Annotated in this window: 229 protein-coding genes and 7 pseudogenes (1 of these 236 only partly in view); 119 read left to right on the top strand and 117 right to left on the bottom strand. The window is 61.8% G+C overall.

The window, feature by feature from the left end; all coding sequences use genetic code 11:
- Both GWE18_RS01185 and GWE18_RS01180 read left to right on the top strand, forming a co-directional pair.
- On the top strand, positions 1-382 hold the final stretch of the coding sequence (locus tag GWE18_RS01185; RefSeq protein ID WP_275183986.1) for a 2-dehydropantoate 2-reductase N-terminal domain-containing protein. 707 nt of this gene lie to the left of the window's left edge; 382 of the gene's 1089 nt are visible here — the last part of the coding sequence; the start codon falls outside the window, past its left edge; its stop codon occupies positions 380-382.
- 97 nt (positions 383-479) lie between these two features.
- A pseudogene (locus GWE18_RS01180) lies at positions 480-735 on the top strand (fumarylacetoacetate hydrolase family protein); the annotation flags it as partial.
- A gap of 25 nt (positions 736-760) precedes the next feature.
- On the opposite strand, the gene GWE18_RS01175 reads toward GWE18_RS01180, so the two are convergent.
- Complete coding sequence (locus GWE18_RS01175) at positions 761-2365, bottom strand: DUF459 domain-containing protein (protein WP_275183985.1); 1605 nt, start codon at positions 2363-2365, stop codon at positions 761-763.
- Positions 2366-2732: 367 nt separating this feature from the next.
- Between GWE18_RS01175 and GWE18_RS01170 the strand changes: the two genes are divergently transcribed.
- The 5 genes from GWE18_RS01170 to GWE18_RS01150 all read left to right on the top strand — a co-directional run bounded on the left by GWE18_RS01170 (position 2733) and on the right by GWE18_RS01150 (position 7013).
- Complete coding sequence (locus tag GWE18_RS01170; RefSeq protein ID WP_275183984.1) at positions 2733-3878, top strand: fructose-1,6-bisphosphatase; 1146 nt, start codon at positions 2733-2735, stop codon at positions 3876-3878.
- 22 nt (positions 3879-3900) lie between these two features.
- On the top strand, positions 3901-5088 hold the full coding sequence (locus tag GWE18_RS01165; protein WP_275183983.1) for a 6-phosphofructokinase: 1188 nt from the start codon (positions 3901-3903) through the stop codon (positions 5086-5088).
- A gap of 31 nt (positions 5089-5119) precedes the next feature.
- Positions 5120-5476 (top strand): MTH938/NDUFAF3 family protein, encoded by a 357-nt coding sequence (locus tag GWE18_RS01160; RefSeq protein ID WP_275183982.1) that lies wholly within the window; start codon positions 5120-5122, stop codon positions 5474-5476.
- Positions 5477-5718: 242 nt separating this feature from the next.
- The gene (locus GWE18_RS01155; RefSeq protein WP_275183981.1) at positions 5719-5907 is read left to right on the top strand and encodes a hypothetical protein; all 189 of its coding nucleotides are present in this window, start codon (positions 5719-5721) and stop codon (positions 5905-5907) included.
- Positions 5908-6371: 464 nt separating this feature from the next.
- Complete coding sequence (locus tag GWE18_RS01150) at positions 6372-7013, top strand: class I SAM-dependent methyltransferase (RefSeq protein WP_275183980.1); 642 nt, start codon at positions 6372-6374, stop codon at positions 7011-7013.
- Positions 7014-7123: 110 nt separating this feature from the next.
- Here GWE18_RS01150 and GWE18_RS01145 read toward each other — a convergent pair whose 3' ends face one another.
- Positions 7124-8338 carry a cytochrome P450 gene (locus GWE18_RS01145; protein ID WP_275183979.1) on the bottom strand — a complete coding sequence of 405 codons (1215 nt, stop codon included), beginning with the start codon at positions 8336-8338 and terminating at the stop codon, positions 7124-7126.
- Between the two features lie 309 nt (positions 8339-8647).
- On the opposite strand from GWE18_RS01145, the gene GWE18_RS01140 reads away from it, so the two are divergent.
- The 3 genes from GWE18_RS01140 (at position 8648) to GWE18_RS01130 (ending at position 11712) form a co-directional block, all read left to right on the top strand.
- A complete protein-coding gene (locus tag GWE18_RS01140) occupies positions 8648-9643 on the top strand; it encodes a nitronate monooxygenase family protein (RefSeq protein WP_275183978.1) in 996 nt (331 codons plus the stop codon).
- A gap of 71 nt (positions 9644-9714) precedes the next feature.
- Entirely contained in the window at positions 9715-10683 is a 969-nt protein-coding gene (locus GWE18_RS01135; protein WP_275183977.1) for a zinc-binding dehydrogenase, read from the top strand.
- Positions 10684-10860: 177 nt separating this feature from the next.
- The gene (locus GWE18_RS01130; RefSeq protein WP_275183976.1) at positions 10861-11712 is read left to right on the top strand and encodes an SMP-30/gluconolactonase/LRE family protein; all 852 of its coding nucleotides are present in this window, start codon (positions 10861-10863) and stop codon (positions 11710-11712) included.
- A 158-nt stretch (positions 11713-11870) separates the two neighbouring features.
- On the opposite strand, the gene GWE18_RS01125 is transcribed toward GWE18_RS01130, so the two are convergent.
- The 3 genes from GWE18_RS01125 to GWE18_RS01110 all read right to left on the bottom strand — a co-directional run bounded on the left by GWE18_RS01125 (position 11871) and on the right by GWE18_RS01110 (position 14746).
- Entirely contained in the window at positions 11871-12869 is a 999-nt protein-coding gene (locus tag GWE18_RS01125; protein WP_275183975.1) for an aldo/keto reductase, read from the bottom strand.
- 182 nt (positions 12870-13051) lie between these two features.
- Complete coding sequence (locus GWE18_RS01120) at positions 13052-13273, bottom strand: hypothetical protein (protein WP_275183974.1); 222 nt, start codon at positions 13271-13273, stop codon at positions 13052-13054.
- Positions 13274-13903: 630 nt separating this feature from the next.
- The gene (locus tag GWE18_RS01110; RefSeq protein ID WP_275183972.1) at positions 13904-14746 is read right to left on the bottom strand and encodes an amidohydrolase family protein; all 843 of its coding nucleotides are present in this window, start codon (positions 14744-14746) and stop codon (positions 13904-13906) included.
- Positions 14747-15237: 491 nt separating this feature from the next.
- Here GWE18_RS01110 and GWE18_RS01105 point away from each other — a divergent pair, with 491 nt between their 5' ends.
- A complete protein-coding gene (locus tag GWE18_RS01105; RefSeq protein ID WP_275183971.1) occupies positions 15238-15483 on the top strand; it encodes a hypothetical protein in 246 nt (81 codons plus the stop codon).
- Between the two features lie 237 nt (positions 15484-15720).
- Here GWE18_RS01105 and GWE18_RS01100 read toward each other — a convergent pair whose 3' ends face one another.
- On the bottom strand, positions 15721-16284 hold the full coding sequence (locus GWE18_RS01100) for a nuclear transport factor 2 family protein (protein ID WP_275183970.1): 564 nt from the start codon (positions 16282-16284) through the stop codon (positions 15721-15723).
- A gap of 101 nt (positions 16285-16385) precedes the next feature.
- On the opposite strand from GWE18_RS01100, the gene GWE18_RS01095 reads away from it, so the two are divergent.
- The 3 genes from GWE18_RS01095 (at position 16386) to GWE18_RS01085 (ending at position 21607) form a co-directional block, all read left to right on the top strand.
- Positions 16386-17378 carry a LysR family transcriptional regulator gene (locus GWE18_RS01095; RefSeq protein WP_275183969.1) on the top strand — a complete coding sequence of 331 codons (993 nt, stop codon included), beginning with the start codon at positions 16386-16388 and terminating at the stop codon, positions 17376-17378.
- Positions 17379-17724: 346 nt separating this feature from the next.
- Complete coding sequence (locus GWE18_RS01090) at positions 17725-19101, top strand: cation-efflux pump (protein ID WP_275183968.1); 1377 nt, start codon at positions 17725-17727, stop codon at positions 19099-19101.
- 193 nt (positions 19102-19294) lie between these two features.
- Positions 19295-21607: a PAS domain-containing sensor histidine kinase gene (locus GWE18_RS01085; protein ID WP_275183967.1), complete on the top strand. Its 2313-nt coding sequence runs from the start codon at positions 19295-19297 to the stop codon at positions 21605-21607.
- A 1-nt stretch (position 21608) separates the two neighbouring features.
- Here GWE18_RS01085 and GWE18_RS01080 read toward each other — a convergent pair whose 3' ends face one another.
- From GWE18_RS01080 to GWE18_RS01065, 4 genes are all read right to left on the bottom strand, one after another.
- Complete coding sequence (locus GWE18_RS01080; RefSeq protein WP_057851059.1) at positions 21609-22499, bottom strand: LysR family transcriptional regulator; 891 nt, start codon at positions 22497-22499, stop codon at positions 21609-21611.
- 474 nt (positions 22500-22973) lie between these two features.
- Positions 22974-24791 carry an adenylate/guanylate cyclase domain-containing protein gene (locus GWE18_RS01075; protein WP_342804214.1) on the bottom strand — a complete coding sequence of 606 codons (1818 nt, stop codon included), beginning with the start codon at positions 24789-24791 and terminating at the stop codon, positions 22974-22976.
- Positions 24792-24843: 52 nt separating this feature from the next.
- Complete coding sequence (locus tag GWE18_RS01070; RefSeq protein ID WP_275183966.1) at positions 24844-25815, bottom strand: ABC transporter substrate-binding protein; 972 nt, start codon at positions 25813-25815, stop codon at positions 24844-24846.
- 128 nt (positions 25816-25943) lie between these two features.
- Positions 25944-27599: a winged helix-turn-helix domain-containing tetratricopeptide repeat protein gene (locus tag GWE18_RS01065; protein WP_275183965.1), complete on the bottom strand. Its 1656-nt coding sequence runs from the start codon at positions 27597-27599 to the stop codon at positions 25944-25946.
- Positions 27600-27922: 323 nt separating this feature from the next.
- On the opposite strand from GWE18_RS01065, the gene GWE18_RS01060 reads away from it, so the two are divergent.
- The 7 genes from GWE18_RS01060 (at position 27923) to GWE18_RS01030 (ending at position 35201) form a co-directional block, all read left to right on the top strand.
- Entirely contained in the window at positions 27923-28180 is a 258-nt protein-coding gene (locus GWE18_RS01060) for a hypothetical protein (protein WP_275183964.1), read from the top strand.
- Between the two features lie 67 nt (positions 28181-28247).
- Positions 28248-29027, top strand: a complete 780-nt coding sequence (gene mddA / locus GWE18_RS01055; protein ID WP_275183963.1) for a methanethiol S-methyltransferase — start codon at positions 28248-28250, stop codon at positions 29025-29027.
- Positions 29028-29245: 218 nt separating this feature from the next.
- The gene (locus GWE18_RS01050; protein WP_275183962.1) at positions 29246-29722 is read left to right on the top strand and encodes a formate dehydrogenase subunit gamma; all 477 of its coding nucleotides are present in this window, start codon (positions 29246-29248) and stop codon (positions 29720-29722) included.
- Complete coding sequence (locus GWE18_RS01045; RefSeq protein ID WP_275183961.1) at positions 29719-31275, top strand: NADH-quinone oxidoreductase subunit NuoF; 1557 nt, start codon at positions 29719-29721, stop codon at positions 31273-31275. Before GWE18_RS01050 ends, GWE18_RS01045 begins: the two co-directional genes overlap by 4 nt.
- 10 nt (positions 31276-31285) lie before the next feature.
- Positions 31286-34159 (top strand): formate dehydrogenase subunit alpha, encoded by a 2874-nt coding sequence (gene fdhF, locus GWE18_RS01040; protein WP_275183960.1) that lies wholly within the window; start codon positions 31286-31288, stop codon positions 34157-34159.
- A gap of 3 nt (positions 34160-34162) precedes the next feature.
- Positions 34163-34999 carry a formate dehydrogenase accessory sulfurtransferase FdhD gene (fdhD, locus tag GWE18_RS01035; RefSeq protein WP_275183959.1) on the top strand — a complete coding sequence of 279 codons (837 nt, stop codon included), beginning with the start codon at positions 34163-34165 and terminating at the stop codon, positions 34997-34999.
- Positions 34989-35201: a formate dehydrogenase subunit delta gene (locus tag GWE18_RS01030; protein WP_275183958.1), complete on the top strand. Its 213-nt coding sequence runs from the start codon at positions 34989-34991 to the stop codon at positions 35199-35201. The genes fdhD and GWE18_RS01030 overlap by 11 nt, the downstream gene beginning before the upstream one ends.
- Before the next feature lie 89 nt (positions 35202-35290).
- On the opposite strand, the gene GWE18_RS01025 is transcribed toward GWE18_RS01030, so the two are convergent.
- The gene (locus GWE18_RS01025; protein ID WP_275183957.1) at positions 35291-36067 is read right to left on the bottom strand and encodes a DUF4394 domain-containing protein; all 777 of its coding nucleotides are present in this window, start codon (positions 36065-36067) and stop codon (positions 35291-35293) included.
- Between the two features lie 111 nt (positions 36068-36178).
- Between GWE18_RS01025 and GWE18_RS01020 the strand changes: the two genes are divergently transcribed.
- The 4 genes from GWE18_RS01020 to GWE18_RS01005 all read left to right on the top strand — a co-directional run bounded on the left by GWE18_RS01020 (position 36179) and on the right by GWE18_RS01005 (position 39082).
- Positions 36179-36799, top strand: coding sequence for a sigma-70 family RNA polymerase sigma factor (locus tag GWE18_RS01020; RefSeq protein ID WP_275183956.1), 621 nt, complete (start codon positions 36179-36181; stop codon positions 36797-36799).
- Positions 36796-37548 carry an anti-sigma factor gene (locus tag GWE18_RS01015; RefSeq protein WP_275183955.1) on the top strand — a complete coding sequence of 251 codons (753 nt, stop codon included), beginning with the start codon at positions 36796-36798 and terminating at the stop codon, positions 37546-37548. The genes GWE18_RS01020 and GWE18_RS01015 overlap by 4 nt, the downstream gene beginning before the upstream one ends.
- A 654-nt stretch (positions 37549-38202) precedes the next feature.
- Complete coding sequence (locus tag GWE18_RS01010) at positions 38203-38673, top strand: L-2-amino-thiazoline-4-carboxylic acid hydrolase (RefSeq protein WP_275183954.1); 471 nt, start codon at positions 38203-38205, stop codon at positions 38671-38673.
- Between the two features lie 187 nt (positions 38674-38860).
- Positions 38861-39082 carry a hypothetical protein gene (locus GWE18_RS01005; RefSeq protein ID WP_275183953.1) on the top strand — a complete coding sequence of 74 codons (222 nt, stop codon included), beginning with the start codon at positions 38861-38863 and terminating at the stop codon, positions 39080-39082.
- A gap of 30 nt (positions 39083-39112) precedes the next feature.
- On the opposite strand, the gene GWE18_RS01000 is transcribed toward GWE18_RS01005, so the two are convergent.
- A complete protein-coding gene (locus GWE18_RS01000; protein ID WP_275183952.1) occupies positions 39113-39310 on the bottom strand; it encodes a hypothetical protein in 198 nt (65 codons plus the stop codon).
- Between the two features lie 785 nt (positions 39311-40095).
- On the opposite strand from GWE18_RS01000, the gene GWE18_RS00995 reads away from it, so the two are divergent.
- Genes GWE18_RS00995 through GWE18_RS00985 form a run of 3 tightly spaced genes read left to right on the top strand, consistent with a single transcriptional unit; the run spans position 40096 to position 45289 of the window.
- A complete protein-coding gene (locus tag GWE18_RS00995) occupies positions 40096-41754 on the top strand; it encodes an efflux RND transporter periplasmic adaptor subunit (protein ID WP_275183951.1) in 1659 nt (552 codons plus the stop codon).
- A 12-nt stretch (positions 41755-41766) separates the two neighbouring features.
- Complete coding sequence (locus GWE18_RS00990) at positions 41767-44895, top strand: efflux RND transporter permease subunit (protein ID WP_275183950.1); 3129 nt, start codon at positions 41767-41769, stop codon at positions 44893-44895.
- A 28-nt stretch (positions 44896-44923) separates the two neighbouring features.
- Positions 44924-45289 carry a hypothetical protein gene (locus GWE18_RS00985; protein ID WP_275183949.1) on the top strand — a complete coding sequence of 122 codons (366 nt, stop codon included), beginning with the start codon at positions 44924-44926 and terminating at the stop codon, positions 45287-45289.
- Positions 45290-45314: 25 nt separating this feature from the next.
- Here GWE18_RS00985 and GWE18_RS00980 read toward each other — a convergent pair whose 3' ends face one another.
- The 4 genes from GWE18_RS00980 to GWE18_RS00965 all read right to left on the bottom strand — a co-directional run bounded on the left by GWE18_RS00980 (position 45315) and on the right by GWE18_RS00965 (position 52242).
- Positions 45315-48245 carry a bifunctional [glutamine synthetase] adenylyltransferase/[glutamine synthetase]-adenylyl-L-tyrosine phosphorylase gene (locus GWE18_RS00980; RefSeq protein WP_275183948.1) on the bottom strand — a complete coding sequence of 977 codons (2931 nt, stop codon included), beginning with the start codon at positions 48243-48245 and terminating at the stop codon, positions 45315-45317.
- The gene (locus tag GWE18_RS00975; RefSeq protein WP_275183947.1) at positions 48242-49708 is read right to left on the bottom strand and encodes an ATP-binding protein; all 1467 of its coding nucleotides are present in this window, start codon (positions 49706-49708) and stop codon (positions 48242-48244) included. Before GWE18_RS00975 ends, GWE18_RS00980 begins: the two co-directional genes overlap by 4 nt.
- On the bottom strand, positions 49692-50372 hold the full coding sequence (locus GWE18_RS00970; RefSeq protein WP_057848354.1) for a response regulator transcription factor: 681 nt from the start codon (positions 50370-50372) through the stop codon (positions 49692-49694). Before GWE18_RS00970 ends, GWE18_RS00975 begins: the two co-directional genes overlap by 17 nt.
- A 274-nt stretch (positions 50373-50646) precedes the next feature.
- Entirely contained in the window at positions 50647-52242 is a 1596-nt protein-coding gene (locus tag GWE18_RS00965; RefSeq protein WP_275183946.1) for a Do family serine endopeptidase, read from the bottom strand.
- A 357-nt stretch (positions 52243-52599) separates the two neighbouring features.
- On the opposite strand from GWE18_RS00965, the gene GWE18_RS00960 reads away from it, so the two are divergent.
- The 3 genes from GWE18_RS00960 to GWE18_RS00950 all read left to right on the top strand — a co-directional run bounded on the left by GWE18_RS00960 (position 52600) and on the right by GWE18_RS00950 (position 54386).
- Positions 52600-53292, top strand: coding sequence for a hypothetical protein (locus GWE18_RS00960; protein ID WP_275183945.1), 693 nt, complete (start codon positions 52600-52602; stop codon positions 53290-53292).
- A gap of 54 nt (positions 53293-53346) precedes the next feature.
- Positions 53347-53526, top strand: a complete 180-nt coding sequence (locus GWE18_RS00955; RefSeq protein WP_275183944.1) for a hypothetical protein — start codon at positions 53347-53349, stop codon at positions 53524-53526.
- A gap of 170 nt (positions 53527-53696) precedes the next feature.
- A complete protein-coding gene (locus GWE18_RS00950; RefSeq protein WP_275183943.1) occupies positions 53697-54386 on the top strand; it encodes a hypothetical protein in 690 nt (229 codons plus the stop codon).
- Between the two features lie 69 nt (positions 54387-54455).
- On the opposite strand, the gene GWE18_RS00945 is transcribed toward GWE18_RS00950, so the two are convergent.
- The 9 genes from GWE18_RS00945 to ccmI all read right to left on the bottom strand — a co-directional run bounded on the left by GWE18_RS00945 (position 54456) and on the right by ccmI (position 65036).
- On the bottom strand, positions 54456-55610 hold the full coding sequence (locus GWE18_RS00945; RefSeq protein ID WP_275183942.1) for a calcium-binding protein: 1155 nt from the start codon (positions 55608-55610) through the stop codon (positions 54456-54458).
- A gap of 213 nt (positions 55611-55823) precedes the next feature.
- A complete protein-coding gene (locus tag GWE18_RS00940; RefSeq protein WP_275183941.1) occupies positions 55824-57131 on the bottom strand; it encodes an HlyD family type I secretion periplasmic adaptor subunit in 1308 nt (435 codons plus the stop codon).
- On the bottom strand, positions 57121-58821 hold the full coding sequence (locus GWE18_RS00935; RefSeq protein WP_275183940.1) for a type I secretion system permease/ATPase: 1701 nt from the start codon (positions 58819-58821) through the stop codon (positions 57121-57123). Before GWE18_RS00935 ends, GWE18_RS00940 begins: the two co-directional genes overlap by 11 nt.
- A gap of 283 nt (positions 58822-59104) precedes the next feature.
- A complete protein-coding gene (locus GWE18_RS00930) occupies positions 59105-59839 on the bottom strand; it encodes a LuxR family transcriptional regulator (RefSeq protein WP_275183939.1) in 735 nt (244 codons plus the stop codon).
- 480 nt (positions 59840-60319) lie between these two features.
- Positions 60320-60841, bottom strand: coding sequence for a DUF1993 domain-containing protein (locus GWE18_RS00925; protein ID WP_275183938.1), 522 nt, complete (start codon positions 60839-60841; stop codon positions 60320-60322).
- A 77-nt stretch (positions 60842-60918) separates the two neighbouring features.
- Positions 60919-61416 (bottom strand): cytochrome c-type biogenesis protein, encoded by a 498-nt coding sequence (locus GWE18_RS00920; RefSeq protein WP_275183937.1) that lies wholly within the window; start codon positions 61414-61416, stop codon positions 60919-60921.
- A 4-nt stretch (positions 61417-61420) separates the two neighbouring features.
- Positions 61421-63403 carry a heme lyase CcmF/NrfE family subunit gene (locus GWE18_RS00915; protein ID WP_275183936.1) on the bottom strand — a complete coding sequence of 661 codons (1983 nt, stop codon included), beginning with the start codon at positions 63401-63403 and terminating at the stop codon, positions 61421-61423.
- Positions 63400-63891 (bottom strand): cytochrome c maturation protein CcmE, encoded by a 492-nt coding sequence (ccmE, locus tag GWE18_RS00910; RefSeq protein ID WP_275183935.1) that lies wholly within the window; start codon positions 63889-63891, stop codon positions 63400-63402. Before ccmE ends, GWE18_RS00915 begins: the two co-directional genes overlap by 4 nt.
- A gap of 41 nt (positions 63892-63932) precedes the next feature.
- Entirely contained in the window at positions 63933-65036 is a 1104-nt protein-coding gene (gene ccmI / locus GWE18_RS00905) for a c-type cytochrome biogenesis protein CcmI (protein ID WP_275183934.1), read from the bottom strand.
- 411 nt (positions 65037-65447) lie between these two features.
- Here ccmI and exbB point away from each other — a divergent pair, with 411 nt between their 5' ends.
- Genes exbB through GWE18_RS00890 form a run of 3 tightly spaced genes read left to right on the top strand, consistent with a single transcriptional unit; the run spans position 65448 to position 67323 of the window.
- On the top strand, positions 65448-66143 hold the full coding sequence (gene exbB, locus GWE18_RS00900; protein WP_342804221.1) for a tonB-system energizer ExbB: 696 nt from the start codon (positions 65448-65450) through the stop codon (positions 66141-66143).
- Between the two features lie 5 nt (positions 66144-66148).
- Positions 66149-66574 (top strand): TonB system transport protein ExbD, encoded by a 426-nt coding sequence (gene exbD / locus GWE18_RS00895; protein ID WP_275183933.1) that lies wholly within the window; start codon positions 66149-66151, stop codon positions 66572-66574.
- On the top strand, positions 66571-67323 hold the full coding sequence (locus GWE18_RS00890; protein ID WP_275183932.1) for a TonB family protein: 753 nt from the start codon (positions 66571-66573) through the stop codon (positions 67321-67323). The genes exbD and GWE18_RS00890 overlap by 4 nt, the downstream gene beginning before the upstream one ends.
- 39 nt (positions 67324-67362) lie before the next feature.
- Here the strand turns inward: GWE18_RS00890 and GWE18_RS00885 are convergent, their stop codons facing one another.
- Positions 67363-70281, bottom strand: a complete 2919-nt coding sequence (locus tag GWE18_RS00885) for a TonB-dependent receptor (protein ID WP_275183931.1) — start codon at positions 70279-70281, stop codon at positions 67363-67365.
- 344 nt (positions 70282-70625) lie between these two features.
- On the opposite strand from GWE18_RS00885, the gene mntR reads away from it, so the two are divergent.
- Positions 70626-71228: a manganese-binding transcriptional regulator MntR gene (gene mntR, locus GWE18_RS00880; RefSeq protein ID WP_275183930.1), complete on the top strand. Its 603-nt coding sequence runs from the start codon at positions 70626-70628 to the stop codon at positions 71226-71228.
- A 223-nt stretch (positions 71229-71451) separates the two neighbouring features.
- On the opposite strand, the gene GWE18_RS00875 is transcribed toward mntR, so the two are convergent.
- From GWE18_RS00875 to GWE18_RS00860, 4 genes are all read right to left on the bottom strand, one after another.
- Positions 71452-72846, bottom strand: coding sequence for a hypothetical protein (locus GWE18_RS00875; RefSeq protein WP_275183929.1), 1395 nt, complete (start codon positions 72844-72846; stop codon positions 71452-71454).
- Between the two features lie 158 nt (positions 72847-73004).
- The gene (locus GWE18_RS00870) at positions 73005-74378 is read right to left on the bottom strand and encodes a sensor histidine kinase (RefSeq protein WP_275183928.1); all 1374 of its coding nucleotides are present in this window, start codon (positions 74376-74378) and stop codon (positions 73005-73007) included.
- Between the two features lie 99 nt (positions 74379-74477).
- Complete coding sequence (locus tag GWE18_RS00865) at positions 74478-75149, bottom strand: response regulator transcription factor (protein WP_275183927.1); 672 nt, start codon at positions 75147-75149, stop codon at positions 74478-74480.
- A 267-nt stretch (positions 75150-75416) separates the two neighbouring features.
- On the bottom strand, positions 75417-75569 hold the full coding sequence (locus GWE18_RS00860; protein ID WP_197423293.1) for a hypothetical protein: 153 nt from the start codon (positions 75567-75569) through the stop codon (positions 75417-75419).
- Positions 75570-75798: 229 nt separating this feature from the next.
- Between GWE18_RS00860 and GWE18_RS00855 the strand changes: the two genes are divergently transcribed.
- Positions 75799-76761, top strand: coding sequence for a Ku protein (locus GWE18_RS00855; RefSeq protein ID WP_057853993.1), 963 nt, complete (start codon positions 75799-75801; stop codon positions 76759-76761).
- Positions 76762-76797: 36 nt separating this feature from the next.
- Positions 76798-77034 carry a hypothetical protein gene (locus GWE18_RS00850; protein ID WP_275183926.1) on the top strand — a complete coding sequence of 79 codons (237 nt, stop codon included), beginning with the start codon at positions 76798-76800 and terminating at the stop codon, positions 77032-77034.
- A gap of 8 nt (positions 77035-77042) precedes the next feature.
- Here GWE18_RS00850 and GWE18_RS00845 read toward each other — a convergent pair whose 3' ends face one another.
- The 3 genes from GWE18_RS00845 to GWE18_RS00835 all read right to left on the bottom strand — a co-directional run bounded on the left by GWE18_RS00845 (position 77043) and on the right by GWE18_RS00835 (position 79302).
- Entirely contained in the window at positions 77043-77243 is a 201-nt protein-coding gene (locus tag GWE18_RS00845; RefSeq protein WP_275183925.1) for a hypothetical protein, read from the bottom strand.
- A 21-nt stretch (positions 77244-77264) separates the two neighbouring features.
- A complete protein-coding gene (locus tag GWE18_RS00840; RefSeq protein ID WP_275183924.1) occupies positions 77265-77429 on the bottom strand; it encodes a Flp family type IVb pilin in 165 nt (54 codons plus the stop codon).
- A 295-nt stretch (positions 77430-77724) separates the two neighbouring features.
- Positions 77725-79302 carry a porin gene (locus tag GWE18_RS00835; protein ID WP_275183923.1) on the bottom strand — a complete coding sequence of 526 codons (1578 nt, stop codon included), beginning with the start codon at positions 79300-79302 and terminating at the stop codon, positions 77725-77727.
- Positions 79303-79639: 337 nt separating this feature from the next.
- Here GWE18_RS00835 and GWE18_RS00830 point away from each other — a divergent pair, with 337 nt between their 5' ends.
- Entirely contained in the window at positions 79640-81334 is a 1695-nt protein-coding gene (locus GWE18_RS00830; protein ID WP_275184631.1) for a thiamine pyrophosphate-requiring protein, read from the top strand.
- Between the two features lie 152 nt (positions 81335-81486).
- On the opposite strand, the gene GWE18_RS00825 is transcribed toward GWE18_RS00830, so the two are convergent.
- The 5 genes and pseudogenes from GWE18_RS00825 to GWE18_RS00805 all read right to left on the bottom strand — a co-directional run bounded on the left by GWE18_RS00825 (position 81487) and on the right by GWE18_RS00805 (position 87795).
- Positions 81487-83061: an MDR family MFS transporter gene (locus tag GWE18_RS00825; protein WP_275183922.1), complete on the bottom strand. Its 1575-nt coding sequence runs from the start codon at positions 83059-83061 to the stop codon at positions 81487-81489.
- 236 nt (positions 83062-83297) lie between these two features.
- The gene (locus tag GWE18_RS00820) at positions 83298-84623 is read right to left on the bottom strand and encodes a hypothetical protein (RefSeq protein WP_275183921.1); all 1326 of its coding nucleotides are present in this window, start codon (positions 84621-84623) and stop codon (positions 83298-83300) included.
- A gap of 11 nt (positions 84624-84634) precedes the next feature.
- Positions 84635-86755 carry a S8 family peptidase gene (locus GWE18_RS00815; RefSeq protein WP_275183920.1) on the bottom strand — a complete coding sequence of 707 codons (2121 nt, stop codon included), beginning with the start codon at positions 86753-86755 and terminating at the stop codon, positions 84635-84637.
- Between the two features lie 148 nt (positions 86756-86903).
- Positions 86904-87134 (bottom strand): annotated as a pseudogene (locus tag GWE18_RS00810) (patatin-like phospholipase family protein); the annotation flags it as partial.
- Between the two features lie 151 nt (positions 87135-87285).
- On the bottom strand, positions 87286-87795 hold the full coding sequence (locus GWE18_RS00805; RefSeq protein ID WP_275183919.1) for a YcgN family cysteine cluster protein: 510 nt from the start codon (positions 87793-87795) through the stop codon (positions 87286-87288).
- A gap of 286 nt (positions 87796-88081) precedes the next feature.
- On the opposite strand from GWE18_RS00805, the gene GWE18_RS00800 reads away from it, so the two are divergent.
- From GWE18_RS00800 to GWE18_RS00790, 3 genes are all read left to right on the top strand, one after another.
- The gene (locus GWE18_RS00800; protein ID WP_275183918.1) at positions 88082-90370 is read left to right on the top strand and encodes a PBP1A family penicillin-binding protein; all 2289 of its coding nucleotides are present in this window, start codon (positions 88082-88084) and stop codon (positions 90368-90370) included.
- A 152-nt stretch (positions 90371-90522) separates the two neighbouring features.
- Positions 90523-91101 carry a DUF1214 domain-containing protein gene (locus GWE18_RS00795; RefSeq protein ID WP_275183917.1) on the top strand — a complete coding sequence of 193 codons (579 nt, stop codon included), beginning with the start codon at positions 90523-90525 and terminating at the stop codon, positions 91099-91101.
- Positions 91098-91712 carry a DUF1254 domain-containing protein gene (locus GWE18_RS00790; protein WP_275183916.1) on the top strand — a complete coding sequence of 205 codons (615 nt, stop codon included), beginning with the start codon at positions 91098-91100 and terminating at the stop codon, positions 91710-91712. Before GWE18_RS00795 ends, GWE18_RS00790 begins: the two co-directional genes overlap by 4 nt.
- Positions 91713-91882: 170 nt before the next feature.
- On the opposite strand, the gene GWE18_RS00785 is transcribed toward GWE18_RS00790, so the two are convergent.
- Positions 91883-92728 carry an MBL fold metallo-hydrolase gene (locus GWE18_RS00785; RefSeq protein WP_275183915.1) on the bottom strand — a complete coding sequence of 282 codons (846 nt, stop codon included), beginning with the start codon at positions 92726-92728 and terminating at the stop codon, positions 91883-91885.
- A gap of 93 nt (positions 92729-92821) precedes the next feature.
- Here GWE18_RS00785 and GWE18_RS00780 point away from each other — a divergent pair, with 93 nt between their 5' ends.
- From GWE18_RS00780 to GWE18_RS00770, 3 genes are all read left to right on the top strand, one after another.
- Entirely contained in the window at positions 92822-93679 is an 858-nt protein-coding gene (locus GWE18_RS00780) for a LysR family transcriptional regulator (protein WP_275183914.1), read from the top strand.
- A 273-nt stretch (positions 93680-93952) separates the two neighbouring features.
- A complete protein-coding gene (locus tag GWE18_RS00775; RefSeq protein WP_275183913.1) occupies positions 93953-94516 on the top strand; it encodes a hypothetical protein in 564 nt (187 codons plus the stop codon).
- A 281-nt stretch (positions 94517-94797) separates the two neighbouring features.
- The gene (locus tag GWE18_RS00770) at positions 94798-95253 is read left to right on the top strand and encodes a VOC family protein (RefSeq protein ID WP_275183912.1); all 456 of its coding nucleotides are present in this window, start codon (positions 94798-94800) and stop codon (positions 95251-95253) included.
- 175 nt (positions 95254-95428) lie between these two features.
- On the opposite strand, the gene GWE18_RS00765 is transcribed toward GWE18_RS00770, so the two are convergent.
- The gene (locus GWE18_RS00765; protein WP_275183911.1) at positions 95429-97003 is read right to left on the bottom strand and encodes a winged helix-turn-helix domain-containing protein; all 1575 of its coding nucleotides are present in this window, start codon (positions 97001-97003) and stop codon (positions 95429-95431) included.
- A 158-nt stretch (positions 97004-97161) separates the two neighbouring features.
- Here GWE18_RS00765 and GWE18_RS42235 point away from each other — a divergent pair, with 158 nt between their 5' ends.
- Both GWE18_RS42235 and GWE18_RS42230 read left to right on the top strand, forming a co-directional pair.
- Positions 97162-97731, top strand: a complete 570-nt coding sequence (locus tag GWE18_RS42235) for a DUF1127 domain-containing protein (protein ID WP_342804213.1) — start codon at positions 97162-97164, stop codon at positions 97729-97731.
- Entirely contained in the window at positions 97718-98077 is a 360-nt protein-coding gene (locus GWE18_RS42230) for a hypothetical protein (RefSeq protein WP_342804212.1), read from the top strand. The genes GWE18_RS42235 and GWE18_RS42230 overlap by 14 nt, the downstream gene beginning before the upstream one ends.
- Before the next feature lie 279 nt (positions 98078-98356).
- Here the strand turns inward: GWE18_RS42230 and GWE18_RS00755 are convergent, their stop codons facing one another.
- Positions 98357-99919, bottom strand: a complete 1563-nt coding sequence (locus GWE18_RS00755) for a winged helix-turn-helix domain-containing protein (protein WP_275183910.1) — start codon at positions 99917-99919, stop codon at positions 98357-98359.
- A 138-nt stretch (positions 99920-100057) separates the two neighbouring features.
- On the opposite strand from GWE18_RS00755, the gene GWE18_RS00750 reads away from it, so the two are divergent.
- On the top strand, positions 100058-100291 hold the full coding sequence (locus GWE18_RS00750; protein ID WP_275183909.1) for a DUF1127 domain-containing protein: 234 nt from the start codon (positions 100058-100060) through the stop codon (positions 100289-100291).
- Between the two features lie 541 nt (positions 100292-100832).
- Positions 100833-100952 (top strand): annotated as a pseudogene (locus tag GWE18_RS00745) (lipid A biosynthesis lauroyl acyltransferase); the annotation flags it as partial.
- Here the strand turns inward: GWE18_RS00745 and GWE18_RS00740 are convergent.
- Entirely contained in the window at positions 100932-102548 is a 1617-nt protein-coding gene (locus GWE18_RS00740; RefSeq protein ID WP_275183908.1) for a B12-binding domain-containing radical SAM protein, read from the bottom strand. The pseudogene GWE18_RS00745 and the gene GWE18_RS00740 overlap by 21 nt on opposite strands.
- 482 nt (positions 102549-103030) lie before the next feature.
- Here GWE18_RS00740 and GWE18_RS00735 point away from each other — a divergent pair.
- Positions 103031-103252: pseudogene (locus tag GWE18_RS00735) on the top strand (IS630 family transposase); the annotation flags it as partial.
- Between the two features lie 16 nt (positions 103253-103268).
- Here GWE18_RS00735 and GWE18_RS00730 read toward each other — a convergent pair.
- A complete protein-coding gene (locus tag GWE18_RS00730) occupies positions 103269-104498 on the bottom strand; it encodes a heparan-alpha-glucosaminide N-acetyltransferase domain-containing protein (protein ID WP_275183907.1) in 1230 nt (409 codons plus the stop codon).
- Between the two features lie 531 nt (positions 104499-105029).
- Here GWE18_RS00730 and GWE18_RS00725 point away from each other — a divergent pair.
- Positions 105030-105632: a DUF4337 domain-containing protein gene (locus GWE18_RS00725; RefSeq protein ID WP_057902229.1), complete on the top strand. Its 603-nt coding sequence runs from the start codon at positions 105030-105032 to the stop codon at positions 105630-105632.
- A 243-nt stretch (positions 105633-105875) separates the two neighbouring features.
- On the opposite strand, the gene GWE18_RS00720 is transcribed toward GWE18_RS00725, so the two are convergent.
- A complete protein-coding gene (locus GWE18_RS00720) occupies positions 105876-106307 on the bottom strand; it encodes a hypothetical protein (RefSeq protein WP_156439588.1) in 432 nt (143 codons plus the stop codon).
- Between the two features lie 380 nt (positions 106308-106687).
- Between GWE18_RS00720 and GWE18_RS00715 the strand changes: the two genes are divergently transcribed.
- Entirely contained in the window at positions 106688-107068 is a 381-nt protein-coding gene (locus tag GWE18_RS00715) for a hypothetical protein (protein ID WP_275183906.1), read from the top strand.
- Here the strand turns inward: GWE18_RS00715 and GWE18_RS00710 are convergent.
- The 5 genes from GWE18_RS00710 to GWE18_RS00690 all read right to left on the bottom strand — a co-directional run bounded on the left by GWE18_RS00710 (position 107016) and on the right by GWE18_RS00690 (position 112285).
- Complete coding sequence (locus GWE18_RS00710; protein WP_275183905.1) at positions 107016-108659, bottom strand: arylsulfatase; 1644 nt, start codon at positions 108657-108659, stop codon at positions 107016-107018. The two genes, GWE18_RS00715 and GWE18_RS00710, sit on opposite strands and share 53 nt — an antisense overlap.
- Positions 108652-109665: a formylglycine-generating enzyme family protein gene (locus tag GWE18_RS00705; protein ID WP_275183904.1), complete on the bottom strand. Its 1014-nt coding sequence runs from the start codon at positions 109663-109665 to the stop codon at positions 108652-108654. The genes GWE18_RS00710 and GWE18_RS00705 overlap by 8 nt, the downstream gene beginning before the upstream one ends.
- A 159-nt stretch (positions 109666-109824) precedes the next feature.
- Positions 109825-110790, bottom strand: coding sequence for a helix-turn-helix domain-containing protein (locus tag GWE18_RS00700; RefSeq protein ID WP_275183903.1), 966 nt, complete (start codon positions 110788-110790; stop codon positions 109825-109827).
- Positions 110791-111294: 504 nt separating this feature from the next.
- Positions 111295-112011: a hypothetical protein gene (locus GWE18_RS00695; protein ID WP_275184630.1), complete on the bottom strand. Its 717-nt coding sequence runs from the start codon at positions 112009-112011 to the stop codon at positions 111295-111297.
- A gap of 73 nt (positions 112012-112084) precedes the next feature.
- Entirely contained in the window at positions 112085-112285 is a 201-nt protein-coding gene (locus tag GWE18_RS00690; RefSeq protein ID WP_275183902.1) for a hypothetical protein, read from the bottom strand.
- A gap of 239 nt (positions 112286-112524) precedes the next feature.
- Between GWE18_RS00690 and GWE18_RS00685 the strand changes: the two genes are divergently transcribed.
- Positions 112525-113502 carry a DUF2336 domain-containing protein gene (locus GWE18_RS00685; protein WP_275183901.1) on the top strand — a complete coding sequence of 326 codons (978 nt, stop codon included), beginning with the start codon at positions 112525-112527 and terminating at the stop codon, positions 113500-113502.
- Here the strand turns inward: GWE18_RS00685 and GWE18_RS00680 are convergent.
- Genes GWE18_RS00680 through GWE18_RS00670 form a run of 3 tightly spaced genes read right to left on the bottom strand, consistent with a single transcriptional unit; the run spans position 113499 to position 116411 of the window.
- Positions 113499-113843 (bottom strand): DUF1491 family protein, encoded by a 345-nt coding sequence (locus GWE18_RS00680; RefSeq protein ID WP_247829993.1) that lies wholly within the window; start codon positions 113841-113843, stop codon positions 113499-113501. The two genes, GWE18_RS00685 and GWE18_RS00680, sit on opposite strands and share 4 nt — an antisense overlap.
- Positions 113844-113878: 35 nt before the next feature.
- A complete protein-coding gene (locus tag GWE18_RS00675; RefSeq protein WP_275183900.1) occupies positions 113879-114610 on the bottom strand; it encodes a peptidoglycan-binding protein in 732 nt (243 codons plus the stop codon).
- Positions 114594-116411 (bottom strand): ATP-binding protein, encoded by a 1818-nt coding sequence (locus GWE18_RS00670; RefSeq protein WP_275183899.1) that lies wholly within the window; start codon positions 116409-116411, stop codon positions 114594-114596. Before GWE18_RS00670 ends, GWE18_RS00675 begins: the two co-directional genes overlap by 17 nt.
- Positions 116412-116821: 410 nt before the next feature.
- On the opposite strand from GWE18_RS00670, the gene GWE18_RS00665 reads away from it, so the two are divergent.
- Together GWE18_RS00665 and GWE18_RS00660 are read left to right on the top strand one after the other, a co-directional pair.
- Positions 116822-117241, top strand: coding sequence for a DUF5330 domain-containing protein (locus tag GWE18_RS00665; protein ID WP_275183898.1), 420 nt, complete (start codon positions 116822-116824; stop codon positions 117239-117241).
- An 82-nt stretch (positions 117242-117323) separates the two neighbouring features.
- Positions 117324-117752, top strand: coding sequence for a SufE family protein (locus GWE18_RS00660; protein ID WP_275183897.1), 429 nt, complete (start codon positions 117324-117326; stop codon positions 117750-117752).
- 184 nt (positions 117753-117936) lie between these two features.
- On the opposite strand, the gene GWE18_RS00655 is transcribed toward GWE18_RS00660, so the two are convergent.
- Together GWE18_RS00655 and GWE18_RS00650 are read right to left on the bottom strand one after the other, a co-directional pair.
- Entirely contained in the window at positions 117937-118350 is a 414-nt protein-coding gene (locus tag GWE18_RS00655) for a MucR family transcriptional regulator (protein WP_057854862.1), read from the bottom strand.
- Between the two features lie 181 nt (positions 118351-118531).
- Complete coding sequence (locus GWE18_RS00650; protein WP_342804211.1) at positions 118532-119365, bottom strand: DUF308 domain-containing protein; 834 nt, start codon at positions 119363-119365, stop codon at positions 118532-118534.
- On the opposite strand from GWE18_RS00650, the gene GWE18_RS00645 reads away from it, so the two are divergent.
- The 4 genes from GWE18_RS00645 (at position 119364) to GWE18_RS00630 (ending at position 123274) form a co-directional block, all read left to right on the top strand.
- Positions 119364-119699, top strand: coding sequence for a hypothetical protein (locus GWE18_RS00645; protein ID WP_275183895.1), 336 nt, complete (start codon positions 119364-119366; stop codon positions 119697-119699). The genes GWE18_RS00650 and GWE18_RS00645 overlap by 2 nt on opposite strands.
- Positions 119700-119722: 23 nt before the next feature.
- Positions 119723-121372 (top strand): glycosyltransferase family 39 protein, encoded by a 1650-nt coding sequence (locus GWE18_RS00640; RefSeq protein ID WP_275183894.1) that lies wholly within the window; start codon positions 119723-119725, stop codon positions 121370-121372.
- A 107-nt stretch (positions 121373-121479) separates the two neighbouring features.
- Positions 121480-122259 (top strand): class II aldolase/adducin family protein, encoded by a 780-nt coding sequence (locus GWE18_RS00635; protein WP_057902226.1) that lies wholly within the window; start codon positions 121480-121482, stop codon positions 122257-122259.
- 31 nt (positions 122260-122290) lie between these two features.
- The gene (locus GWE18_RS00630) at positions 122291-123274 is read left to right on the top strand and encodes an NAD(P)-dependent oxidoreductase (protein WP_275183893.1); all 984 of its coding nucleotides are present in this window, start codon (positions 122291-122293) and stop codon (positions 123272-123274) included.
- Between the two features lie 233 nt (positions 123275-123507).
- Here the strand turns inward: GWE18_RS00630 and GWE18_RS00625 are convergent, their stop codons facing one another.
- The 3 genes from GWE18_RS00625 to GWE18_RS00615 are packed head-to-tail and all read right to left on the bottom strand — an operon-like array spanning position 123508 to position 127910.
- Entirely contained in the window at positions 123508-124923 is a 1416-nt protein-coding gene (locus GWE18_RS00625; protein ID WP_275183892.1) for a M20/M25/M40 family metallo-hydrolase, read from the bottom strand.
- A 5-nt stretch (positions 124924-124928) separates the two neighbouring features.
- Positions 124929-126251 (bottom strand): glycosyltransferase family 87 protein, encoded by a 1323-nt coding sequence (locus GWE18_RS00620; protein ID WP_275183891.1) that lies wholly within the window; start codon positions 126249-126251, stop codon positions 124929-124931.
- A 36-nt stretch (positions 126252-126287) separates the two neighbouring features.
- Positions 126288-127910, bottom strand: a complete 1623-nt coding sequence (locus tag GWE18_RS00615; protein ID WP_275183890.1) for a helicase HerA-like domain-containing protein — start codon at positions 127908-127910, stop codon at positions 126288-126290.
- A gap of 338 nt (positions 127911-128248) precedes the next feature.
- Here GWE18_RS00615 and GWE18_RS00610 point away from each other — a divergent pair, with 338 nt between their 5' ends.
- From GWE18_RS00610 to GWE18_RS00570, 9 genes and pseudogenes are all read left to right on the top strand, one after another.
- Positions 128249-128614 carry a DUF2267 domain-containing protein gene (locus GWE18_RS00610; RefSeq protein WP_275184629.1) on the top strand — a complete coding sequence of 122 codons (366 nt, stop codon included), beginning with the start codon at positions 128249-128251 and terminating at the stop codon, positions 128612-128614.
- 54 nt (positions 128615-128668) lie between these two features.
- Positions 128669-129076, top strand: a complete 408-nt coding sequence (locus GWE18_RS00605; RefSeq protein WP_275183889.1) for a DUF4332 domain-containing protein — start codon at positions 128669-128671, stop codon at positions 129074-129076.
- A 76-nt stretch (positions 129077-129152) separates the two neighbouring features.
- Positions 129153-130001 carry a dihydropteroate synthase gene (gene folP / locus GWE18_RS00600; protein ID WP_275183888.1) on the top strand — a complete coding sequence of 283 codons (849 nt, stop codon included), beginning with the start codon at positions 129153-129155 and terminating at the stop codon, positions 129999-130001.
- Entirely contained in the window at positions 129998-130369 is a 372-nt protein-coding gene (folB, locus tag GWE18_RS00595) for a dihydroneopterin aldolase (protein ID WP_275183887.1), read from the top strand. The genes folP and folB overlap by 4 nt, the downstream gene beginning before the upstream one ends.
- Positions 130369-130860, top strand: coding sequence for a 2-amino-4-hydroxy-6-hydroxymethyldihydropteridine diphosphokinase (gene folK, locus GWE18_RS00590; protein ID WP_275183886.1), 492 nt, complete (start codon positions 130369-130371; stop codon positions 130858-130860). Before folB ends, folK begins: the two co-directional genes overlap by 1 nt.
- A gap of 93 nt (positions 130861-130953) precedes the next feature.
- Entirely contained in the window at positions 130954-132822 is a 1869-nt protein-coding gene (locus GWE18_RS00585) for a methylmalonyl-CoA mutase subunit beta (RefSeq protein WP_275183885.1), read from the top strand.
- A complete protein-coding gene (locus tag GWE18_RS00580) occupies positions 132819-133283 on the top strand; it encodes a GFA family protein (protein WP_275183884.1) in 465 nt (154 codons plus the stop codon). Before GWE18_RS00585 ends, GWE18_RS00580 begins: the two co-directional genes overlap by 4 nt.
- A 42-nt stretch (positions 133284-133325) precedes the next feature.
- Positions 133326-135485, top strand: coding sequence for a methylmalonyl-CoA mutase (gene scpA / locus GWE18_RS00575; protein WP_275183883.1), 2160 nt, complete (start codon positions 133326-133328; stop codon positions 135483-135485).
- Positions 135486-135556: 71 nt separating this feature from the next.
- Positions 135557-136317: pseudogene (locus GWE18_RS00570) on the top strand (DUF4163 domain-containing protein).
- Between the two features lie 14 nt (positions 136318-136331).
- Here GWE18_RS00570 and GWE18_RS00565 read toward each other — a convergent pair.
- Positions 136332-136799, bottom strand: coding sequence for an SRPBCC family protein (locus GWE18_RS00565; RefSeq protein ID WP_275183882.1), 468 nt, complete (start codon positions 136797-136799; stop codon positions 136332-136334).
- Between the two features lie 219 nt (positions 136800-137018).
- Here GWE18_RS00565 and GWE18_RS00560 point away from each other — a divergent pair, with 219 nt between their 5' ends.
- From GWE18_RS00560 to GWE18_RS00535, 6 genes are all read left to right on the top strand, one after another.
- Complete coding sequence (locus GWE18_RS00560; RefSeq protein WP_275183881.1) at positions 137019-138014, top strand: tripartite tricarboxylate transporter substrate binding protein; 996 nt, start codon at positions 137019-137021, stop codon at positions 138012-138014.
- A 42-nt stretch (positions 138015-138056) separates the two neighbouring features.
- Positions 138057-138542, top strand: coding sequence for a tripartite tricarboxylate transporter TctB family protein (locus GWE18_RS00555; RefSeq protein ID WP_275183880.1), 486 nt, complete (start codon positions 138057-138059; stop codon positions 138540-138542).
- A gap of 3 nt (positions 138543-138545) precedes the next feature.
- Positions 138546-140057 carry a tripartite tricarboxylate transporter permease gene (locus tag GWE18_RS00550; protein WP_275183879.1) on the top strand — a complete coding sequence of 504 codons (1512 nt, stop codon included), beginning with the start codon at positions 138546-138548 and terminating at the stop codon, positions 140055-140057.
- A 53-nt stretch (positions 140058-140110) separates the two neighbouring features.
- Positions 140111-141103 (top strand): methylmalonyl Co-A mutase-associated GTPase MeaB, encoded by a 993-nt coding sequence (gene meaB / locus GWE18_RS00545; RefSeq protein WP_275183878.1) that lies wholly within the window; start codon positions 140111-140113, stop codon positions 141101-141103.
- Positions 141104-141245: 142 nt separating this feature from the next.
- Entirely contained in the window at positions 141246-141890 is a 645-nt protein-coding gene (locus GWE18_RS00540) for a pyroglutamyl-peptidase I (protein ID WP_275183877.1), read from the top strand.
- A gap of 287 nt (positions 141891-142177) precedes the next feature.
- Positions 142178-143548: a TIGR03808 family TAT-translocated repetitive protein gene (locus GWE18_RS00535; protein ID WP_275183876.1), complete on the top strand. Its 1371-nt coding sequence runs from the start codon at positions 142178-142180 to the stop codon at positions 143546-143548.
- 21 nt (positions 143549-143569) lie between these two features.
- Here GWE18_RS00535 and GWE18_RS00530 read toward each other — a convergent pair whose 3' ends face one another.
- On the bottom strand, positions 143570-144082 hold the full coding sequence (locus GWE18_RS00530; protein WP_275183875.1) for a TIGR03809 family protein: 513 nt from the start codon (positions 144080-144082) through the stop codon (positions 143570-143572).
- Between the two features lie 658 nt (positions 144083-144740).
- On the opposite strand from GWE18_RS00530, the gene GWE18_RS00525 reads away from it, so the two are divergent.
- The 11 genes from GWE18_RS00525 to GWE18_RS00475 all read left to right on the top strand — a co-directional run bounded on the left by GWE18_RS00525 (position 144741) and on the right by GWE18_RS00475 (position 149416).
- Entirely contained in the window at positions 144741-145022 is a 282-nt protein-coding gene (locus tag GWE18_RS00525; RefSeq protein ID WP_275183874.1) for a hypothetical protein, read from the top strand.
- A gap of 18 nt (positions 145023-145040) precedes the next feature.
- The gene (locus tag GWE18_RS00520; protein ID WP_275183873.1) at positions 145041-145331 is read left to right on the top strand and encodes a hypothetical protein; all 291 of its coding nucleotides are present in this window, start codon (positions 145041-145043) and stop codon (positions 145329-145331) included.
- A complete protein-coding gene (locus tag GWE18_RS00515; protein ID WP_275183872.1) occupies positions 145328-145480 on the top strand; it encodes a hypothetical protein in 153 nt (50 codons plus the stop codon). Before GWE18_RS00520 ends, GWE18_RS00515 begins: the two co-directional genes overlap by 4 nt.
- 204 nt (positions 145481-145684) lie before the next feature.
- Positions 145685-145879 carry a hypothetical protein gene (locus GWE18_RS00510; protein ID WP_275183871.1) on the top strand — a complete coding sequence of 65 codons (195 nt, stop codon included), beginning with the start codon at positions 145685-145687 and terminating at the stop codon, positions 145877-145879.
- Between the two features lie 160 nt (positions 145880-146039).
- Positions 146040-146519, top strand: coding sequence for a hypothetical protein (locus GWE18_RS00505; protein WP_275183870.1), 480 nt, complete (start codon positions 146040-146042; stop codon positions 146517-146519).
- A 366-nt stretch (positions 146520-146885) separates the two neighbouring features.
- Positions 146886-147134 carry a hypothetical protein gene (locus GWE18_RS00500; RefSeq protein ID WP_275183869.1) on the top strand — a complete coding sequence of 83 codons (249 nt, stop codon included), beginning with the start codon at positions 146886-146888 and terminating at the stop codon, positions 147132-147134.
- Positions 147135-147209: 75 nt separating this feature from the next.
- On the top strand, positions 147210-147704 hold the full coding sequence (locus GWE18_RS00495; RefSeq protein WP_275183868.1) for a hypothetical protein: 495 nt from the start codon (positions 147210-147212) through the stop codon (positions 147702-147704).
- An 89-nt stretch (positions 147705-147793) separates the two neighbouring features.
- Positions 147794-148174 carry a hypothetical protein gene (locus GWE18_RS00490; protein ID WP_275183867.1) on the top strand — a complete coding sequence of 127 codons (381 nt, stop codon included), beginning with the start codon at positions 147794-147796 and terminating at the stop codon, positions 148172-148174.
- 106 nt (positions 148175-148280) lie between these two features.
- Positions 148281-148583, top strand: a complete 303-nt coding sequence (locus GWE18_RS00485) for a hypothetical protein (protein WP_275183866.1) — start codon at positions 148281-148283, stop codon at positions 148581-148583.
- Between the two features lie 77 nt (positions 148584-148660).
- Positions 148661-148942 (top strand): hypothetical protein, encoded by a 282-nt coding sequence (locus tag GWE18_RS00480; protein ID WP_275183865.1) that lies wholly within the window; start codon positions 148661-148663, stop codon positions 148940-148942.
- A gap of 222 nt (positions 148943-149164) precedes the next feature.
- The gene (locus GWE18_RS00475; protein WP_275183864.1) at positions 149165-149416 is read left to right on the top strand and encodes a hypothetical protein; all 252 of its coding nucleotides are present in this window, start codon (positions 149165-149167) and stop codon (positions 149414-149416) included.
- Positions 149417-149791: 375 nt separating this feature from the next.
- On the opposite strand, the gene GWE18_RS00470 is transcribed toward GWE18_RS00475, so the two are convergent.
- From GWE18_RS00470 to GWE18_RS00430, 9 genes are all read right to left on the bottom strand, one after another.
- Entirely contained in the window at positions 149792-150157 is a 366-nt protein-coding gene (locus GWE18_RS00470; protein WP_275183863.1) for a SprT-like domain-containing protein, read from the bottom strand.
- Positions 150157-151389: a hypothetical protein gene (locus GWE18_RS00465; protein WP_275183862.1), complete on the bottom strand. Its 1233-nt coding sequence runs from the start codon at positions 151387-151389 to the stop codon at positions 150157-150159. Before GWE18_RS00465 ends, GWE18_RS00470 begins: the two co-directional genes overlap by 1 nt.
- Complete coding sequence (locus GWE18_RS00460) at positions 151390-151824, bottom strand: hypothetical protein (RefSeq protein WP_275183861.1); 435 nt, start codon at positions 151822-151824, stop codon at positions 151390-151392. It lies immediately after the preceding gene.
- Complete coding sequence (locus tag GWE18_RS00455) at positions 151824-152144, bottom strand: hypothetical protein (protein WP_275183860.1); 321 nt, start codon at positions 152142-152144, stop codon at positions 151824-151826. Before GWE18_RS00455 ends, GWE18_RS00460 begins: the two co-directional genes overlap by 1 nt.
- Before the next feature lie 10 nt (positions 152145-152154).
- A complete protein-coding gene (locus tag GWE18_RS00450) occupies positions 152155-152331 on the bottom strand; it encodes a hypothetical protein (RefSeq protein WP_275183859.1) in 177 nt (58 codons plus the stop codon).
- A 202-nt stretch (positions 152332-152533) separates the two neighbouring features.
- Positions 152534-152971, bottom strand: a complete 438-nt coding sequence (locus GWE18_RS00445; protein ID WP_275183858.1) for a hypothetical protein — start codon at positions 152969-152971, stop codon at positions 152534-152536.
- A gap of 1 nt (position 152972) precedes the next feature.
- Positions 152973-153173 carry a hypothetical protein gene (locus GWE18_RS00440; RefSeq protein ID WP_275183857.1) on the bottom strand — a complete coding sequence of 67 codons (201 nt, stop codon included), beginning with the start codon at positions 153171-153173 and terminating at the stop codon, positions 152973-152975.
- A complete protein-coding gene (locus GWE18_RS00435; protein WP_275183856.1) occupies positions 153173-153322 on the bottom strand; it encodes a hypothetical protein in 150 nt (49 codons plus the stop codon). Before GWE18_RS00435 ends, GWE18_RS00440 begins: the two co-directional genes overlap by 1 nt.
- 2 nt (positions 153323-153324) lie before the next feature.
- Positions 153325-153948 (bottom strand): hypothetical protein, encoded by a 624-nt coding sequence (locus GWE18_RS00430; RefSeq protein WP_275183855.1) that lies wholly within the window; start codon positions 153946-153948, stop codon positions 153325-153327.
- 201 nt (positions 153949-154149) lie between these two features.
- Here GWE18_RS00430 and GWE18_RS00425 point away from each other — a divergent pair, with 201 nt between their 5' ends.
- Together GWE18_RS00425 and GWE18_RS00420 are read left to right on the top strand one after the other, a co-directional pair.
- Entirely contained in the window at positions 154150-154584 is a 435-nt protein-coding gene (locus GWE18_RS00425; RefSeq protein WP_275183854.1) for a hypothetical protein, read from the top strand.
- Positions 154581-155219, top strand: a complete 639-nt coding sequence (locus tag GWE18_RS00420) for a GDSL-type esterase/lipase family protein (RefSeq protein ID WP_275183853.1) — start codon at positions 154581-154583, stop codon at positions 155217-155219. The genes GWE18_RS00425 and GWE18_RS00420 overlap by 4 nt, the downstream gene beginning before the upstream one ends.
- Before the next feature lie 115 nt (positions 155220-155334).
- Here the strand turns inward: GWE18_RS00420 and GWE18_RS00415 are convergent, their stop codons facing one another.
- Positions 155335-156354 carry a tail fiber protein gene (locus GWE18_RS00415; RefSeq protein ID WP_275183852.1) on the bottom strand — a complete coding sequence of 340 codons (1020 nt, stop codon included), beginning with the start codon at positions 156352-156354 and terminating at the stop codon, positions 155335-155337.
- Positions 156354-157037, bottom strand: coding sequence for a phage tail tip lysozyme (locus GWE18_RS00410; protein ID WP_275183851.1), 684 nt, complete (start codon positions 157035-157037; stop codon positions 156354-156356). The genes GWE18_RS00415 and GWE18_RS00410 overlap by 1 nt, the downstream gene beginning before the upstream one ends.
- On the opposite strand from GWE18_RS00410, the gene GWE18_RS00405 reads away from it, so the two are divergent.
- Positions 157036-157182, top strand: coding sequence for a hypothetical protein (locus GWE18_RS00405; protein ID WP_275183850.1), 147 nt, complete (start codon positions 157036-157038; stop codon positions 157180-157182). The two genes, GWE18_RS00410 and GWE18_RS00405, sit on opposite strands and share 2 nt — an antisense overlap.
- Here GWE18_RS00405 and GWE18_RS00400 read toward each other — a convergent pair.
- The 35 genes from GWE18_RS00400 to GWE18_RS00225 form a co-directional block, all read right to left on the bottom strand.
- A complete protein-coding gene (locus tag GWE18_RS00400) occupies positions 157179-159176 on the bottom strand; it encodes a hypothetical protein (protein WP_275183849.1) in 1998 nt (665 codons plus the stop codon). The genes GWE18_RS00405 and GWE18_RS00400 overlap by 4 nt on opposite strands.
- Positions 159173-160459 (bottom strand): hypothetical protein, encoded by a 1287-nt coding sequence (locus GWE18_RS00395; RefSeq protein ID WP_275183848.1) that lies wholly within the window; start codon positions 160457-160459, stop codon positions 159173-159175. Before GWE18_RS00395 ends, GWE18_RS00400 begins: the two co-directional genes overlap by 4 nt.
- Positions 160460-161563 carry a tail fiber domain-containing protein gene (locus GWE18_RS00390; protein WP_275183847.1) on the bottom strand — a complete coding sequence of 368 codons (1104 nt, stop codon included), beginning with the start codon at positions 161561-161563 and terminating at the stop codon, positions 160460-160462.
- Complete coding sequence (locus tag GWE18_RS00385) at positions 161563-161958, bottom strand: hypothetical protein (RefSeq protein ID WP_275183846.1); 396 nt, start codon at positions 161956-161958, stop codon at positions 161563-161565. Before GWE18_RS00385 ends, GWE18_RS00390 begins: the two co-directional genes overlap by 1 nt.
- Positions 161942-162262, bottom strand: a complete 321-nt coding sequence (locus GWE18_RS00380) for a hypothetical protein (protein ID WP_275183845.1) — start codon at positions 162260-162262, stop codon at positions 161942-161944. The genes GWE18_RS00385 and GWE18_RS00380 overlap by 17 nt, the downstream gene beginning before the upstream one ends.
- A gap of 68 nt (positions 162263-162330) precedes the next feature.
- Positions 162331-163797 carry a hypothetical protein gene (locus GWE18_RS00375; RefSeq protein WP_275183844.1) on the bottom strand — a complete coding sequence of 489 codons (1467 nt, stop codon included), beginning with the start codon at positions 163795-163797 and terminating at the stop codon, positions 162331-162333.
- The gene (locus GWE18_RS00370; RefSeq protein WP_275183843.1) at positions 163797-164402 is read right to left on the bottom strand and encodes a hypothetical protein; all 606 of its coding nucleotides are present in this window, start codon (positions 164400-164402) and stop codon (positions 163797-163799) included. Before GWE18_RS00370 ends, GWE18_RS00375 begins: the two co-directional genes overlap by 1 nt.
- Complete coding sequence (locus GWE18_RS00365; RefSeq protein WP_275183842.1) at positions 164402-165448, bottom strand: hypothetical protein; 1047 nt, start codon at positions 165446-165448, stop codon at positions 164402-164404. The genes GWE18_RS00370 and GWE18_RS00365 overlap by 1 nt, the downstream gene beginning before the upstream one ends.
- On the bottom strand, positions 165448-165849 hold the full coding sequence (locus tag GWE18_RS00360; RefSeq protein ID WP_275183841.1) for a hypothetical protein: 402 nt from the start codon (positions 165847-165849) through the stop codon (positions 165448-165450). The genes GWE18_RS00365 and GWE18_RS00360 overlap by 1 nt, the downstream gene beginning before the upstream one ends.
- A 39-nt stretch (positions 165850-165888) precedes the next feature.
- Positions 165889-166383: an HNH endonuclease gene (locus GWE18_RS00355; protein WP_275183840.1), complete on the bottom strand. Its 495-nt coding sequence runs from the start codon at positions 166381-166383 to the stop codon at positions 165889-165891.
- 1 nt (position 166384) lies between these two features.
- The gene (locus tag GWE18_RS00350; RefSeq protein ID WP_275183839.1) at positions 166385-167038 is read right to left on the bottom strand and encodes a hypothetical protein; all 654 of its coding nucleotides are present in this window, start codon (positions 167036-167038) and stop codon (positions 166385-166387) included.
- Positions 167038-167361 (bottom strand): hypothetical protein, encoded by a 324-nt coding sequence (locus tag GWE18_RS00345; protein WP_275183838.1) that lies wholly within the window; start codon positions 167359-167361, stop codon positions 167038-167040. The genes GWE18_RS00350 and GWE18_RS00345 overlap by 1 nt, the downstream gene beginning before the upstream one ends.
- Positions 167361-167660 (bottom strand): hypothetical protein, encoded by a 300-nt coding sequence (locus tag GWE18_RS00340; protein ID WP_275183837.1) that lies wholly within the window; start codon positions 167658-167660, stop codon positions 167361-167363. Before GWE18_RS00340 ends, GWE18_RS00345 begins: the two co-directional genes overlap by 1 nt.
- Before the next feature lie 367 nt (positions 167661-168027).
- Positions 168028-168285 (bottom strand): hypothetical protein, encoded by a 258-nt coding sequence (locus GWE18_RS00335; RefSeq protein ID WP_275183836.1) that lies wholly within the window; start codon positions 168283-168285, stop codon positions 168028-168030.
- Between the two features lie 151 nt (positions 168286-168436).
- On the bottom strand, positions 168437-169387 hold the full coding sequence (locus tag GWE18_RS00330) for a DUF5309 domain-containing protein (RefSeq protein ID WP_275183835.1): 951 nt from the start codon (positions 169385-169387) through the stop codon (positions 168437-168439).
- Positions 169388-169399: 12 nt separating this feature from the next.
- Positions 169400-170476, bottom strand: a complete 1077-nt coding sequence (locus GWE18_RS00325; protein ID WP_275183834.1) for a hypothetical protein — start codon at positions 170474-170476, stop codon at positions 169400-169402.
- Positions 170477-170490: 14 nt separating this feature from the next.
- The gene (locus GWE18_RS00320) at positions 170491-170790 is read right to left on the bottom strand and encodes a hypothetical protein (RefSeq protein ID WP_275183833.1); all 300 of its coding nucleotides are present in this window, start codon (positions 170788-170790) and stop codon (positions 170491-170493) included.
- Positions 170787-172529, bottom strand: a complete 1743-nt coding sequence (locus GWE18_RS00315; protein WP_275183832.1) for a hypothetical protein — start codon at positions 172527-172529, stop codon at positions 170787-170789. Before GWE18_RS00315 ends, GWE18_RS00320 begins: the two co-directional genes overlap by 4 nt.
- On the bottom strand, positions 172529-172714 hold the full coding sequence (locus GWE18_RS00310) for a hypothetical protein (RefSeq protein ID WP_275183831.1): 186 nt from the start codon (positions 172712-172714) through the stop codon (positions 172529-172531). The genes GWE18_RS00315 and GWE18_RS00310 overlap by 1 nt, the downstream gene beginning before the upstream one ends.
- Positions 172714-173289, bottom strand: coding sequence for a hypothetical protein (locus GWE18_RS00305; protein ID WP_275183830.1), 576 nt, complete (start codon positions 173287-173289; stop codon positions 172714-172716). Before GWE18_RS00305 ends, GWE18_RS00310 begins: the two co-directional genes overlap by 1 nt.
- The gene (locus tag GWE18_RS00300) at positions 173289-174575 is read right to left on the bottom strand and encodes a phage terminase large subunit (RefSeq protein WP_275183829.1); all 1287 of its coding nucleotides are present in this window, start codon (positions 174573-174575) and stop codon (positions 173289-173291) included. The genes GWE18_RS00305 and GWE18_RS00300 overlap by 1 nt, the downstream gene beginning before the upstream one ends.
- A 388-nt stretch (positions 174576-174963) precedes the next feature.
- Positions 174964-175383 (bottom strand): hypothetical protein, encoded by a 420-nt coding sequence (locus GWE18_RS00290; RefSeq protein WP_275183827.1) that lies wholly within the window; start codon positions 175381-175383, stop codon positions 174964-174966.
- 74 nt (positions 175384-175457) lie between these two features.
- A complete protein-coding gene (locus tag GWE18_RS00285) occupies positions 175458-175661 on the bottom strand; it encodes a hypothetical protein (protein WP_275183826.1) in 204 nt (67 codons plus the stop codon).
- Positions 175658-175828 carry a hypothetical protein gene (locus GWE18_RS00280; protein ID WP_275183825.1) on the bottom strand — a complete coding sequence of 57 codons (171 nt, stop codon included), beginning with the start codon at positions 175826-175828 and terminating at the stop codon, positions 175658-175660. The genes GWE18_RS00285 and GWE18_RS00280 overlap by 4 nt, the downstream gene beginning before the upstream one ends.
- Positions 175829-176043: 215 nt before the next feature.
- Positions 176044-176211 (bottom strand): hypothetical protein, encoded by a 168-nt coding sequence (locus GWE18_RS00275; RefSeq protein WP_275183824.1) that lies wholly within the window; start codon positions 176209-176211, stop codon positions 176044-176046.
- Positions 176208-176735, bottom strand: a complete 528-nt coding sequence (locus GWE18_RS00270) for a transcription termination/antitermination NusG family protein (protein WP_275183823.1) — start codon at positions 176733-176735, stop codon at positions 176208-176210. Before GWE18_RS00270 ends, GWE18_RS00275 begins: the two co-directional genes overlap by 4 nt.
- Positions 176736-176759: 24 nt before the next feature.
- On the bottom strand, positions 176760-177365 hold the full coding sequence (locus tag GWE18_RS00265) for a hypothetical protein (RefSeq protein WP_275183822.1): 606 nt from the start codon (positions 177363-177365) through the stop codon (positions 176760-176762).
- Positions 177365-177520 (bottom strand): hypothetical protein, encoded by a 156-nt coding sequence (locus GWE18_RS00260; protein WP_275183821.1) that lies wholly within the window; start codon positions 177518-177520, stop codon positions 177365-177367. The genes GWE18_RS00265 and GWE18_RS00260 overlap by 1 nt, the downstream gene beginning before the upstream one ends.
- A 194-nt stretch (positions 177521-177714) precedes the next feature.
- Positions 177715-179862: an AAA family ATPase gene (locus tag GWE18_RS00255; protein ID WP_275183820.1), complete on the bottom strand. Its 2148-nt coding sequence runs from the start codon at positions 179860-179862 to the stop codon at positions 177715-177717.
- 95 nt (positions 179863-179957) lie between these two features.
- Positions 179958-180656, bottom strand: a complete 699-nt coding sequence (locus tag GWE18_RS00250) for a hypothetical protein (protein ID WP_275183819.1) — start codon at positions 180654-180656, stop codon at positions 179958-179960.
- Positions 180657-180694: 38 nt separating this feature from the next.
- Complete coding sequence (locus GWE18_RS00245; RefSeq protein ID WP_275183818.1) at positions 180695-181426, bottom strand: PD-(D/E)XK nuclease family protein; 732 nt, start codon at positions 181424-181426, stop codon at positions 180695-180697.
- Positions 181423-181890, bottom strand: a complete 468-nt coding sequence (locus GWE18_RS00240; RefSeq protein WP_275183817.1) for a hypothetical protein — start codon at positions 181888-181890, stop codon at positions 181423-181425. Before GWE18_RS00240 ends, GWE18_RS00245 begins: the two co-directional genes overlap by 4 nt.
- Entirely contained in the window at positions 181887-182396 is a 510-nt protein-coding gene (locus tag GWE18_RS00235; protein ID WP_275183816.1) for a hypothetical protein, read from the bottom strand. Before GWE18_RS00235 ends, GWE18_RS00240 begins: the two co-directional genes overlap by 4 nt.
- A gap of 3 nt (positions 182397-182399) precedes the next feature.
- Positions 182400-182795, bottom strand: a complete 396-nt coding sequence (locus GWE18_RS00230; RefSeq protein ID WP_275183815.1) for a hypothetical protein — start codon at positions 182793-182795, stop codon at positions 182400-182402.
- Between the two features lie 52 nt (positions 182796-182847).
- Positions 182848-183156 (bottom strand): hypothetical protein, encoded by a 309-nt coding sequence (locus tag GWE18_RS00225; RefSeq protein ID WP_275183814.1) that lies wholly within the window; start codon positions 183154-183156, stop codon positions 182848-182850.
- 617 nt (positions 183157-183773) lie between these two features.
- On the opposite strand from GWE18_RS00225, the gene GWE18_RS00220 reads away from it, so the two are divergent.
- The 14 genes and pseudogenes from GWE18_RS00220 to GWE18_RS00155 all read left to right on the top strand — a co-directional run bounded on the left by GWE18_RS00220 (position 183774) and on the right by GWE18_RS00155 (position 189790).
- Positions 183774-184079, top strand: coding sequence for a hypothetical protein (locus GWE18_RS00220; RefSeq protein WP_275183813.1), 306 nt, complete (start codon positions 183774-183776; stop codon positions 184077-184079).
- A 431-nt stretch (positions 184080-184510) separates the two neighbouring features.
- Positions 184511-184732, top strand: a pseudogene (locus tag GWE18_RS00215) (hypothetical protein); the annotation flags it as partial.
- Between the two features lie 97 nt (positions 184733-184829).
- Entirely contained in the window at positions 184830-184991 is a 162-nt protein-coding gene (locus GWE18_RS00210) for a hypothetical protein (protein ID WP_275183812.1), read from the top strand.
- Positions 184988-185179: a hypothetical protein gene (locus tag GWE18_RS00205; RefSeq protein WP_275183811.1), complete on the top strand. Its 192-nt coding sequence runs from the start codon at positions 184988-184990 to the stop codon at positions 185177-185179. Before GWE18_RS00210 ends, GWE18_RS00205 begins: the two co-directional genes overlap by 4 nt.
- Positions 185180-185287: 108 nt before the next feature.
- Positions 185288-185434, top strand: coding sequence for a hypothetical protein (locus tag GWE18_RS00200; RefSeq protein WP_275183810.1), 147 nt, complete (start codon positions 185288-185290; stop codon positions 185432-185434).
- 304 nt (positions 185435-185738) lie between these two features.
- Positions 185739-185891, top strand: coding sequence for a hypothetical protein (locus GWE18_RS00195; RefSeq protein ID WP_275183809.1), 153 nt, complete (start codon positions 185739-185741; stop codon positions 185889-185891).
- Between the two features lie 3 nt (positions 185892-185894).
- Entirely contained in the window at positions 185895-186317 is a 423-nt protein-coding gene (locus GWE18_RS00190; RefSeq protein ID WP_275183808.1) for a hypothetical protein, read from the top strand.
- The gene (locus GWE18_RS00185; protein WP_275183807.1) at positions 186310-186483 is read left to right on the top strand and encodes a hypothetical protein; all 174 of its coding nucleotides are present in this window, start codon (positions 186310-186312) and stop codon (positions 186481-186483) included. Before GWE18_RS00190 ends, GWE18_RS00185 begins: the two co-directional genes overlap by 8 nt.
- A gap of 253 nt (positions 186484-186736) precedes the next feature.
- Positions 186737-187201, top strand: a complete 465-nt coding sequence (locus GWE18_RS00180; RefSeq protein WP_275183806.1) for a hypothetical protein — start codon at positions 186737-186739, stop codon at positions 187199-187201.
- The gene (locus tag GWE18_RS00175; RefSeq protein ID WP_275183805.1) at positions 187198-187479 is read left to right on the top strand and encodes a hypothetical protein; all 282 of its coding nucleotides are present in this window, start codon (positions 187198-187200) and stop codon (positions 187477-187479) included. The genes GWE18_RS00180 and GWE18_RS00175 overlap by 4 nt, the downstream gene beginning before the upstream one ends.
- The gene (locus tag GWE18_RS00170; protein ID WP_275183804.1) at positions 187476-188207 is read left to right on the top strand and encodes a DNA methyltransferase; all 732 of its coding nucleotides are present in this window, start codon (positions 187476-187478) and stop codon (positions 188205-188207) included. The genes GWE18_RS00175 and GWE18_RS00170 overlap by 4 nt, the downstream gene beginning before the upstream one ends.
- A complete protein-coding gene (locus GWE18_RS00165) occupies positions 188204-188401 on the top strand; it encodes a hypothetical protein (RefSeq protein WP_275183803.1) in 198 nt (65 codons plus the stop codon). The genes GWE18_RS00170 and GWE18_RS00165 overlap by 4 nt, the downstream gene beginning before the upstream one ends.
- Positions 188398-188607, top strand: coding sequence for a hypothetical protein (locus GWE18_RS00160; RefSeq protein WP_275183802.1), 210 nt, complete (start codon positions 188398-188400; stop codon positions 188605-188607). The genes GWE18_RS00165 and GWE18_RS00160 overlap by 4 nt, the downstream gene beginning before the upstream one ends.
- 163 nt (positions 188608-188770) lie before the next feature.
- Positions 188771-189790: a tyrosine-type recombinase/integrase gene (locus GWE18_RS00155; RefSeq protein ID WP_275183801.1), complete on the top strand. Its 1020-nt coding sequence runs from the start codon at positions 188771-188773 to the stop codon at positions 189788-189790.
- 190 nt (positions 189791-189980) lie between these two features.
- Here the strand turns inward: GWE18_RS00155 and GWE18_RS00150 are convergent, their stop codons facing one another.
- From GWE18_RS00150 to GWE18_RS00140, 3 genes are all read right to left on the bottom strand, one after another.
- Positions 189981-191612 (bottom strand): S8 family serine peptidase, encoded by a 1632-nt coding sequence (locus GWE18_RS00150; protein WP_275183800.1) that lies wholly within the window; start codon positions 191610-191612, stop codon positions 189981-189983.
- 152 nt (positions 191613-191764) lie between these two features.
- Entirely contained in the window at positions 191765-192478 is a 714-nt protein-coding gene (locus tag GWE18_RS00145) for a hypothetical protein (RefSeq protein WP_275183799.1), read from the bottom strand.
- Positions 192475-193044 carry a sigma-70 family RNA polymerase sigma factor gene (locus GWE18_RS00140; protein ID WP_275183798.1) on the bottom strand — a complete coding sequence of 190 codons (570 nt, stop codon included), beginning with the start codon at positions 193042-193044 and terminating at the stop codon, positions 192475-192477. The genes GWE18_RS00145 and GWE18_RS00140 overlap by 4 nt, the downstream gene beginning before the upstream one ends.
- A gap of 419 nt (positions 193045-193463) precedes the next feature.
- On the opposite strand from GWE18_RS00140, the gene GWE18_RS00135 reads away from it, so the two are divergent.
- Complete coding sequence (locus GWE18_RS00135) at positions 193464-194612, top strand: GGDEF domain-containing protein (RefSeq protein ID WP_275183797.1); 1149 nt, start codon at positions 193464-193466, stop codon at positions 194610-194612.
- 63 nt (positions 194613-194675) lie between these two features.
- Positions 194676-195788, top strand: coding sequence for a DUF2336 domain-containing protein (locus tag GWE18_RS00130; protein ID WP_275183796.1), 1113 nt, complete (start codon positions 194676-194678; stop codon positions 195786-195788).
- A 37-nt stretch (positions 195789-195825) separates the two neighbouring features.
- Here GWE18_RS00130 and GWE18_RS00125 read toward each other — a convergent pair whose 3' ends face one another.
- Together GWE18_RS00125 and GWE18_RS00120 are read right to left on the bottom strand one after the other, a co-directional pair.
- Positions 195826-196464, bottom strand: coding sequence for a DUF1109 domain-containing protein (locus GWE18_RS00125; protein ID WP_275183795.1), 639 nt, complete (start codon positions 196462-196464; stop codon positions 195826-195828).
- A gap of 2 nt (positions 196465-196466) precedes the next feature.
- On the bottom strand, positions 196467-197012 hold the full coding sequence (locus tag GWE18_RS00120; protein WP_275183794.1) for a sigma-70 family RNA polymerase sigma factor: 546 nt from the start codon (positions 197010-197012) through the stop codon (positions 196467-196469).
- Between the two features lie 369 nt (positions 197013-197381).
- On the opposite strand from GWE18_RS00120, the gene GWE18_RS00115 reads away from it, so the two are divergent.
- Positions 197382-198059 carry a hypothetical protein gene (locus tag GWE18_RS00115; protein ID WP_275183793.1) on the top strand — a complete coding sequence of 226 codons (678 nt, stop codon included), beginning with the start codon at positions 197382-197384 and terminating at the stop codon, positions 198057-198059.
- A gap of 109 nt (positions 198060-198168) precedes the next feature.
- Entirely contained in the window at positions 198169-198948 is a 780-nt protein-coding gene (locus tag GWE18_RS00110; protein WP_275183792.1) for an enoyl-CoA hydratase, read from the top strand.
- A 144-nt stretch (positions 198949-199092) separates the two neighbouring features.
- Here GWE18_RS00110 and GWE18_RS00105 read toward each other — a convergent pair whose 3' ends face one another.
- The gene (locus GWE18_RS00105; RefSeq protein WP_275183791.1) at positions 199093-200946 is read right to left on the bottom strand and encodes an acetyl-CoA hydrolase/transferase C-terminal domain-containing protein; all 1854 of its coding nucleotides are present in this window, start codon (positions 200944-200946) and stop codon (positions 199093-199095) included.
- 340 nt (positions 200947-201286) lie between these two features.
- On the opposite strand from GWE18_RS00105, the gene GWE18_RS00100 reads away from it, so the two are divergent.
- From GWE18_RS00100 to GWE18_RS00075, 6 genes are all read left to right on the top strand, one after another.
- Complete coding sequence (locus tag GWE18_RS00100; RefSeq protein ID WP_275183790.1) at positions 201287-202702, top strand: TolC family outer membrane protein; 1416 nt, start codon at positions 201287-201289, stop codon at positions 202700-202702.
- Positions 202703-202941: 239 nt separating this feature from the next.
- Positions 202942-203913: an alpha/beta hydrolase gene (locus tag GWE18_RS00095; protein WP_275183789.1), complete on the top strand. Its 972-nt coding sequence runs from the start codon at positions 202942-202944 to the stop codon at positions 203911-203913.
- A 28-nt stretch (positions 203914-203941) separates the two neighbouring features.
- The gene (locus GWE18_RS00090; RefSeq protein WP_275183788.1) at positions 203942-204364 is read left to right on the top strand and encodes a hypothetical protein; all 423 of its coding nucleotides are present in this window, start codon (positions 203942-203944) and stop codon (positions 204362-204364) included.
- Positions 204357-205457: a hypothetical protein gene (locus tag GWE18_RS00085; RefSeq protein ID WP_275183787.1), complete on the top strand. Its 1101-nt coding sequence runs from the start codon at positions 204357-204359 to the stop codon at positions 205455-205457. Before GWE18_RS00090 ends, GWE18_RS00085 begins: the two co-directional genes overlap by 8 nt.
- The gene (locus GWE18_RS00080) at positions 205447-205791 is read left to right on the top strand and encodes a hypothetical protein (protein ID WP_275183786.1); all 345 of its coding nucleotides are present in this window, start codon (positions 205447-205449) and stop codon (positions 205789-205791) included. The genes GWE18_RS00085 and GWE18_RS00080 overlap by 11 nt, the downstream gene beginning before the upstream one ends.
- Before the next feature lie 150 nt (positions 205792-205941).
- The gene (locus GWE18_RS00075; protein ID WP_275183785.1) at positions 205942-207117 is read left to right on the top strand and encodes a LysM peptidoglycan-binding domain-containing protein; all 1176 of its coding nucleotides are present in this window, start codon (positions 205942-205944) and stop codon (positions 207115-207117) included.
- 328 nt (positions 207118-207445) lie between these two features.
- Here GWE18_RS00075 and GWE18_RS00070 read toward each other — a convergent pair whose 3' ends face one another.
- Entirely contained in the window at positions 207446-209044 is a 1599-nt protein-coding gene (locus GWE18_RS00070; RefSeq protein ID WP_275183784.1) for an FAD-binding oxidoreductase, read from the bottom strand.
- A gap of 118 nt (positions 209045-209162) precedes the next feature.
- Between GWE18_RS00070 and GWE18_RS00065 the strand changes: the two genes are divergently transcribed.
- Entirely contained in the window at positions 209163-209714 is a 552-nt protein-coding gene (locus GWE18_RS00065; protein WP_275183783.1) for a hypothetical protein, read from the top strand.
- A gap of 153 nt (positions 209715-209867) precedes the next feature.
- On the top strand, positions 209868-210833 hold the full coding sequence (locus GWE18_RS00060; RefSeq protein ID WP_275183782.1) for an amidohydrolase family protein: 966 nt from the start codon (positions 209868-209870) through the stop codon (positions 210831-210833).
- Here GWE18_RS00060 and GWE18_RS00055 read toward each other — a convergent pair.
- From GWE18_RS00055 to GWE18_RS00045, 3 genes and pseudogenes are all read right to left on the bottom strand, one after another.
- The gene (locus GWE18_RS00055; RefSeq protein WP_275183781.1) at positions 210821-211732 is read right to left on the bottom strand and encodes a methylenetetrahydrofolate reductase; all 912 of its coding nucleotides are present in this window, start codon (positions 211730-211732) and stop codon (positions 210821-210823) included. The genes GWE18_RS00060 and GWE18_RS00055 overlap by 13 nt on opposite strands.
- Positions 211733-211747: 15 nt before the next feature.
- Positions 211748-213118 carry a hypothetical protein gene (locus GWE18_RS00050; RefSeq protein WP_275184628.1) on the bottom strand — a complete coding sequence of 457 codons (1371 nt, stop codon included), beginning with the start codon at positions 213116-213118 and terminating at the stop codon, positions 211748-211750.
- A 276-nt stretch (positions 213119-213394) separates the two neighbouring features.
- Positions 213395-214793: pseudogene (locus tag GWE18_RS00045) on the bottom strand (CoA transferase).
- A 337-nt stretch (positions 214794-215130) separates the two neighbouring features.
- On the opposite strand from GWE18_RS00045, the gene GWE18_RS00040 reads away from it, so the two are divergent.
- The 6 genes from GWE18_RS00040 to GWE18_RS00015 all read left to right on the top strand — a co-directional run bounded on the left by GWE18_RS00040 (position 215131) and on the right by GWE18_RS00015 (position 220568).
- Complete coding sequence (locus tag GWE18_RS00040) at positions 215131-215901, top strand: SDR family oxidoreductase (RefSeq protein WP_275183780.1); 771 nt, start codon at positions 215131-215133, stop codon at positions 215899-215901.
- Positions 215902-216342: 441 nt separating this feature from the next.
- Positions 216343-216615 (top strand): PilZ domain-containing protein, encoded by a 273-nt coding sequence (locus GWE18_RS00035; protein ID WP_275183779.1) that lies wholly within the window; start codon positions 216343-216345, stop codon positions 216613-216615.
- Positions 216616-216965: 350 nt separating this feature from the next.
- A complete protein-coding gene (locus GWE18_RS00030) occupies positions 216966-217943 on the top strand; it encodes a hypothetical protein (RefSeq protein ID WP_275183778.1) in 978 nt (325 codons plus the stop codon).
- Between the two features lie 89 nt (positions 217944-218032).
- Positions 218033-218500: an MgtC/SapB family protein gene (locus GWE18_RS00025; protein ID WP_275183777.1), complete on the top strand. Its 468-nt coding sequence runs from the start codon at positions 218033-218035 to the stop codon at positions 218498-218500.
- A gap of 398 nt (positions 218501-218898) precedes the next feature.
- On the top strand, positions 218899-219114 hold the full coding sequence (locus GWE18_RS00020) for a hypothetical protein (protein ID WP_275183776.1): 216 nt from the start codon (positions 218899-218901) through the stop codon (positions 219112-219114).
- 236 nt (positions 219115-219350) lie between these two features.
- A complete protein-coding gene (locus tag GWE18_RS00015) occupies positions 219351-220568 on the top strand; it encodes an NAD(P)/FAD-dependent oxidoreductase (RefSeq protein WP_275183775.1) in 1218 nt (405 codons plus the stop codon).
- Between the two features lie 75 nt (positions 220569-220643).
- Here GWE18_RS00015 and GWE18_RS00010 read toward each other — a convergent pair whose 3' ends face one another.
- Together GWE18_RS00010 and GWE18_RS00005 are read right to left on the bottom strand one after the other, a co-directional pair.
- Positions 220644-224111 (bottom strand): error-prone DNA polymerase, encoded by a 3468-nt coding sequence (locus GWE18_RS00010; protein ID WP_275183774.1) that lies wholly within the window; start codon positions 224109-224111, stop codon positions 220644-220646.
- The gene (locus GWE18_RS00005) at positions 224108-225601 is read right to left on the bottom strand and encodes a DNA polymerase Y family protein (RefSeq protein ID WP_275183773.1); all 1494 of its coding nucleotides are present in this window, start codon (positions 225599-225601) and stop codon (positions 224108-224110) included. The genes GWE18_RS00010 and GWE18_RS00005 overlap by 4 nt, the downstream gene beginning before the upstream one ends.
- Positions 225602-225741 lie beyond the last annotated feature (140 nt).

Genomic DNA, 225741 nt, shown 5'->3' with positions numbered 1-225741 from the left:
TTACCGCTGCATCACGCCGCAAGAGCCGCAATCGATCCGCGACGCGGTGCACGGCGATATCAACCTCTCGCAGTCGATCTATCACCATGTCGATGCCATCGCCCAGCGTCTGGGCGCCGATCCCACGGATCAGGTACCTTTCGAGAAATACGCCAAAGCGGCGGAAAGCCTTCTCAAGCCCTCGTCGGCGGCCCGGGCGGTCGCCGGTGGCGCGCCTTCCATCGAACGGGTCGACCTGCTGGTGAAGCTGATTTCGCATCAGCTTGGCGCACCCAATGCCGAAATCGACCGTACGGTCCAGATCGTCAATCAGAAACTGAAAGAGAGCATCGGGGCGGACGGTTCCGGCGCGCAGCGATGTGCTCCAATCGCCGTGACGTAGAGCCTTGGCGGTTCTCGGTTCGGATGAACCAGAACGGACTCTGGTCTCCACTTTCGACGCGTTCGTCTTGGGCGAAGCGGTGGTCCGGTCATCACCGTCAGGCGTCGATCCGGCAAGCCTTGTCGTGCGGACGATTCTCAACGTCACTGAGCGTCAGAACTACCCGATATCAGACATGATCTTCAGCGCGCAGCAGCTCGTCAGCAAGATCTCGCACCGACATGACGCTGCTGCCCGGCGATCTGATCGCCTGCGGCACGTCGGTCGGCATCGGCGTCATGAAGGAGCCGGTCAACACGGTGACGGTTGCGATCGACGGCATCGGCAGGCTGACCAACGAGTTTCGGCAGTAGGGCGGCAAAAGGCGATTGGGGGGCTCTAGCGGCGATGCTTTTTCCGCTTTGGCGAAGCCGCCGGCGCCAGTGCGTTGGCATCGAGCGATGTTGACGCCACCGGCGTCTCACCCTTGGTCCCTTCACGTCCTATTTCGCGTCGCGGCCAGGCAAAATCGTCGGCGCGACCCGCGGGTGCCGTCAAAGCCTCGCCTTTGATCAAGAGCCGCGCTGCCTGCGCATCGATCGCCGCCGGCCGCGACCCGGGAGCACCGAGCAACTGCTCCGTGGCGACAGAAGGGGGCCCCAAGGGAACGATCGGCCCGGCCAGCGGACGCGGCGCCGGCTGATCCGGCCGTGCACTGGCGTCGGGCGTTGCCGGTTCGCTGGGCAGCACGATTGGCCCAGAACGTGCAGCCAACAGCCGGTTGATCTCGCGCTCGGCATAATGCGCGAGCTTAAGCGCGCCGGCCTTGGTGAAGTACACGCCATCGGAGGAGCGCAGCCGGCGGATCTGCCCTTCGAAATCGGGACCTTGCTGTGAAAAGCGCCCGGCTTCATCGACAAATCCGTCCCAGACATCGACATAGGTGATGCCCGCCTTGCCGGCCGCATCGCGATAGAGCGTATCCAGAAACGCCGTGTCGGCGGTCGCCTTAGGGCCGCGTATGGCTGGCAGACCCACCCACAGCACCGGCACACCCTTGGACTTGAGCACACCGATCATCTCGTCGATCTTTTCCCTGTAGAGTTCCACCCAGCGTTTCTCGCGAAACTCATGGAGGCCGCTCGGCGAGCCCGCGCTCTTCTCCGATTCCGTGACCCGCCGCGCGTCACTGTCGTCAGCGGCATCGTCCGGCGACAGTTCGGGATCCGCCGCCTTGGTTGCACCATCCGGCTTCGCCGCAGGCTTTTCGCCCGAAGGCTTGCCATCCGGCTTGGCTTTGGCGTCCTTCTTGTCGGCGTCCTTCTTATCCTCCGATTTATTCTGCGATTTGTCGGCTGCCGGCTCGCGGATTGCGACGCGGTCGTCAAGTCCGAGCATGACGACAATGGCGTCCGCTTTTTCGGTAGCGAGAATGCCCTTGGCGGCGGCGGCCCAATCGGCTGGATTGCCCTTCGGCTGATACTTGATCAGGCCGGAGGCTGTCTTGTGCTTGCGGATCACACCTATCTCAGGCTGATCGTCATAGACCTCCTCAAGCCCATAGGCGAGCCAGTCCGCCATGGAGTCACCAAGCACAAGAATGTGGCGCTCGGGTACAGTGTTGCGCTTCTCGGGCGGCGGCGCCTTTGAAAAATCCTCACGCACCGCCGGGGGCGCTTGCCGCCCCTGCGAACGAGGCGGCGGCGCGTACTGCTGCTGGTACGGCGCATAAGTGTCGTTGCCAGACCAGCCGCCGCCGCGCTGATCGTTACCAGACCAGCCGCCACCGCCGCGCTGATCGTTGCCAAACCAGCCGCCACCGCGTTGGTCGTTGCCAAACCACCCGCCGCGTTGCGGTTGCGGGCGCTGCTGATATCCGCCGAAATTAAAAAACTGTGCGGAGGTAGGTCCGGCCATGCCCAGCATCAGCCCCACTGCGACAGCCAGCGCAATCAGCCGACCACGCTCGGTAAAGGTGCATTTCTTTTTTGGTCCCTTTGACATGCGTCTGGACCGCACACACGCAGAACTTGCGTCGCCTAGACTAGCACAATCGCCCCATGGTGGGCCTCAGTTTACCGTGAAGTCTTGGACTCAAGTCGGAAACTGCCCCGCTTTCGAAAGGTGCCAAATAGCGGAATCGTACACCGCAGCAAATGGCGGCGCATGAACTGGTATCCCATCGCTTCTGGCATGATCTTACGGTGATCGATGATCCCGGCTGCGGGATGATACGAGCTTTTCGAGAAGGGCATTTGCGGAACCTAACGGAACCTCAGACGTTCTTTTTCGCGGAAATGAGCAGCGCCGTCGCCCCGGCGCAGCAAACGCAGACGCCGAGGCGCTGCGTTGCGCTGGCGGAGGGACGCTCATGAGACTCACACTTTCGGTCATCAAGGCTGACATAGGCTCCGTTGGCGGCCACACGAAACCGTCTACACGCATGATGGCGGCTGTCGAGGGCGCGGTCGCGAAGGCGATCTGCGATGGCTTGCTGATCGACGGTTTCGTCTGCCACACCGGCGACGACATTGCGATCATCATGACGCACACACGGGGCGAAGGGAGCTCCGAGGTGCATCAACTTGCCTGGAAGGCGTTCCTCGCGGCCACCTCGGTCGCGAAAACCTCCGGGCTTTATGGCGCCGGCCAGGATCTTCTCGTCGACGCACCGTCCGGAAACGTCCGCGGCGCCGGCCCGGGCGTCGCCGAGCTCAGCTTCGACCATAGCCTCTCGGGCACGAGACCTGCGGAGTCCTTCATGGTGTTCGCCGCCGACAAATGCGGCCCCGGCGCCTACAACCTGCCGCTCTACCTCGCCTTTGCCGATCCCATGTATTGCGCCGGGCTGATGCTGCCCCCGATGATCAAGGGATTCCGTTTCCATGTCATCGACATGGACAACACGGCCGGCGACAGCGTGATCGAACTCGACGCGCCCGCGGATGGCTACCACATTGCCGCGCTGCTCCGCGACAACGAGCGCTTTGGCATTGATCGCATCGTTTCCCGGACCCATGGCGAGGTCGCCGTCGCCGTTTCGGCGCAGCGTCTTCACGCGATCGCAGGCAAATACACCGGCAAGGACGATCCGGTCGCGATCGTCAGGAACCAGGGGATTTTCCCGGCGCCCGAAGAAATCGTCTCGCCGCTCGCGAAGGCGCACTTCGTAGGCGGCGATGCGCGCGGCTCGCACGTGATGCCGCTTATGCCTGTGCCAATTAACACACCGGTGACAGGCATGTACTGCCTCCCGATCGTTTCCTGCGCCGGCTTCTCGATCGACAAGGACGGCCGATTCTCGGAGTCCTACACCGATTTCTTCGACAACCCGGCGTGGGACGAGGTCCGCCGGCGCGCCCAGCGCAAGGCCATCGAGATGCGCAGCCAGGGCTGGTCCGGCGCCGCGATGCTGCCCTATTCCGAGCTGGAGTATGGTGGCTTCCGCGACACCGTGTCCTCGCTGCTGAAGCGCTTTCAGGTGCGCAAGGAGCGCAAGCCGGAAGCAGCCGAGTAAGGGATCGCCTGCGGAGGTGGGTATGGCAAAAAGGCGCATCGGCATTCTCACGGGCGGCGGCGACGTTCCCGGTCTCAACGCAGTCATCAAGAGCGTGACATATCGCGGCAGCGAGAACGACATCGAGGTCGTCGGCCTCCGCCGTGGTTGGGAGGCGCTCACGCACGTGAACCTCGAGGACCCGGCCTCTAGGTCGCACTACATCATTCCGCTGAACCGTGACAACACGCGCACCATAGACCGGAGCGGCGGCACCGTGCTGCACTCGAGCCGCACCAATCCGTCCAAGATGAAGAAGCTGCCGGATCATCTCGTCGGCAACGACTTTCCGGCCTCGCTCAGCACCAAGGGCGGCATCGCAACCAGGACATGGGACGTCACTGGCCAGGTGCTGGCTAACCTCTCGGGGCTCGGCATCGAGCACCTGATCGCCATCGGCGGCGACGACACGCTCAGTTACGCAGCCAGGCTCAACGAACTCGGCGTCAAGATCATCGCCATCCCGAAGACCATGGACAACGACGTCCGCAACACCGAGTACTGCATCGGCTTCTCGACCGCGATCACCCGCGCCAGCGATGCCATCCAGCGGCAGCGCACCACTGTCGGATCGCACGAGCGAATCGGCATCTTCCGCGTCTTTGGCCGCGATGCCGGATTTACAGCGCTCTACACCGCGTACGCCACCTCGATACGGTGCGTCATACCGGAGTACAAGTTCGATCTCGACAAGCTGATCCGGTTGCTCGTCGAGGAGAAGCGCGCCAACCCAAGCAACTACGCGCTCGTCGTGCTCAGCGAGGGCGCCGCGTGGGAGGGCTACGAGGTGCAGGAATACGGCGAGCCCGATGCCTACGGCCATCGCAAGAAGGCGAGCGTCGCGGAATCGTTCGCCGACGAGATCAAGCGGCGCGTCGGCGAGGAGACGATCACGTCCGACCTCACCTACGACCTGCGATCGGGCAATCCGGACTTCATGGACAAGCTCGTGGCCCTGACTTTCGGCAACATGGCCTACGATGCCGTCCTCGAAGGCAAGACCGGCCTCATGTCGGCGCTGGTGGAGGGGCGCTACGACCTCGTGCCCATCCCTGATGCCAGGCTCGGGCCGCGCAAGCTGGACGTCGCCAGCACGTACAACACGGAGCGTTATCGTCCCATCTACGATAACAAGCGCGGGCAGCCGATCTTTCTCAACCGCGCGTCATAGGGTGCAGTGCCGAGAATGAAGGGATCAGGCCATGGAGATCGAACGCACTACCTTCGGCACCATTACGATTGACGGAAAGACCTATGAACACGACGTGATCATTCGTCTCTCCGGCGAGGTGGCAAAGCGGAAGAAAAAGCTGTCGAAGAAGTACTACGGCACCTCGCATGTCCTCTCGAAAGACGAAGCGAAGTTCATCTATGAGGACGGATGCGAGCAGCTAATTCTTGGTTCGGGCCAGATGGGCAATGTGCACCTATCGCCGGAAGCCGAGACGTATTTTGCGAAAAAGGGTTGCACGGTCCTGCTGCAGCCGACCCCCAAGGCGATTCATACGTTCAACAACTCGCATGCGAAGAAGATCGGCCTTTTCCACATTACCTGCTAGATCGGGCCCGCTGCTCGCATGAGCAAAAGCCCGGGAGCGCATTGAGAACATCAATTGGTCGCGCGCTCGTGCGTGCCGACCTGTGGTGGAAACCAGAGTCGGCTTTGGGGTGCTGCAGCGCCCCCGCATTGAAACAAAAATTGATCGGATAATCAAAAAAGGCGGGGATATCTCCCAAAAGACGGCTTGATTTCTTGCTTCTTTTTCCCGACCGGACGCATTTCTTTGATGGGGAAGAAGAGATGACTGATCAACAATTGGCTCTTCAGGCGATTAACGAAGCGCAACTCATACTGGAAGAATACCTTCGGCCCCGGCCGCAGAACAATGAGCTTATCCTCGACAAGCTGGTGGAAGTTCTCGAACGCCCCGATTTGGTAGTTGCTGTAAGCCGCTTGCAGCGACAGAGCAGTCTCTCAGTGCGCAAATGAGGAAACTGCCATCAATCGCCTTGGCCGCCTTGATTGCTACGCTCCTACCAGGAGGGGCGCCGAATGCACAGGCCAAACAACAATGCAGCGCCGCAGCGCCATCAAATCCGCACGGGCGTTGGTGGTCCTATCGTCTTATCGATGGACGAAAGTGCTGGTACGAAGGCAAGCCCATGCTTTCGAAATCGTTGTTGGAATGGCCGAAGGTGGCATCCGCGCAACCCGCCTCCAACAGAGAAGTTCAAAGCGTTGTCACAGAGAAGCCTGGCAATCCATTGGACGCGCAAGCCTTGGCATTGAAAGACTCTGATACTTTCGAGGCGCGGTGGCGCGAAAGGGTAAAAATGCAATAGGCGTTGCCCCCAAGGAAAGTCTCGAAGCGCCGGGATCGCGCCGGCGCGCCAAAGACAATCTGTTTTGGGGGACTCGCTTGCTTTCTAACCAAGCGCAATGCGGAAACCAGCATGCGAACGGCCGCAGATTTCAATCTATACTACGCAACTCCTGACCCCTGGCATATTTCCCACGCGCGGTTCAGGGACAAGGTCTTGCGCCGACGCCTGAAGCCATTCATCCGGGACAAATCCGTTCTTGAACTCGGTTGTGGTGAAGGCCACTTGACCCAAACAACTTTTAGCAAAGCACGATCCGTGGTTGGCATCGACATAAGCGATGTGGCGATTGCTCGCGCTAAATCGCTGGGCCTGCCCAATGCCAGATTTGAATGCGCTGATTTTTTACAAGCGTCATTCGAGGGTTACGACGTCATCGCGGCGCTCGAATGCGTCTACTTTCTGTCCTTTCAAGAGCAGGGAGCGTTCCTGGAGAAAGTTGCCAAAGAACACCCTGACAAAATACTTCTGCTCTCGGGTCCAATTGTGGACTACAGAAGACACTTCAGTCATAAGCGATTGATGCTCGAGTTTACGACTTTGGGGTTCACCCCCCTTAAATTTTATAACCTGTCGGTTTATTGGTATCCGCCTTCATCCAGAATTATCGCTGGCCTGATCAAGCTACCACTTGGACACACCTTGCTTGATTGGATACCGGAGTCGATGGTCTATCAAAGACTATACGCACTTCGAGCACCCAAACGCCACTGACACCAAACGCCACTGACTCGGATATCGCCAGTTCGAACTTTGTCCGCTATTGAGCAACCGTGCGGGTTCCTGGCGCTGAAAGCCCGGCAGGTCTTCCGGTGCAACAACGACTACGTGATGACCGGCAACGACTTGAGGCCACGAACGACCGGCGCTGCGCGCCATTGCAGTTCGTGAGCAGGACAAGCGAGGCTCAACTTGGGCAGGCGCCTCAGCAGGCAACCGAACGCGATCTCGGCCTCCATCTTCGCCAGGTGCGAGCCGACGCAGAAGTGAACGCCATCTCCAAACGCAAGGTGCGGATTGGGCTTGCGGGCCACGTCCAGCCGATCGGGCTCCGCGAATTTCTGCGCATCCCGGTTGGCGGACGCAATGACGGGGAAAATGACATCGCCGCGCCTGATCGTAGTGCCGTGCAGGTCGATGTCTTGGGCCGCATATCGCTCCGTTGCGGTCTCCACGGGCGCCGTGAAGCGTAACAACTCCTCGACCGCAGACCCAAGGAGCGAAAAATCTCCGATGAGACGCTCTTTCTCGCGCGGATTCTCCATCAGCACCAGCATTCCGGAACCAATGAGGTTCACGGTCGTCTCGTGGCCGGCGATGATTAGAAGCACCAGCATCGCGATGAGCTCGTTCTCGCTCAGCCGGTCGCCCCCCTCCTCTACGGCGATGAGCGCCGAGATGAGATCATCCTTCGGGGTGCGCCGGCGCGCGGCAACGAGGCGCCGCAAACATCGCATCAATGCAAAGATCGAGGGCAGCAAGAGCGCCATGCGAAATTCCGACCGCGCTCCGAGAAAAACATTGGTCCACTTCCGAAAGCGCGGCCGGGCCTCTTCGGGCAAGCCCAGCAGTTCCGAGATCACGGTCAACGGAAGCGGAAGCGCGAAATCCTCGATAACATCGGGCTTCGATTTTGCGCGCATCCGATCGACGAGATCCTCAGCCAGGGCTTCGGTGCGATTTCGTAACTGCTCGATGCGCGCACGACTGAACGCCTTGTTGATGAGGGCCCGCAGCCTTCGATGTGCGGGATCGTCGAGGTCCAGCATGTTCTCTGAGAGTGTCCTGAGGCTCGCGGGTGTCCACCACGGCATGGACTTGGGCGAGCGCAAGCCGGCATTGCTCGCGTTTTTTACGAACCTGCCGCTGTCTTGAAGGCACAGCATCACGTCATCGTAACGTGTAATCAGCCACGCCCGCTTCAGGACGGGTACGCCAACTTCGAAGACCGGCGCCTCGCTGCGAAGAAACGCATAGAACGGAAACGGGTCACGCTTGTGTTCGGCTGAGTAGATGTCGACCTTGCGGGGATCGTTCATGGACAGCACCCTGGATGAAAACCAAAGCAGCAATGTGTTGCGTCGCAATGTCCGTTCAGCCCAATGACGTACGGGTCAAAAGCGTCGATTTTGGCGTGTCCGCAGTTAGCAGGTTGATCTCCGGAAATGCCGGACCTACGCCTACGGAATAATCCGCACTGCGGAACAAGTCCCCGCTTTTGCATGATGGCGTTGCCCTGACCTCCGCCTGCTCCCCGTAGACTTTTGCGGGGCGTGACGGCATCCTGCCCCGCGAAATCTCACAAAAGACGTGCGCGACCTGTTGCGCCGGGGAAACATAGGGCAGACATGATCAAGACGCGATTCACCGAACTCGTCGGCATTGAGCACCCGATCGTCCAGGGCGGGATGCAATGGGTCGGACGCGCCGAGCTGGTCGCGGCCGTCGCCAATGCCGGCGCGCTCGGGCTGATCACCGCGCTGACGCAGCCGACGCCGGAGGACCTCACCAAGGAGATCGCGCGCTGCCGCGACCTGACTGACAAGCCGTTCGGCGTCAACCTCACCATCCTTCCCGCGATCAAGCCGCCGCCCTACGCCGAATATCGCCAGGCAATCATCGAGGCCGGCATCAAGATCGTCGAGACCGCCGGCAACAAGCCGCAGGAACACGTCACCGAGTTCAAGAAGCACGGCATCAAGATCATCCACAAATGCACCAGCGTCCGTCACGCGCTGTCGGCGGAGCGGATGGGCGTCGACGCCATCTCGATCGACGGCTTCGAGTGCGCCGGCCATCCCGGCGAGGACGACACGCCCGGCCTGATCCTGATCCCGGCCGCCGCCGACAAGGTCAAGATACCGTTGATCGCCTCGGGCGGCTTCGGCGACGGCCGCGGCCTGGTCGCGGCGCTCGCGCTCGGCGCCGAAGGCATCAACATGGGCACGCGCTTCATGTGCACCAAGGAGAGCCCGATCCATCAGCTTGTGAAGGAGCGTATCGTCGCCAATGACGAGCGCGAGACCGAGCTGATCTTCCGCACCATGCGCAACACCTCGCGCGTCGCCAAGAACGCGATCTCGACCAAGGTCGTCGCGATGGAGAAGGAAGGCGCGAAGTTCGAGGACGTACGCGAGCTCGTCGCCGGCGCCCGCGGCAAGATGGTCTACGCGACAGGCGATGCCGACGAGGGCATCTGGTCGGCCGGCCAGGTGCAGGGCCTGATCCACGACATCCCGACCTGCGCCGAACTGGTGTCGCGCATCATGCGCGATGCGGAAGCCATCATGCAGAGCCGCTTCGAAGGTATGTTGTCCGGTGCCCAGCGCCAGGCCGCCGAATAGGCGGCTTGCCGCCAGTATGAAGACAGGCCGCCGAATAGGCGGTCCGCCGATTCAATAACAGAGAAGAGCCCATGAAAGCCTATGTCTACGGCGCCAACGGCGCCGAAATCGCCGAAATCGCAAAACCTTCGCCGAAGGGCACGCAGGTGCTGGTCAAGGTCCATGCCTGCGGCCTCAACCGCGCCGACCTCGGCATGACCAAGGGCCACGCCCATGGCAGTGCGGGCGGCGTCGGCACCGTGCTCGGCATGGAATGGGCGGGCGAAGTCGCCGAGCTCGGCCCCGACGCAAAGGGCGTCAAGGTCGGGGACAAGATCATGGGCTCGGGCGGCGCGGCGTTTGCCGAGTACACGCTGGCCGACCACGGCCGGCTGTTCCGCGCGCCCTCGAACATGAACTTCGAGGAGGCCGCCACCCTCCCCGTCGCGCTCGCCACCATGCATAATGCCGTCGTCACCAATGGCGCGCTGCAGACGGGCCAGAGTGTGTTGATCCAGGGCGCCAGTTCCGGCGTCGGCTTGATGGCGATGCAGATCGCAAAATTCAAAGGCGCAAAACTCGTGATCGGTTCGTCTACCGATGCGATGCGCCGCGGCCGGCTGAAGGAGTTCGGCGCTGATCTTGCGATCGATTCCAGCGATCCCGGCTGGGTCGACGAGGTGCTGAAGGCAACCAATGGCGAAGGCGTCGACCTGATCGTCGACCAGGTTTCGGGCAAGGTCGCAAACCAGAATCTCGCCGCGACCAGGGTCAAGGGCCGCATCGTCAATGTCGGCCGGCTCGGCGGCACCCATGCCGATTTCAATTTCGACCTCCACGCCGCCCGCCGCATCAACTATGTCGGCGTCACCTTCCGCACCCGCACGATCGAGGAAGTCCGCGAGATCTTTGACGAGGTCCGCAAGGACATCTGGCCGGCGGTGGAATCCCGCAAGCTGCAACTGCCGATCGACACGGTCTATCCGTTCGCCGAGATCGGAAGAGCGTTCGAGCACATGGAAGCCAACAAGCACCTCGGCAAGATCGTGGTGACGCTGTAGCAGTCGATCGTGTCCCGGACGCGGTGCAGCGCGCTAGCGGTGCTCCGCAGAGCCGGGACCCAAACTGTCACACCATGGACCCCGGATCTGCAGCGCATCACTTCGTGCTGCGCAGCGTCCGGGGAACGCAGGCGCAGTATTTCCAAACAAGAACAATTCGCAGTAGGCACTGCAATCATGACACCGATCAAGCTAGGCTGCCTGCTCGACGGCGGACGCTATTTCGAGGGACCGCGCTGGCACGCGGGCCGGCTCTGGTTCGTCGATTGCATGGATCGGACGCTGCTCAGCCTGTCCCCCTCCGGCGAGCGCGAGCAGCATGCGAAATTCGAAGACGACACGCCCTGTGGCCTTGGCATTTTGCCGGACGGACGGCTTGTCGTGCTGACGATGTACCGCAAACGTCTGCTGACCTATGCAGACGGCAAGCTTTCGCTTCTAACGGACCTGTCGTGGATCGCGAAAGGCACCATCGACGATATGATCATCGATGGGCTGGGCCACGCCTATGTCGGCGATCTCGGTTTTGATATGCCGCCGCCGCCCGATCGAGGCGCTCCCGGCCGCATCATTCTGGTAATGCCGGACGGCGCGGCACGCGTGGTCGCCGAGGGATTGCGGTTTCCCAACAGCATTGCGATCTCGGCCGACCATCGCCGGCTCGTCGTGGCCGAAATGGATGGCGCATGCCTCGCCGATTATGACATCGAGTCTGACGGCAGCTTGAAGTTTCGGGGCCGCTTCGGAAGCATGAAGTCGCCGGACGGCATCTGCCTTGATCAGGAAGGCGCCGTGTGGGTCGCCGCCTTCGAAGAAGACGCCTTCATTCGCCTCGACGCCGGCGGGCGCGAGCTGCAGCGAATAGACGTACCCGGCCGCCGCGCTCTCGCCTGCGTCCTTGGCGGGCCGGAGCGGCGGACACTGTTCTGCCTGAGCGCAGCGACGTCCTATGAAGAACTGCGGCAACGCAAATCGTCTTCTCGGATCGACGTGGTCGATGTGGAAATTGCCGGCGCCGGTTATCCCTGACGTTCGGCGTTCGCTCCGTCATCCCAGGAATAAGCGCACTTGCGCTTATTCCGAAGGTGCGAGCGAAGCGAGCCTCGAAGGATGCACGGCCGGCCAGCGGCCATCGCCCTTCGAGGGCCGCGCTGCGCGCGGCCGCCTCAGGGTGACGGATTACACTGTCATCGTGCTTCGCCGGAAAATTCCTGCCTCAGTGCTGACAGCCGATCGAGCGCAGCTTGCGGCAGCGGGCCTTTTTCGGCAGCAGTGAGTGCGTCCTCGAATTGTTGCGGCGTCGCCATGCCGACCAGGATCGTGCCCATCGCCGGGTGAGACAGCGCAAACCGCGTGGCGGCTTCGGTCAGGCTGGCGGCGAAGCCCTCCTCGACCAGCGGCAAGAGACGGCACGCGCGATCGATATCGGCATCGTAGCTCATCGCCGAACCGAGCGGCTCCGGTGCCGGCCCCGCAATCGGGTGACGCTCGGCTGAGCCCGACAGCGCGCCGCCGGCCAGCACACGGATGCCCACGACGCCCACGCCGGCAGCCTGGGTGTGTTCGAACAGCCTTCCATAATCCTGCGCCGGATAGCGCGCCGGCAATTCGCTGGCCGCAGATGGATTGAGCATGTTGTAGACGACCTGCGCGCTATCGAACACGCGGGCATCGATCACCTGATGCAGCGCAGCCGTGTCGCCGAGTGCCGTCATCCCGAGGAAACCAATCTTCCCCTGCTGACGCAGGCGCTCGAATGCCGGGACCAACTCATCGAGCACCTGCCGGACGCTCAGCGCCGATCCGCCGCCGTTCTCGGTAATCGGATTGTGCAGATGAAGGATGTCGACCCGCTCAAGACGCAGCCGCGCCAGACTGCCTTCGAGCGATATCCTGACGGCGTCATCAATGCGGCCGGCTTCGCCGGGCGGCAACCGGACCTTGGTGGCGACGGCCACGTTAGCCGGTTTCAGCCTTTGCAAGACGCGGCCGAGATTCTTTTCCGATTCGCCATCGCCGTACTGCACCGCGGTGTCGAAGTAGTTGACGCCGGCGGCGATCGCGCGCGCGATGGTGCGCTCCTGATCGGCAGCATCGCCGCGTACCATCAATCCGCCCACTGCGCCGCAGCCGAAGCCCAGCACCGAGAGCTGCATTCCCGTGCGCCCAAATACCCGCAATTGCATCGCTGTTCCTCCGGCTGATCTGGAGATTATGCAAAGTCGAACGGCCGTTGCTCAACCCTGATATTTGCCGCGGTGATGATCAGCAACCACCCTTGATTTCGGCGTTCTGAAATGCGGATAGCGCGCAGGGCAGAGTCCGCTCAGCGCACAAAAGCGGACGTTGGCGCAGAACTGCAGCGGCCTTACCGGACGCCTAGTTCTTTGATCGCCCGAGCCGAAAGCTGCGCCGCGTCATGGATGCCGGTTTGCGCGATCTTGATGATCTTCTTCGCAACCATTTCCGTCAGCGGGTCGTCGCGATCCTTGACGCAGAGGGTGTGCAACGTTTGCTCGTATGCCGCGGTGATGTGGCCAATCTCTTCCGGCCCCAAGGTAGAGTTCTTTAATAGACGATAAATAGCCATTTCTACTTGAGCCTATTTTGGTGCTTGGAGCCCGAGGCCAGCCACGCGGTCATATGGCAAGCCGTCTCGGCCCGGCGGGCTTTGCGAACCAGGAGATTGCGCTCAATACCCGGCGGGGTACCTTGGGCCTGCTTGCGCAACTGCGTTGCTTCCTTTGCAAGGCGCTCTTCGAGGGAGGTAGTTTGTATGAAACGGCGACGCTCTGACATACGCGGCTCCCCATTTGAGGATTGGCGGGAGCGCGACTGGCGTTCTCATCACCGATGACTGCCACGAGACCGCGCGGTGATGCCAAAGTGTGCGCCCTGATCCTGAGGAGCGCCAGAACTTTGAAGATTAACTTTCTTGCGGAACCAAATGAGGCGCAGTGGGCTACTGGCCTAGCGTCATGCCGGCTTTTTCTCTGGACGTTCAATAAGTTCGTATATGGGAACGTGGGTGGTTTCCCGCCACGATTCCAGTGCAGCTCCGCAGATCTTGCAGACCGCGTCACCCGTATGCGGCACCAAGAACTTCTCTTCAGTGCGACTGTACTCGGCGCCGCAAGTGCATTGCACAATTGTCGCCATCCCGGGGATATGCGCATCGGACCGAAGATTTTCCAGCCCGGAACTCTGTTATACCTGCGCACTAACCCTTCTTCGGTGACCAGTCATAAGCCTTGATGCAGGCGCCACCCATCAACATGGCCCGCTCGGATTCGCTGAGGCGGCTGGTTTTGAGGAAGGGCTCGACGGCCTGCTCGTAGTTGACAACGGCGAATGCCCGCGTCCAGTCCGTGCCCCACAGGCAGCGCTCGAAACCCCAGGCATCGAATACACGGGCGAGCGGGTCCCAGATGTCAGGGAAAGGAAAGGGCTCGCGGGACAACGTGCAGGCGCCGCTGACTTTGATCACGGCGTTCGGGCGTTTTGCGAGTTCCAGCACTTTCGGCAGGACGGCCCAGGGTTCGGGCGGCGCCGGCGGCACGCGTGGCTGCAGGATGCCGAGATGGTCGATGATGAATCGCGTGTCGGGGTGACGATCGATCAGCATCCTGCCCGCGTCCAGATTGTCCCAGCAGTGGAGGTTGACCGGAAAATCATGGCGAACGGCCGCGCGCGCAATCCGGTCGAGGCCGGGGTCATCGGGCGGGCGCCGCGCCTCCTTCGTCAGCATGATGCGGATTCCGACCGCGCCCGGCGTCTTCTTCCAGTCGGCGACATTTTCGGCAACGCCGGGATCGTCAGGGTCAACCGGCTTGACGATGGCGAGCCGGCCGGGATGGGCCCGCTGCACTTCCACGGCGTAGCTGGCGTCGTAGCGGTACAACGAAAAGGCGGAAATGAAGATCGCGCCGTCGACGCCGACCTTGTCCATCGCCGCCACCATCTCGTCACCCGTGACGTGATCGGGCCAGTTCGGCACGCTGTGCCAAGGCCGCTTCGGACTGTTCGCCTCGTAGGCATGGACCTGGGAATCGACAACGATCATCGGCGCCTCCGCTCTGTGGCGGGCGATCTTGGACAATGCGGCCGGCTCGTGTCCAGATGGCAAGGACGCCGCGCTGCAATGCGTCCGCCAACATCCGCTATGGCCAGAGGCAGACATAAACCACGTGACTTGAACTGCTAACCGCAGATGTGGCGCAATTACAATTGCGCCAGCTTGCAACTTGTGGTTTTTGTCGGTCGTCAGTGGGGATCGGTTTTGTTATGCGGCGTCTTGTGTTGTGGGCCTTGGTCTTCTGCCTTGTTGTTCAGTTCGGTGGATGCAAATCCTCGACGGTTTCCGAAGTGGCGCTTGAACCTCAGCCTCCATCCAAGCCGCGGGATACGCGGCTCGCGAGATTGTATTTTCTGCGCGAGAAGGGAATGATCGGCACTGAAGTTGGAATTAAGATCGACGGCAAGCCGGTTGGTTCGGTAGCCAAGGGGTTGTATTTCTTTTCTGACAGGCCGCCGGGACAGTACCGGATAGCCTGAGTGAATCCGATCTCCATGGATTATGAAACCGAAATACAAATTGAGGGTGGAAAGACCTACTATTTCGGCGTCGGTACACCACAGGTGGCTGCGCCCGGTCAAAACCTTCTCAATCAGGCTCTTGCTGGCAGTAGCGGACAGCAAATGCGACCGACGCCCCCGCTCATGGCAGGCTTTTCTGGCGCTGCCCTCTATCAAATCGATGCAGCAGAAGGGGCTGCCGTCATCAGTCAGTTGAAGCCGTAGTAACGGGCGTTTCCGCATTGGGTCGGCCCGTAAGGCGGATAAGCGCAGCGTAATCGGCCATCTTATTGTAACGCAGCGGCGGATTACGCCTTCGGCTAACTAATCCGCCCTATGCGCTGAGTGGCATTCTGGATATCGACGCAACTGCGTGCCTCCGAGCTACGGCTTCCCGTCGATCATCGCCGAGGACGGCGCGGACGCTATTGGGCGGCGCGCCTTCGCGCCAGCCGATTGAAGTCATTCCTTCATGCCAGGGCCGCGCGCGAGTGCCGCCGATTGCTGCAGGCTGATGCCATGCGCGAGCGGATCGGCGTGGCGATGCACCAGGTGCCACTGGGCCCCCTCGCGCCGATAGACGAGCGTAACGCGCAGCGCCCATTCCTGGGCGGGCAGCCCCCCGACCTCGACATGGTCTCGCTCGATCATCGCGAGAACCACCATGTCGGCCGAGCCATAGGATTGGACGACCTCCTGCTTGTGGGTGCCGTTCTTGAAGAACCGTCCCATCCTGTCCCATTTTTCGGACGTATACTGCGAGCCGTGCGAGGGTGGTCCACCGAACGGAGACATCAATGTGAAATCGTCGGTGATGGCGATCATGGAACGGTAAGTCTCTGCGTCTCCCCGCATCAGCGCCGCGTTCGACTCCTCGGAATGCTTGATCAGCTTGGCGATCGCATCCTTCGCCGCGGCCGGCTCGGCTACTACAAGAGGCATACCCGCCATCGCCGTGATGGCATGACGCCGGGATAGCGCTGGACGCGGGGCCGAGCCGCGCGTAATCGGGGATTTCTTCGACATGTAAGCACTCCTGTGCTGAGCGAACTCGTGTCATGAACGAGTGGATAGAGCGCTAGATGACCCTTTCGACATCGTGAAGCCAGTGATAAAGTCTCAGCACCATGCTGAAGCCGGCTCAGCTCCTCCGCATCGATTTCAGTCTCCTGGTGTTGTTCAGCACAGTGCTCGAAGAGCGTCATGTCGCGCGGGCGGCGGAAAGACTCAATCTCACGCCCTCGGCCGTCAGCCATGGGCTGCGCCGGCTGCGGCGTCTCCTGCATGATCCGCTGTTCCTCAAGACACACGTTGGCGTAAAGCCTACGGACCGTGCCCTCGCACTTGCCGGTCCAGTTGCTGAGACGCTCGCGCGTGTCGAAGGAATCATGTCGATGGCCGGGCCGTTCAATCCCGGAACCGCGCGGCGATGCTTTACTATCGGTGCACCAGATGCATTGGCGGCCATCTTTCTGAGCCCTCTCGTTTCCCGCTTGGCCCGCGAGGCGCCGCATGTCGACATTCGGTTGCTGCAGCTCATGCCGCAACATCACGGCAAGCCGACGAGCCAAGTCTGGCAAAGCACACTCACGGAGCTCGATTCCCACAAGCTCGATCTTGCAATGCTACCGATCGGCCCGTTGCCGCCCCGTTTCGCCGAGCGGTTGCTGTTCGAGGAAGATTTCGTCGTCGCCATGCGAAAAGGTCACCCGCTGGCGCGCGCAACGAACCAGGCAGCATACCTGAAGGCAAAGCACATGCTGGTTTCGGCGATCGGCGATGCGCAGGGAGTCGTCGATGCCAAGCTCGCCGAAGTAGGGCATTCGCGGCGCGTGGCACTGACGGTGCCGAATTTCATGATGGCGCTGGCTCAGCTCGCGGAAAGCGATCTGGTCGCGACCTTGCCCCGGAAGTTGGTGGAGTACCATGCCGCGCGGTTCAACCTCGTGGTGCGCCCGGTGCCGCTGCCCTGGACGCCCGATCCAATACGCCTTGTCGCAGCGCAGACCGCCATGGCCGATGCCGGCATCGCTTGGCTGTTCGAGACGTTGGCGAGCTGCATTAGTACGAGTACCGCCTCGCGTTCAAGGCAAGAACGGAGACGTCGCAAGCCGTGTTGACTTCGAAGCTTCCGGAGAGGCGAATGATTTGCAAACCTCGGGGTGCAATGCGCCGCGAGAATGCGGAGGTGTACCTTGCTCGCTGGCGCTCATTCTATCCCCGTCACCCTGAGGAGCGCGCTCTTGCGCGCGTCTCGAAGGGCGACGGCCACCAGCGGGGCCGCTCATCCTTCGAGGCTCGCTTCGCTCGCACCTCAGGATGACGGAGAAATTCTGAGTGCTGCGCCCGCAATGACGGTCCTTCAACTCAGAACAATTCGCAACAAACCGCTCCTGCAAGTGAGTGGCGATTGCGCCTCCCACCGTCGGCTTTAATGTTGGACAACGCCCTGCTAAACCGCCGCCCATGAGTCATACCCCCACCATCAAGACCAACGTCGCGGCGATCTCGATCTTCGCCAGCGCCGGCATGGCCGCGGCCAAATTCGCCGTCGGCATCGCGATCGGCTCTCTCGCGCTGATTTCGGAGGCCCTGCACTCCTCGGTCGACGTGATCGCGACCGTCATCACCTGGCTGGTGGTGCGGGTTTCCGACCAGCCGGCCGATGAGGAACATCATTACGGCCACGGCAAGTTCGAGAGCCTGTCGGCGCTCTTTGTCATCGCGCTGCTCTATGTGCTGGCCGGCGGCATCCTGGTCGAATCCTACAGCCGCCTGCGCGAGGGCGCAGCCCCGCCGACGATATCGGCGATTCCCTTCGTGGTGCTGGTGATCGATATCGCTGTCAATTTCTGGCGGGCGCGGGCGCTGCATCGCACGGCGCGCGCGACCCGAAGCCAGGCGCTGGCGGCGGATGCGCTGCATTTTGCCTCTGATGTGCTCGGCTCCATCGCCGTCATCGCCGGGCTTGTGCTGACCGGCCTCGGCTATGTCTGGGGCGACTCGGTCGCGGCCATCGCCGTTGCCGTGATGATATCGATCCTGGGCCTGCGGCTCGGACGCTCCACCGTTGAGACGCTGCTTGATCGTGCGCCGCAGGGAGCCGCCGAGAAGGCCACCGCTGCGATCCGCGCGGTGCCCGGCGTGGTCGGCGTCGAGCGCCTGCGCGTTCGCATGGTCGGGCCGACACATTTCATCGACGCCATCGCCAACGTACCGCGCAGCTACCCGATCGACCGCGTCGAGGCGATCAAGAAAACCGCGCAGGCGGCGGTCACTGAGGCGCTCGGCGATGCCGACCTCACCTTCACCGCGGTGCCGGTCGCGCGCGACAATGAGAGCGTGCGCGAGCGCATCATGGTGATCGCCCGCAACTCCGGCCTCGCCGTCCACCATGTCACCGTGCATGATCTCGGCGAAAAGCTGATCGTCGGCATCGACCTCGAAGTCGACGGCGACATGGAACTGTCAGCCGCGCACGATATCGCCCACGGGCTGGAGCGCAGCATCCGCGGGGATTTCGGTGAGGATGTCGAAGTCGATACCCACATCGAACCGCTCGAGCCTGAACTGCCGCACGGCACCGACGCCGCGCCCGAGCGCGTCGAGACCATCAAGGCTGCACTGTCGCGCTTTGCCGGCAACGGCGCGATCCATGACATTCACAATGTGCGGGTGCGCGACACCGATGCCGGCGAAATCGTTAACTTCCACTGCCGCGCCGCACCGTCGATGAGCGTCATCAAGGTGCACGAGAAAGTCGACGAGATCGAGCGCGCGCTGCGCGGCGCCTTTCCTTCGATCAAGCGCGTGATCAGTCATGCCGAACCGCCGCGCGCGTAGTTTTGCGGGCGTGTTCCCGTTTCGGACTCGCTTGGCGATGCCTTAATTCGCGTTGGACAACATTTATTTCGAATTAACGAATCGTTGACTCTCGACAGCCCGAAAAAAGTGGATTCAAATCGCCATGATTCGGAAACGACGTGGGGCGCGCTTCCGGACAATGTGCAAAGAGCCTTCGGCGGGGGTCTAAAGCATGGCGCGCGCGCATGCAGCGAACGCGTGCGTCCAATCCGATTCGATCAAGGGATTGGCGCAATCGATTGCGAAACCTGCCTACCACCGGCTGCTCACTGCCGAGCCGGCGCTTCGTCGCGCCGTGCCGACGCTCATCATTGCCTTCCTCATCACCATCTGCCTCGGCGCCTTCGTACAGGTGATCGACCAGAGCCGGCAAAAACGCGCCGCCATGAAGCGCGACCTCTCCGCGCTCACGGATCTCCTGGCCGAACGGCTCGACCGCTTCGCCGCCATCCGGCAGGATCGCGCCGCCAGCATCGAGCGGCTGCAGAGCCTGCTGCCCGACCTGATTCCGGCCTGGGGCGTCGCCTCCGGCCGCCACGTCATCATTACCGGCTCCGATCACCGGATTCTGGCCCGCGTCCCGGTCGAGAGCAGCCTCGGCGGCAGCGATCGCGTCCTCGACATCATCAGCACGGCGCAACTGCTCGCCGCTCCCGGCCAGCAGGGCGTCGTCACCGACATGACGCTTCCGAACGGCAATGGCGCCATGGCGATCTCGCGGCTGGTCAAGTCGCTGCCGGGCCAGGTCATCGTCATCCAGGAGAAGAACGAGCCGCTGTGGGGTTCGGACGCCGCATTGTCGGTGACGCTCTCGGCCACCACCGGCTTCGTCGTGCTGATCCTCGGCTTCGCCTTTCACTGGCAGTCGACCCGCGCCCGCGAGGGCGACCTCATCAACGACGCGGTGCGCGGCCGGATCGACACCGCGCTCAATCGCGGCCGCTGCGGATTGTGGGACTGGGACCTCTCCCGCGGCAGGATCTTCTGGTCGGCATCGATGTTCACGATGCTCGGGCTCGATTCCCGCAACGACCTCCTTACGTTCGGCGAAGTCAACGCGCTGGTGAAATCCGACGACATCGACCTGTTTGCGATCGCCGACCAGATGATCGCCGGCAAGCTCGACCACATCGACCAGAGCTTTCGCATGCAGCACACCGGCGGCCACTGGATCTGGCTGCGGGTGCGCTGCGAGCTCAGCCACACCTCAGCCGACGGCGGGTTGCACCTGATCGGCATCGCGGTCGACATCACTGAGCAGAAGAGCCTCGCCGAGAAGACCGTGGAAGCCGACCTGCGGCTGCGCGACGCGATCGAGACCATCCCGGAAGCCTTTGTGCTGTGGGACGCGGAAGACCGCCTCGTGCTCTGCAACTCGCACTTCCAGCGCCTGCACAAACTGCCCGATACGGCGGTGACCCCCGGCACGTCGTACGAGACCGTCATCGAGGTCGGCAGCATGCCGGAAGTGCGCACCCGCCTGCAGGAGACCGGCGCGCAAGCGCCGGGAGCCCGCACCTTCGAAGCGCAGCTCGACGACGGAAGCTGGCTGCACATCTCCGAACGCCGCACCAAGGACGGCGGCTACGTTTCGGTCGGCACCGACATCACCCGCATCAAGGAACACGAGCAGAAGCTGATCGAGAACGACGCGCGGATGCGCGCCAACGTACTCGACCTCAAGCGCTCGAAGGCGGAGCTGGCCGATCTTGCCGAAAAATATTCGCAGGAGAAGAACCGCGCCGAGGAGGCCAACCAGGCCAAGTCGAAATTCCTCGCCAACATGAGCCACGAGCTGCGCACGCCGCTGAACGCCATCATCGGCTTCTCCGAAATCATGGGCAGTGGCATGTTCGGCGTGCTCGGCTCCGACAAGTATCAGGAGTACTGCCACGACATCCTGACCAGCGGAAAATACCTGCTCGAAGTCATCAACGACATCCTCGACATGTCGAAGATCGAGGCCGGCCGCATGAAGCTCGACATGGAGCAGCTCGACCTGTCGAAGATACTGGCGGAGTCGCTGCGCGTGGTCTCGGGGCGCGCCGAGGACAAGCATCTGACGCTGGACGCCGATATCGAGAGCACCATTTCCGTGATGGCCGACCGCCGCGCGGTCAAGCAGATCTTCGTCAACCTGTTGTCCAACGCCGTAAAGTTCACCCCCGACGACGGCAAGGTCACCGTGCGGAGCCACGTGCTGCCCAACTCGATCGTGCTCATGATCGCCGATACCGGTATCGGCATCGCGCCGGCCTCTCTGCGGCGGCTCGGCAACCCGTTCGAACAGGTCGAGAGCCAGCTCACCAAGACCTACCAGGGCTCCGGTCTCGGCCTTGCCATTGCGCGGTCGCTGACCAGCCTGCACGGCGGAACGATGCGGCTGCGCTCGAAGCTCGGCACCGGTACCGTCGTCCGCATCGTCCTGCCGCGCGAACCGCAGCAGCCGATGGCGAAAGCAAAAGTCGAGGCAGTAGCCGCGTGACCTACTCCAGCGTCGGCGCCACTTCGCGGGCGACCTGCACCAGCGCCGCGATCAGCGGCGTCATCGGATCGCGCTGGGGGATCACCATCCCGACGCTGTAGTCGACGACGGGATCGACGATCGGAATGCTGCGGATGGTGTCCGCCAACCCCAGGGTCTCGGCGAGTTTTGCCGGCATCACGCTCGCCCAGCGCCCGGTCTTCACATGGGTATAGAGGACCACAAGCGAGTTCGAGGTCAGCGTCGGCGTGGCCTCGGCCCCGACCGACGCCAGCGCGCGATCGATGATGCGGCGGTTCTGCATGTCCGGCGTCAAGAGGCACAGCGGCACCTGCCCGACTTCCTTCCAGGTGACCTGCTTGCGATCCCCGAACATGGCATCGGGCGAGGTCAGCAGGCGATAGCTTTCGTTGTAGAGCGGAATGGTGCGAACCTTACCGATCGGCTCGTTCTCGATATAGGTCAGCCCGGCGTCGACCTCGAGATTTTCGAGCAGGCCCAGCACGTCGGCCGACGTGCAGGACTGGATACGAAAGCGCACGTCCGGGTACCGCGCGCGGAACGGCGTCGTCAGCGACGCCACCATACCGAGCACGGTGGGGATCGCGGCGATCCTGATCTCGCCGGATAGCTTGTCCTTGAGGCTGTTGATCTCCTGCCGCATCGCGCGGGCGTCGCCGACGATGCGCCGCGCCCAGTCGAGGGTGCGTTCGCCCTCCGGCGTAAACCCCTGAAAGCGGGAACCACGCTGCACCAGCATGACGCCGAGAATTTCCTCGAGCTGCTTGAGGCTGGTCGACATGGTCGGCTGGGTGACGCCGCAGGCTTCCGCCGCCCGTCCGAAATGCCGCTCCTTTGCGAGGGCCAGCAGGAGTTCAAGCTTGTCGATCAAAGGGATGGTCCCAAGGCGTTTGGTGGTGAAGATGGTCGTCCGGCGGCCAGAAATAGCATGGACCGGCGGGTATCAACACTTCAAAAGCGGCATCCGGATGCGCCGGATTCCGAGCCAATCTGGTTCTCATATCGCCTCATTTTTCAACCCTATCAGCGGCATTGCAAGGAGCAAAGCGGCGACCCGTCGCTGCTGCCTTGTCCGACATTGCGAGCCACCCGGTCGGCGCGTAGCGCCGCCGGATGACAGGCTCCGCGAAGCAAGCCATAGCGCGGCCCGGAGATGGTGTTCCGCCTCGGTCGGGTCAGACGAGCGCGTGGTTCCGGCGGATAACATTGCTGCTTGCAGGGCTGTCGGGTTCGGGGGTGATCTGGACCGCCCTGCCCACAGCATTCCTGCCTGTCTGCTCGTCAGCGCCATGACGCGTCAGGGCACGAGCCGCTAGCGCTGTTCGCGGCACAGGCGATATCGGATTCAGTCGGCATCGGTCAGAGAAAGCTTCGGCGCGATTCTGTCGAATTCCGTTTCGGCGGGTTGCACGTAAGCAGTCTGGAAACGATGATCGAAATGCCGGATCGGCGCGTAGATGCGACTTACGGCGAAAATCTCCAAGGCATGGTCATAGCCTTTGATGGTTCGCTCGCCGATGGATGCAAGGGCGATGCTGTCCTTGACATGCCCGGTGACGGCCGGGTCCACCAGTATCTGCGCGTCCTCCGCCAAATCGCAAAGCCGCGATGCCAGATTGACGACGTTTCCGATCGCCGTGTAGTCGAGGCGCCCGTGCCAGCCGAGCGCTCCAACGGTCGCAGGTCCCATCGCGATACCCACGCCGAAACCAATGGCGCAGCCACGGGCGTTCCAGGAATTGGCAAGGAATTGCACCGCAGCCTGCATGTCGATCGCAAGCCGAACAGCGCGCTGCGCCGGATCTTCGCACGCGACCGGCGCGTTGAGGAGGACCATCACGCCGTCGCCGGCAAAGCGGATCAAGGTCGCCTCATGGCTGGCCGTGACGGCGCCGATGGCTTCATAGTACTGCCTCAGCACGGCCAGAATGGCATCGGGCTCGGCACGCGCGGTAAACGCAGTGAAGCCGCGCAGATCGCCGAAAATCGCAACCACCTCCCGCCGCCGTGCGTCCAACAGCCGCTGATCGGAGTGCTCAACCAGTTCAGCCACCTGCGGAGCAAGGAATTGCTTCAGGCGATTGATGCGCTCGGACTTCTGCTGCGAGGCCCCGAGCTCCTCCGCCATCTGGTTGAAGCGGATCGCCAATTGCTCAAGTTCGTCGCGGCTCTGGATCGTAATGCGATGGTCGAACTGCCCCATCCCGATCCGCTCAACGCCGTCTTCGAGCTGCCTGATCGGTCCCCACATCCGGGACGCCCGCCAGTAAGCGAGCACAAACGCGAAAACGATGCCGATGGCAATGAGTATCAGGGAACGCCACAACGCGGCGCGGATCGATTCGAACGCCTCCAGCACAGGCTGTTCGGCGATCACCGTCCAATCCACGTTGGCGGCACGCACCGCGAGCGCGACCACCGGCTCGCCGTCCTCACCGGTCGTCGAGACCGCCGATCCATTCGCTTCGCTGACGACGGACTTCAGCCGGTTAAAGTCACCTGCCCCTGCTCCGCTGCGCAGGACCAGGCTGATGTCCGGATGGGCAATCAGACGTCCGGTGTCGTCGACGACAAGGGCATGGCCGGTGTCGCCGATTTTGATTGCTGCGATGATATCCCAGATCAGTTTCAGGTTGATGTCGGCCACAACAATCCCGGCGGCCGCGCGGTTTCCCGCGACCGCGATCCGCATATAAGGCTCGGAATCGCGCCGATAGTGCACCGGGCCATACCAGACCCGGTTGGCACGCGCGCCGACAACTGCGGGATCGGCCGACATATCCGTGCCGCGACCGGTCCGGTTCATGCTGACGCGGGATACAAAAACGCGTTCGGTACCGGTCGGGTCGACCATCGAGAGCGAAACGATCGCCGGCACCTGCTGCAGCAGACGCAGCCCGTCGATCCTGCGCCGGTCGTCCTCGCCCTGCGTCCAGGGAAACTGCACGACCCAACCGAGTTGATCGCGAATACCATCGGTGAAGGCCTGAATCCTGTCGGCCGCGGAGCGGGCCTCGACTTGAAGAATCTCATTGAGGTAGAGGCGATTGTCACGAAACGCAAACCAGGCCTCGGTTGCGGAACCAAGCATGAGAGGCGTCACCACTGCGACAAACAGTGTGACGAAGTACTTCATGAACAGGGAGCGGCGCGGAGAGTTCACCGAAGGAAAATCCAATGAAAAGAGCTTTAAACCAATGTGAGATGCGCCGGGATCATTCGATCACCCGATTGGCGCGGAAAAGAACGGAGGATTTGTCCAGGTCGATGCCGAGCAATTCGGCCGTCCTGAGATTCACGACCAGCTCGAATTTGGTTGGCTGAACGACGGGAAGATTGGCCGGCCTTTCGCCACGCAGGATCCGGTCGGCATAGCTCGCAAGCGAAAAATAGGTCGCCCGCTGGTTCGCGCCATAGCTCAAAAGCCCGCCGGCGTCGCAATATTCGCTCCAGCCAAACATCGATGGCAGCCGATGCGCGATGGCGAAGTCGGCAATCTTGCCTCGGTGCACCATGGTGAGGACGTCCGGAAAGACGAGCAACGCATCCGCACGCGCCTCTCCTGCCAACCCAAGCGCGTTGTCCAGCTCGTCTGCGCCCGAGAAGGGAACGTAATGCGGCACGATACCCAGCTTCTCGGCGGCCTCTTTGGTCGCGCGCCACTCCGATTGCTCGCCCGGATGATTGGCATTTGATAGAACCGCAAGCTTGCGCAGGTTCGGGAGGACCTCCTTCAACAGCTCAACCCGCTTTCCTGCCAGCTCCAGCGACAGGAAGGTCGAGCCGGTGAAATTACCGCCGGGCTGCCCGACGCTTTTGACAAGGCCCAGTTCCACGGGGTCGCCGCTCAGGGCGAACAGCACCGGCACCTCCTCGACCGCGGTCATCGCGCGCGTCGCCGGGCCGCTCGAGACGGCCAGATCGACCTTGCCGCGCCTGAGTTCGGATGCCACCTCGCGTAGCGCCTGCGGGTTGCCGATCGCATAGTGCAGTTCAAGGACAACATTCTTGCCCTCGACATAGCCCCGCGCGCGCAATCCCTCCCGGAAGCCATCCAGGAATGGATCCGGCTGGGACTGCGTGGAGAGCCAGAAGATGCGATAGACCCGCGCCGATTCCTGCGCGAGCGCAGCGGCCGGACAGGCCAGCGCAGCACCGACCAATGCAATGAAATCTCGTCGTTTCATGCCGGCAAATATGGCCTGGGCCGGCGTTCTGCGCTTAGAGCCGGCGTTCAGATAGTCTCCAGATAATCTTGATTTTTGGCCCTGCAGGCGATCGGCAACGCGATCATCGCGACGCATGAGGCTGATGGTCAGCCGGCTTTCGGTATGCCTGCCACGCGCAACCCTTCGACGAACCGGTCGATAAAGCCGGCATCGTTGCAGAAGAAGAACTCCTGCCGTGCTGTCCCGGTAGTGTAGTTCGGCTTGCGTTGCAGAAGCTCGGCGGTCACCACTTTCGCCTGCATCGAGTCGCCGAGCAAGCCGAGCGAAGCTGCAAGCGTCGCAAAGGCCTGATAGGTGGCATTGGGCTGCCGGGTTGCCCGTCGGGCGAACTCGACTGCTATGTCATACTCGCTGAGCGAGAAGTGCGCCCAGGCGCGGACATGGTGGAAAGCAGAAATGTGGCTGTCGCGGGGGCTCAGCATGGTCGCCCGATCGAGCAGCGTTTCCGCCTCGATCTCCCGTCCATACCACAGCATATTGAACCCTTGCGCGAAATAGGCTTGCGCAAAACTCGGATTGAGCTCCAGCGACACATCGAGCGCTGCCAGCGCTTCGTCATTCTGATGGGTCAGGCACAGGGCGCGTCCGAGGGCGCAATGGCAAAAACAATCGAGTTCGTCGAGCGCCACCGCATGATGCCCCTGACGCAACGCCGTCTCCAGTCGCGCCGGGCGATCTTTCGGCTCGTCGATAAAGGCGCGCTGCAGATTGACGTAGCTGAGCGCGCCATGGCCCCGCGCGAAATTCGGATCAGCGGCGATCGCACGGTGAAAATAGGTTTCGGCCGAGTCGAACCCCGGCGTGGTGAAGCGCCACAGGTTCCACAGGCCGCGCTGGTAGCAATCCCAGGCGTCGAGGCTTTCCGGCGCCTTGCGGGCGGCAAGCTGCTGCTCGACCTTCGATAGCTCCGGCTCGATCGTTGCGGCGATCTGGCGAGCCATCTCTTCCTGGATATCGAAGATATATTCGAGCTGCAGGTCGTATTTGTCTGCCCACAACTGCTTGCCGTCCGCCGCGCGGACGAGCTCTGCCGTGATCCGCACGGTATCGCGGCTCTTGCGAACGCTGCCGACCATCACATACCGGACGCCGAGCAGCTCACCGACCTCGCGGGCATCGACCACCCGCCCCTGGAATCCGACGGTCGAATGCCGCGAGATCACCGAAAGCCACCGGTTGCGCGCAAGGAGCCGGATGATGTCCTCGGTCAGCCCATAGCTGAAATAGTCGTTCTCCGGATCGCCGGACATATTCCCGAACGGCAGCACCGCGATCGACGGTCGCGTACTGGCCTCGGCCTTCACGGATTCCGAGACGATGTCATCGAGGCGGGATACTTCGGCAGAGACCGAGACGTGGGCGGGAGCGTCGGCCGGCGCAGCACTATCCTTGGGAACCAGCGGGGCCGCTTCCATGCCGGCTTCCGGCGCGCTGACGGCCTGAACGTCGCCGACGAAACGGAAGCCGCGCTTGTGCAGCGTCCGAATAAAGAGCTGGTCGGTTCCATTGTCGCCAAGCGCGCGGCGGGCGCCGTTGATGCGGCTTGAGAGCGCAGCTTCCGAGATGATCCGGCCATTCCAGACCGTCTCGATCAGCTCATCCTTGCTGACGATGCGGTCATGGTTCCGCACCAGGTGGACAATGAGATCGAACACTTGAGGCTCGATATGGACGGATTCGCCAAGCCGACGCAGCTCTTGCTGGCTGAGGTCTAGCTCAAACTCGGCAAATCGGTACTGCATTACCACCCCGGCCGAGGTTAATGCGATCCGTACCTCGCAAACACCAGACGGATCAATGAAACAAATCGAGCAAAAACAACCGCTTCAGGAGGGAAAACCAAGGCCTTCTGAAGAACTCCGCCAAGCTTGAGCGGGCATCTCAATTTACAGACGGGTCAACTCTCGTTCAACCGGAGATGACCGATGACCGGCCTGCTTGATTCCACCAATTCCGATGTTTCGCCAGAAGGCCTGATGCCGCAACGGCACGCGGCCAACGCCGTTTACCCGCGCCTCGCTCCTTCCATGAAGCGAGCCCGGCGCTCCCGCCGGAGGGCTGACCCATGACTATCATCACCGCAATCCCGTCAGCGACAACGCCAGCGATGTGGAGAAGCGCCCTCCTCCTGGTCGCGCGCCTGAGACGATTTTTCAACCGCTGGGCTGCCGCGACCACCGCCTATCATGAGCGGCAGGTCAAACTGTTCGCGTTGCATCGGCTTGAGGGCCAAGAACTCGATCAGACGCGTATCTACCGCGGCCCGATCGATGACGTCGTCGATAAAGCAGCGCAACTCCGCAAGCGACGCCGCCTCGGATAGCCCTGAACAAGACCATTGCCAGACATCACCATTTCAAACGACCATTTCAAACGCAAGGAGATCGAAAATGTCGATTACCATGCACACCGGACCAAACAGTCCTGCGAAAGCCGTCTCTTTCGCGACGAGATTGCTCACGCTCTGTTACGGCGGGCTCGCCTATCTGATCTTCCTCGGCACGTTCCTCTACGCAGTCGGCTTCGTCTCGCAATACATCGTACCCAAAAACATCAATACCGGTACGGCGTCTTCGCTGACGACGGCCTTGCTGATGAACCTGGTGCTGATGTCGATCTTTGCCGTGCAGCACAGCGGCATGGCGCGGCAGGGCTTCAAGCGACTGTTCGCGCGCTTCGCTTCGCCGGCGATCGAACGCTCTACCTATGTGCTGCTGGCGAGCCTGACGCTGATCTTGTTGTTCTGGCAGTGGCAGCCGATGCCTGCGGTGGTCTGGCACATCGACAATCCCGTTGTCGCCGGCATCGCGACCGCGGGCGGCTTTGCGGGTTGGCTCATCGTGCTCTACAGCACGTTCCTGATCAGCCATTTCGAGCTGTTCGGATTGACGCAAGTAGTCGCGCATTTTGCCGGCCGCATGGTCGAGCCCATGAAGTTCAAGACGCCGGGCCTCTATCGCCTGATCCGGCACCCGATCTATCTCGGCTTCATCATCGCCTTCTGGTGCACGCCGACGATGACGCTGGGCCACCTGCTGTTCGCGGCGGTGACGACGGCCTACATCTTCGTCGGCATCTATCTCGAAGAACGCGATCTGGTGGCGATGTTCGGCGATGAGTATCGGCGCTATCGCGAAAAGGTGTCGATGCTGGTGCCGGGCATCTTCTGAAAACAACGACTAGACATCCAAGACGCGCTCGTCACGGCAGACCTGACGAGCGCGCGCTAATCGGCGTTAACCTCTATCCGCCTGCCATCGCACCCATAGGCCTTGCCTATGCCCTTGTCTTGATTGCGTTTTGAAATCGCAACATGAGACAGCTTTATTGATATTGCGCGCGATTGCCCTACTCATCGGAGCACACAACCTCTGATGAGAACGCGGAAATGACATCGGCATACGAACCATGGAATGAAGCGCGCGGCGCCGCGCTCATCGCCGAGCACGACAAGCTCGAAGGCGCAACGCTGGTCATCCTGCATGCGATGCAGGAGGCGTTCGGTTACGTGCCGGAGCCCGCCATTCCGATGATCGCATCCGCGCTCAGCCTGTCGCGCGCCGAGGTGCATGGCGTGTTCACGTTCTATCATGATTTCCGCAGCGAACCCGCCGGCCGCCACGTGCTGAAACTGTGCCGCGCCGAAGCGTGCCAGGCCGCTGGCGGCGATGCACTTGCCGCGCGCGCGGAAGCCAAGCTCGGCATCTCGCTTGGAAACACCACGGCCGATGCCCGCGTGACACTGGAGCCGATCTATTGCCTCGGGCTGTGCGCCACCGCGCCGTCGGCGATGCTCGACGGCCGTGTCGTCGGACGGCTGGATGAACCGCGCCTCGACGCGCTGGTGGCGGAGGCACAGCGATGACGATGCGCATTTTCGTTTCCCGCGATGCCGGCGCGATCGCCGTCGGCGCCGATGAAGTGGCAATCGCGCTGGAACAGGTAGCGATCAAATCGGGCGTCGCCGTCGAGATCGTCAGAACGGGATCGCGCGGGCTCTATTGGCTCGAGCCGATGGTCGAAGTCGCAACCTCCCAGGGGCGTGTCGCGTTCGGACCCGTAACAACGGCAGATACGCCGACGGTGTTCGATGCCATGACCACCGGCAGCCCGCACCCGCTGCGGCTCGGCGTCACCGACGAGATTTCCTGGTTGAAGCGGCAGACTCGCCTGACGTTCGCACGTTGCGGCGTGATCGATCCCCGCTCGGTCAACGATTATCGCGACCATGACGGCTACAAGGGGCTTGAGCGCGCACTGACGCTGACCTCGGACGAGATCGTCACTGAGGTGACCACCTCCGGACTGCGCGGGCGCGGCGGCGCCGGCTTCCCGACCGGCATCAAGTGGAAGACGGTGGCGTTAGCCCAAGCCGACCGCAAATACATCGTCTGCAATGCCGACGAAGGCGACAGCGGCACGTTTGCCGACCGCATGATCATGGAAGGCGATCCCTTCGTCGTGATCGAGGGCATGACGATCGCAGGTGTCGCCGTCGGCGCCACCAAGGGCTACATCTACATCCGCTCGGAATATCCGCACGCGGTGGCGGCGATGAATGCCGCGATCACGGCCGCGCGTCGCACCGGCTATCTCGGCGAGCGCATCGTCGGCTCCAGCCACAGTTTCGATTTGGAGGTGCGGGTCGGCGCCGGCGCCTATGTCTGCGGTGAGGAGACTTCGCTGCTGGAAAGCCTGGAAGGCCGCCGCGGCATCGTTCGCGCCAAGCCGCCGCTGCCGGCGCATAAGGGCCTGTTCGGCCGGCCCACCGTGATCAACAACGTGCTCTCATTCGCGGCGATCCCGTTCATCCTCGCCGGCGGCGCCAAGGCTTACGCCGATTTCGGGATGGGACGCTCGCGCGGCACCATGCCGATCCAGCTCGCCGGCAACATCCGCTATGGCGGCCTGTTCGAGACCGGATTCGGCATCACGCTCGGCGAACTCGTCGACGATATCGGCGGCGGCACGCTTACCGGCCGTCCCGTTCGCGCGGTGCAGGTCGGCGGGCCGCTCGGCGCGTATTTTCCGCGTGCGCTGTTCGACACGCCGTTCGACTACGAAGCCTTCGCTGCGCGTGACGGGCTGATCGGCCACGGCGGCATTGTGGTATTCGATGACAGCGTCGACATGGCAAAACAGGCCCGCTTTGCGATGGAGTTCTGTGCGGTCGAATCCTGCGGCAAGTGCACGCCGTGCCGGATTGGCTCGACCCGCGGCGTCGAGACGATCGACAAGATTATCCTGGGTGAGCGTACTTCCGAAAACCTCGCCGTGGTCGAGGACCTCTGCAACACCATGAAATTCGGCTCGCTCTGCGCGCTCGGCGGCTTCACGCCCTACCCCGTGCTGAGCGCATTGAAACACTTCCGGGAAGATTTTGGCCCGGCACCGGCCCGACTACAGGCCGCGGAATAGGAGAAACGCCATGTCGCTGATCCAGGAAATCGACTTCGGAACACCGCGCGCCAAATCCGAAACAATGGTGACGCTCACCATCGACGGCAACAGTGTCACCGTGCCCGAGGGCACCTCGATCATGCGCGCGGCGATGGAAGCCGGCACGCAGATCCCGAAACTCTGCGCCACCGACATGGTCGACGCCTTCGGATCCTGCCGTCTGTGCCTGATCGAGATCGAGGGCCGCGCCGGAACGCCGGCGTCCTGCACCACGCCGGCCATGAACGGCCTCGTCGTCCATACTCAGGCCGAGCGGCTGAAGAAGCTGCGCAAGGGCGTGATGGAGCTCTACATCTCCGACCATCCGCTGGACTGCCTGACCTGCGCCGCCAACGGCGATTGCGAATTGCAGGACATGGCGGGCGCCGTCGGCCTGCGCGACGTGCGCTACGGCTATGAGGGCGAGAACCATGTGTTCGCGAAGTCCGACGGCTGCACCAATGACAACTGGATGCCGAAGGACGAATCCAATCCGTACTTCACCTACGATCCCTCGAAATGCATCGTCTGCTCGCGCTGCGTTCGTGCCTGCGAGGAAGTGCAAGGCACATTTGCGCTGACGATCGCCGGCCGCGGCTTCGACAGCCGGGTGTCGCCCGGCATGAGCGAGAGCTTCCTCGGCTCCGAATGCGTGTCCTGCGGCGCCTGCGTGCAGGCCTGCCCGACCGCCACACTGACGGAAAAGTCCGTCATCGAGATCGGCCTGCCCGAGCATTCGGTCGTCACCACCTGCGCCTATTGCGGCGTCGGTTGCGCCTTCAAGGCGGAAATGCGCGGCGAGGAAGTCGTGCGCATGGTTCCCTACAAGGACGGCAAGGCCAACCGCGGCCATTCCTGCATCAAGGGACGCTTCGCCTGGGGCTACACCACCCACAAGGAGCGCATTCTCAAGCCGATGATCCGCGAAGATATCTCCGATCCCTGGCGCGAGGTGTCGTGGGATGAGGCGTTCAATTTTGCCGCGGCGAAATTCAAGGGCATCCAGCAGAAACACGGACGCGATGCCGTCGGCGGCATCACCTCCTCCCGCTGCACCAATGAAGAAACCTATCTGGTGCAGAAGCTGATCCGCGGCGGTTTCGGCAACAACAATGTCGATACCTGTGCTCGCGTCTGCCACTCGCCGACCGGCTATGGCCTGTCGACGACGTTCGGCACCTCGGCCGGCACGCAGGATTTCGATTCCGTCGAGCATACCGACGTCGTCATGGTGATCGGCGCCAACCCGGCCTCCGCCCACCCGGTGTTCGCTTCGCGCTTGAAGAAGCGGCTGCGCGAGGGCGCCAAACTGATCGTGATCGATCCCAGGCGCACCGAGATGGTGGAAGCCCCTCACCTCAAGGCGTTGCATCTGCCGTTGATGCCCGGCACCAACGTCGCCGTGCTCACGGCGCTGGGACATGTGATCGTCACCGAGGGCTTGGTCGATGAAGCATTCGTGCGCGAGCGCTGCGACTGGAGCGAGTTCGAGGAATGGGCCGCCTTCGTGGCGCTGCCGAAGAATAGCCCGGAAGCGACCGCGATCATGACCGGCGTCGATCCGAAGGTGCTGCGCGAAGCCGCCCGGCTGTTCGCCACCGGCGGCAACGGCGCGATCTATTACGGCCTTGGCGTCACCGAGCACAGCCAGGGCTCGACCACCGTGATTGCGATCGCCAACCTCGCGATGGCGACCGGCAACATCGGCCGGCCCGGCGTCGGCGTGAACCCGCTGCGCGGCCAGAACAACGTCCAGGGCTCCTGCGACATGGGCTCATTCCCGCATGAACTGCCCGGCTATCGCCATATCTCGGGCGACGCCGTGCGCGACCAGTTCGAGGCGATGTGGAACGTCAAGCTCAATCCCGAGCCGGGGCTGCGCATTCCCAACATGTTCGACGCCGCGATCGAAGGCACCTTCATGGGCATCTATGTGCAGGGTGAAGACATCCTGCAGTCCGATCCCAACACCAAGCATGTGGTGGCGGCGCTGTCGTCGATGGAATGCGTCATCGTGCATGACCTCTTCCTCAATGAGACCGCAAACTATGCTCACGTCTTCCTGCCGGGATCGACCTTCCTGGAGAAGGACGGCACCTTCACCAATGCCGAGCGGCGCATCCAGCGCGTCCGCAAGGTGATGACACCGCGCAACGGGCTCGCCGACTGGGAGGTCACCATCGGCCTCGCCAAGGCGATGGGCTATAACATGCAATACGATCACCCGTCGCAAATCATGGACGAGATCGCCGCGCTGACGCCGACTTTTGCCGGCGTCTCCTATGCCAGGCTGGACGAGCTGGGCTCGGTGCAGTGGCCCTGCAACGAGAAGGCGCCGGACGGCACACCGGTGATGCACATCAACGGCTTCGTTCGCGGCAAGGGCAAGTTCGTCATAACAGAATATGTCCCGACCGACGAACGTACCGGGCCGAGGTTCCCGCTGCTGCTGACGACCGGGCGCATCCTCAGCCAGTACAATGTCGGCGCACAGACCCGCCGCACCGATAACGTCATCTGGCATGCCGAGGACCGGCTGGAAATCCATCCGCATGACGCCGAGCAGCGCGGCGTGCGCGACGGCGACTGGGTGCGGCTGGCAAGCCGCGCCGGCGAAACCACCCTGCGCGCCGAGGTCACCGACCGCGTAGCGCCGGGCGTCGTCTACACCACCTTCCACCATCCGGACACGCAGGCCAACGTCATCACGACGGACTTTTCGGACTGGGCCACCAATTGTCCGGAATACAAGGTGACGGCGGTGCAGATTTCGCCGTCGAACGGACCATCCGACTGGCAGAAGGCCTATGACGAGCAGGCTCGCCACTCCCGCCGCATCGCGCCGGCGGAAGCCGCGGAGTAAGGCATGGCTGATGCGGTCACCACCGCCGATCGGCAGATCTGGCGCGACGGTCACCTTGGTGAAGGTACACGCCTGATCCCGGAGGAGACCGCGATCGCCCTCACCTACAATGGCGGCACCTATGCCGTCATGATGGGCACGCCGCAGAACCTGCAGGACCTTGCCATAGGGTTCAGCCTGAACGAGGGCATCGTGCAGTCGCCCGACGAGATCGTCTCGCTCAATATCGTGGAACTCGATGACGGCATCGAACTGCGAATGTGGCTGGCGGCGCCGCAGGCCGAGCGCGTCAACGAGCGACGGCGGCACATCGCAGGACCGACCGGCTGCGGCATCTGCGGGATCGAATCCATCGCCGAAGCCGTGCGCCCGTCCGCGGTCGTGACAGCGGGGCGCGTGTTCTCGCCCCATGAGATCATGGCCGCGATGGCGAGCATGACCGTATTGCAGCAGATCAACATCCAGACCCGCGCGGTGCATGCGGCGGCATTCTGGACACCGGCGCACGGCCTTGTAGCGCTGCGCGAGGATGTCGGCCGCCACAATGCGCTGGACAAGCTCGCCGGCGCGCTGGCGCAGGAGAGCGTTTCCACCAGCCAGGGCATCGTGTTGCTGACCAGCCGCGTCTCGGTCGAAATGGTGCAGAAGACCGCCGCGATCGGCGCTCCGCTGATGGTCGCGGTGTCGGCGCCGACGGCGCTCGCGGTTCGCACGGCGGATGCCGCCGGCATCACGCTCGCGGCCATAGCGCGCGCCGATGGATTTGAGATCTTCACGCATCCACAGCGGATTGCGGTTACACAATGTACTGGCGTTGCGGAGGCTACCCATGTCGCCTGATCGGCTGATCTACATGGCCAATCAAATCGGAAAATTCTTTCAGAGCCAGGGCCACGACAAGGCGGTGCCCGGGATCGCCGAGCACATCAAGAAGTTCTGGGACCCGCGGATGCGCAAGGCGATCTTTGCGCATCTGGACGCCGGCGGTATCGGGCTCGACTCCAATGTCCGCGACGCGCTCGAGACGCTGAAGCAGGCGTAGGCACCGGGCCGAGCCGGAATTCACTGCAAGGTTCTGCCGGCCGCGCAAGCAACCGGCAGAACCCAGGCGTCCGGGATTGCAGCGGCCGGCTACATTCCCATGATCGCGATATCCTTCACCGCGCCGCTGACGCCGGCGATCTTTGCAGCCTCGGTCGCCTTTCCGGTCGCGAGGTCGATGCTGTAGAGCGTGCCGCCCGCCATCAGCCAGGCTTCGTTCTTGCCGTTACCGTCGGACCAGATGTCAAACGCGACGGTATCCGCCTTGATCCCGAGTTTGCCGATCGCGCCGAGCACGCCGTCATTCGGTGGCGCCTGCTTGATCAATCCGCCGATGGTGCCGTCAATATTGAACAGCGCCGTCTCCTTTGTGCCCTTCACCGAGTTGGTATAGGCGCCGGCGACGATGTTCGGCTTTTCGCCCTTGTGCATGTCGCTGTCGGCAAACTTGTGGTCGCCGTCCTTGGTCACCTTGCCGTCATCGACATTCGCCCGCAGGTTCATCCCGTCCGCGCCCATCACACGCAAGCGGTCCGCCACCGGATTGAAATCCACCGTCGCGGCCACGCCCCTGGCCAGCATGGTGTCGAGCTTCGATTTCGTGGTGGCCTTGCCGTCCAGCGCGATGGTCACGATGGTGCCATCGTCGACCAATCCATAGAGCATGCCGTCGGCCGGACGGACGTCGATGCCGACCAGCGCGCCGGAAATGCCGGTGACCTTGACGGACCCGGTCGCCTTCTTCTGCGCGGTATCGACCATCGCAATTGTGTCGCCGCCGATCAGGGCTGCGACCTGCGCGGCGTTGGCGGCTGCGGATGACAGCAATAGTGCGGCCGAAGCGGCGAAAATCGAACGATAGTTCATCGGTGAGCTCCCTGTGTTGCTATGATCCTCTCGGGACCAACACAGCGGGTACCGGCGGCACGGCGAAACGGATGCAGCACACTGAAAATAATTTTCGGCACATGCATCCAAATGTCGCATCTCAAGGTAGAACAACTATGCAAGGGCATAGACATGACTGGAAATGGCACCATCACCGCCAACCTGCAGGCTCCCGCCCTGTTCGATGGGGAGCGCGAGGCGCAGCTTGCCGCGGCCCTGGCGCGCTGCGCGGCCGGCGACCGCACCGCATTGCGCGTGATCTACGACAGCGAGGCGCCGCGCATGGTCGGCATCGCGCGCCGCATCCTGTTTCGGCAGGACCTGGCGGAAGAGGAGGTGCACGACGCCTTTATCCGGATCTGGCGCGGCGCGGCCGGCTTCGATCCGCGCCGCGGCAGCGCGCGCGGCTGGCTCTATGCAGTGGTGCGCAACCGCGCCCTCAGCATTCATCGCGATGAGCACCGCTATGAAGCATCGGATGAAAGCACCCAGGATGTCGACTGCGAGGCCACCCTGTCGCGGATGCCGGAGACCAGCGCGCTGCGCCGGTGCCTCGAGCAGATCGACCGTCCCCGCCGCGACGTCGTGGTGCTCGCCTATGTTCACGGCATGAGCCACGGCGAATTGGCGGGACGGCTCAAGGTTCCGCTCGGCACGGTCAAAAGCTGGGTACGGCGCAGCCTCTTTGCGCTGCAGGAGTGCATGGGATGAACCTGCACGATGCCGATAACGCTATGGCCGCCGATTACGTGATGGGCCTCCTGGACGGTGCGGAGCACGCCGCCGCTGAACGGCGCATCGCAGCCGACCAATCGTTTGCTCAGGCTGTCAGCGCGTGGCGGGAACGGCTTGCGGACCTCGATCTCACGGCCGAGGAAATCCCACCGAACCCGGCGCTTTGGCAGCGCATCGTGGATGCAACCAGAATCGCGCCGATCGACGCCCTGCCCTCCGCACGCACCGCGCTGCGTGGCGCCACACTGTGGGACAATATCCGGTTCTGGCGCGGCCTCGGTATCGGCGGCGTCTTCGCTGCGCTGTTTTTTGCGGCGATCATGGTTGGTGCGTTGGCGACGTCGCGCCAGCTTCGTCATGACATGATCGCGCTCGCCCAGCGCAAGCCGGTTTACGTCGCCGTGCTGGTGAACGACACGACCAAAGAGGCCGGCGCCATCGTCAACGCGTTTTCGAACGGCCGGGTCGAGCTGATACCGTTGCGGCCGATCGAGGTTCCTGCCGGCCGCACGCTGCAGGTTTGGACGTTGTGGGATCGCGCGATCGGCCCGAAATCGATCGGCCTCACCGCTCAGCCGCGCACGCTGCAGCTCGAACTGGAGTCGCTGCCGGAAACCGTGCAAGACCAACTGTTCGAGATAACGCTGGAGCCTGAAGGCGGCTCACCCATCGGACGACCGACCGGCCCAATTCTGTTCAAGGGCAATGCGGCACGGGCCTTGTAGTCGCCTCAGAGGGAAAGAAGTATTCGATCACGCTGCCGGTTTAGCCGTCGTCCCTGCGAAAGCAGGGACCCATAACCACCGTCGCCAATTGTTGAGGGAAAGCCGTCAACCATCTTGCCAGGACAACAACCGCCGCGGCGTATGGGTCTCCCGATGTGCAATTGCACATCTGAGATCGCGCTTCGCTTGTCCGGGACGACGGCGTTGGATGTTGCACGTCGTCCTGAGGGAAAGTGGCTGGCCGTCCGGTTTCAGCACCAGCCCTTCTTCCAGTGACCGGGCGGGCAGCCACGTCCGCGCCAGCCGACCTTCCGGCCCCGGCTCCAACCAAACGGACGATAGCCGTGTCCGCGGCCCCAACCGTGCCCGCGGCCGTGCCCGCCCTTTACCTCAATCAGATCGGCCTTGACCAGAGAAGCGTGGATCATCACATGGCCCGCGGGCAGCGCCGTGGCCGCCGGGGACATAAAAGCAATTGGCATTGCGACTGCGATTCCGAATAGTAGTTTGCGCATGGCCCCACCGGCTCCAGAGTTGAAGGAGGCGACGTCAGAACAGGAAAAAATGGCAATAGTTCCGCGCGAATGGGGCGGACTTCCGAAAGCGCGTCGATTTCTCTAACTTCAACTTCAAGTACAGGAATGGAGGCTGCCGGTGAGCATTCCCGTCATCCAACAGGCCAAGATCCAGGCCCAGGTTCTGGTCCCTCTCGTCAAGGCTCTGCAGGCGGAGCTGGGAGAGGAGCGCGCCAACGGAATCGTCCGAAAGGCCCTGGGTGATCTCTACCGCGCTTTCGGCGAAGAATTCTGGCGGGCGAAAAACGAGAAGAATCTGGGCAAGGCCATCGCTTCGGCGTTCACGACCTATGCGCGTGATGATGCGCTGCATTACGACGTGATCGACCAGTCGCAGGACGTCTTCGCGTTCAATGTCAGACGGTGCAGGTACGCCGAGTTCTACAAGGAGCTGGGTGAGCCGGAGCTCGGATTCCTGTTGGTGTGCGCGGCGGATTTCGATACCGTCGAAGGTTTTGGGCCCGACGTCAAGTTAACCCGCACGCAGACCATCATGCAGGGCGCCGGCCATTGCGATTTTCGCTACCGGCGGACGGGCAGTACCGACTGAACGTAGGGTCCACGATAGATTCTATCGTATTTTTTCGTCCCTGAACCGGAAAGCCCGGAACGAGATCGCTGCTCCCGCGTTGAAGGTGTGAGCGGTAGATCTGGAAGGAGAAATCCAACCGGAAATATCAGCTCAAAGCCCCGTCAGTTATTGAAATAGCTGGCGGGGTTTTGATGTAGGAGGGCTCTTGGCTTACGCGCTTTTTAATGGCGACAGGCAGATCGGCCCTGGCTTGCCGACCGAGCCAGAGGTCTGGAAGCACGCCCTCGATGATGGCCTGATTTCCGACGTTCCCGTCGCCGATGAGGCAGGCGGACAGGTTCTGCCCGCGCGCTACCACGTGAAGGAAATCAGGGAAGAGCGCTGCGCGCCGGATCCGGCCTCGAAGCTTCCAGACGAAATTCCCTGACGCCGTTTTCGTCGGTGCCCTCGCATGGCCCTACCGTGCCTGCTTGACGAAGGTCAGGCCGCTCAGGGTCAGCCGTTCCTCGCTGGTTTCCCCGTTGGCCACGAGCCCTTCCAGATAGGTTTCCAGTTCCGGCAGCTTGCGGTCGAAGTCGGCACCACGGCCCATGAGCTGGCACGCCTTCCTGATGCGCTCGATGGGCTTGTCGAAGATATTGATCTGCGTATGCATCCCGGCCTCCTGATCCCGCGACAATTCCGGGCGGCCGCCGGAGTTCCGAAGCGAACCCGCCGGTCTCCCGGCCACCGGGACATGAAAGCCCAATAGGGGCGATGGGGCCTCGGGATACGTCATCAGCGAGACGGCCAGACAAGGCTTTGATGGCTTTTGGCAAAAGAGAGCGAGGAGTGCAGCGCGCATCTGCCGCAATAACGCGGCGATAACCATGCCGGCACCGCCGCGTTCCGGTCTTGAATTCCTCGTTCCCCGGCGATATCAAGTGCAGCGCTTGTGCTACAATCGGACGGTCATGTTGAAGCAACGAATTATGTGTGCTCTGGGAGCCGCGATCGTCCTGATCGTGCTTTCACTCGCGCCGTCTGTTGCCCAAGCGCATGGCGGCCATGAGCATCATGCTGCCGCTCACGTCCACGGCGGCCATGGCCAAGCCGCCTTTGATCAATCCGATCGGTCGGCGACGCCCGCAGTCTTGCAACAGGCTCAGCGGAGGCAAACCGAGACGCCCGCCTCTTCGGACCGCAATTGCGTCGGCGCCTGCTGCACATTCGTATGCGCCGCTTGCTGTGCGGCCGGGTTGCCGAGCTTCGTGCAACTTGTCCCGCTGTCCCGATCGGCAACGCGTGTTGCGTTTGTCCCGTCCCAGATAAGGCCAGATCGCGCGCCTGAGTCCCTCAGGCGCCCTCCCAAATACTTCATCTGAACGCAGCGATCAGTGAGTTTGCGCGCAGCTTCTGCTGCCCGCAACTGACGGCCATTCAGATTGAAGGATTTTTGGTATGCTTTCCCATTTCGGGCGCGCCCTGTGCGCTCTCGCGGCAATCGCAGCTCTGTGCGCTGCGATTGCTCCCGCTTCCGCCCATGAGGGTCATGACCACGGCGAACAGCCTGCCGTCTCGGCAGGCGCGTTGCCACGCGGCGAGGCCGATTCCAACGCGTTCGAGATCGTTGCCGTCGCCCGCGGAGACCATCTTGAGATCCATCTCGACCGGTTCGCCACGAACGAGCCGGTGACCGGCGCCGTACTTGAAGTTGAAACCCCTGATGGTTCCGTAAAGGCTACCGAGAATGCCGACGGCACATACCGACTGCCGGCGCCGTGGCTGGCAAAGAACGGACGTACCGACCTCATCTTCACGGTTACAGCGGGAGACGCCACCGACATCTTGCCGATGACGATTCAGACTGCGCGTGAGGCGGCGCAAAGCGACGCACAAGGGGACGCGGCTCATGGCGAACACATCGGCAGGACTTCGGTTCTTCTCGCGCTGGGCGGCCTGCTGGCAGGCGCTCTGCTAACGGCCATTGCACTCCGCGGGCGACGGGTGGCGGCCATTGTCGTCATCCTCGCCGCGTTCGCGGGCATCCGCGGGACGAATGCGCATGAAGGCCACGGCCATGAGGAAGACAAGGCGCAGGTCGCGATCAGCGTCGTTTCGGGGGAGCGCGCCCAGCGCCTGCCGGATGGAGCAGTGTTCGTGCCCAAGACCGTGCAGCGGATATTTGCGTTGCGGACGCTGGTCGCCGAACAGGCGAAGCACAGGAAAGTCACCGAGCTGCCAGGCAGGATCATTCCCGATCCCAACGCCAGCGGGTATGTGCAATCCGCCGTGGGCGGCCGGCTTTCGGCACCGCCGGCAGGTTTTCCCCGGCTCGGCACACGGGTGAAACAAGGCGACATCCTGGGCTATGTCACGCCCCCCATTCAGGCGATCGATGTTTCCGACATGCGGCAGCGCCAGGGCGAGCTCGATCAGCAGATCTCGATTGTGGAACGCAGGTTCGCGCGTTACGAGCAACTCGCGCCATCGGGCGCCATATCCCGAACCCAACTCGAAGATACACGGTTAGAGCTGGAAGGGCTTCGCGAGCGGCGCGCATCGATTGAAAAATCGCGCCGCGAACCCGAACCGCTGATCGCCCCGGTTGCAGGCGTCATCGCGGAAGGCACCGCCGTGGCAGGCCAAATCGTCCAGCCGAGCTCTGTCGTCTTCAACATCATCGATCCCTCGCGGCTGTGGGTCGAAGCGCTCAGCTTCGAGAACGTCGAATCATCGCAAGGGGCGCGGGCATCGACATATACGGGCAGGAATTACGACCTCATCTACCAGGGGACCGGTTTCGCCGATCGCAGCCAGTCGGTGCCGGTGCATTTTGCCGTGACGGGCGAAACGGCGGGGCTGAGGGCCGGCCAGTTCCTGACCGTGCTGGTCACCACCGACGAGACGAAGGAAGGCCTTGCGGTACCGCGAAGCAGCGTCGTGCGCGGGTCGAACGGCCAGGATTTTGTGTACGAGCACGTCGCCCCCGAGCGGTTCATGGCAAGGAGCGTGCGCACGGAGCCTCTCGACGGCGATCGTGTGCTGATTGTGTCCGGCTTCTCCCCGGGCAAGCGGATCGTGTCGCAAGGCGCGGATCTTCTCGATCACGTACGCTGAAGAGGCACGCTCATGTTCACATTCCTGGTCAGCACCTCGCTCCGCAATCGCCTCTTTGTTCTTGCGATGGCAGGCGTCCTCGTTCTTCTGGGCGCCTACACCGCGCGCCAGTTGCCCGTCGATGTGTTCCCGGACCTCAACCGTCCGACCGTTACCATCATGACGGAATCCGAAGGGTACGCGCCGCCGGAAGTCGAGCAACTCATCAGCTTCCCGATCGAGACCCAGATGAACGGCGTACCGGGCGTCAGCCGGGTACGATCAGTCTCGGGCATCGGGCTTTCGATCGTTTACGTGGAGTTCGATTGGGGAACCGATATCTTCCGTAACCGTCAACTGGTCGCGGAGCGTCTGGCGCAAGTGCAGGGCCAGCTCCCCCTGAACATCACCCCGCAGATCGGCCCGATCAGTTCGATCATGGGTCAGATTCTCCTGATCGCGGTGACGTCGAAGACAGCATCGCCGATGGAGGTGCGCGAGATCGCGGACTTCACGATCAGGCCCCGGCTGCTCGCGATACCGGGCGTTGCGCAGGTCATCCCGATCGGCGGCGAGGTCCGTCAGTACCGGATTGCGCCGCTGCCTTCCGCGCTGCGCGCGCTTGGGGTGGGCTATGAGCAAATAGAGCAGGCGCTCAGGCAGTTCGGCACCAATACCGGCGGAGGGTTCACCGATCAGAATGCCCGCGAGTTTCTGATCCGCAATATCGGACGCACGACGAGCCTGGAAGACCTGCGCAATATCGTCGTTACCACCATCGAAGGACGCCCCATTCTGCTGCGGCAGGTAGCGAACGTCGACTTTGCGCCCAAGGTCAAGCGCGGCGACGCGGGCTATATGAGCAAGCCTGCCGTGGTCGTCTCGGTCGAGAAGCAGCCCAATGTCGATACGGTGCGGCTGACGCAACAGATCACGCAGGTGCTGGCGGAGCTGGAACCCAGTCTGCCGTCCGGCGTAAAAGCCAACGAGATCATATTCAGGCAGGCGAGTTTCATCGAAAACTCGATCCAGAACGTAGAACGGGTGTTGCTCGAAGCAGCACTTGTCGTCGCCGTCATTCTGTTCGCGTTTCTTCTCAACTGGCGCACGACGGCCATTTCGCTGACGGCTATTCCGGTCTCGATCCTGACCACGGCCATCATCTTCAAGCTGCTTGGCCTGTCGATCAATACGATGACGCTCGGCGGCCTTGCAATTGCCGTCGGCGAGCTGGTCGATGACGCCGTCGTCGACGTCGAGAACATCTTCCGCCGGCTTCGCGAGAACAGGGAGCAAGGTAGTCCCCGGCCGGTCTTCGACGTGGTGGTTTCGGCATCCAGCGAGGTGCGATCCGGAATCCTCTACGCCACGATGATCATCGTGCTGGTGTTCGTGCCTTTGTTTGCCCTCTCGGGCATCGAAGGACGGCTATTTGCCCCGCTTGGGCAGGCCTACATCATCTCGATCCTCGCGAGCCTGGTGGTTTCGATCACGTTGACGCCCGTGATGGCATACTACCTGCTGCCGGGAATGAAGCGCCTCGCCGAACGGGAGAGCTGGCTGGTCCGCAAGCTCAAGTCCGCCAACCACGCTGCGCTTCGGTTCGCTTTCGCCCGCAAAGGATTGCTGCTCGGCGTGACGGCGCTTGCCGTGCTGGGCGCAGGCACGGGCGTATTCGCCTTGAAGCGCGCGTTCCTGCCAGCTTTCAACGAAGGCACATTCACGATCAATCTTGCGTTCAACCCCGGAGTTTCGCTCTCCGAATCGACACGAGTGGGGTCGATCGCCGAACGCCTTCTGCTTGATGTGCCAGAAGTGATCAGCGTGGGGCGGCGGACCGGGCGCGCCGAACTGGACGAGCATGCGGAGGGCGTCCATTCGTCTGAAATCGATGTGGATCTCAAAGCCTCGCAGCGGCCAAAATCCGAGATCGTAGCGGACATACGCTCCCGGCTTTCGGTGCTGCCGCTCTCGGTCAATGTCGGGCAGCCGATATCGCACAGGCTCGATCACCTCCTCTCGGGCGTCCGCGCCGAACTCGCCCTGAAACTGTTCGGCGACGACCTCGACACACTACGAAACAGCGCGGAAGAACTTCGCCTGCGGCTCTCGAAGATCGAGGGCGTCCAGGATCTGCAGATCGAAAAGCAGGTACGCATCCCGCAACTCGAAATTCGTGTCGATTACACGCGGGCCGCTCTGTACGGCGTGCAGCCGGGCGCCGTGACCGAGCAGTTATCGCGCCTGTCGAGCGGACGCGTCATCTCGCGCGTGGTTGATGGCTATAAGCGCTACGACGTCGTCATGCGGCTGCCCGACCGGCTGCGCACCACAGAGAAGCTCGGCGACCTCTTGATCAGGACCCCGTCGGGGTGGATCCCGGCACGTCAGATCGCAGACGTGAAGGAGACTGACGGGCCCAATCAAATTCTCAGGGAGAACGGCCGCAGACGCATCGTCATACTCGCCAACTCTGACGGCAAGACCGACATGGCCGAGATCGTGCGCCGCATTCGCGCCGAATTGCAGGCGGCGAGCCTGCCGCAAGGCGTCACCGCAAGCCTCGAAGGCACATTCCAGGCTCAGGAGGAAGCCAGCCTCAGAATCGGTATCCTGGCAGGCCTTTCCCTCGCGCTGATCTTCGCCATCCTCTACAGCCGCTACCGCTCTACCGTGCTCGCCGTGATCATCATGGGCGGGGTGCCGCTGGCGCTGGTCGGTTCGGTCGCAGCGCTGGCGCTGACGGACCAGCCGCTATCTGTCGCCAGCATGGTCGGCTTCATCACGCTGACGGGAATCGCGACGCGCAACGGGATTCTCAAGATAAGCCACTACATCAACCTCGCCTTGCAGGAGGGAATCCCGTTCGGGCCGGAGCTTGTGATCCGCGGAAGCCTCGAGCGCATGACGCCCGTGCTGATGACCGCGCTGTCCGCGGGGCTTGCGCTGTTGCCGCTGCTTGTCGCGGCGGACGAGCCCGGCAAGGAAATCCTGCACCCCGTCGCGGTGACGATCTTCGGCGGGCTCGTCAGCGCGACCTTGCTCGATGCGCTGATTACGCCCGTGCTGTTTCTCATGTTCGGCAGAAAGCCACTGATGCGGCTCATGCAACGGCAGTCCGACGAGTCTCTCGGGAAGCAAGCCGCTTCACATTCCTATTGAACGCTCACGTCTTGAAAGGAGATCGCGCATGAAGTTCAGATATCTCACTCTCGGCATTGCCTTGCTGGCCGGCATGCCAGCTTACGCACACGAGCCGAAAGCGTCCCATGGCGGACGTCTCGCCGAAGCCGGTCCATACCATGTGGAACTCGTCGCGAAGGACAAGGCGATTGAAATCTTCCTCCTAGGCGAAAACGACAAGCCGGTTGACCCGAAGGGTTTCAAGGGCGTTGCCATTTTCAATCTGGGAGGAAAGGCCGAGCGCATCACGCTCGTGCCTTCGGAAAAGAACAACCTGAGCGGAACAGCTACAACCGCCCTACCGGCCAGGCCCAAGGGTGCGGTTCAGCTCACAGCGCCCGACGGCAAGACTGCAACGGCGCGGTTCGACTGACGCTGCCACGGGCGGGGCGGTATCCTCAGCCCACCAGCGCCTGGAACACCCGTCTCGCCTCGGCCTGGGTTTCACGTACCCGCGCTTCCAGCGTCGAGAAATCAGGCGTGTCGCCGGCGCGCGCCATCACGCGCAGCAGGTCCTCGCCCGAAGTCTCCGGATTAAACTTGCCGGTGACGCAAAGCCTGAGGATCTGCGTCAGGTCGTGATAGAGCCGCGCCGCCGAGCGCAATATCTCGGCGTCGGATTGCGGCAGCACGCCGAGGCGAGCGGCGTTGTCGAGCACCTGCAGCGTGGAGACGCTGAGAATTTCGGGTTTTTCCGAGGCGTGAACGAGCTGCAGATACTGCGCGATGAAATCGATATCGACGAGCCCACCGGCGGCGAGCTTGAGATCCCAGACGTCATCCTCGCCCTTTTCCTGCGCAATCGCGCGGCGCATGTCGGCGACATCTCCCGCCGTGCCGGAAGCGTCGCGCGGCCGGGTCAGCGCGCTGCGGATGATGGCTTCGATCTTCTGGCGGAACGCCGGAGAAGCCGAAATCACCCGCGCCCGGGTCAGCGCCATATGCTCCCAGGTCCAGGCCTCGCGTTCCTGATAGTCGGCAAATGAATCGATCCGCGAGGCCAGCGGCCCCGCGCGGCCCGACGGACGCAGCCGCATGTCGACTTCATAGAGCACACCGTAATTGGTCCGCGTCGTGAACGCCGAAATCAGCCGCTGGGTCAGCCTCGCAAAATACTGCGCGCCATGCAGCGATCGCTCGCCATCGGAATCAGGATTGTCCGAGTCGAAATCATACAGCAGGATCAGGTCGAGGTCGGAGGACGCCGTCATCTCGCGGCTGCCGAGCCGGCCCATCGCGAGGATCGCAGTCTCCTGCCCCTTGATGCGGCCGTACTGGGTGGCGAACTGATCCCTGACCAGACCGTGCACGGTGTGCACGATGCCCTCTGCGACGTCGGCAAAGGCAACGCTGGCCTGTTGGGCGGAAACCGTGCCGGACAGGATGCGCGTGCCGATCAGGAACAGGCTCTCCTGCCCGAACAGCCGCAGGCGATCGAGGAAGTCTTCGTAGGAATCCGAGTCCTTCAGCGTCGCCGCCAGCCGCGCCGACAGCTCCTTCTGGTCCGGCATCGCGCCGAAGAAACGGGGATCGATCAAGCCGTCCATGATCTGCGGCTGGCGCGCTAGCATGTCGCCGAGCCGCGGCGCTGCGCCGAGGATCAGGGCCACCAGCGCGACCAGGTCGCGGTTCTCTCTCAGGAGAGAAATCAGCCGGCCGCCGCGCTGCAAGGCGCCGAGAAAGCGATCGAACGCGGTCACGGCGTCGTCGGGGTCTTCGGCATGTGCGAGGCCGTCGATCAGGCCGGGCACGAATTCGATGAAGGCGGCCTTGGTCGCTTCATTGCGGAGCGCGCGATAGTTGCCCTGCATCCAGAGCTGCAACGTCCCGGCCACCGCGACCGGCTTCTTGAAACCGAGCGTCGTCAGGTGATCGAGCAGCCGCGCATCCTCAGGACCTGCGGCGTAGTTGAGCTGCGGTAGCTTCACCGTGCCGGTCGGATCGCCCTCGAACAGCTTGCCGTAATGCCCCTGCACGATGTTGAGATGACCGAGCAGATCTTTCGCAAAGGCGGCCCGGCTCTCATAGCCGAAGAAGTTTGCAAAACGCTCCACGGCCTCGGCATCTTCGGGCAGTGCATGGGTCTGCTCGTCGCAGATCATCTGCAGCCGGTGCTCGACGCGGCGCAGGAACTCGTAGGCATCAGTCAATTCGTCACAAGCCTGAAAGGTGATCCAGTTACTGGTGGCCAAGACCTGCAACGCATGCAGCGTGGGGCGCACCCGCAATTCCGGATGGCGGCCGCCGGCAATGAGCTGTTGCGTCTGCGCGAAAAACTCGATCTCGCGGATGCCGCCGCGGCCGACCTTGACGTTGTGGCCTTCGACCGATATCTCGCTCTGGCCACGATAGGTCTGCATCTGCCGCTTCATGTCGTGGACGTCGGCGAGCGCGGCAAAGTCCAGATGCTTGCGCCAGACGAACGGCGAAAGCTCCGCGATCAGCGCCTCGCCGGCTTTGGCATCGCCGGCGCAAACGCGCGCCTTGATCATCGCGGCGCGTTCCCAGGTCCGCCCCTCCCGCTCGTAATAATGCAGCGCCGCCTCGGTCGAAATCGCCACCTGCGTCGAGGCCGGATCGGGCCGCAGGCGCAGATCGACGCGGAACACGTAGCCGTCGCCGGAGCGTTGCTGCAGCAAGCGGGCAAGCGCCTGCGTCACGCGCACGAAGAACGGCGCCGGCTCGATGTCTGCTACCAGCGACGTCGCGGCGGGATCGAAAAACACGATCAGATCGATGTCGCTGGAATAATTCAGTTCGCCGGCGCCCATCTTGCCCATGGCGAGCACGATCAGGCCGGAGCCCTCCTCCGGCCGGTCGTGATTGAAGGCGGTCATGCGGCCGCGCGCAACCTCCTGGCGGAGCAGGAAGCGCAGCGCTGTCTGCACGGAAACGGTTGCAAGACCGGTCAGCTCCGCCGTCACCCTCATCACCGGCCAGACCCCGCCGATGTCGCACAACGCGATCAACAACGCGGCCTCGGACTTCACGCGGCGAAGCAGATGCATCACATCGGCCTCGCCGGCGGCTGTGAGCACGTCGCGCGAGGTTTTCTCGATCAGCGCGGCGAGATGCTGTTCCGGATCGCATGCCAACAGGCGGAGCAGCCGCGCGGCATCGGCGCGGATCAGGTCGAACAGGTATGGCGAGAACTCGACGATGCCGAGCAGGATGGCCCGGACCGGCGGCCGCTCCAGCCACGCGCCGATCTCGGCCGCCTGCTCCGGCTGCAGTTCGGCGAGCCAGTCTCCCAGACGTTGTTCGGCGTTGCTACTGGCGGTGAGATGCGGCCCGCTGACGAACCGCGCGGCCAAGGCGGAGGCATTCATGCCACCTTCTGTGGCACATCCGGCGTTTGGGCCGCAAGCCTGTCACCCGCGGCGGATAGCGCCGGGATCACCAGCGTCGCGGTCAGGCCGGGACGCGAATCGCCAAGCCTGAGTTCGCCGCCATGGAGCGTGGCAACGGCGTTGGCCAGGCTGAGGCCGAGGCCGGAACCCGGCAACGTCCGGCTCGCCTCGAGCCGCACGAACCGCTCCACCGCGTGCTTGCGATCCCCTTCGGGAATGCCGGGCCCATGATCGGTGACGCTGAGCAGCACGCGGTCGCCCTCGCGCCGCGCCTCGATCAGAACCTCCCTGGTGCGCGCGGCCGCGGCGGGATCAAGCGGCTGCACCACAGGCGACGGCTTGCCGTATTTGATGGCGTTCTCGACCAGGTTGGCGAGCGCCTGGCTGATCAGCTCGCGGTTGCCGTGCAGCCGCGCGGTCCCGGTCCTGACGCGCAGGGTCATGCCGTCGTCCTCGGCGAGCGGTTCGTACAATTCGTGGATCCCCTTGGCGACGTCGGCCGCGTCGAAATCATCCATGTTGCCGCGCGCCTGCCCGGACTCCGCGCGTGCGATCATCAACAGCGCGTTGAAGGTGCGGATCAGGCCGTCGGATTCCTCAATGGTCCGCTCCAGTGCCGCGCGGTACTCGGCTTCGCTGCCGGAACTCGCCAGCGCCTCCTCGGCGCGGTTGCGCAGGCGCGTCAGCGGCGTCTTCAAGTCATGGGCGATGTTGTCGGAGACTTCCTTCAGCCCCATCATTAGGGCCTCGATGCGCTCCAGCATGGCGTTGAGGTTTTCCGCGAGGCGATCGAGCTCGTCGCCGGAGCGCCCGACCGGCAGGCGCCCGGAAAGGTCACCGGCCATGATGCGCCTTGTGGTGCCGGTCATGGCGTCGATCCGCCGCAGCACCCGCCGCGCCACGAAGATGCCGCCGCCGATGCCGAGCACGATGACGACAAGCAGCGACCATTGCGCGGCTTTGGCGACGATGCCGAACAGACGCCGCCGCTCCTCCAGATCGCGGCCGACCAGTAGGCGGAAACCGTCGGTGAGCTCGGTGACGCGCACCAGCGCGCGATGATTGGCGCTGTCCTGCTCGTCGAGCCTGCGGTACGCCGTCTCAGACCAGCCTGTCGAAGCCATCACGCCCGGGGACAGCGATTCGACATTGCCGCCGAACGACCTCCCCTCCGGCGTGGTGACGAGATAGAGGTTGGCGCCGGGCCGCAGCGCCCGGTAGGCGAGCGTGAGGGAAAGGCCGCGCAGCCCGCGGCGTGCGTAGATGGTCTCGATCTCGGCGGTTTCGGCGTTGACTGTGGTGGTGATCTGCTCGTTGATCAGCCGCCGCGTATTCCAGGCGAAATAGCCGAGCAGCGACGCGGCGAACAGCGCAAACAGGAACAGATACACCAGCGTCAGCCGGAACGCTGTGGTGCGGATCAATTTACCGAAGGCCGTCACGGATCATGTACCCGGCGCCGCGGATCGTGTGCAGCAAGGGCCGCTCGAAACCCTTGTCGATCTTGGAGCGCAGCCGCGAAATATGCACGTCGATGACGTTGGTCTGCGGATCGAAATGATAATCCCAGACGTTTTCCAGAAGCATGGTGCGGGTCACGACCTGTCCCGCATGCTTCATCAGATATTCGAGCAGGCGAAACTCGCGCGGCTGCAGCGTCAACTCGTCCTTGCCGCGGGCGACACGGTGAGAAAGACGGTCGAGCTCGAGATCGCCGACGCGGTAGGTGGTCTCTTCGGCGGGGCCCACATTGCGGCGCGACAGCACCTCGACGCGCGCCTGCAGTTCGGCGAACGAATAGGGCTTGGGCAGATAGTCGTCGCCGCCGGCGCGCAGGCCCTTGATGCGATCGTCGACCTGGCCGAGCGCGGAGAGGATCAGCACCGGCGTGCGGTTGCCCTTCTCGCGCAGCGCGCCGATCACGGACAGGCCGTCGCGCTTGGGCAGCATGCGATCTACCACAAGCACGTCGTAATCGCCGCCATCGGCCATCGACAGGCCCTCCTCGCCATCGCTGGCGAGATCGGCGACATGGCCGACTTCGCGGAACGCCTTGACCAGATAGTCGGCGGACTCGCGATCGTCTTCGATGATCAACAGGCGCATTTGGGGGGCAGTTGCGGTCACGGGAACAGGCTTTCTCTCACCATGGCGCGGCCGCCCTGCACATGCAAGGCGGCCGGCCGTTCTCTCGATCACGTAAAAAAAGCGGGCGGTGAAGCTGGGGGACCTCACCGCCCTTAGGCCCTTCCGACGGAGGGGGGCGTGTTCCGAAGGAAGGTTGCCTGAGGGAGCGAGTTTTGCACCCGCTCCCCGGAAGGAGACGTCGGCGGGGGCGACGAATGCCGGCGAAACCCTCCATCTGATATCTAGTCCTCGTTTAGCCCTTCGCCAGCGGCACCGCGACGAAGCGCGACGAACCGCCGCTCTTCACGCGCATGAGAACGCTGTTCTTGTTCTCGGTACGGGCGGCGTCGATCGCATCGCGAACCTCGCCGGCGCTGGCCACGCTCTTTCCGGCGACCTCAAGAATGACGTCGCCTTCCTTGAAGCCGCGCTCGGCCGCCGCGCTCTTCGGGTCGACCTCGGTGACTACGACGCCTTCCCTGCCGGCGCCGGCTACGCTGTTGGCGGGAGCAACCGTCAGGCCGAGTTTCGGCACGCCGGTTCCCTTGGTGGGGCCGCCCTTGTCTTCCTTGTCGGTGTCGGCCTTGCTCTCGATCGTGTTCGGCAACTGGCCGAGCGTGAGGTTGATGACCTTTTCCTGGCCTTTCTGCAGCACTGTGAGCTTCACCGCGGCGCCCGGCGCGAGGCCGCCGATGGTGCGGGCGAGCTCCTTGGCATCCTTGACCGGCTCACCATTGACGGCGGTGATGACGTCACCCGACTGGATGCCGGCCTTGGAAGCCGGGCCGTTCGGCTGCGGTTCCGCCACCAGCGCGCCTTCCGCCTTCTTCATGCCGAGGCTGTCGGCGATGTCTGATGTCACCGGCTGGATCTGGACGCCGATCCAGCCGCGGCTGACGGAGCCCTTGTCCTTGAGCTGGGCGATCACGTTCTTGACCGTCGAAGCCGGGATCGAGAATGCAATGCCGACGCTGCCGCCGGACGGCGAATAGATCGCGGTGTTGACGCCCATCACTTCGCCATTGGTGTCGAACGCCGGACCGCCGGAGTTGCCCTTGTTCACGGGCGCGTCGATCTGGATGAAATCGTCATACGGGCCGTTGCCGATGTCACGGCCGGAGGCCGAGACGATGCCGGCAGTCACGGTGCCGCCGAGGCCGAACGGGTTACCGACCGCCAGCACCCAGTCGCCGATCCGCGGCTTGCTATCGGACAGCTTGGCGAACGGGAAATCGGTGCGGCCCTCGACCTTGATCAGCGCGAGGTCGGTGCGCTGATCGGTGCCGATCACCTTCGCGGTGTAGGTCTTGCCGTCGTCCATTGTGATCTCGACCTTGTCCGCGCCGTCGACCACGTGGTTGTTGGTCACGGCAAAGCCGTCAGGCGAGATAAAGAAGCCGGAACCCTGACCCGTGACCGGGCCACGGCCGCCACGCGGTCCGCCGCGCAAGCCCGGAGGCAAGCCATCCGGACCGCCAAAGCGGCGGAAGAAGCGCTCCATCGGTGAACCCGGCGGGAACGGCGAGTCCTCGTCCTTGTTGGCGCTGTCGTCCTTGGAGCTCTTGTCGGCGATGTTGATCTTGACCGAAATCACCGACGGCTTCACGCGCTCGACGACGTCGGCAAATCCGATCGGACGCTCGACCTTGCGGACCTCGGTATTGACCTGGGCCTGCGCCGCGCTGGTGAAGACATCGAGCGGGCCCTGCTGCGGCGAGAAGCCATACACGGCGGCGCCGAGGCCGGCGACGACAGAAGCCATCAGCGCGAACTTGCGCGCGGAGAACAGCGAACGCCGCGGCGCGCCGTTGGACGGTAGCGAGGAAAGATCGATGGGACGTTCGGTCATGTTTCAAAAATCTCCAGAGCCTGAATTTCGACGGTACGGGGTGCGGGGGCTGGGGCACCTGACAGGACGGAAGATGGGGTTTGCCGCCTTACCGTGCGCTGGCTGGGGAATTAAAGTTTGGTAATGCGCAGGCTTTATGGCTGCGGCGGAATAACGCAGGCAATCAATGGCTTAGCGCTGGCGGAAAGACGGCTTTCAGAGGGCGCAGAGTCCCCGCCGTACCCGTCGAAGCTCTCCTAAATCTTACGTTAAGCCTATCCGTGTCACAACCTCTGCACGAACAAGGAGAGCGAGGTTGCGGTCGCCGAAAGCGAATTTTGCATCCGGCCGTCAACGACAAGGATCAGGAAGAAAACCATGGTCAGCGCCGTTTCCAGCCAAGCCGCCACATTGAGTCCCCTCGCCTATACGGCTCTCGACGGGGACGACAACGCCAAACAACCCGCGTCGAACGCGACGTCAAACGACAGCGACCGCGGCCCGGCCACGCAGGTGTCGTTATCCCAGGACGCGCTGGATCGCCTGATGGCCGCATTCAAGCAAGGCCCGGACGCCACGCAGCAAGGCCTGGATGCACACTGGCAGGCGACGAGCGAGGCCATGGATCGCCGGGTAGAATTGATGAAGATCAACGCTGAGCTCAGGATGCTCGACTGGCGGGAAAAGACCAACAACTCTTTGGCATCCACGATCAAGTCAATGCGAGAGTCCGCTATCAAATGGCAAAATACGACGCCAGTGCCGGCGGTACAGCTATCGGATGCCGAGATCAGCGCGATTCTGAAGAAGGTCGCGCCGCGCGGCATCGATCCATCCAAGATCGGCGGTGCCGACACCTACTCCTTCGGTGACGATGGAAAAATTTACACCTTCCTGAAGGATGGAACGGCTTGGGTAAATGAGGGCGGAGTGCCCACCTCCGAGGAGCAGAAGCAACGAGGCTATCAGGCCTTCCAAGATACGATGCTGTATTTGTCCACCAGGATTGAATACCCCAGCGTCTCGCGTGCTGACCTGATCGCCAAGCGCGACGCGCTGGTCGGTCAATAATGGCAGCAGTTCTCGAAGACACGGCGCAGGAGGTTTCCCTCCTGCGCCGTTTTCTTGGCTTCCTACAGCTTAGCTGATCTGGATGCCGTTGCCGTTGATGTCGAACACGAATTCGAGGGTGTTGGCCGGATCGAAGAAGCCGATCACGTCAACAAAATTCTCGAAGTTGGTGCGAGCGCATCGGCGATGATCGCTCGCTGGCAAACTGCTCGCAGCAACCGCTCACCGCATTAACCTGCCGTTAATATATCGAATTCGATAGCCGTCGAACGAGACCCTTATAAATCTTACGTTAAGCCTATCCATGGCACAACCTCTGCACGAACAAGGAAAGCGAGGTTGCGGGTCGCCGAAGGCGAACTTCAATCATCGCCGTCAACGCGACAAGGATCAGGAAGAAAACCATGGTCAGCGCCGTTTCCAGCCAAGCCGCCACATTGAATCCCCTCACCCATACGGCTCTCGATACGGCCGACAACGCTAAACAACCCGCATCGAACGCGACGACGAACGACAGCGACCGTGGCCCCGCCACGCAACTGTCGCTGTCGCAGGGTGCGCGGGATCGTCTGATGGCTGCACAGCAAGCCATGGACGACTGGTCGCAGACGACCGAGGATCGTTTCCAGGCAGACATAAATGCTAGGCATCGTCAGGCGGAATTGGCCAATATTAGCTCCCAGCTGACCATGCTCGATCTGCAGGACGCTAGGCAAGATACGAACAAGGCAGGCATCGAGAGACTTCAGAAATCCTATGACAAGATGCTGAACTCTCCGATATCTCCCTTAGTAACGCTGAATGCTGCGGAGACCGCAAAGGCATTACAGATGTTGAAGGACGCCGGTCGGACACTGCCTCCTCTCGGTCCAAATGTTACCTATGGCTTCGTGAAGGACGGTGTCCAATACAATTTCCGGGGCGACGGCACGGTAACCACCCGCAAGGAAGGTATCGCAACGTCAGTTGAGGATCAGCAAGAGGCGTTGGCTTCCCTACGTGCCATGACGGATTTTATCTCGAGCGACATCCGGGACAACAGCAACGCTCGCGCGAGCCTCGTCGCGCAGCGCGACGCGCTGATTGGTCAATAGCAGTGCAATCTGGAAAAGGAATGGCGCAGGAGGCTCCCTCCTGCGCCATTTTCTTTGCATGCTATAGTTTTAGCTGATCTGGATTCCGTTGCCGTTGATGTCGAACACATACTCTAGCGTGTCCGCATTGGATGGATCAAAGAAGCCGACCACGTCGACGTAGTTCTGGAAGTTAGTGTCGAGCGCATCGGCTATGATCAAGTCCTTCCCCAACTGGAAGAACTGAAGCGTGGTGACATCGGCGACATTGAAGACCAGCACATCTAATCCGCCCGCATCCGAGATGCTCGTTACGCCGCTGTTATTGTGAACGAACGTATCATTGCCGAGGCCGCCATCGATTGCGACGACACCGCTCGTGTTGTCGATAATGACATCATTATCGGCGCCTGCATCGACTAGATTGTTACCACCATTCAATCTAATAGTATCATCACCCGCGCCACCAACAACCTCGTTGAGCGCGGTCGCCACCGTGATGTCGTCGTTGCCAATTCCACCATCCACAACGCTGCGAGTGCCGAATAGGTCGGTAATGGTATCGATGCCATCTCCCCCGTTGATTTGGTCATATCCGCCGCCACCATTGATCGTGTCATCACCGTTCTCTCCCCAGATGGTGTCGTCATCGTCACCACCATCGATCGTATCGATATCGTCCCCTCCCAGAATGATGTCATTACCCCCATCACCATTCAAATAATCGTTTCCGGTGCCACCGAGGATTACGTCTCCGTCAGATCCGCCGGACACACTGTCATTACCAATGCCGCCTTCGAGGCGGTCCATGCCGCTTTCGCCGAGAAGTGTATCGCCGCCATCCTGGCCATAGAGAAAATCGCCCTCAGTGCCGCCAAGGATGAGATCGTTGCCACCTTCGCCCATGATGGTATCGATATCGGCGCCGCCGTTGAGAATGTCGTCGCCATCGCCACCCCAGATCGTGTCGTTGCCGGCGTCGCCGTGGATGTCATCGATATCAAAGCCCGGTCCGCCGTCGAGTTGATCGTTCCCGGTTCCGCCGGAGATATGGTCACCACCATAGCCACCAATGATGGTGTCCCAACCGTCGTCACCATTGAGGAAGTCGTTGCCGTCGCCGCCCTCAATGCGGTCGTCGCCACCGCCGCCGGATAGAAAGTCAACTGCTCCCCGGCCGTCCATGTAGTCATTCTCGAACGTACCAGTGAAAATGTTTTGCGTGTCGTCACCAATATAATTCATAGCCATCTCCCATGATTATCGCCGCTCTCGTCGGCTTCACCATGGGATTACGCTTCTCACTTTCTCTCAATATATCGATCTCGATAAACGCTATATCGATTTCGATAGTCGATATTTCCGGTTTGAGATTAATCGTCTTCAAGCGCACGCGTGTGATGCATGCGCATATCGTCACGTGATCTACACATAGAGGTCACAACGCTTGTCGGAAGATCAGTCTTCCCGGAAAATGCGGTGCGTATGGTCCCGCAGCGGCTTCGCGAAGTACGACAGGACGGTGCGATCGCCGGTGAGGATGTAGGATTCCGCCGGCATGCCGGGGATGAGCGTCAGCTTGCCGAGCTTCGCAAGCTCATCCTGGCTGATGGCAATGCCGACGCGGTAGTACGTCGCGCCGCTGTCATCCTTCACCACGTCGCCCGAGATGCGCGTCACGGTGCCGCTCAGTTGTGGCGTCGTATTTCGATTGAAGGCCGTCAGCCGAAGGATTGCGCTCTGCTGAAGCGCGATCTGATCGATGTCCTTTGCGGCGACACGTGCCTCGACCGTCAGATCAGTACCCTGGGGAACGATCCGCATCAGCGCTTCCGCCGGCGTGATCACCCCACCAATGGTGTGTATAGCGAGCTGATGAACTAGGCCTCTTATCGGCGCTCGCAGTTCAACGCGACTGAGCTGATCCTTTGCCGTGACCTCGCGCTCCAGCAGTTCGCCCTGTCTCACGTTCACATCACGAAGTTCTGTTGCGACCTCGCTGCGCAGCGTCTGATCAACCTGCAGAAGCTGCAGCTCGACTTCCGTAATGTGTCCACGCGCCTCAGCGGTCGCCGCGATGAGTGCGCCGCGCTCACCGTTGAGACGGGCCGCCGCGCGCGCCAGATTGTTGACGCGGTCGATCGGGACGAGGCCTTTGCTAAAGAGACTTCGAACCCCGACCAGTTCCTTCTCGATCAGGTCGATTTCCTCGGTCTTGGCTTCCTGCTGCGCGGCCTGCCCCCCGATCTTTTCGTTCAATTGCGCGATCCGTTCACGCAATTGCCCTTTCTGTCCCTCGCGCGCTTCGCGGCGGTGCGCAAACAGCCTGCGTTCCCGCTCCATGACGTTGCGAACGGCGGCGGCATTCAGCCGCACCGTGAGTTCGGCGGGCGTCGCCACGTCGGACAGATTGTCCCGCTCGGCCTCGAGCCGGGCCTGGCGCGCGAACAATTCGTTGAGATTCTTCGTGACGATCGCAAGGTTTGCCCGCGTGGTGGTGGCGTCCAGCCGCACCAGCACGTCCCCGGCATCGACAATCTGCCCCTCGCGAACCAGCAGCTCGGCGACCACGCCGCCCGTCGGATGCTGGATCTGCTTCACGCTGCCTTCCACGATGACGTTGCCTGGCGCGATGACAGCGCCGGACAATTCCGTGGTCGCGGCCCACCCACCTACGCCGAACACCAGCATCAGGATTGCGGCAACACCCACCAGCGCATGAAGGCGGAGCGAGCGCCCGATCACTCGCTGGTCATCAGGCTTCATTTGCGACAGCCTCGCCTTCGATCACCTTCAGCGGCGGAACGGCCTTCGCTCTTTGGCCCTGCTTCAAGACGGCATCGCGCGGTCCGAAGGAGCGGATCATGCCGGCGTCCATCGCAAGAACAAAATCGAGCGATGCCAGAATGCCGGCCCGGTGCGCCACCACGATGACGATGCCGCCTCTCGACCGTACACCCTTGATCGCCTGCGTCAGAGCCCGCTCCCCCTCGGTGTCGAGGTTGGAATTTGGTTCGTCCAGAACGACCAGAAATGGATCGCCATAGAGTGCGCGCGCCAATGCGATCCGCTGGCGCTGTCCTGCCGAAAGGCCGAGCCCCCTTTCGCCAACGCGCGTCTCATATCCGTCCGGGAGCTGGACAATCACGTCGTGAACGCCCGCCGCCTGTGCTGCTGCGACAATCTTGTCATCGTCCGCGAACGGATCGAGCCGCGCAATGTTTTCTGCAACGGTGCCGGGAAACAAATCGACTGCTTGTGGCATGTAACCGACGAAGCAGCCACGTTCTTCCGCCCTCCACTGATCGAACGTCGCATTATCGAGACGAACACAACCCCGGATGAGAGGCCAGACGCCGACGATCCCGCGAATGAGAGAGGATTTGCCCGAACCGCTCGGACCGATAACGCCGAGGACGCTGCCCCCTTTCAGCGTGAACGTCGCATTCTGCACCGTAAGCCTGCGGGGATCGGATGGCGGCGCGATGTAGACACCTTCGAGGGCAAGCGAACGAGACGGCGGCGGAATGGCCGTGCGCTCGCCCTCCACCGGAAAATGCGTCATCAGGTCATTGAGGCGCTTCCATGCCTCGCGGGCACCAAGCATGCCGCGCCAGTTTCCGATCACATGCTCGGCCGGTGAGAGCGCCCTCGCGACGATGATCGATCCCGCAACGATCATGCCTGCACTCATCTCGTCATTGATCACGAGATAGGCCCCAAGGCCGAGGGTGGCCGATTGCAGGAGATGGCGAAACGCTTTCGATACGCCCGATAGCGTTCCGCCGATATCGCCTGCCACGCGCTGAAGCCGTGTGTATTCGCGGTGCGCTTGCTCCGAGTGAACCGACGCTCTCGACGTCAAACCCATCGCCGCGAACGCCTCTGCGTCGCGGTTGGCGGCCTCCCCAAACTTGTTTCTGGCAGCTTGCGTGGTGCTCGCCTCTCTGAGCAGCCGCCGGGTCCGGATATCCGTGATGACTGTCAGGCCGGCGAGAATGACGGTTCCCGCAACAACGAACCATCCCACCAACGGATGCAACAGAAAACAGACGGCGACATAGAGCGGCGTCCAGGGCAGATCAAATAGTGCTGAAGGTCCCTGGCTCGTCAGGAAGCCTCGCACCTGATCGAGATCACGGGCCGGGCGCAATGCGTCGCCCTCGACCTGTCCCTTGAGGGGTGCCCTGGCGATGATTGCGAATACGCGGGCTGACAGGCTGGCATCCACGCTTGAGGCGATCCGCGCCATCACACGAAAGCGCAACACGTCAAAGAAACCCGAAAACGCATAGAGGCCGGCAGCAAGGACCAGCAGAGCACTCAGCGTCGGAATGCTACGGCTGGGAATGACCCGGTCGTAGATTTCAAGCATGAATATCGGACCCGTCAGCCCAAGCAGGTTCGCCATTCCTGAAAAGATGGCGGCACTCCAGACGGCGAAACGAAGATTCAATCCGGCATTCGATTGCCGCGGCAATTGCATGTCGATACCACGCCGTCATTCCAAGGCTGCGGCCTACGCGCAAGCGAACGAGATTGCGCGTGTCCTCGCGACGGCTACTGTCGTCGACAACCAACCGTGCGACAATATATCAAAATCGATAGCGCCTGATGTGATCGACGACAATTTGAATCATTCACCATGTCCTTTGATCTGCGCATCTCAAACTTGATTCAAAGCCGTCGGTAAAGCCACAAGCGACTTGCCATCGCCGCCTGCAACAGCAACCATGCGCTCAAGGGACAGTGATGAGATTGGCGCGCAGCGCGATGATCACGGCTTGCATGAGATTCACAGCGCCCAATCTGGCACGCGCGCGTTTCAAGTAAAGACGCACTGCGGCTTCCGACAGTTTAAGAGCCGTCGCGATCTTCTTGGGCGGATCACCTTCGGCGAGCCGCTGCAAACATTGGCGCTCGCGCGCAGTCAGCGAAGGCCGCACCTTCAGCCCGTGCTCATCAGACCAGATCCGAATGACACGCTCATGAAAATAGAGCCCGACGAACGCGATCTCGGATTGGTTTCTATTCTTGAATGCGTCCCACGCTTCCGGCTTCACGTTAACCGTGAAGGAAAACGCTCCCGCGTCTCCGTCGGGACCACGCATCGGAAACGACATTCCGGGCGCGCCAATTCCGTATTTTGCCGCTTGGGAAAAAAAGTAGTGAGCATCGGGCGACTGCAGATCGAGCGCATGCCAGTCGATCGGCAAAAAACCGGTCCTGCTGGCTGCATAGACAGGATCAATCCGGAAAAAATCCTCGCGCCAATATCGCTCCACCCATTCATCTGGATACGTGAGGATAAAATAGGGATCCGTATCGGCCAGGTCCGGCATTCGCAGACCAGCATAGGCCAGATGCGAAAGACCATAGATCTCCCGCAACTCGTTCATCACCTTCAGCAATTCGTTTGACTTGTGTGCATGCGCAATCGCATCCAGAGCAGGCTCAATTCTCTTACAATCCATACCACCCTCGGCAATTCACTTACCGACACTTCTAGAAGATCGACCAATCTAAGTTGGGCTTCGGTCATTGCATCGAAGTTGCGCAAGCATTCCATGCGACCTTATGTTGCGCAAGGCCAAATCGTCTCTTCGAGCATTCGCACGTTGCAGGGCTTAGAATTCTTCGGAGTCGACGTTGAGCGCGCGAGTTCTACAAGGACAATTTCATTCAAATTTCATTTGCGATAGAGCTAGGAAATAAAGTTTTGGACAGCAGCGAATCCAGACAATCGATATGCGTGCACTGACGTCGACAATCGTTCTCAACGCTCACCGACTTTTTTGCCAGCAAATTCAGTTCAAAGGATTGCAATCAAAAGACCGCGCTTAGCAGGCGATTTCATACGCGCCTTCACGCGGCAGCATCGCGACGCTTCTGTTCGCTGAAAGGAGCGGCGTTCGACGGCGCAGCGATTGTGTCCTGCGCCGCGCCGAAGCCGCTCAGCTCTTCAATTTGAGCCGGCCCATGAAATCCCGCTTGCCGAGCGGCACGCCGTTGGTGCGCAGGATGTCGTAGGCGGTGGTGGCGTGGAAATAGAAATTGGGCAGCGAGAACGACATCAGGAAGTCCTCCGCCGTGAATGGCAACTGGCGCTCGCCGACGTGAAAGACGACATCTCGGCCGCCGAGCGCATTGACCGCTTCCGGCGTCCACGCCGACAGCGCCTCGCGGGTCTGCGCGATCAGCCCCTGCAATCCGGCGTAATCGTACGGCGTCTTTGACGCGGGCGGACGAAACTCTCCGCTTTGCACGGCTTCGATGGCGCCGCGGGAATGTTGGGCGACGGAGATGATCTGGAAACGCAACGGCAGCATATCCTGCGCCAGTCGCGCCTCGACCATGGTTTCCGGATCGATATTGTTATCGCGAAAATGCTTGAGGCTGCGATCGAGGAAGCCGCCGACCGCGCCAAGCGTCTGCAGATAATTCGCGACGGTGGCGTCGTAGAGTGAAAGAGCCATGTCCGGTTTCTCCCAGGGTTATGTTTTTGAACTGAGGGAGTCATAGCGGAAACCTGTCCGCATACAATGGCGCGGGCTTAGGGTTGCTTGTCCGGCGCATCGGCCGCGAGCAGGCGCTCCAGCCTCGCCTCTTCCTCTTCCGTCAGGCGCCGCAGCGCGGGATCGGCCGCGCTGCCGGGATTCGAGCGGCGGCGGCTGTAGAGCCAGAGCGCCACTCCGCCGCCGGCCAATGCGAGCGGCGGCAGCAGCCACAGCAATAGCGTGTGCGGCGTGAAGCGCGGCTTCAACAGCACGAACTCGCCGTAGCGCGCCACCAGAAAATCGATCACCTGGTTGTCGCTGTCGCCGGATGCGATCCGCTCGCGCACCAGAAGCCGCAGGTCGCGCGCCAGCGGCGCATCAGAATCGTCGATCGACTGGTTCTGACACACCATGCAACGCAGCTCACGCGACAGGTCGCGCGCGCGGGCTTCCTTCGCAGGGTCCGACATGATCTCGTCAGGCTGCACGGCGTAAGCGGCCGGCGCGCCCGACATCAGGGCGGCAACGAATATGCTGACGAGGAGCTTCTTCAACGGTTCACTCCGCCGGCTGGAGCGCGCGAGCAGCCTTGGCAGGCTTCGGCGCGCCGACGCGCAGGCGGCGGTCGGACAGCGACAGCAGGCCGCCGAACGCCATCAAGACGGGACCCCACCAGATCAGCAGCACCAGCGGCTTGTGATAGATGCGCACCGCGATGGCGCCGTCGGCATTGGTGTCGCCGAGCGAAACATAGAGCTGGCTGGCGCCGCGCGTCAGCAGCGCGGCCTCGGTGGTCGAGGCGCCGCGCGTGGTGAAGTTGCGCTTCGATGGCGTCATCACCTCCAGCGTTTCGCCGTCGCGGACGACCGTGAATTGCGCGATCATCTCGCGGAAATTCGGCCCCTGCCGCTGCGTGACGCCGTCGAGCTTCAACTGGTAGCCGGCGACCCTGGCGACATCGTCGGGCTTCATCGAGCCGATATATTCGCTATTCCAGGTGGTTTCGCAGACGATCCCGATCAGGGCGATGCCGATGCCGGCATGCGCGAACGCCGTGCCCCAGGTAGCTCGCGGCAATCCGCGCGCGCGGGCCATCGCGATCGTCAAGGGAGTGCGGAACAGGCCCACGCGTTCGGCGAGATCGCTCACGGCGCCGGCGACGACGAATACCGCAAGCCCGATCGCGAGCGGCGCGAACGTAGCTCCGCCGAAGGTCCACGCCCACAGAACCGCAATCGCGATCAGCGCTGCGATGCCCGCCGCTGTCAGCCGCTGTGCCGCGCCGAGCAGGTCGCCGCGCTTCCACGCCAGCATCGGCCCGAACGGCATGGCGGCCAATAGCGGCACGAACAGAGGCCCGAAGGTCAGGTTGAAGAAGGGCGCACCGACCGAAATCTTGTCGCCGGTCACAACCTCCAGCGCCAGCGGATACAGCGTTCCGATGAATACGGTCGCGCATGCGGTGGTGAGAAAGAGGTTGTTGAGCACCAGCGCGCCTTCGCGCGAGATCGGCGCGAACAGTCCGCCCTGCTTCAGCGTCGACGCACGCCAGGCGTACAGCAAAAGACTGCCGCCGATGAACAGGCAGAGGATCAACAGGATAAACACGCCGCGCGCCGGGTCGGTCGCGAATGCATGTACGGAGGTCAGGACGCCCGAGCGCACCAGGAAGGTGCCGAGCAGCGACAGCGAGAAGGTCAGGATCGACAGCAGGATGGTCCAGACCTTCAGCGCATTGCGCTTTTCCATCACCACCGCGGAATGCAGCAGCGCGGTGCCGGCCAGCCAGGGCATCAGCGAGGCGTTCTCCACCGGGTCCCAGAACCACCAGCCGCCCCAGCCGAGTTCGTAATAGGCCCAGTATGAACCCATGGCGATGCCGAGGGTAAGGAAGATCCACGCAACAAGCGTCCACGGCCGCACCCAGCGCGCCCAGGCCGCATCGATGCGGCCTTCGATGAGGGCGGCAACCGCAAAGGAAAACGAGATCGAGAACCCGACATAGCCGAGATAGAGCATCGGCGGATGCACGGCGAGGCCGATGTCCTGCAGCACCGGATTGAGGTCACGGCCCTCGATCGGGGGGCTCGCGATGCGCAGGAACGGATTCGAGGTGACCAGGATGAACAGATAGAAAGCGGCGGCGATCCAGCCCTGCACCGCCAGCACATGCGCGCGCAGCGACAGCGGCAAATTGTTGCCGAAGGCGGCGACGAGGCCGCCGAACAGCGCCAGGATCAATACCCACAGCAGCATCGATCCTTCGTGATTGCCCCACACGCCGGTGATCTTGTAAAGCAGCGGCTTCATCGAGTGCGAATTCTCGAACACGTTGACGACGGAGAAATCCGATGTGACGTGCAGCATCGTCAGCGCCGTGAACGAAGCGCCGGCAAACAGCAATTGCGCGAGCGCGGTGGAGCGCGCGACATTCATCAAGGCCTGATCGCCCCAGCGCGCGCCCAGCATCGGCACGGTGGACTGGATCAGCGCCAGCGCGAGCGCCAGCACCAGCGCATAGTGCCCGGCTTCCGCGATCATTTCGAATTCCCCTGGACCGGCGCAGACGCCGCTGTGGCGCCCGGCTTGGCGCCGTAATCATCCTTCCAGTGGCCCTGCTTCTTAAGGGCGTCGGCGACATCCTTGGGCATATAGGTCTCGTCATGTTTGGCGAGCACCGTGTCGGCCTTGAACACGCCGGACGCATCCAGCGCGCCTTCGGCGACGACGCCCTGCCCTTCACGGAACAGGTCCGGCAAAATTCCCTTGTAGGCGACCGGCAGCGTGGCGCTGCCGTCGGCGACGCTGAAATTGACTGCGAGATTGTCGCCGCGCACCAGCGAGCCCGGCTGCACCAGGCCGCCGAGGCGGAACCGCTGGCCGGGCGGGATCTGCTTCTCGGCCGCCATGGTCGGCGTGGAAAAGAACACGATGGAATCGCGCATGGCGTTCAAGACCAGCGCCGCCGCAATCGCGAGCACCAGGAGCGAACCGCCGATCATGGTCAAACGCCGCTGCTTGCGCGTCATTTCTGTCCTCTGTCTTCGCCTTTGGGTTCCGGCATCATGCCTCACCCACCAATCCCGAGATTCTTCACGCCCTCATTGAGCTGGCGCAAGCGCTCGGTATCGTTGGCGACCGCCTGGCGCGCCTCAGTCAGCGCGCTCGCCGCCTTGTCGCGTTCGCCCATCACCATATAGGCCCGCATCAGCCGCAACCATCCCTCGACATCGTCGCCGTTCTGCTTCAGCCGGGTCGCGAGCCGGTCGACCATGCCGCGGACCATGGCGCCGCGGTCGGCCTCGTTCATGTCCTTGGCCGCGGCCATCGCATCATTGGAAAGCGCAGGCGCGGCAGGATCGCCGACCCTCGCCAGCGCCGCCTCGATCAGCGGGCGCCATGGCGCGTCGGCCGGCGCCTTGGCGAGCAAGCCACGCCAGATCGCAGCGGCATCGGCCTGGCGGCCGTCCTGTTCGGCGGCAAGCCCAAGGAAATAGTTTGCCCTGGGCTCGCCGGCGTTCTGCGCAACGGCGCGTTCGAACTCGGCCTTGGCCTCAGCCGTGACGACGCCGCCCGCCACGATCGCTAGCGCCTCGCCGAGATCAGAACGACGCTCCGCGCTGTCACCGGCATAGGTGATGACGTTACGGTAGGCCCGGACCGCATCGTCGTAACGGCCAAGCCGCGCCAGCACCGGCGCCAGCACGGTCCAGCCGCGCCCGTCGGTCGGGTTGTTTTCCAGATGCGCTTCGACCTGCGCCACCATGTTGTCGATCGGCTGATTGGCATCGGCGGTACGCGTGCGCGAGACAAGCGGAAAATCGCCGAGCTGAGGCGATCCGAGCGACAAGTAGAACGTCACCGCCGCGATCGGCAGACCCACCAGCGCCACGATGGCCGAAGCGCGGCGCAGACCAAGGCTCGACCGCGCCGGCAGATTGTGCTGGCTGTCCACGGCGGCAAGCAGGCGGCGGCTGATTTCGACACGCGCGGCCTCGGCCTCGGACACGCCGATCAGCCCGGCGGCGACATCGCGGTCGATTTCGGCGAGCTGGTCCTTGTAGACCGCGGCCTCACTGCCGCCGGCCTGCGCAGCAGAGCTGCGGCTCAACGGCCAGAGCACGGCGAAGATCGCCGCGACCGTCATCAGCGCGAACACAAACCACAGTGTCATCAAGCGGTTCCCGGGGGCGGAACGGCGCATCCAGCAAGCGCCGCTGCGCCGCTTTACACCACCGGCGGCAAGCCCGGCAATTGACAATTGCGGCAGGAAAACCGGCGGAACAGAGATCCCCCGTCTGGCCCGCTTCGCCGCAGGTCCCCATGGTAAACGATCGCCTAAATTGCACCGGAAACAGCATACACGGAGGAACAGCACGCCCGTTAGTATTTACACCAAGACGTAGGCGATGCTACAAAATGAGTCCAGACATTATTCCCCCTCAGAGGTTAACCGATGCAAGCCTGGAAAGCATTTCGACGCGAATTTCGTCGCGGCGCTCCGCTTCTTTCATTTCCGTTACTACTGCTGTGCTTTCCAGCCTTGGCCCAGGACGCAACGGACCGGACCGCGGTCGCCACCGCGATGCTCCCCCGGGATCTCAGTCCCTGGGGCATGTTCATGCAGGCCGATATCGTCGTCAAAGCCGTGATGATCGGCCTGGTGTTTGCGACCGCCGTGACATGGACGGTGTGGCTGGCAAAGACGATCGAGCTGATCAAGGCGCGGCGGAATGCCCGCAGCGCCTTGCGCGAGCTTGCCAGCGCCCGCAGCGTCGACGACGCCGTGCGGCAAGTCCCCGACGGCACGGTTGCCCAGTTGATCGAGGGCGCCATGACCGAACTCAGATTGAGCACCGACCGCATGGACAAGGAAGGGGTTAAAGTGAGGATCGCCTCCCGGCTGCAGCAGATCGAGGCGGCGGCAAGCAGGCGGGCGGCTCTCGGCACCGGCGTGCTTGCCACCATCGGATCGACCGGCCCCTTCGTCGGGCTGTTCGGGACGGTCTGGGGAATCATGAACAGCTTTATCGGCATCTCGAAGTCGCAAACCACCAATCTCGCCGTGGTCGCGCCCGGCATAGCCGAGGCGTTGCTGGCGACGGCGCTGGGACTGGTGGCTGCGATCCCTGCGGTCGTGATCTACAATCTGTTCGCGCGCCAGATCGCCTCCTATCGGGCGCTGCTCGGAGACGGCTCCGCAGAAATCACGCGGCTGGTCGGGCGCGACCTCGACAGCGGCACCATGCTGGTGCGGCGACATCTGGCAGCAGCGGAGTAGCAGCCATGGCCGCCGGACTGAACCAGGGCAATGGCGATCTCTCCGAGGTCCATGAGATCAATGTGACACCGTTCATCGACGTCATTCTCGTTCTGCTCATCATCTTCATGGTCGCAGCCCCACTTGCGACCGTCGATATCGCCGTTGATCTTCCAGCGTCGAACGCGCAGCCGCAGCCGCGACCCGACAAGCCGGTCTATCTGACCGTCAAGCCGGACCTGTCGCTTTCGGTCGGCAACGAGACCGTGGGCCGGGCCGCACTGCCCGGCGCGCTCGATGCGAGCACCAAGGGCCAGAAGGATACCCGTATTTTCTTGCGCGCCGACAAGCTCGTCCCGTATGGCGAGGTGATGCAGGTCATGAACATGCTGCGCACCGCCGGCTACCTCAAGGTCGCCCTGGTCGGAATGGAGCAAGCCTCACCGCTATGATCGAGCTTGCGGCCGAAGATCGTTCCGACCTGCGACGCTGGATGTTCAGTAGCCTTGCGGTGCTGTCCGTCTACGCCGGATTGACTGCCACGCTCGCCAGCTGGCGCTCTCAGGACGACACCGTGGCTGCCGAGTCTTCGGGCGCGATCGTGGTCGATCTGGCGCCGCTGGCCGCAGCGCCCTCGACCACGCCGACCGACATCGCGCCCGGTCCGGAACAGGTGATGTCGGAGGCCCAGCCGGTGGCGAAGCCCGACGAGATGCCGCCCGACGAAACACCCGAGTTGCCGGCCGCTTCCAATCCGGACGCCGCCGTGGCGCTGCAGACCAAACCGCAGCCTGACTTGACGCAGCAGCAGGCGGCAGCCACCACCACCTCCGCACCTCACGCGATCAACGAACGCATCGCACCGGTAGCCGTAGCGCCGATCCAGGGCGTGCCGAATAACAAAAATTCGGAGGCCGTGGTGACATGGCGAACCCAGGTCCTCGCCTTGGTTGAAAAGAACAAGCGATATCCGGAGGCCGCGCGGTCGCGGCGCGAGCAAGGGACGGCGCAGGTGTCGTTTACGCTTGATCGCAAGGGTATGGTGATCAACGCCCGCGTGACTCAAAGTTCGGGCTCCAACGCCCTTGACGAGGAAGCCATTGCGCTCCTCAGGCGCGCGCAGCCTTTCCCTGCGCCGCCCGCAACATTTCCCGGCGAATTCGTTGTCGTGCGGCAGCCGATCCGCTTCACCGTCAAATAGAACCACTGGCGGTCCGGTCGCGGAGTATCGCTTCGACAGTTAGTCGACGATGATAGTACCGCCGAACTTGTAGTTCACTCCGATCCTGACCCCGTCGCTGGTCACCCGCGTGTTGGCATCAAATGCAAGTGCTGTATTGGCAGCCGTAGACGGCGTCGAACGCACCGAACCGAAATCCATGTGAAGGTATTCGAGCTTTCCGGTCCAGTTGCCGGTCAGCCGCGCCTCGAAACCGGCGCCTACCGCCCAGCCGAATCGATACAGGTGCCGATCCAAAGACGCCGTCGTCGCAGCACCAGCGGTGTCGAAGCCCGCGACGGAAGTCGACGTCGTGATCTTGCCGAACGGAACGCCCGCGGTGGCGTAGGCAAGCAGGTCCGGCGTCACCAGCGTTCCGACGCGGCCGCGAACCGAGGCGACCCACCCCAAGCGATAGTCCAGGCTCGCCGTCACGGTGGCGTCGAGCGGAGCGAACGCCGGGTTGCAGATGTTGCCGGGGCATGCGGTCGCGCTACTTCCGCGCTGATTGCGGTATTCAAAATCGCCTTCAATGCCTGCCAGAATCCGGCCCGATGTCCAGTTATAGCCGGACTGAACGCCAAAGCTCGCGGTGTCGTGCGTGGACGACAGGCGGGCTCCGGAAAGCGACGCACCGGTTGCCGCGTCATTGAACGCCGCGTTGGTAACCCCCTCACCCCTCAAATATCCGACGTTACCGCCGGCATAGATGCCCGCCCAGTTCCAGGCCGCGGCATCCAGCGCCGGGCTCTTGTAGTAGCCGTTGGCAGCCGACCGTTTCGCCGCGCCGATCCAGGTGCCCGGCGATCCGCTCGGCCGGTCGACACCGTATTTGACGTTGAGAAACAGCTTGAAGCCCCGCCCGAGCTGCAGGATCTCGTCCTTGTGGAATTGGACGGAGTTGCGAATGTTGGCGTTGAGCAAATTGTCGCCGACCAGGCCCGTCGCGACCTCGACCGCGCCCCATGGCGAATCCTTCCAGAACTTTCGATGTTCGAGCTGCACCTTGACCAGATCGTAGCCGGCGGTAGTCGTGTCGAACTGCGGAATGTCATTCTGCGCGAATGCATGCAGCAAGCCGACGCGCGCAAACCAGTTGTCGTTGCGCCAGTAGACCCCGCCGCCGAGGCGCATCGGAGGGATGCGCGGCACGTTGCTCCCGTCGGTGAAAGTCGCCCGCACGATATCATATTGACCGTCAAGGCCGAGGGTGCCGTTGGCGAGCTGTACGGCGTCCCATTGCCAGGCCAGCTCTCCGCCGCGGAAGGTTGCGTCGCGCTGATCGTAGTTGACCTGGATGTAATCGGTGCCGGCTCCGCAGGAAGCAAACGTTTCCTGGCAAATGATACCGGTGGCGCGCGAGAAAATGAATTTGCTGTACGACGTGTAGTAGGCATTCGCGGCGAACCTGAAATCGCCATCGGTGCGTTTCAAGCCGACTTCCGCCGTCTGCGCGGTTTCAATTCCGAGGTTCGGGTTGCCTATCTTGAACGTCTTCTCCGAGCCGTCGGGTCCCTGCGCGAACAGTTCGAGGGCGCGCGGCGCACGCTCGATACGCTGCAGCGTCAGGCTTCCGACCAGCGAGGATGGAAGATCCTTGATGATGCCGAAGCTGCTGCTCTTCGGCATGAAGTCGAGCTTGGCAGCCGCCCTGCCCGGCTCATCCGGAGGCGGAAGAAAATTCGGCGGGAAAGTGAATGCCGTTCCCGCAACATTGACCCCCTCGATGCGTCCAGCCAACTGCGTGCGCAGCGTATCCGTGTGCCTGATTTCATTGAGGAAGTACGCCGCCGCCGTTCTTGTCTGGGCCGGAAGCAAGATCGCCTGACCAGCCGTATCCAGTTGCTGGTAGGCGCCCTGCGCGCCGACAATGCTGGTCAGCGGACCTAGCGGCGTAGCGAACGGCGCGAACTCGAACTCGAGCTTGCCCTCAGTCTGCTTGTTCTTGAAGGTGGCGGTAATCTCCTGAAATCCGGTCGTGGCGAGCACCGTCTCGTCGTGCCGATACTCCGAATATCCGGTCCAATACCTGACGGCCGCCAGCGCGCTGGCGTCCGGACGATACTCGCCTTTGGAGCTGATCTTGGTTTGCTCGAGGTCGTTGTGCTGACGGGCAGCGGCGGTCGCAATGCCGGGGACGTAGTAGTCGCTGGTAAAGCGCGAGACGGCGATGCCGGCATAACCGCCGTCGAAAAGCCAGGAGCCGCCGACCGTCGCGCCCGCACTCTGCGAGGCCGAATTCGGCTGCTTGCCGTTGAAGGCAGGCGCCGGGACAGGCGGAACGAGATAGGGATAGCTCGGGATGCTGTAATCGCCGGAGGATCGTCCGTAGATGTCGGCGTGAACGGCAGCGTTGCGGCCGCCTGCATCCAGCAAGAGCCCGCTCTCCCACCCTCTGTTGACGCTGGTCACGCCCGACCTCAGCTCCGCGGCCACTCCCCCGAGCGGCGCGGCGGTCGGAATCCGGTTGTTGTTGACGTCGACGACGCCGCCGACGGCTTGCGAACCGAAGCGGAGCGCGCCCGGTCCGCGAACGATATCGACCTTCTGGATTGCGAGAGGGTCGATCGGCACCGCGTGGTCCTGCGCGATGTCAGACACGTCGACCGCGCCGACGCCGTTCTCCTGGATGCGGACCTTTGCATCCGTCAAACCGCGCAGAACGGGCCGTGACGATTCCGTGGCAAGGCCCGCGGACGTCGCGCCGGGCGTGTTGGTGAACAGGCTGCCGAATCCGCCGTTGCTGCTGCCGGTCTGGATCTGGTTGCTCCCGATCGTCGACAACGGCGCGAATGGCGGATTGAAGGGCGACGCCGGTGCGCTTGTCGGCGCAGGACCCGGCAACGGCGCGGCGACGGCCCTCGAAGGCCGACCAGGCTCGCCGCGTGCGGCCCGCCGCGCCGGTTTGGGCTGACGTCCCTCCACGGTCACCTGCGGCATGTCGACTTCCGCCGGCGCGTTCGACGCGGTTGGCGGCGCAGGCGCGGTCTGCGACGGAGCTGGCTCCGCCGGGACTTGCCCGGCTGCCGGGGGCGGTGCGGAAGCCGGCGGCTCGGCAGGAGGTGCAGCCTGCGGCGCCGGTGGCGCAGGAGCTGCCGTTTGCGGGAACGCCGCAGTGTGGCTCAGGCAAACCATAGCCAATGCCGAGGTGCCCAAAAGGGCCATTGCAGTCGCGCGCATCTTCTTCCCCAACCGATCGCGCGACAGAAAAACCCGAACTGATAAGCCGCGGCATCAAAATGTAGCTAAGGCTACATGTTAATGTTGTACCGTTAACTGTCAAGATGTCGTGCCCGGTCTTCGCAAGCACCGCCGGCCTGTCGCAGATCAGCGACAAGCCGCCAACTTGCAATGTGGCCGGCCGCGCGCCATGGTCGCGCTCGTTTGGACGGATTCGCCTGGAAGGTGCAGAGTTGCGCAAGCCCTCGACAGATCGGGCCAAATCGATGCAGCCATTGCCTGCGGAACAAACGCAGGCGCGCCGCTTTGGAAAGGCGCGATCGGCGCGATCGACGGCAGTCCTGGAAGACTATGTCGAACTGATCTCCGACCTGCTCGGAACGACCGGCGAGGCGCGCCCTACCGACATCGCACGCAGGCTGGGCGTATCGCATCCGACGGCGATCGACACCATTGCCCGGTTGAAGCGTGAAGACCTGGTGACCGCCCGCCCCTATCGCGGGGTGTTCCTGACCGAAAAGGGCGAGACCCTTGCCAAGCGCGTCCGCGCCCGTCACCGCCTGGTGGTGGATGTCCTGCTGGCGCTGGGCGTCCCGCAGGAAGCCGCGGAGGGTGACGCCGAGGGCATCGAGCATCACGTTTCCGATGTAACACTCAAGGCCTTCGCCGAATTCCTTCGCGATGCCAAGGATCGGCGCAAGGCATGACGCGATAGGCGCGCTAAGTCTACTGCGTGATAGCTGCTCAAAGCCCTCATCCTGAGGAGCCCGCAGAGCGGGCGTCTCGAAGGATGTAGGCCACAGACGGGGCCTTATGGTTCGCCCGGCGATGCGAAGCATCGTCCGGAGACGCGCGGAGCCTGTCATCGGGCCGCGCTACGCGCGGACCCGTCGGCGCTCCTCACCATGAGGGGCTTGCAACGCAGTAACGCTAGCCGACCTTGGTCGTCTTGCGTTCGCCGGTCATGGCATTTTCGGCTGCCCGGCTCATCAGCGAAGCATAGTCATGACCGAACAGGGTTTCGCAGAAGCGGATCGCCGCCTTGGCCTGCATCTGCCGGTAGGCGCGCGCCCTCGTGTCGCCGCCGCGCAGCGCCTGCACCAGGCTTTCGGTGGATCGCTCGACGTAGTGCTGCAGGTCGGAATAGGTCCGCAGCGTCACCTCGTTGATCGCGAGCTCGCTGGCATAGGTGCGGCACACCGCCACGAAGTCGATCAGGGCGGCGATCTCTTCGACCTCCGCGGCATCGATCTTGGGCGCGGAAGCGATATCCTTGTCGGCGCGCTGACGTAGAATGCGGCGGACCCGGCCGGGCACGCTCTCGATCTCTGACTGCAGCGAATTGGAAATATCCGCGCGGATCGAGGTGAGCTGGCGGCCCCACACGGAATCGTTGCGCAGATCGAGCTCGGTGCGGAGACCGCGCACGCCGTCGTGCAGGGCTTTCAATTGCTCGCCGACATTGTCGAAATGGCCGCGCCTGATGTCCGTGCGCAGGCAGGCCGTGAGGAACGAGAGGTCGTGCAGCGCGATCGTGACGGCGACGCCGTAGGGCGTGGCAGCCACGCGAATCTCGTCGTCCGATGCCGCCATCTTGATTGCGAGGCGGATGATCTGCCACGGCGACGCCAGCCGCTGCATGATCAGCGACAGCGCGAACGGTAGCAATTGCGGCGTCTGCAACGAGGGAACATTGAGCGCCGTACCCACCGAGGCAATCTGGGCTTCGGAAAATACCCGCAACTGGCTGGGCATCCGGCTGCCGAGCGTATCCAACGCCTCGCGCGCCCGCAGCACTCCTCCGATCGACAACAAATCCTCGACGACATTGGGCGGGCCGATACGGGCGAGCGTCCGATGCCTGTCGTCGCCCGAGACCGGTGTGGCGACCTTGACGATCGCGTCGGCTGCCGCGAACTGGAACTTGCGGATCGCGCCTTCGAGGCCCGCGCTGCTGCCGCTCTGCCTGATCTCGGCAAGCGCAGTTTCGAATGCGCGCGCGGCATCGGGCGCACCGTCGCGGCCCAGCCATTGCCAGACCGGCAGCAGCGATGCACGCCGGACCTGCCCGGCCCTGACCGGAAAGTTGCTTTCGACCAGAAACGGCTCAAGCGGACGGAACAGCAGGCGCGCCGGATCGTCGGTCCGCGGACGCGTCTCGGTTCCGCGCACGACCTTGCGCAACTGCTCGAGCACGAAATTGGCGACAGCGACGTCTTCCCCGCGCTCGATGGCGCGCTCGAACTCGCGCATCAGCAGCGCCTGCGATTGGGGCGGGAGCTGGGCAAGATAGTCCCTCAGCCGCTCGGTCGATGTCTGGCTCATTCGCCTGGTGTGGATATGCTTGTGTCATACGGCCGGCAAAGCGCGTCCGCCGCCGATTTTAGGAGTGTGCGCGTTAAGAACCCGTTTAGGAATAACGAAATCAACCCCGCGCATTGCCGGCCCCTCTCCTCAACCCCAGGTAACTACCACCGGGGCGTTCAGATCCCTGGCAGCACCAGCTCGGCCCGCAACCCGCCGATCGGGGCATCGCCCAGGACAAGGCTGCCGCCGTAAAGGGCGGCGAGATCAATCACGATCGAAAGCCCGAGCCCGGACCCCGGCTTGGATTCATCCAGCCGCTGGCCGCGCCGGGACACCTGCGCGCGCTCGGCCGCGGACAATCCGCGGCCATCGTCATCGACAATGATCCGCAGCCGCGGCCCGGCAAGGGGCTCTGACGGCGGCTCCGCCCTCACCTCGATGAAGACCTGCGAGGCCGCCCATTTGCAAGCATTGTCGACCAGATTGCCGGCCATCTCCTCGAGGTCCTGGCGCTCACCGCGGAACTTCGCCTGCGCGTCGGCCTTCACCGCGATCGTGAGGTCGCGATCCCGATGGATCTTTTCCATAGTCCGCCGCAACGCCTCGATGGCGGGCGCGACCTCGGTGACGGTGCCGACGATGGTGACGCGCGCGGCGATGCGCGCGCGCTCGAGGTGATGGGCGACCTGATCCCGCATCACATCGGCCTGCTCCAACACCTTGCTGGCAAAGGGATTTACTGCGTGGGCCGCGGCTTCGTTGACGATGACGGACAGCGGCGTCTTGATGGCGTGCGCGAGATTGCCGACATGGGTGCGCGCCCGCTCCACGATCTCGCGGTTGGCGTCGATCAGCGCGTTGGTCTCGCGCGCCAGCGGCGCGATCTCGACGGGAAACTCGCCTTCCAGCCGTTCGGCGCGACCGGAGCGGATGTCGGCGATCGATTCCGAAATGCGCTTGAGCGGCGCCAGCCCGAAACGGACCTGGAAGATGGTGGTCAAGAGCAGCACGATGCCGAGCGCCGTGAAGGTGCCGCCGAGATAATAGTCGAAGGCGCGGATCTCATCGAAAATCTCGGATGCGTCGCCGGCCACGCTGACCAGGAACTTGCCGTCGGCGCCAAGATCGACCGGCCGCTCGACGATCCGAAGGTCCTGGCCCTCGGGCCCATCGACGTAACCGAGACGGATGCCGGCGGGGGTCAACTCCGCGCCGATATCGTCGAGCTTCGGCAGCTTCTTGTCCCACAGCGAGCGCGACGCACGCGTCTCGGCTTTCTCGTCGGTGCGGACGACCTGCCAGTACCAGCCGGACAGCGGCAGTTCGAACAGCGGCTCGCCGAGCGACTGGAACTGGTGGTCGGGCGGCTCGTCCGGGGTCGCGACTTCGGCGATCAGGGTGCGAAGATAGAGGTTGAGACGGCGGTCGAAGGCGCGTTCGGTCGCGTTACGATAGACCGACGACAGGATCACGCCGGTGATGAGCAGGATCACGACCACCCACGCGGTCGCCGACAGGAACAGCCGCGTGGCGAGCGAGCTTCCGCGCATCAGGGCACGATCCAGAAAAGCATGTCTTTTAAGGCCTCGACCCGAAGGGTGCAGACCGGCCTTCGGATCGGGTCATGCTCGAATTAAACCGTCAGCAAATCAAGCCCCGGGCGACGGCGGCGTCAGCAGGTAGCCGAGCCCGCGCACGGTCTGGATGATGTCGACGTCGAGCTTCTTGCGGATGCGGCCGACGAATACTTCAATTGTGTTGGAGTCGCGATCGAAGTCCTGATCATAGAGGTGCTCGACCAGTTCGGTGCGCGACACCACGCGGCCGGTGTGATGCATCAGGTAGGCCAACAGCCGGTACTCGTGCGAAGTCATCTTGATCGGGTTGCCGGAGACGCTGACGCGGCCGGTGCGCGTATCCAGCGAGACCGGGCCGCAGGTCAGTTCCGACTGCGCATGACCGGTGGAGCGGCGGAGCAGCGCGCGAATTCGCGCCAGCACTTCTTCGAGGTGAAACGGCTTGGCGACGTAGTCGTCGGCGCCGGCGTCGAAGCCCTGTACCTTGTCGCTCCAGCGGTCGCGGGCGGTGAGGATCAGGACGGGCATGCCGCGGCCGTTGCGGCGCCATGCCTCCAGGACCGAGATACCGTCCATCTTGGGCAGCCCGATGTCGAGCACCACGGCGTCATAAGGTTCGCTGTCACCGAGGAAATGCCCCTCCTCGCCGTCGAACGCGCGATCGACCACATAACCGGCATCCGTCAAGGCCGTCGTAAGCTGACGGTTGAGATCCGGATCGTCCTCAACAACGAGCAGGCGCAAGCTGGCCTCCAAAAGTGAGCCCTACGATATCAGATCTCAAGATGAGGCTCATCGGCGTGAACGGGCCATGAACGGGGCACATGGCGCTATGTTACTTTTTCGTCATGAGGCTTTCCGCGGCCGGGCATGCCCGCAGGCCGAACGCCTAACATGCCCAATTGAATGCCCCAAGGGCCGGGCAGGTTGCTTTGCGTCGATTTCCGAAAAGGCGGCGCGCCTCCCACGCAGGGACAGGCAAGCCCTGATCCCGCCGCCTCGGTCAGTCCCTCAGATGCGGAAGAATACGAACCAGACGATGCCCAGGATCAGAACCGCGAGCCCGGTCGAAACCGTCAGGAGAGCGAGTACCGACGGTCCGGGTTCAGCCTGACGCGCCTCGGTCGGGGTTTCGGTGATCTGGCCATGTCGTCGTGTTGCCATGGGACCTCTTTGAGTAAGTGCCTGTAATGCCAGCGAATGCACCGCTTGTTAAAGCAACGCCTGATCGGAAACGATGTTCCGGGCTTCGCAGCCATGCTGCGGGCCGCAGCGTCCAAAAGGTCGCAGGCCGGCTGGCAGAACGGGCCGTTCGGCGATTAACGCCATGTTTGAGACGAGGGCATCCGATGGTATTCTTACCAGTCGTCTGTTGCGTCCTCGGAGTATCCCCATGGCCCCCCGCGCCAATTGGAAGGGTTTTCTGCGCCTTTCGCTCGTGACCTGTCCGGTCGCCCTCTATCCGGCGACGTCGGATACCGAGAAGGTCTCCTTCAACCAGATCAACCGCAAGACCGGCCATCGCATCAAATACGCCAAGGTCGACGCCGAGACCGGCGAGGAAGTCGCCAACGACGACATCATGAAGGGCTACAAGATCGACACCGACACCTACATCGAAGTGTCGAAGGACGAGCTCGACGACATCGCGCTGGAATCGACCCGCACCATCGAGATCGACGAATTCGTTCCGAAATCCGATATCGACGGCCGCTACCTGATCCGCCCCTATTATCTCGTGCCTGACGGCAAGGTCGGCCACGATGCGTTTGCGGTGATCCGCGAAACCATCCGCAGCATGGACAAGGTCGCAATCGGACGGGTGGTGCTGACCAACCGCGAGCACATCATCGCGCTGGAGCCGCTCGACAAGGGGCTGATGGGAACGCTGCTGCGCTACCCCTACGAGGTCCGTAGCGAGACGGAATATTTCGAGGACATCCAGGACGTGAAGATCACCAAGGATATGCTTGATCTGGCAAGGCATATCGTCGAGCAGAAATCCGCCTCATTCGAGCCCGAGCAGTTCGAGGACCGTTATGAGCAGGCGCTGATCGACCTGATCAACCAGAAGCGCAACGGCCTCAGCACCAAGGCCAAGGCGGCGCCAAAGACCACCGGTAACGTCATCAACCTGATGGACGCGCTCAAGCGCAGCCTCGCCAGCGAAAAGCAGGCCGCCCCCGCCGCCAAGACCAAGGGCAAGAAGCCGAAGAAGGCCGCCGCCGGCCAGCGCGAGATGTTGTTGCCGATCAGCGGCAGCGGCAAACGCGCCGCCAAGGAGACGGCGAAGGAAGCGCCCAAGAAGGCGGAGAAGCCGGTGCGCGCTGCCGCCCGCACCAAGAAGGCCGGATGATTGGGCAAGGAGCGCGATAGCATCATCTAGCGCGCAATGCCGTGGTCGACCCCGTTCGATGATCCGATACCGCTTCGCGGCGGAGGCAGGCTCGTGACGCTGCAGCAGGCCGCCGACTACATCATGGCGTTGCCGGAAAAAGTGCAACGCGAGGCGCACTGGCAGACCGCAGTCGAGAATCTAATCAATGCGGCGGAGACTGGTGGCGGCTGGCTGATGTTTTCGCGGATCGCGATGGTGCGGGCGCTGAATACGGACAGGAAAGATAAATAGCGCCGGTTTCAATCCCCGCCGCCGTCCCCGTCCCCGCTGCCAAAGTCCAGCCCGCCATCGCAATTGCCAGACCGGTCGTTGACCATCCAATCAATCAGCAGGGCTGCGACCAATATCGCGTAGAATACGCGCCACGGATTTTGCTGCACATAGGCCAGGATCGGCGGCCCCCAGTCCACCAACGTTGACCCAAATAGCAGCTCTAGCATGATGCCTGCGCGGCCTTGCCGCTACTTGAGCGAGGTGCTGACGTCGTTGAATTTCGTGCTGAGCGTGCTGCCGATGCCACTGACGACGGTCACGATCACGATGCTGATACCTGTCGCAATCAGGCAGTATTCGATGGCGGTAGCACCGCGCTCATCGTCGACAAATCGTGCCAGTATTCGACGCATAGATAAACTCCTATCGACGCTCCCCGGAATTCTCCCGCGCCATACTGGTTAAACTCTAGGTCGGAACGGTTGAAGAGGCCTTGAGGAACGGACTGAACGATTGATTAAGGCGAACGAAGAATTGCGCCTCCGGAATCGTACGATACGGAAAATTTACCATCGATTGAGCGCCGCCCGTCCACCGTCGCCGATGGCGGCGATGTTCAGACGCCGCGGCATGGCGAGGTAGTCACCCCGCCGCACCGCGGCGTTGAACAAAGGACCGGGCACAATAGCCCGGTCCTTAAAGTCATTCTCAGAAGTTACGCTGGACGCGGAGCTGGAGCAGGACCGTGTCCTGATCCTTGAACTCGTACACCGCGTTCGGCTTCGGCGCGGTTGCCGTAAACACCGAAGAGCCCGACATTTTCTGGTCGAGATGGAACCACTGGACTTCGCCCGAGAACGTCAGGTTCTTGACCGGGGTCCAGCGGGTAACGACGCCAAGCTGCGAGACGTTGAAGTCGGGGTTACAGCTGTAGGTTCCCGCTGCCTGACCCGGGTGGCTGAGGGCGAAGGCGGCGCAGTAAGCGCCCTTAGCGGTCGTGGTTCCCGCACCCAGCAGATTGTCGTCGGCGCTGCCGTCATACCTGACCGCGGAGTAGCTGCCGAACAGGCTGGTCGACCAGTTCGGGTTCCAGTTGTGATTGAACGCGCCGCGGAGGCCCCAGGCCGTCGTCAGGACGATGCCGCCCGTGCCGCCTGCGCCGGGCATGTAGACGCCATCCGTGGTCGCGCCGAAGCCGACGCTCTGGTAGCCGAAGCCGCTGTCGCCGAACATCGCGAAGTTCGGTGAGGTGCCGCTGGTGGCGATCACTTGCTTGGTGGCGCCCTTGGCATAGGAGACGTCGAACTTGATGTCGTCGCCCGGGCCGGTCGGCAGATTCTTGATCTGCAACGCAGCCATTACCGCGCCGCCCCACTTGGTTTCGGGATGCCCGCTGATTTCGGACAAGTTGTTCGGCACGGCGCTCGCGCCAAGCGTATTGTACGAGCCGCTGACCTCATGCGCCATAGCCGAAACCTGGAACAAACCCCAGGCCTGATCGACGCGGATTCTGCCGACGATGTCCGGAGCGTGAGTTCCGGCATAGGCGCTCGATCCGGTTCCGTTGGCGCCGATCGCACCGGGGATGCTCAGGTTATAGACGGCGGTGCGATTCCAGACGGTCGGGTCGTCGAGACCAATCGAGCCCGATACGCCGTTGCCGAATTCGGCGGTGTACTGGATGTTGTTGACGCCGGTGTCGGTGTTGTTGCCGCCGAGCAGGTTTGAGTTGATGTTGCCTGGAAAGCCGTTCCAGGGCGTCGAATAGGCCGACGAGGACTTACCGAAGGTGAAGCCGGCGAACTGGATGAAGAGGTATTCGACCGCGACGTAGCCGCCGCCAGGGATGGAAAGCGAGTTTGCTGCGCCGCCAGGGAATGCGCTGAGGGCGGTCGCGTTGGACGTTCCGAAGTTGTTGAACTGGAAATCGCCCTGACCGAAGGTGCGCACCACGCCATACTCGGTGGCGGTGCGGGTATCTACCGTCAGCGCCATGCGCGAACGGCTGACGAAATAGTCGCGAAAGCGGTTTTGCTGACCAAGATCGCCGCTCCAGGCCGGCGCACCGTGGGCGCCGCCGTTGAAGGTGGTGTCGACGCGCAGATAGCCGCCGATCTTGATACAGGTGTCGGTGCCTGGGATGTAGTAGAAGCCGGCGCCGTAAAGCGAACAGACTCTGACATATTCGACTGCCTTGGCCTTGACCGGAAGGTCTGCCGCCTGTGCCCCACCCAGGGCGAGCAGCCCCGCCGCCGAGCTTAGAATTAAAGTTCGCGCTGTTTTCATTGTTGTATATCTCCTGTTCGCGATGCCCCGCGACGTATGCAAATTGTGTCCCGCGATGCCCCGCGCTTCATGCAAATGCATGCGCACACACCTAATGCAAAAATCTCCAGCGAGAATGACAAACCCGTGAAGCCGCTTCGGTTGGCCGGCGGCTGTGATTTTTTCGCAACGCAGCAGCGTCGAAGCCGAGTCAAAACGATCCACTTTCGCCTGCAGCTCGGGCGCTCACAGCAGGAATATTCTCCCCCGGTTGCCTCATCTTTTGGCTTGAGCGGCAAAACGCATATCAGCACTTCCGAACGCACGCGCCGTCCGCGCTTTACCGGGTCGGAAAATCCTGTCCAACTGTCGCAAATCGGCTGGACCAAACCGGCCCGTATCGAGGGGAGAGACCGTCATGAAGCTCGGCGCCGCCATCGCGGAAATCATGAAGCGGGAGGGAATCGAAATCCTCTGCGGCTATCCGGTCAATCATCTCATTGAATATGCCGCCAATGCCGACATCCGCCCCGTGATGGTGCGCCAGGAACGCATCGGCGTTCACATGGCGGACGCGATCTCGCGCGTCACCTCGGGCCAGTCGATCGGCGCGTTCTGCATGCAGCATGGACCCGGCGCCGAGAACGCGATGGGCGGCGTGGCGCAATGTTACGGCGAATCGGTGCCCGTGCTGGTGCTGCCGATGGGCTATGCGCGCAGGCTCGCCAACATCGACCCGAATTTCAATTCCAGCCAGGCGATGAAGGCGTTCTCGAAATCGTCCGAACCGATCAACATCGCGGCGGAAGTCTGCAACATTTTTCGGAGAGCGTTCACCAAATTGAAAAACGGCCGCGGCGGGCCGGTGATCGTCGAAATCCCCGCCGACATGTGGAACGAGGAAGTGCCGGAGCCGCTGAACTACACACCGGTGCTACGCACCCGCTACGGCGCGGATCCCGTACACATAACGGAAGCGGCGGCCCTCCTCGTCGCAGCGAAGCGCCCGGTGATCTACGCCGGCCAGGGCGTGCACTACGCCAGGGCCTGGCCGCAGCTCAGGCGGCTGGCCGAACGCCTCGCCATTCCCGTCACGACCAGCCTTGGCGGCAAGTCGTCCTTTCCGGAAACGCATCCGCTGTCGCTGGGATCGGGCGGCCTCGCCGTGCCGCGCGCGGTGCCGAAATTCTTGGGCGAAGCCGATGTGATCTTCGGCATCGGCTGCTCGTTCACCGAGACGTCATTCGGCATCGCCATGCCGAAGGGCAAGACCATCATCCATTCAACGCTCGACCCCAACCATCTCAACAAGGATGTCGAGGCCAAGGTCGGCCTGGTCGGCGATGCCGCCCTGGTGCTCGATGCCTTGCTGGAAGCGATCGGCAAGAGCGTCACGACCGATCGCGACGCGACGGCGGTCGCCGCCGAGATCGCAGCCTCCCACAAGGAATGGCTGGCGAAATGGATGCCGAAGCTGACGCATAACGACGCGCCGCTGAACCCCTATCGCGTGTTGTGGGATCTGCAGCGCACCGTCGACATCAACAATACCATCATCACCCACGACGCCGGCAGCCCGCGCGACCAGCTCTCGCCGTTCTGGAAATCGGTCGAGCCGCTCTCCTATATCGGCTGGGGCAAGACCACGCAGCTCGGCTACGGCCTCGGCCTTGCGATGGGCGCCAAGCTGGCAAAACCCGACAAGCTCTGCATCAACGTCTGGGGCGATGCCGCGATCGGCTTCACCGGCATGGATTTCGAGACCGCGGTGCGCGAGCGTATCCCGATCATGTCGATCCTCTTGAACAATTTTTCCATGGCGATCGAATTGAAGGTGATGCCGATCTCGACCGAGAAATACCGCTCGACCGACATTTCCGGCGACTACGCCGCGATGGCGCGGGCCTTTGGCGGCTATGGCGAGCGGGTGACCACGCCGGAAGACATCATCCCCGCCATCCGGCGCGGCATTGCCAAGACGCAGGAAGGCGTACCCGTGCTGCTGGAGTTCATCACCAGCAAGGAGACCGAGGTGTCGCGGCCGGGTACCTGAGATTCAACGCACAGATCATCGCCGATGCCGCGCGTCACCATCAGCGAAACCGGGCTGGTCAGCCCCAAGAACCGCGAGCTCCACGGATCCCAGCCACAAATCGCGAAAACAACCCCATGCAAAGTAGACGAGGCCGGAGACGGTAACTACTCCTACTCCGCCATCTCCGCCGGTGTCGAGGGGCCGGCCAGCGGCCGCTCTTCCATTGCGATAATGCACAGCGCGGCGCAGGCCAGCAGCACCGTGGCGGCGCCGAACACGTAGCGGAACGCGGTGATCATGTCGGCGACGGGAATCGCGTTTGCAGGGCCGCGGTGTTCGCCGAGCGAGATGCCCGCACCCAGCGCCATCAAGAGGATCGCGCTGAAAGCGGCGACCGTAAACGACGACATCAGCGAGCGGAAGAAATTCATCGCACCCGTCACGGTGCCGATCTGCGCGCGCGCCACCGAGTTCTGCAGCGAGACCACGCTGACCGGGAACGTCGTGCCGAGCCCGAGCGCAAACAGCGACAGCACGATCAGCAATGCCCACAGCGGCAGCGTCGTCGCGGTCAGCACCGCACCGAAGATCGCCGCCGCCGACGTGCCCGCGATCGCCACGCGCTTGTAATGCTTGGCGCGCGCCATCGTCCGTCCGGCGATCGCCGCACCGCAGGTGGAAATCGCGGCGAGCGGGATCAGCGCAAGCCCCGCTTCGCTCGCGGTCAGATGATAGACAACCTCGTAATACAGCGGCAGATGCACGGTCAGCCCCGTGATCGCGCCCAGTGCGCAGCCGCCGGCCACCATGGCATAGGGCGCGACCGTTCCGCTCAACAGCGGCAGCGGCAGGAACGGCTCCTCGGCATTGCGCGCGTGCCAGACGAAGGCGAGCGCCAGCGCCACCGATGCGCCGATCATCGCCATGATCGCAGGCGACAGCCAGGCATAACGGTTGCCGCCCCAGGTGAGCACCAGCATGACCACGACGGCGGAGGCCATCAGCAGCAGTCCGCCAAACCAGTCGACCTTGCGCCGGCGGTGGAACACCGGGATCTTGCCCATCTTGGGCAGCAGTAGAAACATCGCCCCGACGGCGAGCGGCACATTGATCCAGAAGATCATCGACCAGTGCAGATGCTCGGCGAACACGCCGCCGAGCACGGGACCCATCAAGCCTGCCGCCATCCAGACACCGCTGAAATAGGCCTGATACCTGCCGCGCTCGCGCGGTGAGACCACGTCGGAAATCACGGTCTGCACGACCGGCATGATGCCGCCGCCGCCAAGCCCCTGCAGGCCGCGCGCGACGATCAATACCGGCATGTTCGGCGCCACCGCGCACAGAATCGAGCCGACCGTGAACAGGACAAGCGAAACGGTGATCATGACGCGGCGGCCGTAGATGTCGCTCAGCGTGCCGAACACCGGCGCGACCGCAGTCGAGGCCAAAAGATAGGCGGTTATCACCCAGGAGAGATTGCTGACGTCGTTGAACTGGCGGCCGATGGTCGGCAGCGCCGTCGCCACAATGGTCTGGTCGAGTGCCGCCAGGAACATCGTCAGCAGCAGGCTCATCAGGATGGTGCGGACCTCGTCCTGGGTCAGCGGCGCGGGCGGCGCGATCGGCGGCGCATCGCTGACATCGATGACCTCGGTCGTGATGCGCGAGAGCTCGCCGCCGATATCGTCAGGCAATGTCGTCTGGTCGGCAGGCTCGCGGCCCTGCCGTTGGTGCTTGTTCATGTCGGGCGTAATATTGTTCTGCGCGGCCAAGGCCGCCGAGATGGAATCGCCATATCGCACGCACCTTAGAGGGCAATTTCCTCTCGCGGCAGACGCCTGCGCGCATGGGTGCATCCCGCGGGGGTCTCATCGCGTTTCCGTGAGCGATTTTTGGCGCCTCGCAAGCCCAGGCCTTCGGCTCCACCTTGGTGGAGGCTCCAGGAAACCAATCCCCGTAAAATCTCCGGTCGGCCGGACTAGAGCTTCAACGGCTTGAGCAGATCAATCAGATGCGGCTTGCTCCCTTCGACAATCGAGAGCTTCTTCGCCATCTTCGGGTTGTTCTTGAAGAATGCGGTCAGGCTGTGTTTCTCGGCAGACCAGTCCTCCCGCACCGGCTTCTTGGAAGCCGGATTCTTTTTCTTTCGGGCCTTCTCCTTGCCCTGCTCCTTTTCCCAATCCGCCTTCCGTCCCGCGTCGATCTCCGCAACCGGATAGGTCAGATGAATCGTGTAGCCGGCGTCAGCGCCCCGCGCATCCAGCAGCATTTGCAGCGTGGCGCGTTCCGGGTTGCCATGCTCGCCATCTCCGGAGAAAACGTAATGATCGGCCGGCACACGCTTGAAGAAGATGGTCTCCATATTGTTGTCGCTGCCGTGGTGCGGGACCTTCAAGAGGTCGACATGCTTTTTGCCGCCCGCTTTCAATAGCCCGGCCAGTTCCATTCCTTCCAAAATCCTGTCGCCACGGGCGTCGCCCGTCAGGAGCATGCTTTTGCCCCCGAGTTCGGCAAGGACGACGATGCTGGACAGGTTGGGAATGGATTCATCCTCGAAAGCTGCCAGCGCAGCTTCGGGCGACTTCTTTTTCTTCTCCTTTTGAGCGCGCAGCCATTCGTCATGCTGCTTCTGCAACGCCAGCAGTTGCGGCTGCATCGGCCCGATCACCGTCACCTTCAAGTCGCCGAGCGTCACCGGCTTTGCAGCCTTGGCCGCAAGGATAAGCTTGCCCTTGAATTTGTGGTTAGGTTTCCACCCGAGAGCCTTGGCGTCGTCACGCAACGTGCGGCCCTGCGGAATGCTGGACAGCACCTCGACCGTTTGATGCATGTCCTCGTCTTCGATCTCGTCCTCGCGCATCTGGTTTCCGAAGCTGGCCAGCACGCTTCCGGAATCGATACCCGCCTCACCTTCCGCGGCCGCCGCAACCGATGCGGTGCCGAACCCTGCCACCAGTTCATCGGGCTTGGTCTTGAGCAGATCGTCGAAACTATTGTGCCAGAGGCTTGTCACGTCGAGCCGCATGTCTGGACTGTTGCCGCGCTGCTCTCTGGTGAGGTCGAGAATTCCCTTGATGTGGTCGTCGTCGACATGGCTCACCATCACAACGTCGACCGGCAGCGCCGCCTGTTCGTCGAGATCGCGCGCTTGGTGGATTTTCTGCAACCGCGGCTTGAGGAACGGCTTGTAGACATCGGACGGGCCGCCATCGATCAGAATCAGATGCGGATCCTGCTCCGGTCCGAAGTGCAGCATCAGGCAGTCGCCCTTGCGTGCCCGCAATACATCCAGACTGAAGAGCATTTCCTGCCTCTCTAGATGGATTGAAAGGCACGCAGGATGTCCAGCATGCCGTGGCCCTGGAAACTTCGCTCGCGGCCGAGATCGGTCGCGCTTTCGCACAGGATTCGTTTGACCCTGCGCGGCTGGCCGATCAGTTCCTCGTAGCGCGCCAGCAGCATCGCGGCGGCGCCGCTGACATGCGGCGCCGCCATGCTGGTGCCGGACTCAGGCCCCCACTCCTTGTGATTGCCGCCGGTGACGCACGACTGCACCCGCTCCCCCGGCGCCACCAGATCCGGCTTGAGGCGGCCGTCGCCGGTTGGACCGCGGCTGGAGAAGAAACTCACGCCATAGGTATGCGGCCAGTTTCCGTGCGTGGACCCGACGGTGATGACGCTCTCGCCATTTCCCGGATCGGTGATGCTGAACGCCGCATAGGCTTCGAAAACACCACCATCCGTCAGTTCGAATTTCTGGAAGCCGCGATTGCCCGCCGCGGCGACCACCACGACCCCGCTCTCCACCAGCCGCTCGCATTCATTGCACACCGGCGTGCGCCCGCAGGCATAATTGCGGACGTTATGCGGGATGGAGAGGCTGAGGTTGGCGCCGTGAATGGTGATATAACTATGCCGCTCATTCACGTAGCGAATGTATTGCAGCGCGGCGATAACAGCGAATTCGGTATCGTCGATGGTCTTGCCGAGAACGCGGAAATCGTAGAGGCGGATATCGGGACACATGCCGTCGGGATGGTTGGTCGCACGTCCGTTGGCACCGATGATTCCCGCGACGTGTGTGCCATGCGTGCTGGGTGGTTGCGGCGGGTTCTTGAGCGTGATCAGCTTTTCAACGGCGCCCCAATTGATCGGCCGTTTTGCTCTGGCGTCCTCGGCAATCTCCTTCAGATAGCGGGACGCGTCGGCCGGCCTGATGCCGGCGGCTGTCGCGAGTTCCTCTAGTTCTGCAGGAGCGATGTCATTCTCGTCATTGCTGACAATCTCGCGAATTCTCGTGAAGTCGAAGGTCTTCCTGACGCGCGATCTGTCCGGCTTGTCTGGGTCGGCGAGAGCCGCGTGCTGGGCGTCGATGCCGGAATCAAGCACCGCCCAAACGATGTTCTTGCAATTCACCTTGAACAGGGAGTGCGCAGCGTCGGCCTTCACGGCCGGAATGGATCGATCGAGTGCTGCCGACGCGACGCGGTTCAGCGAGACCTGAAAGATAAGGCTATCGGTTCTGGCTTGCTCGCTGTCGTCGGGATCATCCGATGCCAGGGCGTGGGGATTGGCCTGAATGACCCCGTAAAGGTCGAACATTCCTTTGATGATTTCATCGATATAGGGCTGATATCTCCGGAATGCCTCATCGACCTTGAGCAGCGGCAAACGCTCCACCGGCTGGGGTGGAGCGCTGCCGGGGATAGTCGGACGCTCGAGCCTGCCGATCCAATAGATCAACCCCGCGAGCGCGATGTATCTTTCCAGTGATGTAAAGTTCTCCGGATTGTTGCCGGGACGGCCGGGCTCCCGCTCAAGCAACCTGCGGAGGTTGGCCTGGTCGATCTTCAATATTCTTTCCTGGAGCTTTGACTGGCTCCACCACTGTGTCAGGGGCACGAGAATGCGCAGCACTTCGTCGAAATACAGCTTTGCACCCACAAGCCCCTGCAGATAGGCGACCTTCGCTCTCACTTTCGGCCGCTCGGGCGGCGGCGGTGTTTCGCTTTTGCGCTCCTGCTCGCGCAGGGCTATTCCGCGCGGGATGATTTGGGCGACCACTGCGGCGGTCGTATTTTTGTGCGGCGTGATCAACACGTCCTGAACGACACCGGGATCAAGCGCATAAGCGGCCCAGACGTCTCCGAGCAGCGGAGAATCCTGCAACACGCGGCGGTCGTCGATCGGGCCTAACAGGATGTGCTCGACCAGCTCCGCGGGAATCGAGAATTGCAGCGGCCTGTCAGCCTTGGTTCTCGCGCCACCGGGCACGTCCTGCACGATGTCGGGCCGCGCGGCTACCGGCGTTGCATCTGCAGGCGCTGTCGTGCCGGATACCGCTCTCTCTGGTTCCGGGGCGGCCCGCGTGGCGTCATCCGTCGACTTTGGCTTGCGGCCCCGCGATGGCGCCCGCTGCTTGCGTTGCTTTGCCACGTTCGGCCCCCTCGCCTCTGCCTCACACCCCGGATTGAGGATAGGGGAACACCGGCTTCGGCTTCAGCTCCGAGTCCAAATGCTTGCGCAGCGCGGCATCGCAAACCGCGTAGCCCCAGTTGATCAATCTCTCTTGCGTGGTCGCGTCGCTGAGGTTGCGCCAGGCCAGCACGAGGTGGCCGGCCGTGATGGAGCCGCCCGACACGCTCGATATCCGTTTGATGTTCTGCAGCAGCCCGGTTTCATAGAGGTGCCAAAGCACGCCGATGTGAAACACCATCGCGCGATACCCTCCGCCGGAAAGGCACAGCGCGGAGCTCGGCTCGGGCGTCCTGTTCTCGTCGTCCTTCGGTATCGGCTGAACAGGACCAGTATTCATGGGACACCTCAAAAATTGAGGGACATCTCACTGATGGGAAATAGAAATCTAGTGCAAAGCTTAAGGATGTTCGGCGCTAAATATACAACTACCTTAGCGCTTTGACGGGCGAATGAAAAGGCGCATGTGGCTGCGGCGGAAGCGCAGGTGATCAGGGCCGCTTCTTCAGCCGCGCCCGCTTCGGCAACAGCGCCGGCCATTGCACGATGTGGTCTTCGAGATCCTCATCGGCGATCTCGTCCTCGGTGCCCTGCACCCTGCCGCGCACGGAAACCCCGGCTTCATGCACGGTGTTGGGGTCACCCGAAATCAGCGGGTGCCACCAGTAGAGATCGCGCCCCTCCGCTACCAGCTTGTAGCCGCAACTCGGCGGCAGCCAGCTCAGGGTGCGGACGTTCTCGGGCGTCAGGCGGACACAATCCGGAACTTTCTCGGAACGGTTGGGGTAGTCTTTGCAAGCGCACAGGCCGGAATCGAGCAGCTTGCAGGAGACATGGGTGAAGTAGATTTTCCCGGTATCCTCGTCCTCGAGCTTTTCCAGGCAGCAGCGCGCGCAGCCGTCGCACAGGCTTTCCCATTCGGCGTTGGACATTTCCTCCAACGTCTTGGTTTTCCAGAAGAATCCCTCCTGGCTGGAAGCTCGCTTGGGCGGCGCGGTCATGAAGTCGGATGGTTTCCAGATCGAGTTCGGCTGCAACCTTCTAGGAGCTAGGGCGACCCCGGTGCAAGCGGGCTGAATACGGGAGCAAAAAAGCCGGGACCGCGTTAGGGCTGACCACCAAAATGGTGAGCGTGAGCATTGGTTTATGGCCTCCGCTCGGCTAGAACAATGGCGAGTCCCCAAGGGTTCCTAAAAGCGCCTTGGGTTTGCCGCAACACTAACGCATGACGTCTCGACAGCGCCCGGCCGGGCGTGTGTGAGCGTTTCGAACCGACCAAGGGTCCCGGTGCGCCAGATCTTACCTCCGCAGTGGAAGCAGAAGATCCGGATCTTCCTTCTGGATCTGGACGCGCGTATCGACTCGACGCTGTTTTCGTCGGGCAAGGGCCTGCGCGAGCTGTACGAGCGCTATTCCACCTTCATGGACCGCTTTTATGTCGGCCGCTGGAAGCGCTGGGTTTTCATCGAACCGTTCTCGGAAGCCGCCACCATCGGCCTTGCCGGGCTGATCGTGATGCTGGCGCTCGCGGTTCCCGCGTTTCGCGAAACCGCCGATGACGACTGGCTGAAGAAATCCGATCTGGCGGTGTCGTTTCTCGACCGTTACGGCAATCCGATCGGCAGCCGCGGCATCAAGCACAACGACTCGATTCCGCTGGAAGATTTTCCGGACAACCTGATCAAGGCGACGCTCGCGACCGAAGACCGCCGTTTCTACGACCATTTCGGCATCGACATCCCCGGCACCGCGCGCGCGCTCGTGACCAACGCGCAGGCCGGCGGCGTGCGCCAGGGCGGTTCGTCGATCACGCAGCAGCTCGCCAAGAACCTGTTCCTGAGCAACGAGCGCACCATCGAGCGCAAGGTGAAGGAAGCGTTCCTGGCGATCTGGCTGGAGACGCGGCTCACCAAGAACGAGATCCTGAAGCTCTATCTGGACCGCGCCTATATGGGCGGCGGCACCTTCGGCGTCGACGGCGCGGCGCATTTCTACTTCAACAAGTCGGCGCGCGACGTCAATCTGGCGGAATCCGCCATGCTGGCCGGGCTGTTCAAGGCGCCGACCAAATACGCCCCGCACATCAACCTGCCCGCCGCCCGTGCCCGCGCCAACATCGTGCTCGACAATCTCGTCGATGCCGACTTCATGACCGAAGGCCAGGTGTTCGGCGCCCGGCGCAACCCGGCCGTGGCCGTCGACCGCCGCGACGAGAATTCGCCGAACTATTACCTCGACTACGCCTTTGAAGAGATGCGCAGGCTGGTCGACACCTTCCCGAAATCCTATGTCGAGCGCGTCTTCGTGGTCCGCACCGCCATCGACATGAACGTGCAGCGCGCCGCCGAGGACGCGGTCGAAAACCAGTTGCGCCAGTTCGGCCGCGACTATCACGCGACGCAGGCCGCCACTGTGGTGGCCGATCTCGATGGCGGCATTCGCGCGATGGTCGGCGGCCGCGACTATGGATCGAGCCAGTTCAATCGCGCGACCGACGCCTACCGGCAGCCGGGTTCGTCGTTCAAGCCCTATGTCTACACCACCGCGCTGCTGAACGGTTACACCCCGAACTCGAAAGTGGTCGACGGCCCGGTATGCATCGGCAACTGGTGCCCGCAGAACTATGGCCATTCCTATTCCGGCTCGGTCACGCTGACGCAGGCGATCACCCGCTCGATCAACGTTGTGCCCGTAAAACTGTCGATTGCGCTGGGCGGCAAGTCGCCGAACCCTGCGAAGGCCGGCCGCGTCAAGATCACCGAGGTGGCGCGGAAGTTCGGCCTCACGGCGCCGCTGCCCGATACGCCGTCGATGCCGATCGGCTCCGACGAAGTCACCGTGCTCGAACACGCGGTCGCCTATGCGACCTTCCCGAATAAGGGCAAGTCGGTGAAACCTCACGCGGTGCTGGAAGTGCGCACCGGCGCCGGCGACCTGGTCTGGCGCTTTGACCGCGACGGCAAGAAGCCGGTGCAGGCAATTCCCGCCTCCGTCGCCTCCGACATGGCATGGATGATGAGCCATGTCGTCAGCGAAGGCACCGCCCGCCGCGCCGCGCTCGACGGTATTCCGACCGCAGGCAAGACCGGCACCACCAACGCCTACCGTGACGCCTGGTTCGTCGGTTACACCGGCAACTTCACCTGCGCGGTCTGGTACGGCAATGACGACTATTCGCCGACCAACCGCATGACCGGCGGATCGCTGCCCGCGCAAACCTGGCACGACATCATGGTCGTCGCGCACCAGGGCGTCGAGGTGAAGGAAATCCCCGGCATCGGCATGGGCACGAAACTGCCGCAGCCCGCCCAGCCCGCCAACGTCGCGGCCAACAGCGCAGCACGGGTGCTGGAGACCAAGCCGGGGCCTCCGCCGGTATTGACCAAGCGCGGCGCGGATATTCTGGTGCGCGTCGAGCGACTGCTCGACGAGGCCGGCAAGGCCGCGGGCAAGACCTCGTCAAACGATCAGAAGTCGCCGGCCAAGCCGGTCACGTCTGGCGCGCTGGCGTTTCCGGAGAACTATGTCGCAGCCGCCGGCGAGCAGGCTGCGCCGCCGGCGCAGCGGAAGAATTAAAAGGCATGATCCGGCAGAGTGTTAACCGGCTTTCCTCGGAACAGACACCAGGCGTCTGCCCCGGCATGCCCAAACAAAAAGAAGCGCTTCAGGTTTCGGATGAAGCCGGTTCAACCGGAATCTGATGCCGTGAGATTTCGGAGCACTGGCCTGTGCGGCTGATCTTCATCACCTTGCTGGCGTTGGCGCTTGCCGCGGCCGTCGGGCTCGGCTCGACCTATATGACGGCGACGCGCGGCACCGATCTCGGCACGCTGACGATCGGCGCCTGGACCGCGCGGCCCAAGAGCGGCACCGCCGACGTCGATCCCTATTCGCGCGCCTTGATTGCCCGCAGCGGCGAATTGCCTGTTGGCACCGGCGACGGCATCGCCTTCACGGCCACCACCGACGACAAGAAGAAGCCGCTCGACGGGCGCTGCGACGTGGTCGTCAGCGGTGTGACGCCGGCGGCCCGGTTCTGGACGCTGACGCTGTTCGACCGCAAGGGGCATCTGGTCGCCAATTCGCTGCAACGCTACGGCTTCACCAGCCAGGAAATCGTTCGCGGCTCAGACGGCGCGTTCGAGATCCGCGTGGCGGCGCGCTCCCGCGCCGGAAACTGGCTGCCGACCGGCGGCATCGAGCGCTACGCGCTGATGCTGCGGCTCTACGATACGCCGGTTGGCGTTGCGACGCGGACGCAGCGCGACGCGCCGATGCCTTCCATATCGACGGTGAACTGCCCATGATCCGGCTGTTGTTCACCATCATCGCAGGCGTGCTGCTGGGCGGCGTGGTGCACCTCGTCAGCGTGCTGGCGCTGCCGCGCATTGCCACCCAGGACGCCTATTCGCGGCTGACGCCGATGACCACGGAGAATGCGGTCACGGCGCTGCCGCTAGCCGAGCCCAACAACGCGCCGATGCCGTTCATGGACCCGGCCTTTGCGGTCGCGATCTGCCGCTATGACCTCACGGGCGGCCCGCTGAAACTCACGGTGCCGGTCAGCCAGGCCTACACGTCGGTGTCGTTCTATACGCGTAACGAGGTCGCCTATTACGCCATCAACGACCGCTCGGCCGGCCGCAAGGTGATCGAACTCGACCTGATGACGGAAGAGCAGCATTCGGAATTGCCGGAAGACGAGGAAATCACCGCCGCCGACCGGCTGATCATCGACTCCCCCACCACGACTGGCCTGATCGTGCTGAAGGCCTTGGCGCCGGAGCCCGGGTTGATGCCGCAGGCACAGGCCTCGCTCGCGGCGTCGCGTTGCACCCTGCAGACCGAGCCGACGCCGGCCAAACAACCCGAACCGGCACCGCCCCCGCCACCCCCGGCGCCGCGGTCCAGGCGCTGATCACGGCCTCGAGCGGGATGGGTTGGAGTCGAATCGATTCCTCATTAGCGCAAAGCCAACGATCTCGTGTCCCGGACGCAGCGCAGATGCTCTTCGGCGGTACACCGCAGGGCCCAGACAAAAAATCGCGAAAACAACCCCATGCAAAGAATGGGCCCCGCTCGCAGCACTCACGCCGCTTGCGTCCGCTGGTGTTGGCCGCAGCGGCAATTCTCGTAGTCCACGGGGTCGTGGCTATTGAAGATCGTCACGGCATCGCCGTGATTGGCCTTGAGCGTTCGTAACCTCTCCTGGTTTTCGATCCGCATGGCGCGATCCATATCGCCGCGGCGCTGAAACATGCCGAGCACCAGCGGCATCCGCGGCGAAGCCTGCATCTGACCATGGAAAAAATAGGCATCGCCGGCGTGCAGCAGCCATTTGTCCCCGCTTCGGACGGCGATGCCGCAATGACCTAATGTATGGCCCGGCAGCGGGATTATCAGAATGTCGGGCTCGCGGTCGCCGAGCGCGCGCACGCCCTTGAAGCCGAACCAATCTTCGCCGCCTTCGTCGTAGAAGGCCCATTGTGGCCCATGCTTCCACTGGTCGGTGATGTAGCGGCCCTTCGGTGCGGGCGTCCGGCCGGTCACCGCCATGTCGTACTCGCGGCGATGGACGTGCACCTTCGCGTTCGGAAAATCCGGAATGCCGCCGGCATGATCGCGATCGAGATGCGTCAGCAGCAGATGCCGCACGTCGCGCTTGGAGTAGCCGAGCGCCTCGACCTGCCGCACGGCGGTCTCGGCCGGATCGAGCCGCGGCGTCGTCTGCCGAACCCATTTGGGGCCGAGCCGCGGCGGGCTGGCAATGTCGTCCAGTCCGATGCCGGTATCGACCAGCACCAGCCCGTCATTGGTCTCGATCAGCAGGCAATGACACACCATGCGCGCGCGCTGGAAAATGCTGCCGGTGCCGTTCACCAGGCGCCGGCCGATCGGGCACATGGTGCCGGTGTTGAGATGATGGACACGCATGACGATGTCTCCTTAGAGGTCAGGTGTCTTGCTTGCCATTCGGCTACTCATAGGTAAAGTATCGATATCTGATAGTACCAATAGGATACACCTATGGATATCCGCGAGCTCCGCTACTTCGCGGCCGTGTTCAGGGAGCGCAACCTGACGGCGGCCGCCAAGCGCTGCTTCATCTCGCAGCCTTCGATCTCGGCGGCGATCACCAATCTTGAAGCCGAACTCGGCACCGCGCTGTTCATCCGGCACAAGAAGGGCGTGGCGCCGACGGAAGCGGCTGAACAATTCCACGCCGTGGCTCGCCGCATCATCGATGAGGCGGACGCCGCGAAAAACCTGTTCCGCAAACCTGCGACGCGGAACGCGCTGACGCTTGGCCTGATGCGCACGCTCGACCGGCCGCAAACCATTGCGCTGCTGAAGCCGCTGACCGGGAGCGCCGACATCGCACTTCGTCTCGTTGGCGTCGATGAGCCTTCGGATGCGCGGATCGTCTCCAAAAATCTGCTGCGCGCCGACGAGCATTTCGTTCCGCTCTGGGTCGAGCGCTACGTCGCAGCCCTGCCGCCGTCGCATCCGCTGACGCTGAAGGAGCGGCTGCGCACCACGGATCTCGCCGGCGTCGCCATGATCGATCGCTGTCATTGCGAGCAGAGCGAATTCTTCGGCCGCGCCGTATCGGCGTCACGCCAGCCCGCGGCGATCGCCGAATCGGAAGACTGGGCGATCGCGCTGGTGGCCGCTGGCGTCGGCATTGCCATCGTTCCCGAAGGGGTGGCGCGCGCCAATTCCGATGTCGCCGTGCGCGAGATCGACGTCGACGTGAAGCGCGAGGTGGGGCTCGCCTACAGCGCGTCGCTACCGCCGTCAGAAGTCTTGCAGAGCTTTATCGCAAAGCTGCAGCGGCAACGGCCCAAAGCGGGCCGCGTCAAACCGGCGGGGACCGGGCGTTAGGACGTACACTCATAAAACGAGAGATGTCTTGCTTTTGAGGCAAAAGAGACATGCGCTGGCCACTCCGGAATTTCGCGTTTTGACCCATTCCGGACTCTGTTGTCGCGACGGCGCGCGCTCGGCGGCCAAAGCTCTTTCAAGACTAAATTCGCGAGGTCTAGTTGTTGCACTAGAACCACAGACGCGTCGCGCCAGCTGCCGGCGGCGCCACCATGCCTTTCTTTCAACAAACAACGGACATCCCCTGCCGACTGCAACGTCAGGAGAGCATCCATGCCCATCTCAATTCTGCGGCTGCTCGCGAGTGTCCTTTGGCTGGCGCTCATAGTCTCTACATCCGCGACTGCAGAACCGAAACTTGAAATGCATCGTGTCGGCGTTAACGTAGACGATGGCTCGGGATGGTATCCGGCTGTTTCGACCAAGGGCTTGTTCTCGATCCTCCTGCCAATTCCCTTCAATGATTTCACGACTCGCGACCCGGGCACGGGCGAAGTGAGCCATGTCGTCGGCGGCAAGAGTTCTGAGGGAATCAAGTTTACAGCGGTTGAACTGCCGGTAACTGCAAAGACGCCTGTCGACCTCGCGGCGATCCCCAAATCTTTCTCATCCAAACCGGCTAACAAAGTGTATGATGAAATCCGCAATACCAAGGATGACGTCGATAATCTGTTCTTCTCAGTCGCCAACTCGGCAACGACTGCGCATTTCCGCTACATCAGGATGAAAGGTACGCTCTACATACTAACGATTGAATACCCCCACGCGTATCGCGACGTGGTGGCGGAAAAGAAAGATAAATTCTTCGGATCCTTTAAATTCAAGGGGAAGTCCTGATCGAGCAGAATGGGGATTATCCGATCGGAATGTCTCCTCCTCGCACCTTGAGACATTACGACCGGCCGTTACGGCGTCCGCTTACAGGGGAAGAGCGGAAATAGCCGGCCGAGAGCCAAAATGACGCGATTGACCCGAAGCAGACTTCGCCGCAGGCCAACCCGCCTACCGTGCGACGGAGCGAGCTGGTAGCCTTGCAAGAGCGGGAGGGCCGGTTGATGGCAGCTCAGACCGGCAGACGTATAGCCGCGCGGCCGAGCGCACGCGTGGGGAGTAACAATATGATACTCAATCCGGATCATGTTACTATCGCGGTGGCAGACGCCGGCGCGGCGATCGAGTTCTTCGCGCTCCTTGGCTTCAGAAAAGATCACGTCGCGACGATCGACGGTGGCCTTCCCGCCCGGTACATGGGCATGCCGGGCATGAAAGCGCAGCACATCACCCTCGCACTCGAAGGAGCGGCTTATCCTTTCGAGATCCAGCTGCTTGAGTTTGAGCCGATTCCGGGGACCGATCCGGGTGCGCACCCGACAAATCTGCGAAAACGGGGCTTCAATCACCTCGCGTTCCGCGTCGACGACATTGAGGCGGCCACTGCGCACCTCGTGGCCAACGGCGTAACCATGCTGAGCGACGAAATGGACTACATCAGCCGAAAGCTACGGCTTTTCGAGGGTCCCGAGGGCATCACCCTCGAGTTGGTGCAGCGGGGCGGCTCAGACGCGTCTGGCTAGGTCCTCCAACGAGCGACTCGCCGTTACCGAGCAATCCGTGATGTCGCCTTCCAGCCGCTATCGAACACGGTGTAGGCAAGGGACCGATGTCTGCTTGTGGCACCGATGAGACACAGCGACCGATCCTGGCGATGTCCGTTTCCGGTGGAAGACCGCAAGTAGTCGGCCGATGACATTAGTCCTCAGGTATTCCGGCCATAAGCATTCCCTCGCGGATGCGCTTGCTGCCGGCACGAAAGGTCGGGTCAGGGCTTAAGGAGAGCCCTTTCGTCCGGCGTATCGTAAAATCCGGATCCAACGCAAATCCCGCGAGCGCAGCGGCCCGCGCTTCTTCCACTGAACCGGCGAGCGCCAATGCGGCAGCGAACTGGAAGTGCGCGAATGGATAATTTCGATTGGCTTCCAACGACCGGCGTAGCCATTCAACCGCTTCAGTGTCTGCGCCGAGGATCAACTTCACGACGCCAAGCAAGTGCATCCAACGATGGGCGTTGATGTCGCGTGGGGAAAGGTGCAGCGCTTGCTGAATGTGAGCCTCACTTTCTGCCCCACGACCAATGAAGACCTTTGCAAATCCGAGGAATGCGTGCGCGTAGGCCAAATTGCGATCAAGCTCCAGTGCTTGTTCGCATTCTCTCACCGCCAGCGTTGCGCGGTTCGTGAATAGTTGCAATCCAGCCAGTATGAGATGAGCGAAGGCGTGACGTGGGGCCACTGACAAGACCTTAATCAGCGTCGCTTCGACCTGAGCGAGGCGCGAACCCCGGTCATCAACCATGAAATTTGTGACATCTTGTAATTCGACATTTGCGATGCCAACTAACGCGGCGATGTTCTCCGGATCGAGCGCCAACGCCTGTTCGAAGAAGCGGCGAGCAAGTGCGATGTACTTAGGTGTAACCCCTTGGTTTAAGTAATTCTGCCCTTGGAAATAGAAATCTAATGCATCGGGATGCAGCGAGCGTTGCCCACGTTGCGCTTCGGCTTCGATAAGCGGGGCGTTAAGCGCGGTAGCAATTCTTGCGGTGACTTCATCCTGCATTTCGAACAGATCGGTAACCGGCTTGTCGAACTGATCTGTCCAAAGGTGTGTGCGTGTTTCTGCGTCCACGAGCTGAACGTTGACGCGAAGTCGATTTTGACCCCGCCGTACCGAGCCCTCAAGCACGTAGCGCACGTTTAGGTCTCGGCCGATCTGTTTGAGATCGACGGCCTTACCTTTGTAAGTGAAAGCCGTATGTCGGCCAATAACGAACGCGCCCCTGATGCGCGACAAGTCCGTGGTCAGGCTCTCGGTCACGCCATCGACGAAATAGTCTTGCTCGGTATCACCGCTTAGGTTGGTGAATGGCAAAACTACGATGGAAAGATGAGGCGGTGAAAACGGCCTTTGTGCCGGGTCGTCGTTCTGCGAATTAGCCGGCGCAGCGGCGGACCTCTGTCCTTCATGCACTGCGCCAATGAAGCGGAAGCCTCTGCGCGGCAATGTTTTGATGAGGCGCTGCTTGTCGCCGCCGTCACCAATAGCGGCCCGAGCGGCATTCAGGCGGGTCGTCAGGGCGGCATCCGAGACGATGCGACCATTCCAAACCGCGCTGATCAGATCGTCTTTGCTGACGACGCGCTCCCTATTGTGGATCAGGTAATCGAGCAAATCGAATACCTGTGGCGTGATGGAGACGAGGTCCGTCCCGCGATGGAGTTCGCGACGGTCAGTATCGAATGCGTACTCCTCGAAGAAATAGCGCAACTGTCGATCCCTCAGGCAGCCTTCGATCACCGGGCTCCAGCGCCGCTTGAACGCAAAGAATAAGCTGCCGGTAAGGAAAATGTAAGCCGGATGTCAAGCGCGCTGGCGCATTGTGCGGCAATTTCATCTGGTAACAACTCCAGACAGGACACGCCGCAATGAGCACGATCCACGAGATCACCAAGTTGCAGCACCCAGCAACTACCAACCGGCAGGTCTATAGTCCTCTCGAGGCATATTGGAAGGCATTTGGGGATTGGCGCAAACGCCGGAGGCTGCAAACCGAATTATGCCGCCTGACGGACAGCGAGCTTATGGACATTGGTATTACGCGCGGTGAGATCGATTACCTTGCCTCGAAGCGACGTACCGCAATGCCGCGTCGTTCGACAGGATGGCACAATGGCAGCGCTCCCATCTTCATCATGCTCTGCAGCGCGTGCCTCCTCGTATTCGCGAGCGAAGCCAGAGCGCAATGCACGGCGAGAGATGTCTTGCAGAACCAACTAAGGCTTAACAAAAATCCCTCGCCTATCATGCCGCATTTTCTAGTCAGATCCGCCGTGGATGTTCCGATTTGGAAGAAGATTGCAGTGGGGAATTTTTCAGATTTGCGTGCTCTTCGTAACGCGTTGAATGCAACAGGTTGTGGCGTCGGAGACTCGGCTGGGGAAATTCTTGCTCGACCGGCCTTTACCCGCCGCGAAAGCAGACGTGGAACTTTTTAGGTTATCGGCGGCCGAACTCGGGTTTCAGGCCGAGACTGCATCGCTGGGACAAATTTATGCCCGTGCTCAACAGCTAGGTTTTGGACTTGCGGCAGCAGAGATCGCTCCGCAACTGAGGCTTCAATACTTAGACCAGCCGATCGGTGAATTTCTCATCATCGGAATGGAGCCGATCAAAACATGGAAGGGCGAGCCGGTGATTTTAACTGTAGCAAATGGGGGAGCAGGACTAATCCTCATCGGCCAAGATGGCGGCGCCGACGCAGAAATCTTTGTTAGGTCCCGTTTTCTATTCGTGCGGTCCAATAAAGCCGCGCCCGCGGAGGCGGCGCTCGTCCATCAGTGATATTAACCGACAAAGGTTCAGCCAGACTCCGTTTTTCATTGCCGGAATTCGCACAGCGTGCCCTGGCAAAGCCCTGACACCCAGTCAGGCTGTCTGAGGTTTGTGACCAATCACTACCGCCGGAAGTCCGCTGCTGGCACTTTGGAGACATGCCCGCCTATCCTGAGAAAGTCCGTTCACCGGGGTAGACCGGAAGTCGCCATGGTCCGGCCAAACCGACGCGATTGACCCAAAGCCGACGCAGGGCAGTAAAGCACTGAAGTCGGCCCGAAGCGCTCATCACCCTTCCGGCACGCCAGCGAGGCGCCAGCCTTCACACAAGCGCTGCAGCCCGGCAAGGTAAATTGGATTGTCGCTTTGTTGAGCTGCGAGCAAGCGACGAATGGTAAAACCTGAGTTGAGCGCAAGTCCCGTTGTCGCAGCAGTTCGCGCCTCATCGAGCGCGCCGGTCAAGGCCAAGGCAGCGGCGAGCGATATATGAGCGAGATGAAAGTTACGGTTCGCCTCGGTGCTTCGTCGCAGCCAACTGACAGCTTCGACGTCTGAACCAAGCAGCAGCTTGGCCACGCCCGCAAAACACGCCCACTGGTAGGCGAAAACGTCGCGAGGAGAGAGCCGTAAAGCTTCGAGTATATGGCCTTCGGTCTCGGTAGCGCGACCTATGTAGGATTTGGCGAAACCAAGGGCAGCATGAGCGTGGACCAAATTCGGAGCCAGCGCCAACGCATGTTCGAACTCACGGATGCCTTGGGCGGCCCGGTTCGTAAAGGTCTGGACCCAACCCCGAGCCATGTGGGCTGAGGCACTGTTCGGCCTAATCGACAATACCTTGTTCACCATCGCCTCGGCCGCCGCAAGCCGCGCGGGCCCATCATCCGTCGTAAAGCTACCTCCAACTACCGTATCAACATTTGCCAGACCAATCATTGCTTCGACGTTGCCGGGATCGAACTCCAGCGAGCGTTCGAAGAAGCCCCGCGCTTGCGTCACGCATTCAAGGCTAATCCCCTTCATCAACCAGGCCCGGCCCTGGAAGCACAAGTCCATTGCATCGGGGTGCAGCGTACGCTCGGCTCGTCGCGCCTCAGCCTCGATGAGTTGGGCACCTAATGTACCGGCGAGCCTCGACACGATTTCGTCCTGCATATCGAACAGGTCGACGACAGGCTTCTCGAAGCGCTCGGCCCAAAGATGCTGGCCGCTCCTGGCATCGATCAGCTGAACATTCATCCGAAGTCGCTTGCCGCTGCGTTGCACTGAGCCTTCGAGCACGTAGCGAACATTCAATTCGCGGCCGACTTGGCGCACATCGACAGCTCTGCCCTTGTATGAGACGGCGCTGTTCTGTGCCATTACAAATGAACCACCGATGCGCGACAGGTCCGTGGTCAGACTCTCGGTTATACCGTCCGCGAAATAGTCCTGCTCACGATCACCGCTCAGGTTCGCGAAGGGTAGCACGACGATGGACAGGCGCGGCGGCGCTTCGCCGGTTCGCTCAATTAGGCCAATCGTCTCATTTGCGGGCCTCCGGTCTTCCTTCACTGCGCCAACGAAGCGGAAACCTTTGCGCGGCAATGTTTTGATCAAGTGCTGTTTCTCGCCCGTGTCGCCGATTGCGCTCCGGGCGGCGTTCAGGCGAGTCGTTAGCGCGGCATCCGAGACGATGCGACCCTTCCAAACGGCGCTGACGAGTTCGTCTTTGCTGACGACGCGCTCCCTGTTCCGGATCAGGTATTCAATCAGGTCGAATACTTGGGGTGTGACAACGACCTCTTCCCTTGCGCGCTGCAGTTCGCGCCTGTCAGTATCCAATGCGTAATCCTCAAAAAGAAAACGCAAGCTGCATTCCCTCTCGCGGCCACCTCTGAAACCCCAAGAATAAGCTGTCGGTAAGGGAAATGTAAGCCAACTGTTAAACGCGCCAGGGGATTTTCCGGCAATCTCGCTTGGCAGAAATAGAGCAACCTGGACACTCCAATGAGCACCATCCACGGAAACAGTGAGTTTGGACTAGCGACGGCGAGGCGGCAGCCTTACAGTCCCCTCGAGGCGTATTGGAATGCATTTCGTGAGTGGCGCAAACGCGAGAGGCTGCGTGCTGCGCTGGACGATCTGAGCGACAGAGAGTTGATGGATATCGGGATTGCACGGGGCGAACTCGACTACGTCGCCCGATCGGCGCTCTCAGCCGATCCGCGTTTCACATTATAGCTGCCCTAGTTTGGCCGGACGGGGCGATGCTGCCTTAGATCTGCCGGGGAAAGTCGATGAAGTCGGCTTTTGGCACGAACCGGACCACCCGGGTCGGTCTGATGAGGTCCGCTGTTAGGGGTAGAACGGACATGCCGTTCAAGCGAGCCAACTTCCGACTTTGACCCCAAGCAGACATCTGGTCGGACGGCCACTTCCTGTTAGGAGTGTCCTGTTGCTATAGTGATCTGGATGATGACACAGCCACCTGCATTCATTCCAAGGCGTCGATGGAAGGTCATCCTTGCAGCCTACCTCGTGGGTCTTCTGATATGCGAATTGCTTTTGCTTCTGAGTGCTTACCAAGGTGGAGGCTTTGATCGTCCGCACAGTTTGGCTGATCTAGCGATCATCGGATCATACCACCTAGCCACCGGGTTATTGTGGCCGGTTGTTTTGATAGTGTTCATTTTGCAACTATCGGGACTTTTGCCCCAGCCCATCCAGTTCTAAGGACAACTATGCTCGCCTATCCTGAGAATGTCCGTTCACCGGGGCATACCGCGACGCCGCCGGGCAAATCGACATTCAGGGAACGATGCAGGCGGTCACGTCGGCGATCGAGGGCTGGATCCGCGAATATCCCGATCAGTGGCTGTGGCTACACCGTCGCTGGCGGTAGCGTCTGCTTAACCCCCGTGGCCCTCACCGGAGGCATACCGTCCAGCTCGGCAATCCGGCGGTCAATCTCACTGATCACGCGCTTCGAGAACGGCCCGAGGTGCAGGTACAGCGCCATCAGCATCACAATGTAACGCAGCGCGCGTGGATTGGTCTTGGCGACCTCGACGAAGGTCTTCCAGAACGGCTCGCAAACCTCCGGCAGGGCGCGCATGATCTTGTGCACGCTGTCGATGCCGCCAAGCCTCTTGCGCATGTCGCCATCCGGCAGGTCGCGGCGCCGGTCGGACCGGTCGAGCATGACGGCAAGCCGCGACAGCCGTCCTGCATATGCCGTCGGGCTGAACACGTGACCGAGCACGGCCTTGTAATCCGCAAGGATGTCACGAAGCGGACGCTTGGTGTCGAAATTGCAGCCGAGCGTGCATTGGTCGCCCGCCTGCTCGACCTTCATGAGGTCATGGCCGTTGTGCAGGCGACCTTCCTTGGCTAGCCGCCGCGTCAGCTGTGTACCAGGCAGCGCATAGAGCAGTCCAACCATGCAGACTGGAACGTTCGCCTCCTCGATGAAGTCGATCATCGCCTGCCCCATCGAGACTTTCTCGGTATCGAACCCGACGATGAAACCCGCGGTGACGAACATGCCGTAGCCATAGATCTTATGAATGCACTCGGCGATGTTGCGCCTGGTGTTCTGCTTCTTCTTCATCTGCACGAGCGTCTCTGGATCCGGGCTCTCGATGCCGACGAAAATCCCGAAGAAGTTCGCGTCCTTCATTGCCTGCAACAGCTCGCTATCGTCCGCGATATTGATCGAGGCTTCGGTCGAGAACTCGAACGGATAGTCGCGCTCTTCCAGCCAGGCCTTGAGCCGCGGTAGTAGCGTGCGAAGGTTTTTCTTGTTGCCGATGAAATTGTCGTCGACAAAATCGACATGCCCGCGATAACCGTGATCGTAGAGTGCTTGCAGCTCGGCGAGAATCTGATCGTTGGTCTTGGTGCGCGGCACGCGACCATACAGCTCGATAATATCGCAGAACTCGCAGGTGAACGGGCAGCCACGCGAATATTGCACGCCGATGAAGAGATAGTGATCGAACTTGATCAGATCGTAGCGGGGCATCGGGCTTAGCGTGACGTCGATCTTGAATTTCTCGGCGATGAACACGCCCTTGCGCTCGCCGCTTTCCCAGGCGGCGATGAATTGCTCGATGATTTGCTCGGCCTCGCCGATCACCTGGAAGTCCGCGTCCGCGTAAAGATGCGGGCTGGAGGACACGTCAGGTCCACCGACGCATACTGGCTTGCCGTGCAGGTGGGCGAGATCGATCAGGTAGATGAAATCAGGCTGCTGGTTGAGCATGCCGCCGATCATCACGAGATCGGCCCAGTCGAGGTCCGCGTCCGTCAAAGGCTCGGTGTTACGGTTGACGAGACGGATGTCCCAATGCTTCGGCAGCATGGCAGCGACGGTGATCAGGCCGAGTGGCGCCGCCGGATACTTCGCGCCGACCAGTTCGCAAGCTTCCGTATAGTTCCAGAACGAGTCCGGGACGAACTTCGGATAGATCATTAGGACGCGGCAGGGAATCGTCATGTTGCTCCGGCCTGGACCTTGAGGGTCACAATGCCACGCAGCTTGTTGGTGCTCAAGGGTTCGATTCGCTCGTGGATACAGGCGTTAAATGCTGAAATATGGTGGAAGTGTGCATCTGACGTTCCGTTCGCGCACCTAACAGTTCGACGGCCGATTGTCAGACGATCTTTCGCATAAACCTACTACGTCGCTTATTGGCACGAACCGGACCACCCGGGTCGGTCTGATGAGGTCCGCTGTTAGGGGCAGAGCGGACATGCCGTTCAAGCGAGCCAACTTCCGACTTTGAACCAAAGCGGTCATTCCCCCCAGCGAATTGATCGCCCGAAATGGATGGCGAGCGGTTGTCTGGCGCTACTGGGCGGGATGTCCGGTACTGACGCGAAGCTGCGGCCCGGTGTAATTGCCAGGACGTCAACAGGGTGCTGGCTGGCCTCAAGGATATACAGAGGTTATTGATCATTTGGTTGCAGTGACCAGAAGATATCGTGGAGATCGAGATTGGCGTGCTGCGCAGCCAGTGTCTGGACAGGCGCATCGCCAACCGGCAACAACTCGTATCCGAGATCGCTGCTTGCGAGCGACAGCGCAACGCATCACGCGCCCGCATCAGATGGATGCTCACAACCGCGAAAGCTCGTGCCCAAATGGCCGCACCTACCGCCTTGGCAGGCGGGCCAAACGCCTCGACCAATGAGTCATAATCACCGTGCAGCGGTACTAGAGGTAGGATAGCCACCAGTCGCTGCGACGTTTTTTGATGCCGGCAAACCAGTTACAAAGCGGATAGAGCGCCGCCACAACCGCAAGCCAGACGGAAAGGACGCCCAGGAGGCCGACGCCGTATCCGTTCGGCTTGTCGGCAGGGAATGGACCAAACAGCCAGCCGGTCTCCGCACCGCTCACCCACGCGAAGATCACGGCGAGCGCGTGGATGACAAAAACATGAATCACATAATAGAAGAATGGAACGCGGCCGAAGGTGGTGACCCACGCCGCGAAGCGGCCGCGCGCGTTCTCAACCGCAGCAAGCAGCAGCAATGTCGGCCCCATCGTCATGGCCAGATACAGCAGCGATGGCGGATATTTTTCGCAGTTGATGAAGGACAGCAACGTCGCAATTGCACCGGCTTGAACACTCCAGGGCGCGGGGTCGCCGTAGACGTTGCTCGCCCGCAGCGGGATGAAACCGACCACAGCGACGGTGCCCCATCCAACGAGCCGGCGCGTCCGCTTCGCATGATCGAGCGTGAAGACCGGACCGAACGCGTAGCCCGCCGCCATCACGCCGATCCACGGGATCAACGGGTAGACCGCGAACCACTTCACGGTGGCGCCGAACTGCAGCAAGGCCGGCTCATGCAGGAAATTCCAGATTGCCGCGGCCGGGCCAAAGGCCTCTGCCTTGATGGGATCGAGTAGATTGTGCCAGGCGATCAAGACGAGCGCGATGGTCGCGACAGCACTGCGCGGTAGAAAGACCAGTACTGAGAGCGCAATCATCGACGCGCCGATAGCGAAGATGACCTGGCTGAAGAAGTAGCCGAGATCGAAGCTGAAGGTCCATGCAAGGCGGACGAGCGTGAGCTCGATCAGTACGAGCCAAATCCCGCGCGTGAGCAGGAAGCGGCTGAGCTGCCGCGTGCTACGGCCACGCTCACCGTAGAGGAATGCCGACACACCTGCGAGAAAGACGAAGGCGGGTGCACAGAAATGCGTGATCCAGCGCGTCATGAACAGCGCGGGATCGGTCACGTCGCGCGGGTTGAATCCACCCGGGGCGAAGAAATCGCGCACATGGTCGAGGGCCATCAATACCATCACGAGGCCGCGCACGAGGTCGACGGAATCGATGCGCGTGCGCGCCGCCGTCTGCCCGGCGATTCCTTTCCTCGCTTGGCCGGTCCAGGACAGGCCTCCCCGTTGCCCGGCTTCGAGGCTCGCATTCATGATTTGATCCTCCCAGCGCACAAGTACGGCCAAGGTGCCGCGGGAGTTTCAGTCCGGCTGCCGCGCCGGCGCCTCAACTCGCCAGCTTCACCGGGATCTTCAGGTAGTGAACGATGGTGTTAACGCTCGAGCGCGAGGGAATTCATCAAAAGGCAACCGCGCAGACCTGTCACAATCTCTGTGCAGCGGTACTAGTGAGGCAGGTCATTCTTAAGCCTATGAACTTCTGAAACGACGTCCGCTTTCGGACCCGGAGCGGACCGTTTGTATTGGCCTTGTGGCTGGCCTGTTTCGACCTCATATTGGCCGACTTCTCTCCCGTAAAGGCGCGCCGTTCCTCGGACGCTTGAACTCAAGCATCCGAACGTTTGCGTAAACCCTGATCGCTGCATGGGAATTGCCGATCCCTTCGTATGACCGATCGCGCCTGCAGCATTCTGCGGAACAAATCAATATGCTCGTGCGTCGCGATGGTGACATAACGCCGTTGTTTATGGTGCCTGCCCTTTAGGAGCGAGGAGGAGCCGATCGATGAAAGCCGAAGACGCCGCCGACATGATGGATCAGGAGAAGGCGAACGACCGCTTCAAGCAGCGAGCGGCGGTCAGCATCGCCATTCTGGCGATGCTGCTGGCCATCACCGGGCTTGGCGGCGCCAACGCCGGCAAGGAGGCGACCAACAACAACATCTATGCCGCGAACCACTATGCCTTCTACCAGGCCAAGAACATCCGCCAGACCGACTACAACCTCGCGGCCGACGCGATCGAACTGGCGTTCCTGCAGGACGGAAGCCTCAACGCCGAGGCCAGGACCGCCCTGAAGGCAAAAGCGGAGGCCTATCGCAAGACGGCGGCACGCTACGAGTCCGAGCCCGAGACGCAGGAGGGCAAGAAGGAATTGATGGCGCGGGCCAAGGACTACGAGAGCAGGCGCGACCATGCGCTGAAGCAGGATCCCTACTTCGACTATGCCGAAGCGCTTCTGCAGATCGCCATCGTGCTGATCTCGGTCTCGATCGTCGCGACGCTGCCCTGGCTTGCGATCGTCGGCGGCATCGTCGGTGCCGCGGGTGGTCTGCTGATGGTCAACGGCTATACACTGGCGGTCGAGATACCATTTCTGGCAGCATAGAGGTCCGCACGCACGCTGCGCTGGTCGGATGGTGGTGGCAGGTGCTGTTTGGCAAGGACGAGGGGAGCGACGACAATGTGACGCAGGCAGCGCCCCCGTCGACGTCTGCTTGCTTGGGTTAGAGCGGACGTGGAGCAAGGCCGCCCGGACTTCGCGTTTTGACCCGAAGGCGACCTTGGGAAAATCGGCTATTGAGCTCGTTGGATGCAATTTTCTCAGCGTCGGGCCGTTAGGTCGTGGGACTTAGCACACGCGGCAATATCCCCAAGATGCGCAACAGCTGCCGGCCGCGCAACCGACCGCGCAGCCACGGACCGCGCAGCCACGGCAGCCACGGACTGCGCAGCCACGGCAGCCACGGGCCGCGCAGCCACGGCAGCCACGGGCCGCGCAGCCACGGCAGCCACCGCGGGCGGCTAGCTGCACGCCGCTGCCAACGTTTTCCTTATCGAGGAGATGGAACGTGGCGAGACTGACGTCGGCCATTTCCTCTTCGCTAAGAACGAAACGCTGATTGGGCGAGGTATTGTCAGATTGCGCGATATCAGCAGCGGGCATCGTGGATGCTGATGCGCTATCCAGCAGCGAAAAACCCAGTCCGGTGGCACCCAGCACCGTCACGGCGGCGGCTTTGGTTGTGCGTTTCTGCTTCGAAGCTTGCTTGACCCGTGGCATGGTCTGCATCCTCCGTAAGTTCTGCTTGAGGTGGCAAGTGTGCGCTCGGCAAATCCGGCGCGCAAGGGTTGCATGTGCGTTAAGATGCGAACCGTCCCATCGAGTTCCCATTCATCTTCATGAACGAAATCGACACATAGCCGCTTTTGGTTGAGCAGAATCCTGTTTCTCATAGCGGCGGCTCGAAGCCGGGGCGGTCTACGCGGTCTCGGGGGCGTCTCCGCGTTCTGGATGTATCCCGCCATCTGCGTACAAAGACGGCCCAAGTAAGCTCCAGTATGGGAAAAGAGGCAGCCAACTGAGGCGGCCTCTTTTCATTTGCAGATGCGATGCCATGTCGCCTCTTGGCCACATAGCAGACTCGCTGAAGACCTGCCCAGATGTCCGCTTCTGAGCGGAATCCCGACATCGCCATGTACATGGCTCTTTTCAGATTTATGAGTAACGCGTTGGTCTACCCCTTCACCGTCACGGCGCGCCCGATCACGGGCTGGGCCGCAACTGGCGGGTTGGCGGTTTGCGCGGCGAGTTCGCCGATCAGGCGGTCCGCATCGGCGGCGATTCTGCGCGCGGGCGGGCAGGCACATCGCCGCCACGACGGTGGCGACGACGAAATTCCTGGCCAAGGCAGAAATTTTGCGACGCTTCATCTGGCATCTCCAAAAGTTCAGCCGGGCTGCACCCTCTTGATGCAGCCCGGCATGAAGATCAGCCACCGCTGCTGGCAGCAGCAATTTGCTTCTGGATTTTCTCCAGATTGAACGAGCCCGGCGACTGGCTCGGCGGATAGTCCTTCATGGACATCAGGAATTTGCCGGCCATGGTCTGTAGCGGCACAATGACGAAGACCCGGGAGATGAACCAGTCATTGTAGGTGTTCGAGTTGTGCTGGGCGCGTTCGAACGGATCGCGCCGCAGGTTGAAGAGCAGGGGGACCCGGAGTTCGACGAATGGCTCTCGCCAGACCTCGAATGCCTGGCCCCTGTTCTCCAGAAATACAGCCTTCCAGGCGTCGTAACGGATCGCCACGACCTGGCCGTCGTCGTTGACGTACATGAACTCCTTGCGCGGCGATTCCTTCGCCTTGCCGGTAAGGTAATCCAGCATGTTGTAGCCATCGATGTAGTTGCGATACTTGCGGCCGTTCAACTCGACGCCCTGCAGCAGCTTGTCCTTGATGTTGGGATCGCCGGCTGCAGCGGCGAACGTCGGCAGCCAGTCCTCGTGCGAGACGATGCCGGTCAGCGTCGTGTTGGCCGGGAAATTGCCCGGCCATCGCACGAACGCCGGTACGCGGTACGCGCCCTCCCAGTTCGAGTTCTTCTCGCTGCGGAACAGGGTCGTTCCGGCATCCGGCCAGCTGTTGAAGTGAGGTCCGTTGTCGGTGGAGTAGAACACGATCGTGTTGTTGGCGATGCCGAGATCGTCGATCAGCTTGAGCAACTGGCCGACATGCATGTCGTGTTCGACCATTCCGTCCTGGTACTCGTTGCCGTTCGGTCCCGACAACCCTTCGTGCTCCTTCCTCACATGCGTGCGGAAGTGCATCCGGGTGGCGTTCCACCAGCAGAAGAAAGGCCTGTTGGCGCGATGTTGACGCTGGATGAAGTCACTGGCGGCCGCCACCGTCTCGTCATCAATCGTTTCCATCCGCTTGCGGGTGAGCGGGCCCGTGTCTTCGATTTTGCCGTCCGCCGAAGCCTTGATGACGCCGCGCGGACCGAACTTCTTCCGGAATTCCGGATCTTTCGGGTAATCCCGGTTTTCCGGCTCCTCTTCCGCGTTCAGGTGGTAGAGATTGCCGAGGAACTCATCGAAACCATGCTGGGTCGGCAGGTGCTCGTCGCGGTCGCCCTGATGGTTCTTGCCGAACTGGCCGGTCGCGTAGCCCCGGCTCTTCATGACGGTTGCCATCGTCACGTCTGTCTTCTGCCAGCCTTCCTTGGCGCCAGGCAGGCCGACCTTGGTCATGCCGGTGCGGACCGGCACGTTGCCGCCGATGAAAGCAGCCCGGCCGGCCGTGCAGGATTGCTGTCCGTAGTAGTCGGTGAAGGATATGCCCTCGCGGGCGATCCGGTCGATGTTCGGAGTCATGTAGCCCATCATGCCGCGGTTGTTGTGGCTGATGTTCCAGATGCCGATGTCGTCGCCCCAGATCACCAGGACGTTTGGCGGACGGCCGCCAGTCGCGGCCGGCTGTTGCTGGGCCTGAGCCGTCTGGACTGCGGCGGTCGAGCCGACTGCCGAGGCCGCCACGAGTGCGGTACCGGCAAGCAGCAGGTTGCGGCGGTCAAGTTGACTGGACGAATCCGTCGCCTGGTCCGGTGTTGAACTCTTGGACTGGTCACTCATCATCAATTCTCCCGTTCTTGGTTTCTGTTCCAGCAGGTCGGCTTCCACGCACCACACAGCGGAATCCGATGTGGCTCGTGGACGTATCGACCGGGTGCGCATGGCGCGCAGCCGGCCGGTAGCGACGGCAGTAGTTCGGCGCGCACAGATGCGAGCCGCCTTTGATGACCTTTCGCGGAATCCTGATCGTGGGTTGGCTGGGGTCATAGCTCGCGGCCTCGGGGCCGCCGCGAGGGTTCTCGGGAATGCAGCACGCCTTCGGCGCTTCCGCCTGGTGCTTCGGCGAATACCAGTCGTTCGTCCATTCCCAGACATTGCCGATCATGTCGTAGACGCCGTAGGCGTTCGGCTGAAACGCCGTCACCGGCGAGGTGCGCGGAAAACCGTCCTCGTTCAGGTTCTGGTACGGGAAATTGCCTTGCCAGGTATTGGCCATGTGGCGGCCGCCGGGCATCAGTTCGTCGCCCCAGGCATATTCGGCGCCGTCCAGTCCGGCACGCGCGGCGAATTCCCATTCGGCTTCCGTCGGCAACTCCTTGCCCGCCCATTTGGCATAGGCGGCTGCATCGTCATGGCTGACATGCACGACAGGATGGTTGTCGAGCGCGTTGATGTTGCTCTTGCGTCCATAGGGATGACGCCAGTCCGCATTCCTGGTGAAGTCCCACCACTGTGACCAGTCGCGGAGGTCGACCGCGTGTTTGGGTGGTGTGAACACCAGCGAGCCGGCAAACAGCATGTGCGGCAGCGCGCCGGGATATTGCGTCGGATCGGGCGGGATCTCGGCCAGCGTGACATATCCGGTCGCACGAACGAATGCCTTGAACTGCCGGTTGGTGACGGGCGTCCGATCGATAAAAAAGCCGTCCACGGTGACGCGATGAACAGGCGCCTCTTCCGGATAATGCTTGTCCGAGCCCATGCGGAACGTACCACCGGGGATCCAGATCATCCCTTCGCGGAATCCGGACGCGGCCATGATAGTGGCGTGCTCGGTGCACACCATGGCTGTTCTCCTCGTGAAATCCCCGAGGAATTTTTCTGGTCTGCCAAGTGCCGGCGTGCGGATGACTCAGGATCATTTGAGCCCGGCTTCCGGCACGATACTTCCTGCGTCCAGAGAAACAGCGCGCGTTGCGTCACACTATGCAAATTCGGCAAATTTTCAGTGGAAGATCAATCCTGGCGGCGGCGAGCGCTGCAATGTTGCCGAGGCGGGCTCGCCGAACAGCGAACGGTATTGCGTCGAAAATCTTCCAAGCTCCCAGAAGCCGTGATCCATCGCAGTTCGGGTGACGGTGGCGGTTTCCGGTGTGGCCAGCAGCAGCGTCCGCCGCACGAGATGCATACGGCGCAGCCAAAGATAATGAACCGGACCCATGCCGAAATGCTCAAGGCAACAGGCCCGCAGGCTGCGTTCACAAGCTCCCGTCGCCGCGCATATTTCCGCGACATACAGCGGCTGAAGCAGATTCTCCCTGAGAAATTCCTCGAAACGCCGGATGATCCTGGAGTGGTTTCGTTCAGCTTGTGTCGTTGTGACCGGCAAACCTTCGTCCAGGCATCTCACCATCAGGTAAGCCAGCTCATCGTCGATCGCTCGCACGACTTCGACGTTCGCAAGTTTTTCATCGGATTCTTCGACAAGTCCGCCGAGCTGGCGATGCAGATCGAGCAATCGGCCCATCAGTGCTGAACCGGGATGCACAAGAGGAGCCACCTGCGATACGTCCAGTTCATGTCCACAAATGACCCTGCTGGCCGAGGCCAGTTCTTCCGGAGCAAGCGACATTGACCCCCAGCGACTGGCTCCATAGGTCCGACGATGCATCACACTGGAATTGTTGACGATCAGAGCGTCATGCGCGACGTCCGCTCCGCAATGATGCATTCTTGGCTGATTGCAATCAGTATGGAAGGCGATCGTTGCCCGATCCGCGGTTGTAGAACGTATCAGAACGCGAGGCAGGTTTTCCTGGCCTCGCGTCATCCATATCTTGTTGAGTTTGGCTTGAACAAGCTTGCCGCGGAACGCGCCGCGCGTTGTGGGCAAGAGCTCAAAATCGCCCGCCGGAAGCGCCCGCTGAAAGGGTAGTGGGTCGGTGAAGTTCGTGACCGTACCGGTGACCACAGCTCTTCTCCCAACGCAGTACAGATATGGAAATGAGGCCGACAAGCCAGCGGTAACGCCGTCCTGTGGTTGTAAGTTCCGGGTTTGGCACCTGAATGACGTTTTTGGCGCGCGCCTGAAGAATTGCTGCAATGCAGCCTCGACACGCAGAAATTTAGCGGAGCCGCTTCTGCCCCGCTTTATTGACGGGCGGACATCCGGGTTAGGCTTCCGTTCCATTAGGCGGTGGCACAAACTTCACGTCGGTGATCTTTGCAATCTGTGGGCGTGGGACGAAACGTGCGGGTAAGTGTGAACCGGCTGACATTGGCGGTGCAATTTCTGAGATCGACCGCGCAGGCACATAAGGACCCTATCAAGGACCCTATCAAGTCCGAGATGGGTGATTCACGTCCGGTTTGGCAGGACTACCGACTTCCGGTCCGCTCAAGAAAGCCGAAGTAAATTCAGAACATTCCGGCGCCACCGCTGGCCATTTCGCTGCGTGCTAATGAGTCCACGCCTCTACCCCTTCACCGTCACCGCACGCCCGATCACCGGCTGGGCGGCGACCGGCGGGTTGGCGGTTTGCGCGGCGAGTTCGCCGATCAGGCGGTCGGCGTCGGATGCGATACCGTCGGGCGCGTGAATCACCAGCCGCTCCAGCGCCCAGCGGTACGATGAAATGCGCCGCTCCAGGCATTGCTGGACCCATTGCACGATCAGCGTGTTCTCTTCCATGCGGGCGATCGCATCGGCCTGCTCGGCCGGCGACAGTTCCGAGACCATCTTCAGGCTGGCGCTGCGCTTGCGGTCGAGCTCGATGACGCTCGTAGCGGAGGCAAAGAACGGCTCGAACCTCGTGATGTCGTTGCGGACGTCCTCGATCAACTGCTGATAACGCGAGGTGTGCGAGCGGTGCGGCTCGTCGATCAAAGCGCGTCCATAGGTGGTGCGGTCGAACACCACCTTCTGCCGCCACGGCGAGGGCAACGGCTGGTAATCGCCGAACACGCTCTTCCAGGCCGGGCGCGAGTGCGGCGGCTCGATCAGGGGATAGGCGAGATCGCGAAGCTGGCGCTCGTTTTCGGTAAGCTGGAAGTGCGAGGGCTTGAGGCCGACGCTGGCCGTGGCCTCGGCACCCAGCCAGCGGTGCATGTCGTCGTTGCGCATATCCGCACGGGTGCGGCCGAAATCGCCGCCGCTGCAGCCGCCGAGCGCGGTGCTTGCCACCAGCAGCATAAGGACCGGGAGTGACCGAAGCCCGGTGGTCCGGATCGGGAGGCACAGCTCCGGCATTTCAAATGTCCGTCGTTCAGGGGCGCCGACGGCGACGGCGACCGGGCGCAGCCCCCTCTTCCGGTCCGCGCCCGTCGCCGGTCTCGCCGGCTTTACGTTCGATGCGGACAACGGGAAGGATCAGCACGGTTCCCAAGCCATCGCGCGGAGCGCCATCCATGGTTGAGCCCGGCCGCCGCGAAGCCGCATCCGCCGGAAATTCAATGATGGTGCCCATGTTCCGTTCTCTCTGGTTGCCGCACGGACACGATCCGGCCAGCGACATGCCATTATTCAGAACAGAACGTGGTTAACGGCATCTTAATTTGTGTGGGCGGTACAGTTACGGATCCCGGCGCTCCCTTGCCGAAAGCTCGCATTTTATCGGATTCCTTCACGGGCTGTTTTCCTTAACCAACTCTTAAAGCGCCGTGCATAGGCTGACGCGAGGGATTACCGAAGTCGCGTACACCTGACATGACCGCCACTCCATTGTTTCCGGGATTCGACGGGCTGATGACGCTCTCGCGCCGCGAGGGCGTTGATATCAGGCCGACCTTGCTGCGCGTGCTGACCGACCTCTATGTCCAGACCAACGCCCATTCCGCCGACGAGGAGCGGCAGTTCGTCGAACTGACGTCCCGCCTGATCAACCAGGTCGACGACGCCACCCGCGCCGCGGTGCGGGCGCGGCTCGCGATCTATCCGGCGACGCCGGCCGAGATCATGGACAAGCTCGGGCTGCAGCGTTCGCACCGCGGCGAGCCCCTTCCGCTCGCGGCTGCGATTGCCGCAGCTCCAACCAGCGCGCCGGCGGTGAAACCGCCGACTGAAGCGCAATTGCGGATGGCGTCCAGCCTGTCGATGCGGCCCAACGATGCCGCCGAAATCAGCGACATGTTCTTCGCGGCCGGCGCCAGCGAGCGCGCGCTGATCCTGCACAATCTCGCCGACACGCCACTGAAAGCCTCGGCGCGCATTCCTGCAGCCCGCGCCGCGCGCGCGATCCATATCCTGGAAATGGCCGCATTCGCTGAGGACACCGCAAACTTCGCGCTCGAACTCGGCGAAGCGCTGATCCTGCCGCAGCGGATTGCCGAACAGGTGGTCCACGATCCCGGTGGCGAGCCGCTGGCCTGCGCCGCGCGCGCACTGGACATGTCGAGCGCCGCATTCCAGCGCGTGCTGCTGTTCCTCAATCCCGAGTTCGGCTCCTCAGTGCACCACGTCTACAGGCTGTCGCGGCTCTACGACCGCCTGAGCGAGCGATCCGCGCTCGTGATGCTGGCGGCGTGGCGCGGCTCGACCATGGCCGTCACCCGCGCCAAATATCGCTCAGCGCTGTACGACGATGAGCGACATCACGCCCGCGCGGCGACCTCGCAAACACGCCCCTCGGTGCAGCCCGGAAGCTCTCCGGCGACACGCACCGGCACCGACGGCCCGAAACGCTAAGACTTCGCCAGATCCAGAAAATGCCGCCCTGCCCGGTCCTCGGTCTCGACGATCCAGGCATCGGGATCGAACCGCAGTTCCTTGGCGAGGCGCTCTTCCACGGACTGCTCGGGCACCGGCTGCGGCGAAGCCGGCGCGAACAAGCGCTCGGCCGGGCGGCTCTCGTCATAGACGGTCTGCGGCGCCGGTGCATACAGCATGGCGTTGCCGTCGAGCAGCGCCACCTTGACGAACACCGCCCCCGCCTCCTCCGCCCCGCGCTTGCGCACGGCGCCAAAGATTCCCTCGTTCTGGCAGCGGCGCAGATAAGCGGCCACCCAGATGCTTGATTTCAATCGCATGATGGCGACGGTATAGGCCAGCATGTTGCCGGAAGCTAGTCGATCGGGTGGCCGATCATCGCCGTGAGCTCCTTCACCAGGCGATCGGACATCTGGCCGGTCACCGGGAGCTTGCGGTCGCGCTCGAATTTCGAGATCGCGGCCTGCGTGTCGGCACCGACCGCGCCGGTCGGCTTCAACTGGCCGTAGCCATATTGCGTGAGCGCGCGCTGCACCGCCGCCACGCGGCGTGCGCCGGCACTTTGCGCGGTGGCCGGTATCGACGCCGGCGGACGTGCCACATTCGAAGGCGCAGCCGTGGGCGCACCGGTCGACTTGACCACCAGATTGGCCATCGGGTCAGGGTTTTTGGAATCGCTCCTGGTATCACTCTTGGGATCGGCACTCCTGGTCTCGGCGTGTTTGGGATCAGCGCTCCTCACCTCGACGGGCCTGATTTCCGGCGGCTCCGCCTCGACCGGCCTTGCGGTCAGTTCGACCGGGCGCGGGCGCGGCAACGGGCTCACGACGGGGCCTTGCGGCGCCGGCAGCGTTACGACCGAGCCGAACATCGGCGAGGGATGGCGGCCGGCCTGCAGGAACAGTGCATTGGCGACGATGGCGCAGATCGCGGCAGCGGCGAGCAGGCCCGCGACCATGTCTTTCGGACTGTGCAGGAAGATGCGCATCACGAGGCCGCGCTGCTCCTCCGCTTCGATCGCAACCGCTTTCGCGCTGCGACGGCGGCGGCGCGGCATCTCGTCATCGTCGTCAATTCGCCTGGGCACGTTTCTTCACCTGATGGACTTGATCCTGCGATTCCGGCCGCGGCGCCGGTTTCAGCGTCGCGACGTTGTTTGAAGTCGTCAGCAACGGCGCAATGTCAAGCGGCAAGGCAACAGCCACCGTGGTGCCCTCGCCCACCCTGCTCTCCACGTTCATCTCACCATTGTGCAATCCGACCAAGCCCTTCACGATCGACAGGCCGAGGCCGGTGCCTTCGTGCTTGCGCTGATAGGTCTTGCCGGCCTGGAAGAACGGATCGCCGATCCGCGCGAGATCCTCGGCGGCGATGCCGACCCCGGTATCGGTGACGGTCAGCATCAGCCGCGATCCCTCGACCTCGGCGGAAACCGTCACGCTGCCGCCGCGCTCGGTGAACTTGATGGCATTGACGACGAGGTTCAGCGCGATCTGCTTGAATGCGCGCGGATCGCCGTTCATCACGGGCAAGTCCTCCGCCGCGCGGGTGATCAGGTCGACGCCGTTGTCGCGCGCCTTCAGCGCCAGCAAATCGCAGCAGTGCAACAGCGCCGCGCGCGGCGCGAACGGCTCCGGCGAAATTTCGAAATTGCCGGTTTCCATCTTGGACATGTCGAGGATGCCGTTGACGACCGATAACAGATGCTGGCCGGAATCGTTGATGAGCTGCGCGTATTCCTTGCGGCGCGCGGCGTCGATCATCATCGCTTCTTCGTGCACGATCATCTCGGAGAAACCGATGATGGCGTTGAGCGGCGTGCGCAGTTCGTGGCTCATGGTGGCCAGGAATCGCGTCTTGGAGGCATCCGCCTGCTCGGCAGCGGTGCGCGCCAGTTCGAGTGCCTGCTCCTGGATCTTGCGGTCAGTGACGTCGCGCATCACGGCGACAACCTCAGCCTCGGGCGAGCCCTGCTCGAGCGGCCGGCAACCCATCTCGACCCAGATGAAATCGGCGGAAATGTTCTGGCCGCGAACCGCGTCGCGGCGGAGACGGAATTCGACGCGTTGCTCGCTGCCGCGCGCGGCATCCGCTAGCGCAGTGAGATAGGCCGGACGATCGACGACATGGACGCGGTCGAACAGGCCATGACCGGTGAGCCGGGCGACCGGCGTGCCGAGCATGGCTTCCGCCGCCGGCGAAATGAACTCCACTGCGCCGTTACGGCTGTGCCGCGAAATCACGTCGCTCATGTTTCGCGCGAGCAAGCGATAGCGGTCTTCCTCGAGATAGAGCAACGCCACGGAAGTGCGCGCCAGCGATTCCGCGCTGACGGCCAATCCCGCGGCATAGAGCGTTGCGGAGGCGACGCCAGCCCCCATCAGCACGCCGTGCAGGGCCGCATTCGGCTCTGCCACCGGCAGGAGGTGAAAATGTCCGAGCGCGATCAGCAAGGCGGCGCATGATAGCGCCAGCGCGGAGGCGAATGCGACCACGCGGCGCGAAGCCGACAGCGCCGCTTCGAGGGGAACAACGATGAGCCAGACCGCGGCGAATGATTCGATACCGCCGGTGGTCACGGCGACCATCATGACGAGGCCAGCCAGCGCCAGCGCGGAGAGAATATGCGTGCCTTCGTAGCGGCCGGTGCGCGACAGGAACCAGGACAACAGAATGGGCGCGGTCAGCCAGGCGAAGGCTGCGACCTCGAGCGCCGTGGGCGCGCCGCGCATCGCCAGATAAACCGGAAAAGCCGCAAGCGCCACCAGGCTGCCGAGCAGCCGCGGCGCCATGAACGCGCGATGACGCGCACGCGTCAGCGCATCATATCGTGCCGAGGGATGCAGCAACGCATCGAGACAATCGCGTATGATACTCAAAACAGTCACGGCTCCGCGCTTCGGCTTGTTCGTCAGACAGACGCGCCGGAACGCCCCCTATTCTTTGCGCCACCGTGTCAGAGCGAACTTAAGCGAACGCTAAGGCGCAGTGGATCAGCGCCCCGACACCGCGTCTTCGCCGGAAATTTGGCACCTTGCGCGACCTTCATTCGACGCAGATGGTGAACGACAGGTTTCCAGCGCGACCGGTCTATGGTTTCGAAATGGTGGATGCGCCGCTTTTCCCGCACTCACCGTCATCAATCGAATATTTACGCAGAATCAGATCATTGAAATTTTCTGCAAATTTTCGCCGAATTTACCTCAATGCAAACACTTACGATTTATCCACGACTGGTAGTCAGAAACGAAGCTGCGGGTTAACCGCAGCACAACCATAAGACGACCGGGATCGCGAGATGTTTTTTCTGCTTCGCATGGCATTCTGGCTCGGGCTGGTGCTCGTGCTGCTGCCCAGGGAAAAGACGCCTGACTTGGACAAGGTGCCGCAGATCGGCGCGTCCGAAGCGGTATCGGCTGCGACCGCCGCCGTCTCCGACATGAGCCAATTCTGCAAGCGTCAGCCGGCGGCCTGCGAAATCGGCGGTCAGGCCGCGACTGCGATCGGCCAGCGCGCGCAGGATGGCGCTCGCCAGTTGTACAAGATCATCACCAAGCCCGATCAGCCCAGCGTCCCGGACAAGAAGTCCGACCATACCAGTTCGATCGGCACCGCCGGCGACGCTGAGGCCCTAGTGGCGTCGCCCTCCGAAGCTTTGACGGAGGACGACGTGGCGATCGAATGGCGTCTGCCGCGGACGCCGTTGGCCGAAAAATAAGGCCACGGAACCGGTTCCATTTCCATCGCTTTCGTTTGATCCGCATCCTATATAGGCCTTAAGGAAACCGACGCGGGCCAACATGACGATCGACGAAATCAGGGACAATTTCGAGCTGCTGGAGGAATGGGACGACCGCTACCGGTACGTCATCGAGCTCGGCCGCACACTCGATCCGATGCCGGAGGCCGAGCATTCCGCCGAGAACAAGGTCAACGGCTGCGTCAGCCAGGTCTGGCTCTCCAAGCAGATCGACCGTAGCGGCAACGGCGAGCCGCGGCTGAAATATTTGGGCGATAGCGACGCCCATATCGTGCGCGGCCTGATCGCAATCCTGCTCACGCTCTATTCGGGCCGCACGCCGCAGCAGATTCTGACAGCGGATGCGCTTGCCGTATTCGACGAATTCGGATTTCGCGATCACCTGACGCCGCAGCGTTCCAACGGCCTGCGCTCGATGGTCGAGCGCATTCGCTCCGACGCGCGCGAGGCGCTGGCTGCGGCTTCGTAGACACCGTCATTGCCTGCGACAAACGCGAAGCGTTTGCGCAAGGGAGCTCGCGACAAAATTGCAAAGCAATTTTGTGCTGAAGCGACGAAGCAATCCATCTATCCCCGGACCAAGAGACGGATTGCTTCCGCCTTCGCTCTTTGAGCTACGGCGGACACGTCGCTTACGCTCGCAATGAGGGGGTCTATTTTCGCTTCCGCGCTTGCTGGCCCAGTCCCATCTTCTTGGCGAGCTGTGAACGCGCCACCGCGTAGTTCGGCGCCACCATCGGGTAATCCGGCGGCAGGCCCCATTTGTCGCGATATTGCTCAGGCGTCATGTTGTACTGCGTGCGCAGATGGCGCTTGAGCGACTTGAAGCGCTTGCCGTCCTCAAGACACACCAGATATTCGGGCGTCATTGACTTCTTCACCGACACGGCCGGCTTGGCCGGCTCGAGCGGCGTCTCGGGGCGGCCGCTCGACACCCGCATCAGCGCGGCATGGACCTGGCTGATCAGGTTCGGGATTTCCGAGGCCTGGGTCGGATTGTTGCTGAGATAGGCCGATACGATGTTGGCGGTCAGTTCGACGGGCGTTTTGCCGGCGGAATCGGTCATGGCTCAACCTTCTGGGATCGCGAATGTATCGGGCGGCCACACGGTTCGAGCAGCATCAACCGTGCCTATACATCCGCGGAACCTCGTACAACTTGGCGAATATGAACGAAGTGCCGGGAAACTGACAAGAACGGCGGCGCTTTATTTTCAAAGACCGGCCTCGCCGCAAGTATTGCCGGTTTCAGTGCCGCTGATCGAGATGCTCACGCAGTTCATCGATCGAGGCAAAGCGCATCATCCCCTCCGGCATCTGGGCCTCGATCGAACCATCGGAATAGAGCGAATAGGCCATGCCATCGACAACGCCCGACTTCAGCACCGTCACCGCCGGCTGATCCTCGGCGCGCGCCGGTCCGCCATTGGTTTCTGCGTTCGGCTGGGGCGTACGCCCGCCGCGCCGCTGCAGCGGACCTTCACCGGGCTTTGCGCGGTCCGCCTTCGGCCAGGCATCTTCGAACGATGGCGGAGGCGGCTCGGCCGGAGGCACGGCGGGCGGCTTGGAGCGAAGGTCGGATGACAACAGATCGGGCGGTTCACCGGCCCGGGCCTGGGCGCGCTCGCGCTCTTTCCGCGATGTCGAGGAAAACAACAGGTTGCGCTTTGGCTTGGATGCCGATGGAGGCGCCGCCTCTTCCGGAAACATCGGCTCGGGAACCGGATGGTCGCGCAGGACAGCTTCATTCTGCCAAGGCGGCGGTGCGGCCATTGGGCCGCCAGGCTGTTCGGCGGCCGGGAAGCCGCCACCATTGGAAGCGGAATCCCGCGTCGCGCCGAGGGGGAGCGCCGGCCGCATCGCGACGTCGCTACGCGCTTCCGGCACGCCGGTACCGAGCCGCCGCGCGATGTTCTTCAATTCCCGGACCGTCATCCAGAGCGCGAGCATGATCGCGCCGCTGCAAACGCCGATCACGCCGGCGATAATCAGCGTATTGCCGGTGCTGAATTCCTTGATCGGGATACCGAAGCCGATCGCCAGCAGGCCCGCCAAAACAAGGCCGATTCCGGCGATCAACATGACAACCATCATCGAATTAACCCCTCAGCCGCGCCCGAAACGCTCGCAAGCCGCCCCACGCCACGATACCGTCATATTGTGTGCACCGCCAACCGCCAATTGCGTCCAGGGTTCCGTACCCGCTTCGTCTGGTTGCAGGATTTCGCTCACCGCGATCTTTGCCATTCAGATACCGTTCAGCCCGCCGACCGTAGTTTTACCAACTATCAATTACCGCCCTTTTGTTGCATCGCATCAGGGATTTAAAGCCACAATTCCCAATTACTTGGAAATGGAACTGCGCTATATGGGTACCCGGGGAATGAGGCTCAAGAATATCCGCGCTGGGCCATAGGGGACGCTGGGTTACCAATCGCCATGTCAGCCATCACGACTTCTGCTCTCGATACGCCCGCGCGGCGCTCGTTGGAGCGGACCTGCGACGACCTTGCCATCTTCGTGCTGGCCGTGGTCACTCTCGTCGCGGGTCTGACCTTCCGGGACTACGGACTGGGCTGGGACGACTACACGCACGCCGAATATGCCGACCTGCTGCTGCGGATGTACGGTTCCGGCTTCAAGGACACCGGCGCGCTGTCGTTCGCCAACCTCTATATGTATGGCGGCGGCTTCGACATGGCGGCGGCCCTGCTGCACAAGGTCATCCCGCTCGAACTGTTTGAAACGCGCCGTCTGCTCGGCGCCGTGGTCGGCGTGATCGGCCTTGCCGTGACCTGGCGGCTGGCGCGGCGTGTCGGCGGCCCGCTTGCCGGGCTTGCGACATTGTTGCTGCTGACGCTGTGCCCGACCTTCTACGGGCACATGTTCATGAACCCGAAGGACGCGCCGTTTGCCGTCTCGATGGTGATCCTGATCCTGGGTCTGGTGCGCCTGGCGGAGGAATATCCCGCGCCCTCGCCGCGAACCATCCTGATTGTCGGCCTCGGCGCCGGTCTCTCCATCGGCTGCCGGATTCTCGGCGGGATGGCGGTGGTCTACGCGATGGTCGGCTTCGTCCCGCTGCTGATCGACGAAGTTCGCACGCAAGGCCGGCGCGAAGCGATCCGCCGCTTCGCCCATGTCGTATACGTGCTGCTGCCGGGCCTCGTGCTTGGATACCTGATCATGGGCCTGGTGTGGCCATGGTCCATCATGGAGGCGGACCATCCCTTCAAGGCGCTGACCTATTTCTCGCACTTCTTCGAAAAGCCATGGAAGGAAATGTTCGACGGCGCGCTGGTATCGGTGCCCGATATGCCGTGGTCCTACCTGCCGACGCTGTTCGCGCTGCAGCTTCCCGAGGTATTGCTCGCGCTGTTGTTCGCCGGCGTCGTCGGCACCTTCATGTCGCTGTCGCGCGGCGATGTGTCGGCCCGCCGCAAGACGATCCTGCTGATGCTGACGCTGGCGGCCAGCCTGCCGCTGGTGATCGCGATGGTGAAGCGGCCGGCGCTCTATAACGGCATCCGGCATTTCGTCTTCGTCATCCCGCCGATGGCGGTGCTCGCCGGCGTATCGTTCTCCTGGGCCATGACCTGGCTCAAGGATAATCACCGCCGCTGGCAACCTGCCGCACTGGCGGTGTTCACGTTCGGCTTGCTGTTGCCGCTGAGCGAGATGATCCGCCTGCACCCTTACGAGTACACCCATTTCAATCATATCGCCGGCACCGTTCGTGGCGCCGACAGCCTGTTCATGCTCGATTATTGGGGGCTGGCGCTGAAGCAGGCGTCTGACGGCCTGCGCGAAGAGCTGGTCGAGCGGCAGGAAGTGCCGCCGCTGGGACGTAAATGGAAGGTCGCGGTGTGCGGCCCGCAGCGTCCGGCGCAGGTGGCGCTCGGCCCCGACTTCACGATCGGCTGGGACAGCCAGTCCGCCGATTTCGCGATGACGCTGGGCGAGTTCTACTGCAAGGGCCTCACCGCGCCGGTCATGGTGGAAATCAAGCGTGACGATGTCGTGTTCGCGCGTGTCTACGATATCCGCGGCCGTGGCATCTCCACACTGCTGGCAATTCCGGCGCCGTAGTAGCCCGCAAAGGCATGACTGCCACCCGTGACGACTGCCTTGCTGGCCGTCCGGCACGGGATTAGGCTTGCTCTCGAAAATCAGCAACGCACGGGAGAAAGCGCGCCATGTCGCCAGCTAAAGCTCGCTTGAAGCAAGTTCCCTCCGGCATGACGGACGCCGAGTGGAACCAGCGCATCAATCTCGCGGCCTGCTACCGCCTCGTCGCGCTGTATGGCTGGGATGATCTGGTCGACACCCACATCTCGGCGCGCGTGCCGGGCCCCGACCATCACTTCCTGATCAACCCGTACGGCCTGATGTTCGAGGAAATCACGGCGTCGAGCCTGGTCAAGGTCGATCTCCATGGCAATCAGCTCAGCGAGAGCGAGTACAGCATCAATCCGGCCGGCTTCACCATCCATTCGGCGATCCACGAAGTGCGCGAGGATGCCGGCTGCGTGCTTCATCTGCACACGCCTGACGGCACGGCAGTCGCGAGTTGCATGGAAGGCCTGCTGCCGATGAACCAGACCGCGCAATTCGTCACCCACGACCTCGCCTACCACGATTACGAAGGCGTGGCGCTGGATCACGACGAACGCCCACGGCTGCAGAAGGACCTCGGCGACAAGAACCACATGCTGTTGCGCAACCACGGCACGCTGACTGTCGGCCGTTCGGTCGCCTCCGCCTTCGAGCGCATGTACCATCTGGAACGGGCCTGCACGATGCAGGTGCGCACCCGCATGCTGGGTCCGACCGCCTATCCGATCGAACAGGCCGTGATCGACAAGAACGAGCGGTTGTTCGCCAATGCCGATTTCGCGGAACGGCGCTCGACCGAGCTGGTGTGGCCGCCGCTATTGCGCAAGCTGGATCGAATCGACCCGAGCTACAAGACCTGAGCCAGGCAGGCGCGCGAAAGGTTACAGCGGCGTGACGGTATTGGTGACCGGCAGTTCCGGCCATTTGGGCGAGGCGTTGGTGCGTACGCTACAGGCGCAGCGCCGCGAGACCGTTGGCATTGATGTTCGGCCTGGCGCGTTTACGCACCAGGTAGGCTCGATCGCCGACCGGGCTTTCGTGCGCCGTTGCATGAAGCACGTTACGACCGTGCTGCACGCCGCCACGCTGCACAAGCCGCACGTTGCGACGCACAGGCGCCAGGACTTCGTTGACGTCAATATCACCGGCACGCTCAATCTGCTTGAAGAAGCCACTGCCGGCGGCGTCACGGCGTTCGTCTACACCAGCACCACAAGCGTCTTCGGCGATGCGCTGGTTCCGCCGCCGGGCGAGCCGGCCGCCTGGATAACCGAAGACGTCACGGCGGTACCGAAAAATATCTACGGCGTCACCAAAGCGTCTGCGGAGGATCTGTGCCAGCTATTCGCGCGCAATCATTCACTTCGCGCCATCGTGCTGCGCACCTCGCGCTTCTTTCCCGAAGAGGACGACAATCGCGCGGTACGCGAGGCCTACACCGATGCCAACGCCAAAACCAACGAGTTCCTCTATCGCCGCGTCGATATCGAAGACGTAGTCAGCGCGCATCTGCTGGCGGCCCGTCACGCGCCAGCGGCCGGTTTCGCGAAATACATCATCAGCGCTACTACGCCCTTCACGCGCCACGACGCCGCGGAACTGCGCACCGACGCGCCGCTTGTAGTCCGCCGTTACGTGCCGGATTATGAAGCCGAATTTGCGCGGCGCGGCTGGACGATGATTCCAGGCATCGATCGCGTTTACGTCAACGACCGGGCGCGGGCCGAACTCGGCTGGCAGCCACGCCATGACTTCCGCGCGCTGATTGCGCGGCTGCGGGCCGACGAGGACATTCGCAGCCCGCTGGCACGCGAGATAGGCAGCAAGGGTTATCACGACCGCCTCTTTCGCGATGGCCCCTATCCGGTGGAGTGAGGCGCCGGAAATATCCGTTGGACGCGCCGCACGAATGCGCTAAACTATCGCCCATATACCTCTACACGTCAGGAATCAAAACGCCGCCCAATCCCGGGCGGCGTTTTTATTCAGTAGGGTGGGCAAAGCGAAGCGTGCCCACCATTCAAAGACCAACCCATCGGATAGATGGTGGGCACGGCGCAATGCGCCTTTGCCCACCCTACACTTCTACAACGCCACCCGTCCCCTCCCTACTTCGCCCCTTCCGCGAACGCGCCGAGGATCCGCGCCCAGGAGCGGATGCCCTTGTGGTAGCTCTTCAGGTCGTACTTCTCGTTCGGGGAATGGATGTTGTCGTCGTCGAGGCCGAAGCCGACCAGCACGGTATCGAGGCCGAGCGTACGCTTGAAATCCGCCACGATCGGGATCGAGGCGCCCGAGCCGATCAACAGCGCCTCCTTGCCCCATTCGTCCGTCAGCGCGCGCTTGGCTGCCGCCAGCGGCTTCATGTTCCAGTCGAGCGCAATCGCCGGCGCGTTGGAATGGTCGGTGAACTCGGCTTTGCAGTCGGCGGGCACGCGCGTCCGCACATAGTCGCGGAAGGCGTTGCGGATCTTTTCCGGGTTCTGCCCTTCCACGAGCCGGAACGAGACCTTGGCGGAGGCTTCCGCCGGGATCACGGTCTTGGAGCCCTCGCCGGTATAGCCGCCGATGATGCCGTTGATGTCGCAGGTCGGACGCGAGGACACCTGCTCGATCAGGAGACGGTCCTTCTCGCCGGCAGGAATGGAGAGGCCGATCGGCTTCAGGAATGATTCCGGCGTGAGGTTGAGATTCTTCCACTGCGCCAGAATATCCGGCGGCAGGTCCTTCACGCCGTCGTAGAACCCGGGGATGGTGATGTGGCCGTTGTCGTCGTGCAGGCGGCCGAGAATGTTCGTCAGCACCCGGATCGGGTTGCGCGCACCGCCGCCGAAGATGCCGGAATGCAGGTCGCGATTGGCGGCCTTGATCTTGACCTCGTCATAGACCAGCCCGCGCAGCGAGGTCGTGATCGCCGGCGTGTTCTGGTCCCACATGCCGGTGTCGCAGACCAGCGCGAAATCGGCCTTGAGGTCGCTCTTGTTCGCTTCCAGGAACGGCACGAAATTCTTCGATCCGATTTCCTCCTCACCCTCGATGATGATGGTGATGTCGACCGGCAGCGATCCCGTGACCTTTTTCCAGGCGCGGCAGGCCTCGACGAAAGTCATCAACTGGCCCTTGTCGTCCTCCGCGCCACGCGCAACGATGATCTTTCGGCCATCGGCGTGATCGGTGACCACAGGCTCGAACGGCGGGCGGTGCCAGAGATTAAGCGGATCGACCGGCTGCACATCATAGTGGCCGTAGAACAGGACGTGAGGCCGGCCGCCCGCATTGCCATTGGTACTGCCATTGTTCTTGGCGACGATCGCGGGATGCCCCGCCGTCGGCCTCACCTCGGCCTTGAAGCCGAGCGTCGCGATATCTTTCGCAAGATGATCGGCAGCCGCCTTGCAGTCGCCGGCGAAGGCCGGATCGGCCGAAATCGACTTGATCCGCAGCAGGGCGAACAGCCGCTCGAGGCTGTTGTCGAAATCGGCGTCGATGTGATCGAGGACCGGCTGGATCTTTGCGTTGGACATGCTGATCATCCCTGGCTGTGAGCCTTGTTATTAACATCGAGTTGTAGCTTGCCTGCGGCCCGAGGCAAGGCGGCATCCGCCGCAGGCGGATGGCGCATATGCCAGACCAGCCCTGCCGTGAGCAGGATGGTGGCAGCGAGATTGTTGCCATAGGCCTGCAGGTCGATCGGGAACAGTGGAAGCGACAAACACAACAAACCGCCCGCCACGGCGAGCAGCGCCCATGTGCCGGTTCTGACCGCGGGCCTCGGATCATAAGCGGCGCGATGGGCCAACACGGTGATCGGAAAGAACAGCCACAGAAAGTAATATTGTCGCGCCAACGGCGAAGCGACCGTCATCAGGCAGAAGAGGATGCCGAGTTCCTCGGCATCCGACCGCTCGGTCCGGCGCGATGCCGGCGGCATCACGGCGACATAGCCGAGCCCGATCGCGAGCGATATCGCGAGCACCATCCAGTTCGCCGTCTTGTAGTCGAGATTGGCGACGTTCATCGTGCGCACGGGCTTGGACGGGTCGTCCTGATTGTAATTCACGGGCCGCGTCAGGCGGTGCGTCACCGCGATGATCGACTGGTTGACCCACGACCAGTTCTGCTCGTCGCGCTGTCCGAACCCCTTCTCCGAACTGGACCCCACCATGCCCTGGTACCAGGTCTTCAGCTCCGTGACGTTGTGCTGGAAGCCGCGAAACGGCGCCGGCAGCACGAACAGAAACACGCAGGTGAACACCAGCATGCTCGCGGCCGCCGCCCACTGTCTTCGCCACACCAGATAAGGCAACACCGCCACCGGAAACACCTTGATGGCGGTCGCCAGCGCAAACATGCTGCCTGCCATCCAGCCTCGCTCGCTTCGCAGCAGCCAGAACCCGTAGAGCATCAGCGCCAGCAGCAGGAGGTTCGGTTGACCGAGGTCGAACATGTCGAACACGAAGGTGACGGTGACGAAGCCCGGCAGCGCTTCCAGCCACGGCCCGGGTTTCCGCCCCGATCCCGCCATCGCGTGCGAGAACTGCGCTGTCATCCACCACGCGACGATGTTGAGGAACGACAGGCACAGATAAAGCGGGATCTTGCCGAACCAGCTCGGGATCGCGAGCAGCAGGGCCGACAGCGGCGGATAGATGAATTCGAAATAGCTGGCGGGATCGTCGGGGTAGAGATTCTTGCCCTGCAGCACCTGCTGCCCCGCCCAGAACCACAGCGGATAGTCCTTGGTCTTGCCGTTGCCCCAGATTTCCGGGACGAGGACATCGGCGGTCAAGGCGATGCAGCAGACCAGAAACAGGATATCGAGCGGCCTTCGCAGCGACGGATATCTCAGCACGCGCTCGTTCCAGAGGTCAGAGGGGAGATCGTAACTTTACCGCCGCAGCAGTCCGCCAAGCGCGCCGCGCACCAGCGCGCGCCCGACGGAACCGCCAAGCGATCCGCCGACCGACTTGCCGAGATCGGCGACGATGCCGCCGACCACCCTGTTGGTGACCGAACGGGTAACGTCTCGCGCGATGACCTGACCGGTCGACAGCCTGCCGCGCTTGACGTTGGTGCCGAAGATCGTGCCGACGATGGAACCGATCTGGCCGAGAATCCCGCCGCCGCTTCCGCCGGCATCCGCACCGTTTGCAGGCGCCGCCGTTCCAGCGACGCGCTTCTGCAGCATCTCATAGGCAGATTCGGCGTCGACCGCGGTATCGTATTTACCCTTGACCGGGCTCTTGCTCATGATCGCCTTACGCTCTTCCGGCGTAATCGGCCCGATCCGCGCCGTCGGCGGCCGGATCATCACGCGCTCGACCATGGTCGGCGTGCCGCCGCCTTCGAGGAACGACACCAGCGCTTCGCCCTTGCCGAGTTCCATGATGACGCGGGCGGTGTCGAGCTTGGGGTTAGGCCGGAAAGTCTGCGCCGCCGCATTGACCGCCTTCTGGTCGCGCGGCGTGAAGGCGCGCAACGCGTGCTGCACGCGGTTGCCCAACTGCGCCAGCACTTTGTCCGGCACGTCGATCGGGTTTTGCGTGACGAAATAGACGCCGACGCCCTTGGAGCGGATCAGGCGGACCACCTGCTCGATCTTGTCCAATAGCGCCTTCGGCGCGTCGTTGAATAGCAGATGCGCCTCGTCGAAGAAGAACACCAGTTTCGGCTTTGGCAGGTCGCCGGCTTCCGGCAGTTCCTCGAACAGCTCCGACAGCATCCACAGCAGGAAGGTCGCATAGAGCCTCGGATTCTGCATCAGCTTATCGGCGACCAGAATATTGACCATTCCCCGGCCGTCGCTGTCAGTCTTCATGAAATCTTTCAGCAACAACGCCGGCTCGCCGAAAAATTTCGTTCCGCCCTGGTTTTCCAGCACCAGAAGCTGGCGCTGAATGGTCCCGATCGTCGCCTTGCTGACGTTGCCGAAGCTCTGCGCGGCCTTTCGGATTTCGGCGAGTTCATCCTCCTCGTCATCCGGCCCCTTTTTGCCGCCCATTGGCGCGATCGCATCCAACAGCGACCGCAGATCCTTCATGTCGATCAACGTCAGGCCGTTTTCGTCCGCCACGCGGAATGCGACATTGAGGACGCCTTCCTGCACGTCGTTCAGATCGAGCATCCGTGACAGCAATAGCGGCCCCATTTCCGTGACCGTGGCGCGAACCGGGTGGCCCTGCTCGCCGAACACGTCCCAGAACACCGTCGAGAATTGGTCGGGCTGAAAATTGAGGCCCATCTCTCCGGCGCGCTTGAGGATGAAGTCCTTGGCCTCGCCGACTTCTGAGATTCCGGACAGGTCACCCTTGATATCGGCCGCGAACACGGGAACACCGGCGCGGGCAAAGCCCTCCGCCATCACTTGCAGCGACACGGTCTTGCCGGTGCCGGTCGCGCCGGTGACAAGGCCATGCCGATTGGCAAGCGCCAGCGACAGCCAGGCCGTCTGTTCACCCTTTCCGATAAAAATCTTCTCATCGGTATCGGCCGTCTTGTTATCGGAGGTCATCGCATCGCCTCTTCGCGCACATCGGACAGATTTGGTGGCAATCATATCGCATCCTGCCCGCCGATTGAAACCGTCAGCAGCGTATACGCGACCGTTCGCCTACCTCGCCGTTCGCATTTTTCATACTTTTTTCCGACCTCCGGCGGTGAAATCCAGAACGCAGCGCAATAAGCCAGCGTGAATCCGGCATTCACTCTTGCATTGCTGCAACACTCGCGGCGCGATCTAGAACCAAACTCGTCTTGATGTGCGCGGATCGCTTGTATTTCAGATCGCAGGCGCTCAAGATCAAATTGACAAGTAGACGACCCGGTAAAACCGGTTGGGGACGGGGCAATATGGACGAACTGGTAGGACGGCTGGCCTCCAAGGCCGGCATCGATAGCGCTGTCGCTGAAAAAACCGTCGGAATCGTTCTGGGTTTTCTCCGTAACGAGGGGCCGTCCGACAAGGTTCAGGCCCTGATCGACCAAATTCCGGGTGCCGAGGCTGCGATTGCGGCTTCCAGCAGCAATGGTGGATTCTCAAGGCTGATGGGCGGAGGCTTGATGGCGGTCGGCACCAGGCTGATGGCGCTTGGTCTGGGCATGAGCGAGATTCAAAACGTGGCGCGTGAACTTTTCAGGTTCGGCCGCGACAAAATCGGAGCGGATCAAATGGGCGAAATCATTTCGGGGACACCGGGTCTCAGCCAGTTCGCGTAAAGCGCATCTCTTCTGAGCACATTCGGCCTGAGCACATTTTTTTCATTGAGTATCATGACATATCCCCTCTCCGAGATCGAAGGCTTGACCGCCTACTCTGCCTCGAAGCTGAAATCGCAGGGCATTCGCACCACGGAAGCGCTGCTGGAAGCCGCCCGCACGGTCAAGGGGCGCAAGGCGCTCGCGGCGAAGACCGGCATCAGCGAGCAGCAACTGCTCGAATGGGCCAATTTTTCCGACTACATGCGCATTCCCGGGATGGGCAAGGCCAAGGTGGGCCTGGTGCGCGCGGCCGGTGTCACCACGGTACGCGAACTTGCCCACCGCAACCCTGCGCGCTTGGCCCAGAACATGAAAGACGTGAACACAAAGCGCAAACTCGTCCGGGTTTTGCCCTCGGAAAGATCGGTCGAGCAACTGATCGAGCAGGCACGCAAGCTTCCGCCGATGATCAGCTACTGAAGCCGGTCAGGCCGGCCCGCGGGCGGGCGGCTCTCAACGCCTTGACTCGGCGGCACGGACCGCGCAAAGCGACCGCATGATCGCAGCCAAGCCCAGCCCCACCGCCGCGACCGGTCATCCGGTGCTGCCTGCGCTGCTGTCCAGGCCCTATCCGGCGGTGATGGGCGTCCTCAATGTGACACCCGATTCATTCTCCGACGGCGGGCAATTCACCGCGCCCGAGCGCGCGCTGGCCCAGGCCCGGCGGATGATCGCCGAGGGCGCCGACATCATCGACGTCGGTGCGGAGTCCACCCGGCCCTACGGCTCGGAACCGATCTCAGCGGAAGAAGAATTGAAGCGCCTGCAGCCGGTGCTGCCTGATATCGTTGCGCTCGGCATTCCCGTGTCGATCGACAGCATGAAATCGGCCGTCGTCGCCTGGGCGCTCGATCAGGGCGCCGCCATCACCAACGATGTCTGGGGCCTGCAGCGCGATTCCGGCATCGCTGGCCTCGTCGCCGAGCGCGGCGTGCCCGTCATCGTCATGCACAACCGGGAGCGCGCCGATCCCGCAATCGACATTATGCAGGACATCGCCGATTTCTTTGCGCGGTCGCTCGACATCGCAGCGAAGGTTGGAATTTCATCCGACAAGATCGTGCTCGACCCAGGCATTGGCTTCGGCAAGACGCCCGAGCAGAGCTTGACCGCGCTGGCTCGGCTCGGCGAGTTGCAGTCGTTCGGACTGCCACTCTTGGTCGGCGCCTCGCGCAAGCGTTTCATCAGCACGGTGACGCCGTCGGAGCCGCATCAGCGGCTCGGCGGCTCGATTGCCGCGCATCTGCTGGCGGCCCAGAATGGGGCGCGGATCATCCGGGCGCACGACGTCGCCGAAACCGTACAGGCGCTGCGCGTGGCCGCTGCAATCAGGGAACAGGGATGAGCGATACGATCTTCATCGCCGGCCTCGTAACCCATGCCCGCCACGGCGTGATGGAGCACGAGACCAAAGTCGGGCAACGGTTCGTGATCGATCTCGAACTCTCCATCGACCTGTCGGAATCCTCGCACTCTGATCGGCTGTCCGACACCGTTTCTTATGCCAGCGTGGTCGAGACCGCGACCGCTGCGTTCACGAACGCTAATTACAAGCTCCTGGAGCGCGCGGCGGGCGCCGTTTCGGACGCGATCTTCGCGGCGTTCCCGCGCGTCCGTGCGGTCAAGGTTACGGTCCACAAGCCGCATGCGCCGATTGCCGAGATCTTCGAGGATGTCGGCGTGGTGCTGATGCGCAATCGGCCATCGCCCTGATGGCAAGTGTGCTGATAGCGCTTGGCGGCAATGTCGGCGACGTCCGCGCGACATTCCGCAAAGCCATCAGCAATATCTGCGGCATGACGCAGGCCGCCCTGCTCGCGCGTTCCTCTGACTACACCACTCCGCCCTGGGGCGAGGAAGACCAGGCGCCGTTCACCAACGCCTGCATCGAGATCGACACCAGCCTCGATCCGCATGCGCTGCTGTTTACGCTGCACAAGATCGAGAAGAAGTTCGGCCGCGACCGCGCCCATGAGACACGCTGGGGCCCGCGCACCCTCGACCTCGACCTGATCGCCTATGACGATGTCAGGCTCGACAAGCCGGAACTGACGCTGCCGCATCCGCGCCTTTTCGAACGCGCCTTCGTGCTGGTGCCACTGGCCGAAATCGCGCCCGATCGTATCATTGCGGGACGCCGCGTTCGCGAGGCGCTGGCGCAGCTTTCAACCGAGGGTATCCAGCGGTTGCCTGACCTCGATTGACCCTGAAAGTCCCCAAAACAACCGTTTGGCTTGGCGGCCGCCCCGTGGCAATTTCCGGCCAAACCAAGAGACGACCAGGGAATAATGGGCCGGATGACCAATACTGACGAGCTGACATTGGGCGCGGAATTTCCGCAGGCGACCTTTGAGGACTGGCGTAAGCTGGTCGACGGGGTGCTGAAGGGCGCGCCGTTCGAGAAACTAGTCAGCAAGACGTCCGATGAATTGAGGATCGATCCGATCTATCGCCGCGCGAAAGGCGCCGCGCCGGTCGCCGGCCGTGCCGCGGCTGCGCCCTGGCAGATCATGCAGCGGATCGATCATCCCGATGCGAAGGCGGCCAACGCGCAGGCGCTGCACGATCTGGAGAACGGGGCAACGGGGCTGACACTTGTGTTCGCCGGCGCCAATGGCGCGCACGGGTTTGGTCTGGATCCTTCGGCGGATGCGATCGCGCAGATTCTCGACGGCATCTATCTCGATGCCGGCATCGGCATCGAACTTCAGATCGGGCCGCAGTCGCGAATGGCGGCCGTTCACGTCGCCGAGTACATCAAGGGCAAAGGCATTGATCCCGCGGCCTGTGACATCCGCTTCGGCCTCGATCCGCTCGGCTCCTGTGCGGTGTGGGGCTCCAGTCCCTATAGCTGGGAGGAGATCGCGACCGCGGTCACCAGCGCGATCAAGGGCCTCGCCGCGATGGGCTTCAAGGGTCCGCTCGCCGTTGCCGATGGACGGGTCATCCACGATGCCGGCGGATCGGAAGTCCAGGAACTGGCGTTTGTGCTGGCTTGCGGCGTTGCCTATCTGCGCGCGATCGAGCAGTCAGGCCTCGCGCTCGAAGACGTACAGGGCATGGTGTATGCGCGGCTCAGCGCCGACGCGGACCAGTTCCTGACGCTGGCGAAGTTCCGGGCGCTGCGGCTGCTCTGGGCGCGGATCGAACAGGCCTGCGGCCTGACGCCCAAGCCGCTGGTCGTCGCGGCGGATACGGCCTGGCGCATGCTGACGCAGCGCGACGCTAACGTGAACATGCTGCGCGCGACGATGGCGACCTTCTCCGCGGGTCTCGGCGGCGCCAACGCCATCACGGTCTTGCCGCACACGCTGGCGTTGGGATTGCCCGATCCCTTCGCGCGTCGCATCGCGCGCAATACGCAACTGGTGCTCCTGGAAGAGTCCAACCTCGCAAAAGTCTCAGATCCCGCGGCCGGTTCCGGCGGCATCGAAACGTTGACCCAGCAGCTCTGCGAAGCCGCATGGTCGCTGTTCCAGGAGATCGAAAAGGCCGGCGGCATCTTCGCCGCACTCGAGCAGAGTCTGATCCAAAAAAAGGTCGCCGCGACGCGGGCCGTGCGCGAGGCCAATATCGCCAAGCGCAAGGATGTGCTGACGGGCGCGAGCGAATTCCCGAACCTGCATGAGGCTGAGATCGCCGTCCTTGACGAGGTACCCGTCGTGTTGCCGCCCTATGGCGAGGCGAAATTCAAATTCGATCCGCTGGCGCCGCTCCGGCTGGCCACGCCCTTCGAAGCGCTCCGCGACAAATCGGACGAAAAGCTCAAGACGTCAGGCGCGCGGCCAAAAATCTTCCTCGCCAATCTCGGCACGCCCGCCGACTTCACCGCACGCGCCACCTTTGCCAAGAGTTTTTTCGAGACCGGCGGCATCGAGGCAATCGATATGCAAGGATTTGCCGACCCTGCGGCGCTGGCCACAGCGTTCAAGACGTCAGGGGCTGCGATCGCCTGCCTGTGCTCGTCCGGCAAGGTCTATGCGGAACACGCGGCGGCGGCCGCAAAGGCCCTTCAAGCCGCCGGCGCCAAGCATATCTATCTGGCAGGGCGGCCCGGCGAGCAGGAGGCCGCGCTACGCTCGGCCGGCGTCGGCGATTTCATCTTTGCCGGCGGCGATGCGCTGGCGGTGCTGCAGGAAGCCTGGCGGCGGATGGAGGGAACATGACATCGGACAGAAAGGCTATTCTGACCGGCGGCTGTCAGTGCGGCGCGGTACGCTTCGCCGTATACGCGACCCCGGTGAAAATAGGGCTGTGTCATTGCCGGATGTGCCAGAAAGCGGTTGGCGGTCCATTCATATCGCTCGCCGAGGTCAAGCATGAGGATTTTGCGTGGACACACGGCAAACCGGCAACCTTCCGCTCGTCATCGATCGCCGAGCGCGATTTCTGTGCTGCCTGCGGAACACCACTCAGCTATCGGGCGATCGGCGTTGACGTGATTGAGCTCACTACCGGCAGCTTCGACCGGCCGGACCTCGTCGTTCCGACCTATGCCACGGGCACCGAGTCCCATTTGGCTTGGGTCGGCAGGATTGCCTGTCTACCTGGTCGAAGCACGCTTGAAGCTGTGGGCGCCGAAACGCTTAACCGCATCGTCAGCCACCAGCATCCGGACCATGATTAGGGGTTACGCTCCCCGACAATCACATGTGCTACAATGGGTACCATGAGCCGCATACCGAACTTCGCAGATATCGCCTTTGAAGCCACCGCGCCCGCGCAGCCCACGGGCAGCGCCGAGCCTTGGCTGACGCCCGAGGGCATCCCGGTAAAGCCCGGCTACAGCGAAGCCGATCTCGAAGGCATCGATTTCCTGGAAACCTGGCCGGGTGTCGCGCCTTATCTGCGCGGCCCCTACCCGACCATGTATGTCAACCAGCCCTGGACGATCAGGCAGTATGCCGGCTTCTCCACGGCGGAAGATTCCAACGCGTTCTACCGCCGCAACCTCGCCGCCGGCCAGAAAGGCCTTTCGGTCGCATTCGACCTCGCCACCCACCGCGGTTACGATTCAGATCATCCGCGCGTCTCCGGCGACGTCGGCATGGCCGGCGTGGCGATCGATTCCATCTACGACATGCGCACGCTGTTTGCGGGCATTCCGCTCGACCGGATGAGCGTGTCGATGACCATGAACGGCGCGGTGCTGCCGATCCTCGCGCTGTTCGTCGCCGCCGCCGAGGAACAGGGCGTTCCGCCGGAAAAACTGTCGGGCACCATTCAGAACGACATTCTGAAAGAGTTCATGGTGCGCAACACCTACATCTATCCGCCGGCGCACTCGATGCGGATCATCTCCGACATTTTTGCGTACACTTCGCAAAAAATGCCGAAGTACAATTCGATCTCGATCTCCGGCTATCACATGCAGGAAGCTGGCGCGACGCAGGACCTCGAACTCGCCTATACGCTGGCCGACGGCGTCGAATACTTACGCGCCGGGCTTGCCGCGGGCCTCGACGTCGACCGCTTTGCGCCGCGGCTGTCGTTCTTCTGGGCGATCGGCATGAACTTCTTCATGGAAGTCGCCAAGATGCGCGCGGCGCGGCTGTTGTGGGCGAAGCTGCTGACCCAGTTCAACCCGAAGGATCCGCGCTCGCTGTCACTGCGGACCCATTGCCAGACTTCGGGCTGGTCGCTGACTGCGCAGGACGTCTTCAACAATGTGATGCGCACCACGATCGAGGCGATGGCGGCGACCCAAGGCCACACCCAATCGCTGCACACCAACGCGCTCGACGAAGCCTTGGCGCTGCCGACGGATTTTTCGGCCCGCATCGCGCGCAACACGCAATTGTTCCTGCAGCAGGAAAGCGGCACCAACCGCATCATCGATCCCTGGGGCGGCTCCTATTATGTCGAGCGGCTGACCCGCGATCTCGCGGTCAAGGCGTGGGGACATATCCAGGAAGTCGAGGCGCTCGGCGGCATGGCCAAGGCGATCGAAGCCGGCGTGCCGAAGCTGCGCATCGAGGAAGCCTCCGCCAAGACACAGGCCCGCATCGATGCCGGCAAGCAGGCCGTGATCGGTGTCAACAAGTACAAGCCGGTCGACGAGGCCGCGATCGACGTGCTCAAGGTCGAAAACTCCACCGTGCGGCGGCTGCAGATCGACAAGCTGAAGCGGCTGCGCTCCGAGCGCGACCAGAAGGAAGTCGATCAGGCGCTTGCAGCGCTGACGCGCAGCGCCGGCGAAGGCAACGGCAATCTGCTGGCGCTGGCGATTGATGCTGCGCGCGCGAAAGCAACCGTCGGCGAAATTTCGGACGCAATGGAGAAAGTGTTCGGGCGTCACCGCGCCGAAATCAAATCCATCACCGGCGTCTACAAGCGGGAGGCGTCCGCCATGTCCAACCGGGTCGAAAAAGTGCAGGCGCTGATCGATGCGTTCGAGAACGCCGAGGGCCGCCGGCCCCGCATCCTCGTCGCCAAGATCGGCCAGGACGGTCACGACCGCGGCCAGAAGGTGATTGCATCCGCCTTTGCCGATGTCGGCTTCGACGTCGATATCGGGCCGCTGTTTGCCACCGCCGACGAAGCGGCGCGGCAGGCGGTGGAGAACGACGTCCATATCCTCGGCGTATCATCACTGGCGGCAGCCCACCTTACGGCTGTGCCGGAACTAAAGGCGGCGCTTAAGAAGCACGGCCGCGAGGACATCATGATCATTATCGGCGGTGTGGTGCCGCCGCGGGATTATGACGCCCTCTACAAGGCCGGCGCCGAAGCGATCTTCCCGCCCGGCACCGTGATCGCGGATGCCGCCGAGGAACTGATCCACAAGCTGAACGCCCGCCTTGGCCACAGCAGTGAGGCAGCGGAGTAGGTCTCCGGCGGCCAGTCATTTCCAAAGGATCGTCCTTGCGCAGCATCGCATTCGTTACACTTGCCCGGACAATTGGTTTTGCGGGCGCGGTCGCATGCAGTGCAGCACTTGGTGTAGCGTTGGCCGCCGAGCCCAAGCCGGACTTTTCCATCAAGACCAAATGGGTCGAGGCCAGCGTCACCCTCGACACGACGATCAAGGCCGATCCGGCGCTGGCGGCGAACTGCCTGGCGGAGGGAAAAGCCTGGGCGCAGAAGAACCGCGCCGATGCCGACAAGGAACGCAAGCAGGATCCGGACCTGTTCCGCAACGCATGGTCGTTTGAACGGAAATACGAGACGCGCTCGGTGGTCGACGGCCGCTATGTCAGCATCGTCAGGTCCGACTACGAATATACTGGCGGCGCGCACCCCAACTCTTCGTCCGACACGATCCTGTGGGACAAGTCAGCGGGCAAACGCATCAGCATCCGCCCGTTCTTCACTGAAACGGCTGACAACGGCCCGACGCTGAAAGCGATGCGGCAAGGCGTCATTGCATCTCTCGAGGCCGAGAAAAGAAGCGCGGCGCGGAAGGCTCTGACGCCAGCACCATCGAAGGCATCGAGCCAAAACTTCTCAGGATCGGTCCGGTCTCGCTGGCGCCATCGACCGCGGAAGGCAAGAGCTCCGGCCTGACCTTTCACTACGCGCCTTACGCGGTCGGCTCCTATGCCGAAGGCGAGTACATCGCCTTCGTGCCGTGGGAGGCGTTGAAGCCGTATCTGACGCCGGAAGGCGTCAAAATTTTCGGCGGTGCGCGACCGAGGGACGACGAAGACCGGCCGCAATAGCGGCTGCGCTTTGACTAAGCGCTCCGGCCCAGCGCCCGCTCGAGCGAATGCGTCCAGTCCGGGATCCATGACTGGAACAGCGTCTGCCAGCGATCGGCATCCTGCGGCGCGGCATCGAGCTGCACCTTCCATTCGATAAAAGTCCGGTTGCCTTCGACGACCGGCAGCAGATGCATCGTCCCCTCGTAGCGCGTCGGCGCGGGCGAATCTGCCGTCGCCTCGGCCGGAAACGGCAGCGGATCGATGCCCGCATAGGTCAGCATATGCGCCTGGTCGGAATGGCCGGCCAGCCGCTGCCGGATCCAGTTGCCGAGGTAGCAGAAGCGCCTGATGGCGCCGACTTCGTCGCCGCCCTTGTTGTCCTCGATCACGCTTTCGCTGACGCCATCGATATAGGCCGGGTAGTTGTTGAAATCGCGGATCAGGGCCCACACGGTTTCCAGGGGATGGTTCAGCACGGTGCTGTAGTAGGCTGTCGTCATGGTTCTCTCCGCAATCGATCGCGGCACGCTGACTGGCCGCACATGGAATACCTATTTCGGGTAGCCTGATCGCCGCCACCCGATTTCCGGATGCGGCGAGATGCCCACCGGCGACAATCTTCCTCTTGCGCCAATGCCTTGCGAGCACAACGCAAAGCCGCCTAGAATGTCTGATCACAAGAGCGTCCGGCGTCACGGACGCCGCAGGGAGGACCACCAATGTCCAAAAAGATCACGCGCCGCGCCTTTGCGGCTTCATCCGCTGCTGCCGCCGCTGTCGCGGGCTTTGGTTTTAAGCCGGCTCTGGCGCAGGCCTATCCGGCACGGCCGGTGACCGTGATCGTGCCCTGGGGTGCCGGCGGCGGCACCGACGCGACCGCGCGCATTGTTGCGGCGCTGTTGGAAAAAGACCTCGGCCAGCCGTTCAACGTGGTCAACCGCACCGGTGGTTCCGGCGTGGTCGGCCATTCGGCGATCGCGACCGCACAGCCCGACGGCTACACCATCGGCATGCTGACGGTGGAAATCTCGATGATGCACTGGCAGGGGCTCACCGAACTGGCGCCGAAGAGCTACACACCGCTCGCGCTGATGAACGAGGATCCGCCCGGCATCCAGGTCAGTTCCACATCGCCCTACAAGACCGTGAAAGAGCTCGCCGACGCCATCAAGGCCGCGCCTGCCGGCAAGTTCAAGGCCTCCGGCACCGGCCAGGGCGGCATCTGGCATCTGGCGCTGGTAGGCTGGATGCAGGCGATGGGACTTGCGCCAAACCACGTGGCATGGGTGCCGTCGAACGGCGCCGCCCCCGCGATGCAGGATCTCGCGGCCGGTGGCCTCGACCTTACCACCTGCTCGGTGCCGGAAGCCCGCGCGATCATCGAGGCCGGCAAGGCGCGCAGCCTCGCCGTCATGGCTACGGCGCGCAATCCGGCATTCCCCGATGTGCCGACGCTGAAGGAAGCCATAGGCATCGACTATTCGACCGGCGCGTGGCGCGGCATTGCCGGTCCCAAAGGCCTGCCAGCTGATGTCGCGACCAAGCTCACGGCGTCGCTGAAGAAGGTCTACGACTCCAAGGAGTTCAAGGACTTCATGAGCAATCGCGGCTTCGGAACGGTGTGGGGCGATGCGGCCCAATTCGCAGCCTTTATGGACAAGGGCGACGCCCAGATGGGCGTGGCGATGAAGGCCGCCGGCCTGTCGAAGGCCTGATCTTCATCGGCTGACCTCGTCCGATATCTGCGGAGCCAGTTCATGCGTCTTCCCGATCGCGTCACGGGATTGTTCCTCGTTGGTCTCGGCGCGGCTGCCGCCTATGGCGGATGGCAGTTGCCGCCGGTGCCCGGCCAGCCGGTCGGGCCGAACGTCTTTCCGCTCGTGATCGGAACGGGCCTCGCGCTATGCGGGCTCGCGATTGCATTGGGGATCGGCCGCAGCTTTGAAGAGGAAGAACACCTCATTCCGGTCGAGGGCGGCCAGCCGCCGCCGCCGACCAGCAAGCTCTATGGTCTGCGCGCCCTGCTCCCGCCGGCGTTGCTGCTGCTTTACGTCGCGGTCGCCGAGCGGCTCGGCTTCATCCTCACGGCGGCGATGATCGTCTACGTGACCTCGACCGCGCTCGGCGCCCGCTGGAAGGTTGCGTTGCCGCTCGCGCTGCTGGCGCCGATCGGCATCCACCTGATTTTCTCGAAATTGCTGCGCGTGCCGCTGCCGCCCGGCGTTTTGCCGATGCCCTGGTGATCGATGCTCAACACCCTTGCCCAAGCGTTTGCGCTCATTACCACCTGGGAAGTCATCGTCGCGATGCTCGCGGCATCGGTCTATGGCCTCGTCATCGGATCGCTGCCCGGGCTATCAGCGACCATGGCGACCGCGCTATTGGTCCCCGTCACCTTTTATCTGTCGCCGATCGCCGCGGTCGCCACCATCGTCGCGGCATCCACGATGGCGATCTTCGCCGGTGACATCCCGGGCGCGCTGCTCCGCATCCCAGGTACCCCCGCCTCGGCGGCCTACGCGGACGAAGCCTATGCCATGACCCGCAAGGGCGAGGCTGAACTTGCGCTCGGCGCCGGCGTTTGGTTCTCCGCCGTCGGCGGCATCGCGGGCACCCTCTCGCTGATGATTCTGGCGCCACCGCTCGCCGAGATCGCGCTGTCGTTCTCGACCTTCGAATATTTCTGGCTCGCGTTCCTCGGCCTGATGTGCGCCACGCTGGTCGCACGCTCTTCTCCGGTGAAGGCGATCGCGAGCATGTTCATCGGCCTGCTCGTCGCCTGCATCGGTATCGAAAATCCCGGTGGAGTGCCGCGCTTCACCTTCGGCATGACCAATTTGTTCGGCGGCATAGAACCGATCCCGGCGCTGGTCGGTGTCTTCGCCGTGGCGCAGGTGATGCGCGCGATGCTGACGCCGGAACCGCCGCCGATCCCGCGGCGGAAATTCGGAAGCATACTGGCGGGCCAGTGGAAGCTCACCAAAAAATACAACTGGCAGATGACGCGCGGGAACATCATCGGCATCATCATCGGCGTGCTGCCTGGTGCCGGCGCCGACATGGCCGCCTGGGTCAGTTACGCCATGTCAAAACGCTTCTCGAAGGAGCCCGAGAAGTTCGGAACCGGCCATGTCGAGGGCCTGGTCGAAGCCGGCGCCAGCAACAACGCCAGCATCGCCTCAGGCTGGGTGCCCTCGCTGCTGTTCGGCATCCCCGGCGACACCATCGCAGCGATCGCGATCGGCGTGCTCTACATGAAGGGCCTCAATCCCGGCCCGACGCTGTTCACCGAAAAAGCGTCGAGCATGTATGCGATCTACCTGATGTTCATCATCGCCAACATCATCATGATCCCGCTCGGCATCGTCATGATTCGCCTTGCGAGCTACGTGCTGCGCGCGCCGCGTTCCACCGTGATGCCGGTAATCATGCTGTGCTGCGCGGTCGGCTCCTTTGCCATCGGCAACAACATATTCGGCGTCGTTATCGTCGCGACCTTCGGGGTTATCGGCTATGTGATGGAGGAGAACGGCTATCCGGTCGCCGCGATGGTGCTCGGCATCGTGATGGGCACCATGATCGAGCAGAGCTTCGTCACCTCGCTGATCAAATCCGACGGCAGCGTATTCCCGTTCTTCGAGCGTCCGATCGCCGCGATCCTGGCCGCCTTGGCGATCGGCGCGCTGATCTGGCCGGTGCTGGTCTGGGTGTGGCGGCGGCTCAAGCGCGCGCATGCCCCGGCCACGTCGGCCGGCTGACGGGACCGCGCAGGCCCCCTCGCCTGCACGGCACGGCCGTTGTAAACCATGGCATGACCCTGCCGAAGAATGTTCCTCCCGATTTCAAGAAGCTTGCCAAGGATCTCCGCGCCGGCCAGCGTGCGGCGCTGGCGCGGGCGATCACGCTGATCGAAAGCCGGCGCGGCGATCATCAGGCGGCTGCCCGCGATCTGGTGCAAGCGCTGCTATCAGACACCGGCAAGGCAGTCCGTGTCGGCATCACCGGCTCGCCCGGGGTCGGCAAATCCACCACTATCGATGCGCTCGGCATGTTCCTGATCGAGCGCGGCCACAAGGTCGCGGTGCTGGCGGTGGACCCCTCTTCGGCACGCACCGGCGGCTCGATCCTCGGTGACAAGACGCGGATGGCGCGGCTGGCGAATTCGGAAGCCGCCTTCATCCGACCCTCGCCCTCGTCCGGTACACTTGGTGGGGTCGCCGCAAAAACCCGCGAGGCGATGCTGCTGTGCGAGGCGGCCGGATTCGACGTGGTGCTGGTGGAGACCGTCGGCATCGGCCAGTCCGAAACCGCGGTCTGCGACATGACCGATTTCTTCCTTGCGTTGATGCTGCCCGGCGCCGGCGACGAACTGCAGGGCATCAAGAAGGGGCTGGTCGAGCTCGCCGACATGGTCGCGATCAACAAGGCCGATGGCGACAACGTCAAGCGCGCCAACCTGGCGGCGGCCGAATATCGCTCCGCGCTGCATATTCTGAGCGCCCGCTCGCAGCATTGGCATCCGCCGGTCCTGACCTATTCGGCGTTGACCGGCACCGGCATGGACGCGCTATGGCAGAAGATCCTCGATCACCGCACCGCCATGAACGCCTCTGGCGAGTTCGCCGCGCGGCGGCGTGAGCAGCAGGTGAAATGGATGTGGTCGATGCTGGAGCAGCGCATGATGGCGCGGCTGCGCGCCGATGCCGCGATCCGCGCCAAGGTGAAGAAGACCGAGGCTGAGGTCGCCGACGGCCGCATCACGCCGGCCGTCGCCGCGGAGCAGATAGCGGAGATGCTGCGCTAGGTTGGCTCGATACGATGTTTGTGTCATCGTCCGCGAAGGCGGACGATCCAGTATTCCACAGTTGTCAGTTGGGATCACACGTATGTCGGTGTTTACTGGATGCCCGCCTTCGCGGGCATGACGAGAGGAGAAGCTGATTCATTTGAGCGAAAAACTTCGCATTCTCGTCACCGGCTTCGGCCCGTTTCCCGGTGCGCCCCACAATCCCACGCAGTCGCTGGTGGTTCGCCTGACGCGGCTGCGACGTCCTGCCTTCGCCGAGGTCGAACTGTCCAGCCACATCTTTCCCGTGACCTACAAGGCGGTCGATCGCGAATTGCCGGTCGCGCTGGCACAGCACAAACCGCACGCGCTCCTGATGTTCGGCCTCGCCGGCCGCACCGGATATCTCCGGGTCGAGACCCGCGCCCGCAACGCCGTCACCATGCTGTGGCCGGACGCGGCTCAGACACGTTCCCACAAGGGATCGATCGCCGACGGTGCTGATTCGCAGAAGTTCGGCCCGCATACCGCAAAGCTGCTGCGTGCAGCCAGGGGCACCGGCCTCGATGCCCGCGCCTCGCGCGACGCAGGAAGCTATCTCTGCAACTACCTGAGCTGGCGCGCGATCGAAGCGGTCGATACCGACAACGGTCCCCGCCTCGCCGCCTTCGTCCACATCCCGCCGCTCGCGCGCGGCGGCGCTGTCAGGCGCAAGGGCTTTCCGCGCATCACGCTGGACGAGCTGGTCGACGCCGGCGAAGCGATGCTGCTGGAAATGGTAAGGCTGACGCGAAGGGCAGCGTAGCTTCGCTGGCTCACCGGTGTCAGACCTCATCCTGAGGAGCCGCGCAGCGGCGTCTCGAAGGATGAATGGCACCAGCCGGGCCTCGTGGTTCGAGACGACGCTACGCGCCTCCTCACCATGAGGGTTTAATGATTGCTTCGGAGCGCAGTTCGTCATCCTACCCAACATTAACCCTACCCCAAACAATCGCCGCCCTTCTTCCCGGTCTTCACCATGCCCGGCCGCATTTTCGCGATACCTATGAAGGCGCTGACGCAGCGATCTGCATTGCGCGAGGGCCATTCACCATGGACATGAACCGCCGCCACCTCATTGGAGCATCCGCCGCCGGTATGGCCGGCGCGCTCGCAATGTCGCCGGAGCCCGCCCGCGCGGCGCCGCCCGCTTCCGCGCTTGGGCGCGACGTCACGCAATATGGCGTGCGTCCGGGCAGCCCGGACGATCAGACCGCGAAACTGCAGCGCGCGATCGACGAGGCTGCGCGCGCGCAAGTGCCGCTGGCGCTGCCGCCGGGGGTCTACCGCACCGGCATGCTGCGCCTTTCGAACGGCACCCAACTGGTCGGCGTGCGCGGCGCGACCAAGCTCGTATTCACTGGCGGCGCATCGATGCTGCAGGGCGAAAGCGCCAACAGCATCGACCTGACCGGTATCATCTTCGACGGCGGCAATATTGCATTGCCGACGCGCCGCGGGCTCGTGCACTGCCTCGGCGGTCGCGACGTCCGCATCGCCGACTGCGAAATATCAGGCAGCGGCGGCAACGGCATCTGGCTGGAGCAAGTCTCGGGCGACATCTCCGGCAACATCTTCACGAAGATCGCGACTACCGCGGTTGTGTCCTTCGACGCCAGGGGCCTGATCGTGTCGCGCAACACCATCATCGATACCAATGACAACGGCATCGAGATCCTCCGCACGTCGATCGGTGACGACGGCACGCTGGTTCTCGACAACCGCATCGAGGACATCAAGGCCGGGCCCGGCGGCTCCGGGCAGTATGGCAACGCCATCAACGCCTACCGCGCCGGCAATGTGATCGTGCGCGGCAACCGCATCAAGAATTGCGATTACTCGGCGGTGCGCGGCAATTCGGCCTCGAACATCCAGATCACGGGCAACAGCGTCAGCAACGTCCGCGAGGTCGCGCTCTATTCGGAATTCGCGTTCGAAGCCGCCGTAATCGCCAACAACACCGTCGACGGCGCCGCCGTCGGCGTCTCCGTCTGCAATTTCAACGAAGGCGGCCGCATCGCCGTGGTCCAGGGCAACATCATCCGCAATCTGCTGCCGAAACGGCCGATCGGTACCGCGCCCGACGACGACGCCGGTATCGGCATCTATGTCGAGGCGGACTCGACGGTGTCAGGCAACGTGATCGAAAACGCGCCCTCATTCGGCATCATTGCCGGCTGGGGCAAATATCTCCGCAACGTCGCCATCACGGGCAATGTCATCCGCAACGCCTTTGTCGGTGTCGGAGTATCGGTGGTGCCCGGCGCCGGCACGGCGCTGGTCAACAACAACATGATTTCGGAAACCCCGCGCGGCGCCGTGGTCGGCCTCGATCACGCCCGCACCATCACGACCGATCTGTCAGCCGAAGGCGCCCAGCGCTACGCGCAGGTGGTGGTCGGAGGCAACGCGGTGCGGCGTTAGTTGGCGCCCTCCCTCGCTCGGCTACAGCGCGTTGCGCAGCAGCGGATAGCGTTCCTTCATCACATCGAGACTGAGTGCCGGCAACGGCATTTCGTCCAGCGGCGGTGCGTCGGGCACGGAAGGCGCCTCGTCCGCAGCGACGAGTTGGCTTTCCAGCGCGACCAGAACGTCGGCGGGAACGTCGCGCGGCGGCGCGGCGGCAACCGGCGCTGGCTGAAGCTGCACAACCGGCTGACGGAACCCTTCATCGCGCGGCAGCGGCGTCAGCAGCATTGGCGTCGTGCGACGGCGGCCAAGCCAGGCCATGTCGATCGCCGTGTTGTCGAGCGCGGCCTCCTGGCTCAACAGGTCGCGCCAGGTTTCGACGGCGGCCTTGGCTTCCTGGATGTTTTCGAGAAATTCGACTTCGGTGTGATAGCGGCGCCAGCGCCCGGTCTCGAACAGTTCGGTGAGGTATTCCAGCCGCTGCTCGGCAAGGTTGCACCAGCGCGCAACGATATTGCGGCCGCGCGCTACGTCTGCAGGATGTGCCATAAATCAGCCCGTAAGAGAGAGACGGACGCAGACGCTACCTGAGACGAATCAATTGGACGTGACAGGTATATTCTGTGGAAAACTTTCTCCTTGTCCAGTACGTGGCGTTATGGAGCGCGCAACGGATCGAAGAAACCCGGACAAGTACGGAGTTGTCAGTTCTATTCACCGTCAAGCTGCACGGCAGCATGGCCGCGTTGCGAAACGCGCTCGATAACTTTGTTTGAAAAGACGCGGGGAATCGAGGCGTCACGCGGACGGAGAGCTTGCGGTCTGCAAGTCGGCCCGACGCGGCATTTTCTGAAAATCAGGCCGAAAATAAAAGACCCGTCCGGGGGGTGTTCATAGGAGAACACCACCAATGATTTTATTACGCTTTTTGCGTCTAGCCCTTCCGATAACGGAAGAACAGGAGCGAACATGGATAGAACAGATTCAAAAACTGACACGCCAGCGGCACACGGGAGTTCACGGGACGTTCTCAGGGCCAACCTGATCGCTACCAGGGTCAAGCACGGGGCCAAGAGCGCGGTCGGCTGCCACTGCTCAAACATAGCCGAGCTGATCAAGCTGCCCAATCCGCCAGCCGACCTGCTCAAACGGCAGATGGATGGCTTGCAGCGGCTTCTAGCTGCTCAGTGAGGCAAGGAGAGCGTTGATGCCCATGATTGAAGAAGGCTGGATCGATGAGGTTGATGACGGCATCGTCTGGGGCCGGACGGTGCGGAACGGCGAGGAGTGGCCGTTTTGGATTCCGCTTCTGCTGGTCATGGAAAGCCAGCGCGTAGACCTCCAACCGGGGAGTTACATTTACATTGTCAACGGCGAATTGATGGTCAACGGCGCGATCTGGACCACCCATGAAATGGAACAGGCTAGCACCGAGGCCAACGAACTTTGGAATGCGCTGTTCGGCGACGGGCACCGCAGTATTCAGTAGGCATAGGGAGACCGAGGCATGATGACTACCGAGCAAATTGCCATGGCGCGCCATGCGCTTGGGTTGCCGAACGAGAGCGGCCAATCATATCGAAACCGATACTTCACGTCTTGCGGCTCGGCCGTTGAACGCGAATGGGACGAACTCGTTAAGGACGGTATGGCGGCCCGCGAGAAGGGTGGCGGCAAGCTCGCTCACTTCTACCTGACGGAAGCCGGCGCTCGCGCGGCTCTTGCCCGCGGCGAAACGCTCGACCCCGAGGACTTCCCACCAGTGACGAATGGTCATCAACAGAGCGAGGCAAAATGACCGATCTTGAACGCCTAGAACTGATCCTTCGGCGCATCATGGCGAAGCGCAAGCGCGACTACGATAATAACCAGCGCATCCTGAACATAGACACCCAGGAACTGCTGGAAGAGATCGCAGACGAAATCGCCCTAGCCGCCCGCAGTTGACCGATCAACGAGGAACCCCCATGGAGAACCCTCTTCCAGACCTTCTAGGCGTCGGCATCCACGACTGGTTCGCGCCTCAGTTCATTGGCTATGAGTGTTGCCGAAAGTGCGGGGTTGTCAGGCGCGCCGACGACCAGAACAAACCCTGCCGGGGTCGCGTAGTGCTGTCGTTACGGGACGAATATACCGAACACCGAGGAACCCATGACCAAAGAACCAACCAAGTGGCGCATCATTCAAGTTCCGACCTACCCGAGAGGGTTGTACGGCATCGAGACGAATGACCCCGACTCGGTCAAAAACAACGAGGCAATCTTGGTCTACCCGTGCATGACCAAGGCCAACGCCGAACTTATCGTTGAGGCGCACAATCGGGCCGCGAATGGAGAGCGCAAGTGAACCTTCCGCCCCGTCTATATTTTAAGTGGCCCAAGCATCGACGGTACGGGTTTCGAACCGTTTTGAAGTTCTGGCTTGCCCAGAACGGCAGAGCCCGCCACTGGAATCGCCGACAGCGCCCCAAGACCTGATCGAACACCACCACACCACGGAGAGAATGATGACTGACGTGAAAGCCGCTTTCTATGGAGCACAATGTCCATGGTATCCCGATTGCAAGGGTGGCTGCGGCCTGGGGTGCACTCGCAAGATGCGCGGCGAAGCGGCGACACGGCAAGAGCCGGTCGCGTGGCAGTACCGATACAAGCGATGGGCTGGAGAGTGGTCAGAGTGGTCAACGCTCTCTGATGGCTGGGATGGCTGGAGAAATCCAGACAACGAATACCGGCCCCTCTACGCTGGTGCTGCCAAAGGCTCAGGCGCCAGCGAGGCGGCGGCGCCGGACAAGGATCAACTATTCGAGCAGATTTTCGAGGTCGCGCGGGCATGGGAGGGCGCGAGCGGTGGCGTCTACGCTCTTCGGGCCATGTGCCTTGAGTTGCTGGAAAAGGTTTTACTTCCTCATATCCAACCCCAAGTTCCGCCAGACGCCGACACGCCATACTCACCCGACCAAGCGCGGGTAGCAACGGAGAATTAATATGGCAATCTGCGAGTGCGAGTTCACAACTGAGGTCTGCGCGACCAGTCTTTGCCGTCGCAAGATGGTTCATCTGGCCGGTCTGACGCCGGGTAGCAAATGGCCTGAAGGCGCGCCAGTCGGCGGCGACGCCGGCTTAGGCGACCTGTCAAAGCACGCTATGAATTGCGGCTGGTACGGTAGCTATGGCGAAAGCAACTGCACATGTTCACTGAAATGGCGCTCCGCGTTAGCGACCGAACGTGTGATGCACCGCGCATGGCGAAAGCGCGCCGAGGAAGCCGAGGCCTTGCTCACTCGCGCTATTGCCAAGTTGGTGACACCGTGGCCGGCCAACACGCCCGACAACCAGTGAGGAGAACAAACATGAACAAAGATTCCACCATGAGTATCATCGTCAACGATCTCGACAGCATGGTCCACCGCATCGAAGCGCTGGAAGCTCATCCTGAACTCACCAAGGCACTGGCGTCAGTGCAGTCAGCAAAAGCCGCCATGATCCTGGCCCGCGTCGATATCCATCAGAGCCGCATGCGTGAGCGTTTCGCCAAAATGGATGCACGCGATGGACCACCACGGCCGAGCCGGCCGCTTGGTCACACGCCGATTGGCTAAGGACAGCCGCTTAACGCACTTAATCGGCCCTTGAGAGCAGACGAGGACTGAGCCCTTAAACAAGGAATCGATCAAATGACCAGCCCGGAATTTTTACAAGGTCGCATTTCGATGCGCGAAGAAGCTGCGGCTCTCATCGAGAGGGTGGCAGGCAAGCAGCCGTGTGATTGCGTCGAGAGATCAGAAAACGGCTTTTGGATGGACCGCTGCCACTGCCAGAATTACGGCGACAAGGGGCAGATATCGTCATGGTGCACCGATATGAACGCCGCAGCTGCCCTTCGCTCCATACCAGAAATGGTCGCAAGCCACGACAGCGACTGCGCCACCCACAACATGCCCGCGTACCCGAACGGGCCTTGTGATTGTAGTGTCTCACGCTCTTTGAGCGGGGAGCGCGAAGCTGACATTTCTACGTTCTGGAAAGAGCTGATCGAAAAAGATGACCGCACCTCGCCGGCAGAATACCCAGAGATGGCGCTGATCACGCGATCCGAGCTCGCCGCCTTTGTCAGCCGAGCTATCGTTTGCATGCTTGAGCGGTGGTCGGATGCACGAATATACGCATGAACTATCACGCTCTTTTTGACCGAGGATGGCGAGAACCAGTCGTTATACTCAAGCCGCGAAGATAGTATAACCAAACACCGGAGCCCCTGATGGCACAAGTCTATTGCGAAAGATTCATGAAGGGCTGCCTCCAGATTGGAGAAGCCAACACAGCCCCAACCTGCGACAGTGCCGACTGCCCGAACAAGCCAAAACTGCATCGCATTTTCTCGGAAGATTGGTGCATGCGGATGGCTGATCTGGAAGGCGATAGCGAGATCGGGGCGGGCCTTATGGCCATCGATCCCTGCACTATCGAAGACTGGATTGAGCGCGAATTTACCGGCCATGGCGTCGCCGTTCGCACAGAAACTGATCCCGCCGTTCCGGGTGAGCCGCTGATTTCGATGGCGGACGCTAAAGAGATAGCCCGTCGCGCGCTGCGGTTTGCGATTGCAGGAGAGAACTCAACCACGTTGAGTAAATCATGAAGGCGCTTCTAGTCATCCTGCTCTGCGCCGCGGCTTGCCCGCCGTACTGGCAATGCTTCCCGAAGGGCGATTGGAATCATCCGAACTGCAAATGCTGGGATAGCAAATGAAACCCGACTTGAAGTCAACGCAAGCAATGCGCGACCGCTGCCGCGAATTATCGAACGCCGAGCGCGATGACTACGACCGCGCCGTGATCTGCATCATTGACGATCTTGAGGCAATCTTAATGGAAGGTAAGCATTGTGGCGAATGTCATCTGCCGCCGGGCGAGCACTGCGACATCTGCGGCAAAACCGCCGCACCCTCCACCGTCTTGAGCAGCGATTGGCGGCCCCTGCCAAGCCGAGCTAGCCGGCTAAGTGGAGCGGAGGTTCTTCTGTGGCAAAAGGCCAGTTTGATTGGTTGAGCCACGGGGATGCGAGCGGCAGCCGGTATAGATTAGGCCGCACACTGAAAGTGATAAGCGAACACGGAGGAACCCCCATGAATTTAGTCGATAAGGTAATCAGCCCCAACATGAGCGACACCGACGCGATGGAGCTTGCATACGGCCTTCTCTGGGTTGTCGGCTGCGACCGTAGCACCAAGAACGGTAATGCTCTCTATCTGGCTCGCAAGGCACTGTACGAGAGGCTTGATCGAGCCGGGCAGTATCGCGGAATCGACGCGGCACAGGCCGCGCTGGAGTCAACCCCGCCGCTCCCGGCCTATAATGACCCGAATTTCAAATACAATGAGGCGACCGGCAGTTACCACCGCCGATGATGGCCAACCACCGAGGTAGCCCCATGACGACTTGGCTTGTATGCAAGAGTTGCCGGATCGAAGAGCCCATACTCCCAACAACGCCGATTGTCGGATGCCAGAGGTGCGGAGAGCCGCGTTACGCTGTCAACGACGACGGCCAGCCAATGGTTCTTTGGTCGAAGATAAATGACTTCGACAAATGGGAATCGGGGCTCTAGCGATGACCCTGAGGAATCGAGCATGACTGTCTGGATCTATCAGCGCGGCGACGAGATCAAGGTCTTTGCAACCGCTGAAGCTGCTCAGAAATGGTTCGATGAGAACGACCCCGAAGGCGTCGCATTCGAGCACGAGGTTATCGGGAGTTCAGCAGCTCAGGCAGGCAGTCGAGAACGAGCCCGCGGATTTCTTCCATTGATAGCTGCCAGCGCTGCATCGTGTGGTCGCCCGGCCCGATTGAAAGCTGCGGCTTTCCCTTCTCGGGGAAGGTGATGCGAAAGAACCTAGCGGTCTTTGGGTCTGACGATTTTGCACTGGCAAAGCCATTCAACGGTGACACTAAACTCATCCATATACATCCCTTGGCAGTTCGGCTTGGCGACTATCCAGCCGAGGCGGACCCAATCTAGTAGCGCGTGATGGCGCGCATAGTGGAAAATACGCTCGCGGTTCATGCAAATCACAGTAACACGGAATCGCGCGAAAGCCTACAAAATGCGGGTTATTTTACCAAAAACCACATGCCGATATTCGCCACGGCATAGCCAAAGTAGCAAATGCCCATACCCGGATTTTCGAGGTAGAATTGTTCGACGGCAATGTATGCGTACAAAAGGCCCACGAAGGCCACGAGCGCGGGAGACATCATCAGTAAAAAGCCTTCGGGTCGAAGCCGTGATATTTGCAGACCTCTGCAGCGAACTTCTGGAACGCTACGTTGTGTGTGTCCTCGCCCCCTCGACGGCTCTCTGTGCCGGTTGCTTCGAGATGCAGGTGTATCATCTCGTGGCAGAGAAAGCGCATCAGCGTAGACGTGTGGCCGATGGCGAGGCTAGAGGCGATGATGGTGTGCCTCTTGCCGTCCCACTGATAGCGACCAAGCTCCTTCTTCCGGCGCGACAGACGGAAGCCTACATCTTCGGCATCCGGCAAGTTCCACTTGTTGAACGGCGGCGTTGTGTTCAGGAAGTCGTAAGCCGTCGCCACCATCTCGGCATTCAGCGGAAGGCTCATCAGCCCCTCGGGAAGTTGATCTTGTGCCGGCCGATCTCGCCGTCAGTCTTATGCAGCGTCACCGCAGACATTGAATTGCCCGCCCGGTAACCGTGGCTGTGCGCGTAGGCATCCTTGGGGACCGGCTGGCGGAAGGACTCGCAGCGAACCGAACCCACCTCCTTGACCGTCTCGTGATGGATATGGCCGAAGATCATCCAGCGATATTTGGAGGCGCCCCAATATTCCGGGTTATCGTCCGCCATCACCATCGCCATTCGCTCTGGCTTCATGGTGTGGCCGTGCGTTGCCCCGATGTAGTTGACGCCGAACAGATGCAGCCAGATATCGTTGTTGCCGTCTTCAAGGTCGATCTCTACCCGCGGCTCGTCGGAATAGAACATTCCCAATGCGATGTTGAGCCAAGCCGCGCTTTCAGGGTCGTGGTTGCCCTTCAGGTTCTTGACGATAACCCGCTGATGCTTTTGCAGGGCGTAGTCGATCGATCGACGCAAGAGTTGGACGCCAGCAAGCTTGACCTTCTGCGCCCTTCCATCCACGTCTAGTTGGTGGCCTGACGCTGGCGTCGCGTTAGACTGCGAATCGGCATGCAGGAAGTCGCCAGTCTGGATAATGACGGCGGTCTCAGCCGGAGGCGCGAGCGAGATCAGACGCTGGAGCCCGCTATCAACGCGCTCCACACCAATCTTGAGGTCGTTGGATTCGCCGGTCTCCGGCCCCCAGGAAAGCATTCCGATATGCGGATCGCATACGGGGTACACCTGCATCAGATCGGAGTTGGTTTCTTTCGGAGGCTCAACGAGCTTGGCAGCGCCCTGGTATTGGTCGAACTCTTCCTTGATCGCTGCTATCAGATCGGTCTGCGTTTGCTCTTTGGTCTTGATCCATTGCTGGATAGTACGACCGTCAGAATCAACAAGAGCAGACACACCTTTAACAGCATGTCCTGGAGGAACCTCAAATGGCGCCCCCAACTCTGGCCGCTGCTGGATGAACTCGCGGACAACATCGCCGTCTTCATTGGTAACGGCTGTCGTTTTCGAGAGGCGGAAACCCGGTAGAACGGGCTTCGTGCCGAGTAGGCCACGCTCTGCGGCAAGTTTTGTGCGATGTTTGAGCGCAGATACCGATATGCCGATCGAGGCAGCGGCCTCAGAAAACCTGCGGTGGGATTGGCTAGCCTTTGCCGCCTGAATACATTCTTCGTCGGTGATGGCCGGCGAAAAAGCCATTCAGACACCTCCAGCCTGGACGAAACAGAAAACCGAACCGCCGCTACTCAGGAACACGACGGAATGTCCAGTCGGATTCCCTCGATCCCATTTCAGCTTGCGCGCGGGTATCTCAATCTCAGTGCCAACCGGCACCGGAGGGCGTCCATCGACAACCCGGTCGTCCGTGATCCTGCAATATGCCTTTCCGTCTCTGGCGTAGTAGTCGTCGCACCAATAGGCATCTGTCTTGCCGCAGCAGGATGCCGTTGGATTGTCGGGCTGCATCAGGCCCGCGTACCAGGCATCCAGTTCTGGATGGTCGTGGTCATGAGCCCTCACCGGCACCGCGATCAGCACAAGGCCCACAATGATCAGGGGCCAAGCGATCTTGCTTTGCGTGTTCTGGGTGGCAATGAACATGCCGGCAATGAAAAGGAGGATGCCCAGAAACATCACGCACCACTACGCTTGAGAACCTTGTTCACTTCCTCCAGCGGTACCGGATCGCTAGAGAAGATGACCACCCCGTCGCGCACCAGAGCCAGCATCGCGCTGGAGCCGAGCGTCAGGAGGTAGATCGTGGATGGCTGCGGGCGGCCGGGCGATGCGGCGTCAACCATCGCGGTGTCCGCTGCGCTCAGCTTCTCAATGATGACTCCGTGAGACCTCCCCATCTCCTCGATCTTGGAGAGCGGCTGTCCCTGGAGTTCGTTCACGGCATAGGCCGGCGTTGCCGCTAGCATGGCTAGCAGCGCGATAGCGAGTCTGAGCATTTGAAGCCCCCTAGTGTTTGCCGATGAGATGTGTTGCGAAAAATGCGACGACCGCGGAGGCTCCAGAGGCGTACCAGACCTTTTTCTCTACGGCGCTGATGCGCTTGTTGTTTGCGCTTTCTCGATCTAGAAGTAGGTCAACCTTGGCCTCGACGCGGCCCAATGAACGCTGGATATCGTCGCTCATTGTGCGCGATTCCTGAAGAAGCGCGAGAGCCAACGCTCTTTGAATGTCTTGGCTTTCTCAGCAGCCGGCTTCTCGACTGGCGCCGGTTGGACTATTTTCGCAGGCTTAGTATAACTGCGATGCACTTGCGGCTTGGGTGCAGGTTCAGGAATGCTCGCGCACCCTGCCAACAACAGTGCAACCGCCGCCGCGGCTAGTATCCTCATCGCTCTCTCCGGTTATAAAACATTTGCCCCAGCGCCATCACGCCACCAGTGCCGAAGATGCCGCCGATTATCCACCCAGCCCACTCACCAACCGAGCCATCAACCGGAGGGGTGTATCCGTAGACGCCGAGAACCCACTTGCAGATGATCTTGTCCCACATGACCACCTTCGCCTGGTAGAACATCCAGGGGAAAGCAAAGCCGCCCACTAGGAACATCAGGAATTTGCTTTGCGCGACGACCTTCAAGAACTCGACGCGCGTCTGCCCCTCGGCAACAATGCCGGTTGCAAGTTGCTTCGCTACTTCGACATCACCGCCGACGCGGGCCTGAATGATTTGAACTTTGGCGTTGTAGTAGGCTTGGGTGAACGCCGTTATGCCGCCAGTGATGGCGGGGATTGCCTTGAAGAAGGCGATGATGGCGGTCCACATGCTACTGTGCCCACCCGTACTTGCGGGCGAGCCACCACCAGCCTTCGCTAAGCATGGCAAGGCCGCCTGCAATCAGAAAATATGCGAGCTGTGCTAGGTCGGGGTCCGTTGCTGTCTCGGGGCTGATCTGGTAGCCCTTCGCGATCAGAAAGCCGACGACATAGCGCAGCGCAACGCGGGAGAGTGGCGCGGCGAAGTCCATCAGAGTTTGGCTTTGATCGCGTTGATTTTGTCGTTGAGCGCGCCGACATAGTTTTCAGCGCCTTTATACCAGACGGTCACGGGCTCACGACAGAACCAGATGAGAGCACCGCCAGCGACGAAGCCGAGAACAGATCCGAATACGAACATTGTCATTTGCCTTTCAGTTTCCAGATGATGAGGAATGCGGCCACTGCGACCGCAGCGCCGATTGCGATAATGATGGCGGGATTGAACCCGGCTTGATGGGCGATAGTCGCCGCCGTGCCGGCAGCAGCGATGGCGCCACCCGCCTTCTGGGTAGTGGAGGTCAAGGGCTTTGCACCGGAGAACACGCGCCGCTGCGCCTCGATCCAGTCCGCATCGGGAGCCGGAATTGGCTTCCCGGCTTCGTGCCCAGCCTGCACCTGGAGAAACTTGACCCCCATAGGCCCGCGCCAGAACGCATCGTTCATGACGGTGTTTTCGTCCATCCCCGGAATGCGCGCCTTGACGTAGCTGATGTACGCCGGGACGTTGTTGCCACCGGACCAAATACGGATAGCTTCGGCGAAGCGCTTGTTCTTGTAGTTCGGCGAGGTGCGCCACAGATCGAGCTGCGCGCAAATACCATCGACCCAGTTGTCAAACGTGGCGATCTTGTTGCCCTTACCGTTGCCGCCCTGCCCGGTGCCGTCGTTGAGATAAACCCACTTCTTCGAGCCCCACTTCGTGGCGATAGCTCCCGGCCACATCGCACCGGGGTTTTTGTGGCGGATTGCTGCTGGTTCAGGCATGGGTTCTCCTCACGGCGAGGCTGCCCGCGCCCGCTCTGGTGCTGGGTTTCATCGACTTGCTCTATTCGGGGTTGTGGTGGTAGGATTCGCGCCCAACCTTGGGGAGGGGCGGATGTGGTGGTTAACGCTTATTGTTCCGGCCGCGGTTTGGCTGTGGGTCGAGTTCGAAATCTGGCGCGCAAAATATCAAGGGCGCCAATAGTGCCTCGCCTCTCTGATGTTCCGGTCTATCTGTTTTTGTCGGCGCTGCTGCTTTCGCCGACGCTGTACCCGTTTTTGCTATCCGAGAAGCAAACTGACGACCCGACGCGGCTAGAGCCGTCTGGGCCGATGCGGTACGAGAAGGTCGAATTTAGCAAAGCCAAACTTGCGGCAATGATTCCCGCCATCAAATTGACAGCCTGTCTGTTCGCCGAGAAGGCCGTCAGGCACCACGTCAGGCCAACTCCAGTAATGCTACCGTCTTGCGGCGGGAAGGACTTCCGCGTCGATATTTCCGACGATCTGATAAACATCGCCGTGTCCGGTATCGCGACGATCGACAAGGTTGACCGCCCATTCACTGTCACCCTGCTACACAACCCGGTATCGGTTACAGAGGACGGCCTTATCGTGACCGAAATTTTGGTTAGATGACCAAGGTGACAAATCGAACAACAGCATTCGCTGCTCTACTAGCTCTTGCTGTGGCTGGGCCGGCCACCGCGCACGACCACACGGAGGTCAGGATATTCGTCATTCGCAGCCAGCTCGCTCAGGCGGGCGCTAATTCCATTGTGTTTGTTGGCGACAGCATCGTAGAATCCGCGTTATTGCCCGCTGAGATTTGCGGGCATCGTGTCGTCAACGCCGGGATAGGGGGCGCGACAACTTACCAGTACGCATTAACGGCTAGGCGCCTCGCGTTCAGAGCCGCCGCGGTTGTCATTGCGATCGGCACCAATGACGCAGAACCGGCAAGCCTGTCCGAGTTTCCGGATCGCTACAATTTTCTGGACAAGGCACTTAGGACGCGATCTGATGTTGTCCTGTATGCTGGCATCCCGCCGCTAGAGTCTGGCCCCGCCACCGGTTCGCTCGACCGGGCGTCATCAGACAAGATTGACGACATGATCCGCTATTATGCCGGCCGAAAATATATCGATATCAGGTCTGCACTTGTCCAAGCGAAAACCCCGACCCTGGACGGCGTACACCTCTCGCCAGTAGCACAAGCAGTTTGGTTTCGCACTGTCTTGGATAAACTGACTAGCGCCCTTGGATGCGGTTAGACAGTGTGGTCGCTTATCGCTATTCCGCTGGTCGCGATCGCTGTAGCCGCCGCTATTGCTCGTCGTCTGTCCCCGCCCCAACCCGACCCAGCGGAAGATGAGTGGTGGCGGGCCATCAAATAATTCGCATGATGTAGTTGCAGACGATGGTCGGCTGCACGTTGGCGTGAGGCTCCCCGCTGGTGTTGATCGACGTTACGTCAACATCGCCAACCGCAAGGGTGCCGGTTGACGCCAGAAGACTTAGGGCGCCCCCCGACCCAGGGTCGGCCGCCGTAACCTGTGTTCCGCCGGCCTGTGCCGAGCCGCCATTCGGCCCGTTGACGACTTTCTGGGTTGTCGTGACGGTGAGAGCAATGCTCCCGTTGTTTGTTGACTGGATGCCGGTGGGGATTTTCGCGAGCGAAAGCGTGTTGCTCTCTGAGCCGCCAGTTGCACCGAGCGTAGCGCCGCTGGCGCCGAAATAGGCTGAAGTTAGACGTGTCGCCGAACTCTCTTTCATCGCAGAAACGCGGCCGGTCTTGTCCGGCAGATTGAAGGTTGTTGAACCGTCACCGACGCCATAAGCCGTGCCGATAATGGCGAAGAGCGTCGAATAGGTCGTCCGGCTGATTGCCTGCCCAGCAGGGAATGCGAACGAACTGTTGGGCGCGGTTGTCCCCCAATAGTCAATGCCGCCCGCGATCGGTATCGAATACGGGTTGACGTAGTAGCCGTGCAGGTAAAACACGGAATCGCTCGAATTGTAGAGCGCGATATAGGGCGAGCCCTGCACCAGAACGCCGGCAGGCAGTTCAACTGATGGAGCCGAACGCAGTGGCATGGCCCCGAGACCGTCCACGTTTAAAGTTACGGTGGCGCCGTTCGTGGCGTGCGGTGTGAAGGCGATCATCTGGCCGCTCATGTTCGCCAGGGAATTGAAGACTTGGTATGAAGCCACGGTGTAAGCGGTCGAGGTGCCGCCAGTCGCGATCGCCCCCGAAATGTCATCTCGAAAGCCAGCGGCAGACGCCATCATAGCGCGAGCGGAATCGTTGACGCTGGAAGGTGCCTGTCCTTCCTGCCAGTTGACCGACGGATCGGCGGTCGCGTTGGATGCAGCCGTGCGGCTCCAAAGGTAGTGCTGAAGCGCCATTATGCTTGTCCTCGGAAGATTGGGGCCTTAAAGGCCGATCGGAGTTTCGAAAGATCGGGAGCGCGGCGAGGCGCGAAGAAGATCGGCGGGGCCTGCATTTGCTCGGCAGGCATGGAAGCGAACATGGAGCCGCCCTGTGGTTGGGCCTGCGGTTGAGCGGCCGGAAAGATCGGGGCCTGCTGGGGTGCCATCAGAGGGGCGCTAGGCGGGCTTGCGGGAGTCTCTGGGGCGGCTACTGGCTGGCCGCCGCCATACGCGGCGAAGACCTTGGCTGCGTACTGGCCGCGCTCTGGGTGCGCTCCGGGCTTATTCCAGTCCTTGGGGCGCTCGAACGCCAGCATGGCCTGCCCGGCCTCCTCTGGCGTTTTGGCTGCCAATAGACGGCTATAGGCAGCGCTTTCCGGCCCCTTTAGTTCTTGGTGAAGAAATTCAAGTTGTGTGTTAAGATCGTTCCAGGATGAACCCTTGGATGCAGCGTAATCCTTGAGTGCCTGCGCCCGCCCCGCGTTCCATTGGGCGATACCGACGCTATCGCTGCCGTCCCGCCCATCACCAGGATTGACTGCAAGAGGATTTAGACCTTGACCGGATTCGCCCTGAAGATTGCCGACAATGCCCGCCGCTTGAACCGGCGACAGGCCTTGACTGACAAAATAGTCGAAAGCTAATCGAGCATTGTCCATGGATATCGATCTGCCGCCTAAGGATTACAGTTCAGAACGCAAAAAACCCCGCGAACCCATTTTTGGGCCGGGGCTTCCTGATGCTGTCGCCTACTTGATCGGAATGTTCGCCGTTGTGGCGATACTGTACTATTTCAGGAACTAACGACGGCTCTGGCCGGGGCCAGTGACCGCAAGGCCGCCAGCCGCGCCACGCCCCATTGATCGGGCCATCCGCTGCACGTTTTGAATCCGCTGGACGGTTTCATCAAGCATGCGCTGAAACTGAGCCGCGTTGACGTTGCCGCCGCGCGTTAAGAGAATATCCGCGACTGCTTGCCGAACGGCTGGCGTATTGCCTGTCCAAGCATTCTGGCCAGCTCCGAGCATGGTCCGCAACGCGCCGCTGAAATTCCCGCTTCCAACTTGGGTAACCAGCGAACCGATAACCGTCGGGTCAAGCCCCATGGCGGCATCATCGTTCGCATTTTCGACTGTCTTGGAGTTGCCCTGCGCCGCGTTGCGGGTCTGGAACATGGTGTTTTCGCGGCCGATGCGACGCTGCATCAGCGCATTGCCTGGCGCGATCACCGCAGCTTCATCCGCAAAGGCGTCATTGATAAGCGGGCGAGCCTTGTTGGCGCCAAACGCCGCACCCTGTGTCTGCTGGATTAGCGGGTCAACGTAGCCGGTTCGGTATGCTTGCTGGCCGCGCGGAGGCAGTGCTTGGAAAGCCGGGATGATGTCTTCAGTTCGGCCGCGCATAGCGGCTTCCCGGCCCTGATCCACCGCATCAATGTTGCGCGACGCCGCGGCGAAGTTTCGGTTGGCTTGCCGATACCCGGAACTAGCGTTCTCCATCGCGGCGTCTAATTCCCGCACCGCATTTCCGATTTCCCTAGCACGGTTATTGTAGCCGGTCTGTCTGGCATTCTGCGCCGCATCTGCCATATCGAACCGAATGCGCTGGACCGCCTCGAAGTCGTCCGGGTTAACCCGCGCAAGCCGCTCACGGAAGGGACGCAATGCACCCTCAACGCTGTCATTGGTCGCCTGCAAGGCTTGGCCCGGACCTGTCCCGATGGTCCGGTCAATAGTGTTTATGGCCGGCACAATATCGGTCCGCCCCGCATCCGCGCGAACTGCGCCGTAGGCATCATCGGCCATCGCGCCGCGCTCAGCAGTCATCGCCGTCCGCATTTGGTCTGGCGTCAAACGGCTGCCAAAGCCCTCAGAAAGTGCCCCGGAAACGCGCCGCCCCTGTCCAGCTTGTCGGTTGTCGAGGAAGTTAACGACATCGGTTCTGGCCTGACCGGGTGATCGAGCCGTTGTCGCAAGAAGGCGCTGGCCGGCGTTCCCCATGGCATCAGCCGCGGTGAACATGTTCTGCCCTTCAGTGGCAGCCGTCCTGACCTCACCCGCGATCTGGGCCGGCGTCATGCCGCTCTCCGACCCGGCGCGGGCGACCTGAGACTGCGCAAACCCAGTCGGGTTGATGCGGGCTCGGATATTGCTGATGATGGGAGAGGCGACAACGCCGCCGAGTGATAGCGCGGCTGGTGTAGCCCAACCGAGAACGCCGCCTAGCAGACCGCCCTTTAGCGCGTTCATGCCACGCTCGGCGAGCCCGTTGCCCTCCATCGCCCCCGAAAACGCACCAAGGCCAGCAGCATCGGCCGCAGATGCCCCTGTGCGGGCCAGTAGGCCGGCCTCAGGCGAGAGAAACCGAGCCGCGGTAATTCCCCCGCTTGCCAGTCCAGCGCCGCTGATGCCGCCCCCAAGGACTTCAGCCGCCGTTCCCAGCGCGCCCGTGTTCTTGCGCGCATCGCCCATGATCTGGTCTTCGCGGGCTTTCGCGTAGTTGTAGCCCTCAATGGGGTTGATGCCGCGCTTGAACATTTCCAGCGGCGTCATCGCCGCGGCCATGATGGTGCTGTCGGCCCCAAGCGTCGCGCCGTGGGCGAGACGACGGGTCAGGCCGGCGCCGGGATCGATTCCCTTGGCTTTTAGGTTGGCCTGCTCGTCAATCGCGGCCTGCTGATACTTGTCCGGCTTCGGGGCACTGGATGCCAAGAACTTCTGAGCAGCCTGAGCCGCGACAGACGGATCAGTCGTATTGATCTCGACAACTCGGCCGTCCGGAAGCTCGACCTCAATCATTGAGCGATGGTCCCGTCAGCATTGAGGCGGATACGTTTCGGAGCGGAATCGGTCGTAGGGGATGGCTGGTTGTTCTTAATGCCGGCCTTTTGGCGAGCACGCTCCATGCCAGCCATGACTACTTCCTTCAGATCCTTCAGAGCGATGTCGAAATCCTTCTCAGATTGCGCGCGATCGAGTCGGGCCTGAGCCTTCTCTGCCTTCGCGCCCTCCTGCTCTGTAATTGCTCCCGCGCCCTTCAGTGACTGGAACGCCGTCATGAAGTTCTGACCCTTGACCTGATCAACCAGCGCGCCGAACCCACGGGTATCTGTGCCGGGGATGTCGGGCAGCATTGCGCCCACGCCAAAGGCGCCCCAAGCCTTCTTTCCGGGGTGCTCTTCCAGTTGCTTGATAGTTTTGAGTGTGTTTTCCGCAGTTGCAATGGCAGTCGGCAAGTTTACTGTCGCTTGCCCTTCCGCCTCGCCGATCTCCTTAGACTTTGCGGCGCCGGCAACGTCCTTCGGGATGAATTTGACAAACTCACGGGTCTGAGGATCAAGGATTGTCGTTCCAGTCGGCCCCTCAATCTTGATCGGATCGCGAGCGGGCGAAAATCCCGGAGGGAGAACGGATTCTTTCGCTTCCCCGCTCTTACCGAGCTGAACAATAGCGGGTTTGCCGTCCTTCATGCCCCAGATCGGCTGCATACCGTATTCGCCAGAAACAGACTTCTTCCGCGCCATGAACTTGTCAAAGGTCAGTGTCGGATCTTCGCGCTTGGCGAACTGATATTCCTTGATGTCGTCGGTCTGGCCTCCAATGCCCATAACTTGGGGAAGGACAGCGCGAAGCAGCCCCGGATCCGAGACAACGGTTCTTGCCAGCGCGGGATCGAGACCCTTGGAAACGAGGAACTGCGCGGTCTGGTTGTTCGGACGCTGGCCGGTCAGCGCTCCAATGAGTGAGCCGCCGTTACCCATGTTCTGGAAGTTTTCGTTGAGCCCTTCCAAGAACCCGCCAAAGCCCTGTTGCTGGGGCGGTTGCATGGGCAACTGGCCCTGTGCGGGCTGCGCATTCGGCGGGAGTGCAGCGGGGTCGTTCGGGGGCGGCATGAACTGCGCGGCGTCGCCCATACGTGGCATCTGATAGCCACCAACGGCGATTGGCGAAGCCTGACCGGGGAAGCCAGCGCTTGGCTGGTAGTTCTCCTGCTGCATCTGTGTGGTGCGCAGGAAATCCAGCAAGCCGCCGCCTTGGCCGCCATAGGTCGATTGATTGAAGAGGGAGTCGAGCAAGCCCACTTATGCAGCCTCCACAGCTTTGTCAGTCGCGAGCTTGTAATCAACCGCCTTGAACCGACCGATCTGACCAACGGCTTCCGGCGTTGTCTTTTCAACGTCCTGCGCCATCAAACCGATCTGGAATGCGGGCTGGCCGATGTAGCGGTAGCGATAGACAGGCGTTCCATCGAACAGCGTCCCGACTTGCGTAATGTCTTCCTTTGCGCGGCGATCGGAGATCATCTTGAAGATATTGCCGACAGTAGTTCCGCCGCCGCCGCCAAACAGCGAGCCGAGGCCGCCCGCGATTTGCCCAAACTGCATTGCACCGGAATCCTGCTTGGTGCCGGTAGCCGTGCCGCTGCTCTGCGACCCGAGCCCCGCAATCGGAATGCCGATCTGCGCCAGCAGCCCGAGCGACTGCACGGGAATGCCGCGCCGCGCCGCCTCAGCCTGTAACGTCGCGTTGGCACCGGCATTTGCGGCGTCCGTAGCCGCGCCCGCAGCCGCAACGCCCTGCCCTTGGTTGGCGAGCTTCTGCTGCTGCAATCCAGCCAAGATCCCTGCATTGGTGTTGCCGGCGTTGTAGAGATTGCCGGCCGCGCCTTGCTGGTTCTGGACGTTCTGGTTGTACTGCGATGCAATGGTCGGAGCCACGCCCTGCATGATGCCGCGCCCGAGCGTCTGCGAGTTCATCCCGCTGAAGTCACGCCCCGCCGCCGCGAACTGCCCGTTAGTCGCGTTCGTGATGTCGGCGATCGTGGTGCTCAGCGCATCCTTGAACCCTGGAGTGTCATAGGGGTTATAATTGGTGTTCGACGCAAGTGGGTTGGTTTGATCGACATAGCGCTGATAGTTGGCGTTGACGTTCCCCGCATGATCGGTCGCGCCGCCACCTGAAAGCAGCGTCTTGGCGAAGTCGGCGATCTGCGGCGCATAGGTCGATGATGCGTTGTTGGCGTTGCTGACCAGCGTCGAAAGCGCCCCGCTCTCAGCCCCCGTCACGCCGGTATTGCTAAGGTTGCCCTGCAACTGGCTCAGGATGCCCTGAAGCGCAGGTTGAGCTTCGGTCCAAGGGGCCGTGGTGCTGCTCTGCGTCTGCGTCGTCTTGCTAGTGCCGCCCATTAAAGTGCCTTTTCAAGTATGACGAACTCGCGGCGATAGCCGTCGAGAACGCGTTCCCAACCGGGCCTTCCGATTATCCGCATAGCTCTGCAGCTCTCGTCTTTTGCGTATTTCTCAATTCTCGCGAACAAGGGAAGCCAGCGCTCCCGCTGATGTCCGCTGCATGCCGTCAGCGTGCAAACCCCGCGCGATAGATGCGTGGTGGCAGCCGCTTCGATGTGATCTGACCAAGCCAGCCAAAGAAGCTGCTTGCCTTCGAGCACGTCGCTTTCGATATCGGCGAAGTCGCTCAGGTTGGTCGCGTCGATCGCGGCCTTGATTAAGCCTCTCGCGTGCGGCCAGAACTCGAATATCTGCTCTGGATCAACGCAGACAAGACTAGCCGTGGATGGCATAAAGGAACGTCCGCGAAGCCGTCGCACTGTTGACGTGGGTTATCGTGAACGTGTCCTTGCCAATCGAAGAGATATACAAAGACCCCGCTCCGAACTCGGTTGCGGCGTTCGCTGTCGTCGGTACAAGAATCGGCACAGAACCCGTGAAGCACGTTCCCGTCGCCGTCGTTACTACCGTCGTCGCCGAGTTCTGCGTCAGCGTCACCGTACCAACCGCGTTCGACCGCCCCGACGCCAGTTGCTGGATTGCCAAGACGATCTTCTTCAGATCGGTCTCGGTCAGGCCGGGAACGAATGCGACCATTATCTCTGCCCACCTTTTGCCGGTTCGAATGAGCGATATCATTAAAAGTCTGAGCTTAAGCTTTTCCGTCACTGCGTGCCGCTCGTGGTGATGTCAGGGACAACGCCCGCAAAGAACGTCCACGTCTCGGCTGCGGGAATGCGGTTCTTAAAGCGCATATATCTAGCGTCGCGCATCATGTCGCAACGTCCGGTCCGCGCGTTGATCAGCACCTCAGCGCCCGATGTTGACGCTGCCGACTGTGTATCGCGATAGGTCACCGAGCCGTAAACCGTTGCGGAATCCGTAACCGGCCTGAACCCGCGCAGGGTAACGCGGTTTTCGTCTGTTCCCTGCTCTGCGCTTTCGATCGTGGCCTCAAGGTTCGCCCCGGCAAAGAAGCCCAGCACATGGGAGGCGTTGAATTGAGCAATCTGCGGCTGAACGGCCGTAGCGTAGGAGTCCAGCGAAAGCGTTAGCGCGTCCAGCGACGCCGAAATCGTGTCGAGATTTTCCAGCGTCAGGCCGGTCTGAGAAATACCGAGAAGATATTCGCCCGTGACTGACAGCGGGAAGAATCGATCAAGCAGATAGTCATACCCCAGGAGCTTGTCATAGTTCGCCGGGTTGACACCGTTTGCCGACCGATACGCCCAGTAAATCTTGGTAGAGCGCGGGTCAGCCGCGCCGATGAACAATTCAAGATGCCCCTTATCGAGATCGGCGAGAAATGTGCGATCTACCTTCTCGCGGCCGATCTGCTCGGGGACGCCGCCGGGTTCGATCTTGTGAAAGCCCTGACCAGCAAAGAAGAAAATCTTTTCGCCCGCCCGAATGATCGAGTATGGCGCAAACAGTCCCTTGTCCTGCGTAATACGATCAATCTGGAAGATGATCGGCGATCCCGGTACATACGACATGCGCCGGATGGCCTGATCCTGGAAGATGACGCCAGCCTCCCCGCCCGCAACGCCGCGGACAATGCCGCCGTCCGGAAAGTCCTGAAAGTCGGAGCTGTTCGTGCCGCTCGTCCACGTCGTCGTTGCGTTCAGTCCGGACCATTGAATGCGGTATGGATTGGACAGTAGCCCAGAGAGAACCAGGAATCGCCCAACCACAGCAATATACGCCGCCTGCGGAGGCGACCCGCCGCAATTGGCAAATGCAGACGAGGAACTAAGGTCGAATACCTGCAAGACGGCGTTGGCCTGCGTGGCAAAGACAAGGTTGCCAAACTGCGCCCATTGCCATTGCGCCGTTGCCGACAACGCGCTGTAAGTTGACGCCCCGAGAGAAACATCCGTCCACGTAAAATCGGTGTTGTTGAGCTGGTATAGCTTGGTTGCTGTGCCGGCGAACGTAACGACCGTTCCATCCGACTTCAGCGCATAGAATGCCCCGCGACACGCAGCGGGAAGCGCCGAGGTATAGGCCGAAAAACTCGGAAACGGGCCGTAGCCATCCCCGCGCGGGATGACGTTCAACACGTTGCGGCTTGCCGTACCGAGGTAATCGGATACATCGGGGCGATATTCGCCAGCGGCAAGCAGAGGCATTAACTAGCCGTCCAGGTTTCGGTCTGTGGGGTGGCTGGCGTCCATGTCTCTGCCTGCTTTGTTCGTGCGGTCCAGCTTTCGGATTCAATTGTCTTTGGCGTCCACGTCTCGGCCTCGATGGTACGATTGGTCCATGTGTCGGTATCGAACGGGCGGGGAAACCAATCTTCAAAATCGCGCGTGAACGTTGCATCGTTGCCGGTGACGAGATAGGAGCCCGCGACCGCGCCAAGGGCGGTGACTAGCGGTGCGTCATTGACCGTCACCACGTAGGACGTTGCCGACGCCGGCATCACTGTAGCGAACGCCGCCGCACTGCCTGAAACCAAATAGCTAGCCGCGCTGGCAGGAAGCACAGTATTGAAGAGCGATGGCAGCCCCGCGACCGAGTAAGTAGCCGGCGTTGTCGCCATTGTCGGCTTGAACAAAGCCGCGTTGCCCGTCACTGAATAGCTCGTGGCTGCTGACGGCTGCACAATCCCGAAGAGAGCGGCATTTCCCGTCAGGGCAAACGCGCCAGCATCCGCGATGAGGATAACCGTTGAAGCGCCAGAATCAGAGCCCTGACCAAGCGCGAGTCGGCCTAGCGCGTCGAAGCCGAGCATCAGGCGTGCCGTCCTCGGCTATCGATCCATCCAAAAGTGTGAACGCCAAGCCCGGAAGACGCTCCAGACGCCGCGGCCCTTGTGCGAATTTGCGCCGAAGTGTTGGTGCGGCACTCCAGATAAACGTTTGAGTTGGCATCATTGAGATTGGGGATACCGAGACCATATGCAGTCCCGGTAGCCGGATCTACATCGTTGGTATCGGGGTCAGAAAACCACGTTCGGCCGTTTGCAACGCCAGGCTGGTTAGTGATCGATGCGTTCAATATCGCCCTGACCTTGATTCCCAGGGGCACCTTGAGCGCGCGAAGAACGGCCGACGTACCCGGATTGCTCACGTTCACATCAAGCGACGGTGCCTTGCGCTGGAAATAGTCATCTGTTTGCACAAAGGTTACGATAGCCGCGCTCTCCCGAAGGATCGACCCGATGCGTCGCTTGTAAGTGTAGTTCGCGGGCATGGTCGGCGCCGTGGCGCTGGTTGAGAACAGTGCATCGACAACGCCAGTATCCAGCCGCATGATCAGCCAGAGGTGATAGGTGGCGTTCGCGATTGAGCCTGTATCAAGTCCACCGCTGCCTGTCCCGACCGCCCACGCCGCATCAAGCCTTTTCGTGATCGAAGATGCGAGCGGCATAACAAACGTGCCGGTGTCGTCTGCGGCCTCACCAACCGCTACGTCGATGTCGTTAGTCGCATCCGTCGTATTGTTTGCGAGTGTCAGCCCAAAAATATGACCCTTCGGCACTCGAATATTAGCATCAAGCGGCGTGATGTATACTTCAGCAGTACCGGACAGGTTGATCAGCGCGTCGCCGTTTGTTGACTTGCGTACATTGCGGGTCAGCGTGGTCCCGGAAGACGTGTAGACGCCATACCCAACCTCAGAGTTCGCGCCATCCTTGATGCCATACGCCACAACATCAGCATTCGCCACACCCGCCAACGCGAATGTTAGATATCCAGAGACCGCAGAGCCAAGCGTGATCGTGCCCGTGCCCGACGTCGCCGTCGTCATTCGGGCAAGGTTGAACAGTTTTGCCATCAGGTAATCGTCAGAATGCCGTTGGTCTGATCGAGATCTACCGTGAACGTGTTGCCGTTGGTTAGGGTCAATGCTGTTCCGTAGTCCCACCAGCCAATCAGCGGGTTGGTCGCCGACGTATCATTGTAGAGCACGGCATATTGAAACGGCCCGATCGACCCACCGGATGCCGTCCAAGCGGGATCGGTGCCGCCGACAAATTTGAACGTGCCGGAAGTCTGTGAGCCCGTGATAGTGCCGATGGTCGTGCCGCCTGCCGTGTATCCGTTCGCAGTCGAGAGATCGGCGGGTGTGTTGTAGACTGTGTTGGTCGCGACAGGGGCGGTATTGGTCAGGTAGACCTTGTAAACCTGAGCCGTGCCGGTCTTCATGTCGTGCAGCGCGTTCGCCACGTCGAGCACGAAGCAGTTGAATTTGTTAAAGGCTGCGATTGTCGCCTCCTATTGGAAACGAGCAAATTCGCCATGATGGCGAATCGCACCTTCGCGGTAGGCCGCGTGTGCTAGCTCTTTTGTTGAATGAAGACCAAGTGAATGGTGACGACCATTTGCCTGAATTCGAGCGCGCCACAGACCACTTTGTTTATGGAAGTGAACGCCCTTGAGCCCCGAAGTATTATGCTTCGGCTTTTTGAGGTTTTTCTGATTCTGCGAATGCGTACAGTCGCGAAGATTGTTGAACTTATTATCTCGGCGATTTCCGTTTTCGTGATCTACCTCAACTGGCATTGCACCTGTGACATACAGGATTGCGAGTTGATGGGCTCCATAAACAACGCCGTCAATCCCAATCAGCACATAACCGTAATGAGTGTCATGGCATCCGGCCACGTCGCCGGCCCGGATGCGATTCGATGTTCTGACCTTCCAATGAAAAAGCCCCGTCTCGGGGCTGTATGTCAGAAGTTCTTTCAGGCGTTCTTGCGTTAGCGCCATGTCAGACTACCTGCTGCGAGACGCGCACGGTCATTGGACCGGCATTAAAGGTTGATGTCAGGCCAAGGTTGTTGAGGCCATCAAGCGCGTCGGAGAGACCAAGCGCCCAGGTTTGGATGCGGCCGTCCTCCTTGATGTAGGGAGCCGACTCCAGCAGAACCCCGTAGAGGTACAGATCCGGCGCCAGCGTCAGCAGCCAGTTTGTCGTCGCCGACGCGGTCAGCGCCGGGACAACCTTGCGGTAGATCATTTCAACCGTGTAGGCTTCCTCTGGCGTTGGAGCCAATTCGATCTCGTCGCCGAAGATGGTAAAATACCGCGGCTGGCCCGTGATGTCGGAATTAGCGTAACGGTACTCATCCATCTGGATGCCGGACTTGAACTCAAGAGCCGGTTTCCCGGTCACGCTCGAAAGCCGCACCCTGCGCATGGACTGGAAGTCGCTCGGCAGCGAGATGTATTCCGGTTCACTTGAGGCAAGATTGATCAGTGCCGTTGCGCGCTGCTCCATCTGGCGGACGAAAAGCTTTCGATTGAACTTCGCCTCTGCCAGAGTGATGAAATCAGGAATCCGCGCAACCAGCGTAGTATCCTGGTCACGCGCCAGCCATTCCGTAGCCGCTGAAACCAGCGTGGCATAGGTGTTGATCGCCATCAGCTACCGAACCCGCCGTTGATGATCGACCGCTTCTTGTCCGTGCGCAGCCATGCCCAATCCGGGTCCTGCAGCTTGCGCTCGACAAGCGCGTCCATCTCAGGTCCGAACAGCCTGATCGTGATATTGCCTCGCTGCCACTCCTCGTTCAGCCAGCGCGTGAGGATGACGTTCGGAATGCGGGCCACATGCCGCCCCCAATCCGAATGCTGCTCCTCCTTGCGGGCCTCCTTGTTCCATTCCAGGATCGGCTCAACGTCCTGGATGGTCTCGATAGCAAGGTCTTGGCCGTTGCTATCGAGATGGATGCGGGTCGTCTGCATCAGGACATTTCCGTAACGTTGAGCTTGCCCGCCGCCGTTTCCTGAATGGCCGCGATCTTCTGGCCGGGCGTTACCGTGATGTACTCAAGCTGATCGGGGTGAAGCAGCGTGTCTGTCGCGACCGCTGTCCCGCCCGCCGCCTCCACAACGCGGTATCGGCAAGTGGTGGTCGTGCAAAGGCGCACCTGGAACGTCTCGGAGCCGAACGGATTTGCCAGCGTGGCCGACGCCGCGCCCGTAGTAATGTCTTGCGACGTGCCCGGCCGCGACGATGGCTGTTTGATCTGGAAAACCGCCATTAGTTAACGCCCCAAGTGTTTGACGCAACCTTACGAATGGCCAATGACCACCTCGTAGGGTAACTCGTCGATAGATCTGGTCCGCTTGGATAGAACGAATTTCCGCTACTATCGGTAATGGTGAGGGTACCAGCAGTTGAACTATCGAACGGCCTGTTTGTAACGTAAAATTCCGCAACATCTCCGACCGCCGTATCGCTATCCGCGGGAAGACTGACAGACCAAACATATGGGCTCACGTCTGTCCCGACCGATGGCGCGCTGACATTAAAGATGTTGTATCTTGTCGGCAGCGTTACCGCAGTTGCGGCGGTCGAATTAACGCTGATCGATTGAACGGTAAGATTATCTCGATTTGGCATGGGGATCACCGAATGACAGCGTAGAAGTGGCCGGGGATCGTAGCGCCCGCGCCACCAGACGGCGTGAAGGTGATCAGATCGCCCTCGGAGACCGAAACCGGGGTGGAAAGTTCGAGCGAGCCAATCGCATTAGCGCCACCAGTGAAGCTGATCGAGCCCACCGAGGAGCCGCCGTTGACCGAGACCGCAACCGCGATGGTGCCGCTCGAAGCGCCTTCGGAGAAGGCGAAGACACGCTGAAGCAGCCCCTTTGCGACCGCCACGGTCGATCCGGCTACGGGGGTTGCACCGATAGAAGTCGTGCGAGCATAGACAGTCTGCTCGTTAATAGGTCGATTTACAGGAAGTGCCATTTAAGCCTCCAAAGAAAAGGGCGACCCGAAGGCCGCCCATAAGGGTTGATGTGATGAAGGCTTACGAGGTCGTGTTGTCGAAAACGCCGCCGGACGACTTCTCGTTGCGGGCGACCAACGCATACTCGCTCAAGATCTGGCGCTTTTCGTTGTCGCCGGTTTTCGCGACCGGGATCGACACGAACTTACGACCGTTCAGATAGGCAATGGCCCACTTCTCGGTTTCGAGTACCAGAACGTCACGGGCGCGCTGGAAGCGATCGGGGACCACCTTCAGCTTGCCGAAGTCGGACTCATAGGCGTCAACCGATGCCACGATCTTCTTCGAGCTGGCCTGCTCCATCGGGGTTGAGCGACCCGTGAAGGTCGAGAACACCTGCTTGTTGAAGGCGCCGGTCGAGATCAGGTTGGGCTTTCCGCCGGCGGTCCAGATCGCGGAAAGAACGGTTTTTAGCCGCGCTTCCGTAAACGCAAGCTGGGTGCCATCGGTACGAGTCGCCGCACCGTCGGCAGTGGCCGGGTCGGCCGCGCCGCCCGCCGTGCCCTTGCTGGTGTTGGTCTTGATCCAGGACAGGATCGAGGCCGTGCTGCGGGGATCGGTCGATGCCTTGGCCGTGTTCGAACCGAACAGGATAAATTCCATGTCCCGCTTCAGTTCGAGGCCCTTCAGCATTTCCTGATAGGCCATTTCGTTGTCGCGGCCGGCGTGGTCAACCGCCTGCTGAGTGCCGGAAACGACGGCATATTTGGCGCTGATCTGGGCGATATTGCCGAGACGAACGGTCGGGGTGACCGCAACGCCGGCAAAGTCGTTGCCTTCCGCCTGTGAGTTGGCCGCAGCCGCGGCGAGCGCCTGGGTCTGCCATTCGTGGTTGACGGCAGTCGCCTTCTCGGTTTCCACCGCCGACATCAGCGGGGTATCGGTCGGGTCGATGCGATAGATCATATCGCTCAGATCCTCACGGTTGCCGATCGCGGCCGAGGTGAGGAAGGTATTGGTAGGTGCAGCCATAGTCTTAAGTCCTTATGATGCCCGGCGCTGTGATCGTGCTTGCGCAGCGCGCAGTTCTTGCGCGATCTTGAGCGATCCGGTCTCGTTGAATTGACGGGTGAGGGCTTGGATGTGTTCGGAAACCGCAGAGCCGGTAGGCTTCGAGGTTCCGGGCCGCTGAACAGGAGGAAGCGGCTTGGCAGCTACAGCCGTTTTGGCTTTCTGAATGTCGGAGAGCTTCAAATCCGAGAAGATGAGTTGCTGAATGCGATGGTCGTAAATGGAAAGCTTCTGCTTCCCGCTCGCGAGATCGTTCAACTCTTCCGGCTTGAACCCGAGTTCAGACAGCCTTTCTGCCGCGCGCTTGTGCAGTTCCGGGGCCTTCTTCTCGTCTGCAAGTTCCGGGATAACCTCGGCGGCCTTCGCATTCTCCGTCTGAACGTGGTTGGTCCATTCGGTCTGATGCTGGGTTGCCTTGCGGCTCTCGGCTTCCTGCAGTTCGGCCTGAACGCCTTGCATCTTCCACTGGTAGACCTGGAACTGCTGAAAGCGGAACGGGTCTTCCGCCTGAAGCTTTTCCACGTCGGCCATTGACTTGATGTCGGCGAACGGGCTGGTGTCGTGAAGCGCCTGCATCAATGCAGGCAGTTTGGCCTCGTACTGTTGCCTTGCCTTCTCCGCCTCTGAAAGCTTGGCCTCAATGGCCTTGCTCTTTTCAGCGATGTCGTTTTGACCTCGGCGAAATTCCCTCTCCCTCTCCTGTTCGCGAGAGTGCAGGTATTCCTGCGTCTCGCGGGGCAAGGATTGAAAGCGTTCCTTTTCAGCCTGCGTCCAAGACCTCGGCGGATCGATGGGCGGCAGTTCTGCCGGTTCGGTCGCCTCGGGTTCTTCGCTGGGAGCCGTTGCCGGGTCAGCGTTGGCTTGCGCCAATTCGGGTTGCTCGACCGGATCAGCCTGATCGACGGGAGCGGATTCTTCTTTCGGCCTGTGCCGGGCTGCTGCGAGGGCTCGCGCTGCCTGAGAGATGGAAAGGTCTGCGCCGGTATCTTGCGCCGGGGTGATGACGGCAATAGCTTCGCCGCCAGCAGGGGCGCTGGTTTCGTCGGTCAAATGATGTTCCTTGGTTAGGTTAGGATTCCAAAGCGCTTCTTGCGCTCGGCAGTCTCGGCAAGCTGCTTCAGTTCAGCAGCCGCCAGCTTTCCGTTGTTAACAACGGCAGTGAGATGATCGCGGACCTTGCCAACGATGTTGATGGCGAGGAACAGCTTTTCCCGTCCCGATACGTCTTCAATCGTGGTTGCTCTCCAGGCGGCCGTGTAGCTGTCCTCCAGCCCCTTGAAGGCTTCGGCCAGTAGTTCGTTGTCGAGCAAGTTCTGCGCACGTACAGCCTTTGCTGCGGCTTGGGAGAGCTTGCCTTCGCTCACTTGCCACCCTTCGGCTTCGGAGCGTTCTTCATCTGCTCCATCCTCTGGTCGTGCGCTTCGGCGCCTGCCGCCACCTTGAACACGCCGGCCTGCATCTGTTGCTCGTGCTGCTCGCGGCGCATCTGCATCTCTTCGTCGTGCATTTGCTTCTTGAGCTGGAACTCCATCAGCTTTAGCTCGCGCTCAAGCTCGAATTTCTGCTGGGCCAGCGCCATTTCGCCCTGCAGCTTCTGCTGTTCGGTCGCCATGTCGGCTTCAGCCTGCACGGCCTCGATCTGGGCCTTGCGCTCGTCTGCCTGCTGGGCAATCTGAGCGTTGGCAACGATTTCCTTTTCGCGCTGCTGTAGCTCGGCCTGCTTGATCTGCGTATCGGCCTGCACCTTGATGAGGTCCGGGTCAGGCGGCGGCGGAACAGGCGGATGCAGGGGCTGGCCGGTCTGCGGATCCTTCGCTGACGGGTCGTTCAAGAACTTGTCAGGGTTCTTGTAGCCCATGACCTTCACAAGCGCCGCGCCTGTGTTGTAGAGCGCCTGATCGTCAACCAGGTTGGACTTGCCGCCGAGCAACAATTCCTTTTGGAAGTTAGCCAGCGCCATGATCTGTGCGAACTGCTGCGCCTTGCCGCCGCTTCCAAGCCCTACCGCAATCGTCATGTCGTTGCGGGTTTTCCACTGCCGCGGGTCGACCGGAACCCATGTGTTGCGCAGCCGAACGGTCTGCTGCTGCTGGCCGTGCTTGCGAATCGTGCCGTGCAATAGCGAGAATATGTCCCGCACACCCTCGGCCATGATGCGGGCGATCAGTTTCACGCGCATTTGCGAGGCTGAGAACACCTGCGCTACAGCGGTTGCCGACTGGTTCTGCAATGCGTTGGCGTCCACGCCCTGCATCTGCTTGGACAGGCCAGTGCGGGTCTCCAGTTCCGCGTCGATGTACTGCATCATCGGGTAGACAGATCCCGTGATGTCGGGAACAACCTGCCAGTTCAGTCCCCCAGCCGTCTTAGTACGAACCACGCCGCCTGGACGAGACACAAGCAAGTCATCCAGCGTGTTCGGGCCGGCATTTGCCTCTGCCACCTCCACACGCGGGTTGTTGTGCAGGTAGAGGTTATCCAGCGCGCCACGCTTGAGCGCCGTCTTCTCTCGCTGCGCCGGCATCACCAGATCGGCAATCGACCGGCCAAAGAACCGATGCGTGATCGGAACCGGCGTCGTCGTCGCGAACGGGATCGCGTCAAACGGCGTTATGCAGTCCTTGCCGTCCTTCTTGAGCAATTCGCCCTGATCGCCGCCCGTAATGACCTGGTATAGACAAGGGCGTCCATTGCCCTCGTAATCCATTCTGACGTAGTGCTCGGTGATCTTGACCAGGCGGGCAGCAGAATTCACGCCGCCGCTCTGGGTGCCGTAGTTCTCGCCAACCGAATCCCGCGCGAGCTGCTCAATCTCGGTATTGCCGGTATAGTCCCCAAGCGCCCTGATCTGGGCCTCGTCAAAGCCTTCCGCGATCAACTGGCCTTCGGTCTTGGTGACAACCTCGTGGAAACAGTAATTGCAGTCCCTGATGTTCCTGGCGCCACGCTCGACCCCGAACTCCTCCGGGGGAACACCCATCACCTTTGCCTGAGCAAGTTTCTTGGTGGTGACGATCGTAACGTCGTGCGTGACCGGCTTGGGCTGCGGGACGAGCGCCTGAGACATCTGGGCCTGAATGTCGGGCGGCGTAATGGCGTCCATTAGGTGAACTTACGCTCCATTGCGCGCCGCATCCACATAGCCGATTCCTCTAACCTCTGAATGGCGATATCCATTTCGCGATCGTGCCCCTGCGGGCTGGGGTCCCCCTTGAGCGCGTCCATCCAAGTCTTGATCTCGCCCTCCAATTTATCCAACGCCGCGAAACATTCCTCTTTGGTCTGCATCAGCTAGTCGCCTCGTATTCCGGCTTCGCTGGCTCATCGCCGTTCACGCTATGCTCGACGATCTTCATCATGCCGTCAGACGCCGCCACGGCCTGCGCCAGCAGCGCAAACTGGTCATCGCTCAAATCGTAATAGGTCTCCCGCTCTTCCTGCTCGCTCTCTTCCCACCAGACCTTGACGATGCCGACCTTTGAAAGCAGCGCATCCTTGATGAACGAATAGAGCACCATAAAGCCGGGGTTCTGCTGCATGAACACATGGTTCACATAGTCAGTCTCCTGCTGGGCGGCCTCTTCGTCTTCAGGCCCGACCGGCTCAAACCTGACAACCTCGTCAGAGCCGGCGAAGATGTCCATCAGCGATGGCATCAGGCCCTCGATCGTATCCGCGACATCGGTCGAGACAGCGCGCGAGCGCCCGTCCTGCGCTGGCATGTCCTTGGACATATCGCCAAGGTAATAGTCCATCGCATCGGCGCGCTCTTCGGCGAGTTGAGCAGCCGATACTGCCGCGAGCGCATCCGCCTTTGCGGCAGCGAGCAAGGGCTTCAGGTCCATCGCCGACATCTTGGGCATCAGGCGTAGCCCTGGTTCTTGTAGGCAATCGGCCGGTTAAACCCGGCAGCCCGCCCCGGCTCCTCATAGCAAATAGCCATCAGACCGAGCGAATCCGCAGCATGCGACGACCAATCATGTTCAGGACCGAGACCAACATTGCGATTTTCGTCTTTCTTCTCGTGGTAAAAGCCAATGGCTTCGCGCCCGGCCTCAGTCGTTGTTTCGTTCCACCACATCTTTGAGCCAAGCCGGCGAACAGCCTCGATCCGCATTCCTGCGGCGCCCTTGCCCTGGTTCTTGACCGGCGGCTCTACGGTAAACCCGGCTTCTCGCCAGTGGTCCTCGTAGCGCTTGCCCGTGATGTTGTTCTCGTTCACCCCATCATGGGGCAGATAGTTGATCGCCTTCTCGTAGCCGCGCTCTCGCATCCAGTTGACATGGAACGCGAGCACCTGACCAACCGCCTCGTAATAGTCGAGGATGCGGATTTCCTGCCCCACCCACTGGACAATCCAGATGGTGTAGGCGTCAGCATTACCGCCCGAGCCGCCGATGTCGTGGAACGCTCGAATGGGCAACAGCGGGTCCGCTGCAACCTTGCCAATCCGGCCCTCTTGTCTGGCCTTCGTGAGCATCGAGGCGAAGTAAGCGCCCTCGAATGCGGTAGCGTAGCCGCCCTCCCAGATGTGGTCATACCGCTCTGGGTATAGTTCCAAGTCCAAGAGTCGTTCGGCTTCCAGTTCCTTTGGAAACCACGGGTTGTCTTTCCAGTTCGCCTTGACGACGATCGACCCGTCAGGCTTGCGGCCCCTCAGAAAGTCGTCAATTGCGTCAGTCTTGCGCCTTGGGTTCCAACTGGCCCATATCTCAGAGCCGTCAGCGCGGATTGTCGGGCGAAGCAGCGATAGGCTTCGAGCACTCAGCGTTTGCGCTTCCTCGATCCACGCCCGCCGGAAACCCTCCAGCGACTTGATCGATTCCGCCGTGTGATCCTGCATACCCTGGAAGATGATGATCCCATCTCCAGGGGTCTGGATCTTGTCGTTGAAGACCTTGAAGCCCTGACCAATGCCGAGGGCCTGTATCTTGCCCTCAATCAATCGCTTGCTGGATTGCGCCAGCGTCTTCTGGACCTCTCGGATACAAACCCCGAGCATTCCCTTTTCGGCCTGGCATTCCTCTACAAGAAGCTCGCCGAAGAAATGCGACTTGCCCGAACCGCGACCTCCCCATGCACCCTTGTACCGGGCCCGCTCAAGAAGCGGCGCGAAGCACTCAGCCGTTGGTATTCTCAGGACGGACAATGACGCGCTCGATTCTGTGCAGCAATTCTAGCGGGCCGTCTTCGCCGTTCTCAATTGGCTGAGCCGGCTTGCCCCAACCCCGGTCTAGAATGCTGTTTGCCGCCGCCACGCGGGCCGACGGCGGCGCGTCTGTCTGCCCCATGATGCCCACTAGGCAATTCAGCGCAGCCTCTGTGTGGCTTCGCGCGGCGCTCCTGATTTCGGTAAGAGATTTAGCCATTTACATGATTTGAGGTATGCTGGATTTCAGCGCGCAAAAGTTCCAAGAACGTCGCGCTGCACTTCTGGTATTCAGGCGAGCCCGCCATTACGGTTGCTACCTTATCAGCGAACCCGCGCCATTCGTGCGGCGTCCCGGTATAGGGCCATTCAGGGTGAGCGAGGGATTTCACTTCAGATCATCCAGGGCAGGGCCGAGGTTCGAAAACTGCCCGAGTTCAGCCAACTGGTCATCTAGCTCCCTGATGCCGGCGCTGGTCACCCCGTCCATAGCCTGTGCTACTTCCTCAGACTTGCTGGCGAGCTCCCCAACCCTAGCCAAAGATCCCGCTTGGCGGTCCCGCACTTTCTGGAGGATGCCCTTCACGTCACCAGGGCGGATTCCCGTAATGCTCATCTTCGTGTTCTCGGTTTTGATAAACGGGTTCAAAAGGGCCAGCCTGATTTCGTCGTTCGACGCCATCGGCCCCACTTCGATCTCTTTGTCGCCAACGTGCAAAATCTGGTTGCCATTGCTGGCATAGCTCACCGTGAGGTGCTCTGAGCCCTCGATTCCCTTCAGCGCCGCCTTGAGTTCGTAAGCGGACATTTCGGGGGTTAACCTATTGGTGTCATAGACCGCGATCGATAGCCGAGCGGCAAACCAGTCAAGATCCGATTGTCTCACGCAGGATCGTAATCAGCCGCGACATACGGCCAGCTCTTTGCGTAGTCGCCGATCTTGTATTCCAGCGTCTCGCCAGTGGCAGAGTCATGCTGGATGTGGACAGGCGCGCTGCTGCCCTTGATAGCCTCGTCAATCTCTGCCCTGAGTTCCTGCTGGCGGCGGCTGATGTATTCGAAGCTGTCGGCTACAAATCCGGTCATTGGTCCTTCTCCAGCCCCATGCCATCGATGCCGGCGCCGTTGTAGGGGACGGTCTCGCTAGAAACCGCCGCCACTATTGCCCGCTGCGTCGCCAAGAGTTCTGCCTGGCGCATCCGCTCAATGTCCTTCGGGTTTTGATAGTCTCGGAGTTGGACGACTTCGCCCATCGATTGCTCCGTAAGGGTTTCGGGCAGCCCCGGCACAGTGTCAGCTCGGTGCACGTAATCGGCACTACACAGGGGGATGTAGCTCGACGGTTTGCTCTGGGGCCGCCCGAACTTTGAATTTTGGGAAATTGACACAAGCCCCCCGGCGGGTGAAACGGGCTAGACCGGCCACATTCCATAAATCCGATTTCCTCCGATTTGTCGTTTAACAAACATTAGTCTGCCTTTAATGAGCGGATGATCCGCGCCGCTCGCTTCCACGCCTGCATGTACAGCGGGTTGGCCTCCTGTGTTTCCAAATGGCGCGCGGCTTTTTCGAGAGCCTGCCGCTCAATGCTCTCGCGCTCCAACTGCGCTGGCGTCTTTTCGAACATGATAATCATGCCGCCCTCACATTGGCTTCGCGCGTGTAGTAAAAATGCCGCTTGCCTGGCGGGAGAAACTCCAGCTTGCCATTCTTCCGACCGCGAATGACCGTCATGAGGTCGGCAAACTCGCCCTCCATGATGCGAACAAGGGCACCGATCGGGATTCGGTTCTTGCGGCTGATGATCTCGCCGCCCTCGTAGAACTCTCCCGTCTCGTTCGCCACGAAGTCCCATTCCCCCGCCATGTAGCGCTCACGGAAGCGGTAAACGACATCGGCGGGTATCTTGGCAGGGGCGCCGCTGTCGCTCACCAGCAGCCCCTCTACGCCGTTCACGTTGCGGACTGCGTAGAACTCCCCGTCCGGGATCTCAACGAACACATACCGGCCCAGGATCGGGTATTCCTTGGCTTGCTTCGTTCGCGCATGAGAGACCCACTTCCGAAGCCGCGGCCAGAACGCTCGATACCCGATCGCAGCCAAGCCAGCCTCAGCCCTGCGATGACAATTCGGATTCGTGATTGCAATGTACCAAGTCATGTGATGCTGCCCCGTGTTTGATGCTTAAAAGCCTATAGGGTCGTCTAATGGCTCGTCCGTGTCGTGAATCGCCTTCAGCGGATCCTCGACAGATCGGCGGACAGCGGTGATCGTGGCGCCTGGAAACACCAGCTTGGCCTTGGCGATGTCGGGATAGTTCGACAGCAGCCGCCCGATCTCCTCGAGCGTGAAGACCGAGACCTTGCGGCCCTCCCCGACCACGGCATGGGCTTGCGCGTCGTCAGGCACGATCGCGGCGACCGTCCCGTCTTCCAACGGGATCTCCCAGACGGTCGGCGCCAGTAGTTGCTTGCCCGCCTCAGTAGCCGCCCGGTCGAGCGCCATCCATGCGTTGACCATGCGCCCGCTCTCCCGGCGCACGTCCTCCAAGTCGCCATGCCAGATGGCCTGGTTGAACAGATAACGCTGGCGGTCGAACTTCTCTCGGAGCTCAGGGCCGACCAGAAGTCGCAACCGATCGCAACCCCATTTGGTTTCCATCTCGGCCGCCGTCTCGTCGGCGCCATCAATGTAGGCCCGGCCCGAGATGTAGGTCCCGTGTGTTCTGGCCCAGGACTTTGGATCGCTGAGGGGGCGATCGTCGAGAGGTTTGATTCCGGCTTTCGCCATCATCGGCTCCTTGGCAACCAATGCCATTCGTAACGTTGATGGGTTTCACACCAGACAAGCGAGAGTTGATCGTCTTCATCAATCTCGTCCAACTCGTCGATGTCAGACGGATCAAGCTTGTGCTTCACGCCGTCCTTGGTGGTTCGTTCAATCATGTTGCAGCCCTCCGCCAATGGGCGCGTCGCCCTCAAGCGACGCCGCCCATACGTAGTATGGGGGTAGACCTCCGCCTTCTCCGCCAATCTTTTCAAATACTTGCACTATGGTTCTCCGCTTCTCCGCCAAGACTTCCGCCAAATGATTTCAATGACTTAACGACCCCTTCTCCGCCTTCTCCGCCAAGGATAAATCAGATCTGCCCGATCACTTTGAGACCCCGCATTTTGCTTTTTGCGTCTCGAATTTCGACCGATAGGACGTCATTCATCAACCACGCTTCAATCATGTTCTCGGCCAGCTTCGGGTTGATTTGGTAGCCCTGACTAATCAGCTTCGGTGCGTATCGGCCGGCGCGCTTTGCCTGCGGTTCAAACGACCATGGCTTGCCGGAAATCCACGCTTCATCAATTGCTCTAACAACCCGCCGACAGGTGTCCTTGTCCGGCCATCCTTCGTTCTGCTGCTTAGCTGGTTCGCCTATAGCCTCAACAACCAGGCTCGTCGGCCCCTCGGGCATGATCGACAACTCGACTTTCTTGTACCGGACAGACCGCTTCCAGCGGTCCTCACCGTCCTTCTGCTTGGTGCACATGATCTCGCCGCGGGTCAGCGGCTCGTCTTCCTCGCCCACCCTGGTGACTTCGAACACGAAGTCGGCGTTGGCCTCGAAATAGATCGACCCCATCATCCCGCCGTTCTTGTTCTCGTGGTGCACGCCGATGGTGGCGGCACCCATACCAGCGCCAAGGATCTGCAACCGCTCCATAAAGAGTGTGACAACCTGCTGCTCGTTCATGTCGGTGCCGGGCAAGACACGAGCCACGGTATCCACCAGAATGCAGCGGTATTGGATTTTCTGAGCGGCAACGGCATCGAGGAGACCGTTAAATTCATCGTCGCGCATAAACGACACGGCGGCCCGCATAAAATGAATGCGGTCGGTATCGTCCGTGATGTTGTGGTGCTTCTTGAAGGCGTCTACACGGTTTACGAATCCGTGGTGACCCTCCCGAGCCAGAACCAGAACATGGCAAGGTTCGCCTGGCAGCGGTACGCCGTGCCATTCTTTGAAGCCATAGGCTAGGTGCAACAGGAAATCGAACCCGATGAACGATTTACCCGCAGCCCACTTGCCGTAGAAGATCCCGGTTGCCCCCTCTGGCACCCAATCCTTCGCCAGCCAAAGCGGCGCCGGCAGCTTACGCAGCATGCCAATGGTTTCGAACGGAAACCGAATCCCAGTTGCTTTGGGTGAGTGGACACTGGGTGCTGGCTGAGACTGCGGCCGCTCTGCCTGGGTTACCTGCTTGCGCTGGTAGACCTCGATGGCCTTATCTATTGTCTCGATGCCGCGAATATCGCCCCGCTCGAATCGTGCGACTGTATAGGCGCACTTCTTGGCGAACTCGTCTGCACCGCGACCTGAGCGGGTTAGGTCTACCTTTTTCTCATAAAACGACCACGCCCCGTCAAATAATTCCTGAGCGGATGGGGTGCAGCCGTTTTCTCCAATGAAATGTACAAGGCTGGCGTTTATGGTCTTGACCATAACGCCTTCGCGGCCGTCGTTGATCTTGTCAGCAAGCCCCAACGAATTGGTGGTGTAGTTCAGACGCGCTGAGGGGGCAGCCGAGACGCTTGATGCGCCTACGGGCGGGAATAGCCCGGCCAACTGTCCGAACGCATACACGGGCTGCCCGGGCTCTCTGAGCGGGGCAATGCTGGTCAGCTCCGTCTTGCGTCCCTGCTTGACCGGCCATGCGATCGTGCCGGCGAGACGCATGACGCGGGATGGATTGGTTACTGTGGGGTCGCCCTTCATCGCTGCGGCCATGCCGCGAAGCAGCGCTGGCCAAGCCTCGGAGTCGGTCAGGGGCTCATCAAGCCGCCACCACATTTGGGCTCGCGTGTGGGGTGCCCATCCGGTCACAACAACCATCGTAGGCTTGGAGGTGCCGTAAATTTCTTTGGCTGCCGTTGCAACCCCGGGATCATCAAGATCCACGTAGGCACATGTCAGCGCCCAGGCGTCGGTGTCCTTTGCCCGTCCGAATGGTGCCGTATCGGCATGCCGCAGCGCAGCGCCGATGTAGACGTTACACATGGGCTGTGAATTGAGTCGCGCGGCTTCTTCGACCAGATCGTCCAGTTGGTCGGTGCCAAACAGGCGCGCATTGTTAAGCCGGTATCGACCGGATTCGTCAGCCTTGGTGTCGGTCCAGGAAAGCTCAATGAGGCCCTCGTGACAGCCATCGAGATAGCCCCCGAACAGATGCTCGACATGGTTCCGCATTGCCGCGACATCGGGCGTGTAAATCGGCTGGACTACCGCGTTCATTCTGCCCCGTGACTTATCTGTGATGCCGTGTAGTGTGACCGGGCCGCAGCGGGTCCGGTCACGTTGTCGTAAGACTTCAGTGTGTCGCCGACCGACTAACCGAAGCTGTTTGCGTCAGCCAACGGGGCCGGCTGCGGTGCCACAGTCGGCGGCGGTACGATGGTTGACCCGGTAGAAGGTGCCGTGCTGGGTGAAGCGACAGCCGCAGCCTCTCCAGCCAACGGGGCCGGACGATCCATCCAGTTCACGATGGCAAAGCTCGGCTTGTAGTTCGTGGACTGGCCCGATTTGACGGGCTGGACGCTGGCGATCTTGACGATCGGCAGCTTGCCAGCCTTGCTCTCGGGCGCCGCAGAGAAGGCGTCGTGCAAGGCGTCCATAGCCTCGATCACGCAACCAGCCGCAGATCCGAACACGCGCGGAACGCCGCCCCCGCTGTTCTTGTCCAGCAACAACTGGACTTCGAACCCCTGCTTAAAGGCCGGCTTGCCTTCCGCGTTCTTGTCGTCGGGGCGCGGCGGGATCGGCTCCTTGCCGAGCGTCACCAGGCGCCGAACCGGCCCCTGTGTTGTGTAGTTGATCCAGCCAACGCGGATGTTGGCGAGGTCCATCACCATCTGCACGGTGTTGGTGATCTCCACCTTGTCCGTGTGCCAAGTGCCGTCGCCTCCCTGCGCGCGATCGACACGAAACATTCGCCCTGCTTTTGCGTCGTAATTAATATACGGCTGAATATCGCCGCCACCAGTTCCACCAGTCGATAAACCGAGACCCATCGGGTTCTCCTCTTGCAACAAAACCACCGCTCAGGCGGGTGGCGTGCCAATTGGGGTTAGATGCCCCAAATCTCGAAAGCCAACTGCCGCGCCGCAGGCCCAGACCAATAGAAGGACTCAAGGTCGGGCACGGTAATGTTGACGAAGAACTGCGGATCGTCTGACAGCGCGAGGAACGCTTCGCAGCGCAGTGCCATGCGGTAGAGCGCGTTGCGGTGGTCGTTGATGTTCTCGATCCGGTATGTGGCCTGCTTCTTCGGCGTCACGTAGCAAGCACGGGCGTCGGCGTTGTTCGACGTGACATAGAGGGACACTTGCCGGGCGTGCGCGACCTTGACCGCAGACGGCATCTTTTCGGTCGTCTTGAGGTCGATGGTGATGTTGTGCTCGGCCCAGTGATAATCGAGGTAGCCGACGATGGGATAATCCAACCCTTCCGGTTTCCACTCGACAAACTTCTGACACTCGGTCGGAACACCGTAAGGTCGCAACTCTTCAAGAGCTGACTTCACCATGTCAGGAATGGTCGTGCGGTATTCCTCGCGCCTTTTGTCCGCAGAAAGTGCGGTGATCGTGTCGTACTTCTTGAAGGCAACGTTGTTGCACTCTTCCATCGACGCGGCCGGGTTCATCAGGCCGTGCGTCACGCCGTCCTCAACTGCTGTGCCGCGGTGGGCCGGTGCCCCGACTGGCTGGCGGCGGCCCAGGATTTTCTCGACAACGAACATTGAAACGCAGCCGGAGAAGAGGTTAAGGCTGCTCGGGGAATGCCTGGCGAAAGATTTCATGCCGCCACCTTCATCAAGACTTCAGCGCCATAGAGCGCGATCAGGGCCGCCTCGGCCCGGCCGTCATGCTTCTTCAGCTTGAAGCTTTCGGCCGCAGTCGGGAACATGCGGATCGCGCGCAGCCGGCACTCGTCCTTGTCGGAGGACAGACCGAAATGCTTCTTCCACTTCTGCGGCGTTACGAAGTGCAGAGGCACATCCATGGCGCCAATGACGCCGCGAACGTCGCCGTAGGAGCGGCCAAAATTGAACATGGAGACCACCCCTTGACCTGGCATCGCTGACACGCGCTCGATAACCGCCAGCGTCGGGCGGTGAATGCGGATCAGGCGGGCGAGCTCGTTCACGTTGATCTCGCCGCCGGCCACAGGCACGTCATCGACAGCGATGCGGCTCGGCACCATCGGGAAGTAGAACGCGACGGCGCCGGAGATGCCGGGATCAACGCCCATGATGATGGTCATGCCGGCACCGGCACAAGCGAAGGCTTGCGCTGAAGCTGCGCGAGACTGTGATCAATATAAGGTTCTTCAGCCTTGCCACTCAGCTTGCGGTCCAGTGCCGAGAAACCGATTGGCGGGTCTCCACAGAACGCACCTGTGAGTGTTTGCGGCGCTGATAGCCGCATCGCACGCTCAGCAAGAGCCTCGGGTGGCGCTCTGTGGGTTATGGTTGGCTTGTCGGGTCGCGGAGTGGAGCGGTATTCGCCGCTTTCGTTTCTGCGGGCGTTGATGCGATCACGACGAGCTTGCCGCTTCTCCGCACTCATATTTTCCCAGCGGATCTTGCCTTTGACTTGCTCCCTTGATCGCCCGATCATCAGGGCGATACTGGCGACGTCGTGACCCCTGCCGATGAGATGTTTGACGCGTATCCATTCTTGCGCCCCCCACTTCTCTTTGCCGCAAACGCAGCCTGTTCCTTGTGGCGGGTCGGGATCGTGCACATGCACTGCAACGTCGTGTGTCATGATCTATTCCCCCTCAGTCGTGCCCACCAGAGCCTTAGCCGCCCGCACAGCAGCGTGATCAGCCCCGGTAATTTCCTCGGTGACTTTGATTTCATGTTCCAGCTTTCGCATTTGTGCCGCACACTCTGCGCGATAAGCCGCCCTGATGCTCTCGTAGACCGAGATGCTGATTGTCCTCAGTCGGTCCCGGCGATATCGAAGCGACCAGAGGAAACCGTAATCCACTCCATACTGACGTTCGATTTGGCGCATGGCGTTTTCAGTATCGCCTGGCCCTCGGGCTTTCATACGCGTGAGGTCTTTCGACCACAGGGCGGCCTGATCCAGATACGCAGCGTCAGACATCGGCAGAACCTTTTTTCCCATTTGCAAACCCTTCCATGTTTTTAGTTCGGACATGAAAGACGCGGCTAACGACAACCAACCACTTCTAACCAGGCATCCCCGCCTGTTAGCTCCAGTCCAGCAACGCGACGGCAATCGCAAGCAGGACACCAACGGAAATTCCAAAGACAGTCACGAAGAAGCAGGCAGCGAACTCACGGTGATCGAAGACCGCATCAAGTTTTTGAACTGGATTGAGTTCGTGCTTATGAAGAAAAGAGCCGCCGCGAACGACGGCCAAGTTGAACCGGCTGGGAGAATTGCCGGCTAACGAATTTGAATCGCGCTGTGCCCCCCGCGCGATGTGAGACCCGGCTGATGGTTGTGCCCCCGACATCAGCCGGGTTGTTTCACTCGGAAATCCGAAATTTCTCATTTCATCCCTCCGTAGGCGGAAGTGGCGGCGGAAGCGCGATGATGTCAGCCGCCACCCTTTGGAGTTCAGTTGCGATGATGTTGGCGCAGCGGCCAACGCACTCGTTGCAAATCTTGCAGCCATCGCTGGTGATGATCCGGAAAACCTGATCGTGACGCTTGCCGCAGAATGAGCAGTTGCCGTCAGCCACGAGCTTTCCAATCCGATGTCCAAAGAGAATCGGGGGCGTCTTTGCCGATCGATACGAGATGGCTTTTCAGGGGCTGGTACGTGTAGGCGGGAAACTTCCCGGCCTTCCGCCAATTCGAAACAGCGGGGTCCGTGCGCCCAATCAAATTCGCAACGGCTTTGGTGCCGCCGAGGGCGTTAACTACCGCGTCCGCAGTGAGAAGTTCATCCGTGTCCATGAACCCCTTATATTTCAGAAGTTCTGAACATGCAAGCATTCAGAAAAAAGAAATATGAATTTCTGCGTTCATGTAGGACCATGAAATCTGCATGGTCACGCATCCGTGATTAGAATGGTTCCAAGGCGTGTGACCAAAACATCGCATTTCCGCCTTTGAATTATTCAGAGGGCGTGCAAAAATTTCCTAGGGGATGGTGAAAGCGTAAAAATGCATACCAAGCAAAGCGGCGGGAAATTTAGCCCGATGGCTACGCGATTGCGCTTGATTCGCTTGGCAGAGGGCGAGACTAATTCATCAAGATGGGCGAAGCGGATGGGATGGACACTCCCCCAGCTCAGTAATTATGAAAACGGCGTCAGGATCTCGCTCAATGCGGCGATCCAGATGGCCGAACGAGTTCCCGGCCTGACCACAGACTATATCCTAAGGGGCGTTATGGATGGCATGACGGTGGACCTGCGGCGCCGCCTGGAAGAGGCAGAAGCCGCTGGCCTAGTGGGCACCCAGCGTTAACCAGCGAATGGTATGACGTTTGTGGCCCTTCGGGCGCCCTCGTCAGGGTGATCGACCAGGAAAGTATCAATCAGCTCCCTGACGGCTTGCAGGACCAATAGAGCGTCCGCGGTATTATCTGGCAGTTGGCCGGCTAGGATGATTGCGGCTCGGCGGTGCCAGCCTAGAGGCATTCCCATTCCCATCGCACTACCCCACTATTTTTAATTTTACCCCATAGAACATATATAGAACAGCCCGCCCCGTGAATCGATTGTGTCGGGTTGTGGACGAAAGCGTGTCACGCTGATTCCGTTATGTAAAGTTGCATCTTTCAGAAACCGTGGAATTACGGGCGAGAAATAATTTCAGAAATCATGAAATCCTCTATTGCGATTTCAGAAAGTCTGAAGTAGGTTGCTCCCATCAGATCGAGCCGGGGAGCAAATCAGATGCCCGCACATTGCAGCACCACTCAGCACGCCAGCCACTCCTATTACGTCGTGATGATCGACTTCGGGAAGCGCGGCCTAGAGGCCGTTGTCGATCCCGAGATCACCCGCCGCGGGGTCGTCGCCCGCATCAGCTCCGGCGAATACACCAACATCGCGTTCATCCAGCACATCGAGGGCGGCTACGTTTTCGACTGCACCGATGAGCTGATGGCCGAGGCCGGCGTTGGCGTCGAGGTGGCAGCGTGATGGACATCTATGAAGGCATCTTCGGGCTAGTCATCTTCTTTGCAATCGGTGCTTTGATCGCGGTGACGATATGAGCAACGAGCAACTCGCCGACATCCTCAAAGCTCAATGGAATCTTCTCTGGCCCTTGAACCCGGTGGAGCGCTGGAAGCGCATTGAGGAAACGCGCCTCGATTATGAGTTCGAGGAGCAACTGAAGGCAGTCGATTTCGAAATGGGGGCAGCACAATGACCACGATCATTCTCAGCGAAGAGCCGAGTGATACCGACGCCGTTCTGTCGTCACTGCGCCACGATGCAACCTGGCTCCTCGAATTGTCAAACGCAGATCCGCGCTCGTTCGTCGGCCGCGAGCAAGAACTCTATTCGATTTTGAACGTGATGCAGCTCGTCACCAGTCGGTTCGCGAAGGTCGCGTGATGATCACGCTTTGGCACCTCGTGATGCTCTGGCTGATGTTCAACGCGGCGGTCGCGGTGGCGCTTACGCCAGTGTCGCGATGATGAAGGGGGATCGGGGATGAGGCTCATGGCGCTGATAGTTTTATTCCAGGCCGCAAATTTCTCGACTGCGGTCTATTTCGACACCGGCCGCGCTGTGCAGATTTTTGCCGCGCTCGGCTTGGGCTGGCTGCTCGGGCTTTTCTTTTCCATGTTGGAGATCGAACGATCATGACCACACCTCCACGCATTCAGCCCATGAGGGCAAGTCCATGACCCCGATATCCCCGATTCCTGAAATCTTCTTCGCGGCCTGGTTTTGGATGTGTTGGGAGGACCGGCAATGACGAAATGGCTTTTGATCATCGGCGCGGCGCTCGTCGCCCTCAAGCTTTACAGCGGGAATTTCGGGCCGATCTTGGATTTTTTCAAATGATCCGACGTGGACCAATTACAGGATACGCGATCTTGGCCGTTATGTTCATCGCAACATTAGCCCTCGGGTGGGCTTTGGCTTCTCTGACGAAAGGATTTTGCCAGTGAACTCTGCTCGCATCTGGCTATCGCTAATCACTGTTGTTACGGCGCTGTATCTGATCTGGCCGCCGCTGTTCTTTCTGGCGGTGGGGATTTTGTTTGCAGGAGCCGCGCTTGCGATCGAGGCGGCTTCGAACGGCTATAGGGGGAGTTAACGCATGACCGAACCTCACAAGTGCTCTCCTGACACCGTGGAAGCCATCGTTCTTCGTGCAATGAAGAACAAGCGCGACCCGGAAATATACGGCACGTCACATGCGACTGTGATGAACGAGGATATTGCGCAGAAGGCCGCCCGTGATATTGCCGTCCTCAACGCTCAAGCGGCGACACCGCCAAACTGTGAGGACTGCGATAATCGCGGGTGCGAACTCTTTGGGTGTGCGCTCTCAAAGGGTGTCGATCCTGCCCAACGATCGCCAGATCTTGCCCTGGTGGCCGTTGCGAAGATGGCGAAAGCCGCCGCTGAGATGGAATTAGGTTTCGCGGCTGCCCCCGATTTCTCGCCGCGCGAAATGCTTGATGCCGCGAACGCCGCCCTATCCTCGGTGTCATCGACGGAGGGCAAGAGCCATGCGTGAGCAGGAAGACGATACAGCGCACATGCGCACGAAATGGCGCTGCTCCGCGTGCGGGGGCATCAACAGCATGGAGTTCGACAACGTTTGTCGCCGCTGCATGGACCGCGCACTGGAGCTTGATGCCGAAAAGCTATCCGCGCTTCCCTCTCCGGAGCGCCAGACATGAGCATCACATACGAAAGCGCGCACAAGCGCTACCGTGATGCCCGCGAGGAATATCATAGGCTCGAATCCGAACTCGCCGCGGCGCGAGCAAAAATGACTGCTGCCGAGCGAGAGTGTTCCGTCGAATGGCGAAAACTCTTGGACGATACCGCCCTGTCGCGCCCACATCGCGAGGCTCCCAAATGAAACATTTGTCTGGTTGCGAGGCGGGAAATTTTGGCTCCTGTACTTGCCACGAAATACGAGCGGCGCGGATGGCGAAGGTGAATACTGCAAAAGAGGCACTGAAACGCGATCGGGAAAGAGAAGCGACCCTCAGTTTTATTTACGAGGCGCTGCGCTTCGCGTTGTGGGCTGCCGGGGAAGGCATCTGCCCTGCGCCGGGTGAACTGGCAACGGCGCCAGAAGACTTCCTGTTTGAATACACCAATGCAATCGATGGCGATGACTGGGACGGCGTGCCGGAGTCGATAACGTCACTTCTCCGCGAATCCCTAAAGACGATTGCACAAAATCGAACCTGTGCCACCTGTCACGCCGTTTTGGCTGATGGTCCGCAACCCGCCGCTACTTATGGGCGGCCTATCAGCGCAGATACGCTAGCCAACTTTCTTTGGACAACCGGGCTCAAGGAAAGAGCTAGTGCGGAGTTGGCGCGAGACCTCTTAGCCAACTTCAAGGTATCCGCGCTGTCTTCGCAAGAAAGAAACACTCCATGACACCATCCCAACGCAAAATGGCGCGCCACGCTCTCGGCCTCGACGGCGAGCGCAAGCGGTCCTACCGCAACAGGTATTTCACTTCGATCGATACCCCGAGCGAGGATGAATGGAATGATATGTGCCGGCGCGGCCTCGCTGAGCGGGAGAAGGGCGGCGGCAAGATGGTCCACTTTTATCTTACCGACGAAGGCGCCAACGCGGCATTAGACCCAGGCGAGATACTTGATCCCGAGGACTTCCCGGCTGCTGTGTCCACACCGAAAGACCCCCAGTGACGCGCAAGGAAACATTGGCTGAAGGCGTTGAACTTTATCTCGGGGACTGTCGAGATATAATGCCAACGCTTGGCAAGGTGGATGCCGTGGTTACTGACCCGCCTTATGGATTGAATTACAAGCCCTATAACACTCGGGGCAAGGTGCACGCCGACGGGCCAGTAGAATTCCGAAGGATGCTGCTCCACCTCGCGCCAGCGTTGGCCTTGTGCGACCCCAAAACGCTTGGCTTATTCACCAGATGGGACGTGTGGCGCGACGTCCATGCGGCATTTGAACACCTTTTCCCGCCCTGCAATTGCGTCATTTGGGACAAAAATGACCTCGGAAAGGGAAACCTGTCTCATTTCGGAAACTCGCATGAACTGATCTATGTTTCTGCTCCAGCAAGACACCTCATGAAGGTCAACGACACAAGGCCACTCAATATCGTTAGATCGAAAAGAGTCGCATCATCTGAAATGGTTCATCCAACAGAAAAACCAGTTCTTGTACTTGAGTTCCTGATCTCCGCATTGAGTCACCAAGACTGGATAGTGCTCGACCCGTTTATGGGAAGCGGGACGACGGGTGTGGCCGCCGTCAAACTGGGCCGCAAGTTCTTCGGCATCGAAATTGATCCCAAACATTTCGATACAGCCTGCAAACGGATCGCCGAAGAACTTGCTCGCCCCAGCCTATTTGGCGAGGCCACCAAATCCATCAAGCAGGAGGCTTTCGGGCTATGAGCGTCACAGAACTCGAAGAGATCGCTTCCTTCACGCTGGCGCTTGAAGAAGTCGCCGCAGAGAATAGTGGAATTGGCCCCAATGGTCTTCGGTTCATGTGCAGAGAGGCGGCCAGAACTATACGCAAGCTGCGGCCCGATCTCGCATTTACCGAGGGCTCCACTGGTGGTGTGGGAAGAGAGCAACAGCCATGATTGAAAAGCAAAAAACCGAGTCGCCAACGCAATTCACGCTCCGGCTCATCCGCGCCGAGATCATCGAGCAGTGCGCCAAGGTGGCTGAAGATGCGATCCCCTCAATCAGAACGCATTATGGCGTCGCTGAATCGGTCGGGGCTCAAATTGCCGCCAACCGCATCAGGGCGCTCTCGCTCCCTCCGTCGGATCGTGAGACCCCATGATGCTGCCAAGGGCCATTACGCCAGAAGCCTTTGCGAAGGACATGGGTTGGTCGCCGAAACGTGTGCGGCAACTCGCAAAGAAGCTTGGCGCGTGCCGGGTTTTGGGCAATCGTATGGCGCTCATGCCCGAAGATATTAATGTGATACTGGAGGCGACGAAGCTATGCCCCTCAAGCTATTCAAGCGGCGCACGCGCGATGGAAGAGATATATGGCACTACCGCGGGTCAGTTGCCGGACATCGACTACGAGGCACGACTGGCACAACGGACCGCAAGGTCGCCGCGCGTATTGCGTCCGAGATCGAAAACCGGACCCACAAACGTCATCTCGATGGGCCGCAAAAAACCCTGACCTTTCCGCAGGCCGTCGCCCTCTATCTAAAGGCTGGGAAGTCGGACAAGTATCTGAGCAAGATTGAAGACCACTGGAAGAACACTGAGGTCAGCAAGATGACGGCCGGCGCGATCCGACAGAGCGCGATCGATCTATATCCGAAAGCCGGCGGCGCCACGCGGAATCGCCAGGTGATCACGCCGACGCAGGCGATCATCAATCACTGTGCCGAGCTGGAGCTTTGCCCGCCGATCAGGATTAAGCGATTCAAGTTCGACGCCAAGATCAAGAAGCCGGTTTCGCTGGAGTGGGTCAATACCCTGTGCGCTCATGCCCGGCCGGTCATCAAGGCGCTGGTGCTGACCATGTTCTCGACTGCCTGCCGCTTCTCGGAGGCGCATCGCCTGGAGTGGGCAGACATCGACTTCCAGGGCCGGACGATCAAGATCCGCGACACCAAGACCGGAAACGAGCGGTTCGCCCACATGACGCAGCCTCTATTGGTGGCGCTGGCGAACCTGCCGCGGGACAAGAAGCCGCTCTATTGGTCGGAGAGCCAGCTTCGCCGCTTCTGGGATGACGACGTTGCGGCCGCTGCGGAGGCGGTATCCGGTTTCGAGCGGCTGACCTTCCATAGCTGCCGGCATGGCTTCGCAACCAAGATGCTGCGCGACAAGGTAGACCCGAAGACGGCGGCGAGCCTGGGCGGCTGGGCGGACATCGGATTGTTCATGAAGACCTACGCGCACGCGATGGAAGACGCCACGCTGACCGAAGGGCTTTTTGACACGCGACAGACACGCGAAGAGGGGTCGGTTGAACAAAATCAAGAGGTTAGGGAGAAATAAAGACCCGTCCGGGGGGACAACCGGACGGGTCAAGCCATATGGGGCGCTTGGGGTGGATGGGCGCTCGCGCCGAATACAGCCGATGGGGAGGGATTACCGCTCCCACAGAAATAAGTCGCAGCACCCTCGCCGAACGTTCAAAATGCCCGGCGATTTTTTTAGCCTTGCGTTCGGGACGATCGCCGGAAAATCACTGCGCAGCAGGCTGTTTTGCAGCGTTTGACGCCGATTTGTCCGACGCCATCGATGGCTTGGAGTCATTCAGCGCCCGGCTCACGGAAGCGTTATCGACAGACGGGTCAAGCGCCGGCGCCTTTTCCCCGGTCGGCTTGCCGGAACCTGAGGCAAGCGGAACCGCCGGCGCGGCGGCCGCTGCGGCAACTGCGGCAAAGGCATCGGCCTCGCCTGCTCCGAACTGATCGTCGCGGCCGGGCGTGCCGAGATCGCGGGCGGTCTTCGTCAGGATCGCGCGAATTTCACCCGGCTTCAACGCAGGATTGCGTTCCAGCATCAGCGCGGCAACGCCGCTGACATAGGCGGCCGAGAACGAGGTGCCCGATGTGATCTGATATTTTTCATCCGGTGCCGGCAGGAAGATATCGGCGCCCGGTGCTGATATCGCGATGTGGTTGCCCCGGTTCGACGCCGCAAACAGCCGTTCCTGCGCGTCGGTGCCGCTCACCGCGATGACGTTCGGGTTGGCCGCTGGATACAGCGGCGGCGATTTCGCGCCGGCATTGCCGGCCGCAGCCACCATCAGGATGCCACGGGCTGCGGTAGCGGCGATCCCCCGCTCGATCAGCGGATCTTTCGGGCCGGCAAAGCTCATGTTGATGATCTGCGCGCCATGCTCGGCCGCGTAGTTCAATCCCTTGAGGATCACATAGGAGGTGCTCTCCGCGCCCTTCGATCCCGCGCCGAATGCGCGGATCGCGATCAGCCTCGCCTCCGGCGCGCTGCCCATCAGCTTGGCATGCGCAACGATCGCGCCGGCAATGCCGGTGCCGTGGACGTGCGGACCTTCCTTGCTGCCGAGCGCGTCGAAGCTGTCGGCGACCGAATTGGCGAGCTCGGGATGTTTGACGTCGACACCTGAATCGATCACCGCGATGGTGACGTTCATGCCGCGGACGAGCGCATGCGCCTGCGGCAACCGAAGCTGGACGACCGCGTATTGCACGGCATCGCCCGCGGTCGAAGCCCTATTCTGATCCTGCAGGAAGTAACGGAAATTGAGCTGCACTGAACGCACGCTGGCGTCGGCCGCGAGTTCGCGGCGCACGGTGTCCGCGGGCCGGTTATCGACGATGCGGAACAGACCGATGGTGCCGCCGAGCAACGGGAAGTTCTGAGACGCGATGCGCTCCAGGCCGTGACGCCGTGCCAGTTCGTCGGCTTCGGTGGTGGATAACGCGCCGTCGATTTCTGCTACGAGTTCGTTCTTGACCACGCGCAGATTAACCGCTGCCTGTGCGTTGTTGTTGCCCGATCCGCCCTTGCCTTTCTTGGCCGAGATACCGTTGCCGCCGCCGGCTGACATCACCGGACGATCGAAACATTCGCCGTCGGGACCGCGAAGCGCATATGCGCAAGCCGGATAGAGATTGGGCGAAAACCGCGCATGGGGCAGCGTCGACCGCACACCGGCGCCCGGACGGACTCGCAAGGTCGAACTCATGGTGCCGATCCGGGACGGCGGCGTCCGTGCGACGGTATCGGCGCGTACGGCCGGCCGCGCCGCGATGGTCGGACTGATCCGCGGCGTTACCGTCGGACTGATGGTGGGCATCCGCGAGCCAACGTTCAGACTGGGGGTGCGCATGATGCTTTGCGCATGCACCGCCGAGAGTCCGAAAGCGATTAGTGGCAACAGCGCGGCCGACAACACCCATGCCGCACGCTGGATCCTTGCCCGCCAACTCACGCCATCATGAACCATGGGACCTCAGCTTGCCCGGCCCACGCCAGGCGGCCTTATGGCGTTGCAACCGCCAGGCTGACGATCTTCTCGCGCTGCAGCCTGCCGATCAGGCTGGCGGCTTCGTCCTTGCTCATCGCCTTGTTGCCGAATTGCAGCCGGAACATGCCGCCCTTGGCGCCATCGACGATCGAGGCCTGATAGTTGTCGAGCAGCGTCGTAATGTCGGCGATGCGCGCTTCCGGCGCAAACCGCACCAGCGCGCGCGGCGGCGCGGCGCTGCTTCCGAGATCGCGGGTGATTGGTGCGGATGACGGCTCATTCATGCTCAGCGACGCTGTCTCGAACAAAGCAGTCTGGTTCTTCACCAGCACGGCGCCGATCACGCCGGCCTGCAACAGCAGCGCCACGGCGCCGAGGCTCGCCGACCAGGCCAGCGTACGCGGCGACAGCCTTGCGAAAAATTCCGATATCCGGGCGGACAGGCTGACCGAAACCGACGGCTTGCGCACGGGCTCTCCGTCGATCGCAGCAAACAGCTTCTGCATGGCGCGCGTGGACGGCGCACCCAGGCTCTCGTTGAGGCTGATCGTCTCGGCATATTCTTCCCGGATGACGGCATATTGCCGGGCAAGCTCGGGATCGCTGGCGAGCGCCTCCTCGACACGGCGTGCATCGCGCGTGCTCAGCGTGCCGGCCGCATGGAACGGCAACAGCATCTCGACTTCGCTGGGCTCGTGATCCAGCATTTTTCTGCTCGCTGCCATCATGGCCAACCTCGCTCTATGCCTGCTGCTTTGAGCAACTCGGCCAATTTTTTGCGCGCATAAAACAGGCGCGTCTTGACGGTGTTCTCCGGGATGCCGACGATTTCGGCTACCTCTTCCACGGACTTCTCGTGGTAGTAGACGAGATCGACGATCTCCCGATGGTCTGGCGAAAGTGCCGTCAGGCACTTGCGCAACGCTGCACCGGTATCCTTCTTCTGCACCACCACTTCCGGATCGTCGGACGTATCCTCGATCGCGTTTGCGGTCTCTTCGTCCAGTCCAACGTCCTTGCGGCGCCTGAGCGCCGACAGGGCTTTGAACCGCGTAATCGCCAGGAGCCAGGTGGTAACGGCGGATCGGCCTTCGAATTTGCCAGCCTGACGCCACACATCGAGAAAAACCTCACTGATGAGGTCTTCCGCAATCTGTTCATCCCTTACGAGCCGAAGCCCGAAACGGAACACCCTGACATGGTGCCTTCCGTAAAGCACCTGCATGGCGAGCCGGTCGCCTTGAGCGATCCGAGCGATCAGAACTTCGTCTGAAGGCGCCTGTGCCGCGTTCAATGGCCGTCTCGCAAAGTTGGTCTGACGGGAGAGGCCGGCGGTTCGATGTGAAAGGTGAGATTCTTCACATTACGGCAATGTCCAGATTGCATGTGTGATCTACCCCACAGACGGGGATTGCCAAGCCATTTTCCCGGCGAGAAGGAGCTGATCCCCGATATTGGTACCATAATACGGAAACACTTTCCTAAAGACGGCCACCCTACAACCTTAGCAAGGCTTCGCCGGCGGGACAGCATCTGCGTTACGCCCAAGGGTCCCGCGCACGCGGGTTCCGCGCTATCGGAATCTGGCAGATTTCCGTTGTGAAACAGTGCAATGGCCGGGTTTTAACGGAGCCGATTCGACTTCAAAAGATACCAAACCTAAAGGCTTTATTCCCTAAAGTTTCGTCGGGCACACTCCAATAGCGACGGGACATGAGTAGCGCGGCTTCATTGCTTCAGGGGCAGGGCTCCCACAGTGCGGCCGCGCGTCCGGTCCGGCTGCCGCCGGAGATATTGAACCGCCGGGCCGGCCAGCGCCGCCAGATGCTGGCCGTGCAGGGCGTCAGCTACGCGCTCATCACCTCGGTTCTGCTGGTCTATTGCTACGCCGGCACCGTCCCGATCATCATTCCGTCGGCCTACTTTCTTTCCGGCATCGGGTTGGTGGCGATCTTCGTCGTGCTGTCGGAGGCCCATTTCAACGACCGGTTCGAGGATCATTATCTCACGATCTTCCAGGTCGCCGGCCACGTCGCGCTCCAGCTCTGTTTTCTGCTGGCGGTGCCCGGAATCGGATTTGCCTTCCTCAGCGTCGTATTCCTCATCTTCGGATTCGGTGCGCTGCGGATGACCTCGCGGCAGGCCGTCATCACGTGGACGCTCACGATGATCGGCCTGGCCCCGATCTTTCTGCTGACCAGCACGCCGATCGGTTTGCCGGTTGCGACCCAGACCGAACGTGTCGCCGCGATGCTCTCCTATGTCCTCACGATCGGGCAATGCGCCTTCGTGGGATTGTACGGCAGCACCATGCGCAAGATGCTCTACGACCGCAGCTTCGAACTGAAAGCGGCGTACAAGCGGATCGAGGAACTGGCCGAACTCGATGAGCTGACGGGGGCGTCCAACCGACGCAGCATCATGCGAATGCTGGAGGAGGAGATCGCCCGTGCGACCCGCGGCGGATCGCCATGCTCGATCGCGCTGATCGACCTCGACTGGTTCAAGCGCATCAACGACGCCTACGGCCACCCGACCGGCGACGAGGTGCTGCGGACATTCTCGATCACCATGTTCGCCAACATCCGCAGCGTCGACCGGTTCGGCCGCTATGGCGGCGAGGAATTCCTGCTGGTGCTGCCCGACATGGACGCCGGCCAGGCCATGCGGGCGCTCGACCGGTTGCGTGCCATTATTGCCGATCTCGATTGGAGCGCATTTTCTCCGGGCATGAAGGTGACCATTTCCGCAGGCGTCGCCACGCTGAAGCCGAACGAGACGTCAGACACATTCCTCGCGCGCGCCGACAGCGCGCTGTACGCATCCAAGGCGCAGGGACGCAACCGCATTACCAGCGCCTGATCCGACACATTTCAGCTCCGGCGGCGCAGAATCCGCCGCCAATTTTTGCTCCAGGACAGAGTCATGATTTCGAAAGCCGCCATCTCTCCCTCTCCCGGAAGTCTGCTCGATGAGCTGCAGTCCACGCTTGCGCACGGAACCGTCGCTCGCCGGGTAGAGACCCTGCGCCGGGTAACCGATCTCTTCATCAACGGCGCGGTGGATTATTCGGACGAGCAGGTCGGGCTGTTCGACGATGTCTTCCAGTGCCTGATCGATCACATCGAAACCTCGGCGAAGATGCTTTTAGCCAACCGTCTCGCCCCGATCGACACCGCGCCGCCGCTCACCATCCGCGCGCTTGCTTTCGACGACGTCATCGAGGTGGCAGGTCCCGTGCTGTCGCAATCGACGCGGCTCGACGACAAGACTCTGATCGAGAATGCGCGCAGCAAGAGCCAGGCGCATCTGATGGCGATTTCGACCCGCAAAACCCTGAGCGGCGCGGTCACCGACGTGCTGGTCCAGCGCGGCAACCATGAGGTGATCCAGTCGACCGTAAACAATCCCGGCGCGGAGTTCACCGAGCGCGGCTTTACCCGCCTCGTCAGCCGCGCCGAAGGCGACGACAATCTCACGACCTGCATCGGCCTGCGTCCGGCCGTGCCGCGGCATCTCTATCTGAAACTGCTCGCCAAGGCCTCCGACACGGTGCGGCAGCGGCTGGAGGCCGCCAACCCACAGCAGGCGGCCGAGGTGCCGACCGTGGTCAAGGAGGCAACGCGGCGCGCGCGCTCGGCGACCTCTGATATCACCAGGGACACTGCGATTGCGCACGCGCTGGTCAAGTCGCTGTACGAGGACGGCCGGCTCGACGAATCTGAGGTGGCGTCGTTTGCCGCGGCCGGGAAATTCGACGAGGCCAACGCCTCGATTGCAGCGCTCGCCAACGTACCGGTGGCGATCGCCGAAAATATGATGATCGAAAGCCGCGCCGAAGGCGTGATGATTTTGGCGAAGGTCGCGGGGCTGTCGTGGGCGACAGTCAGGGTCATCATCAAGATGCGCGACGAACTCTCCGGCGCGGAACCGGCCGATATTGTGACCTGCAAGGATACTTACGAGCGGCTGCGGCCGTCGACGGCGCAGCAGGTGCTGCGCTTCCACCGCATGCAGCAGAATACGCCCGCCGCGTGAGCACTGTGCTTCCGTAGCCGGATGGAGCCGCGAATCGTCAATACTTCAGCAGCTTCGATCCGAGCAGCGCGCCGAGCGCCGTTACCAACGCGGTTGCGATCGTGTACCAGGTCGCCACAAATAGCGGTGAATCGTCCGTGCAATGCGAGGCGTAGAGCGTCGCCGCCAGCCCCGCGGACAACAATCCGGCGATGGCGCCGGCGACCGCCGGCCGCGCCGGCGCGCCGTGCCGCAGCCCGATCAGCGCGCCGGCCAAAATCGGCAACGATAGCGCCGAGATGCCCGTCATGCAGACCCAGGAGTTCTTGCCGACCAGCCGCGTCATCATCGGCAGGCGCTGCGGCATCATCATCTCGCCGCCAATGCCTGCGGCCAAAATCCCGACGGGGGCGAGCAGCAGCCAGCCAAATCCGCGCAGCGAGGCCTCGGGCCGCGACAAATGCAGGCTAACGCCAATTGCCGAGATCGCCAGCGCCAGCGTCACCGCGAATTTCAGGTCGAAGAACGGGTTTCGCATCGCAACCATCACGTCGGGCCTGACGCCGAGCTCCGTAAAGAACATCAACAGCGAAACCGGTGCTGCAGCCAAGAGCGCCAGCATCAGCGCGAAGCCGACGGGGCGCGCGCGGTGCGCATTGTCGGCCGCCAGCGTTCGAATGAGCTGATCGGTATCCATTCTCATTGTTCCCGTAGCTTCGCCGTCAGGCTGGTCAGCCCACGGTGCAGCGCCACCCGCACCGCGCCCTCGCTCATCGAAAATTTCGCCGCCGTATCCTTGATCGAGGCGCGGTCGACCGCGATCGACTGCAGCACTTCGCGCTGGCGTGCCGGCAGCGTCTGAAGCTGGGCCGCGACCTCGCTAGCGGAAGCCGTCTCGGCCGGTGCTTCGCCGGGCAGCGTCTCGGCGAAATCGTCAATATCGACGAAAATGCGCCGGCCGCGGCGGCGCAGCGCATCGATCAGCTTGTTCCGGGCGATCGCAAACAGCCATGGAGCAAATGGGGCGCTGACATCCCAGGTATGCCGTTTCAAATGGACCGCCAGCAAAATGTCCTGCACGATGTCCTCGGATTGGTCGACCGGTTGCCCTGCCCGCGCCAGACCGCGGCGCGCGGCGGCCCGGAGCACCGGCGCGACGGCCTTGAGCAGGCGATGATACGCCGCACTGTCGCCTGCAATGGCCGACCGCATCAGGCCGGTCCATTCGTCATCCCGTTCGCGCACCCGCGCTCCTACCCTGGAATTCGGTCGATCTTTCAATTTGTTACGTCAGGACGACCAGATCACGAAGTCGTGATCGAAAGTCTTGACGCCGAAGCGTCCTGCCGCACCGGCCTGGCGGTGTCCATCCGGGAATCGGGACGGCCGGCTGCGCGGACGGCAGGCTCATAACATCGATTGCGCTGACAAGCATCCGGCGTAGCTCCTCCAAGAGAAGTCCGTGCCGGCAAAACGCCCGCCCGCACGTCCGCTGCAACACCATTGCCCAGCTTTTGCCCGGTGTTGCCCGAAGATTCCCTGTTTTTGCCGTGCTGTGGACACGCGGCGGGGTCTTTTTTCGGGACTGGGCGGCGGCCAATGGGGAGATTCCACATGACGATCAAGGCCAGCGCGGGATCGGCATTGATTTTAGCGGCAGGGCTTTTGGTAGGTTTCGCAGGACCACTGCCGGCGATAGCCGCCGGTACGGCTGCGGATAGCGCCGAGGTCTCGAAATCGGAGAGCGCGACATCCGGCAAGTCCGCCAGGACCGGTTCGCGCTACCTGAAGAAGCGCTCCGCCTATCGCAAATCCACCCCCGCCGCATCGAAATCCACCGAGAGCAAGAAGGCCGACGAAAAGCAGGTCGCTGATGCGAGCGGCAGCCCCCCACCCGCGATGCCCGAATGGCTCGCCAACGCCAACGCACAAATGACTTCGACCGATGCGGCCCCCGATACCGCCAAGGCCATGTCGGCGGCCATGTCGGAGAAAGCCAACACGGTCCTGCAGCAAGCGGCCGAGGACAAGCCGGCCGACGCGGAGGCGCCGGCCGACGCCGCCGTGGTTGCCTCCGACCAGCTCAACGATGTCGATCGGGCGCTGCAGGAGGAGACCCCCTCTACGCAGACGGTTGCAATGGCCTCGGCCAAATCGGCATCGGAGGCTCCTGATCAGGCCGCTAGTAGCGACAGCTCCACCCTGGACAAGACCTCGCTGATCGGAAAGATCTTTATCGCCTTCGGCGCCTTGCTGACGATGGCGTCGGCCGCGCGCATGTTCATGGCATAGCCGCCGGCGCACCATCCCCGCGTCCTGGGTCCGTTCGTTCCAGCCCACTTGAAGCCCACCCCGGCAGCGGGCACATTGCCCCGCGAAAAGGACTACCCCGGGGTGGATCATGGCAACGTTCGAAAACATCATTGTCGAGAGCAAGGGCGCGGTCGGCATCATTACGCTGAACCGGCCGAAAATGCTCAACGCGCTGTCGTTCGGCGTATTTCGTGAAATCGCTGCCGCAGTCGATGACCTCGAGGCCGACGACAAGATCGGCTGCATCCTGCTCACCGGCAGCGAAAAGGCGTTCGCCGCCGGTGCTGACATCAAGGAGATGCAGCCGAAAACCTTCATCGACATGTTCTCCAGCGATTTCACCGCCATTGGCGGCGACCGCGTCGCCACCTGCCGGAAACCGACGATCGCGGCCGTCAGCGGCTATGCGCTCGGCGGCGGCTGCGAGCTTGCCATGATGTGCGACATCATCATCGCCGCCGACACCGCAAAATTCGGCCAGCCCGAAATCACGCTCGGCACCATCCCAGGCATCGGCGGCACCCAGCGGCTGACGCGTGCGATCGGCAAGTCCAAGGCGATGGATCTGTGCCTCACCGGACGCATGATGGATGCGGCGGAAGCCGAGCGTTCCGGCCTCGTCAGCCGCGTCGTGCCGGCTGACAAATTGATGGAAGAAGCGCTCTCGGCGGCGGAAAAGATCGCCTCGATGTCGCGTCCGGCTGCGGCCATGGCCAAGGAAGCCATCAACCGCGCATTCGAGACGCCGCTGTCGGAAGGCATGAATGTCGAGCGCAATCTATTCCACTCGACCTTTGCGCTGGAAGACCGCTCCGAAGGCATGGCGGCGTTCATCGAGAAGCGCAAGCCGGTGAACAAGAACAGGTAACGCCGAGCTCTCTCCGCACGTCGTCCCTGCGAACGCAGGGACCCATACGCCTCGGCCGTCGTGTTGAAGCGACGATGGGCAGACATCTTCTCTAAGCAACTACGCCCTGTGGTTATGGGTCCCTGCGTTCGCAGGGACGACGGATTATAGCTTGCCGCTCCTCGCCAGCGCCGCATTGACCAGCGCGCGATAAGCACGGTCGGCAAACGTCGTCGGGCGATCGAGTCCTAACCGCGCCAGACATTCGCGCTTCGACGCATCCGGCGGCTGCGTCATCCCCTGCCACAGCAATCCGGGCAGAACCAGTGGCGTCCGCTGCGCTTCCCGCAGCAACTGCAGCGCCGGGATCAGCCGCTGCTCGACCTCGGTAAAGTCGGTGCCGAACGGAAATGACGGCAGCAGCCCGGTCTCGCGCGCGGGCTTCAAAGCCTCCGTCACCCGTTCCGGAAAATTCTCGCGATGCGCGCGCGGAACTTCAAATGCCTTCGGCAGCTTGCCGGCATCCTTGGCGATCTTCGTAAGCTCGTCCTGGAAACGGGAATCGGTAACCTGCAACATCGCCGCAATGGTCTCGGCGTCCGATCTGCCCCTGACATCGGCAACGCCGTATTCCGTGACGAAGACGTCGCGCAGATGCCGCGGGATGGTCTCGTGACCGTAGCTCCAGCGGATGTTGGAGTGCGTCTTTGCACCCGCCTGCCGCGTCGCCTCCAGCGTCAGGATCGACCGCGCGCCTTGAAGCGCGAACGCCTGCGCCACGAAATTATACTGGCCGCCGACGCCGCTGACGACCTGGCCATCGTCGAGGCCGTCCGAGATCGCGGCCCCCATCAGCGTCGCCATCATCGCGTTGTTGACGAAGCGGGCGCCGACGCGCGCCCGGCGCTTGGCATCCTCGTCGCCATAGAGCTCGTTGGTGAAGGACACCGGCATCATCCGGATGCGCGCGAGTTGCTCGTCCGGCATTTCGCGCAACGCGCGATAGAGCGATTTCGGCCCGAGGAAGAACGCGCCGTGCAGCGTCACGCCGTCGACCTCGCGCTTGAGAACACCGGCGTCGATCAGGCCGAGAAACGCCTCGATCAGCATTTCGCTGACGCCATAGAGTCCCGTCTCGAACGGTCCCGTGTGCGCTTGCTCGATTCCAGGCGCAAGCCGCTTCATGATGGTGCCGAATTGCGCGTTGTCGCGGTGGCGAACGATCAGCCCCTGCGCCAGCGCATCACCGACCTGGCCGATGCCGATCTGCAGGGTGCCGCCGTCAGGCACGAGGCTAGCTGCATGAAGCCCGATCGCGTATTTGGTGTCGCTGACCGGCTCGGCCGGCGGCGCAAACAGCGGGAAATCCGTCGCGGGACTGTCGAGAACAGCGGAAAATTCGTCCGCCGGCAAATCGCCCGGGCCCGGCATGAACGGCAGTTCGGAATTGACTTGGCCGATCAGCTTGAACGACGCGCGACCTTGCTCACGGGCGTGCAAGATGTCGAGCGTGGTGTCGGTGTTGCAGCTCAGGCTGTAGCGCGTCACGCCTTCGACCACGCGTTTCGCGACCAGTTGGGTGACGACGTTCAGCCCGCGCGTCAGCAGGTATGACGAAGCATGGGTATAGTTTGCTGAGATGTAATGCTGCTGCGCGTACGGCACGTGCAGCCATTTGCCGGCCAGGAAGAAAAACTCGATCACCCTGATGTTGGGCGGCAGTTCGCCGGCATGCAGCGCATTCGCATACGTCAGATCGGGATAGCCGCCGAACAGGCGATCGATCACCGGGCCGATGAAGCGCCGTTCGAGCAAGCTTGAAGGCCGGGGCTTTTCCAGCGTCAGCGCCGAAAACAAAGTGAGCTTGATCGAGCGGTCGGCGGCGGCGCGTGCGTACAGCGCGTTGACGACATGATTGGCCTTGCCGAGCCCGAGCGGCAAGCCGACCATGAGGTCGGTTCCGACCTCGCGGATGATATCCTCCGCGATCTCTTCGGGATCGGAAAACAGCTTTGGCATCAGTAGCGGACCCGGGGCATAGCTGCGAAGCTAACCGCCCTGAATCGGACGCCAGCCACCGAAGCTATAGCGCATCTGCCGCCGAACTTCGTCTGTGACGAACCGGCAACAGCCAAGCTTTGATTTCACCGAATTAATGTACTGATGTCGCGCGGCAGTTTGCCTGTAGCGACCGTGCCCCCTAAACAGGTAGACGAGGCTGTCGGCGGGGGCGGACGGACAGTGCATGATCCGGAATGACGGGTAACCGGCATTCCCTGGAGATCATGCCGAAACAAAAAGATAGAGCGGGATGACTCGAAGCAGGGTTATCACGTTCTTGTGTTGACTACGGGGTCAAATGGCTAAGCGTGCCGCAAGGGTTGGCCGCGTTGAAAGACGGTTGCTTCGATCGGGCATTTGCCTTGCTGCGGCTTGCCTCGCGCTTGCGGCGCCGGCTGCGCATGGCGAATCGCTCCCCGAGGCGCTGGCCAAGGCCTACCAGACCAATCCCGCGCTCAATGCCGAGCGGGCGCGCCAGCGCGCCACCGACGAGAACGTGCCGCAGGCGCTTTCGGGTTATCGGCCGCAGATCATTGCTACTCTCTCCGCCGGCTTTCAGGCGGTGCGCAACCTGCTGCCCGACAACACCGTCCAATCGGCGAACCTGAAGCCCTGGACCATCGGCGTGACGGTGTCCCAGACGTTGTTCAACGGCTTCAGGACCGCCAACAGTGTACGCGTGGCGGAATTGCAGGTGCAGGCCGGCCGCGAGGCGCTGCGCAATGTCGGTCAGGGCGTGCTGCTGGATGCGGTCACGGTCTATACAAACGTTCTCGCCAACCAATCGCTGGTCGAAGCCCAGCGCGCCAACGTGGAATTTCTGCAGGAAACGCTCGGCATCACCCAGAAGCGTCTGAATGCCGGCGACGTCACGCCAACCGACGCTGCGCAGGCCGAGGCACGTCTGAGCCGAGGCCGCGCCGATTTGAATGCCGCTGAGGTCAATCTAGCCGTCAGCCAGGCGACTTATCTTCAGGTCATCGGCAACGCGCCCACCGTGCTCCGCCCTGCCGAAGCCGTGGATCGCCTGCTGCCGCGCAGCCGCGATGACGCCACCGGGCAGGCCTTCCGCGGGCATCCTGCCGTGATGGCGGCAAGCTTCGATTTCGACGTCGCCACCACCTCGATCCGCGTCGCCGAGAGCAGCCTGATGCCGACGATCACGCTGCAGGGAAGCGTCAGCCGCAGCAAGGACTCGGATCCCACGCTTGGTACCCTCGGGACCGACCAGGCTTCGGTGACCGGCCAGCTCACACAGCCGATCTATGACGGCGGTATGGCCGCCTCACAGACCCGGCAAGCCAAGGAAATCGCAGCGCAAAGCCGGCAGGTGCTGGACCAGGTCCGCAATCAGGCCCGCACCGCCGCGGTCGGTGCCTGGGTCGCTAATGAAGGCGCCAAGATCGCGGTGACCGCATCCGAAGCCGAGGTCCGCGCCGCCACCGTCGCGCTGCAGGGCGTGCAACGGGAGGCGGCCGGCGGCCAGCGCACCACAGTCGACGTGCTGAACGCGCAGCAGGATCTGATCCTGGCGAAGGCCCGGCTGATCGGCGCACAGCGCGACCGCGTGATCGCCTCCTATACCCTGCTCAGCGCGATCGGCCGGCTCGACGTGAAGACGCTCAACCTCAAAACGCCGGACTACCTGCCGGAAGTGCATTACCATCAGGTGCGCGACGCCTGGCACGGCCTGCGCACGCCATCGGGGCAGTAGATTGTATTTCCCCGTCATTCTGGGGCGATGCGAAGCATCGAACTATGGTGCGCAATTGCGCACCTGAGAATCTCGAGATTCCGGGTCTGGTCCTTCGGACCATCCCGGAATGACGACAAACGCAGTGTTAACCGGGCGCTGATCATGTCCGGTATTTTCAGTCGCCAGCCATTTGCGTTCGCCTAAAACGCGGGTCCGCTTCCATCACCCGTTTATTTTGATCGATTTTGCGAGGCCTCGTGGTTTCAAACATTCTGCGCTGGTCGGCCAACGGCTTGTTGGTCCTGCTCCTGTCCGCAATCCTTGTGGTCACCTCATTCCGCCTTGCGGCGTCGATACGCGAAACCGGAGCGCGCGCCCAACTGGCGCCGCGGACCGGCCACCTGGTGCCGACGCGTTCAGGCCGCGTGTTCGTGCAGGAGAAGGGTCCGGAGGATGGCATTCCCGTGGTGCTGTTTCACGGCACGGCGGCGTGGAGCGAGCTATGGCGGCACACCAGCGACGTGCTGGCCGCGGCCGGCTTTCATGTGATCGCCCTCGATCTCCCGCCGTTTGGATTCTCGGACCGTCCCGGCAGCTATACGCGACAGGATCAGGCCGCCCGGATCAACGATGTGCTTGATGCGCTGAAAGCTGAGCCCGCCATCATCGTCGGTCACTCCTTCGGCGCTGGGGCTGCGACCGAACTGGCGATGCGATATCCGGATCGGACACGCGCACTGGTGCTGGTCGATGCCGCGCTCGGATTGACGGCTGCGCCATCGGACGCGCCCTGGGTGGTCCAACCGCAATGGATTCGTGAAGTCCTGGTGTCACTGACCATCACCAATCCCGTGGCGACGCAAATGCTGCTCAAATCGTTGATCGCGAAGAAAGAGCGTGCGCTGCCTGAATATGTCGCGATCCTGCAAAGGCCGCTGGCGCAGCGCGACAGCACGAGCGATATCGCCGACTGGCTGTATTATTTCCTCGGCACCGATACCAATGCCGCGAGCGCGGACCGCAATGCCTATGCGAAGCTGGAAGTCCCCGTCGCGATCCTGTGGGGCGACAAGGATACCATCACCCCCGTTGAGCAGGCTCTCGATCTCCGAACGCTGCTGCCGCCGGATACGGACCTGACATTGCTGCCGGGGCTCGGTCACATTCCGCAGATCGAGGACCCCGCCATGTTCAACGATGCCCTGCTCAAGACGCTTGGAAAACTCTAGACTGAGCCGAGATTCGGCCGGAGACATCATGGACATCATCAGACTGTGCGCCTGGGGCTATGCCGCCCTGCTCGGCTTCGTGATCCTAACCGGTTACATCCCAGCCTTCATCGACGCCAATGACATGATCTTCGGGCTGTTTCGCCGCACCTGGTACGCCGATGGACTGCATCTCGTCTCCGCGCTATGGGCGGCAACCGCGGCGATGACCTCGCGCCGCGCCTCGGAACTGTTCTTTCAATTATTCGGCGTTTTCTACTTTGCCGACGGTATGCTCGGCCTGCTCACCGGCAGCGGCTATCTCGACTTCGGCATCCTGATCAACGGCGTCCTTGACCTGCCGCTCTCGACGCGGTTTTTCGCCAACGCGCCGCATCTCGGGCTCGGCGGCGTGGCAATCCTGATCGGCTATGGGCTGGCGCCGCGGACGCGGACCACCGTTCATGCTTAAATGGCTACGGCGCATCCTCGCTGTTGTCGCGATCCTGATCGCGTTGTCGGTGCTTATGCCACTGGCCTATATCGAGGGTGCCTGCCGCCCGGCTTCCAGCGCCTCAGCATCCGCCACACCCGCGGTGACCCTTCCCGCAATCGACGAGCCGGGCTACCGGCGCAAGCTGAACAATACGTTCTTCACCTTTCCGGAGTGGTACATCGTCTATTCCTTCGAGGATTTCGGCCGTTTCCTCGATCGCTCCAGCGAAAGCCACTTCAATTATTTGAGCCATATCTTCGGTTTCTGGCGAAGCTTCTGCACCATCAACCGCGCCGTGCCTGCGACGGGAGAATCCCTGGCCGAAGTCAAGACGATGATCTACGTGATCGGGATCAGCTATTCCGTCGAATATGCCGTCAAGGGATTTTACGAGAACACCATCGGCCGCGTGTTCGAGTGGATCAGGGGCGAGAAGCGCACGCCGCAGGATGAGTTCGGCCGCGCCGTGCTGCAGGACTATGCCGCCTTCCTCAATACCATTCCCTGGTACAAATATCCGTTTCGCGAGAAGCTCGACGGCCTCTTCGCGATCTCGGCGCCAACGCCGAGCAATCTGCGCACCTGGGAGCGCGACTTCGCGCTCGGCGCGGAATATTTCGTCAAGATCAGCTATGCCGCGCTGATCCAGAAGGCGCTCGACGCCAGCAATGACGATGAGCCGCGCGATATCATGTTTGCCGTCGCGACACTGCCGCCGGAGACGTTGGCGAGGGAGCCACGCATCAAACCGATCCGCGCGCTCAACGCACAATGGCAGCTCGTGCAGACGCCACGCTACAAGGCGTTTACCGAGATCGTCCAGGGCCTGCTGGACCAGGGATATGGCGTTGCGGAGATCGCGGGCAATCGCGACATTCTCATCACGGTGATAGCGCCGGATGCCGCGAAACTCGATATCAAGGGCACGACCGAACTGTTTTCGCTGGAACTGGATGCCCGGCCCGGTTTTCGCAGGGCCGGCCTGAAGGCCAGGATCGACCGGCTCGTCGACATCAATCGCGAGCTCAAGGCCAGGGGTGCAAGCATTGAGCACTTCTATGATTACTGACCGGCGTCAACGCGGCGGTTGGCGGTGGGGCCGGATTGCCGGCGCTATCGCGCTCGTCAGCGTCGGCTGGCTCGCGGTAGTTGTTGCGCTGACCTTCGGCTCAGCCCCCGGCAAGTCGATGGCGATCATTGGCCCGCCCTCCCAGGCACTGGCAGCCATCGCCAAGGCCAACGGCCGCATCCTCGCCTCGAATAACTACGTCACCATCGCGCGTTCCGACGATGCCAATTTCGTCGGCCGCCTCTACGCGGCCGGCGCGCTGTTGGTGCTCGACGCCGAACAGGCCGGCGGCTGCAGCGGCCTGCCGCCGAAGCGGTTCACCGTGCAGCTTTGACGACGGACCAGAGTTCCAGCCTGGCCGGCCTGCCCTAGACGGCTTAATCCTTCTGTGCCTGCGGGTTATCTCTCGGCTTGAGTACCCATTTCGGCCGAAATACCTGTATAATGATGGCGGGCCGACCTTCCGGCCGACGGGCTAAAGACCATGATCAAGACATCAATGAACCGGTTGGTCGTGCCCCTGATAGGGCTTGTTGCGGCGAGTGGCATCGGAACGATCGTCGCCATGCAGTACATTGGGCGCGAGCCGACTGCTGATAAGGCTGCAAGCGTCGCGCCAAAACCGGCCACTGATGAGCGCGTCAAGGGGCCGGCACTCGCAAGCGTGCAGGCGGAGGCAAACGCGGTGGCGGCCGCGCTGGCCGGATCGACCGCCACGCCCGAGAGCGGCGACGGCGAGCCGGCGTTCGACGTCGCCCGCATCGAGCCGAACGGCGAAGCGGTCATCGCGGGACGCGCGGCGCCGGGCGTGACCGTGGAACTGCTGCGAAATGGTGAACTGCATGATCGCGTCGTCGCGGATCCATCCGGGCAATTCGCGATGATCCCGCGCCCGCTACCGCCAGGCACCTACGATCTGACGTTGCGCGCCAAGCAGCCCGACGGCAGAGAGACCATATCCAAACAGAGCGTGACGGTGGCGCTTGAGCCGAATCTGAAGGAACGGCCGGTCGTGGCCCTGATGACGCCAAACAAGCCTACCGTCGTGATGTCACAGCCAGCTCAGGCGAAGCCGGAAACCGCTGCGGTGATTGTGGAGGCGGTCGAGATCGAAGCCGGCGGCAAATTCCATGTGAGCGGCCGCGCGCGCGCCGGCGCCCCGATGAGGCTCTATCTCAACGACAGCTTTATTGCGTCGGTAACGGCGGCGACGGATGGACGTTTTGCCGTCACGATCAATGAGGGAATCGGGCCCGGGAATTATCGCGTAAGGCTGGACGAGGTGGATTCGAAGTCCGGCGTGGTGCGTGGACGCGCCGAGGTGCCGTTCAACGCGCCCGACCCGGTGGTTACCGCGTCGGTACCGCCGCGCACCTCACCTTCCAAACCGGACTCCGCCGCCCTGCCGAAGTCCCAGGTGGCGGATGCATCGGCCGGCGCCCTGCCGGACGTCACGAACTCCTCCAGCGTCGTGGTGCCGAAGATCTCGACCACCACGGTATCGCGCGGTGACAGCCTGTGGCGAATCAGCCAGGCCACCCTCGGCGCGGGCACGCGCTACGCCACGATTTACAAGGCCAACCGGGAGCAAATCCGCAATCCCAACCTTATCTATCCCGGCCAAACCTTTGTCATTCCCAACCGGGAAGCCAATCCTTAAGGAGTGCTCAAACGGACTTTAATGCTCCTGCCGCTCTAAAAAAATGGCCTTCGAAGAACAACGAGCGCGTCAAAGGCGCTGTCTGGTCGACCCCGTACTCGGTCCTTGATGGCACCTTGGACGAATGCATCACCAAGTTTCTGGAGCAACCGCTCAGCCAACGTCATCTCTACGAGATTCATACCGCCCCACAGGGCGATTTGATCCCCAAGATAATCTCCGCCGAACTCGTCGTTGAACTTGCGAGGCTGCGCGATTTCTTGTGATGTCCATGATTACCATCTCGCTTTGCCGAGCTATGCACGATGCTCGCGATGGCAGACAGGCGTTACGACGCGTATTTCTGGTAAAACGTATTGGTGAACAACTCGCCCGGATCATACTTCCGTTTCGCTGCGAAGAAAGCGTTGATCTCCGGGTATGAGCGCTGCAACTGGTCGCGCGAATAATAGAGCTGGTAGGGCAGGAAAAACCGGCCTTTGTGCGCAATCGTAAGGTCGATCAACTCCTCCGTCGCCTTTTTCATTCGCCGATTGCCCTCCTCATCGGTGGACTGGTTGATGTAGAGCACCAGCGAGAACGCCGGCTGCGGCGAATAGGTCAGGAAATTGTTCTCCTGATGGACGACCCGCACCGACGCATTCAACAGATTGGTCTTGTTGTCGGTCAACACCTTGCGCATGCCATCGACGAACGAGACGAACTGGCTGCGCGGAATGAAATACTCGTGCAGGATATCGGTATCGTCAGGCAGTGAGTTGCGCAGGTAAGGCACGGAATCGTGCATCGGGTCGTTGCGGTTGACGAGGCAGGCCTCCGCCGATCCGATCGCCTGCGCCCGCGTGACCGTGCAGTTTTCCATGCGATGCTCGATATGTTTCTCCGACAGCCATTTTATTTCCTGAAACAGCGGGCCTTGCTTGGACAGGTTGATGGTCAGTCGCCGCAATTTGGTGCCGCTGACCTCGCCGAGCGGTTCTCGTTTGAAATCGGTACCGTCGACCTTGGTGTAGGTATAGAGCAGCAATTCCTTCAGGAACAAGCTTGGCGCGGTCGAGAGATGGCCGTACATCAGGCCGATATTGGCGTCCTTCTCGATCTCGCCGGCGAACAGCGCCGGAAATTCCTTGTAGTCCATCATGCGACGGTCAGTCTGATAGACCAGATTGTCGGCGATATCGAGTTCGGCCTCGACGATCACACCGAACAGGCCGTAGCCGCCGACCACAAGGTTGAACAGATCCGGGTTCTCGGTCGCCGACACCGTTCGCAGCGAACCGTCCGCCAGCATCACCTTCATTGATTTGATCGATTTGGCGAGCGCGCCGGCCTGATGGTCCATGCCATGGGCATTGACCGAGATCGAGCCGCCGACGGTGAAAATGTCGGTCGATTGCATCGCCCGGACCGCAAAGCGCGGGTGCAACACGTTCTGGATGTCGTGCCAGGTCGCGCCCGGCTGTACCGTGACCGATCGCGAAGTCTCATTGAGCACGATCTTGTTGAAGCCGCGCATATCCAGCACGATGCCGCCCTTGCGGAAGGCGTGCCCGCCCATGCTGTGGCGCACGCCGGCGGTCGTAACCGAGAGCTTGTTGTCGCGCGCAAAGGCCAGCGTCTTCGCGACGTCCTCGACGCTGCGCACGTCGACCACGCCATAGATTTCGGTTTTGCTGAGACAGCTCGCGTCGTTGATGCTGCCGCCAAGCTGCGACCACCTTACGTCCTTGAGTGGCGCAATCGCCTTGATCCGCTCCAGATCGATTTTCGTCTGCTCACCGCCGCCGACCGCAGGGCCGCAATCCTTCTCCCCGGTCGGATCGGCAGCCAGCGCCTGAAGCTTGCGATAGCTGTAGACACCGAGCAGCACGACCGCCACGGCGGCGACCGACACGCCGGTTTTGAGCTTTTGGGAAAATTTTTGCATGAACTGATTCCAGGGGGATTGCGAGATATTCCGGGTGGGCGGATCATTAGTCAAATTTGGGCGGCTTCTGGTTCGATAGACCGGTTGCATTACCGAAGCGATAAGCCGGAGCGAACAAATGAAGAGCTGCCGCATACATGTGATGGGCGCATCGGGCGCGGGTGTCACCAGCCTCGGCCGCGCTCTCGCTGGTGCGCTGGCCATCCCGCATCACGACACCGACGATTACTTCTGGCTGCCGACGGAGCCGCCGTACCGGGACAAGCGCGACGTCGCCGAGCGGCTGAAGCTGATGCAGGATGTCTTCCTGCCACGCGCGGCCTGGGTATTGAGCGGATCGCTTAACGGTTGGGGCGATGTGTTGATTCCAAATTTCGACGCGGTCGTCTTCCTCACAACCCCTCGCGATATGCGGTTGCAGCGGCTGCGGGCACGCGAGGCCACCCGCTTCGGCGCCGATGCGGTGGCGCCCGGCGGCTGGCGGCATGCAGAGACCGAGGAATTCATTGAATGGGCATCGGGCTATGAAGACGGCAATGTGAGCCGTAATCAGGCGAAGCATCAGGCCTGGCTTGCCCAACTGCCCTGCCCCGTGCTGCGGATGGATGGATCGCGGCCGTTACCCGAACTGGTCGCGGAAGTTCGCGCGGTGATCGGCGACCTCGCATGACGGCGCCTTCTCGCGGCCCACTTCTCCCGATAGTCTCTCCGCGCAGACCGAGGCAAAGCAACGCCCGGCGCGTGGCGGGAGAACGCTGGAGTTGACGGGCGACCACGCCCTGTCGAGACACCAATCAATAATAGAATCGCAGGGAGAACACCAATGCTGACGCGACGCAGTGTGATGCTCGCCTCAATCGCTGCCGGAGTGATCATGAACAACAGAACAGCCTCTGCCAAAGCGGCGCAGCCCGCGACGCCGGTGAATTTCGACGTGCCCGCGGGCGCCTGCGACTGTCACACCCACATCCATCCGGACCCTGAGAAATTCCCGTTCTTTTCCGGCCGCGTCTATACGCCCGAACTGGCCTCGCCCGAGGAAATGACCGCCCTGCACAAGACGCTGCACATGGAGCGCGTGGTGATCGTCACGCCCTCGATCTACGGCACCGACAACTCGGCCACGCTGTTCGGCATCGCGGCGCGAGGCCCGACCGCGCGCGGGGTCGCCGTGATCGACGACAAGACGTCGGAGAGCGATCTCGACCTCATGGGCAAGGCCGGCATTCGCGGCATCCGCCTCAATCTCGCAAGTGGCGGCGTCAATGACCCGAACGTTGGCCGCCCGCGCTTCACGGCCGCCGTCGAGCGCATGAAAGCGCGCGGCTGGCACGTGCAGCTCTATACCAATCTGGCGATGATATCAGCGATCAAGGATCTGGTCATGGCCTCGCCGGTGCCGGTCGTGTTCGATCATTTCGGCGGCGCCAAGGCCGCCCTCGGAGTCGAGCAGCCGGACTTTGCCGACCTCGTGGATCTCGTCAAATCGGGCAAGGCCTATGTGAAGATTTCCGGCGCCTACCGCGCCTCGAAACTGGCGCCCGACTACACCGATTGCATCCCGCTCGCCAAAGCGCTGATATCAGCCAATCCCGACCGCATCGTCTGGGGCACCGACTGGCCGCACCCGAATTCGGTCACGCCTGCGGGCAAGAAGATCACCGACGTCACGCCGCTGTTCCAGATCGACGACGGACGGCTCTTGAACCAGCTTCCGGTATGGGCGCCGGACGCGGCGATCCGCAAGAAGATCCTGGTCGACAATCCGGCGCAGCTTTACGGATTCTGAAACCCGGCGCGCGAGGCCGCGACACGCTCTGCAGGCCGGAGCACGTCGCGGTCGTAATCGCGCAGCCAGTTGCCGGCCTTGCGCAGGCCGCCGAATGGGAACAGGTGAAATCCCGCGATCGGCGCGGTCGCGGCCGCAGGGGCGCAACGCAGGCCCCTGAGGACATCGTCCGGCCCGGTATCCGTCAACAGCCGGCCGAACCGGCCGATCTGGGCCCGCAGCGCGCGCATCGAATTGCCGATGCCGCAGCGAAGCGCGAACTTGGTCAATGTCGCCGGCGTGGCCGGACCGGCCAGGCCGATGATGACAGGAAGATCAATGCCGGCGCGATCGAGCGCGCCGATCCATTGCAGGATCGGCATGCTCTCGAAGCAAAATTGCGTGACGACATCGACCCGCGTTCCGGTCCTCTGTCCCCACTCGCGCCACGCTTTGAGCCCCTGCAGCGCATCCGGCAGTCCGAGATAGGGATGGCCCTCGGGGTGACCTGCCAGGCTGACGGACGCAATCCCGTACGCCTCGATCAATCCGCTAGCGGCAACATCGCGCGTCGATTTGAACGGCCCCTTCGCCGCCGCGACATCGCCCGCGATCAGGAGGATCCGCGATACGTCGGCCTCGCCCCGCGCACGCGCCAGGAAATCGTCGAACGCCTCCCGTGAGGCCATTTCACGCGCCGCGATGTGCGGCACCGGATTGTAGCCGGCCCGGCGGAGCGCGGCAGCCGTTTCGACGTTGTGGCGATAATTGTCACCGGGCAGGAACGTGATGGTGACGTCCGTGCCTTCAGCGAAATGGTCGCGCAGTTCCGCGATCTGATGCCCGCGCGAGGAGATCTCGACTGATACGGACGACAGCAGCGCTGCTAGTCTGTGGGATGACTGATCGGAGACGGTCACGGGCGCCTCCCAAGGTCAAGCCGGCGCGCGGCGGCGCGAGATCACGTAGGTTTCGTCGTTGAACCACAGGCCGCCATGCTTCCTCAGCACGCGGTCGGTGGCTTCGAGGTAACGGCCGTCACGAACCACTTCCGACAACCTGTTATCCTCGATCTGCGCGACGTAGATCGCGGCGTTCCAGGCCGCGAACAGCGTCGATGTCCCGATCGGTCCGCTGACTTCGTCCGGCAGCGTGTGCATGTGGTAGCGGAAGATCGAGCGCGCGTCGGAGGACGCATTGAAACTGTAGTGCCGCGCCGCCGCGCCAAGCTCGTGCTTGACCTGGCGCAGGATCGCGTAACGGTCGGTCTTGAAGGGATCGTCGCCCGGCCAGACCTGATCGATGATCTCGATGCCGGGATCCCTTCCGTGCGAATGGATGCCGATCAGCCGTCCGCCTGGCCGCAGCGATTTGACCAGCGGCGTCACCACTTTCGAAGCCTTGAACTCGACGCTCGCCCGCGCCCGGTAAGGCTGCGAAGCGATGACGAGATCATAGTCGGCCATCACCCGGCCGGGCCGCGGCATGATCGGATCGAGCAGGAACGAATGATCCTCGCGCCGCAGCGTCAGGATGACCGGGCGCTGGTAGACCGGATTGCCCGTGGTCGGGCTGATGCCTGCGCGCCAGTGCTCGGCCAGGAACCCTTCGAGCTCGCCGATCTGCTCGGCAAAGCCGTGCGCAGTGTTGCCGGTCAGCGTGACATCCTTCCAGATCAGGCCCTGCGCCGATGTCACCGAGCGCGGCGTCAGCCACGGCGCCTCGCCGTAATACAGGTTAGTCACGACCAGCACGGTGGCGGGATGCTCGAACAGGCGGTCCGCCATCTTCTCCAGCATCAGGCGGACGTCTTCGTAGCTGATCTCTTTCGCCACCACGTAGAGCGGCATGGTAGGAAATCGCGCATGCACCGCCCGCATCACGCGTGACAGCACGGTGCCGTCGCCGACCCCGGCGTCGAAGATGCGAAGCGCCGGCGGCGCCGGCTGCAGATTGCCGAGCTCAAGCGAAATGCGGTTACCGACCTCGGACTTCTCGCTGCAGGTCGAGACGAACAGCAGGTATTTCTGGCGGTTGTCGAAGAATCGGAAGCCTGGTGGCGCGACGGCGTTGGCGGCGGCCGCGTCATTCAACGGTTTGGCTGACGGCGACGCTTCGCCGGCCGCTGCGGTCGAAGCGGGCCTGTGCTCGGACAGATACGCGCGGACCTTGTCGAGGGTGCCGGTCGTGATCCTGGCGCCGTCGCGCAGCCGCGACACCAGCTTGCCGTCGTTGACCACCAGCCGCCCGAAGGTCGATTCAGCGGTCTGCGTCTGACGGCAATAGTCACGGATTTCTCCGAGTATTTGCTCGGCGGTCGGCGGCGATTTGGGCGCCGACTTCGCCGGCTGCGTGTGGCCGTTCGATTGGCCTGTAGATCCCTGGCTTTCCTCGATCCGCACGGCTTGCTCCTGCGGGTTGTCCCTGCCGACATCAAGGGACCGCCGCAGGATCGCGTCAACCACAAACCGAGTGGGCAGGAAACATGGGCACGCGCCCACACGCCTCACCGCGCGTCGCGCGAGAACCGAGATCAGCCCCGGCAGCGTCACAGGGATGACGACCGGAGCCCGGCAAAAAATCTACGCCGGCCGCAGCCATTGCGGCGCGTGACTGCCGAGCGGCATGGCCGGACGGGCCCAAAATGCTGGGGTTTTCGACAAGATCGCCGAATGCCTGACCGAGCGCAGCGCACCAAAGCCGGACGGAATCTCCTCGATAAAGGGCATCACCGCCTCCCCCGCAAGATCAAGGGTGTTCAGTCCATCGGCGGTCCGGGCCGAGATTCCACAGCCAGCGTCCGGTCTGCGCCAGCGACACCTGGACGTGCCAGCTTCCGCCTTCACGCGCCTGGCGCACCTTGGCCATCATGGCGCCGAACGCCATGAAGTAGCCGGTAGCATGGTCGAGCATCTGCGCCGGCAATTCCTTCGGTCCGTCGACGCCGGCGGCCTGCCCCTCGGCATGGTTGAATCCGGTGGCGGTCTGCACCAGCGAGTCGAAGCCGCGCCGCGCGGCCCAGGGACCTGCGGCACCATAGGCCGACAGCGTGACGTAGATGATACCGGGATTGATGCGCGCGGCTTCCTCCGGCGAGAAGCCGAGACTGGCGATGGCGCGCGGCCGATAGCCCTGCGAGAAAATATCCGCCTGCGCCAGCAGCTTCCGCAACACCGCCCTGCCCTGCTCAGTCTTGAGTTCGACGAAGGTGGTCAGCTTGCCGCGCCCGGTGTCGATGGTGAGCCAAGGAATCACCGGCAGATCGGGGCCGGAAATCAGCAGCACGTCGGCGCCGTGCGCGGCGAGCGTACGCCCCGCGACGGGGCCGGCGATGACGCGCGACAAATCGAGCACGCGAATCCCTGCGAGCGGCCGATCGCCCTCAGGCCACGGCTTTGGCGGCGCCTCGCCGATCTTCGTGATCGAGATCAGCGGCAATCCGGCAAGCGCCCTGGCGTGCGGCAGCGCCGACCATTCGTCATGCGAGCGCATCAACGCGACGACACAGCCGCCGGCATAGGCTGCGGTCTCGAAGGCCTCGCCGTCCCGTTGCATCAGCGCGGCCTGCACCTCGTCGCGATCGGGCTTGCAGTTCAGCACCTTGCAGACCGCGTCGCGGTGATGCGGGAAGTTGGTGTGGAGGCGCACGAACCTGTTGTCGCGGGTTTTGTAGATACCGGCGATCGCGTCCCAGGCAGGCGGCGCCGGCTTGCCGTCGACGCGCAGATAACGCTCGCTCCGGCATTCGACCACGGCATGGCGCATATCGACCGCGACCTGCTGCGCCTCGCCGCTGCGCATTTTCCAGATCTCGGCCGCGGCGAGCGCGCTCGCGGCGACGCTGACCTGTGCGGCGGCCGCGACGCGAAACGAGGACGGCAGTTGCGGCTCGTCGCCGGACAGCGTGACCGCGTCGAGCGCGGAAGCCTCGCCCCCGGTAGAGGTCCAGATATCGGAAAGAATTTCGCGGGGGCTTTGCATCGGCCTTTCACTTTCCTGACGTCCTGTCCAACATCCCGAGCAATCGTAGCCCGGATGGCGCCTGAGCGAAATCCGGGACGGTCTTGCCAAGCAGGAGCCTCTGACCCGGATTACGCGGAGCCTGTCATCGGGCGCGCGTTCGCGCGACCCGTTGGCTCCATCCGGGCTGCGAAGCACTATCGTCATTGCGAGCGCAGCGAAGCAATCCATAGTTCAGCACGGGGATAGATGGATTGCTTCGCTGCGCTCGCAATGACGGCAAAGCGTTGGCGATTTGAGCTTTCGTCACAACCGTCATGACCGCTACAATGCGGCGGGACTACATAAGGACAACAAGATGGATCTGGGTTTGAAGGGAAGAAACGCCGTCGTACTGGGCGGCACGCGCGGCATCGGACGGGCGATTGCCACGACACTTGCCGCGGAAGGCGCCGGCGTCGCGGTCTGCGCGCGCAACGCCGATCAGGTCGCCAGCACGGTCAGCGCGTTGAAGGCGATGGGCGTGAAGGCGGCTGGCGCGGCCGTCGATATCACCGACGCCACCGCATTGAAGTCGTGGATCGCTGATGTCGCGCAGAACCTCGGCAGCCTCGACATGCTGTTTTCCAATGCCGGCGCGATGGCGCAAGGTGCCGATGCCGCCTCGTGGGAGCAGAATTTCCGGCTTGATGTGCTCGGCGCCGTCAACGCGTTCGAGGCGGCGCGTCCCTTCCTCGAAGCCGGCGGCGAGAGGAGCGGCGACGCGGCCTTCGTCATCATCTCGTCGGTTTCGGCGGCACAGGCGAGCAGCGCCAGCTCGTACGGCCCGATCAAGGCGGCGCTGATCCACATGGCCAAGGGGCTGGCGCGGCAATATGCGCCCAAGAAAATCCGCGTCAACGTGGTGTCGCCGGGCACGGTCTACTTCAAGGGCGGCATCTGGAACATGGTCGAGCAGAACACGCCCCAACGATACGAGGACACGCTCGCGCGCAACCCGACCGGCCGCATGGCCACGCCGCAAGAGATTGCGAACGCGGCGGTGTTCCTGGCGAGCCCGGCGTCGTCGTTCACCACGGGCTCCAATCTCGTCGTCGACGGCGCGATTTCGGAACGGGTGAATTTCTAGGGATCGAGCAGTTGTGTAGCAGACATCAGACCCTCATGGTGAGGAGGCGCGTTAGCGCCGTCACCGGACGATGCTCCGCATCGCCGGGAGAACCATGTGGCCCCGGCTGGTGCCATTCATCCTTTCGAGACGGCGCGGAGCCTGTCATCGGGCCGCGCTTCGCGCGGACCCGTTGGCGCCTCCTCAGGATGAGGTCTGGCAATGCGCAGGTGGGTGGAGCGAGCGATACCTATCATGGACTGGGCGGCAGGTTTCGGTGCGCTCTATCCACCCGTACCCTTCGCCGCCCCTGCAGCAGGACTGCGGGCGCTCAGCTTACAACTCGCAAAGCAAAACGAGTAAATTTGAATCGATAGACTAAGGGAACTTTACGAGGTTACCTTCATTCTGACGGCCTGTTTCGAAGACCCAGCCGGCTGGGTCCAACGACGGATGGGCAGGATGATTGTCGACGAGCAAAGGACAAAAGTGCAGCGCGAACCGCGACGCGAGCTGCGCAAACGGCCGACATGGGTGACGATCGACAACGGGATGACGAAGATTGAATGCGTCGTCCTGGATGTCTCGCCGGGCGGCGCCAAGATCGCGACCGATGCTGCGTTCGATGTCAGAGACAGCTTTCAGTTGGCGCTGGTGCCCGAACATACGACACGCCAGTCGTGCGAAGTGGTTTGGCGCCGGGGCAAGACCTATGGCGTAAAATTTCTGGCCTGAGAATCTGCGGCTTCGCGTCGCGATGTGGCCACCACCGTGGCCTCGTGGTTCTCCTGGCGATGCGAAGCATCGTCCAGAGACGGCGCTTACGCGCCTCCTCACCATGAGGTGAAACAGCTCAACCGCGCATCAAATCTTACGCCCAGCACCACCTTAGAACCTCATCCTGAGGAGCGGCGTCTTCGCCGCGTCTCGAAGGATGCAGGCCCGTCTGCGGCCTTCCGGCCCTCCTCGCCACCGGAGCGCCGTCCCAGCCCCGCACCCCGCCGCCCTACTCTTGTCGTGATTGGCTTCGACATGTGAATGTATTATTACATTCATATGTCAGTTCGATTACAGCGGAGCGGCGAATGAGCTTGGAATGGCAGGCGCGGTCAGGTTCCCTGGCCTGGTCAAATCCCGTGTCCTGGTGGTGGGGCCTGTTGACGCTGGTGAGCGGCGTCAATATCGCCGTTTGGTTCGTGCTGTATCGCGAGCTTCCCATCCAGCCGATCGGAATTGCCGGCGGCGCGTCCGGCATCGGGATCATGCTGCTGTTCTGCGCGGCATATGTTTTTGGCTGCGCCTTCAGGTCGTTTCTGCCGCGCGCGGACGTGCAGCGGATCTGCCTGTTCGACACCTGGCTGTCGAGCGTCATGGTCGGACGGTCGGTGGCGACCGTGGCCGAGATCTGCTTCGTGGCGCAATGGGCGATCATCCTGCACCAGCTCGGCACCATGACCGGCGCGGAAACGACCGTGAATGCAGCGTGGGTGATCGTTCCGCTGATCCTGATCGCGGAATGCCTGTCATGGTATGCGGTGCTGACCAGGAACTATCTCGGCAACGCCATCGAAAATTCGCTATGGGCGGTTGCGTTTTTTATCATCGGCGTGGGTCTTTGCCGCCTGCTTCCGGAATTCAACGGTGCGGTTCGCGTGGTGCTCGCCGTCGCCATCGCGGGCATTGCGGGCTTTCTGGCGTTTCTGATGACGATCGACGTCCCGATGTACCTGAACCGTTGGCGGACCGGAGATGCCGACGGCGACAAGCGCCTGACGCCCCGCGAGGGCCTGCGCGATGTGACCACGCGCTGGGTCGTGACGCACGACATTGCCGAGTGGAAGGAAGAGATCGCCTGGATGTCGCTTTATTTCAGCCTGGCGGTTTGGTCGAGCCTTGCGCTGTGCGTGTTCTACTCGCTGGAAAATCACCTGCCGCGCTATCGGACCGGGGCGGCCATCGTGAGCGTATCGCCTGACGCAATGGCCGGCCATGGTGCGAGCGGCGCCGTGCCGATCATGAACGTTTCCGCGGCGGAAGCGTTGGGGAAGAACGCGGCGCCGTAATTCCATCGTGGTGCCCGCTAAAGCCTTACGTCGTGTGGCGGGCGTGCGTCTATCGCCGGCGTGGGGCTTTGGTTTCACGAGGGCAAGCTTTGGACAGATTTCAGATAGGCGTTCATTTTGTGGCGCTGGCGGCGGCCTTCGCGCTGGCCGTTCCGATCGGCTGGGACCGCGAGAAGCGGGCGCGAAGCGCAGGCCTGCGGACCTTCCCGCTGGTGGCGCTGGCAAGCTGCGGATTTATCCAGGCCAGCGAACACCTCATGGTGAACTCACCCGACGGCATGTCGAAGGTGATCGAGGGCGTGATCACCGGCATCGGCTTCATCGGCGGCGGCGCGATCCTCAAACATGGGACGACCGTGCAGGGCACCGCGACGGCTGCAAGCCTGTGGGCCACCGGCGCGATCGGCGTTTCAGTCGGGCTCGGCAGCTACGACGTCGCGGTGATGATCGCCGTTTTTACGTTCCTGACGCTGAGGCTGCTGACACTGATCAAGCAGGAAGACGATCTTGGGGACGGTGGCAAGAGCGACCGTACGAGCGATCCCAAGCCGGATTGAGCCCAGGTTTTCCTGATGCACCGGGACTGGTCGCGAAGGAGCAATCCGACGCATACGATGCATAACAGTCACCGCACCGTGAAGCTGTTTCGCCGCTCGCGGACCGCATGAAATATTCTGCGCCCCGCTCGAAACCATTTTCTTGACCGACGAAGAACTCCCGAAACGATATCGTCGTAACGTGATCGTCTGATCAGACAGTGGAGTCGGTCATGCGGATGATCATCGACATACTCTACCGGGAATATTGCCGGGCCCGGTTACAGGAGATGCGCAGGCTCACCCTTTCTCGCTGAAGCTCAACAGGGCGCGAGCAATCTGACGCAGCCGGCACTGCCGACTTGCAATAAACCGAAATCAGGGATCATCTTGTCGGACCGTCATCGAAGGAGAAAGTTATGCAGCCATCGACAGACGATCTGCTGATACGCCAGATTAGTGCCCTGGTATCAGCGACCGCTGACGCAGCATCCACCAGCAGGGAACACGTTCCATTCATGGAAGCCAGGCTCTACGAAACCCTGGCTGCCTATTGCGCCGAAAAGCAGAAGCTCGCAGCAACATTTGCCAGAAGTGGAGCCGGAAAGACGCGCACCGGATTGGTCTACTGGTAGATTGGAACCAGCGGATCATTGTGAGAAGCCACATACTTTTTAGATTGCCCTCACGCCGCGCCGCGCCCGAGGGGATGCGCGTTGGCCCGTCCCCTCCAACCTGCCCAGCCCCGATCGCCTTCCGTCCGTGACCAGGTGGTTAGCTGACCAGTCGCTCGGTTCCGGGGGTCCGGCACCGCGATCAGTCAGCCTGGCTGCCATGAACCGGCACGAAGAACTTTTGCAAGGAGGTTCCGATGGGCAAGGCATTCGACGTGATTGTCGTGGGCACGCGCTGCGCCGGCTCGCCGACAGCGATGTTGCTGGCGCGCAAGGGGTACCGCGTGCTGGCGGTCGACCGCGCTTCATTCCCGAGCGACACCGTCTCAACCCATCTTGTGAATCCCCGCGCCGTGAATGCGCTGGCGCGATGGGGGCTGCTCGACCGGCTGGTGGCGACCGGATGCCCGCCGATCCACACCTACTCCTTCGACTTCGGCGCCTTCACGATTGCCGGCGCCCCCGGCACGGACAAGGATGCTGTTGCCTACTGCCCGCGGCGGACAATCCTCGACAAATTGCTGGTCGACGGCGCCGCCGAATCCGGTGCGGAGATCCGTCAGGGATTCATCGTCGAGGAAATCATTGTCGAGGGAGAGCGCGTCGTCGGCATCAAGGGTCGATCGAAGCACGGCGGCGCCGTTACGGAGCATGCCGGAATTGTCGTGGGCGCTGACGGCCGGCACTCCATGCTGAGCGAGGCGGTTCACCCTGAGCATTACCGCGAGAAGCCACCTTTATTGGTGGGCTATTACAGCTATTGGAGAGGGCTGCCCACCCACGGCCGCTTTGAAACCTTTGTCCGCGACAGGCGCGCATTTGCGGCGATGCCGACCCATGACGACCTGACGCTCGTCATTGCCGGATGGCCTTACGCGGAGTTTGCGGACAACAAGAGGGATATCGAGGGCAATTATTTGAAAGTAATCGAGCTGGCGCCAGACTTTGCCGGGCGGCTGCGTAACGCAACGCGCGAAGCACCGTTCGCCGGGGCGGCGGTGTCGAACTATTTTCGCAAGCCTTACGGCCCCGGCTGGGCGCTCGTAGGCGACGCCGGCTATAACAGGGACTTCATAACGGCGCAGGGAATTCTCGACGCCTTCCGGGATGCCGAACTCTGCGCGACGGCAATCGACCAATCGTTGTCGGGCGCGCGGCCATTCGAGGGCGCGATGGGTGAGTATCAGCGCATCCGCGACGCGGAAGTTGGGGCGATGTATGATTTCACCTGCGACCTCGCAACGCTTGAGCCGCCGCCACCGGAGTTGCAACAGATCCTTGGCGCGGTTCACGGCAACCAGGCCGCCATGGACGGCTTTGCGCGCATGAACGCCGGCACGATATCGCCGACCGAATTTTTTGCGCCTGATAACGTTGAGGCGATCTTCGCCGCTGCCGGCAGAGCTCAAGGATGAGTGCATCGTAAAGAGCAGCGTCGGCTTTCACACCTGAAGGCAGAGCTGCCATGGATGGCGACCGTCGCAGTTAGATCAATGAAAATCCCGTGAGGGCGGCAGGATGCGGACGTCGCGCGGGTGGCGGATTTTTTGGGCGGGCGTGTCAGCGTGGTCGCGGCGGTCGTCGTTGAGCGGCTCGACCAGCGCAGGGCCCACCGGCACCGGATGTTTGCGGCTCAGTGCATCGTTGGCGAGTCCGATCAGGTCGTGGGAGCGGTCGAACATCCGCTGTGCCACCAGATGCGTGACGTGTTCCGGGCTGCTCTGGATATAGCCCTCGACCAGGATGAGGCGGGCGCCCATCACCTCTTTCCGGTACTGCTCCATCACCTTGGGCCACACCACGATATTGGCGATGCCGGTTTCGTCCTCGAGCGTCATGAAGACGACGCCCTTGGCGCTGCCCGGGCGCTGCCGCACCAGCACCACGCCGGCGCAACTGATACGGCGCTTGTCGTTTTTGTGGTTGACGTCCTTGCAGGGGACGACGCGCTCTTTGGTGAACCTCTCGCGCAAGAATTCCATCGGGTGGCCCTTCAGCGATAGCCGCACCGTCTGATAATCGGCGACCACCTGCTCCGGCAGCGGCATCTCCGGCAATGGCTTTGCGTTCTCGTCGGGCTGCTCGCGGGCGACAGCAGCCTGAAACAGCGGCAGCGGAACATCGTCGGGCAGCCGCCGCACCGCCCAGAGTGCCGCGCGGCGGTCAAGCCCGATGGAGCGAAACGCATCGGCATCGGCCAAGAGGATCAGCGCGCGCTTCGGCAGGCCGGTGTCGCGGGCGAACTCCTCCAGCGAAGTAAAGGGACGGCGTTTGCGCGCGGCGACGATGCGGTCGGCCCAGTCGGCTTCTCCGCCGTCATTCCGGGATGGTGCGTTAGCACCAGACCCGGAATCTCGAGGTTCCGGGTTCGTCGCTATCGCGACGCCCCGGAACGACGATGAGCCCCTCCGGAACGACAACTGGCTCTGCTTCAACCGCTCCTCGTCCTCATCAACCCAGCTAAAGCCGTCGATCTGGCGGAAGCCGAGCCGCACCGCGCAATACTTCCCGCTCCCCTCCTCCAGCGTGTTCTGCGCAAAGCTGTAGGACACGTCGATCTCGCGGACCTCGACGCCGGTCTTGCGGGCGTCGCCGACGATCTGCGCGGGCGCATAGAAGCCCATCGGCTGCGAATTGAGCAGGCCGCAGCAGAACGCATCTGGGTGATAATGCTTCAGCCATGACGAGATATAGACGAGCTGGGCAAAGCTCGCGGCATGGCTTTCCGGAAAGCCGTAACTGCCAAAACCCTTGATCTGGTCGAAACAGCCCTTGGCGAATTCGGGATCGTAGCCGCGCGCGATCATGTTGCCGATCAGCTTGGTCTCGTACGTGCCGATGGTGCCGAGGTTGCGGAAGGTCGCCATCGAACGGCGCAAGCCATTGGCCTCTTCGGATGTGAACCTGGCGGCCTCGATCGCGATCCGCATCGCCTGTTCCTGAAATAGCGGCACGCCGAGCGTCTTGTGCAGCACGCGATACAATTCATCAGGCGGACCGTGCTCGGGCGCCGGCGACGGATAGCTCACCTTTTCCTGGCCGTTCCGCCGCCGCAGATATGGATGCACCATGTCGCCCTGGATCGGCCCGGGCCGCACGATCGCGACCTCAATGACGAGATCGTAGAAGGTGCGCGGCTTCAGCCGCGGCAGCATGTTCATCTGGGCGCGGCTCTCGACCTGGAACACGCCGAGCGATTCACCGCGGCACAGCATGTCGTAAACCGGCTTCTCATCCTGCGGGACGGTAGCGAGCTCCCAGCGTTCGCCCTTGTGGTCGGCGATCAGGTCAAAGCATTTGCGGATGCAGGTCAGCATGCCCAGCGCCAGCACGTCGACCTTCATCATGCTCAGCGCGTCGACGTCGTCCTTGTCCCATTCGATGAAGGTGCGGTCGTCCATTGCGGCGTTGCCGATCGGGACATAGGTGTCGAGCCGGTCCTGCGTCAGCACATAGCCGCCGACATGCTGCGACAGATGGCGAGGAAACTCGATCAGCTCGGTGGCGAGCTCGACCGCGAGTTCGACCATTGCATTCTGGGGGTCCAGCCCGGCCTGGCGAACCTGCATCTCATTGAGGCCCTTGCCCCAGCTTCCCCACACCGTGTCGGCGAGCGCTGCGGTGACGTCCTCGGTCAGCCCCAGCGCTTTGCCGACATCGCGGATCGCGCTGCGCGGGCGATAATGGATGACGGTCGCGATGATCGCGGCGCGGTGGCGGCCGTAGCGGCGGTAGACATATTGCATCACCTCTTCGCGCCGCGAATGCTCGAAATCGACGTCGATGTCGGGCGGCTCCAGCCGCTCCTTGGAAATGAAGCGCTCGAACAACAGATCAACCTTGGTCGGATCGACCGAGGTGATGCCGAGCACATAGCAAACGGCCGAGTTCGCCGCCGATCCCCGCCCCTGGCACAGGATGTTCTGGCTGCGTGCGTAATGGACGATGTCGTGCACGGTCAGGAAATAATGCGCATATTTCAGTTCGGCGATCAGCGCGAGCTCTTTGCGCAAGGTGGCGCGCAGCGTGTCCGAGATCTCGCCGCCGAAATATTTGTCGACGCCGGCCCAGGTCAGGTCTTCGAGATGCTGCTGGGCGGTCTTGCCCGGCGGCACCGGCTCGTCCGGATACTGGTATTTGAGCTGGTCGAGCGAAAAGCTGATGCGAGAAGCAAAGCGCATGGTTTCCGCGACGGCCTCGGGAAGATCGCGAAACAGCCGCGCCATTTCATGAGGCGGTTTCAGGTAGCGCTCGGCATTGGCCTCGAGACGCCGACCGATGGCGTCGATGGTGGTCTTCTCTCTGATACAGGTGAGTACGTCCTGCAACGGGCGGCGGGCGGGATGGTGGTACAGTACCTCATTGGTCGCCAGCAGCGGCACCTTTGTCGCAAGCGCCAGACGATTCAGCCGCGCCAGCCGGCGCTTGTCGTCGCCGCGGTAGAGCAGGCTTGCGGCAAGCCACACGCCATCGGCGCGGCTCTCCTTCAACCGCTGTAGAATTTCCTGCGCGCCCGCGGCGTCGAAGCGGTGCGGCAGCGCCAGCACCAGAAGCTGGCCTTCGGCGAATTCCAGCAGGTCATCGAACCTCAGATGGCACTCGCCTTTCTCGATCCGCGTGATGTCGTCGCCGCGCTTGCCGCGGGTGAGCAACTGGCAGAGCCGGCCGTAAGCGGCCCGGTCGCGCGGATAGACCAGAATGTCGGGCGTGCCGTCGATGAAGACGAGACGCGCGCCGATCAGGAGTTTTGGTTTGTAGCGGACCTCGGGATTATCGAGTTCCTTGTAGGCGCGCACCACGCCGGCCAGCGTGTTGTGGTCGGCGATGCCGATGGCGGGAATGCCGAGTTCGCTTGCCTGATGCACATAGGCGCGCGGATCGGAGCCGCCGCGCAGGAATGAGAAATTGGTGGTGATGCCGATTTCGGCATAGCCGGGAATGTTCACGGGGCCGTTCATGCGAATAGTCCATGCACGAACCATCTGACCGAGGCGGGCTCGCCTTCCTCGTCCGCCGGTTCGCTTTCATAGAGCCCGTCGCGAAAGATCCAGAAGCGCAAGCCCGCTTCATCCTCGATGCGGAAATAGTCCCGCGTCGGACCATCGCCGTTTTGCTTCCACCATTCCATGGCGATGCGCTCGGGCCCCTCCACCCGCACCACCGCATGGGTGACGCGCCGCCAGGTGAATTGATGCGGCGGGCCGTCGGGCACGGTTGCAAACGGCACTTTGATGGGCTCCGGCTTGTCGAACAGCCGCAACGGACGCAGCGGCGGCTCGCTTTCGATGCGCTCCGGCCATGCCGCCTGCGTTGCCGCCGCCAGATGATGCTGCGCCGGCACGGCCAGCACGGCGCGCTCAGGGATGTGGGTATCCTCGGGCAGATGCACGACGACACGCTTTCCGCCGATGCGCGCGGCGATGCGGTCGATCAGCGCGGAAAGCTCGTCATTGTCATGGACGTTGGCGTCGAGATCGCGCTGCTGCTGCACCACGATCTCGGTGTGGCTGGCGGACAACCTGATCAGATCGAAGCCGAAGCCGGGATCGAGGGGATCATTGAGCGCATCGAGCCGCTCGCGGAACAGACGGTCGATCACATCAGCTCTTGTCACCGGACGTCCGGTATCGACCGAGATCGTGCGCACCGCGCCGTCAGTGCGGAAGAAACTTGCTTCCAGCCGCCGCGCGCCTTTGCCCTGCTTGTCCATCGCCGTGATCAGCATGCCTGCGAGTGCGGACAGGTTGATCGCGATCACGGTGTCGGTGGTAACAGGATCGGGAAAGCGTTTCTCGACGATATAGTCCGGCAGCGGTTTGCGCGGGCTGATCGGCGCATCGCCCTGCCCCAGCGCCTGCTCCAACAGCGTCGTAAAACCTGCGCCGAACCGCGCCGTGATTTCGTGGCGACCCCGCGAGGCGACGTCGCCGATGGTTTTCAGGCCGGCGCGGCGCAGGCCGGCGGTGATGGCATCATCAGCGCCGAGCGCGGATACCGGCAGCGGAGCGACGGCCGCGGCCTCCTCGCCATCGGTAATGATTTTCCCCGGCGCGTGCCGCGTCAGGGTGCGAGCGCAGATCGCGGTGGAGGCGATCGCGGCGCTGACAGTAAAGCCGCGGCGGGTCAGCGCGCCGCTCATGATCTGCAGCAGCGCGCGCTCGCCGCCGAACAGATGGGCGCAACCGGTGATGTCGAGATAGAGCCCATGCGGCGGATCGAGCGCCACCAAGGGCGTGAAGCGGTCGCACCAGTCGGCGATGTCTTCGAGCGTCTTGCGGTCGGCGACCTCGTCGGCGTCAAACACCGTCAGCTCGGGGCAGATCGCGCGGGCATTGGCGAGCGGCAGGCCGATTGAGAGGCCGGCGCGGACGGCAAGATCGTCGAGCGCGTAGATCAGGATGGCGTTGTGCTGCTTGGCGACGACGACGGTGGGCCAGGCTTGCGTCATCTCTAAAGTATGACTCGCGGCGACACCCCCACCCCAACCCTCCCCCGCAAGCGGGAGAGGGAGCCGACTGTCTGTGTCGTGGGAGATATCAACCGGCGCGACGGTGCCGTTCCCTCCCCCCTTGCGGGGGAGGGCTAGGG

The organism is Bradyrhizobium sp. CSA112 (assembly GCF_029051645.1).
GTDB lineage: Bacteria > Pseudomonadota > Alphaproteobacteria > Rhizobiales > Xanthobacteraceae > Bradyrhizobium.
Note: the sequence above shows the minus strand (reverse complement) of the source record. Positions and strands in the feature narration are given on the sequence as shown.

Excerpts from the sequence above, each read along its gene's own strand:
- GWE18_RS00500 (WP_275183869.1), top strand. The coding sequence starts at position 146,886 with ATGAACAAAGATTCCACCATGAGTATCATCGTCAACGATCTCGACAGC.
- GWE18_RS01070 (WP_275183966.1), bottom strand. The coding sequence starts at position 25,815 with ATGAAACGACGAGATTTCATTGCATTGGTCGGTGCTGCGCTGGCCTGT.
- GWE18_RS00990 (WP_275183950.1), top strand. The coding sequence starts at position 41,767 with ATGTTCACATTCCTGGTCAGCACCTCGCTCCGCAATCGCCTCTTTGTT.
- GWE18_RS00870 (WP_275183928.1), bottom strand. The coding sequence starts at position 74,378 with ATGCGCGGAAGCTCGCTCGCCACGCGGCTGTTCCTGTCGGCGACCGCG.
- GWE18_RS01045 (WP_275183961.1), top strand. The coding sequence starts at position 29,719 with ATGACGATGCGCATTTTCGTTTCCCGCGATGCCGGCGCGATCGCCGTC.
- GWE18_RS00060 (WP_275183782.1), top strand. The coding sequence starts at position 209,868 with ATGCTGACGCGACGCAGTGTGATGCTCGCCTCAATCGCTGCCGGAGTG.
- GWE18_RS00165 (WP_275183803.1), top strand. The coding sequence starts at position 188,204 with ATGAGCGTCACAGAACTCGAAGAGATCGCTTCCTTCACGCTGGCGCTT.
- GWE18_RS00875 (WP_275183929.1), bottom strand. The coding sequence starts at position 72,846 with ATGAGCCAGACATCGACCGAGCGGCTGAGGGACTATCTTGCCCAGCTC.
- scpA (WP_275183883.1), top strand. The coding sequence starts at position 133,326 with ATGAGCCGCATACCGAACTTCGCAGATATCGCCTTTGAAGCCACCGCG.
- GWE18_RS00015 (WP_275183775.1), top strand. The coding sequence starts at position 219,351 with ATGGGCAAGGCATTCGACGTGATTGTCGTGGGCACGCGCTGCGCCGGC.
- GWE18_RS00030 (WP_275183778.1), top strand. The coding sequence starts at position 216,966 with ATGAGCTTGGAATGGCAGGCGCGGTCAGGTTCCCTGGCCTGGTCAAAT.
- GWE18_RS00125 (WP_275183795.1), bottom strand. The coding sequence starts at position 196,464 with ATGGATACCGATCAGCTCATTCGAACGCTGGCGGCCGACAATGCGCAC.
- GWE18_RS01170 (WP_275183984.1), top strand. The coding sequence starts at position 2,733 with ATGAGACTCACACTTTCGGTCATCAAGGCTGACATAGGCTCCGTTGGC.
- GWE18_RS00200 (WP_275183810.1), top strand. The coding sequence starts at position 185,288 with ATGGCGCTGATAGTTTTATTCCAGGCCGCAAATTTCTCGACTGCGGTC.
- GWE18_RS00305 (WP_275183830.1), bottom strand. The coding sequence starts at position 173,289 with ATGCCCAAGATGTCGGCGATGGACCTGAAGCCCTTGCTCGCTGCCGCA.
- GWE18_RS00685 (WP_275183901.1), top strand. The coding sequence starts at position 112,525 with ATGACCGCCACTCCATTGTTTCCGGGATTCGACGGGCTGATGACGCTC.
- GWE18_RS00705 (WP_275183904.1), bottom strand. The coding sequence starts at position 109,665 with ATGGTGTGCACCGAGCACGCCACTATCATGGCCGCGTCCGGATTCCGC.
- GWE18_RS00560 (WP_275183881.1), top strand. The coding sequence starts at position 137,019 with ATGTCCAAAAAGATCACGCGCCGCGCCTTTGCGGCTTCATCCGCTGCT.
- GWE18_RS00535 (WP_275183876.1), top strand. The coding sequence starts at position 142,178 with ATGGACATGAACCGCCGCCACCTCATTGGAGCATCCGCCGCCGGTATG.
- GWE18_RS00185 (WP_275183807.1), top strand. The coding sequence starts at position 186,310 with ATGCGTGAGCAGGAAGACGATACAGCGCACATGCGCACGAAATGGCGC.
- GWE18_RS01160 (WP_275183982.1), top strand. The coding sequence starts at position 5,120 with ATGGAGATCGAACGCACTACCTTCGGCACCATTACGATTGACGGAAAG.
- GWE18_RS00040 (WP_275183780.1), top strand. The coding sequence starts at position 215,131 with ATGGATCTGGGTTTGAAGGGAAGAAACGCCGTCGTACTGGGCGGCACG.
- GWE18_RS00515 (WP_275183872.1), top strand. The coding sequence starts at position 145,328 with ATGACCGATCTTGAACGCCTAGAACTGATCCTTCGGCGCATCATGGCG.
- GWE18_RS00150 (WP_275183800.1), bottom strand. The coding sequence starts at position 191,612 with ATGCGCACCCCCAGTCTGAACGTTGGCTCGCGGATGCCCACCATCAGT.
- GWE18_RS00350 (WP_275183839.1), bottom strand. The coding sequence starts at position 167,038 with ATGGCGATCAACACCTATGCCACGCTGGTTTCAGCGGCTACGGAATGG.
- fdhD (WP_275183959.1), top strand. The coding sequence starts at position 34,163 with ATGGCTGATGCGGTCACCACCGCCGATCGGCAGATCTGGCGCGACGGT.
- GWE18_RS00790 (WP_275183916.1), top strand. The coding sequence starts at position 91,098 with ATGATCCGGCTGTTGTTCACCATCATCGCAGGCGTGCTGCTGGGCGGC.
- GWE18_RS00925 (WP_275183938.1), bottom strand. The coding sequence starts at position 60,841 with ATGGCTCTTTCACTCTACGACGCCACCGTCGCGAATTATCTGCAGACG.
- GWE18_RS00655 (WP_057854862.1), bottom strand. The coding sequence starts at position 118,350 with ATGACCGATTCCGCCGGCAAAACGCCCGTCGAACTGACCGCCAACATC.
- GWE18_RS00605 (WP_275183889.1), top strand. The coding sequence starts at position 128,669 with ATGACATATCCCCTCTCCGAGATCGAAGGCTTGACCGCCTACTCTGCC.
- GWE18_RS00740 (WP_275183908.1), bottom strand. The coding sequence starts at position 102,548 with ATGACGATTCCCTGCCGCGTCCTAATGATCTATCCGAAGTTCGTCCCG.
- meaB (WP_275183878.1), top strand. The coding sequence starts at position 140,111 with ATGACCCTGCCGAAGAATGTTCCTCCCGATTTCAAGAAGCTTGCCAAG.
- GWE18_RS00005 (WP_275183773.1), bottom strand. The coding sequence starts at position 225,601 with ATGACGCAAGCCTGGCCCACCGTCGTCGTCGCCAAGCAGCACAACGCC.
- GWE18_RS00065 (WP_275183783.1), top strand. The coding sequence starts at position 209,163 with ATGAAGAGCTGCCGCATACATGTGATGGGCGCATCGGGCGCGGGTGTC.
- GWE18_RS00480 (WP_275183865.1), top strand. The coding sequence starts at position 148,661 with ATGAATTTAGTCGATAAGGTAATCAGCCCCAACATGAGCGACACCGAC.
- GWE18_RS00455 (WP_275183860.1), bottom strand. The coding sequence starts at position 152,144 with ATGCTCAGACTCGCTATCGCGCTGCTAGCCATGCTAGCGGCAACGCCG.
- GWE18_RS00080 (WP_275183786.1), top strand. The coding sequence starts at position 205,447 with ATGATTACTGACCGGCGTCAACGCGGCGGTTGGCGGTGGGGCCGGATT.
- GWE18_RS01090 (WP_275183968.1), top strand. The coding sequence starts at position 17,725 with ATGAGTCATACCCCCACCATCAAGACCAACGTCGCGGCGATCTCGATC.
- GWE18_RS00310 (WP_275183831.1), bottom strand. The coding sequence starts at position 172,714 with ATGCAGACCAAAGAGGAATGTTTCGCGGCGTTGGATAAATTGGAGGGC.
- GWE18_RS00785 (WP_275183915.1), bottom strand. The coding sequence starts at position 92,728 with ATGCGTGTCCATCATCTCAACACCGGCACCATGTGCCCGATCGGCCGG.
- GWE18_RS01135 (WP_275183977.1), top strand. The coding sequence starts at position 9,715 with ATGAAAGCCTATGTCTACGGCGCCAACGGCGCCGAAATCGCCGAAATC.
- GWE18_RS00210 (WP_275183812.1), top strand. The coding sequence starts at position 184,830 with ATGAGCAACGAGCAACTCGCCGACATCCTCAAAGCTCAATGGAATCTT.
- GWE18_RS00155 (WP_275183801.1), top strand. The coding sequence starts at position 188,771 with ATGCCCCTCAAGCTATTCAAGCGGCGCACGCGCGATGGAAGAGATATA.
- GWE18_RS01100 (WP_275183970.1), bottom strand. The coding sequence starts at position 16,284 with ATGTCGAAGAAATCCCCGATTACGCGCGGCTCGGCCCCGCGTCCAGCG.
- GWE18_RS00995 (WP_275183951.1), top strand. The coding sequence starts at position 40,096 with ATGCTTTCCCATTTCGGGCGCGCCCTGTGCGCTCTCGCGGCAATCGCA.
- GWE18_RS01000 (WP_275183952.1), bottom strand. The coding sequence starts at position 39,310 with ATGCATACGCAGATCAATATCTTCGACAAGCCCATCGAGCGCATCAGG.
- GWE18_RS00750 (WP_275183909.1), top strand. The coding sequence starts at position 100,058 with ATGAGCACCATCCACGGAAACAGTGAGTTTGGACTAGCGACGGCGAGG.
- GWE18_RS00075 (WP_275183785.1), top strand. The coding sequence starts at position 205,942 with ATGATCAAGACATCAATGAACCGGTTGGTCGTGCCCCTGATAGGGCTT.
- GWE18_RS00175 (WP_275183805.1), top strand. The coding sequence starts at position 187,198 with ATGACACCATCCCAACGCAAAATGGCGCGCCACGCTCTCGGCCTCGAC.
- GWE18_RS01130 (WP_275183976.1), top strand. The coding sequence starts at position 10,861 with ATGACACCGATCAAGCTAGGCTGCCTGCTCGACGGCGGACGCTATTTC.
- GWE18_RS00090 (WP_275183788.1), top strand. The coding sequence starts at position 203,942 with ATGGACATCATCAGACTGTGCGCCTGGGGCTATGCCGCCCTGCTCGGC.
- GWE18_RS00315 (WP_275183832.1), bottom strand. The coding sequence starts at position 172,529 with ATGGACGCCATTACGCCGCCCGACATTCAGGCCCAGATGTCTCAGGCG.
- GWE18_RS00965 (WP_275183946.1), bottom strand. The coding sequence starts at position 52,242 with ATGACCGAACGTCCCATCGATCTTTCCTCGCTACCGTCCAACGGCGCG.
- GWE18_RS00820 (WP_275183921.1), bottom strand. The coding sequence starts at position 84,623 with ATGCTCTTCAGTCTGGATGTATTGCGGGCACGCAAGGGCGACTGCCTG.
- GWE18_RS00460 (WP_275183861.1), bottom strand. The coding sequence starts at position 151,824 with ATGTTTCTGGGCATCCTCCTTTTCATTGCCGGCATGTTCATTGCCACC.
- GWE18_RS00730 (WP_275183907.1), bottom strand. The coding sequence starts at position 104,498 with ATGAATGCGAGCCTCGAAGCCGGGCAACGGGGAGGCCTGTCCTGGACC.
- GWE18_RS00520 (WP_275183873.1), top strand. The coding sequence starts at position 145,041 with ATGATGACTACCGAGCAAATTGCCATGGCGCGCCATGCGCTTGGGTTG.
- GWE18_RS00635 (WP_057902226.1), top strand. The coding sequence starts at position 121,480 with ATGTCGCCAGCTAAAGCTCGCTTGAAGCAAGTTCCCTCCGGCATGACG.
- GWE18_RS00470 (WP_275183863.1), bottom strand. The coding sequence starts at position 150,157 with ATGAGCCTTCCGCTGAATGCCGAGATGGTGGCGACGGCTTACGACTTC.
- GWE18_RS00665 (WP_275183898.1), top strand. The coding sequence starts at position 116,822 with ATGTTTTTTCTGCTTCGCATGGCATTCTGGCTCGGGCTGGTGCTCGTG.
- GWE18_RS00585 (WP_275183885.1), top strand. The coding sequence starts at position 130,954 with ATGACCAATACTGACGAGCTGACATTGGGCGCGGAATTTCCGCAGGCG.
- ccmI (WP_275183934.1), bottom strand. The coding sequence starts at position 65,036 with ATGACACTGTGGTTTGTGTTCGCGCTGATGACGGTCGCGGCGATCTTC.
- GWE18_RS00530 (WP_275183875.1), bottom strand. The coding sequence starts at position 144,082 with ATGGCACATCCTGCAGACGTAGCGCGCGGCCGCAATATCGTTGCGCGC.
- GWE18_RS01175 (WP_275183985.1), bottom strand. The coding sequence starts at position 2,365 with ATGTCAAAGGGACCAAAAAAGAAATGCACCTTTACCGAGCGTGGTCGG.
- GWE18_RS00410 (WP_275183851.1), bottom strand. The coding sequence starts at position 157,037 with ATGGACAATGCTCGATTAGCTTTCGACTATTTTGTCAGTCAAGGCCTG.
- GWE18_RS00695 (WP_275184630.1), bottom strand. The coding sequence starts at position 112,011 with ATGCTGCTGGTGGCAAGCACCGCGCTCGGCGGCTGCAGCGGCGGCGAT.
- folP (WP_275183888.1), top strand. The coding sequence starts at position 129,153 with ATGATCGCAGCCAAGCCCAGCCCCACCGCCGCGACCGGTCATCCGGTG.
- GWE18_RS00525 (WP_275183874.1), top strand. The coding sequence starts at position 144,741 with ATGCCCATGATTGAAGAAGGCTGGATCGATGAGGTTGATGACGGCATC.
- GWE18_RS00915 (WP_275183936.1), bottom strand. The coding sequence starts at position 63,403 with ATGATCGCGGAAGCCGGGCACTATGCGCTGGTGCTGGCGCTCGCGCTG.
- fdhF (WP_275183960.1), top strand. The coding sequence starts at position 31,286 with ATGTCGCTGATCCAGGAAATCGACTTCGGAACACCGCGCGCCAAATCC.
- GWE18_RS00960 (WP_275183945.1), top strand. The coding sequence starts at position 52,600 with ATGGTCAGCGCCGTTTCCAGCCAAGCCGCCACATTGAGTCCCCTCGCC.
- GWE18_RS00490 (WP_275183867.1), top strand. The coding sequence starts at position 147,794 with ATGGCACAAGTCTATTGCGAAAGATTCATGAAGGGCTGCCTCCAGATT.
- GWE18_RS00485 (WP_275183866.1), top strand. The coding sequence starts at position 148,281 with ATGAAACCCGACTTGAAGTCAACGCAAGCAATGCGCGACCGCTGCCGC.
- GWE18_RS00845 (WP_275183925.1), bottom strand. The coding sequence starts at position 77,243 with ATGCTAGAGCTGCTATTTGGGTCAACGTTGGTGGACTGGGGGCCGCCG.
- GWE18_RS00270 (WP_275183823.1), bottom strand. The coding sequence starts at position 176,735 with ATGACTTGGTACATTGCAATCACGAATCCGAATTGTCATCGCAGGGCT.
- GWE18_RS01125 (WP_275183975.1), bottom strand. The coding sequence starts at position 12,869 with ATGCAATTGCGGGTATTTGGGCGCACGGGAATGCAGCTCTCGGTGCTG.
- GWE18_RS00085 (WP_275183787.1), top strand. The coding sequence starts at position 204,357 with ATGCTTAAATGGCTACGGCGCATCCTCGCTGTTGTCGCGATCCTGATC.
- GWE18_RS00775 (WP_275183913.1), top strand. The coding sequence starts at position 93,953 with ATGCCCATCTCAATTCTGCGGCTGCTCGCGAGTGTCCTTTGGCTGGCG.
- GWE18_RS00345 (WP_275183838.1), bottom strand. The coding sequence starts at position 167,361 with ATGCAGACGACCCGCATCCATCTCGATAGCAACGGCCAAGACCTTGCT.
- exbD (WP_275183933.1), top strand. The coding sequence starts at position 66,149 with ATGGCCGCCGGACTGAACCAGGGCAATGGCGATCTCTCCGAGGTCCAT.
- GWE18_RS00440 (WP_275183857.1), bottom strand. The coding sequence starts at position 153,173 with ATGGACTTCGCCGCGCCACTCTCCCGCGTTGCGCTGCGCTATGTCGTC.
- GWE18_RS00230 (WP_275183815.1), bottom strand. The coding sequence starts at position 182,795 with ATGTCCGAACTAAAAACATGGAAGGGTTTGCAAATGGGAAAAAAGGTT.
- GWE18_RS00505 (WP_275183870.1), top strand. The coding sequence starts at position 146,040 with ATGACTGACGTGAAAGCCGCTTTCTATGGAGCACAATGTCCATGGTAT.
- GWE18_RS00115 (WP_275183793.1), top strand. The coding sequence starts at position 197,382 with ATGACGATCAAGGCCAGCGCGGGATCGGCATTGATTTTAGCGGCAGGG.
- GWE18_RS01030 (WP_275183958.1), top strand. The coding sequence starts at position 34,989 with ATGTCGCCTGATCGGCTGATCTACATGGCCAATCAAATCGGAAAATTC.
- GWE18_RS00445 (WP_275183858.1), bottom strand. The coding sequence starts at position 152,971 with ATGTGGACCGCCATCATCGCCTTCTTCAAGGCAATCCCCGCCATCACT.
- GWE18_RS00710 (WP_275183905.1), bottom strand. The coding sequence starts at position 108,659 with ATGAGTGACCAGTCCAAGAGTTCAACACCGGACCAGGCGACGGATTCG.
- GWE18_RS01145 (WP_275183979.1), bottom strand. The coding sequence starts at position 8,338 with ATGAACGATCCCCGCAAGGTCGACATCTACTCAGCCGAACACAAGCGT.
- GWE18_RS00160 (WP_275183802.1), top strand. The coding sequence starts at position 188,398 with ATGATTGAAAAGCAAAAAACCGAGTCGCCAACGCAATTCACGCTCCGG.
- GWE18_RS00265 (WP_275183822.1), bottom strand. The coding sequence starts at position 177,365 with ATGGCGAAAGCCGGAATCAAACCTCTCGACGATCGCCCCCTCAGCGAT.
- GWE18_RS00225 (WP_275183814.1), bottom strand. The coding sequence starts at position 183,156 with ATGAGAAATTTCGGATTTCCGAGTGAAACAACCCGGCTGATGTCGGGG.
- folB (WP_275183887.1), top strand. The coding sequence starts at position 129,998 with ATGAGCGATACGATCTTCATCGCCGGCCTCGTAACCCATGCCCGCCAC.
- GWE18_RS00255 (WP_275183820.1), bottom strand. The coding sequence starts at position 179,862 with ATGAACGCGGTAGTCCAGCCGATTTACACGCCCGATGTCGCGGCAATG.
- GWE18_RS00550 (WP_275183879.1), top strand. The coding sequence starts at position 138,546 with ATGCTCAACACCCTTGCCCAAGCGTTTGCGCTCATTACCACCTGGGAA.
- GWE18_RS00930 (WP_275183939.1), bottom strand. The coding sequence starts at position 59,839 with ATGGATTGTAAGAGAATTGAGCCTGCTCTGGATGCGATTGCGCATGCA.
- GWE18_RS00355 (WP_275183840.1), bottom strand. The coding sequence starts at position 166,383 with ATGGCGCTAACGCAAGAACGCCTGAAAGAACTTCTGACATACAGCCCC.
- GWE18_RS00715 (WP_275183906.1), top strand. The coding sequence starts at position 106,688 with ATGTCCGCTTCTGAGCGGAATCCCGACATCGCCATGTACATGGCTCTT.
- GWE18_RS00510 (WP_275183871.1), top strand. The coding sequence starts at position 145,685 with ATGACCAAAGAACCAACCAAGTGGCGCATCATTCAAGTTCCGACCTAC.
- GWE18_RS42235 (WP_342804213.1), top strand. The coding sequence starts at position 97,162 with ATGAGCACGATCCACGAGATCACCAAGTTGCAGCACCCAGCAACTACC.
- GWE18_RS00135 (WP_275183797.1), top strand. The coding sequence starts at position 193,464 with ATGAGTAGCGCGGCTTCATTGCTTCAGGGGCAGGGCTCCCACAGTGCG.
- GWE18_RS00850 (WP_275183926.1), top strand. The coding sequence starts at position 76,798 with ATGCCGTGGTCGACCCCGTTCGATGATCCGATACCGCTTCGCGGCGGA.
- GWE18_RS00275 (WP_275183824.1), bottom strand. The coding sequence starts at position 176,211 with ATGATTATCATGTTCGAAAAGACGCCAGCGCAGTTGGAGCGCGAGAGC.
- GWE18_RS00245 (WP_275183818.1), bottom strand. The coding sequence starts at position 181,426 with ATGAAATCTTTCGCCAGGCATTCCCCGAGCAGCCTTAACCTCTTCTCC.
- GWE18_RS00105 (WP_275183791.1), bottom strand. The coding sequence starts at position 200,946 with ATGCCAAAGCTGTTTTCCGATCCCGAAGAGATCGCGGAGGATATCATC.
- GWE18_RS00945 (WP_275183942.1), bottom strand. The coding sequence starts at position 55,610 with ATGAATTATATTGGTGACGACACGCAAAACATTTTCACTGGTACGTTC.
- GWE18_RS00285 (WP_275183826.1), bottom strand. The coding sequence starts at position 175,661 with ATGACCGGATTTGTAGCCGACAGCTTCGAATACATCAGCCGCCGCCAG.
- GWE18_RS01060 (WP_275183964.1), top strand. The coding sequence starts at position 27,923 with ATGACTATCATCACCGCAATCCCGTCAGCGACAACGCCAGCGATGTGG.
- GWE18_RS00950 (WP_275183943.1), top strand. The coding sequence starts at position 53,697 with ATGGTCAGCGCCGTTTCCAGCCAAGCCGCCACATTGAATCCCCTCACC.
- GWE18_RS00985 (WP_275183949.1), top strand. The coding sequence starts at position 44,924 with ATGAAGTTCAGATATCTCACTCTCGGCATTGCCTTGCTGGCCGGCATG.
- GWE18_RS00855 (WP_057853993.1), top strand. The coding sequence starts at position 75,799 with ATGGCCCCCCGCGCCAATTGGAAGGGTTTTCTGCGCCTTTCGCTCGTG.
- GWE18_RS00450 (WP_275183859.1), bottom strand. The coding sequence starts at position 152,331 with ATGAGCGACGATATCCAGCGTTCATTGGGCCGCGTCGAGGCCAAGGTT.
- GWE18_RS00495 (WP_275183868.1), top strand. The coding sequence starts at position 147,210 with ATGACCAGCCCGGAATTTTTACAAGGTCGCATTTCGATGCGCGAAGAA.
- GWE18_RS00840 (WP_275183924.1), bottom strand. The coding sequence starts at position 77,429 with ATGCGTCGAATACTGGCACGATTTGTCGACGATGAGCGCGGTGCTACC.
- GWE18_RS00610 (WP_275184629.1), top strand. The coding sequence starts at position 128,249 with ATGGACGAACTGGTAGGACGGCTGGCCTCCAAGGCCGGCATCGATAGC.
- GWE18_RS00650 (WP_342804211.1), bottom strand. The coding sequence starts at position 119,365 with ATGTTGATCGCCGGAATCGGCCTTGTTTTGGCGGGCCTGCTGGCGATC.
- GWE18_RS00565 (WP_275183882.1), bottom strand. The coding sequence starts at position 136,799 with ATGACGACAGCCTACTACAGCACCGTGCTGAACCATCCCCTGGAAACC.
- GWE18_RS00400 (WP_275183849.1), bottom strand. The coding sequence starts at position 159,176 with ATGATTGAGGTCGAGCTTCCGGACGGCCGAGTTGTCGAGATCAATACG.
- GWE18_RS00220 (WP_275183813.1), top strand. The coding sequence starts at position 183,774 with ATGCATACCAAGCAAAGCGGCGGGAAATTTAGCCCGATGGCTACGCGA.
- GWE18_RS00415 (WP_275183852.1), bottom strand. The coding sequence starts at position 156,354 with ATGGCGCTTCAGCACTACCTTTGGAGCCGCACGGCTGCATCCAACGCG.
- GWE18_RS00235 (WP_275183816.1), bottom strand. The coding sequence starts at position 182,396 with ATGACACACGACGTTGCAGTGCATGTGCACGATCCCGACCCGCCACAA.
- GWE18_RS01025 (WP_275183957.1), bottom strand. The coding sequence starts at position 36,067 with ATGAACTATCGTTCGATTTTCGCCGCTTCGGCCGCACTATTGCTGTCA.
- GWE18_RS01120 (WP_275183974.1), bottom strand. The coding sequence starts at position 13,273 with ATGGCTATTTATCGTCTATTAAAGAACTCTACCTTGGGGCCGGAAGAG.
- GWE18_RS00725 (WP_057902229.1), top strand. The coding sequence starts at position 105,030 with ATGAAAGCCGAAGACGCCGCCGACATGATGGATCAGGAGAAGGCGAAC.
- GWE18_RS00035 (WP_275183779.1), top strand. The coding sequence starts at position 216,343 with ATGATTGTCGACGAGCAAAGGACAAAAGTGCAGCGCGAACCGCGACGC.
- GWE18_RS00205 (WP_275183811.1), top strand. The coding sequence starts at position 184,988 with ATGACCACGATCATTCTCAGCGAAGAGCCGAGTGATACCGACGCCGTT.
- GWE18_RS01165 (WP_275183983.1), top strand. The coding sequence starts at position 3,901 with ATGGCAAAAAGGCGCATCGGCATTCTCACGGGCGGCGGCGACGTTCCC.
- GWE18_RS00370 (WP_275183843.1), bottom strand. The coding sequence starts at position 164,402 with ATGCTCGGCTTCGACGCGCTAGGCCGACTCGCGCTTGGTCAGGGCTCT.
- GWE18_RS01065 (WP_275183965.1), bottom strand. The coding sequence starts at position 27,599 with ATGCAGTACCGATTTGCCGAGTTTGAGCTAGACCTCAGCCAGCAAGAG.
- GWE18_RS00645 (WP_275183895.1), top strand. The coding sequence starts at position 119,364 with ATGACAACCATCATCGAATTAACCCCTCAGCCGCGCCCGAAACGCTCG.
- GWE18_RS00885 (WP_275183931.1), bottom strand. The coding sequence starts at position 70,281 with ATGCCGCAGGTGACCGTGGAGGGACGTCAGCCCAAACCGGCGCGGCGG.
- GWE18_RS00555 (WP_275183880.1), top strand. The coding sequence starts at position 138,057 with ATGCGTCTTCCCGATCGCGTCACGGGATTGTTCCTCGTTGGTCTCGGC.
- GWE18_RS00430 (WP_275183855.1), bottom strand. The coding sequence starts at position 153,948 with ATGCCTGAACCAGCAGCAATCCGCCACAAAAACCCCGGTGCGATGTGG.
- GWE18_RS00130 (WP_275183796.1), top strand. The coding sequence starts at position 194,676 with ATGATTTCGAAAGCCGCCATCTCTCCCTCTCCCGGAAGTCTGCTCGAT.
- folK (WP_275183886.1), top strand. The coding sequence starts at position 130,369 with ATGGCAAGTGTGCTGATAGCGCTTGGCGGCAATGTCGGCGACGTCCGC.
- GWE18_RS00640 (WP_275183894.1), top strand. The coding sequence starts at position 119,723 with ATGTCAGCCATCACGACTTCTGCTCTCGATACGCCCGCGCGGCGCTCG.
- GWE18_RS01140 (WP_275183978.1), top strand. The coding sequence starts at position 8,648 with ATGATCAAGACGCGATTCACCGAACTCGTCGGCATTGAGCACCCGATC.
- GWE18_RS01085 (WP_275183967.1), top strand. The coding sequence starts at position 19,295 with ATGGCGCGCGCGCATGCAGCGAACGCGTGCGTCCAATCCGATTCGATC.
- GWE18_RS00180 (WP_275183806.1), top strand. The coding sequence starts at position 186,737 with ATGGCGAAGGTGAATACTGCAAAAGAGGCACTGAAACGCGATCGGGAA.
- GWE18_RS00890 (WP_275183932.1), top strand. The coding sequence starts at position 66,571 with ATGATCGAGCTTGCGGCCGAAGATCGTTCCGACCTGCGACGCTGGATG.
- GWE18_RS00580 (WP_275183884.1), top strand. The coding sequence starts at position 132,819 with ATGACATCGGACAGAAAGGCTATTCTGACCGGCGGCTGTCAGTGCGGC.
- GWE18_RS00835 (WP_275183923.1), bottom strand. The coding sequence starts at position 79,302 with ATGAAAACAGCGCGAACTTTAATTCTAAGCTCGGCGGCGGGGCTGCTC.
- GWE18_RS00780 (WP_275183914.1), top strand. The coding sequence starts at position 92,822 with ATGGATATCCGCGAGCTCCGCTACTTCGCGGCCGTGTTCAGGGAGCGC.
- GWE18_RS01020 (WP_275183956.1), top strand. The coding sequence starts at position 36,179 with ATGTCGCATCTCAAGGTAGAACAACTATGCAAGGGCATAGACATGACT.
- GWE18_RS00380 (WP_275183845.1), bottom strand. The coding sequence starts at position 162,262 with ATGGTCGCATTCGTTCCCGGCCTGACCGAGACCGATCTGAAGAAGATC.
- GWE18_RS01150 (WP_275183980.1), top strand. The coding sequence starts at position 6,372 with ATGCGAACGGCCGCAGATTTCAATCTATACTACGCAACTCCTGACCCC.
- GWE18_RS00465 (WP_275183862.1), bottom strand. The coding sequence starts at position 151,389 with ATGGCTTTTTCGCCGGCCATCACCGACGAAGAATGTATTCAGGCGGCA.
- GWE18_RS00290 (WP_275183827.1), bottom strand. The coding sequence starts at position 175,383 with ATGTCCGCTTACGAACTCAAGGCGGCGCTGAAGGGAATCGAGGGCTCA.
- GWE18_RS01015 (WP_275183955.1), top strand. The coding sequence starts at position 36,796 with ATGAACCTGCACGATGCCGATAACGCTATGGCCGCCGATTACGTGATG.
- GWE18_RS00280 (WP_275183825.1), bottom strand. The coding sequence starts at position 175,828 with ATGGGCGAAGTCGTCCAACTCCGAGACTATCAAAACCCGAAGGACATT.
- GWE18_RS00190 (WP_275183808.1), top strand. The coding sequence starts at position 185,895 with ATGACCGAACCTCACAAGTGCTCTCCTGACACCGTGGAAGCCATCGTT.
- GWE18_RS00390 (WP_275183847.1), bottom strand. The coding sequence starts at position 161,563 with ATGGGCGGCACTAGCAAGACGACGCAGACGCAGAGCAGCACCACGGCC.
- GWE18_RS00860 (WP_197423293.1), bottom strand. The coding sequence starts at position 75,569 with ATGGCAACACGACGACATGGCCAGATCACCGAAACCCCGACCGAGGCG.
- GWE18_RS00340 (WP_275183837.1), bottom strand. The coding sequence starts at position 167,660 with ATGGCGGTTTTCCAGATCAAACAGCCATCGTCGCGGCCGGGCACGTCG.
- GWE18_RS01050 (WP_275183962.1), top strand. The coding sequence starts at position 29,246 with ATGACATCGGCATACGAACCATGGAATGAAGCGCGCGGCGCCGCGCTC.
- GWE18_RS00435 (WP_275183856.1), bottom strand. The coding sequence starts at position 153,322 with ATGTTCGTATTCGGATCTGTTCTCGGCTTCGTCGCTGGCGGTGCTCTC.
- GWE18_RS00385 (WP_275183846.1), bottom strand. The coding sequence starts at position 161,958 with ATGCCATCCACGGCTAGTCTTGTCTGCGTTGATCCAGAGCAGATATTC.
- GWE18_RS00720 (WP_156439588.1), bottom strand. The coding sequence starts at position 106,307 with ATGCCACGGGTCAAGCAAGCTTCGAAGCAGAAACGCACAACCAAAGCC.
- GWE18_RS00805 (WP_275183919.1), bottom strand. The coding sequence starts at position 87,795 with ATGACCGCGCCGCCCAAGCGAGCTTCCAGCCAGGAGGGATTCTTCTGG.
- GWE18_RS00100 (WP_275183790.1), top strand. The coding sequence starts at position 201,287 with ATGGCTAAGCGTGCCGCAAGGGTTGGCCGCGTTGAAAGACGGTTGCTT.
- mddA (WP_275183963.1), top strand. The coding sequence starts at position 28,248 with ATGTCGATTACCATGCACACCGGACCAAACAGTCCTGCGAAAGCCGTC.
- GWE18_RS00375 (WP_275183844.1), bottom strand. The coding sequence starts at position 163,797 with ATGCCTCTGCTTGCCGCTGGCGAATATCGCCCCGATGTATCCGATTAC.
- GWE18_RS00260 (WP_275183821.1), bottom strand. The coding sequence starts at position 177,520 with ATGATTGAACGAACCACCAAGGACGGCGTGAAGCACAAGCTTGATCCG.
- GWE18_RS00660 (WP_275183897.1), top strand. The coding sequence starts at position 117,324 with ATGACGATCGACGAAATCAGGGACAATTTCGAGCTGCTGGAGGAATGG.
- GWE18_RS00010 (WP_275183774.1), bottom strand. The coding sequence starts at position 224,111 with ATGAACGGCCCCGTGAACATTCCCGGCTATGCCGAAATCGGCATCACC.
- GWE18_RS00625 (WP_275183892.1), bottom strand. The coding sequence starts at position 124,923 with ATGTCCAACGCAAAGATCCAGCCGGTCCTCGATCACATCGACGCCGAT.
- GWE18_RS00145 (WP_275183799.1), bottom strand. The coding sequence starts at position 192,478 with ATGATGGCAGCGAGCAGAAAAATGCTGGATCACGAGCCCAGCGAAGTC.
- GWE18_RS00405 (WP_275183850.1), top strand. The coding sequence starts at position 157,036 with ATGGATATCGATCTGCCGCCTAAGGATTACAGTTCAGAACGCAAAAAA.
- GWE18_RS00980 (WP_275183948.1), bottom strand. The coding sequence starts at position 48,245 with ATGAATGCCTCCGCCTTGGCCGCGCGGTTCGTCAGCGGGCCGCATCTC.
- GWE18_RS01110 (WP_275183972.1), bottom strand. The coding sequence starts at position 14,746 with ATGATCGTTGTCGATTCCCAGGTCCATGCCTACGAGGCGAACAGTCCG.
- GWE18_RS00365 (WP_275183842.1), bottom strand. The coding sequence starts at position 165,448 with ATGGCAAAACTGTTCAACCTTGCCCGAATGACGACGGCGACGTCGGGC.
- GWE18_RS00240 (WP_275183817.1), bottom strand. The coding sequence starts at position 181,890 with ATGACCATCATCATGGGCGTTGATCCCGGCATCTCCGGCGCCGTCGCG.
- GWE18_RS00110 (WP_275183792.1), top strand. The coding sequence starts at position 198,169 with ATGGCAACGTTCGAAAACATCATTGTCGAGAGCAAGGGCGCGGTCGGC.
- GWE18_RS00825 (WP_275183922.1), bottom strand. The coding sequence starts at position 83,061 with ATGAACAAGCACCAACGGCAGGGCCGCGAGCCTGCCGACCAGACGACA.
- GWE18_RS00330 (WP_275183835.1), bottom strand. The coding sequence starts at position 169,387 with ATGGCTGCACCTACCAATACCTTCCTCACCTCGGCCGCGATCGGCAAC.
- GWE18_RS00770 (WP_275183912.1), top strand. The coding sequence starts at position 94,798 with ATGATACTCAATCCGGATCATGTTACTATCGCGGTGGCAGACGCCGGC.
- GWE18_RS00420 (WP_275183853.1), top strand. The coding sequence starts at position 154,581 with ATGACCAAGGTGACAAATCGAACAACAGCATTCGCTGCTCTACTAGCT.
- GWE18_RS01095 (WP_275183969.1), top strand. The coding sequence starts at position 16,386 with ATGCTGAAGCCGGCTCAGCTCCTCCGCATCGATTTCAGTCTCCTGGTG.
- ccmE (WP_275183935.1), bottom strand. The coding sequence starts at position 63,891 with ATGACGCGCAAGCAGCGGCGTTTGACCATGATCGGCGGTTCGCTCCTG.
- GWE18_RS00940 (WP_275183941.1), bottom strand. The coding sequence starts at position 57,131 with ATGAAGCCTGATGACCAGCGAGTGATCGGGCGCTCGCTCCGCCTTCAT.
- GWE18_RS00070 (WP_275183784.1), bottom strand. The coding sequence starts at position 209,044 with ATGCAAAAATTTTCCCAAAAGCTCAAAACCGGCGTGTCGGTCGCCGCC.
- GWE18_RS01155 (WP_275183981.1), top strand. The coding sequence starts at position 5,719 with ATGACTGATCAACAATTGGCTCTTCAGGCGATTAACGAAGCGCAACTC.
- mntR (WP_275183930.1), top strand. The coding sequence starts at position 70,626 with ATGTCGTGCCCGGTCTTCGCAAGCACCGCCGGCCTGTCGCAGATCAGC.
- GWE18_RS00615 (WP_275183890.1), bottom strand. The coding sequence starts at position 127,910 with ATGACCTCCGATAACAAGACGGCCGATACCGATGAGAAGATTTTTATC.
- exbB (WP_342804221.1), top strand. The coding sequence starts at position 65,448 with ATGCTCCCCCGGGATCTCAGTCCCTGGGGCATGTTCATGCAGGCCGAT.
- GWE18_RS00475 (WP_275183864.1), top strand. The coding sequence starts at position 149,165 with ATGACTGTCTGGATCTATCAGCGCGGCGACGAGATCAAGGTCTTTGCA.
- GWE18_RS00690 (WP_275183902.1), bottom strand. The coding sequence starts at position 112,285 with ATGGGCACCATCATTGAATTTCCGGCGGATGCGGCTTCGCGGCGGCCG.
- GWE18_RS00020 (WP_275183776.1), top strand. The coding sequence starts at position 218,899 with ATGCAGCCATCGACAGACGATCTGCTGATACGCCAGATTAGTGCCCTG.
- GWE18_RS00680 (WP_247829993.1), bottom strand. The coding sequence starts at position 113,843 with ATGCGATTGAAATCAAGCATCTGGGTGGCCGCTTATCTGCGCCGCTGC.
- GWE18_RS00970 (WP_057848354.1), bottom strand. The coding sequence starts at position 50,372 with ATGCGCCTGTTGATCATCGAAGACGATCGCGAGTCCGCCGACTATCTG.